203 protein-coding genes, 9 tRNA genes, 3 rRNA genes and 1 other RNA gene (2 of these 216 only partly in view) are annotated in these 230686 nt (G+C 68.7%); 68 read left to right on the plus strand and 148 right to left on the minus strand.

Features of this window, described 5'->3' with window-relative positions; translation table 11 throughout:
* Window positions 1–60 carry the start of a glutamine synthetase family protein gene (locus R3I40_RS05295; RefSeq protein ID WP_183374583.1) on the minus strand. The gene continues 1278 nt to the left of window position 1, outside the view, so 60 of the gene's 1338 nt are visible here — the first part of the coding sequence; it begins with the start codon at window positions 58–60; its stop codon lies off the left edge, out of view.
* Window positions 61–190: 130 nt separating this feature from the next.
* Here R3I40_RS05295 and panB point away from each other — a divergent pair, with 130 nt between their 5' ends.
* Window positions 191–1108, plus strand: a complete 918-nt coding sequence (gene panB / locus R3I40_RS05300) for a 3-methyl-2-oxobutanoate hydroxymethyltransferase (RefSeq protein ID WP_285261625.1) — start codon at window positions 191–193, stop codon at window positions 1106–1108.
* A 16-nt stretch (window positions 1109–1124) separates the two neighbouring features.
* Here the strand turns inward: panB and R3I40_RS05305 are convergent, their stop codons facing one another.
* Window positions 1125–1301, minus strand: a complete 177-nt coding sequence (locus tag R3I40_RS05305) for an SPOR domain-containing protein (RefSeq protein ID WP_183374587.1) — start codon at window positions 1299–1301, stop codon at window positions 1125–1127.
* A gap of 52 nt (window positions 1302–1353) precedes the next feature.
* Here R3I40_RS05305 and map point away from each other — a divergent pair, with 52 nt between their 5' ends.
* Together map and ppgK are read left to right on the plus strand one after the other, a co-directional pair.
* Entirely contained in the window at window positions 1354–2244 is an 891-nt protein-coding gene (gene map, locus R3I40_RS05310; RefSeq protein ID WP_239374460.1) for a type I methionyl aminopeptidase, read from the plus strand.
* Between the two features lie 34 nt (window positions 2245–2278).
* Window positions 2279–3094 (plus strand): polyphosphate--glucose phosphotransferase, encoded by an 816-nt coding sequence (ppgK, locus tag R3I40_RS05315; RefSeq protein ID WP_285261626.1) that lies wholly within the window; start codon window positions 2279–2281, stop codon window positions 3092–3094.
* Window positions 3095–3113: 19 nt separating this feature from the next.
* Here ppgK and rnpB read toward each other — a convergent pair.
* Window positions 3114–3451, minus strand: an RNA gene (gene rnpB / locus R3I40_RS05320) — RNase P RNA component class A.
* Window positions 3452–3484: 33 nt separating this feature from the next.
* On the opposite strand from rnpB, the gene R3I40_RS05325 reads away from it, so the two are divergent.
* Entirely contained in the window at window positions 3485–4240 is a 756-nt protein-coding gene (locus tag R3I40_RS05325; RefSeq protein ID WP_239374464.1) for a YaaA family protein, read from the plus strand.
* A 19-nt stretch (window positions 4241–4259) separates the two neighbouring features.
* On the opposite strand, the gene R3I40_RS05330 is transcribed toward R3I40_RS05325, so the two are convergent.
* The 4 genes from R3I40_RS05330 to R3I40_RS05345 form a co-directional block, all read right to left on the minus strand.
* The gene (locus tag R3I40_RS05330) at window positions 4260–5147 is read right to left on the minus strand and encodes a Nif3-like dinuclear metal center hexameric protein (protein WP_239374466.1); all 888 of its coding nucleotides are present in this window, start codon (window positions 5145–5147) and stop codon (window positions 4260–4262) included.
* Entirely contained in the window at window positions 5137–5610 is a 474-nt protein-coding gene (sufU, locus tag R3I40_RS05335; RefSeq protein WP_239374468.1) for a Fe-S cluster assembly sulfur transfer protein SufU, read from the minus strand. Before sufU ends, R3I40_RS05330 begins: the two co-directional genes overlap by 11 nt.
* Window positions 5607–6875, minus strand: coding sequence for an aminotransferase class V-fold PLP-dependent enzyme (locus R3I40_RS05340; RefSeq protein WP_285261627.1), 1269 nt, complete (start codon window positions 6873–6875; stop codon window positions 5607–5609). The genes sufU and R3I40_RS05340 overlap by 4 nt, the downstream gene beginning before the upstream one ends.
* A 70-nt stretch (window positions 6876–6945) precedes the next feature.
* On the minus strand, window positions 6946–7878 hold the full coding sequence (locus tag R3I40_RS05345) for an EamA family transporter (protein WP_183374607.1): 933 nt from the start codon (window positions 7876–7878) through the stop codon (window positions 6946–6948).
* Between the two features lie 204 nt (window positions 7879–8082).
* Between R3I40_RS05345 and R3I40_RS05350 the strand changes: the two genes are divergently transcribed.
* Window positions 8083–10836: a S8 family serine peptidase gene (locus tag R3I40_RS05350; protein WP_285261628.1), complete on the plus strand. Its 2754-nt coding sequence runs from the start codon at window positions 8083–8085 to the stop codon at window positions 10834–10836.
* An 87-nt stretch (window positions 10837–10923) separates the two neighbouring features.
* Here the strand turns inward: R3I40_RS05350 and R3I40_RS05355 are convergent, their stop codons facing one another.
* From R3I40_RS05355 to R3I40_RS05365, 3 genes are all read right to left on the minus strand, one after another.
* Window positions 10924–12477, minus strand: coding sequence for a hypothetical protein (locus R3I40_RS05355; RefSeq protein WP_285261629.1), 1554 nt, complete (start codon window positions 12475–12477; stop codon window positions 10924–10926).
* Between the two features lie 172 nt (window positions 12478–12649).
* A tRNA-Val gene (locus R3I40_RS05360) sits at window positions 12650–12726 on the minus strand.
* A gap of 95 nt (window positions 12727–12821) precedes the next feature.
* Window positions 12822–13238, minus strand: a complete 417-nt coding sequence (locus R3I40_RS05365; RefSeq protein ID WP_183374615.1) for a DUF3052 domain-containing protein — start codon at window positions 13236–13238, stop codon at window positions 12822–12824.
* A 265-nt stretch (window positions 13239–13503) separates the two neighbouring features.
* Here R3I40_RS05365 and aceE point away from each other — a divergent pair, with 265 nt between their 5' ends.
* The 6 genes from aceE (at window position 13504) to R3I40_RS05395 (ending at window position 20447) form a co-directional block, all read left to right on the plus strand.
* A complete protein-coding gene (aceE, locus tag R3I40_RS05370; protein ID WP_183374617.1) occupies window positions 13504–16251 on the plus strand; it encodes a pyruvate dehydrogenase (acetyl-transferring), homodimeric type in 2748 nt (915 codons plus the stop codon).
* A gap of 70 nt (window positions 16252–16321) precedes the next feature.
* Window positions 16322–16699, plus strand: coding sequence for a GntR family transcriptional regulator (locus tag R3I40_RS05375; protein ID WP_183374619.1), 378 nt, complete (start codon window positions 16322–16324; stop codon window positions 16697–16699).
* 65 nt (window positions 16700–16764) lie between these two features.
* Window positions 16765–17703, plus strand: a complete 939-nt coding sequence (locus R3I40_RS05380; protein ID WP_183374621.1) for an ACP S-malonyltransferase — start codon at window positions 16765–16767, stop codon at window positions 17701–17703.
* Between the two features lies 1 nt (window position 17704).
* The gene (locus R3I40_RS05385; protein WP_183374623.1) at window positions 17705–18709 is read left to right on the plus strand and encodes a beta-ketoacyl-ACP synthase III; all 1005 of its coding nucleotides are present in this window, start codon (window positions 17705–17707) and stop codon (window positions 18707–18709) included.
* Between the two features lie 159 nt (window positions 18710–18868).
* Window positions 18869–19117: an acyl carrier protein gene (locus tag R3I40_RS05390; RefSeq protein ID WP_183374625.1), complete on the plus strand. Its 249-nt coding sequence runs from the start codon at window positions 18869–18871 to the stop codon at window positions 19115–19117.
* Between the two features lie 85 nt (window positions 19118–19202).
* A complete protein-coding gene (locus R3I40_RS05395; RefSeq protein WP_239374477.1) occupies window positions 19203–20447 on the plus strand; it encodes a beta-ketoacyl-[acyl-carrier-protein] synthase family protein in 1245 nt (414 codons plus the stop codon).
* Window positions 20448–20521: 74 nt separating this feature from the next.
* Here the strand turns inward: R3I40_RS05395 and R3I40_RS05400 are convergent, their stop codons facing one another.
* From R3I40_RS05400 to R3I40_RS05410, 3 genes are all read right to left on the minus strand, one after another.
* On the minus strand, window positions 20522–21016 hold the full coding sequence (locus R3I40_RS05400) for a DUF3145 family protein (RefSeq protein ID WP_285261630.1): 495 nt from the start codon (window positions 21014–21016) through the stop codon (window positions 20522–20524).
* A gap of 89 nt (window positions 21017–21105) precedes the next feature.
* Complete coding sequence (locus R3I40_RS05405) at window positions 21106–21591, minus strand: peptide deformylase (RefSeq protein WP_183374631.1); 486 nt, start codon at window positions 21589–21591, stop codon at window positions 21106–21108.
* Complete coding sequence (locus R3I40_RS05410; RefSeq protein ID WP_183374632.1) at window positions 21588–22058, minus strand: OsmC family protein; 471 nt, start codon at window positions 22056–22058, stop codon at window positions 21588–21590. Before R3I40_RS05410 ends, R3I40_RS05405 begins: the two co-directional genes overlap by 4 nt.
* A 139-nt stretch (window positions 22059–22197) precedes the next feature.
* Here R3I40_RS05410 and R3I40_RS05415 point away from each other — a divergent pair, with 139 nt between their 5' ends.
* Window positions 22198–22413 carry a hypothetical protein gene (locus R3I40_RS05415; RefSeq protein ID WP_183374634.1) on the plus strand — a complete coding sequence of 72 codons (216 nt, stop codon included), beginning with the start codon at window positions 22198–22200 and terminating at the stop codon, window positions 22411–22413.
* 151 nt (window positions 22414–22564) lie between these two features.
* Here R3I40_RS05415 and R3I40_RS05420 read toward each other — a convergent pair.
* The 7 genes from R3I40_RS05420 to R3I40_RS05450 form a co-directional block, all read right to left on the minus strand.
* Window positions 22565–22641, minus strand: a tRNA-Ile gene (locus R3I40_RS05420).
* A 203-nt stretch (window positions 22642–22844) separates the two neighbouring features.
* Window positions 22845–22919, minus strand: a tRNA-Asn gene (locus R3I40_RS05425).
* Window positions 22920–23032: 113 nt separating this feature from the next.
* Complete coding sequence (locus tag R3I40_RS05430) at window positions 23033–24478, minus strand: MFS transporter (RefSeq protein ID WP_285261631.1); 1446 nt, start codon at window positions 24476–24478, stop codon at window positions 23033–23035.
* Between the two features lie 36 nt (window positions 24479–24514).
* Window positions 24515–26527, minus strand: a complete 2013-nt coding sequence (gene dnaG / locus R3I40_RS05435; RefSeq protein ID WP_285261632.1) for a DNA primase — start codon at window positions 26525–26527, stop codon at window positions 24515–24517.
* 66 nt (window positions 26528–26593) lie between these two features.
* Window positions 26594–27910, minus strand: coding sequence for a deoxyguanosinetriphosphate triphosphohydrolase (locus tag R3I40_RS05440; protein ID WP_317700129.1), 1317 nt, complete (start codon window positions 27908–27910; stop codon window positions 26594–26596).
* Between the two features lie 3 nt (window positions 27911–27913).
* Window positions 27914–29149 (minus strand): tRNA dihydrouridine synthase DusB, encoded by a 1236-nt coding sequence (gene dusB / locus R3I40_RS05445; protein WP_375544803.1) that lies wholly within the window; start codon window positions 29147–29149, stop codon window positions 27914–27916.
* Between the two features lie 102 nt (window positions 29150–29251).
* Complete coding sequence (locus R3I40_RS05450) at window positions 29252–30643, minus strand: glycine--tRNA ligase (protein ID WP_285261634.1); 1392 nt, start codon at window positions 30641–30643, stop codon at window positions 29252–29254.
* A 139-nt stretch (window positions 30644–30782) separates the two neighbouring features.
* Here R3I40_RS05450 and R3I40_RS05455 point away from each other — a divergent pair, with 139 nt between their 5' ends.
* The 5 genes from R3I40_RS05455 to R3I40_RS05475 are packed head-to-tail and all read left to right on the plus strand — an operon-like array spanning window position 30783 to window position 34456.
* On the plus strand, window positions 30783–31811 hold the full coding sequence (locus tag R3I40_RS05455) for a metal ABC transporter substrate-binding protein (RefSeq protein WP_285261635.1): 1029 nt from the start codon (window positions 30783–30785) through the stop codon (window positions 31809–31811).
* A complete protein-coding gene (locus R3I40_RS05460) occupies window positions 31808–32614 on the plus strand; it encodes a metal ABC transporter ATP-binding protein (RefSeq protein ID WP_285261636.1) in 807 nt (268 codons plus the stop codon). The genes R3I40_RS05455 and R3I40_RS05460 overlap by 4 nt, the downstream gene beginning before the upstream one ends.
* Window positions 32611–33459, plus strand: a complete 849-nt coding sequence (locus R3I40_RS05465; protein ID WP_183374646.1) for a metal ABC transporter permease — start codon at window positions 32611–32613, stop codon at window positions 33457–33459. The genes R3I40_RS05460 and R3I40_RS05465 overlap by 4 nt, the downstream gene beginning before the upstream one ends.
* A 10-nt stretch (window positions 33460–33469) precedes the next feature.
* Window positions 33470–33910 (plus strand): Fur family transcriptional regulator, encoded by a 441-nt coding sequence (locus R3I40_RS05470; protein ID WP_285261637.1) that lies wholly within the window; start codon window positions 33470–33472, stop codon window positions 33908–33910.
* 3 nt (window positions 33911–33913) lie between these two features.
* Window positions 33914–34456, plus strand: a complete 543-nt coding sequence (locus tag R3I40_RS05475) for a DedA family protein (protein WP_259922844.1) — start codon at window positions 33914–33916, stop codon at window positions 34454–34456.
* On the opposite strand, the gene R3I40_RS05480 is transcribed toward R3I40_RS05475, so the two are convergent.
* The 11 genes from R3I40_RS05480 to hrcA form a co-directional block, all read right to left on the minus strand.
* The gene (locus tag R3I40_RS05480) at window positions 34436–35266 is read right to left on the minus strand and encodes an isoprenyl transferase (RefSeq protein WP_285261638.1); all 831 of its coding nucleotides are present in this window, start codon (window positions 35264–35266) and stop codon (window positions 34436–34438) included. The genes R3I40_RS05475 and R3I40_RS05480 overlap by 21 nt on opposite strands.
* Entirely contained in the window at window positions 35263–36015 is a 753-nt protein-coding gene (recO, locus tag R3I40_RS05485) for a DNA repair protein RecO (RefSeq protein ID WP_183374654.1), read from the minus strand. The genes R3I40_RS05480 and recO overlap by 4 nt, the downstream gene beginning before the upstream one ends.
* A complete protein-coding gene (gene leuA / locus R3I40_RS05490) occupies window positions 36012–37820 on the minus strand; it encodes a 2-isopropylmalate synthase (RefSeq protein WP_285261639.1) in 1809 nt (602 codons plus the stop codon). Before leuA ends, recO begins: the two co-directional genes overlap by 4 nt.
* Before the next feature lie 167 nt (window positions 37821–37987).
* The gene (era, locus tag R3I40_RS05495; protein ID WP_183374658.1) at window positions 37988–38926 is read right to left on the minus strand and encodes a GTPase Era; all 939 of its coding nucleotides are present in this window, start codon (window positions 38924–38926) and stop codon (window positions 37988–37990) included.
* Window positions 38923–40236 carry a hemolysin family protein gene (locus tag R3I40_RS05500; RefSeq protein ID WP_239374580.1) on the minus strand — a complete coding sequence of 438 codons (1314 nt, stop codon included), beginning with the start codon at window positions 40234–40236 and terminating at the stop codon, window positions 38923–38925. The genes era and R3I40_RS05500 overlap by 4 nt, the downstream gene beginning before the upstream one ends.
* Window positions 40233–40724, minus strand: a complete 492-nt coding sequence (gene ybeY / locus R3I40_RS05505; RefSeq protein ID WP_183374660.1) for an rRNA maturation RNase YbeY — start codon at window positions 40722–40724, stop codon at window positions 40233–40235. Before ybeY ends, R3I40_RS05500 begins: the two co-directional genes overlap by 4 nt.
* Window positions 40721–41728 (minus strand): PhoH family protein, encoded by a 1008-nt coding sequence (locus R3I40_RS05510; RefSeq protein ID WP_285261640.1) that lies wholly within the window; start codon window positions 41726–41728, stop codon window positions 40721–40723. Before R3I40_RS05510 ends, ybeY begins: the two co-directional genes overlap by 4 nt.
* Window positions 41729–41730: 2 nt before the next feature.
* Entirely contained in the window at window positions 41731–42072 is a 342-nt protein-coding gene (locus R3I40_RS05515) for an HIT domain-containing protein (protein WP_239374589.1), read from the minus strand.
* Between the two features lie 73 nt (window positions 42073–42145).
* On the minus strand, window positions 42146–42910 hold the full coding sequence (locus tag R3I40_RS05520; protein WP_259922836.1) for a 16S rRNA (uracil(1498)-N(3))-methyltransferase: 765 nt from the start codon (window positions 42908–42910) through the stop codon (window positions 42146–42148).
* Window positions 42907–44064, minus strand: coding sequence for a molecular chaperone DnaJ (gene dnaJ / locus R3I40_RS05525; protein WP_259922833.1), 1158 nt, complete (start codon window positions 44062–44064; stop codon window positions 42907–42909). The genes R3I40_RS05520 and dnaJ overlap by 4 nt, the downstream gene beginning before the upstream one ends.
* Before the next feature lie 63 nt (window positions 44065–44127).
* Window positions 44128–45144: a heat-inducible transcriptional repressor HrcA gene (gene hrcA / locus R3I40_RS05530; RefSeq protein ID WP_239374598.1), complete on the minus strand. Its 1017-nt coding sequence runs from the start codon at window positions 45142–45144 to the stop codon at window positions 44128–44130.
* A 179-nt stretch (window positions 45145–45323) separates the two neighbouring features.
* Between hrcA and R3I40_RS05535 the strand changes: the two genes are divergently transcribed.
* Together R3I40_RS05535 and R3I40_RS05540 are read left to right on the plus strand one after the other, a co-directional pair.
* Window positions 45324–46214: a DUF3097 domain-containing protein gene (locus R3I40_RS05535; protein WP_183374670.1), complete on the plus strand. Its 891-nt coding sequence runs from the start codon at window positions 45324–45326 to the stop codon at window positions 46212–46214.
* Between the two features lie 18 nt (window positions 46215–46232).
* Entirely contained in the window at window positions 46233–46727 is a 495-nt protein-coding gene (locus tag R3I40_RS05540) for a hypothetical protein (RefSeq protein WP_239374600.1), read from the plus strand.
* 51 nt (window positions 46728–46778) lie between these two features.
* On the opposite strand, the gene hemW is transcribed toward R3I40_RS05540, so the two are convergent.
* Genes hemW through lepA form a run of 4 tightly spaced genes read right to left on the minus strand, consistent with a single transcriptional unit; the run spans window position 46779 to window position 52314 of the window.
* On the minus strand, window positions 46779–47969 hold the full coding sequence (gene hemW, locus R3I40_RS05545; RefSeq protein ID WP_239374603.1) for a radical SAM family heme chaperone HemW: 1191 nt from the start codon (window positions 47967–47969) through the stop codon (window positions 46779–46781).
* 1 nt (window position 47970) lies between these two features.
* Window positions 47971–48681: an MOSC domain-containing protein gene (locus R3I40_RS05550; RefSeq protein WP_183374676.1), complete on the minus strand. Its 711-nt coding sequence runs from the start codon at window positions 48679–48681 to the stop codon at window positions 47971–47973.
* Window positions 48678–50393, minus strand: coding sequence for a hypothetical protein (locus R3I40_RS05555; RefSeq protein WP_285261641.1), 1716 nt, complete (start codon window positions 50391–50393; stop codon window positions 48678–48680). Before R3I40_RS05555 ends, R3I40_RS05550 begins: the two co-directional genes overlap by 4 nt.
* A 52-nt stretch (window positions 50394–50445) precedes the next feature.
* Window positions 50446–52314, minus strand: a complete 1869-nt coding sequence (gene lepA, locus R3I40_RS05560) for a translation elongation factor 4 (protein ID WP_183375345.1) — start codon at window positions 52312–52314, stop codon at window positions 50446–50448.
* A 175-nt stretch (window positions 52315–52489) separates the two neighbouring features.
* On the opposite strand from lepA, the gene R3I40_RS05565 reads away from it, so the two are divergent.
* Window positions 52490–53092, plus strand: coding sequence for a type II toxin-antitoxin system PemK/MazF family toxin (locus tag R3I40_RS05565; RefSeq protein ID WP_285261642.1), 603 nt, complete (start codon window positions 52490–52492; stop codon window positions 53090–53092).
* A gap of 251 nt (window positions 53093–53343) precedes the next feature.
* A complete protein-coding gene (gene rpsT / locus R3I40_RS05570) occupies window positions 53344–53610 on the plus strand; it encodes a 30S ribosomal protein S20 (RefSeq protein ID WP_183374682.1) in 267 nt (88 codons plus the stop codon).
* Window positions 53611–53668: 58 nt separating this feature from the next.
* Here the strand turns inward: rpsT and R3I40_RS05575 are convergent, their stop codons facing one another.
* From R3I40_RS05575 to R3I40_RS05615, 9 genes are all read right to left on the minus strand, one after another.
* The gene (locus R3I40_RS05575) at window positions 53669–53845 is read right to left on the minus strand and encodes a hypothetical protein (protein ID WP_285261643.1); all 177 of its coding nucleotides are present in this window, start codon (window positions 53843–53845) and stop codon (window positions 53669–53671) included.
* 20 nt (window positions 53846–53865) lie between these two features.
* Window positions 53866–54852: a DNA polymerase III subunit delta gene (holA, locus tag R3I40_RS05580; RefSeq protein ID WP_317700131.1), complete on the minus strand. Its 987-nt coding sequence runs from the start codon at window positions 54850–54852 to the stop codon at window positions 53866–53868.
* The gene (locus tag R3I40_RS05585) at window positions 54764–57361 is read right to left on the minus strand and encodes a ComEC/Rec2 family competence protein (RefSeq protein ID WP_285261645.1); all 2598 of its coding nucleotides are present in this window, start codon (window positions 57359–57361) and stop codon (window positions 54764–54766) included. The genes holA and R3I40_RS05585 overlap by 89 nt, the downstream gene beginning before the upstream one ends.
* A 91-nt stretch (window positions 57362–57452) precedes the next feature.
* On the minus strand, window positions 57453–58343 hold the full coding sequence (locus R3I40_RS05590; RefSeq protein ID WP_285261646.1) for a helix-hairpin-helix domain-containing protein: 891 nt from the start codon (window positions 58341–58343) through the stop codon (window positions 57453–57455).
* A 107-nt stretch (window positions 58344–58450) separates the two neighbouring features.
* Window positions 58451–59104 carry a vitamin K epoxide reductase family protein gene (locus R3I40_RS05595; RefSeq protein WP_285261647.1) on the minus strand — a complete coding sequence of 218 codons (654 nt, stop codon included), beginning with the start codon at window positions 59102–59104 and terminating at the stop codon, window positions 58451–58453.
* 34 nt (window positions 59105–59138) lie between these two features.
* Complete coding sequence (locus R3I40_RS05600; RefSeq protein ID WP_183374694.1) at window positions 59139–60119, minus strand: NAD-dependent epimerase/dehydratase family protein; 981 nt, start codon at window positions 60117–60119, stop codon at window positions 59139–59141.
* Window positions 60116–62821, minus strand: a complete 2706-nt coding sequence (locus R3I40_RS05605) for an alpha/beta fold hydrolase (protein ID WP_285261648.1) — start codon at window positions 62819–62821, stop codon at window positions 60116–60118. The genes R3I40_RS05600 and R3I40_RS05605 overlap by 4 nt, the downstream gene beginning before the upstream one ends.
* The gene (locus R3I40_RS05610) at window positions 62818–63852 is read right to left on the minus strand and encodes a 3-oxoacyl-ACP synthase III (protein WP_183374696.1); all 1035 of its coding nucleotides are present in this window, start codon (window positions 63850–63852) and stop codon (window positions 62818–62820) included. Before R3I40_RS05610 ends, R3I40_RS05605 begins: the two co-directional genes overlap by 4 nt.
* A gap of 181 nt (window positions 63853–64033) precedes the next feature.
* Entirely contained in the window at window positions 64034–64951 is a 918-nt protein-coding gene (locus tag R3I40_RS05615; RefSeq protein ID WP_285261649.1) for a sugar phosphate isomerase/epimerase family protein, read from the minus strand.
* A gap of 43 nt (window positions 64952–64994) precedes the next feature.
* On the opposite strand from R3I40_RS05615, the gene R3I40_RS05620 reads away from it, so the two are divergent.
* Together R3I40_RS05620 and pdxY are read left to right on the plus strand one after the other, a co-directional pair.
* Window positions 64995–65609: a thymidine kinase gene (locus tag R3I40_RS05620; protein ID WP_317700132.1), complete on the plus strand. Its 615-nt coding sequence runs from the start codon at window positions 64995–64997 to the stop codon at window positions 65607–65609.
* A 29-nt stretch (window positions 65610–65638) separates the two neighbouring features.
* Window positions 65639–66490, plus strand: a complete 852-nt coding sequence (gene pdxY / locus R3I40_RS05625; protein WP_183374702.1) for a pyridoxal kinase PdxY — start codon at window positions 65639–65641, stop codon at window positions 66488–66490.
* 125 nt (window positions 66491–66615) lie between these two features.
* Here pdxY and R3I40_RS05630 read toward each other — a convergent pair whose 3' ends face one another.
* Window positions 66616–67962 carry a glyceraldehyde-3-phosphate dehydrogenase gene (locus R3I40_RS05630; RefSeq protein ID WP_239374737.1) on the minus strand — a complete coding sequence of 449 codons (1347 nt, stop codon included), beginning with the start codon at window positions 67960–67962 and terminating at the stop codon, window positions 66616–66618.
* A gap of 314 nt (window positions 67963–68276) precedes the next feature.
* Between R3I40_RS05630 and R3I40_RS05635 the strand changes: the two genes are divergently transcribed.
* Window positions 68277–71693 (plus strand): bifunctional proline dehydrogenase/L-glutamate gamma-semialdehyde dehydrogenase, encoded by a 3417-nt coding sequence (locus R3I40_RS05635; protein ID WP_285261653.1) that lies wholly within the window; start codon window positions 68277–68279, stop codon window positions 71691–71693.
* A 130-nt stretch (window positions 71694–71823) separates the two neighbouring features.
* Here the strand turns inward: R3I40_RS05635 and R3I40_RS05640 are convergent, their stop codons facing one another.
* On the minus strand, window positions 71824–73197 hold the full coding sequence (locus R3I40_RS05640; RefSeq protein WP_239374637.1) for a UTP--glucose-1-phosphate uridylyltransferase: 1374 nt from the start codon (window positions 73195–73197) through the stop codon (window positions 71824–71826).
* Window positions 73198–73245: 48 nt separating this feature from the next.
* Between R3I40_RS05640 and metG the strand changes: the two genes are divergently transcribed.
* On the plus strand, window positions 73246–75042 hold the full coding sequence (metG, locus tag R3I40_RS05645) for a methionine--tRNA ligase (protein WP_239374639.1): 1797 nt from the start codon (window positions 73246–73248) through the stop codon (window positions 75040–75042).
* Window positions 75039–75743 (plus strand): sirohydrochlorin chelatase, encoded by a 705-nt coding sequence (locus R3I40_RS05650; RefSeq protein WP_285262379.1) that lies wholly within the window; start codon window positions 75039–75041, stop codon window positions 75741–75743. Before metG ends, R3I40_RS05650 begins: the two co-directional genes overlap by 4 nt.
* Here the strand turns inward: R3I40_RS05650 and R3I40_RS05655 are convergent.
* The 3 genes from R3I40_RS05655 to nirB are packed head-to-tail and all read right to left on the minus strand — an operon-like array spanning window position 75730 to window position 80407.
* Complete coding sequence (locus R3I40_RS05655) at window positions 75730–76665, minus strand: uroporphyrinogen-III synthase (RefSeq protein WP_285262380.1); 936 nt, start codon at window positions 76663–76665, stop codon at window positions 75730–75732. The two genes, R3I40_RS05650 and R3I40_RS05655, sit on opposite strands and share 14 nt — an antisense overlap.
* A 14-nt stretch (window positions 76666–76679) precedes the next feature.
* The gene (cobA, locus tag R3I40_RS05660; RefSeq protein ID WP_285262381.1) at window positions 76680–77717 is read right to left on the minus strand and encodes a uroporphyrinogen-III C-methyltransferase; all 1038 of its coding nucleotides are present in this window, start codon (window positions 77715–77717) and stop codon (window positions 76680–76682) included.
* Window positions 77714–80407 carry a nitrite reductase large subunit NirB gene (gene nirB, locus R3I40_RS05665; RefSeq protein WP_239374649.1) on the minus strand — a complete coding sequence of 898 codons (2694 nt, stop codon included), beginning with the start codon at window positions 80405–80407 and terminating at the stop codon, window positions 77714–77716. Before nirB ends, cobA begins: the two co-directional genes overlap by 4 nt.
* A gap of 177 nt (window positions 80408–80584) precedes the next feature.
* On the opposite strand from nirB, the gene nirD reads away from it, so the two are divergent.
* A complete protein-coding gene (gene nirD / locus R3I40_RS05670; RefSeq protein WP_285262382.1) occupies window positions 80585–80968 on the plus strand; it encodes a nitrite reductase small subunit NirD in 384 nt (127 codons plus the stop codon).
* Window positions 80969–81027: 59 nt separating this feature from the next.
* Here nirD and R3I40_RS05675 read toward each other — a convergent pair whose 3' ends face one another.
* Window positions 81028–81678, minus strand: coding sequence for a DNA-3-methyladenine glycosylase I (locus R3I40_RS05675; protein WP_285262383.1), 651 nt, complete (start codon window positions 81676–81678; stop codon window positions 81028–81030).
* The gene (locus R3I40_RS05680; protein ID WP_285262384.1) at window positions 81662–82525 is read right to left on the minus strand and encodes a siderophore-interacting protein; all 864 of its coding nucleotides are present in this window, start codon (window positions 82523–82525) and stop codon (window positions 81662–81664) included. Before R3I40_RS05680 ends, R3I40_RS05675 begins: the two co-directional genes overlap by 17 nt.
* 74 nt (window positions 82526–82599) lie before the next feature.
* Here R3I40_RS05680 and R3I40_RS05685 point away from each other — a divergent pair, with 74 nt between their 5' ends.
* On the plus strand, window positions 82600–83019 hold the full coding sequence (locus R3I40_RS05685) for a (deoxy)nucleoside triphosphate pyrophosphohydrolase (protein ID WP_285262385.1): 420 nt from the start codon (window positions 82600–82602) through the stop codon (window positions 83017–83019).
* A 64-nt stretch (window positions 83020–83083) separates the two neighbouring features.
* Here R3I40_RS05685 and trxA read toward each other — a convergent pair whose 3' ends face one another.
* Genes trxA through R3I40_RS05700 form a run of 3 tightly spaced genes read right to left on the minus strand, consistent with a single transcriptional unit; the run spans window position 83084 to window position 85651 of the window.
* Window positions 83084–83455 carry a thioredoxin gene (gene trxA, locus R3I40_RS05690; protein ID WP_183374724.1) on the minus strand — a complete coding sequence of 124 codons (372 nt, stop codon included), beginning with the start codon at window positions 83453–83455 and terminating at the stop codon, window positions 83084–83086.
* Window positions 83456–83506: 51 nt separating this feature from the next.
* Entirely contained in the window at window positions 83507–84865 is a 1359-nt protein-coding gene (gene hisS / locus R3I40_RS05695) for a histidine--tRNA ligase (protein ID WP_183374726.1), read from the minus strand.
* A gap of 48 nt (window positions 84866–84913) precedes the next feature.
* Window positions 84914–85651, minus strand: coding sequence for an MBL fold metallo-hydrolase (locus R3I40_RS05700; RefSeq protein WP_183374728.1), 738 nt, complete (start codon window positions 85649–85651; stop codon window positions 84914–84916).
* 238 nt (window positions 85652–85889) lie between these two features.
* On the opposite strand from R3I40_RS05700, the gene R3I40_RS05705 reads away from it, so the two are divergent.
* On the plus strand, window positions 85890–87491 hold the full coding sequence (locus R3I40_RS05705; protein WP_285262386.1) for a DUF349 domain-containing protein: 1602 nt from the start codon (window positions 85890–85892) through the stop codon (window positions 87489–87491).
* A 95-nt stretch (window positions 87492–87586) separates the two neighbouring features.
* Window positions 87587–88186 (plus strand): hypothetical protein, encoded by a 600-nt coding sequence (locus R3I40_RS05710; protein ID WP_285262387.1) that lies wholly within the window; start codon window positions 87587–87589, stop codon window positions 88184–88186.
* A gap of 16 nt (window positions 88187–88202) precedes the next feature.
* Here the strand turns inward: R3I40_RS05710 and R3I40_RS05715 are convergent, their stop codons facing one another.
* The 12 genes from R3I40_RS05715 to thrS all read right to left on the minus strand — a co-directional run bounded on the left by R3I40_RS05715 (window position 88203) and on the right by thrS (window position 101672).
* On the minus strand, window positions 88203–90536 hold the full coding sequence (locus tag R3I40_RS05715; protein WP_396349485.1) for a RelA/SpoT family protein: 2334 nt from the start codon (window positions 90534–90536) through the stop codon (window positions 88203–88205).
* 108 nt (window positions 90537–90644) lie between these two features.
* Window positions 90645–91181: an adenine phosphoribosyltransferase gene (locus R3I40_RS05720; RefSeq protein WP_183374734.1), complete on the minus strand. Its 537-nt coding sequence runs from the start codon at window positions 91179–91181 to the stop codon at window positions 90645–90647.
* Window positions 91178–92170 carry a protein translocase subunit SecF gene (gene secF, locus R3I40_RS05725; RefSeq protein WP_183374736.1) on the minus strand — a complete coding sequence of 331 codons (993 nt, stop codon included), beginning with the start codon at window positions 92168–92170 and terminating at the stop codon, window positions 91178–91180. The genes R3I40_RS05720 and secF overlap by 4 nt, the downstream gene beginning before the upstream one ends.
* Entirely contained in the window at window positions 92167–93936 is a 1770-nt protein-coding gene (secD, locus tag R3I40_RS05730; protein WP_285262388.1) for a protein translocase subunit SecD, read from the minus strand. The genes secF and secD overlap by 4 nt, the downstream gene beginning before the upstream one ends.
* Window positions 93937–93993: 57 nt before the next feature.
* On the minus strand, window positions 93994–94452 hold the full coding sequence (yajC, locus tag R3I40_RS05735) for a preprotein translocase subunit YajC (RefSeq protein WP_183374740.1): 459 nt from the start codon (window positions 94450–94452) through the stop codon (window positions 93994–93996).
* Between the two features lie 97 nt (window positions 94453–94549).
* Window positions 94550–95695: a Holliday junction branch migration DNA helicase RuvB gene (gene ruvB / locus R3I40_RS05740; RefSeq protein ID WP_183374742.1), complete on the minus strand. Its 1146-nt coding sequence runs from the start codon at window positions 95693–95695 to the stop codon at window positions 94550–94552.
* Window positions 95692–96330 carry a Holliday junction branch migration protein RuvA gene (gene ruvA, locus R3I40_RS05745; protein ID WP_285262389.1) on the minus strand — a complete coding sequence of 213 codons (639 nt, stop codon included), beginning with the start codon at window positions 96328–96330 and terminating at the stop codon, window positions 95692–95694. Before ruvA ends, ruvB begins: the two co-directional genes overlap by 4 nt.
* 26 nt (window positions 96331–96356) lie before the next feature.
* Window positions 96357–96941: a crossover junction endodeoxyribonuclease RuvC gene (gene ruvC / locus R3I40_RS05750; RefSeq protein WP_285262390.1), complete on the minus strand. Its 585-nt coding sequence runs from the start codon at window positions 96939–96941 to the stop codon at window positions 96357–96359.
* A 9-nt stretch (window positions 96942–96950) separates the two neighbouring features.
* Window positions 96951–97703, minus strand: a complete 753-nt coding sequence (locus R3I40_RS05755) for a YebC/PmpR family DNA-binding transcriptional regulator (RefSeq protein WP_183374747.1) — start codon at window positions 97701–97703, stop codon at window positions 96951–96953.
* A gap of 77 nt (window positions 97704–97780) precedes the next feature.
* Window positions 97781–99058, minus strand: coding sequence for a PrsW family intramembrane metalloprotease (locus tag R3I40_RS05760; RefSeq protein ID WP_183374748.1), 1278 nt, complete (start codon window positions 99056–99058; stop codon window positions 97781–97783).
* A complete protein-coding gene (locus R3I40_RS05765; RefSeq protein WP_183375356.1) occupies window positions 99055–99561 on the minus strand; it encodes an HIT family protein in 507 nt (168 codons plus the stop codon). Before R3I40_RS05765 ends, R3I40_RS05760 begins: the two co-directional genes overlap by 4 nt.
* 110 nt (window positions 99562–99671) lie before the next feature.
* Window positions 99672–101672, minus strand: coding sequence for a threonine--tRNA ligase (gene thrS / locus R3I40_RS05770; RefSeq protein ID WP_285262391.1), 2001 nt, complete (start codon window positions 101670–101672; stop codon window positions 99672–99674).
* A gap of 106 nt (window positions 101673–101778) precedes the next feature.
* On the opposite strand from thrS, the gene R3I40_RS05775 reads away from it, so the two are divergent.
* Complete coding sequence (locus R3I40_RS05775) at window positions 101779–103311, plus strand: phytoene desaturase family protein (RefSeq protein ID WP_183374750.1); 1533 nt, start codon at window positions 101779–101781, stop codon at window positions 103309–103311.
* Window positions 103312–103399: 88 nt separating this feature from the next.
* On the opposite strand, the gene R3I40_RS05780 is transcribed toward R3I40_RS05775, so the two are convergent.
* From R3I40_RS05780 to R3I40_RS05795, 4 genes are all read right to left on the minus strand, one after another.
* Window positions 103400–103471, minus strand: a tRNA-Val gene (locus tag R3I40_RS05780).
* Between the two features lie 30 nt (window positions 103472–103501).
* Window positions 103502–103572: transfer RNA gene (locus R3I40_RS05785), tRNA-Cys, on the minus strand.
* Window positions 103573–103594: 22 nt separating this feature from the next.
* Window positions 103595–103667 (minus strand) — tRNA-Gly (locus R3I40_RS05790).
* Between the two features lie 22 nt (window positions 103668–103689).
* Window positions 103690–103761: transfer RNA gene (locus R3I40_RS05795), tRNA-Val, on the minus strand.
* Between the two features lie 232 nt (window positions 103762–103993).
* On the opposite strand from R3I40_RS05795, the gene R3I40_RS05800 reads away from it, so the two are divergent.
* Window positions 103994–104069, plus strand: a tRNA-Gly gene (locus R3I40_RS05800).
* 104 nt (window positions 104070–104173) lie between these two features.
* Here the strand turns inward: R3I40_RS05800 and zapE are convergent.
* Entirely contained in the window at window positions 104174–105202 is a 1029-nt protein-coding gene (gene zapE / locus R3I40_RS05805) for a cell division protein ZapE (protein WP_285262392.1), read from the minus strand.
* Window positions 105203–105314: 112 nt separating this feature from the next.
* Here zapE and R3I40_RS05810 point away from each other — a divergent pair, with 112 nt between their 5' ends.
* Window positions 105315–106094 (plus strand): dihydrofolate reductase family protein, encoded by a 780-nt coding sequence (locus tag R3I40_RS05810; protein ID WP_239374698.1) that lies wholly within the window; start codon window positions 105315–105317, stop codon window positions 106092–106094.
* 26 nt (window positions 106095–106120) lie between these two features.
* Here R3I40_RS05810 and R3I40_RS05815 read toward each other — a convergent pair whose 3' ends face one another.
* Window positions 106121–107401 carry an alpha/beta hydrolase family protein gene (locus R3I40_RS05815; RefSeq protein ID WP_285262393.1) on the minus strand — a complete coding sequence of 427 codons (1281 nt, stop codon included), beginning with the start codon at window positions 107399–107401 and terminating at the stop codon, window positions 106121–106123.
* Window positions 107402–107466: 65 nt separating this feature from the next.
* Here R3I40_RS05815 and R3I40_RS05820 point away from each other — a divergent pair, with 65 nt between their 5' ends.
* The 4 genes from R3I40_RS05820 (at window position 107467) to R3I40_RS05835 (ending at window position 110511) form a co-directional block, all read left to right on the plus strand.
* Window positions 107467–108009 (plus strand): hypothetical protein, encoded by a 543-nt coding sequence (locus tag R3I40_RS05820; protein WP_183374755.1) that lies wholly within the window; start codon window positions 107467–107469, stop codon window positions 108007–108009.
* Between the two features lie 13 nt (window positions 108010–108022).
* A complete protein-coding gene (msrB, locus tag R3I40_RS05825) occupies window positions 108023–108454 on the plus strand; it encodes a peptide-methionine (R)-S-oxide reductase MsrB (RefSeq protein WP_183374757.1) in 432 nt (143 codons plus the stop codon).
* A gap of 94 nt (window positions 108455–108548) precedes the next feature.
* Window positions 108549–109136, plus strand: a complete 588-nt coding sequence (locus R3I40_RS05830; RefSeq protein ID WP_183374759.1) for a DUF3000 domain-containing protein — start codon at window positions 108549–108551, stop codon at window positions 109134–109136.
* Window positions 109126–110511, plus strand: a complete 1386-nt coding sequence (locus R3I40_RS05835; protein WP_183374766.1) for an HRDC domain-containing protein — start codon at window positions 109126–109128, stop codon at window positions 110509–110511. Before R3I40_RS05830 ends, R3I40_RS05835 begins: the two co-directional genes overlap by 11 nt.
* Before the next feature lie 43 nt (window positions 110512–110554).
* On the opposite strand, the gene R3I40_RS05840 is transcribed toward R3I40_RS05835, so the two are convergent.
* The 11 genes from R3I40_RS05840 to R3I40_RS05890 are packed head-to-tail and all read right to left on the minus strand — an operon-like array spanning window position 110555 to window position 122718.
* Complete coding sequence (locus R3I40_RS05840; protein WP_239374708.1) at window positions 110555–111187, minus strand: NUDIX domain-containing protein; 633 nt, start codon at window positions 111185–111187, stop codon at window positions 110555–110557.
* Between the two features lie 10 nt (window positions 111188–111197).
* Complete coding sequence (locus tag R3I40_RS05845) at window positions 111198–112316, minus strand: glycosyltransferase (RefSeq protein WP_285262394.1); 1119 nt, start codon at window positions 112314–112316, stop codon at window positions 111198–111200.
* Window positions 112313–113980, minus strand: a complete 1668-nt coding sequence (gene murJ / locus R3I40_RS05850; protein ID WP_285262395.1) for a murein biosynthesis integral membrane protein MurJ — start codon at window positions 113978–113980, stop codon at window positions 112313–112315. Before murJ ends, R3I40_RS05845 begins: the two co-directional genes overlap by 4 nt.
* The gene (locus tag R3I40_RS05855; RefSeq protein WP_285262396.1) at window positions 113977–114828 is read right to left on the minus strand and encodes a hypothetical protein; all 852 of its coding nucleotides are present in this window, start codon (window positions 114826–114828) and stop codon (window positions 113977–113979) included. The genes murJ and R3I40_RS05855 overlap by 4 nt, the downstream gene beginning before the upstream one ends.
* Entirely contained in the window at window positions 114825–115997 is a 1173-nt protein-coding gene (locus R3I40_RS05860; protein WP_239374717.1) for a copper transporter, read from the minus strand. The genes R3I40_RS05855 and R3I40_RS05860 overlap by 4 nt, the downstream gene beginning before the upstream one ends.
* Window positions 115990–117237, minus strand: a complete 1248-nt coding sequence (gene steA, locus R3I40_RS05865; RefSeq protein ID WP_317700134.1) for a putative cytokinetic ring protein SteA — start codon at window positions 117235–117237, stop codon at window positions 115990–115992. The genes R3I40_RS05860 and steA overlap by 8 nt, the downstream gene beginning before the upstream one ends.
* Window positions 117234–119018, minus strand: a complete 1785-nt coding sequence (gene recN, locus R3I40_RS05870) for a DNA repair protein RecN (protein ID WP_183374780.1) — start codon at window positions 119016–119018, stop codon at window positions 117234–117236. The genes steA and recN overlap by 4 nt, the downstream gene beginning before the upstream one ends.
* Complete coding sequence (locus tag R3I40_RS05875) at window positions 119018–119977, minus strand: NAD kinase (protein WP_246370655.1); 960 nt, start codon at window positions 119975–119977, stop codon at window positions 119018–119020. The genes recN and R3I40_RS05875 overlap by 1 nt, the downstream gene beginning before the upstream one ends.
* Window positions 119974–120807 (minus strand): TlyA family RNA methyltransferase, encoded by an 834-nt coding sequence (locus tag R3I40_RS05880; RefSeq protein WP_285262398.1) that lies wholly within the window; start codon window positions 120805–120807, stop codon window positions 119974–119976. The genes R3I40_RS05875 and R3I40_RS05880 overlap by 4 nt, the downstream gene beginning before the upstream one ends.
* Window positions 120804–121922: an HAD-IIA family hydrolase gene (locus R3I40_RS05885; protein ID WP_285262399.1), complete on the minus strand. Its 1119-nt coding sequence runs from the start codon at window positions 121920–121922 to the stop codon at window positions 120804–120806. The genes R3I40_RS05880 and R3I40_RS05885 overlap by 4 nt, the downstream gene beginning before the upstream one ends.
* A complete protein-coding gene (locus tag R3I40_RS05890; RefSeq protein WP_246370657.1) occupies window positions 121906–122718 on the minus strand; it encodes a hypothetical protein in 813 nt (270 codons plus the stop codon). Before R3I40_RS05890 ends, R3I40_RS05885 begins: the two co-directional genes overlap by 17 nt.
* Here R3I40_RS05890 and R3I40_RS05895 point away from each other — a divergent pair.
* Window positions 122677–123282: a hypothetical protein gene (locus tag R3I40_RS05895; RefSeq protein WP_317700136.1), complete on the plus strand. Its 606-nt coding sequence runs from the start codon at window positions 122677–122679 to the stop codon at window positions 123280–123282. The genes R3I40_RS05890 and R3I40_RS05895 overlap by 42 nt on opposite strands.
* Window positions 123283–123914: 632 nt before the next feature.
* On the opposite strand, the gene rrf is transcribed toward R3I40_RS05895, so the two are convergent.
* The 4 genes from rrf to R3I40_RS05915 all read right to left on the minus strand — a co-directional run bounded on the left by rrf (window position 123915) and on the right by R3I40_RS05915 (window position 130427).
* Window positions 123915–124032 (minus strand): 5S ribosomal RNA (gene rrf, locus R3I40_RS05900).
* A gap of 200 nt (window positions 124033–124232) precedes the next feature.
* Window positions 124233–127307: ribosomal RNA gene (locus R3I40_RS05905) — 23S ribosomal RNA — on the minus strand.
* Between the two features lie 381 nt (window positions 127308–127688).
* A 16S ribosomal RNA gene (locus tag R3I40_RS05910) occupies window positions 127689–129214 on the minus strand.
* The 16S, 23S and 5S rRNA genes sit together here, the layout of an rRNA operon.
* 511 nt (window positions 129215–129725) lie before the next feature.
* Window positions 129726–130427 carry a demethylmenaquinone methyltransferase gene (locus tag R3I40_RS05915; protein ID WP_285262497.1) on the minus strand — a complete coding sequence of 234 codons (702 nt, stop codon included), beginning with the start codon at window positions 130425–130427 and terminating at the stop codon, window positions 129726–129728.
* A gap of 96 nt (window positions 130428–130523) precedes the next feature.
* Between R3I40_RS05915 and serC the strand changes: the two genes are divergently transcribed.
* Window positions 130524–131654, plus strand: coding sequence for a phosphoserine transaminase (gene serC, locus R3I40_RS05920; protein WP_239376153.1), 1131 nt, complete (start codon window positions 130524–130526; stop codon window positions 131652–131654).
* Between the two features lie 97 nt (window positions 131655–131751).
* Here the strand turns inward: serC and R3I40_RS05925 are convergent, their stop codons facing one another.
* The 10 genes from R3I40_RS05925 to R3I40_RS05970 form a co-directional block, all read right to left on the minus strand.
* Entirely contained in the window at window positions 131752–133248 is a 1497-nt protein-coding gene (locus R3I40_RS05925) for an NCS2 family permease (protein WP_239376151.1), read from the minus strand.
* Between the two features lie 91 nt (window positions 133249–133339).
* Window positions 133340–134119 carry a glucosamine-6-phosphate deaminase gene (nagB, locus tag R3I40_RS05930; protein ID WP_183374791.1) on the minus strand — a complete coding sequence of 260 codons (780 nt, stop codon included), beginning with the start codon at window positions 134117–134119 and terminating at the stop codon, window positions 133340–133342.
* A gap of 127 nt (window positions 134120–134246) precedes the next feature.
* Window positions 134247–135596, minus strand: coding sequence for an NAD(P)/FAD-dependent oxidoreductase (locus tag R3I40_RS05935; protein WP_183374793.1), 1350 nt, complete (start codon window positions 135594–135596; stop codon window positions 134247–134249).
* A 54-nt stretch (window positions 135597–135650) separates the two neighbouring features.
* Window positions 135651–137234, minus strand: coding sequence for a DUF501 domain-containing protein (locus tag R3I40_RS05940; RefSeq protein WP_317699880.1), 1584 nt, complete (start codon window positions 137232–137234; stop codon window positions 135651–135653).
* Window positions 137231–138046 carry an FtsB family cell division protein gene (locus R3I40_RS05945; protein ID WP_259924238.1) on the minus strand — a complete coding sequence of 272 codons (816 nt, stop codon included), beginning with the start codon at window positions 138044–138046 and terminating at the stop codon, window positions 137231–137233. The genes R3I40_RS05940 and R3I40_RS05945 overlap by 4 nt, the downstream gene beginning before the upstream one ends.
* Window positions 138039–139319: a phosphopyruvate hydratase gene (eno, locus tag R3I40_RS05950; RefSeq protein WP_259924240.1), complete on the minus strand. Its 1281-nt coding sequence runs from the start codon at window positions 139317–139319 to the stop codon at window positions 138039–138041. The genes R3I40_RS05945 and eno overlap by 8 nt, the downstream gene beginning before the upstream one ends.
* Before the next feature lie 62 nt (window positions 139320–139381).
* Window positions 139382–140470 carry a MazG nucleotide pyrophosphohydrolase domain-containing protein gene (locus R3I40_RS05955; protein ID WP_246370659.1) on the minus strand — a complete coding sequence of 363 codons (1089 nt, stop codon included), beginning with the start codon at window positions 140468–140470 and terminating at the stop codon, window positions 139382–139384.
* Complete coding sequence (mfd, locus tag R3I40_RS05960; RefSeq protein WP_396349461.1) at window positions 140467–144024, minus strand: transcription-repair coupling factor; 3558 nt, start codon at window positions 144022–144024, stop codon at window positions 140467–140469. The genes R3I40_RS05955 and mfd overlap by 4 nt, the downstream gene beginning before the upstream one ends.
* Window positions 144021–144623 (minus strand): aminoacyl-tRNA hydrolase, encoded by a 603-nt coding sequence (gene pth, locus R3I40_RS05965; protein ID WP_183374799.1) that lies wholly within the window; start codon window positions 144621–144623, stop codon window positions 144021–144023. Before pth ends, mfd begins: the two co-directional genes overlap by 4 nt.
* A gap of 87 nt (window positions 144624–144710) precedes the next feature.
* The gene (locus R3I40_RS05970) at window positions 144711–145352 is read right to left on the minus strand and encodes a 50S ribosomal protein L25/general stress protein Ctc (RefSeq protein ID WP_285262466.1); all 642 of its coding nucleotides are present in this window, start codon (window positions 145350–145352) and stop codon (window positions 144711–144713) included.
* Between the two features lie 426 nt (window positions 145353–145778).
* Between R3I40_RS05970 and R3I40_RS05975 the strand changes: the two genes are divergently transcribed.
* Entirely contained in the window at window positions 145779–146351 is a 573-nt protein-coding gene (locus tag R3I40_RS05975; RefSeq protein ID WP_259924183.1) for a hypothetical protein, read from the plus strand.
* A gap of 192 nt (window positions 146352–146543) precedes the next feature.
* Here R3I40_RS05975 and R3I40_RS05980 read toward each other — a convergent pair whose 3' ends face one another.
* The 3 genes from R3I40_RS05980 to R3I40_RS05990 all read right to left on the minus strand — a co-directional run bounded on the left by R3I40_RS05980 (window position 146544) and on the right by R3I40_RS05990 (window position 149136).
* Entirely contained in the window at window positions 146544–147524 is a 981-nt protein-coding gene (locus tag R3I40_RS05980) for a ribose-phosphate diphosphokinase (RefSeq protein WP_183374805.1), read from the minus strand.
* Entirely contained in the window at window positions 147521–148945 is a 1425-nt protein-coding gene (glmU, locus tag R3I40_RS05985; protein ID WP_396349489.1) for a bifunctional UDP-N-acetylglucosamine diphosphorylase/glucosamine-1-phosphate N-acetyltransferase GlmU, read from the minus strand. The genes R3I40_RS05980 and glmU overlap by 4 nt, the downstream gene beginning before the upstream one ends.
* Window positions 148946–149064: 119 nt before the next feature.
* A tRNA-Gln gene (locus R3I40_RS05990) sits at window positions 149065–149136 on the minus strand.
* A 173-nt stretch (window positions 149137–149309) separates the two neighbouring features.
* On the opposite strand from R3I40_RS05990, the gene R3I40_RS05995 reads away from it, so the two are divergent.
* The 4 genes from R3I40_RS05995 (at window position 149310) to R3I40_RS06010 (ending at window position 152824) form a co-directional block, all read left to right on the plus strand.
* A complete protein-coding gene (locus R3I40_RS05995) occupies window positions 149310–149843 on the plus strand; it encodes a MarR family winged helix-turn-helix transcriptional regulator (protein WP_285262465.1) in 534 nt (177 codons plus the stop codon).
* Between the two features lie 139 nt (window positions 149844–149982).
* Window positions 149983–151233: an SPFH domain-containing protein gene (locus R3I40_RS06000; RefSeq protein WP_285262464.1), complete on the plus strand. Its 1251-nt coding sequence runs from the start codon at window positions 149983–149985 to the stop codon at window positions 151231–151233.
* Window positions 151233–152549 (plus strand): TFIIB-type zinc ribbon-containing protein, encoded by a 1317-nt coding sequence (locus tag R3I40_RS06005; RefSeq protein WP_285262467.1) that lies wholly within the window; start codon window positions 151233–151235, stop codon window positions 152547–152549. Before R3I40_RS06000 ends, R3I40_RS06005 begins: the two co-directional genes overlap by 1 nt.
* A 14-nt stretch (window positions 152550–152563) precedes the next feature.
* A complete protein-coding gene (locus R3I40_RS06010; RefSeq protein WP_183374815.1) occupies window positions 152564–152824 on the plus strand; it encodes a hypothetical protein in 261 nt (86 codons plus the stop codon).
* Between the two features lie 21 nt (window positions 152825–152845).
* On the opposite strand, the gene R3I40_RS06015 is transcribed toward R3I40_RS06010, so the two are convergent.
* The 6 genes from R3I40_RS06015 to R3I40_RS06040 all read right to left on the minus strand — a co-directional run bounded on the left by R3I40_RS06015 (window position 152846) and on the right by R3I40_RS06040 (window position 158712).
* Entirely contained in the window at window positions 152846–153517 is a 672-nt protein-coding gene (locus R3I40_RS06015) for an alpha-ketoglutarate-dependent dioxygenase AlkB family protein (RefSeq protein WP_183374817.1), read from the minus strand.
* Window positions 153517–154032 (minus strand): methylated-DNA--[protein]-cysteine S-methyltransferase, encoded by a 516-nt coding sequence (locus R3I40_RS06020; protein WP_183374818.1) that lies wholly within the window; start codon window positions 154030–154032, stop codon window positions 153517–153519. Before R3I40_RS06020 ends, R3I40_RS06015 begins: the two co-directional genes overlap by 1 nt.
* 41 nt (window positions 154033–154073) lie before the next feature.
* Entirely contained in the window at window positions 154074–155870 is a 1797-nt protein-coding gene (locus R3I40_RS06025; RefSeq protein ID WP_183374820.1) for an ABC-F family ATP-binding cassette domain-containing protein, read from the minus strand.
* Between the two features lie 44 nt (window positions 155871–155914).
* Window positions 155915–156829: a 4-(cytidine 5'-diphospho)-2-C-methyl-D-erythritol kinase gene (locus R3I40_RS06030; protein WP_183374822.1), complete on the minus strand. Its 915-nt coding sequence runs from the start codon at window positions 156827–156829 to the stop codon at window positions 155915–155917.
* Between the two features lie 43 nt (window positions 156830–156872).
* Window positions 156873–157634: a 16S rRNA (adenine(1518)-N(6)/adenine(1519)-N(6))-dimethyltransferase RsmA gene (gene rsmA, locus R3I40_RS06035; protein WP_317699882.1), complete on the minus strand. Its 762-nt coding sequence runs from the start codon at window positions 157632–157634 to the stop codon at window positions 156873–156875.
* Window positions 157635–157743: 109 nt separating this feature from the next.
* Complete coding sequence (locus R3I40_RS06040; protein ID WP_183374826.1) at window positions 157744–158712, minus strand: TatD family hydrolase; 969 nt, start codon at window positions 158710–158712, stop codon at window positions 157744–157746.
* 190 nt (window positions 158713–158902) lie between these two features.
* Here R3I40_RS06040 and rpmF point away from each other — a divergent pair, with 190 nt between their 5' ends.
* On the plus strand, window positions 158903–159073 hold the full coding sequence (gene rpmF, locus R3I40_RS06045; RefSeq protein WP_183374828.1) for a 50S ribosomal protein L32: 171 nt from the start codon (window positions 158903–158905) through the stop codon (window positions 159071–159073).
* A gap of 85 nt (window positions 159074–159158) precedes the next feature.
* On the opposite strand, the gene rsmI is transcribed toward rpmF, so the two are convergent.
* Entirely contained in the window at window positions 159159–160076 is a 918-nt protein-coding gene (gene rsmI / locus R3I40_RS06050) for a 16S rRNA (cytidine(1402)-2'-O)-methyltransferase (RefSeq protein ID WP_183374830.1), read from the minus strand.
* A gap of 62 nt (window positions 160077–160138) precedes the next feature.
* Between rsmI and R3I40_RS06055 the strand changes: the two genes are divergently transcribed.
* Complete coding sequence (locus R3I40_RS06055) at window positions 160139–161740, plus strand: dolichyl-phosphate-mannose--protein mannosyltransferase (RefSeq protein WP_239376137.1); 1602 nt, start codon at window positions 160139–160141, stop codon at window positions 161738–161740.
* A 3-nt stretch (window positions 161741–161743) separates the two neighbouring features.
* Here the strand turns inward: R3I40_RS06055 and R3I40_RS06060 are convergent, their stop codons facing one another.
* The 3 genes from R3I40_RS06060 to R3I40_RS06070 all read right to left on the minus strand — a co-directional run bounded on the left by R3I40_RS06060 (window position 161744) and on the right by R3I40_RS06070 (window position 164026).
* Window positions 161744–162208, minus strand: a complete 465-nt coding sequence (locus tag R3I40_RS06060; protein ID WP_239376136.1) for an S-ribosylhomocysteine lyase — start codon at window positions 162206–162208, stop codon at window positions 161744–161746.
* Between the two features lie 101 nt (window positions 162209–162309).
* Complete coding sequence (locus R3I40_RS06065) at window positions 162310–163050, minus strand: LysR substrate-binding domain-containing protein (RefSeq protein ID WP_285262463.1); 741 nt, start codon at window positions 163048–163050, stop codon at window positions 162310–162312.
* 64 nt (window positions 163051–163114) lie between these two features.
* The gene (locus tag R3I40_RS06070) at window positions 163115–164026 is read right to left on the minus strand and encodes a sugar-binding transcriptional regulator (RefSeq protein WP_239376133.1); all 912 of its coding nucleotides are present in this window, start codon (window positions 164024–164026) and stop codon (window positions 163115–163117) included.
* Window positions 164027–164182: 156 nt separating this feature from the next.
* Between R3I40_RS06070 and R3I40_RS06075 the strand changes: the two genes are divergently transcribed.
* The 3 genes from R3I40_RS06075 (at window position 164183) to glpK (ending at window position 168336) form a co-directional block, all read left to right on the plus strand.
* A complete protein-coding gene (locus R3I40_RS06075; protein WP_396349462.1) occupies window positions 164183–165913 on the plus strand; it encodes a glycerol-3-phosphate dehydrogenase/oxidase in 1731 nt (576 codons plus the stop codon).
* A 115-nt stretch (window positions 165914–166028) separates the two neighbouring features.
* Window positions 166029–166757 (plus strand): MIP/aquaporin family protein, encoded by a 729-nt coding sequence (locus R3I40_RS06080; protein WP_239376131.1) that lies wholly within the window; start codon window positions 166029–166031, stop codon window positions 166755–166757.
* 49 nt (window positions 166758–166806) lie between these two features.
* On the plus strand, window positions 166807–168336 hold the full coding sequence (gene glpK, locus R3I40_RS06085; protein WP_259924196.1) for a glycerol kinase GlpK: 1530 nt from the start codon (window positions 166807–166809) through the stop codon (window positions 168334–168336).
* A 123-nt stretch (window positions 168337–168459) separates the two neighbouring features.
* Here glpK and R3I40_RS06090 read toward each other — a convergent pair whose 3' ends face one another.
* The 6 genes from R3I40_RS06090 to R3I40_RS06115 form a co-directional block, all read right to left on the minus strand.
* Window positions 168460–169044: a magnetosome magnetite crystal formation protein family gene (locus tag R3I40_RS06090; protein WP_239376127.1), complete on the minus strand. Its 585-nt coding sequence runs from the start codon at window positions 169042–169044 to the stop codon at window positions 168460–168462.
* Between the two features lie 13 nt (window positions 169045–169057).
* Window positions 169058–169921 (minus strand): inositol monophosphatase family protein, encoded by an 864-nt coding sequence (locus R3I40_RS06095; RefSeq protein ID WP_285262191.1) that lies wholly within the window; start codon window positions 169919–169921, stop codon window positions 169058–169060.
* A gap of 34 nt (window positions 169922–169955) precedes the next feature.
* A complete protein-coding gene (locus R3I40_RS06100) occupies window positions 169956–171284 on the minus strand; it encodes an FAD-linked oxidoreductase, L-gulonolactone oxidase family (protein WP_285262190.1) in 1329 nt (442 codons plus the stop codon).
* Between the two features lie 20 nt (window positions 171285–171304).
* Complete coding sequence (locus tag R3I40_RS06105) at window positions 171305–172519, minus strand: alanine racemase (RefSeq protein WP_285262189.1); 1215 nt, start codon at window positions 172517–172519, stop codon at window positions 171305–171307.
* A 71-nt stretch (window positions 172520–172590) separates the two neighbouring features.
* Window positions 172591–173454 carry a hypothetical protein gene (locus R3I40_RS06110; RefSeq protein ID WP_239376121.1) on the minus strand — a complete coding sequence of 288 codons (864 nt, stop codon included), beginning with the start codon at window positions 173452–173454 and terminating at the stop codon, window positions 172591–172593.
* Window positions 173455–173521: 67 nt separating this feature from the next.
* Window positions 173522–174118 carry a GNAT family N-acetyltransferase gene (locus tag R3I40_RS06115; RefSeq protein ID WP_183374852.1) on the minus strand — a complete coding sequence of 199 codons (597 nt, stop codon included), beginning with the start codon at window positions 174116–174118 and terminating at the stop codon, window positions 173522–173524.
* 34 nt (window positions 174119–174152) lie between these two features.
* Here R3I40_RS06115 and R3I40_RS06120 point away from each other — a divergent pair, with 34 nt between their 5' ends.
* From R3I40_RS06120 to R3I40_RS06135, 4 genes are all read left to right on the plus strand, one after another.
* On the plus strand, window positions 174153–174791 hold the full coding sequence (locus R3I40_RS06120; protein WP_183374854.1) for a 5-formyltetrahydrofolate cyclo-ligase: 639 nt from the start codon (window positions 174153–174155) through the stop codon (window positions 174789–174791).
* Window positions 174792–174906: 115 nt separating this feature from the next.
* A complete protein-coding gene (locus R3I40_RS06125) occupies window positions 174907–175446 on the plus strand; it encodes a hypothetical protein (protein WP_239374277.1) in 540 nt (179 codons plus the stop codon).
* Window positions 175447–175507: 61 nt separating this feature from the next.
* Window positions 175508–175942 carry a large conductance mechanosensitive channel protein MscL gene (mscL, locus tag R3I40_RS06130; RefSeq protein ID WP_239374275.1) on the plus strand — a complete coding sequence of 145 codons (435 nt, stop codon included), beginning with the start codon at window positions 175508–175510 and terminating at the stop codon, window positions 175940–175942.
* Window positions 175943–176067: 125 nt separating this feature from the next.
* Window positions 176068–177033, plus strand: a complete 966-nt coding sequence (locus R3I40_RS06135) for an iron-sulfur binding domain-containing protein (protein WP_285262188.1) — start codon at window positions 176068–176070, stop codon at window positions 177031–177033.
* Here R3I40_RS06135 and R3I40_RS06140 read toward each other — a convergent pair.
* A complete protein-coding gene (locus R3I40_RS06140; RefSeq protein WP_239374273.1) occupies window positions 176945–177601 on the minus strand; it encodes a DedA family protein in 657 nt (218 codons plus the stop codon). The two genes, R3I40_RS06135 and R3I40_RS06140, sit on opposite strands and share 89 nt — an antisense overlap.
* Before the next feature lie 73 nt (window positions 177602–177674).
* Complete coding sequence (locus R3I40_RS06145) at window positions 177675–180191, minus strand: ATP-dependent Clp protease ATP-binding subunit (protein WP_183374857.1); 2517 nt, start codon at window positions 180189–180191, stop codon at window positions 177675–177677.
* Window positions 180192–180363: 172 nt separating this feature from the next.
* Between R3I40_RS06145 and R3I40_RS06150 the strand changes: the two genes are divergently transcribed.
* Genes R3I40_RS06150 through R3I40_RS06170 form a run of 5 tightly spaced genes read left to right on the plus strand, consistent with a single transcriptional unit; the run spans window position 180364 to window position 185812 of the window.
* The gene (locus tag R3I40_RS06150; protein ID WP_259923410.1) at window positions 180364–181857 is read left to right on the plus strand and encodes a malate:quinone oxidoreductase; all 1494 of its coding nucleotides are present in this window, start codon (window positions 180364–180366) and stop codon (window positions 181855–181857) included.
* 55 nt (window positions 181858–181912) lie between these two features.
* Entirely contained in the window at window positions 181913–182698 is a 786-nt protein-coding gene (locus tag R3I40_RS06155) for a (Fe-S)-binding protein (protein ID WP_239374269.1), read from the plus strand.
* Window positions 182695–184221, plus strand: a complete 1527-nt coding sequence (locus R3I40_RS06160) for a LutB/LldF family L-lactate oxidation iron-sulfur protein (RefSeq protein WP_239374266.1) — start codon at window positions 182695–182697, stop codon at window positions 184219–184221. The genes R3I40_RS06155 and R3I40_RS06160 overlap by 4 nt, the downstream gene beginning before the upstream one ends.
* A complete protein-coding gene (locus R3I40_RS06165; protein WP_239374263.1) occupies window positions 184218–184904 on the plus strand; it encodes a LutC/YkgG family protein in 687 nt (228 codons plus the stop codon). Before R3I40_RS06160 ends, R3I40_RS06165 begins: the two co-directional genes overlap by 4 nt.
* The gene (locus R3I40_RS06170; protein ID WP_285262187.1) at window positions 184901–185812 is read left to right on the plus strand and encodes an aldose epimerase family protein; all 912 of its coding nucleotides are present in this window, start codon (window positions 184901–184903) and stop codon (window positions 185810–185812) included. The genes R3I40_RS06165 and R3I40_RS06170 overlap by 4 nt, the downstream gene beginning before the upstream one ends.
* A 42-nt stretch (window positions 185813–185854) precedes the next feature.
* Here R3I40_RS06170 and R3I40_RS06175 read toward each other — a convergent pair whose 3' ends face one another.
* The 15 genes from R3I40_RS06175 to dacB form a co-directional block, all read right to left on the minus strand.
* Window positions 185855–186181 carry a histone-like nucleoid-structuring protein Lsr2 gene (locus tag R3I40_RS06175; RefSeq protein WP_239374258.1) on the minus strand — a complete coding sequence of 109 codons (327 nt, stop codon included), beginning with the start codon at window positions 186179–186181 and terminating at the stop codon, window positions 185855–185857.
* A gap of 120 nt (window positions 186182–186301) precedes the next feature.
* The gene (locus R3I40_RS06180; protein ID WP_239374256.1) at window positions 186302–186499 is read right to left on the minus strand and encodes a hypothetical protein; all 198 of its coding nucleotides are present in this window, start codon (window positions 186497–186499) and stop codon (window positions 186302–186304) included.
* 2 nt (window positions 186500–186501) lie between these two features.
* The gene (gene lysS / locus R3I40_RS06185; protein ID WP_285262186.1) at window positions 186502–188007 is read right to left on the minus strand and encodes a lysine--tRNA ligase; all 1506 of its coding nucleotides are present in this window, start codon (window positions 188005–188007) and stop codon (window positions 186502–186504) included.
* A gap of 96 nt (window positions 188008–188103) precedes the next feature.
* Window positions 188104–188940 (minus strand): pantoate--beta-alanine ligase, encoded by an 837-nt coding sequence (panC, locus tag R3I40_RS06190; protein WP_239374252.1) that lies wholly within the window; start codon window positions 188938–188940, stop codon window positions 188104–188106.
* A complete protein-coding gene (locus tag R3I40_RS06195) occupies window positions 188937–189845 on the minus strand; it encodes a Rossmann-like and DUF2520 domain-containing protein (RefSeq protein WP_285262185.1) in 909 nt (302 codons plus the stop codon). Before R3I40_RS06195 ends, panC begins: the two co-directional genes overlap by 4 nt.
* On the minus strand, window positions 189842–191449 hold the full coding sequence (locus tag R3I40_RS06200) for a PH domain-containing protein (protein ID WP_285262184.1): 1608 nt from the start codon (window positions 191447–191449) through the stop codon (window positions 189842–189844). The genes R3I40_RS06195 and R3I40_RS06200 overlap by 4 nt, the downstream gene beginning before the upstream one ends.
* Window positions 191449–191949, minus strand: coding sequence for a PH domain-containing protein (locus R3I40_RS06205; RefSeq protein ID WP_285262183.1), 501 nt, complete (start codon window positions 191947–191949; stop codon window positions 191449–191451). Before R3I40_RS06205 ends, R3I40_RS06200 begins: the two co-directional genes overlap by 1 nt.
* A 71-nt stretch (window positions 191950–192020) precedes the next feature.
* A complete protein-coding gene (locus tag R3I40_RS06210; protein ID WP_183374871.1) occupies window positions 192021–192548 on the minus strand; it encodes a DUF3180 domain-containing protein in 528 nt (175 codons plus the stop codon).
* Between the two features lie 4 nt (window positions 192549–192552).
* The gene (gene folK, locus R3I40_RS06215; protein WP_285262182.1) at window positions 192553–193545 is read right to left on the minus strand and encodes a 2-amino-4-hydroxy-6-hydroxymethyldihydropteridine diphosphokinase; all 993 of its coding nucleotides are present in this window, start codon (window positions 193543–193545) and stop codon (window positions 192553–192555) included.
* Window positions 193538–194506, minus strand: coding sequence for a dihydropteroate synthase (gene folP / locus R3I40_RS06220; RefSeq protein ID WP_285262181.1), 969 nt, complete (start codon window positions 194504–194506; stop codon window positions 193538–193540). Before folP ends, folK begins: the two co-directional genes overlap by 8 nt.
* Window positions 194506–195117 carry a GTP cyclohydrolase I FolE gene (gene folE / locus R3I40_RS06225; RefSeq protein WP_239374238.1) on the minus strand — a complete coding sequence of 204 codons (612 nt, stop codon included), beginning with the start codon at window positions 195115–195117 and terminating at the stop codon, window positions 194506–194508. Before folE ends, folP begins: the two co-directional genes overlap by 1 nt.
* A gap of 2 nt (window positions 195118–195119) precedes the next feature.
* On the minus strand, window positions 195120–197144 hold the full coding sequence (gene ftsH / locus R3I40_RS06230; protein WP_183374877.1) for an ATP-dependent zinc metalloprotease FtsH: 2025 nt from the start codon (window positions 197142–197144) through the stop codon (window positions 195120–195122).
* A gap of 78 nt (window positions 197145–197222) precedes the next feature.
* Complete coding sequence (gene hpt / locus R3I40_RS06235) at window positions 197223–197777, minus strand: hypoxanthine phosphoribosyltransferase (RefSeq protein WP_259923417.1); 555 nt, start codon at window positions 197775–197777, stop codon at window positions 197223–197225.
* The gene (gene tilS / locus R3I40_RS06240) at window positions 197774–198901 is read right to left on the minus strand and encodes a tRNA lysidine(34) synthetase TilS (RefSeq protein ID WP_285262180.1); all 1128 of its coding nucleotides are present in this window, start codon (window positions 198899–198901) and stop codon (window positions 197774–197776) included. The genes hpt and tilS overlap by 4 nt, the downstream gene beginning before the upstream one ends.
* A complete protein-coding gene (gene dacB, locus R3I40_RS06245) occupies window positions 198901–200448 on the minus strand; it encodes a D-alanyl-D-alanine carboxypeptidase/D-alanyl-D-alanine endopeptidase (RefSeq protein ID WP_285262179.1) in 1548 nt (515 codons plus the stop codon). The genes tilS and dacB overlap by 1 nt, the downstream gene beginning before the upstream one ends.
* A gap of 124 nt (window positions 200449–200572) precedes the next feature.
* On the opposite strand from dacB, the gene R3I40_RS06250 reads away from it, so the two are divergent.
* Window positions 200573–201106 carry an inorganic diphosphatase gene (locus tag R3I40_RS06250; protein WP_285262178.1) on the plus strand — a complete coding sequence of 178 codons (534 nt, stop codon included), beginning with the start codon at window positions 200573–200575 and terminating at the stop codon, window positions 201104–201106.
* A 78-nt stretch (window positions 201107–201184) separates the two neighbouring features.
* Here R3I40_RS06250 and R3I40_RS06255 read toward each other — a convergent pair whose 3' ends face one another.
* Together R3I40_RS06255 and R3I40_RS06260 are read right to left on the minus strand one after the other, a co-directional pair.
* Window positions 201185–201919 carry a hypothetical protein gene (locus R3I40_RS06255; protein ID WP_285262177.1) on the minus strand — a complete coding sequence of 245 codons (735 nt, stop codon included), beginning with the start codon at window positions 201917–201919 and terminating at the stop codon, window positions 201185–201187.
* 55 nt (window positions 201920–201974) lie between these two features.
* Complete coding sequence (locus R3I40_RS06260) at window positions 201975–202670, minus strand: peptide deformylase (RefSeq protein ID WP_285262176.1); 696 nt, start codon at window positions 202668–202670, stop codon at window positions 201975–201977.
* Between the two features lie 165 nt (window positions 202671–202835).
* Between R3I40_RS06260 and R3I40_RS06265 the strand changes: the two genes are divergently transcribed.
* Window positions 202836–203924 (plus strand): ABC transporter ATP-binding protein, encoded by a 1089-nt coding sequence (locus R3I40_RS06265; RefSeq protein WP_183374896.1) that lies wholly within the window; start codon window positions 202836–202838, stop codon window positions 203922–203924.
* A gap of 90 nt (window positions 203925–204014) precedes the next feature.
* On the plus strand, window positions 204015–205256 hold the full coding sequence (locus R3I40_RS06270; protein ID WP_285262175.1) for a DUF4032 domain-containing protein: 1242 nt from the start codon (window positions 204015–204017) through the stop codon (window positions 205254–205256).
* A 20-nt stretch (window positions 205257–205276) separates the two neighbouring features.
* Here R3I40_RS06270 and rlmB read toward each other — a convergent pair whose 3' ends face one another.
* From rlmB to R3I40_RS06305, 7 genes are all read right to left on the minus strand, one after another.
* Entirely contained in the window at window positions 205277–206221 is a 945-nt protein-coding gene (rlmB, locus tag R3I40_RS06275) for a 23S rRNA (guanosine(2251)-2'-O)-methyltransferase RlmB (RefSeq protein WP_183374900.1), read from the minus strand.
* Window positions 206222–206281: 60 nt separating this feature from the next.
* The gene (gene cysS, locus R3I40_RS06280) at window positions 206282–207721 is read right to left on the minus strand and encodes a cysteine--tRNA ligase (RefSeq protein ID WP_259923422.1); all 1440 of its coding nucleotides are present in this window, start codon (window positions 207719–207721) and stop codon (window positions 206282–206284) included.
* Between the two features lie 85 nt (window positions 207722–207806).
* Window positions 207807–208310: a phage holin family protein gene (locus R3I40_RS06285; RefSeq protein WP_183374904.1), complete on the minus strand. Its 504-nt coding sequence runs from the start codon at window positions 208308–208310 to the stop codon at window positions 207807–207809.
* A 37-nt stretch (window positions 208311–208347) separates the two neighbouring features.
* A complete protein-coding gene (locus R3I40_RS06290; protein ID WP_239374218.1) occupies window positions 208348–209439 on the minus strand; it encodes a LacI family DNA-binding transcriptional regulator in 1092 nt (363 codons plus the stop codon).
* Between the two features lie 24 nt (window positions 209440–209463).
* Window positions 209464–211434: an acetate--CoA ligase gene (acs, locus tag R3I40_RS06295; RefSeq protein WP_259923423.1), complete on the minus strand. Its 1971-nt coding sequence runs from the start codon at window positions 211432–211434 to the stop codon at window positions 209464–209466.
* 142 nt (window positions 211435–211576) lie between these two features.
* On the minus strand, window positions 211577–212980 hold the full coding sequence (locus tag R3I40_RS06300) for an L-serine ammonia-lyase (protein WP_285262174.1): 1404 nt from the start codon (window positions 212978–212980) through the stop codon (window positions 211577–211579).
* A gap of 19 nt (window positions 212981–212999) precedes the next feature.
* Entirely contained in the window at window positions 213000–214565 is a 1566-nt protein-coding gene (locus tag R3I40_RS06305; protein ID WP_285262173.1) for a DEAD/DEAH box helicase, read from the minus strand.
* A 207-nt stretch (window positions 214566–214772) separates the two neighbouring features.
* On the opposite strand from R3I40_RS06305, the gene panD reads away from it, so the two are divergent.
* Both panD and R3I40_RS06315 read left to right on the plus strand, forming a co-directional pair.
* The gene (panD, locus tag R3I40_RS06310; RefSeq protein WP_183374914.1) at window positions 214773–215180 is read left to right on the plus strand and encodes an aspartate 1-decarboxylase; all 408 of its coding nucleotides are present in this window, start codon (window positions 214773–214775) and stop codon (window positions 215178–215180) included.
* A gap of 14 nt (window positions 215181–215194) precedes the next feature.
* Window positions 215195–216121 carry an AEC family transporter gene (locus R3I40_RS06315; protein ID WP_239374209.1) on the plus strand — a complete coding sequence of 309 codons (927 nt, stop codon included), beginning with the start codon at window positions 215195–215197 and terminating at the stop codon, window positions 216119–216121.
* A 36-nt stretch (window positions 216122–216157) separates the two neighbouring features.
* Here R3I40_RS06315 and R3I40_RS06320 read toward each other — a convergent pair whose 3' ends face one another.
* Window positions 216158–216808, minus strand: coding sequence for a response regulator (locus R3I40_RS06320; protein ID WP_239374206.1), 651 nt, complete (start codon window positions 216806–216808; stop codon window positions 216158–216160).
* Window positions 216805–218082 carry a sensor histidine kinase gene (locus R3I40_RS06325; protein WP_285262172.1) on the minus strand — a complete coding sequence of 426 codons (1278 nt, stop codon included), beginning with the start codon at window positions 218080–218082 and terminating at the stop codon, window positions 216805–216807. Before R3I40_RS06325 ends, R3I40_RS06320 begins: the two co-directional genes overlap by 4 nt.
* 109 nt (window positions 218083–218191) lie before the next feature.
* On the opposite strand from R3I40_RS06325, the gene R3I40_RS06330 reads away from it, so the two are divergent.
* From R3I40_RS06330 to leuS, 3 genes are all read left to right on the plus strand, one after another.
* Window positions 218192–219121 (plus strand): CPBP family intramembrane glutamic endopeptidase, encoded by a 930-nt coding sequence (locus R3I40_RS06330; RefSeq protein ID WP_285262171.1) that lies wholly within the window; start codon window positions 218192–218194, stop codon window positions 219119–219121.
* Window positions 219122–219166: 45 nt separating this feature from the next.
* Window positions 219167–219646 carry a low molecular weight protein-tyrosine-phosphatase gene (locus R3I40_RS06335; RefSeq protein ID WP_285262170.1) on the plus strand — a complete coding sequence of 160 codons (480 nt, stop codon included), beginning with the start codon at window positions 219167–219169 and terminating at the stop codon, window positions 219644–219646.
* 168 nt (window positions 219647–219814) lie between these two features.
* Window positions 219815–222787, plus strand: a complete 2973-nt coding sequence (leuS, locus tag R3I40_RS06340; protein WP_285262169.1) for a leucine--tRNA ligase — start codon at window positions 219815–219817, stop codon at window positions 222785–222787.
* Between the two features lie 360 nt (window positions 222788–223147).
* Here leuS and R3I40_RS06345 read toward each other — a convergent pair whose 3' ends face one another.
* From R3I40_RS06345 to R3I40_RS06360, 4 genes are all read right to left on the minus strand, one after another.
* Window positions 223148–223795, minus strand: coding sequence for a hypothetical protein (locus R3I40_RS06345; protein WP_239374191.1), 648 nt, complete (start codon window positions 223793–223795; stop codon window positions 223148–223150).
* Between the two features lie 125 nt (window positions 223796–223920).
* Window positions 223921–225273, minus strand: coding sequence for an MFS transporter (locus tag R3I40_RS06350; protein ID WP_239374188.1), 1353 nt, complete (start codon window positions 225271–225273; stop codon window positions 223921–223923).
* Window positions 225274–225401: 128 nt separating this feature from the next.
* Entirely contained in the window at window positions 225402–228053 is a 2652-nt protein-coding gene (clpB, locus tag R3I40_RS06355) for an ATP-dependent chaperone ClpB (protein ID WP_285262168.1), read from the minus strand.
* A gap of 138 nt (window positions 228054–228191) precedes the next feature.
* On the minus strand, window positions 228192–228620 hold the full coding sequence (locus R3I40_RS06360) for an Hsp15 family ribosome-associated heat shock protein (RefSeq protein ID WP_183374934.1): 429 nt from the start codon (window positions 228618–228620) through the stop codon (window positions 228192–228194).
* Window positions 228621–228749: 129 nt separating this feature from the next.
* Between R3I40_RS06360 and R3I40_RS06365 the strand changes: the two genes are divergently transcribed.
* Entirely contained in the window at window positions 228750–230240 is a 1491-nt protein-coding gene (locus R3I40_RS06365) for an AMP-binding protein (protein ID WP_285262167.1), read from the plus strand.
* A 23-nt stretch (window positions 230241–230263) separates the two neighbouring features.
* A protein-coding gene (gene deoD, locus R3I40_RS06370; protein ID WP_183374938.1) for a purine-nucleoside phosphorylase crosses the window boundary here: on the plus strand, window positions 230264–230686 show its 5' portion. 300 nt of this gene lie beyond the right edge of the window; only the first 423 of its 723 coding nucleotides appear in the window; its start codon is at window positions 230264–230266; the stop codon falls past the right edge of the window.

Below are 230686 nucleotides of genomic sequence, written 5' to 3' on the forward strand. Positions count from 1 at the left end.
GATGTAGTCGACGTTCGCTTCTTCAACCTGACGCAGCACGGAGTCCTGTTGGCGTTCCATGCGGACATTGTGCCCCACGCAGCTCGGCCGGAACTGCAGATCACGGGCTGCGCTGCGGGGTGGGGCCCGTCGGCCGACGGGTGCCGGATAGGGTGGGGGCTATCCGTTCCCATCAGCCCCTGGAGGGTCCATGACCGCGCCCGAGTCCCCCAGCCCCCGCTCGTCCGTCGACGCGGCTCCCCCGAGCCCCACCGGAGGCGCCGGCAGCACCGGCGGTGCGACCGGCGCAGGCGCCCCGGAGCAGCGTCGCTCGCCGCGGCGGGTGCGCACGCTGACGCTGCAGGACTTCAAGGAGCAGGGCCGGAAGTTCAGCATGCTCACGAGCTACGACGCGCTCACCGCCGCGATCTTCGACGACGCCGGCGTGGACGTCCTGTTGGTGGGCGATTCCGCCGGCAACGTGGTGCTCGGCTACGAAGCCACCGCCAGCATCAGCCACGAGGCGATGCAGCTGTTCACCGGCGCAGTCGCCCGCTCCGTGACACGCCCCCTCGTGATCGCCGACCTCGCGTTCGGCACCTACGAGGTGTCCGAGCAGCAGGCCGTCGCCTCCGGCATCGACCTTGTGCGCGCCGGTGCGCACGCCGTGAAGCTGGAGGGCGGCGTGCGCTCGGCTTCCCGGATCCGTGCGCTCGTGGATGCGGGGGTCGCGGTGTGCGGACACATCGGGTTCACCCCGCAGTCGGTGAACCAGCTCGGCGGCAACCGGGTGCAGGGCCGCGGCGATGAGGCCGCTGAGCGGCTGCTCGCGGACGCCCGTGCTGTGCAGAAGGCCGGTGCGTTCGCAGTGGTACTGGAGATGGTGCCCGCCGCACTGGCCGAACGGGTGAGTGCCGAGCTGACGATTCCGACGATCGGAATCGGCGCCGGCGCCGGCTGCGACGGGCAGGTGCTGGTGTGGCAGGACATGGCGGGCCTGTCCGGGTTCTCCGGCAGGTTCGTCAAGCAGTACGCGCAGCTGCGCGAGACGCTCGGTGCCGCTGCCGGTCAGTACGCAGACGAAGTCCGCGCCGGGACCTTCCCCGACGCGGACCATGCGTTCGACTGAGTGAGACGGGAGGGGCTCAGCCCTCTTCCCATTCGCGGTCCTCGGCGTCCCACGCCTGGTTGCGCGCTTCCGCCTTCGCGAGGGCGTTCTTGGCCTCATCTGCGGTGGCGTAGGGGCCCATCAGCTCGTCCCCGGGGGACTTGCGGCCCTCTTCGACCTGCTTCGTGGTGAGGTTGTAGAAGAACTCGGTCATGGTCAGCCTTCCGTTGAGTCGGCCCCAGTGATTCTCTGAGACACTGGTCAGTATGACTGACGAACGATGGCTCCGCCCTGACAATCGGGCCCCGCTGACCCCCGGCACGATCTCCCCGCTACTGGAGGTTCCCGCCTCCATCACCCGCCCGGAGTACGCATTCAAGGACGGAGCGAAGTCCGATGACTGCGGCCCGTACGTCCAGACCCCGGAGATCATCGAGAAGGTTCGCACCGCCTCCCGCATCGCCGCGATCGCCCTGCGGGAAGCCGGGCGAGTCGCCGAGCCCGGTGTCACCACCGATCACGTGGACCGCGTGGTGCATGAGGTGCTGCTGGACCACGGCGCGTACCCGTCGACGCTCGGCTACCTGTCCTTCCCGAAGTCCTGCTGCACGAGCCTGAACGAAGTCATCTGCCACGGCATCCCCGACTCCACCGTGATGGAGGAGGGCGACATCCTCAACGTGGACGTCACCGCGTTCATCGACGGTGTGCACGGCGACACCAACGCCACCTTCGCCATCGGTGAGGTCGCCGAGGAGGCGCAGCTGCTGATCGAGCGCGCCGAAGAGGCGATGTGGCGGGGCATCCGCGCGGCGAAGGTGGGCCGCGAGGTCAACGTGGTGGGCCGCGTCATCGAGAAGTACGTGAGCCGCTTCGGCTACGAATCCGTGCATGACTTCACCGGCCACGGCGTGGCGGAGGGCTTCCACAACGGCCTGATCATTCCCCACTACGATTCCGCGCCGTTCTTCGACGACGTCATCGAGGAGAATATGATCTTCACCGTGGAGCCGATGGTGACCCTCGGCTCCCAGGACTGGGACAAGTGGGAGGACGATTGGACCATCACCACGAAGGACAAGTCGTACACCGCCCAGTTCGAACACACCTTCCTGATCACGGCGGACGGCTACGAAGTCCTCACCGTCGCCGAGTGACACCGATCCACCTGCGAACACTGGAGAGCACAGCATGACCAAGCCGGCCTTCGGCATCGACATCGGCGGCAGCGGCATCAAGGGAGCACCCGTTGACCTCGATGCGGGCACCCTCGCCGCCAATCGCGTCCGCATCCCCACCCCGAAGCCGTCCACCCCGGACGCCGTCGCGGACGTGGTGGCGGAGCTGATCGGGAAGTTCGACGTCTCCGACGACATGCCCGTCGGCGTCACCTTCCCGGCCGTGATCCACGAGGGCGTCGCACAGACGGCCTCGAACGTGGACAAATCCTGGATCGGCACCGACGTGGACGCACTGCTGACAGAGCGCACCGGGCATGACGTGTTCGTGGTGAACGACGCGGACGCCGCCGGCATCGCCGAAATGGAGTTCGGTGCCGGCCGCGGCGCCTCGGGCGTGACCATCATGACGACGCTCGGCACCGGCATCGGCTCCGCCATGTTCATCGACGGCATCCTCGTTCCGAACTCCGAGCTCGGCCACCTCACCCTGCACGGGGAGAAGGCGGAGGCGTACGCTGCGTCCTCGATCTTCGAGAAGGAGAAGCTGAGCTGGAAGGAATGGGCTTCCCGCCTGCAGGAGTACTATTCGATGGTGGAGTTCCTGTTCACCCCGGACCTGTTCATCGTGGGCGGCGGCATCTCCAAGGAGGCGGACAAGTTCCTGCCGCTGCTGGATCTGAAGACCCCGATCGTCAGCGCTGACCTGCGCAATCAGGCGGGCATCATCGGCGCCGCGGTCCTCGCGAAGCGGGAGAAGAAGACCCTTGTGAAGCAGGAGAAGAGGGCGAAGAAGTCCGGAAAGCCGAGCAAGAAGAAGTCCGCGTGACACCACGCTGACCAAGAGAGGGACCAGTCAGCCTGTAAGCCGGGTTCTGTGATCGACAGTCATCTGTCTAGGACCGCCGTTGCCGACGGCCTCCAGCGGTCTACCCGGAAGCCGACCCTGGCGGCCGATGCGCTTCCTGTCTGACCTTGCTCCGAGTGGGGTTTGCCGTGCCGCATCCGTCACCGGCTGCGCGGTGGTCTCTTACACCACCCTTTCACCCTGGCCAGCTTGCGCTGGTGGTCTGCTCTCTGTGGCACTGTCCCGCGGATCGCTCCGGGTGGGCGTTACCCACCACCCTGCCAGGAGGAGCCCGGACTTTCCTCGAGCCCGAAGGCGCGCGACTGTCCGGCTGACTGGTCCGCCGCCCACCCTACTAGACAAGGAAGAACCGTGATCATCCTCCTGCCCCCGTCGGAGACCAAGACCGCACCCGCGCCGCGCGAGGCCGCGGTGGAGCTCGACACCCTGACCCGCCCGCAGCTCGGGCAGGCACGCGCCACCATGATGCGCGCCGCAGTCGCGACCGCGAAGGCGGCCGACGGGGCCGGCATGCTCGGGGTCCCGGCGTCGGCGCCGGAGCTGCAGGAGCGGATGACCCGGATCGATGCCGAGCCCGCCGGGCCCGCCCTCGAGGTGTACTCCGGGGTCCTGTTCGACGCCCTCGGTGATGCCCGCCCCACGCATGAGGACGTGCAGGTGCTCATCGCATCCGCTCTGTTCGGTGTCGTGGATGCGGCAGCGGATCGCATCCCCGCCTATCGGCTCAGCGCCGGGTCCTCCGTCAAGCGCCTCGGCAAGGTGGGCACCTGGTGGAAGCCGAAGCTTGCCCCCATCGCAAAGGAGCTCGCTGGGCATCTCGTGGTGGATGGTCGCAGCGGCGCGTACCGGTCGATGATGCCGGTGAAGGACGCCCTGGACGTGTCGCCGGTGCAGGAGCGGGACGGGAAGCGCACCGTGGTCTCCCACGATGCGAAGCACTATCGGGGTCTGGTGGCGCGGGAGCTCATGCGGGCGGACTCCCCCGCAACTTCGGCCGACGAGGTCGTGGATCAGCTGCGCTCAGCGTTCGGTGACCGTCTCGGCGTGGAGCTGGACGGCTCGAAGCTCGTGATCGTAGACCGTTTCGAGCGCGTGGGCGGCGCCTAGCCCGAACGCGCCCGGCCCCTCAGCCGACGCGGCCGGTGAACGGGTCGGTGCTGACGGAACTGATGCGCACCTCGAGATCGGGCAGGCGTTCAGCGAGCAGCTCCTTCGCCAGGGGCAGCCAGAGGGATTCGCTGGCCGAATGGGCAACGTCGATGAGCGCGGGCACCGCTGTCTCATCCGCCGCGGATTCGAGGTGCTCGGAGGCGGGGTGGTGGCGCAGGTCGCTGGTGACGTAGACGTCGACACCGGCGGCGGTCGCGTCAGGGAGGAATGAGTCGCCGGAGCCGGGGCATACCGCGACACGCCGCACCGGCCGGTCCCCGTCACCGGTGAAGCGGATGCCCTGCGCGGTCGCGGGGACGCGGGCGGCGATGTTCTCAGCGAGCTCGCGCACCGTTGTGGGCTCACGCAGCGCGCCGACGGCGCCCAGGCCGAACAGGTCCTCCCGTGCGGAGTCCGCGCCGGACGCGGCGAGCGGCTGCGGGTCCTCGAGGTCCAGAACGCGCAGCCACCCGCCGACGGTGCCGCGGATGGACCGGTCCACGTTCGTGTGACCGCACCACAGGCCGATGCGCGATCGGATCAGGTCGGTGAGGACCGCTCCCTTGCCGGTGTGCGCCGGCAGGAAGCTGACGGGCTTCAGCAGCAGCGGATGGTGCGCGATGATCAGGTCTGCGCCGATCTCGCGCGCTTCGCGGACCACTGCGAGGGTGGGGTCCACGGTCAGCAGCACCCGTCGGACCGGTTCGTCCCGGACGCCCGCGACGAGGCCCACCCGGTCCCAGTCCTCCGCCCAGTCGAGCGGGTAGGCGTCCTCGAGGACGTCCTGGACGGCGCCGAGGGTGAGGCCGATGGGGTTGTGCCCGAAGGTTCCCTCAGCGGGGTCGGGAGCGGTCTCAGTGGTCATTCTCGGTGTCCTTTCGGGCGGTGAGAGCATCGGCGAGCGCAGCCTGGTACGCCTTCCACGCCATGAGGACGCATTTGACGCGGCCGGGGAACTTGGAGGCGCCGGTGAGGGCGACACCGTCGCCGAGCACGTCCTCATCGCCGGCGATCCTGCCGCGGGAGTGCATCGCCTCGTCCATGTGGGCACTGATCTCCTCGATCTCCTCGCGGGTGCGCCCGATGAACAGGTCGGTCATGATGGAGGCGGAGGCGCGGCTCATCGCGCAGCCCTGCGCCTCGTACGGCAGGTCCTCCACGCGCCGCCCGTCCTCGGAGAGGCGGATCCGCAGCGTGATCTCGTCACCGCAGGTGGGGTTGACGTGGTGCACTTCGGCGTCGAACGGGTCGCGCAGACCCGCGTTCTGCGGGTGCTTGTCGTGGTCGAAGATGAGCTCCGAGTAGAGCGCGGTGAGAGGGCTGGTCACTGGAACCTCGCGAAGAAGTCGATGGCGGTGCGGACGGAGTCGAGCAGGGCGTCGACCTCCGCCTCGGTGGTGTGGACGCTGAAGCTGGCGCGGCTGGTGCCGGGCAGGCCGTAGCGGCGGTGAAGGGGCCAGGCGCAGTGGTGGCCCACGCGCACGAGGACGCCCTGGGAGTCGAGCACCTGGCCGATGTCGTGCGGGTGGCGGCCGTCCACGGCGAACGCGACGGCGCCGGCGCGGCCGGGGGCATCGGAAGAAGGGCCGATGACGCGGACACCGTCGATCGCCTCGAGGCCGCGCACCGCGCGCTGAGTGAGCTGCCGTTCGTGTTCGGCGATGCGGTCCATGCCGAGGTCGCTGAGGTAGTCGACAGCGGCGGCGAGGCCGATGGCCTGTGAGATCATCGGGGTGCCGGCTTCGAACCGCGCCGGGGGCTCGGCGAAGGTCGTCTGCTCCATGGTGACGACCTCGATCATGGAGCCGCCGAGCATCACCGGCGGCATCTCAGCGAGCAGCTCGAAGCGCCCCCAGAGAGCACCGATGCCGGTGGGTCCGAGCATCTTATGGCCGCTGAAGGCGGCGAAGTCGACCCCGAGGTCCTGGACATCGACCGGCATGTGCGGCACCGACTGGCAGGCGTCGAGAACAGTCAGCGCTCCCACGTCCTTCGCGGCCTCGACCAGACGGGCCACCGGGTTGATCGTGCCGGTGACGTTGGACTGGTGAGTGAAGGCGACCACCTTCGTCCGCTCGGTGAGGAGGGTGTCGAGGTCGGTGAGGTCGAGGGTGAAGTCGTCCGCGAGGGGGATCCAGCGCAGGGTCGCGCCGGTGCGGCGGACGAGCTCCTGCCAGGGCACCAGGTTCGCGTGGTGCTCCATTTCGGTCACAAGGATCTCGTCGCCCTCCTTGACCCGCAGGTGGTCGGGGGTGGAGGCGTCCCCGTTGGACAGGGAGTAGGCCACGATGTTGAGCGCCTCGGTGGCGTTCTTGGTGAAGATCAGTTCCCGCTCGTCCCGGCAGCCGACGAAGCGCGCGATCGTCTCGCGGGCCGACTCGTACCGGTCGGTGGCGTCCTCCGCGAGCTGGTGGGCGCCGCGCTTGACGGCGGCGTTGTGGCCGGTGAGGAAGTCGACTTCGGCGTCGATGACCTGGCGGGGCCGCTGGGAGGTGGCGCCGGAGTCGAGGTAGACGATGGGCTGACCGTCCGCTGTGGTGCGCGTCAGGATCGGGAAATCCGCTCGGATCGATTCGATGTCCCAGTCGCGCATGCGGTCTCCGTGTCCTCTCCTCAGCCGGGTGGTGCCTTCCCTCATCATACGAGTGCGCAGGTGGGCTCGGTCAGGACCCGTCGGCCCGCTCCCCCGCTTCCGAGTCCTCGCTGCTCACCCGCGTTTGACTCTGCGTGCTGCACGCCCTGGGCTGACGGCGCGCCGAGCGGACCACCAGTGTGGTCGCGGTGCAGATCAGCGCCACGCCGACCAGCTCCACAGGGGTGAGGCGCTCCCCCAGTACGATCGCCCCGAACAGCACCGCGGCGATGGGATGGCTGCTCTGCAGTGTCGATGCAACGTGCATCGGCACGCGCCGCATCGCCAGCACGTCCAGCGCGTACGGCAGCGCTGAGGAGAGGACGCCGGCGGCGAGCCCGATCAGCAGCACCGGCCAGGTGAGCGGCTGAGCGGTGCCGAGCACCAGCGCGATCGGGATGAGGACCACCAGGCCGGTGAGCGATGCCATGGCCGACGGGACCAGGCCCGGCAGGCGCCGCCCCGCCGCCCGGTTCGCCAGCAGGTAGAACGCCCAGCTCAGCCCGGCGATCGCGGCGAAGGCGATGCCGAGCGCATCAGTGGACAGGGTGGGGCCGGTCAGCAGCAGCATGCCGACGAGGCCGAGCGCAGCGTACGCCCATCCACGGCGGTGCGGGGAGGAGATCGCCCCCAGCAGGATCGGGCCCAGCATTTCGATGGACACCGCCATCCCGACGCCGATCCGGGCGAATGCCAGGTAGATGGAGACGTTCATCGCGAGCAGGGGCACGGCGAGGAGGACGCCCCACCACAGCTGGCGGCGGTCGGTGATGCGAGGAACGAGGCGAACGGACAGGGCGGTGTGGCTGGCCGCCATCATCGTGTAGCGGACGAGCACGAGGGCGGCGAGGCCGAACACGGGCATCACCGCGGTGGCGAGCGATGCGCCGAACTGGAGAACGGCGGCGGCGAGCAGGATCAGCGCGATGCCCTGCGCCATCTGCGCCCTGTCCTCCGTCGTCATCCCGGCAGGATAGCGGCGGCACACGGTGGACGCGCGCTCAGTCCAGGTGCCCGGCTTCGACCAGGCACCTCCCTCACCTGCAGTGATGCCGATGCGGTCACATTTCGGCAAAGAGCAGACAAAGCCTTGGAGGGCAACGCAGGTCACATGCTGTAATGAGCCTCACCTTCGGGTGCCCTTTCCTCCCTCTAAGGAGAATCCCCCATGGCTGAACGCCGCCCCTCATCCCACCGTGCCCGCACCGTCGGTGCCGGAGCCGCCGCAGCCGCCCTGTCCATGAGCCTCGGCCTCCCCGCCTCCACCGCCACCGGTGACGTCACCGTCATCGGCTCCGCCTCCGACCTCGGCGGCGCGGTCGCGACGATCTCCCCGGACGGCCTCAAGCTGGAGCGTGTGCGCGTCCACAACCGCTACCTCGTGCAGACCGAGGGCAAGGCCATCGCCCACGGCGGCAGCAGGTCCGCCATCAAGAGCGCCCAGCAGCGCGCCAAGGCCGGTGCGAAGGGCCAGGGCGTCACCATGAAGGTGGACCGTGAGTACTCCGACGTGTGGAACGGCATGTCGGTCACCGTGGATGACTCCGAGGTGGAGAAGCTGCGCGCCGCTGACGGCGTCGTCGCCGTCTACCCGGTGTACGAGGTGGAGCGCCCCGAGCCGGTCGACAATGCCGAGCCGCAGAACGAGTTCGCGCAGAAGATGACCGGTGCGGACATCGCCCGCAACGACATGGGCCTCACCGGCAAGGGTGTGAAGGTCGGCGTCATCGACTCCGGCATCGACTACAACAACCCGTCCCTCGGCGGCTCCGGCACCAACAACGAGAAGGCCGACTTCCCCAACAAGCGCGTGGTGGGCGGCTACGACTTCGTCGGCGACGACTACGACGCCTCCGGCAGGGACGGCAGCCCCACTCCCACTCCGGATGAGTTCCCCGATGACACCGGTGGTCACGGCACCCACGTGGCCGGCATCATCGGCGGCGACGGCGACGTCCAGGGCGTCGCCCCCGAGGCGGACTTGTACGCGTACCGCATCTTCGGAACCAACGGCAGCGCCTCGACCGATGTCATCCTCGCCGCGATGGACCGTGCTGCGCAGGACGGCATGGACGTGGTGAACATGTCGCTCGGCTCGGGCCTCATGACGTGGAAGGACTACCCGACTGCGCAGGCGGCCGACGCCATGCACCGCGAGGGCATCTCCATGATCGTCGCGATGGGCAACGACGGCGCTTATGGAACCTTCACCGGTGGTTCCCCGGGCACCGCGGACGAAGTCATCTCCGTGGGCTCCGTGGACAACACCCACTACCGCAGCCCGTTCTTCACCACTGAGGCCGGCGCCGAGATCGCCTACGCTCCCGGCAGCCCGGCCCCGCAGCCGCCGACCTCCGGCACGATGGAGCTCGTCGCCGCCGGTGCCGATGACGACAAGAACGCGCTGGCCTGCAACGGCAGCGACCTGCCGAAGGCGACCGGTGAGCAGACCCTGCTGATCAAGCGCGGCGAGTGCAGCTTCCACGAGAAGGCCGTCAACGCTGAGAAGGCCGGCTACAAGGCCGTCATCATCTACAACAACACCGCCGGCACCATCAACGCGTCCCTCGACGGTGACCCGAAGATCGGCATCCCCACCGTCACCATCACGCAGGCCGACGGGCTCGCCCTGCAGAAGGACATCGCCGACGGCGGCGCCACCTTCACCTGGCAGGACGGCACGGTCGCCACGGAGAACGAGACCGGCGGCTACATGTCGGACTTCTCCAGCTACGGCCTGACCGCGGACCTCGACCTCAAGCCGACGGTGTCCGCACCAGGCGGGGCCATCTGGTCCACCATCCCGGTGGAGCAGGGCGGCGAGGGCGCCATGTCCGGCACCTCGATGGCGACCCCGCACGTGGCCGGTGTGGTCGCGCAGATGCTGCAGGACAACCCTGACCTCACCACCGATGAGATTCGCATCCGCCTGCAGAACACGGCTGACCAGCTCGACTTCGGCCTGAAGCCGAACGCCGGCCTGAACGCCCCGGTGCACCACCAGGGCGGCGGCATCGTCAACGTCCCGGAGGCGGTGAAGACCTCCACACTGATCACGACCGATCGCGGCCATTCGCATCTTGCTCTGGGTGAGGGCGAGCAGGGCCCGGTCACGAAGACGATCACGATCCGCAACACCTCGGACAAGCCCGTCACCTACGACCTGGGGGTCCGCTACAGCGTCGCCACCGGCGGCGAGGAGACCCACGACCCGACGTTCATGGAGGCGAAGGCGGACGTCACCTTCTCCAAGGACACGGTGACGGTGCCCGCGGGCGGCTCCGAAACGGTCGATGTCACCTTCTCCGAGGACTTCGGCCAGAACGGCATCATCCACGGCGGCTGGATCACGGTGACGGACCCGATGGAGGAGCACACGGTGCCGTTCGCGGGTATGTCCGGTGACTACCAGGCGCTGCCGCTGCTGGTGGACGGCGGCATGGGTCTGCCGGTGCTCGGTAAGGCGAAGGGCGACTCGGTGGACATCGCCGGGAAGCACCCGACCTACACGATGCAGGGCGATGACCGCCCGTACATCATCTACCGGCTGAACCTGCCGGCCGAGACCGCGAAGCTGGAGATCTTCACGGCCAACGCCGACGGCTCCAAGGGCGCACCGGTCCACCCGAAGTTCAACACGGCGTGGGAGGACCAGCACGTCACGAAGTCCGCGGACTACTTCATCGCCGATTGGACCGGCGAGGTGCAGGGCAACAACGGCAACAACAAGAGCCGCACGGTCCCAAGCGGTGACTACGTCATGGAGCTGAAGGTGCTCAAGCCGATGGGTGATCCGAAGAACCCGGCGCATTGGGAGACCTGGGAGTCCGGCTCGTTCACCATCGATCGCCCCGGCGAGAAGCAGAACCCGGGCAAGGGCAAGAAGCCCGCGAAGCCCGGCAAGGGCAACGGGAAGGGCTGACCACCGGACCGGTCTGCTGATCGGGTGAACAGAACAGGGGCGGCATCTGCAGATCTGCGGGTGCCGCCCCTCATCGTGCTCGGGGACTCACTGGTAGGAGACGAACCAGGGCCGCGGTTCGATGGCGTAGGTCTCCTCGGGGGTGAACATGGGCTTGTCCTCGTCGATGAAGTTCTTCCACGCCATCCAGATGCCCTCAGGAAGGTCGGTGCGGAGAGCATCCCAGGTGGCCATCTTCTCGCTGCGCACACCGTGCCCGTCGGCGTGCAGAGTGATGGCGAGCTCCTCTCGGGAGGTGTCGACGTCCTGACGGCTGCGGATCATGGCGAGCTGGAACTGGTGGAGGATCAGCACCTTCTGCGGCAGCCGGTTCGACTTCACGAGGTCGGCGAGCCAGGTGATGACGGTGTTGATCTCGGCGGCTTCAACGGATCCGATCTGCCGCATGTGCTTCTGGTCGGGCTTGAGCCGCCATTCCGGGTCGAGCGCGAGGCCCACGTGGGGGTGCTTCAAAAGGTCTTCGTACAGCTTCGCCTGGGTGAGGAAGTCAGTGCGCCCGGGCTGCAGGTCCAGGACCACATAGATCCCCTCTTTGCCGGCCGCCTCGACCCAGGGCCTGATGGTTTCGGGGTCGATTTCGGCGGAGTAGTCCCCGTCGGCCCCCGCGGCGGACGAGGCGATCGTGGTGATGATCTCGAACGCCGGCTGCACGGGGACGTCGCTGTGCGGCTGATAGTCCTTCGCGTACTGCTTCGCCAGCGCGATGGCTTCGTCGACGGTCCCCTCACCGAGCACGCCGAGCGATGGTGTGCCGGGTGAGCCGTAGGGGGCGATCATGCGGCGGTGCGGGAAGACGACCTGTCCGCCGCCGGGCAGCTCGGAGACGTCGGCGGTGGCGGTAACGCGCTCGGTGAGCGTTGCGGCGTCACCGAATGCAGCGCCGAGGGCGATGACCCCGGCCGACGGGTCCTTCTGGGCATGGGGTTTCACCGCTTGGATCGTGTCGCCGGTGGCGCGGGGGTCGCTGCCGGGGACCTCAGCAACGGTACCGCCGGCTGCGCGCACGGTGGCGACCGCCGCTGTGCGGCCCGGTGTCTCCTTCTCCGTGGGGTCCACGAGCAGGAGCAGCGGCGCCGCCTTCTGGCCGACGGTCGTCGTCGGCATGTCCGTCGCCGGGTCTGCGGCGAGGTCGAGCTCGACCGACTTCAGCTTCTCCCCCAGGCCGGTGATGTCCAGGCCCTTCGGGTGGATCACGGTGGTGGTCTTGAGGCGTGTGAGTTCGTCGGCGGTCGCGGCGCCGGTGCCGAGCAGCAGTGGGATGTGGGCCTTCGCGGCGAGGTCAGCGATCGTCGACAGGGCGTCGGCGGAGCCCGGGGCGGCGACGGCGACGTGTTCGGCGGTCTCCACCACGGCAGCGCTGACCGCCGCGGCGGCTGCGGCATCGTCCGCCGGATCGACGACGGTGTTCGCCGCAGCGGTGGCGGCGAAGCGGGTACCGGTGCCCTTGCCGCCCTTGGTGGCCTTCTTCTGCGTCGCGTCGTCGCTGTCGGAGCAGGCGGCGAGAACGGCGGAGGTTCCGGCGGCAAGCGTGCCGGTGAGGATGAGGCGCCGGGAGGCGAGGGAACGAAGCGGTGGGTTCACGATGCGGGGGCCTTTCGCGACGCGGTCAGTGTCGGGATGGGAGCCGGCCACTGAACTGCGGCCGCTGCCTGAGCCGACTCCCCGCTGTTCGACTGTTCTGCACAGTCGGGGATGTGCTCGCAGAAAGCCCCTCATGCGCAGACGGATCGTCGGAGAGCGGCACAGCAGTCAATGGTGGGCCATGAGGGATTCGAACCCCCGACATCCACGGTGTAAACATGGCGCTCTAACCAACTGAGCTAATGGCCCGCACGGGCAGTGATCCTGCCACGCGGGGTTCCCCGGCGCAAACCCGACCGGAATCGGGGAGCCGGGCGGAACGGCTGCAACAGCCGCGCCGAGGATCAGGAACGGCTTGCGAGGCGGGTCGCCGTCCAGTCCTCAGCCACCGTGATCGTGTTCATCGACCGCAGACCGGCGAGGTCCGCGGACTCCATGATCGTGGCGGGGTTGACGTGCTCGTCGCGCCCGGCCTTCACGGTGAGGACCCAGACGTCGCCACCGGCATCGAGGGAGCTGATGGCGTCCTGAAGGATGTCCACAAGGTCACCGTCGGACTTGCGGAACCAGATGATCACGTGGTCCACGATCTCCTGCGAATCCTCGTCCTCCAGATCGGAGCCGATGATGTCCTCGATCGTGTCCCGGAGGTCGAAGTCGACATCGTCGTCGTATCCGAACTCCTGGATGAGCTGGTCATGGGTGAAGCCGAGCGCATCAGCGAGCTGTTTGCGGTTGTCGGCCTCGGCAGACGGTGACAAGAACAATCTCCTCTTCACAGTTGAGTGAACCCGTCGGCCGACGGGTCCCGGAGTGACGCCCGACTCATACGGACGTGATCGCGATTCTAACGGAGCACCCCGCCCATGTCACTTGAGTCTCCCCGGGCCCCACCGCGGGGGCCTTCCTCTGCGCCCACCTGCGCGGGACAGCGTAGGCTGGGGGCGTCTGCGGTCGACTGACCGACGCGTGCGCACAGCCCAGAGCTCCAGCACGCGCGCCACCCCCGCAAGGAAGAAGGACAGCGTGAATTCGAACGACATCACCGGTCGTCAGGGCATCGGCCTGCCGAGCTACGCCAATGACTCCGACCCCGAGGAGACCCGCGAATGGCTCGACTCCCTCGACGCGGTCCGCAGGGCCCGCGGCGATGAGCGCGCATCGCATGTCGTTCAGAATCTGATCACGCACGCGCGCAAGAACAACATCGACGTCCCCTCCGTGGAGAACACGGACTACGTCAACACCATCTCCGTCGACGACGAGCCCGAATACCCGGGCGACCTCGCCATCGAGAAGGAGATCCGCCGCGCCGTCCGCTGGAACGCCGCGATGGTCGTACACCGTGCGCAGCGTCCCGAGATCGGGGTGGGCGGTCACCTCTCCAGCTTCGCCTCGATCTCCACGATGTACGAAGTGGGCTTCAACCACTTCTTCCGCGGGCGGCAGCACCCCGGCGGCGGCGATCAGGTCTTCTTCCAGGGCCACGCCTCCCCCGGCATCTACTCCCGAGCCTTCCTGATGGGCCGCCTCAGCGAGGATGACCTCAACGGCTTCCGGCAGGAGAAGTCCCACCCCCACGGCATGCCGTCCTACCCGCACCCGCGTGCCATGCCGGAGTTCTGGCAGTTCCCGACCGTGTCGATGGGCATCGGCCCCGTCAACGCGATTGAGCAGGCCTCGATCAACAAGTACCTGCACAGCCGCGGCCTGAAGGACACGTCCGATCAGCACGTGTGGGCGTTCCTCGGCGACGGTGAGATGGACGAGGTCGAGTCCCGCGGCGCTCTGCACATCGCCGCCAACGAGATGCTCGACAACCTGACCTTCGTGGTGAACTGCAACCTGCAGCGCCTCGACGGCCCCGTCCGCGGCAACGGCAAGATCATCCAGGAACTGGAGGCACAGTTCCGCGGTGCCGGCTGGAACGTCATCAAGCTCGTCTGGGGCGGCGGCTGGGACGATCTGTTCGCCAAGGACGCCGACGGCGCCCTGGTGGACCTCATGAACACCACGCCCGACGGTGACTTCCAGACCTACCGCGCCGAATCCGGCGGTTTCATCCGCGACAACTTCTTCGGCCGCGACCCGCGCACGAAGGCCCTGGTCGAGGATCTCAGCGATGACGACATCTGGTGGGGGCTCAAGCGCGGCGGCCACGACCCGAAGAAGATCTACGCCGCGTTCAAGGCCGCGATGGAGACCAAGGGCAAGCCCACCGTCATCCTCGCGCACACGGTCAAGGGGTACGTGCTCGGCTCCAACTTCGCGGGCCGCAACGCCACCCACCAGATGAAGAAGTTCACTCTGGAGGACCTCAAGCAGCTGCGCGACACCCTGCACATCCCGATCACCGACAAGGAGATCGATCCGAACCTGTACGGCTCGCCGTACTACACCCCGGACCCGGACAGCGACGCCATGCAGTACATGCATGACCGGCGCAAGGAGCTCGGCGGCGTCATCCCCGACAACCGTCATAAGAAGGCCCTGTTCCAGGTGCCGGAGATGAAGACCTTCGATGTGGCCCGTCGCGGCTCCGGCAAGCAGGAGATCGCCACCACGATGGCGCTCGTTCGCCTGCTGCGCGACCTCATGCGCGACAAGGAGACCGGCAAGTACTGGGTGCCGATCATCCCCGATGAGGCCCGCACGTTCGGTATGGACTCCATGTTCCCCACCGCGAAGATCTACAACCCGCGCGGCCAGAACTACCTGTCCGTGGACCGTGACCTGCTCCTCGCCTACAAGGAGTCCGAGACCGGCCAGATCAAGCACATGGGCATCAACGAGATCTCCTCCACCTCCGCGTTCACCGCGGCAGGAACGGCGTACTCGACCCATGAAGTGCCGCTGGTTCCCTTCTACATCTTCTACTCGATGTTCGGATTCCAGCGCACCGGTGACTTCTTCTGGGCCGCCGGCGACCAGATGGCGAAGGGCTTCGTCATCGGCGCCACCGCCGGCAAGACCACCCTCGCCGGTGAAGGCCTGCAGCACATGGACGGCCACTCCCCGATCCTCGCGAACACGAACCCCGGTGCGGTCATCTACGACCCCGCGTACGGCTACGAGATCGGCCACATCATCCGCGACGGCCTGCAGCGGATGTACGGCGAGAACGAGGAGCGGGAGCAGAACGTCTTCTACTACCTCACCGTGTACAACGAGCCGATCGTGCACCCGGCGGAGCCGGAGGACCTCGATGTCGACGGTCTGCTGAAGGGCATGTACGTCATCCAGCCCGCGCCGGAGGGCGACGGCCCCGAGGTGCAGCTGATGGCGTCCGGTGTGTCGGTGCCGTGGGCTGAGCAGGCGCAGAAGCTGCTGCTGGAGGACTGGGGCGTGCGCGCCACCGTCTGGTCCGTCACCTCGTGGACGGAGATGCGCAAGGAGGCCCTGGAGGCGGAGGAGCACAACTTCCTCCACCCGGAGGACGAGCCGCGCACCCCGTGGATCTCTCAGCGCCTCGAGGGGGCGAAGGGTCCGTTCATCGCCACCAGCGACTACGACTACCTGGTGCCGGACATGATCCGTCAGTGGATCCCGGGCGAGTACGCCGTTCTCGGTGCTGACGGCTGGGGCTTCTCCGACACCCGCTCCGCGGCACGCCGCTACCTCCACATCGACACTGAGTCGATGGTGGTGCGCGCCCTGCAGATGCTCGCGAAGGACGGCCAGATCGAGCGCTCCGTGGTGCGCGACGCCATGGAGAAGTACGACCTGCTGAACGTCAACGCCGGCCGCACCGGCAACGCGGGCGGCGACGCCTGATCATGGCGATGGGCCGACGGGTTCTGGAGGATCCGTCGGCCCCTCGCTGTCCCGCCGCACTGGAGAACTGATGCCCGCTCAGCTCACCGACCTGATCAGCGTGGACCGCAGCAGCCCGGTGGCCGCTGCGGAGCAGATCCACTCGGGAATCGCCGCTGCCATCCGCAGCGGTGACCTCTCCCCCGGCCAGCGCCTGCCCGCCGTGCGCGCCCTCGCCTCCGATCTGGGGGTTGCGGCGAACACGGCCGCCAAGGCGGTCCGCTCCCTGCAGGAGGCGGGCCTGGTGACCACGCACGGGAGAGGTGGGACACGCGTCGCCGCGCCCGACGGCGTCGAATCCCAGATCGCGGCGGCGGCCCGCGAGTATGCTGAGACGGCGAGACGATCGGGCCTGTCACGCGATGACGCGATCGCGCATGTCCGCCGTGCCCTCTCCGAACTGGAATGAGGCGCGCCTGATCGCCCCTTCCTCTTCGCACTGACCACCATCGCCGATCGACTTGTGGAGCCACATTGCTCGTCATCGCCTCTCCCGGACAGGGAGCGCAGAAGCCCGGATTCCTCAGCCCCTGGCTGGAGCTCGACTCCGTCGGATCCCTCGTGGACACCCTGTCCGACGCCTCCGGCATCGACATCCGCCGCCACGGCACCGAATCCGATGCGGACACCATCCGCGACACCGCCGTTGCTCAGCCGCTGCTGGTCGCTGCCAGCCTGATCACCCACAGTGTGCTGTTCGGCTCCCTCACCCTGCCCCGCCCCGACCTGTACGCCGGGCACAGCGTCGGTGAGATCGGCGCTGCCGCGCAGGCGGGCATGCTGTCCGAGGAGAACGCGATGCGCCTGGTGGCGGTCCGCTCCCAGGCGATGGCGCGCGCCGCTGCGGCCGAGCAGACCGGGATGGCGGCAGTCGTCGGCGGCAAGCGCGAGGAGGTCCTCGCTGCGATTGAGCAGGCCGGGGCCTCCCCCGCGAACATCAACGGCGCCGCGCAGGTCGTCGCCGCCGGCGACGAGGCCTCCCTCGCCGCGCTCTCGGAGAACCCGCCGGCCCGTGCGCGCGTGATCCCGCTGCAGGTCGCGGGCGCATTCCACTCGCGGTTCATGGAGCCGGCGCGCGATGAGCTCGCTGAGCAGGCCGGGAAGTTCGCGACCCGTGACGCGATCATCCCCGTGGTCTCCAACGCCGATGGCTCCCTCGTGACCGACGGCGCCGCCTTCCTCTCTTCGCTCGTGAACCAGGTGGCGAGCACGGTCGACTGGGAGGCCTGCATGCACACGTTCGCCGACCAGGGCGTCACCGGCATCCTGGAGCTCGCTCCCGCCGGAACGCTGACCGGCCTGGCGAAGCGCGACCTCAAGCAGGTCGCCCGCTTCGACCTGAACACCCCCGACGACCTCGACGCCGCGCGTGCCTTCGTCTCCGAGCACGCCAGCGCCTCCAAGGAGAGCTGACATGACCGTTTCCCTCACTCCGACGCAGCCGGTCCCCGGTTCCCAGGTCCTCGGCTACGGAGCCGCCCGCGGCGACCTGGACGTCCCCAACGACGACATCGTCGGCCCGATCAACTCCTCCGACGAGTGGATCCGGCAGCGCACCGGCATCATCTCCCGCAAGCGCGCCAGCGCCGACGTGAGCCTGCTGGACCTGGCGAAGAAGGCCTCCCTGGAGGCCGTGGAGAACTCCGGCCTGACAGGTTCGGACATCGACGCGGTGATCGTCGGCACCATCACCTTCGAGTACCACACTCCGTCGCTGGCTGCTCTGCTCGCCTACGAGATCGGGGCCGACGGGGCCATCGCCTATGACATGGGCGCCGCCTGCGCCGGCTTCTGCTACGGCATCGGCCAGGCCGACGCCCTGGTGCGCGCCGGCACCGCGAAGAACGTCCTCGTGGTGGGAGCGGAGAAGCTCTCCGACATCATCGACCCCACCGACCGCTCCATGTCCTTCCTGCTCGGCGACGGCGCCGGAGCAGCCGTGGTGTCCGCCAGCGACGTTCCGAAGATCGGCCCCACCGTGTGGGGCAGCGACGGCGAGAACTGGAAGACCATCTACATGACCCACTCGCTGCTGGAGTACAAGGAGAACCCGGAGCTCGGGTTCCCGACTCTGCGGCAGGAGGGGCCGTCAGTGTTCCGCTGGGCCGTGTGGCACACCGCGGACATGATCCGCGAGTCGCTGGAGCGCTCTGGCCTCAGCGTGGAGGACGTCGACGTGTTCGTGCCGCACCAGGCGAACATGCGGATCATCGACCAGCTGGCGAAGCAGCTGAAGCTGCCCGATTCCGTGGTGATCGCCCGCGACATCGAGGACACCGGCAACACATCGGCCGCGTCCATACCCCTGGCGACGCACCGCCTGCTGCAGGAGGGCAAGGCCAAGAGCGGCGACGTCTGCGTGCAGATCGGATTCGGCGCCGGCCTTGCCTATGCCGGCCAGGTGGTCATCCTCCCCTGACTGCCGAACGGTAACATTCCTGGCCACACGGTTTCCTCGGCTCGGTAACCGAATCTTTATGTGACCAACCCCCGTCCAAGCGCGGCGAATCAGTCCCTTTCCCGGCTTTGGCGGTAGTCTGAGCCTGCTGATTGTTCTGTCCAACCAAAGGAGAGCCTCATGGCACACACCGATGATGAGATCCTCGCCGGCCTGGCCGAGATCGTCAACGAGGAGACCGGCGTGGAGACCGCCGATGTCCAGCTCGACAAGTCCTTCACCGATGATCTCGACATCGACTCCATCTCGATGATGACCATCGTGGTCAACGCCGAGGAGAAGTTCGACGTCCGCATCCCCGACGAAGAGGTCAAGAACCTCGTCACCGTCGGCGACGCCGTCAAGTACATCTCCAGCGCTCAGGCCTGATCTGATCAGCGCCCGGGTTCTCATGCAGATGGGAGTCCCGGGCGCTGCGCTTTTTGCCGCCTCGTCACAAGGACACTGCTTCACTATGACTGACCAGAGCCCACGCGTCGTCGTCACCGGCCTCGGCACCTTCAACCCGCTCGGCACTGACGCGGCCACTTCGTGGAAGAACGCCCTGGACGGCGTCAGCACCGCCACCACCCTCGACAACGACTGGGCCGAGACCTACGGCCTGTCCGTGGACTTCGCCTGCACTGTCGCCGGTGATCCGCTGGAGTTCCTCTCCCGCCCGGAGGCGCGCAAGCTCGACCCCAGCGGTCAGTACGCGATGATCGCTGCTCGCGAGGCATGGAAGGACGCCGGCAGCCCCGAAGTGGACCCGCTGCGCCTGGCGACCGTGGTCGGCGCCGGCATCGGCGGTGTCTGGACTATGCTCGACCAGTGGGACATCGTCCGTGAGCGCGGCGCCCGCCGCGTCAACCCCTACACCGTTCCGATGCTCATGCCGAACTCCGCGTCGGCCCATATCGAGATCGAGTTCGGTGCGAAGGCCGGCTCCCACACTCCCGTGTCCGCGTGTGCGACGGGTGCTGAGTCCGTCGCTTGGGGCATGGACATGATCCGCAACGGCCGCGCCGATGTCGTCATCACCGGCGGCACGGACGCCTGCATCCACCCGCTGCCGCTGGCAGGATTCGCGAACATCCGCGCCCTCTCCACCCGCACCGATGACCCGAAGACCGCGTCGCGCCCGTACGACCGCGACCGCGATGGCTTCGTCCTCGGTGAGGGCGCCGGCATCCTCGTGCTGGAGTCGGAGGAGTTCGCCAAGGCCCGTGGCGCCCGAATCTACGCGTACGCGTCAGGTCGCGGCATGGCGTCGGACGCCCACCACATCTCCGCTCCGAGCCCGGACGGGCAGCAGCGCGCGATCCGCGAGGCCATCGAGGACGCCGGCATCGACGGCTCCGACCTGAGGCATGTGAACGCGCACGGCACCTCCACTCCTCTTGGCGACATCTCCGAGCTGGAGTCGGTGCGTGACGCCGTCGGCGCGGAAAAGTCGGATCAGATTGTGGTGAGCTCCACGAAGTCGATGACCGGTCACCTGCTCGGCGGCGCCGGCGCGGTGGAGTCGATCTTCTCGGTTCTGGCACTGCACAACCGGGTGATCCCGCCGACGATCAACATTGAGAACCTCGATGAGAACGTCCCGCTGGATGTGGCGGTCAACGAACCGCGCGAGATGCCGGAGGGCGATGCCGCCGTGCTGAACAATGCTTTCGGCTTCGGCGGTCACGACATCGCCGTCGTCTTCACCAACGCGTAAGGCTTCGCCTTACATCTCATACATTGAAGGCCGGAGATTCATTCCTCCGGCCTCCGCTTCGTGACCGAGCGATGTCACCCCACGAGGTGGAGGCGGCGGGGCGCGCTCTCCTCGATGGCGGCGCGGCGGTAGTGCTCGAGTTCCTCATCCCAGTCGCGGCCGAGCGCTCGGTCGATCTCGTCGGGGATGCGGTGCGGCCTGTTGCCGGCGAGTGCGATGCAGTGGCGGATGCGGTCCTCGGTGAGGGTGGCGTTGCCTTCGTGGTCCATCGCGGTGTGGTGGATGCCGAGGTCGGGGGTGTACATCCACCGGGAGCCGGTGTCGATCGCCGTGGGCTCCTGAGTGATTTCGTAGCGCAGGTCGTTCCAGCCGCGCAGCGCGGTGGCGAGCTCAGCGCCGACTGCGGCGCGGCCGCTCCAGGCGATCTCTGCGCGCTGCAGGCCGGGGCCGGCGGGCTGGTCGTACCACCTGATGCGCACGGGCACGCCGAGGACTCCGCTGGCAGCCCATTCGATGTGTGGTGCGAGGGCGCGCGAAACGGAGTGAATATAGAGGACTCCCTGAGCCATTGCTCCCCTTCCGGTCGAATCGAAGCGTCTTCCCCACGAATCGATTCGCTGCCCGGATGGTCTGCTGGCCCCAGGTGAGCCAGTTCAGGTTAGAGGGTCTCTCTGATAGCGCGCAGCGCCTTCTTTCGGACGCTGCGCTCGAGGCCGTCGATGTACAGCTCGCCGTTGAGGTGGCCGACTTCGTGCTGGATGAGGCGGGCGATGATGCCGTCGCCTTCGAGGGTGACCTTGCGGCCGTCGAGGTCGATGCCTTCGCAGGCCGCTTCCGCGCCGCGGATGCGGGGGAAGAAGAGGCCGGGCACGCTCAGGCAGCCTTCGTCGCCGTCTTGGGTCTCCTCGGAGACATGGGTGATGACGGGATTGAGGATGTAGCCGATGTCGCCGTCGATGTTCCAGGAGAACGCGCGGGAGGCCACGCCGATCTGGTTGGCGGCGAGGCCGGCGCGGCCGTCTTCGTCGACGGTCTCCAGCAGGTCCTCCACGAGCTGTCGGACTCCGGGGGTGATGGCGGTGATGGGGTCGCACTCGGTGCGCAGGACGGGGTCCCCGACGACGCGGATACTGCGGTAGGTCATGCGTTCTGGTCCTTTTCGGCGGCGTTGATGATGGTGTGGCGGATCGCGGGGTCCGCGGTGACGGTGCGCTCCACGGTGCAGCCGCGTCCGATGACCTTGGAGAGCAGGTCGGTGAGGCGGGCCTGTTCGTCCTCGGTGAGGCCGGAGAGGTCGAGTTCGATCTCCTCGGCGATGTCGAGGTAGCGGTTCTCCTTCTCGTCGGAGGTGGCGCGTGCGGTGATGCGCAGCGCGAAGTCCTCGCCGAGACGGTGGGCGGCCGAGTTGTCCATGGTCATGCCGGCGCAGCCGATGAGGGAGAGCTTGAGCAGCTCCCCGGGGGTGATGCGGCCCTCGCCGCGGCCGATGGGGATGCTGACGCCGCGGACGTTGAAGCCAGTGAGTTCGCGCTCGGCGGTGCGCTCCACCCAGACGTCGGTTCCCTCGGGCGCGTTGTCGCGGGGGAATTCGCGTGGGGACTTCACGGACATGTCTCTCCTGGGTGGTGGGCCGACGGATGCCTGCGCACGCGAATTCTGCGGCACCGGCATGGATCCATCGGTCAGTGTATCCGGGCCCTGACCGGAGGGACGATTCAGGACGGGACCGGCGCGGTCCGCAGGCGAGGGCGTGAGCGAATGGACCTGGCCGGGGAGCCCCGAAGTCGACCCCGAGCCCCGAGCCCGCCGCGCGCCCTTCCAGCTGGGCGTGGTGACTGCTCTCATCGCTGTGGTGGCGCTGCTGTTCGGCGCGAAGACCATCAACCGCGGACTGAACAGGCTCGAAGGCGCGACCAGCACCCAGCTCGAAGCGGAGGCCGTGGTCGTGGGCGACATGGCGGACTGACCCCGACCGCACTGATCTCGGCGGCGTCCGCCAACCGATTGCATGGGGCACCATCTCCCCTGCGGCCGGCTCACTGCAATGCCGACACCAATGAACCCCAGGCTTGGGCCGCGCACCCGTCGGGCGCCTCGGCCGGTGGCCTGGGGTTTCGTGGTGGGCCCAGCGGGGCTTGAACCCGCGACCAATGGATTATGAGTCCAGTGCTCTGACCAGCTGAGCTATGGGCCCTGATCAACGCTCCATTATTCCGCACGCGCCGCCGCCCAGGAAATCAGCACGCCGACATCACTCGGCGTCACGACCATCCCGCTGTCCGGGCTGGTGGGGGCGGCCGCGTGCCGCACGAGAATCCTCTGAGTGCTCAGCGCAGGGAGCCGACGCAGTCCCGGAACACGAGAAGGGCCCCGGCATCAGCCGGAGCCCTCATCATGTGGCTCCCCCAGTTGGATTCGAACCAACAACCCCTCGATTAACAGTCGAGTGCTCTGCCGTTGAGCTATGGGGGATCAACGAGATATGACTCTACCAGGACTGACTCGCACGAATCCAATTGAGAAGCCGCTCCCGGGCCTTTTATGACTGATGCCACGATTCGCGCCCCGGTGGGCCCCACCGCGGGTCAGGACTGGGCGGCGCGCGCGGCCGCCATGTCCCGCTTCTCGCGTCGGCGGTCCACCAGAGTCAGCACGAACGCACCGAGCATCAGTGCAATGATCACCGCGACCGAGGTGCGGACCGCTTCCACCCAGGGAGCGCCCCTGTCGAGCATGGAGAACAGGATACCGGGGATCAGTGCTGTGCCGACGGCCGCACCCATCCGCTGTCCCAGCGACAGCACACCCCCGGCGACACCGCCGAACCGCGGGTCCACCGCGTTGAGCGTCAGAGTCTGGTTCGGTGAGATCGTCAGGCCCTGACTGAAGCCGAACATGAGCAGCGCGGCCGCGAACCACCAGTGACTGATGCGACCGGACTCCACCAGCGGAACGATCAGCACCATCGTCACCATGGCGAAGAACGCCAGCGCGAAGCCGGCAGCCACGAGTCGGCGCCCGAGTCGGAGCACGTAGCGGCCGCCCAGCTGCGAGGAGAACATCGCCGCGATCGAACTGGGCAGACCGATCAGGGACGCCTCGAACGCGGAGAGGTGCAGGCTTGTGATCATGTACACCGGCACGAGGATCCACACGCTGGTGGCGCCGAGGAAGTACACGGTGATGATGGCGATGCCGTTGCGGAACGACGGCTGCTGCAGCAGCGCCAGGTCCACCATGGGCTGGCGGCCGCGCTGCTTGTACCGCTTCTCCCACAGCGCCCACCCGGCGAACATCACCAGGGCGACGCCGAGCAGGGCGTAGACCCATGGGTTGCCGCGGGTCATGAACGGCACCATGAACGAGATGATGCCGGCGGTCAGCAGGATCGTTCCCATCGGGTCGAGGTCCAGTTTCGAATCCACACGGACCCGGTCCTGCGGAAGCCAGCGCAGCGCGAAGACCATGGTGGCGATGCCGATCGGCACGTTCAGCAGGAAGATCATGCGCCACCCGAGCGCCGACCCGAACAGTTCGATCAGCACACCGCCGACCACGGGGCCGATCGCGGTCGCGACCGCGACAGTCGTTCCGAACATCGCGAACGCCGCTGCACGCTTCTGCCCGTGGAAGTGCTGCTGGATCAGACCGATCGCCTGCGGGTTCAGCAGACCCGACCCGATGCCCTGCAGAATGCGGGCCACGATGAGAGTTCCCTCGTTGGGAGCGAGCGCTGAGACGAGAGAGCCGAGGGTGAAGACCCCGACACCGATGACGAGCAGCCTCCGTCGCCCGGTGGCGTCCCCAGCGCGCCCCGACGGCACCAGGAAGACCCCGAACGCGAGGGCATAGCCGGACAGCATCCACTGCAGACCGGTGCTGGTGGTGTCGAGAGACTCGGAGATCGCAGCGAGTGCCACGTTGATGACGGAGATCGCCACCAGCGCCATGAAGAGCGGTGCGAGCAGGACAGCGAGAATGCGCCGCGGGTGGATGGGTGCCTGGGAGATCCTCGGTTCAGCTGCGCTCACCCGATCCACTGTAGCGGGCGGACCGGGCTGACGGCGTCAGAGGTCGTCGGCGTGCAGGGCCCGCCGCTGCTCCTGGATCGCGGACATCCGCGTCATCACCTTCGTGTACTCCTCCTGATCGGTGCGCGGATCCAGCCGCGCGAGGCGGTGGCGCAGCAGGGAGTACTCGTGGGTGAAGCTCAGCTCGGTCAGCCGCGTCATCAGCGACGCGCCGAGCCGCACCAGCTGCTCCTCGGTGCGGGCCGGCAGCTCCAGGGACGCCAGCTCCACGATCAGGGGCCTGAGCGTGTCCCCGGCGATCTCCATGACCGCGTCGAGGAACCGGGCAGGGCTGAGCTGGCCGGTGACGGCGTCCTCCAGGCTCGCGGTGGCGAGGATGCAGTCCCAGATGGACTGCAGCGCGGTGGTCCGGAAAGCCTCATCGGGCAGCAGTGTGACGGCAACCGGGTCGAGCACCTGCGGTGACTGCAGCATCAGCGCGAGCGACTGCATCTCCACGATGCCGACGGGGTCTCGGCGCGGCATGATGTCCCGCAGCCGCAGCGCCTGCTCCATCGGCGGCTGCTCCTCCCCCGCCGCCCCCTGGTGGGCCGACGCGGACGCGCCGGGCTGCTGCGCGGTGGGGTCGTGTCGGTGCAGCTGCTGCTCGTTCGCCTGGTGGCGGGCCTGCTTCGCGGCGTCCTGCACGGCCCGGCCGACGGTGCGCTCATCCATCCCGAGCCACCCGGACAGCCGCCGGGCGTACTCGGGGCGCAGCGCCTTGTCCCGGATCTGCGCCACCACCGGCGCTGCCATGCGCAGACCCGCGACCTGCCCTTCGGCGGTGTCGAGGTCCACATGCTTGAGGGCGGCGCGGATCGCGAACTCGAACATGGGGACACGGGAGTCGATGAGGTCCCGCAGCGCCTGGTCGCCGCGCTGGATGCGCACGTCGCACGGGTCGAGCCCGCCGGGCTCCACCGCGACGAACGTCTGTGCCACGAACCGCTGGTCCTCGCCGAACGCCTTCAGTGCGGCCTTCTGGCCGGCCTCGTCGCCGTCGAAGGTGAAGATCACTTCACCGCCGAGGCCGGCACCGCCCTGTCCGAACCCGGAGCCGAGGCGGAGTCCGGCCGTGGCGGCGGTGTCGCCCATGATGCGGCGCACCACGGTGACGTGGTCGCCGCCGAATGCGGTGCCGCAGGACGCGACCGCGGTCTCGATCCCCGCCAGATGCGCGGCCATCACGTCCGTGTAACCCTCCATCACCACCACCTGCCGCTGTGTGGAGATCGCCCTGCGGGCGAGGTCGAGGCCGTACAGGACCTGCGACTTCTTGTAGATGGGTGTTTCGGGGGTGTTGAGGTACTTCGGGCCCTTGTCGTCCTCGAAGAGGCGGCGGGCGCCGAAGCCGATGGTGGCGCCGGTGACATCGCGGATGGGCCAGGTGAGGCGTCCGCGGAACCTGTCGTACACGCCGCGCTGCCCCTGGGAGACGAGCCCGGAGACGCTCAGTTCCTTCTCGGTGAAGCCTCGGCCGCGCAGGTGCCGCAGCAGGGTGTCCCAGCCCTGCGGCGCGAACCCGACCCCGAACTTCTCGGCGGCGGCGCGGTCGAATCCGCGCTCTCCGAGGAATCGGCGCGCGGTCTGCGCCTCCGGGGAGGCGAGCTGCTCACGGTAGAACTCCTCCGCCACGCGGTGCGCTTCGAGCAGGCGCTGGCGGGAGGCGAAATCGGTGCGGCGCTCCCCACCGGAACCGGTGTCCTCGTAGCGCAGCGTGACCCCCGCTTTGGTGGCGAGGTATTCGACCGCTTCCACGAACGACAGGTGGGAGATCCTCTGGACGAAGGCGATGACGTCGCCGCCCTCGCCGCAGCCGAAGCAGTGCCAGTGGCCGAGGGCGGGCCGGATGTGGAAGGACGGGGTCTTCTCGTCGTGGAAGGGGCACAGGCCCTTCATCGAACCGACACCGGCGGTGCGCAGGGTGACGTGCTCGGAGACGATCTCGTCCAGGCGGGATCGTTCGCGCACCAGCTGGATGTCCTCGCGCCGAATCAGCCCGCCTGCCATCGATTCCGCCTTCCTTCCGCCGCTGCCGGCCCCACTGTATCCGCTCGTCGACCCCTGGTCCGGGGATTATGCCGTCGGCAGATCGGGCCCGAGGCCCGGCAGCGGTTCGTCGAGAGCGGAGGCGCTGGAGCCGCTGCCGAACAGTTCGGCGTGCAGCCGCACCGCCATCACGTCGGTGAAGGACGCGATCTGGTCGATGATGACCCGTTCGCGCTCGTCCCCGTCGGCCGCGCGGTCCCACAGGCTGCGGAACAGAGGGTTGAGGTGGGTGCGGCCGGTGCTGCGCAGCGCGGCGTGCAGGTCGGTGATGATCTGCTCCTGCTGCTCGTACACGGGCTGCTGTTCACGGCTGCTCATCACGTAGGCGGCGGCGAGGCCCTTGAGCACGGAGATCTCCAGCGCCGTCTCCTCCGGCACCACCACTTGCCCCTGATAGCGGGCGATCGGGTCGGTGCCGTACTCGGCCTGCGTCGCGGTGACGACGGCCGAGACGAAGCGGCCGATCAGCTGGGAGGACAGGTCCTTCAGTGCGGCGGAGTCGGCGAGGTTCCCGGTGTACTCATGGAGCCACGCGGGGTCCGCTTCGAGGCGGGTGAGGGCGGCGTCGAGCTCGTCGATGCTGCGGGTGGGGGTGTACCAGTCCTGCACCACGTAGAGCGCGGCGCTGCGCTCCATCGGGTCCTGCAGCAGGGCGGGATTCATGCGGAACCCGGTGACGGCGTCCTCGATGTCGTGCACGGAGTAGGCGATGTCATCGGAGATGTCCATGACCTGCGCCTCGAGGCACTGCTGCTGGGCGGGGGCGCCGTCGCGGACGAAGTCGAACACGGGGAGGTCGTCCTCGTACACACCGAACTTCGGGGACGACGGGTTCGGGCCCTCACCGCGGCGCCACGGGTATTTGATGGACGCATCCAGGGCCGCGCGGGTCAGGTTGAGGCCGTAGGAGCGGTCCGCGTCCAGCACTTTGGGTTCGAGGCGGGCCAGCAGGCGCAGGCTCTGCGCGTTCCCTTCGAAGCCGCCGACGGGATCCGCGAGCGTGTTGAGCACGCGCTCCCCGTTGTGGCCGAACGGCGGGTGGCCGAGGTTGTGGGCGAGGCAGGCGAGGTCCACGAGGTTCGGGTCGCAGCCGAGCTCCTCGGCGATGTCACGACCCACCTGCGCCACTTCGAGGGAGTGGGTGAGGCGGGTGCGGACGAAGTCGTTCTCGCCGGCGCCGAGGACCTGAGTCTTCGCTCCGAGGCGGCGCAGTGCACTGGAGTGGAGGACCCGGGCGCGGTCGCGCTGGAACGGGGTGCGGTTCTGCGACTTCGGCGGCTCCTGGAAGAAGCGGTCGAGGTCGGCAGCGGTGTAGCCGGCGGGGATGCGGGGTGAGCGGGCCACGGATCAGCCTCCGGAGATCGACAGTTCGGCCTCGTGCAGCCGGGTGCGGTGCTCGTCGGTCAGCTCACGGGAGATCAGCCATCCGTCGGGCATGTGGGTGCGCTTGGGGCGCCCGGCCCGGCCGCGCGGCCCCTCCACGGTCTCACCGGGGTACGGGGAGTCCCAGTCGAGGCGGGACAGCTTCTGATCGAGGTCCGCGATGGACTCCATGGTGGCGAGGGCATGGCGCAGCTCGCCGCCGACGGGGTAGCCCTTGAAGTACCAGCCGACGTGTTTGCGCAGGTCGCGCACGCCCCGCTCCTCGGATTCGAAGAACTCGGTGAGCAGTACGGCGTGGCGGCGCAGGGTCCGGCAGACGTCGCCGAGGGTCGGGCGCACCCGGTCGGGGCGACCCGCGAAACCGGCGGCGAGGTCGGCGAACAGCCACGGGCGGCCCTGACAGCCGCGGCCCACCACAACACCGTCGCAGCCCGTCTCCTCCACCATCCGCAGAGCGTCCTCGGCCGTCCAGATGTCGCCGTTGCCGAGCACGGGGATGTCCGTGACGGCGTTCTTGAGGGCGGCGATGGCGTCCCACTGTGCGGTGCCGGAGTAGTGCTGGTTCGCGGTGCGGCCGTGCAGAGCGATCGCGGCGGCACCGACCTCCTGCGCGATGCGGCCCGCATCCAGGTAGGTGAGGTGGTCCTCGTCCACACCCATGCGGGTCTTCACGGTGACGGGGACATCACCGGCGGCCTCCACGGCGCCGCTGACGATCTGGGTGAACAGTTCGGTCTTCCACGGCAGCACCGCGCCGCCGCCCTTGCGGGTCACCTTCGGGACGGGGCAGCCGAAGTTGAGATCGACATGGTCGGCGAGGTCCTCCTCCACGAGGAGGCCGACGGCTGCGCGGACCGTGGCGGGATCCACGCCGTACAGCTGGATGGAACGCGGGCGCTCCCGCTCCCCCATCTTCACCATGCGCATGGTTTCGGGTTTGCGCTCCACGAGGGCGCGGCTGGTGACCATTTCGGACACGAAGAAGCCGCCGTCGTTGTCCGAGTGCATGGCGCCGAATTCGCGGCACAGCAAGCGGAACGGCTCATTGGTGACGCCGGCCATGGGGGCGAGCACCACGGGGGTGTCGGACGTCAGCGGGCCGATGGTCAGCGGCATGCGGTCAGCGCCGACGGGCGCGTCACCACTGACGGCGGCGGCGCTCGTGGGCGCGGCGGATTCAGGCGTGGAGGGATGGGGCATGGCCCCATTGTCCCAGAGGTGCACAGCGGTTCCTATGGCGACGCCTGGTCCCGTCGATCACATGCCGCCGGGACCAGGCGTCAGCTCAGGTCACTGTGCAGATCAGGCACCGACGAGGCGCTGCGCGAGGTAACCGGTGACCTCGCTCAGCGGCACGCGCACCTGCTCCATCGAGTCGCGCTCGCGCACGGTGACGGCCTGGTCCTCGAGGGTGTCGAAGTCGACAGTGATGCAGAACGGTGTGCCGATCTCGTCCTGGCGGCGGTAGCGGCGGCCGATCGCGCCGGAGGTGTCCACGTCCACGTTCCACAGTCCGCGCAGCTCATCGGCCAGCTTCGTGGAGATCGGGACGAGGTCCTCGCTCTTGGACAGCGGAAGCACGGCGGCCTTGATCGGCGCGATGCGCGGGTCCAGGCGCAGGACGGTGCGCTTGTCCACCCCGCCCTTGGTGTTGGGAGCCTCGTCCTCTTCGTACGCTTCCACCAGGAACGCCATCATGGCGCGAGTGAGGCCGAAGGACGGTTCGATCACGTACGGCACGTAGCGGTCACCGCTGGCCTGGTCGTGGTAATGCATCGACTTGCCGGAGGCCTTCTCGTGGGAGCCGAGGTCGAAGTCGGTGCGGTTGGCCACGCCCATCAGTTCGCCCCATTCGCTGCCCTGGAAGCCGAAGCGGTACTCCAGGTCGATGGTGGCGTCGCTGTAGTGGGCGCGCTCCTCATCGGGCACATCGAACTTCCGCAGGTTCTCCTCGCTGATGCCGAGGTCGATGAACCAGTTCCAGCAGGCCTCGACCCAGGAGTCGAAGTGCTCATCGGCCTGCTCAGCGGGGGTGAAGTACTCGATCTCCATCTGTTCGAACTCGCGGGTGCGGAAGATGAAGTTTCCGGGCGTGATCTCGTTGCGGAAGCTCTTGCCGATCTGCCCGATGCCGAACGGCGGCTTGATCCGCGCGGTGGTGGCGACATTGAGGAAGTTGACGAAGATCCCCTGCGCGGTCTCGGGGCGCAGGTAGTGCAGGCCGGTCTCGTTGTCCACGGCGCCGAGGTAGGTCTTCATCAGGCCGGAGAACTGCTGCGGGTCGGTGAACTCACCCTTGGTGCCGCAGGTGGGGCAGGCGATCTCCGCGGTGCCGCCCTCGGGGGCGCGGCCCTTCTTCTCCTCGAACGCTTCGATGAGGTGGTCCTCACGGAATCGGTTGTGGCACTGGCGGCACTCCACGAGCGGGTCGGTGAAGGTGGCGACGTGCCCGGAGGCCTCCCACACGGCGGTGGGCAGGATGATGCTGGAGTCCAGGCCCACCATGTCCGCGCGGGACTGCACGAAGGTGCGCCACCAGTGACGCTTGATGTTCTCCTTCAGTTCCACACCCAGAGGCCCGTAGTCCCATGCCGACCGGGTGCCGCCGTAGATCTCACCGGCGGGGAAGACGAAACCTCGGCGCTTCGCGAGGGCGATGACGCTGTCGAGCTTGGACGGTGCGGGCTTGGCCACGTGTGTCTCCTTCTGCGGGGTCTCCGCGGGCGGGCGATGGAGGTCCCATCCAGGATATCCGAGTCCTTCGGCACACTCGGACAGCCGGCGGGGCGGTTCTCCTTGCCGCCCACCACCCCGCTCACTGATAATGGTTCCCATGAATGAAGTGACTCCGTCGGCCCCCGCACCCACACCCCAGCGCACCCGCATGCCGCACCTCAGCGCCGCCCTGACTCGCCGCTCCTTCGGCGCTCTGCTGGGCGGCGGAGCGCTCGCCGCGGCCCTCGCCGCCTGCGGCGGGAAGTCGGCCGACGGGGACGGCGTGAGCGTGGTGGCCACCTGCTACCCACTGGTGCACATCGCCCAGCGCATCGGCGGTGACGCCGTCACCATCATCAACCCCGTCAAACCGGGCGTAGACCCCCACGGCCTCGAGCTCTCGCCCGCCCAGGCCACCGAGATCACCCAGGCGGATGTGCTGGTGCACATCACCGGCTACCAGGCCGCCGTGGACGACCTCGTGAAGCAGCAGAAGCCCGACAACGTCCTCGCCGTGCACGAGGTGACCGACCTGCTGCACGCCGGCGAGAGCGCTGAGGAGCACGCCGATCACGCCGATCACGGTGATGAGCACGACCACGCCGGTGAGGGCCACGACGGTCACGACCACGGCATCTACGATCCGCACTTCTGGTTCGACCCCACCAAGATGGCGGAGGTCGCGACCGCCCTCGCGAAGCGCCTCGGTGAGATCGACACCTCCGGTGCCGCCGACTTCGAACAGCGTGCGAAGTCCTTCGCCGCTGACATGAAGAAGCTGGATGCTCAGCTGAAGTCCACCTTCGACTCCGTGTCGGGCCCGAAGACCTTCATCACCTCCCACGAAGCTTTCGGGTACCTCGCGGCCCGCTACGGCCTCAAGCAGGTCGGCATCTCCGGCATCGACCCGGAGAGCGAACCCAGCCCGAAGCGGCTGCGCGACCTGCAGAAGGTGATCAAGGACGAGGGCGTCACCACCGTGTTCTTCGAGACGACCGCGTCCCCGAAGGTCGCCAAGTCCCTCGCCGATTCCACCGGTGCGAAGGCGGAGGAGCTGGACAACCTGGAGCAGCAGCTCGATGAGAAGAAGGACTATTCTCAAGTCATGATCGAGGACGCTGAAAAACTGGTCGCATCGTGGCAGTGAGGGCCGAGCACACCCCCACCGCTGCATCCCCCTCCACCCCGGCAAGCGCTGACGGCCCCGACACCTTCATCCGCTTGGAGGGCGCCACGGTGGTGCGCTCCGGTGTGCGCGTGCTCGACTCCGTCTCCACCGCCATCGGCGAAGGCGAGTTCGTTGCCGTGATCGGGCCCAACGGGTCCGGCAAGTCCACTCTCATGCGCGCCATGATCGGCATCCTGCCGCTCGCGGAGGGCCGCGCATGGATCCACGGCGACCCGGTTCGGCACCGCGCCGCCCACGACTGCCTCGGCTACGTGCCGCAGACCAGTGCGGAGATCGGCAACATCGCCGCGACCGCGCGCGAAGCGGTCTCCGCGGGTCTGCTGAACTCCCGCTCGCTCTTCCTGCGCCGCGACCGCCGACGGGTCGACGAGGCCCTGGACACGGTCGGCATCTCCCACCTCGCGGACCGGCCCATCACCGACATGTCCGGCGGACAGCGCCAGCGGGTGATGATCGCCCGCGCCCTCATCCGCCGCCCGCAGGTGCTGCTGCTGGACGAGCCGTTCACCGGTGTGGACGCCTCCAGCCAGGAGCAGATCGCCGAACTGATCGGCGACCTCAACGCCGGCGGCACCACCGTCATCGTGGTGCTCCACGAAACGGGACCGCTGCGCTCCCTGCTGACCCGCGCGATCCTCCTGGAGCAGGGCCGCATCGTGCATGACGGCCCCGTCCCCGACCGCCTTCCCCACGACCCCGCCGATGACCACCACGTGGACCCGATCATTGAGGAGTGCATCGGCCAGGAGTTCACCCCATGAGCCCTTTCGAGCTGCTCAGCTCCCCCATCATCCGCGACCCGCTGATCATCGCTCTGCTCGTCGGCCTGACCGCCCCCGTGGTCGGCACGTACCTGGTGCAGAAGCGGCTCTCGCTGCTCGGTGACGGCCTCGGCCACGTCGCGCTGACGGGTGTGGCGGTCGGCTGGCTCGTCGCCTCTCTCACCGCCCTCTCCCCCGACGTGCTGGCCGTGCCCGGCGCTCTGGTCGCCGCCGTCGCAGGCGCTGTGATGATCGAATGGGTGCGCATAGCCGGGCACACCAGCCGCGACACTGCTCTGGCGATCCTGTTCTACGGCGGCATCGCCGGCGGTGTGGTCCTCATCCAGCTCGCCGGCGGCACCTCCCAGTCCCTGATGGCGTACCTCTTCGGGTCGCTGTCCACGGTGACGCGCTCGGACCTGCTGATCGCGGCCGTTCTCGCCGTGGTGGTGCTGCTGATCGGCGTGGGGCTGCGGCCCCTGCTGTTCGCCGTCACCAGCGACGAGGAGCATGCGCAGGCGATCGGCCTGCCGGTGCGGATGGTCAACATCCTGATCGCTGTGATGGCGGCGCTGACGGTGACCCTGGCGATGCGGATCGTGGGTGCGCTGATGGTGTCGGCGCTGATGATCGTGCCGGTGGCGGCGGCACAGTCGATGGTGCGCGGCTTCTCCCGCACCATGAACGTCGCCATCGTCATCGGGGTGCTGTGCTCGGTGGCGGGCCTGCTCATCACCGTGTTCGTGGATCTGCCGCCGGGCGGGGTGATCGTTCTGCTGTCCATCGCCGTGTACATCGTGGGTCTGCTCGCATCCGCTCTCATTCCCCGCCGCGGCGTGGGATGATGGAGCGACTATGACTAAGGTTGTCCGCCAGACTCGTCAGCGCACCGCCATCCTCAACTGTTTGGCGACCGAGCGCGACTTCATGACCGCGCAGCAGCTGTATGACCTGTTGCGCGATGATGACCAGCCGGTGGGCCTCGCCACGGTCTACCGCAACCTGCAGTCCCTCGTGGACGCGGGCCTGGTCGATGTGCTCATCACCGATGAGGGCGAAGCGATCTACCGCCAGTGCCGCATCGAAGAGCACCACCATCATCTGCTGTGCCGCGTCTGCGGCCACACGATCGAGTTCGTGGCGCCCGAGCTGGAGCGCTGGGCGCACCGCATTGCTCAGGAGAACGGCTTCACCGATCTCCACCACACGATGGAGATCTACGGCCTGTGCCCCAAGCATCAGGAGAGCGCTGAGCCCACGGGCGATGCTGGAGCCTCTGCAGAGCAGTCCGGCTGAGCCGTGCTCGACTGGATCCGGTCACTGCCGCTGATCCCCGCGATCGCGTTTCTTCTCGTGGTGATCTACCTGCGCGCCGGCGCCACCTATGCGCTCGGCCGCTTCGCCACGCAGTTGGCGCACCGCAGCCGCCTGCGCCGCTTCCTGGAGTCCGCGGCAGTCGCGAGCGCTCAGGACAAGCTCGCTCGCTGGGGTGCTCCGCTGGTGGCGCTGAGCTTCCTCACCGTCGGTTTCCAGACCGCGGTCAATGCCGCTGCCGGCGTCGTCCGGATGCCGCTGCGGCGCTACCTGCCGGCGCTCGCCGTCGGAGGCTTCCTGTGGGCGGTCATCTACGCCACGGCGGGGCTGGCGGCGTTCAGCCTGTGGTGGCGCCTGCTGGTGGCGAACCCGCTGGCAGCGGTCCTCGTGGTGCTCGCGATCTTCGGCGCCGCCATGGTGATCTGCGGGGGCCGACGGGCGCGTGCGCGACTCAGATCCCCGGCGACGCCGTTGGCTGGGGCGGCCGACCGTCAGGGCACTGGCAGCTCAGCCGTCCGCGCTGACTGACGCGGGGCCCTGCCCCTCGCTCACCTGTTGAGGGCGGTCCACGGCGCCCCCGAAGCGCCGATCGCGCATCGCGTACTCCTCGATGGCGCGCCACAGCACCACCCGGTCCACATCCGGCCACATCTCCTCGATGAACAGCAGCTCCGCGTACGCGCTCTGCCACAGCAGGAAGTTCGAGGTGCGCTGCTCCCCCGAGGACCGAAGGAACAAGTCGACTGGCGGCATATCGGGCGCGTACAGGTGGGACTCGATCGTCGAGGAGCGGATCCGTGACGGCTTCAGGCGCCCGTCGGCCGCCTCCTCGGCGATGCGGCGCACCGCGTCCACCAGTTCGGCGTGCCCGCCGTAGTTCACGCACATGTACAGCGTCAGGCGGGTGTTGTGCCGCGTCAGCTCCTCAGCGGCCTGCAGCTCGCTGATGACGGATCGCCACAGCCGCTGCGGCCGGCCGATCCAGACAATCCTCACGCCCCATTCGTTGAGGGTGTCGCGCTGGCGGCGCAGAACCGACCGGGAGAAGCCCATCAGGAACCGCACCTCCTCCGGGGAGCGCGCCCAGTTCTCGGTGGAGAACGCGTACGCGCTCAGGTGCGTGACCCCTATCTGCAGCGCGCCGGCGACCACATCCAGCAGGGCCGCCTCACCGGCTTCGTGACCGGCGGTGCGGGGCAGACCACGGCGGTTCGCCCACCGGCCGTTGCCGTCCATCACCACCGCGATGTGCTGGGGGACGAAGCGCGCCGGGATCACTGGGGGCTGCGCGCCCGACGGGTGCTGGCCGATGGATCCGGGCAGGGGCTTCGTGGTCACTGGGGTCCTCTCTGGTAGCGCTCCACATAGTGCAGGGCGCGGATGCCGCGCTCCAGATGCCAGGTCAGAGTGCTGGCGATCAGGGCAGCGGCCTGGTTCTGGGTGCGATCGTCGGAGTCCAGGACGTTCTCCCAATCCCCGGCGAGCAGGAAGATCATATGCTCGATGACCCTCGGTCGCACACCGACGGCGCCGGGGCGCCGGCACTCCGAGCAGACCACGCCGCCGGCTGCGACGTCATAGGCGACATGGGGCCCGTCGGCCCCGCAGGTGGCGCAGGTGCGCAGCTGCGGAGTCCAGCCGGCGCTGGCGGTGGCGCGCAGCAGGAACGAGTCCAGCAGCAGCATCGGCGGCCGGGAGCCGTCCGCGATCGCGGCAAGGGCGGACAGCACCAGCAGGTAGAAGTCGTTCGAGGAGTCGATGCCCTCATCGCTGAGCCGCTCGGCGGTCTCCGCCACGGCCGTGGCGGCGGTGAACCGGTCGTAGTCCTCCGCGATGCGGCTGGAGTAGCCGGTGATGGTGACGGCCTGGGCGATGACGTCCAGACTGCGACCGCGGCGCAGCTGCAGATCGACCCGCTGGAACGGTTCGAGGCGGGCGCCGAAGCGGGAGGCCGTGCGCCGCACGCCCCGCGCCGACGCCCGCACCTTGCCGTGCCGTCGGGTCAGCAGCGTGATGATGCGGTCGGCTTCACCCAGGGGCTGGGTGCGCAGCACGACCGCTTCATCACGGATGAGCCGGGAGATCACCGATGGATCTTCGCCGCCCGGTTCAGCGCCGAGACCAGGGCCTGCATGGAGGCGCGGGTGATGGAGCCGTCGATGCCGACGCCCCAGTAGATCGCCTCATCGATCTCGGCTTCGATGTAGGCGGCGGCGAGGGAGTCATCGCCCTCAGCCAGTGCGTGCTCCGCGTAGTCGAGGATGCGCACCTTCACGCCCTTGGAGTCCAGTGCCTTCACGAAGCCGTCCAAGGGGCCGTTGCCCAGACCGGTGATCTCCTCCACGTGGTCGTCGACCACCATCTCCACGGTGATGCGGTCGGTGCCTTCGCCTTCGGACACCTGGTGCATACCGCGGAAGCTGAAGCGGCCCCAGCGGTCAGCGGGCTTCGGCGCCGGCAGGTACTCGTCGCGGAACGCCTCCCACAGCGCCTCGGGCGACACCTCGCCGCCCTCGGAGTCGGTGAGGTGCTGCACGATCCCGGAGAACTCGATCTGGAGGCGGCGCGGCAGGTCCAGGCCATGCTCGGTGCGCAGCAGGTACGCCATCCCGCCCTTGCCCGACTGGGAGTTGACGCGGATGACCGCTTCGTAGGAGCGGCCCACGTCCTTCGGATCCACCGGCAGGTAGGGGACGCGCCAGATGCTGTCCTCGACGCTCCTGCCGGCCTCCGCAGCATCGGACTCCATCCGCTCCAGGCCCTTCTTGATGGCGTCCTGGTGGCTGCCGGAGAAGGCGGTGAAGACGAGGTCGCCGCCGTAGGGGGTGCGCTCGTGCACGTTGATCTGGTTGCAGTGCTCCACGGTGCGGCGGATCTCATCCATGTCCGAGAAGTCGATCTGCGGGTCCACGCCCTGGGTGAAGAGGTTCATGCCGAGGGTCACCAGATCCACGTTGCCGGTCCGCTCACCGTTGCCGAACAGGCATCCTTCGATGCGGTCCGCGCCGGCCATGTAGCCGAGCTCGGCAGCGGCGACCGCGGTGCCGCGGTCGTTGTGGGGGTGCAGGGAGAGCACCAGGGAGTCGCGGCGGTCGAGGTTGCGGTGCATCCACTCGATGGAGTCGGCGTAGACGTTCGGGCTCGCCATCTCCACCGTCGCCGGGAGGTTGATGATCATCTTGTCCTCGGGCGTCGGCTTGATCGTATCGATCACGGCGTTGCAGACCCGCAGGGCGTACTCCAGCTCCGTGCCGGTGAAGGACTCCGGGGAGTACTGGTAGCTGATCTTCGTGTCCGGGATGGTCTCCTCGTACTTGCGGCACAGCAGTGCGCCCTGCACGGCGATGTCGAGGATGCCGTCCTCATCGGAGCGGAACACCACGTCGCGCTGCACGATGGAGGTGGAGTTGTACAGGTGGACGATGGCGTGCTTCGCGCCCTCAAGAGCCTGGTAGGTGCGCTCGATGAGGTGCTCACGGGACTGGACGAGCACCTGGATGGTGACGTCGTCAGGGATGCGGTCCTCTTCGATGAGGGTGCGCACGAAGTCGTAGTCGGTCTGGGAGGCCGACGGGAACCCGACCTCGATCTCCTTGTAGCCCATCCGTACGAGCAGGTCGAACATGCGCAGTTTGCGCTCGGAGTTCATCGGGTCGATGAGCGCCTGGTTGCCGTCGCGCAGGTCCACGGCGCACCAGCGGGGCGCGCGGGTGATGATGGTGTTCGGCCAGGTGCGGTCCGGCAGGTCCACGCGGAACTGCTCGTGGAACGGCTGGTAGCGGTGGATCGGCATGGCCGACGGCTGCTGGGGCGCATCGCCCCTCTGCCCTGTCACGGGAACAGTCGGGGCCTGGGCGGCGGCGAAGGCGGTGGCTGCTGCGGAGTCGTTCATGGTGTGGTCCTCAACGTCGATGTGATCAGTCGCCGGGCATGAGGGGCCTCCGCGACGAGGACCCGGCGTCAGGACTCGTCGCGGCGGATAAGCAGGAGGTCCGCACGGCGGTTGAGAAGCAGCATGGCCCCGAGTCTACGCGCCTGTCTCTGACTGTGAACAGCGTGTCAGAATCCGAGACGGCCGAGCTGCTTGGGGTCCCGCTGCCAGTCCTTGGCGACCTTGACCCGAATGTCCAGGTGCACCGGGCGGCCCATCAGCTTGCGGATCTGCCGGCGAGCGGTCGTCCCGACCTTCTTCAGGTGAGCACCGCCCTTGCCGATCACGATGCCCTTCTGCGAGTCCCGCTCCACGAACAGGGACACGCGCACCACCAGCCGGCCCTCCCCCGGCGCCATCTCTTTGAACGGGTCGCCCTCGGGGTCCTCCTCGACGATCTCCTCCACAACGGCGGCGAGCGAATGCGGCAGTTCGTCGCGGACGTCGGCGAGCGCGGCTTCGCGCACGAGTTCGGCGATGCGGTCCTCGATCGACTCCTCGGTGAGGACGCCGTCGGGGTAGAGGGCGGGGCCCTCCGGCAGGTGGGAGGCGATGACGCGGGTGACCACGTCGATCTGGGTTCCCTCCACCGCGGAGATCGGGACGATCTCGTCGGCGTCGATGAACTGGGAGACCGCCACGAGCTGATCGGCGAGCTGGTCGCGGCTCACCAGGTCCGCCTTCGTCACGATGACCACGATGACGGGCCGGGATCGGTTCGCTCGGATCTCGGCGAGGGCCTGCGCGATGTAGCGGTCGCCGGGGCCGATCTTCTGGTCCGCTGGGATGCAGAACCCGACCACGTCGACATCGGTGAGGGTTTCGTTGACGAGGTCGTTGAGCCGGCGCCCCAGCAGCGTGCGGGGCCGGTGGACTCCGGGGGTGTCCACCAGGATGATCTGGGCGTCCTCGGTGGTGAGGATGCCGCGGATGGCGCGCCGGGTGGTCTGCGGCTTGTCCGAGGTGATCGCGACCTTCTCCCCCACCAGGGCGTTGGTGAGGGTGGACTTGCCGACGTTGGGTCGGCCCACGAGGGCGGCGAAGCCGCTGCGGTGCACGTCGGTCATTCGTTCTCTCCTTCGGTGACGGGGAGCTCCCCGGTGAGGGCGGCCTCGCGGGGGGCGCGGGAGACCACGATGGCGCTGACGCGCTTGCGGCGGCCGCTGATCTTCTCGGCCACCATGTGCAGACCGTGCGCGTCGGCCTCGGAGCCGACGATCGGGACCCTGCCGAGGGCCTTGCCGAGGAGCCCGCCGATGGTGTCGACGTCGTCGTCGTCGATCTCCATGTCGAACAGATCGCCCACCTCGGACAGCTTCTCCCGGGCGGGCACGAGGAACGCGCCGCCGGACATCGGCACGGCGGCCGCTTCATGACGGTCATGCTCATCGGAGATGTCGCCGACGATCTCCTCCAGGATGTCCTCGATCGTGACGATGCCGGAGACGCCGCCGTACTCGTCGGTCACGATCGCGACATGCACGCGGCTGGTGCGCATCTGGTTCATGACCTCGTCCGCGCCGACGAACTCGGGCACGAAGCGCACCTGGCGCATGATGTCGGTGACGGGGCGGTCAGCGCCCGGGTTCCACGGCGAGTGGATAGCCCGCATGACGTCCTTGAAGTACAGCATGCCCAGCAGGTCGTCGACGCTCTCACCGATCACGGGGATGCGGGAGAAGCCGGAGCGGACGAACAGGCGCATCGCCTTCTCGGCGCTGGCGTCGGACTGGATCGTGACCATGTCGGTGCGCGGCACCATCAGCTCGCGGATGAGGGTGTCGCCGAGGTCGAACACGCCGCGGATCATGTCCCGCTCGTCGTCCTGCAGCTCTTCGCCTTCGCTGGCGCGGTCCACCATCTGCCGCAGTTCGTCCGCGGTGGCGAACGGCCCGCCGGCGTACTTCCCGCCGGGTGTGGCGGCGTTCGCGATGTGCACCAGCAGGCGGGACAGCGGACCGAGCACCGTCCGGCAGGTCCGGATCAGCGGGGAGAGGCGGATCAGGACGGCGTCGGGGCTGCGCCGGCCGATGGTGCGGGGCGATGCGGAGGACGCGATGAACGAGATCAGGCCCGCCATCACCATGGCGAGCAGCAGCGGTGTCCAGAGGCCGTCGATCGTTTCGAACAGGATCGCGGTGATGATGACGACGTACGCACTCTCCGCGAGCACTCGCCCGAGCGCAAGGGTGGACAGGGTGGTGTGCGCGTCCTGGTGCAGGTGCAGGACACTCTCGCGCTTCTTCTCCGACTTCTCCTCGAGCGCCCGCTCCAGCGAATGCTTGGATGCGGACATCATGGCGGCCTCACAGGCCGCGATCAGGGTGGCGACCACCACGGCCAGAGCCGCGAGGACGCCGATCAGCACGAGGATCACGCGCGGCCGCCCGTGTCGGTGATGTGGGCACTGCCGCCGCGGGAGGCGAGGAAGGTGAGCAGGAGCTTGCGCTGCAGGGTGAACATGACGCGCTCCTCCTCCGGCTCCACATGGTCGTAGCCGAGAAGGTGGAGGATGCCGTGGGTGGTCAGCAGCAGCATCTCCTCCTCGGGTGAGTGCCCGGCGATGCGGGCCTGCTTCGCGGCGACCGTCGGGCAGATGACGATGTCACCGAGCAGGCCCTCGGGTGCGAGCTGGTCCTCGCTGCCCTCGCGCAGCTCGTCCATCGGGAAGCTCATGACGTCGGTCGGTCCGTCGAGGTCCATCCACCGCTTGTGCAGGTCCTCCATCGCGTCCTCATCCACGAACAGGATGGACAGTTCGGTCGCCGGGTGGAGGAACATCTGCTCGAACACGTACCGGGCGAGGTCGGTGAACTCCCGTTCGTTCAGCCGGTGCGTGGTCTCGTTGTTCACTTCGATGGTCATCGGCGGTCCTTCTTCCCGCTGGCTGAGTCCCACTGAGCGTAGGCGTCGACGATGTCGGAGACGAGGCGGTGGCGCACCACGTCCTTGGCGCTGAGGTGGCAGAACTCGATGTCGTCCACCTTCTTCAGCACCTTCTCCACCATCCGCAGGCCCGACGGGTGCCCGCCCGGCAGGTCCACCTGGGTGATGTCACCGGTGATGACCATGGTGGAGTTGAACCCGAGCCGCGTGAGGAACATCTTCATCTGCTCGGGAGAGGTGTTCTGCGCTTCATCGAGGATGATGAAAGCGTCGTTGAGGGTACGGCCGCGCATGTACGCCAGCGGCGCCACCTCGATCGTGCCGGCGCCCATCAGCTTCGGAATGGACTCCGGGTCGAGCATGTCGTGCAGGGCATCGTACAGGGGCCGCAGGTACGGGTCGATCTTCTCGTTGAGCGACCCGGGCAGGAATCCGAGCCTCTCCCCCGCCTCCACGGCTGGACGGGCCAGGATGATGCGGTTGACCTGCTTCGACAGCAGCGCCCGCACCGCCTTCGCCACCGCCAAGTAGGTCTTGCCGGTGCCGGCGGGTCCGATGCCGAACACGATCGTGTTCTCCTCGATCGCGTTGACGTAGTCGCGCTGCCCGATGGTCTTGGGACGGATGGTGCGGCCGCGGGCGGACAGCACGGTCTGGGAGAGGACCTCCGAGACGTTCTGTTCGCGGCGGCGGTCATCGCCGTACATGTGGGCGGCGCGGTGCACCGCTTCGGAGTTCACGACCTCGCCCTTCGCGGCGACGGCGATCAGGGACCGCATGATCGCGTCCGCTCGTCTGATCGCCTGCTCGGGGCCGCGCACCGTGATGCGGTGGCCGCGCATGGAGACGTCGACATCCGGCAGGATCTTCTCGATCACGTTCAGCGCCTGGTCGTTGGCGCCGAGGACGGCCACGGGGTTGAGGTGGTCGGGGATCGCGATGTCCCAGGACCGGATGTCGGGGTCGGTGTCAGCGGATGACAAGCTCAGAGCTCTCCTTCGCTCATGTCGGTGCCGGCGAGGACGTGACCGTGCACATGGAAGACGGTCTGGCCGGCGGTCTCACCGGTGTTGAAGACGAACCGGAAATCACCGTTCGCCTCCTGCTGCGCGACCGTGCCGGCAGCGGAGGCGACAGCGGCGAGCAGCGCCGGCTCAGCGGACAGCGCCACCACGTTCGGCACGTGCTTGCGCGGCACCACGAGCACGTGCACGGGCGCGGCGGGGTTCAGGTCCTTGAACGCGATGACGTCCTCGTCCTCGTAGACGCGGTCGGAGGGGATGTCGCCGGCGATGATGCGGCAGAACACGCAGTCGTGATCAGTCATGCATCCATCCTACGGGGCGCTCCTGCACCACCGTCCGAGGACGGAGCACCCCACCTGGGACCGCGGCGGGCCCTCACCAGCGGCCGAGAGCGGCGGACAGCACCGCGATCGCGGCCGGCCCGGCGGTGGATGCGCGCAGCACGCTGGTGCCGAGCACGCAGCTGAGGGCACCGGCGGCCTGCAGCTGGTCGAGCTCCTCGCTGCTGATGCCGCCTTCGGGGCCCACCACGATGAGGATGTCGCGGGCATCGGCGAGGGCGTCGGTGATGGTGGTGAGGGGACGCTGTTCGGCTTCGTGCAGAACGATCGCGCGGCACCCGTCGGCCTCCCCCTCACGGATCCGCTCCGCGAGTTCGGCGGTGGTGACCACGCCCTCCACACGCGGGAGAATGGGGCGGCGGGACTGTTTGACGGCGTTGCGCACCGTCGCCTCCCATTTGGCGACGCCCTTGACCTTCTTCGCGCCCTGCCAGCGGACGATGGAGCGGCCCGCCTGCCATGCGAGGACGGCGTCGGCGCCCAGTTCGACGCTGCTCTCCACCGCGCTCTCGTCCCGGCCGCCCTTGGCGAGCGCCTGCACCAGGGTGATCCGGGGGCGCGGCGCCGGGGCATCGGCGGGTTCAGCGGTGAGCTCCGCGGTGAAGCGGGTCTTCGTGGTGGCGGTGACGCGCGCCGCCGCCTGCCGGCCGACGGGGTCGGTCAGCAGCACGTCCTCCCCCGCGCGCAGACGCACCACGGCGGCGCCGTGGCGGCCCTCATCGCCGTCCACCGTGATCGAGTCGCCGGCACGGTGCCCCTCCAGGGCGCCGTCCGGCAGCAGGAAGCTGAGCGCGGTCACAGGTCGCGGAGACGGTCGCGGAGCTTGGAGAACCGGGACTTGCGCCCGGCAGTTCGGGGCTCGTTCGCGGCATTGCGGGGCGCCTCGGCCACGTCCGGTTCGTCGCGGGCATCGGCGAACTGCCGCAGCAGGTCCTGCTGCTCGCGGGACAGCTTCGTGGGGATCTCCACGTCGACATCCAGGTGGATGTCGCCGCGCTTGTCGGAGCGGAACTGGGTGATGCCGAGGCCGTCGAGGGTGATGATCTCACCGGGCTGCGTGCCCGGGCGGATCTGCACCTCCTTGTCGCCGTCGAACGTGGGCAGGGTGATGGTGGTGCCGAGGGCAGCCGCCACCATGGACACGGTGATGCGGGCGATGAGGTTCGTGCCGTCGCGGTGGAAGGTGTCGTGATCCTCGATGGCGATCTCCACGAACAGGTCGCCGGAGGGGCCGGCGGCCTCGCCGACTTCGCCTTCGCCGCGCAGCTGGATGCGGGTGCCGTTCTCCAGGCCCGACGGGATCGTCACCGTGATGGTGCGCTTCTGCTGGACCCGGCCGTGGCCGGAGCACTCCGTGCAGGGGTTCTCGATGACGTCGCCGTGGCCGTGGCACACGGAGCACGGAGCCATCTGCACCATCTGGCCGAGCAGCGACTGGGTGACGCGCTGCACGTGGCCGGTGCCGGAGCAGGTGGAGCAGCGGCTGGGACTGGTCCCGGGTTCGCAGCAGGAGCCGCTGCAGCGGGTGCAGGCCACCGCGGTGCGGAAGTCGACCTCGGCTTCGGAGCCGAACACGATGTCGTCGAGGGAGACCGCCACGCGGCGCAGGATGTCGTTGCCGCGGCGCTGACGCGGGATCGGGCCCTGGGCGCGGCCCTGGCCGCCGGTGAACATGTCGAAGATGTCGGAGAAGTCGAACGAGGCTCCACCGCCGCCGAAGCCACCGAAGCCGCCGAAGCCGCCGGTTCCACCGCCCATGTCGTACATGCGGCGCTTCTCCGGGTTGGACAGCGTCTCGTACGCCTGGGACACCTTCTTCATCTGATCCGCGGCGTCCTCACTGGGATTCACATCCGGGTGGAGCTTGCGCGCCGCCTTGCGGTAGGCGCGCTTGATGTCCTCCGCGGATGCGTCGCGGGAGACGCCGAGCAGTTCGTAGAAGTCCTCGTTCACTGATTCCTGTCCTGTCGATTCTGTGCAGTGTGATGGTCGGGGGCGTCCGGTGCCGGGGCCGGATCAGCGCAGGAAGCGCGAAATGTAGGCGGCGACGGCGGAGACGGACGAAATGCCGGTGACGTAGTCCATGCGGCTGGGGCCGAGGATTGCGATGCGGCTGGGGGCGTCGTTCTGCCCGAGGCCGCTGTAGGCGGTGCCCACGAGCGCCGCCCGGGACAGCGCCTCATTGGAGAGCTCCTCACCGATGAGCACATCCACGTGGCCGGGGCTGGCGCGCATCGCGGACAGCAGCCGCAGCAGCACCAGGTTCTCCTCCAGCACATCCAGCATCGGCTCCACGTCCGCGGCCTGCTGGGCGGCCCGAGCGAGGTTCGCGGTGCCGGCCATGACGACCCTCTCCTCGCGGCGTTCGTCCAGCAGCTCCGTCAGGGAGGCGATGACCTCCCGGGCGGAGTCCTGCTCGCTCGGGTGGAGGGAGGCGATGAGGTCGTCGAAGGAGGAGGGGGTGTCCAGGACGGAGCGGCCGATGCAGACGCGGTTGATGCGTTCGCGCAGCGCCATGTACTCCTCGGCGCTCGCCGGGTGCTCCAGGGTGATGGTCTGCTGGTCCACGCGGCCGGCGTCGGTGATGAGCACGACGGTCAGCAGGGTGTCGGCCACCTTCACCAGTTCCACGTGCCGCACGTGCGCCTGCCGGATCGCGGGGTACTGCACCACAGCGACCTGCTGGGTGAGCTGGGCGAGGAGGCGGACCGTGCGGGTGAGGAGGTCGTCGAGGTCGTGGGCGCCGTCGAAGAACGCGCGGATGGCGCGCTTCTCCGGGGCGGACAGCGGCTTCACCTGCGCCACGTGGTCCACGAACACGCGGTAGCCCTTGTCGGTGGGGATGCGGCCCGCAGACGTGTGCGGCTGCGTGATGAGGCCCTCATCCTCCAGCACGGACATGTCGTTGCGGACGGTGGCGGCGGAGACGCCGAGCTCGTGCCGTTCGAGGAGGGACTTGGAACCGACGGGTTCGCGGGTGGCGACGAAGTCCTCGACGATGGCGCCGAGGATGTGCAGTTTGCGGTCGTCCACTGCGTCCCTCCTGGTCTGGTCCTGCCTGCGATCCGTTTAGCACTGTGCGTGCGCGAGTGCCAGCCTATCGGGCAGGGCCGCGCCTCCCCAAGGCCCCCTGCTCCCCTGTGAGCGAACAGGCCCGGGCGCGGGGCGCGCCGCACTGAGGGGTCGGCCCGGTGCTTTGCTACGGTCACCGCATGACCTTCGACCGCTACGGATCCGACATCCTCGCCGGCACCGCACAGCCGCACCGGCCGCGTCGCCCCGCCTCCGCCCCTGTGCCCGCCGAGCGCGGCCTCGTGGTCGAGGACGCCTCCACCGGCTGGGTGGGTGCGATCACGCGCGTGGAGAAGACCGCCGGCGCTCATGTGGTCGAGCTGGAGGACCGGCACGGCCGGCTGCGCTCCTTCACCCTCGGCCCCGGGTTCCTCATCGACGGTCGGCCCGTCACGCTGACGCCGCCCCAGCGCCGCGCCCAGACCCCGTCGGCCCCCGGCGGCTCCGGGCAGCGTCTGCGCAGCGCCTCCGGCTCCGTGTACGTGAAGGGCGCGAAGGCGCGGGTGGCGCGCGGGTCCCGCATCTGGGTGGAGGGCCGGCATGACGCCGAGCTGGTGCAGAAGGTGTGGGGGCATGACCTGCGGATCGAGGGTGTGGTCGTGGAGATGCTGGACGGCGCCGACAACCTCGCCGAGCGGGTGCGGGCGTTCGGCCCGGGTCCCGGGCAGAAGCTCGGGATCCTGGTGGACCACCTCGTCGCCGGGTCGAAGGAGACGCGGATCGCCGAGGAGGTGATGCGCCTGCCCGGTGCGCGGGAGCACGTGCTGATCCTCGGCCACCCGTACGTGGACGTCTGGCAGGCGGTGAAGCCGGAGCGGGTGGGCCTGCGCGAATGGCCGCATGTTCCCAAGGGCACGGACATCAAGCAGGGGTCGCTGGCGGCTCTCGGCTGGCCGCATGCCACGAAGGAGGACGTGGGGCTCGGCTGGCAGCGGATCCTGCAGCAGGTGCGGTCCTACGCGGATGTGGAGCCGACTCTGAGCGGCCGGATCGAAGAACTGATCGATTGGGTGACCGCAGAAGGCGACTGACCGCTTAGCATGGTCAGTATGCACAGATCTCACACGGGGCTGATCACTGCCCTGGGCATCCTCACCACCGTCGTCTTCGCCGCCCTCGGCGCCTGGGACATCCTCGCGCTCAACCCGACCCGGATCGTCCCGGGCATGCCCCTGGATCAGATCTACTCCCGGATCAATGCGGAGCCCGCGGCGGGCAGCATGACCATCAACGTCACGTTCGTGGGGGCGTTCGTGGCGATCTCTGTGCTCGCCACGATCATCTGGTCGCTGACGGCCGCGAAGCGCAACCACCCGCCGATGCTGCGAGTCATCGGGTTCCTCGCGGTCATCGCCGCGAGCGGCGCCCTGTTCCTCATCGCATCCCTGCCGATGATCGGGGACCTGTCCATCGCATTCCTCGCGACCGCGGCCGGGCTGTCCACTCTCGGCATCACGCTGCTGGTCATCGCCGGGGTGTGCCTGCTCGCAGCCGGCATCACCTTCGCGGTCCTCGGCCGCGGGTTCATCTCCATCTGGCACTGAACCGGACGGTCTCCGCGCCACATCGCCGCCGCGCTGCGGGGGCCGACGGGGTCAGGAGACGATGTCGCGGACGACTCCGTCGGCCAGCAGGCGGCCCTCGTCGGTGACGCGCAGAACGCCCGCCTCCCGCGCGGCCGCATCGAGCGTGCCGAGCCGGATGTGCTTGTCGATCTGTTCACGGGCGTGGTCCGTGCCGAGCAGGTCGAGGGAGTCCATGGCGAGGCCGTCAGCGAGGCGCAGCTCCAGCATCAGCCGCTCCACCTCCCGGTCCTCCCGGCCGACGGTCTCCGACCCCTGCACCGGCAGTGAGGCGTCGGCGAGCATCGCCGCGTAGCGGGAGGGATGCTTGACGTTCCAGGAGCGCAGGCCGTTGCGGTGGCGGTGGGCGCCGGGGCCGATCCCCCACCAGTCGGCGCCGCGCCAATAGGCGATGTTGTGCTCGCAGCGGGTGTCGCGGGAGCGGGAGAAGTTCGACACTTCGTACCAGGAGAACCCGTCGGCCTCCAGGCGGTCCGCAATCAGTTCGTAGGCGTCCGCCATGAAGTCCGGGTCCGGGGTCTCGAGCTCCCCGCGGCGCAGCTGCCGCGCCATCTTCGTGTTCCCCTCCACGATCAGCGAATACGCGCTGACATGGTCGGGGCTCATCGCGGTGATCGCGTCAACCGTGGCGGCGACGTCCTCGATCCGCTCCCCCGGCGTCCCGTAGATCATGTCGAGGGACACCTGCAGACCCGCGTCGCGCGCCCACTGGACCGCCTGCGGCACTCGTTCCGGGTCGTGTGTGCGGTCCAGGGTGCGCAGAACGCTCGGCACCGCGGACTGCATCCCGAACGACATGCGGGTGACGCCGGCGTCGGCGAGACGGGCGATGGAGGCGCGGCTCACCGAGTCCGGGTTCGCCTCCGTGGTCACCTCCGCCCCGTCCGCGAGTGGGATCAGGGAGGTGAGGTGCTCCAGCATGCGCGCCTGGTCATCCGCCGGCAGGAGGGTGGGGGTGCCGCCGCCGAAGAACACGGTGGAGATCGCCTCGTAGTCGTAGCCGGCGGCGCGGTCGTCCGCGAGGACGAGGTCCATTTCGCGGCAGGCGTTGTCGGGGTACTCCCGCTGGGAGCCGCCCCCGCCGAGTTCAGTGGCGGTGTAGGTGTTGAAGTCGCAGTAGCCGCAGCGCACGGCGCAGAACGGAATGTGAATGTAGACGGACAGGCCGGCGGCCGCCGATGGCGGCGTGGGGCGGGTGCTCACGTCAGATCCCCCGGCCGTCGGAGCTGAGCCGGGCGGGATGGAAGTGCTCGAGGCCAGCCTTGGCGAGCGTCCGCTGCGCGGACTTCACAAGCGAGCTGTACAGGACAGTGGCGCTCTCCTCGGACCAGTCGAGCAGGGCCGAGGCCTGGTCTGCGGTGAGGCCGCGGAAGGCGTCGCGGAGCGTGACGCCGTGGTCCGGCCTGCTGATCACCTCGATGTCCTGCCGCGCCAGTATCTCGCCCTCCTCGATGACGCGGAAGTAGGCGCCCGGCATGCCGTGGTCGGTGAAGCGGCGGCCGAAGCGCGGATCGCCCGTCCGCTCGGCGAGCGTGGCGCACGGGGTGCGCACGCAGCTGGCCTCGAGCACGGTCGTGCCGATGCGCCAGCGCTCCCCGATCACGGCGCCGTCGGTGTCGATGCCGGTGGTGACGAGGTTCTCGCCGAAGAAGCCGTCGGGGAACTCTCTGCCGAGGCTCTCCGCGAGCGCTTCGCGCTGCTCTCGCGCGTAGGCGTAGACGGCTTTGAACGTGCCGCCGTGGTGCTGGCGGTCGCCCTGAACGTCGCCCCAGATCCCCTGGGAGAGGACCTCAACGGGGCCTTCAACGGGCTCCTTGGCGATGCCGCTGATCAGACGGCCGCGTGTGGTGACGGCGAAGAGCTCGCGCGGCAGGCACACGGCAGCGAGGGTTCCGGCAATTGGGGTCGCGGTCATCGCTCTCCCGGGGTGGTGTCGGGCAGGGACAGGGTGCGCGGGGCTGAGCTCGAGGTGCTGCCGCCGAGGTCGAGGGCTGCGAACGGGTCATCGTGCGGGACGTCCCCGTCGGCGATCCAGGCGGGGATGGTGGACCGGGCCACGGTCTCGGTGAGGTCCTTCAGCTCCGTCACGTGGGGGGCGTCGTGCGCGTCGTAGACGAGCGCCGTGGTCTCCCCCGTGCTGAGGCGGTGGATGATGTGTCCCGCGCCGGGGCCGCGCTCCTTCGGGTCCTGCGATGCTGTGCCAGTGTGCTGCAGGGAGCGCTCGATGATCGCCTGGAAGGCGTCGGCACCGCCGGTCACGAGCTCCTCCGGGATGCTGGGCTCGCCGCGGCGGGTGGTCCAGCGCAGAACCGTCCCGTTCGTTGAGACGCCGAGGAGGTGCAGGAACAGCCAGTCCTCGCTCGAACGCAGCGGCTTCTTCCGCACCTGCCAGTGCACATGGAGCATGAGGGCGTGCGGTGCCTTCTGGGCGGCGGGTGCGAGGGCGCGGCGCAGCTGCTCCTGCTCCTCGACGGGCAACGGCAGCGGATTCGCCGAGCCCGGTCCGATCATGGAGACGCAGTCATAGAAGTCCGGCAGCGGGTCGACGGCTGCGAGGGCGGGAAGGACCTGCTTGAGGTATTCGAGATTCGGAATGCCACGGCCGTGCCGCAGGCCCCAGCCGGCTTCACCACTGTACAGCCTGATGGTGAGCTCATCGGCCCCGGGCTCCAGGCCGAAGAACACGCCGTAGACCCGTGTGCCGTGGTGATCGGCGAGCCCCTCCTCGAGGTGGGACTCCTTGAGGGAATCTGTCATGGCGCGGAGCACGTTCCGGTGCACGCCCTTGCGCAGAATCTGATCCATCTCCGGGGACAGCTGGACGCGTCGACCGTCCGCCGCATAGACCGTCACGTCCTTCGTCGTGCTGGTGCTGCCGCGGTTGAGCTCCACGAAGCAGACCGCGCCCGCACCGGCGAGCGGCACGGTGCAGCGCGCCATCGCCTCGGACAGCGCGCTGATCACCCGTGCGCGGATCTCGGGCGGCAGCAGGTCCGGCACCGGTCGCCCGGCCGACGGGGCGGGCCTCGGGATCGCCCGGAGGTTGCGGCGGTGCTCGGTCTCCTGCTGCTGAACGCGCTCGAACATCAGATGGTGGCGGAACCCGTAGGCGTCGTCCACCCAGTTCGCCTGCGTGCGCACGAGCCGGCCGTCATCCAGCAGCGTGAGGGCATCGCAGCTCTCACTGCCGGAGGCGCCTTCACGGATCGGCGTGCGCGCCCCGTCGGCCTCGGCGAGGGGGATGAGGAACTGTCGCGACGTCCCGTCGGCACCGCGGGTGGTGAGCAGCCGGGATTCGTACGGCTCGGGCACCTTCGCGGGCCCCGTGCCCTCCTCGTCGATCCACGGGACCTCGGAGGCGTCGGAGACCTCCCGGGCGCGGATCTCACCGTTCTCCTCGGTGATGAGCATCGCAAGGCCCTGAGCGCGGCGGAAGCGCTTTGCGGGAACCTCCTCGAGCGGAGGGATCAGCCACGTCGACCGGCGGGAGCGGAACGTCTCGCTGTCCTCGATCTCGAAGCGGTTGCACTCCTTGTCCTCCACAAGACCGCGCAGCTCCCAGATCCCGATCAGCTCATCGGGGGCCGGTGGGCCGGCGGCTTCGGGGAACGTGGGCTGCTCGGGCATCGGATCGCCTAGTGGTGAGTGGCCGACGTTCTGTCGTGTCCGCCCCGCGGGGTCACTTGCGCTTGCCATCGCTGTTCGTGCTGCTGCCATCATTGGAGAGCGCCGCGATGAACGCCTCCTGCGGAACCTCGACGTTGCCGATGTTCTTCATGCGCTTCTTGCCCTCCTTCTGCTTCTCCAGCAGTTTGCGCTTACGGGAGATGTCGCCGCCGTAGCACTTGGACAGGACGTCCTTGCGGATCGCGCGGATGTTCTCACGCGCGATGATGCGGGACCCGATCGCAGCCTGGATCGGCACCTCGAACTGCTGGCGAGGGATCAGCTCCTTCAGCTTCCCGGCCATCTCCACGCCGTAGTGATACGCCTTGTCTCGGTGCACGATCGCACTGAACGCATCGACCGGGTCGCCCTGCAGCAGCATGTCGACTTTGACGAGGTCGGAGGCCTGGTCACCGCGGACATCGTAGTCGAGGGAGGCGTACCCCTTGGTGCGGGACTTCAACTGGTCGAAGAAGTCGAACACAATCTCCGCCAGCGGCAGCGAATAGCGCAGCTCCACGCGGTCCTCGGAAAGGTAGTCCATGCCCTGCATCTGGCCCCGCTTCGACTGGCACAGCTCCATCGTGGCGCCCACGAACTCCGACGGCACCAGAATGGTGGAGACCGCGACCGGCTCACGGATCTCGTTGACCTTGCCTTCGGGGAAGTCCGACGGGTTCAGCACGCGCACCTCGGTGCCGTCCTCCATGCGGACGTCGTAGATCACCGACGGGGCGGTCGAGATCAGGTCGAGGTTGAACTCCCGCTCGAGGCGCTCACGGACGATCTCCAGATGCAGCAGGCCGAGGAAGCCCACGCGGAAGCCGAAGCCGAGCGCGGTCGAGGTCTCCGGTTCGTAGTTCAGGGCGGCATCGTTGAGCTTGAGCTTCTCCAGGGCGTCGCGCAGGTTCGGGTAGTCGGAGCCGTCGATCGGGAACAGGCCGGAGAACACCATCGGCTTCGGCTCCTCATAGCCGGCCAGCGGTTCTTCTGCGCCGTGGTGCAGCGTGGTGACGGTGTCACCGACCTTGGACTGGCGGACGTCCTTCACCCCCGTGATCAGGTAGCCCACTTCACCCACACCGAGGCCCTCCGACGGGTTCGGCTCCGGTGAGATGGTGCCGATCTCCTGCAGTTCATGACTGGCAAGGGTGGACATCATCTGGATGCGCTCACGCGGGGTGAGACGACCGTCCTTGATGCGGACGTAGGTGACCACGCCGCGGTACGTGTCGTACACGGAGTCGAAGATCATTGCGCGGCAGGGAGCGTCCGGGTCGCCCTCCGGGGCGGGGATGGTGCGGACCACGTGGTCCAGCAGCTCCTCCACGCCGAGACCGGTCTTGCCGGAGACACGCAGCACCTCGCTCGGGTCGACGCCGACCAGCTGGCCGATCTCCGCCGCGTACTTGTCGGGATCGGCGGCGGGCAGGTCGATCTTGTTGAGCACGGGGATGATCGTCAGGTCGTTCTCCATCGCCAGGTACAGGTTGGCGAGGGTCTGCGCTTCGATGCCCTGAGCGGCGTCCACCAGCAGGATGGCGCCCTCGCAGGCGGCGAGGGAGCGGGAGACCTCGTAGGTGAAGTCCACGTGGCCGGGGGTGTCGATCATGTTGAGGGCGTACGCCTCACCGTCCACCGACCAGGGCATGCGCACGGCCTGGCTCTTCACGGTGATGCCGCGTTCGCGCTCGATGTCCATGCGGTCCAGGTACTGGGCGCGCATGAGGCGGTCCTCAACCACACCGGTGAGGCCGAGCATGCGGTCGGCGAGGGTGGACTTTCCGTGGTCGATGTGCGCGATGATGCAGAAGTTGCGGATCCGGTCCACCTGCGTGTGGGCCGGTCTGATCTTCGCCTGTTCCTGCGGGGACACGTCCATCGCCACGAACTGATTCCTCTCGTCGAATACCTGGTGCACCGGGCGCTCACGGCCCGCGTCGGATGCGCGGGGGCGCCCTGGGGGTGCAGTCGCGCACCATCGTCTCACGAGTGCACCGGCCCCAGCATCATCTGAGCGCTCCGTCTCACCAGGCGCCGCTGCTAGCGTTCCAGTCATGTCACTGTTCTCATCGCTGCTGCGCGCAGCCCGCAATCCGATGGTGCAGCGCACCGCGTTCTCCCTGGGACGCCGCGGCATCCGCGAACTCCAGCGCCGCCGAGGCTCGGCCGCACCTGCCCCGGCCCATTCGGGGGCTCCCGCGGCGGAGCGGACCGGCCGCGCCCAGGCCGAGCAGCAGACGCTCGGCACGCCACTGCCTGACCGCGACGGCTCCCGCCCGATGCGCCTGACCTATGCACCCCGGGCCGATGGCTCCCCCGACCCGGGTGAGGTGGTGTGGGGGTGGGTCCCGTTCGAGGAGGACCCAACGCAGGGCAAGGACCGCCCCGTCCTGGTGCTGGAGGTCGACGGCGATGTCCTCACCTGCCTGATGCTCACCTCGCAGGACCGCGGCGCCGGCGACCATGTGGACGAGCACGGCAACCGATGGGTGGACATCGGCTCCGGCCAGTGGGATGCGAAGGGTCGGCCGTCCGAGGTGCGGGTGGACCGATTGATCCAGCTGCGCACCAGCACGGTGCGCCGAGAGGGCGGCCGCGTGGGCGAGGCCGTGTTCACCCGGGTGAGCAAAGCCATACGTGATCAGTACGGTTGGTGAGGGGAGGGCGGTTCCCTGCGCGACGGCTCGCTGGTAAGGTCGGTCGAGTATGTGTGAACATACCGATCCGCTGTCGGCGGCGGGCCGCCCATCCGTGTCCGGGAGGCCTTTTCGCTGAACGGGGATCGTGTTATCCGCTTCGGTAGTGCGGCGCGGACGTCTCCAGGCGAATCCCCACCGCCCGTCCCCGTCCGAACCGCACCCTCCGCTGAAGCGGCGCTTCACCTTATAGACAACAGAGAAGGCTCCACGTGGCAAACATCAAGTCCCAGATCAAGCGCAACCGCACCAACGAGAAGGCTCGCGCGCGCAACCGCGCCGTCAAGAGCGAGCTGAAGACCTACACGCGCAAGGTGCGCGCTGCGGTCGCCAATGGTGACGCCGACGCAGCTGCTGCCGCACTGCGCGACGCTTCGCGCAAGCTGGACAAGGCAGCGTCCAAGGGCGTCATCCACAAGAACCAGAGCGCGAACCGCAAGTCCGGTCTCGCTGCGCTGGTCGCATCGCTCAAGAAGTGATCATCGCCTGACACAGGCTGGAAAAGCGGCCGCATCCCGAGGGGGTGCGGCCGCTTCGTCATGCCCTCAGCGGCGCGGCGATGCTCGCTGCACTGTGCGCGGCGGCGTTCGGGGCGGAGAACGTGGTGCGCAGCAGGTCCGGGCCCTTGAGGACCGCGCCGATCAGAACCAGCAGGATGAACAGGGCCGCCCACACGATCACGAAGATCTGCCAAGCGGTGAATCGGTGCTTCATGAGTCTCCTTCAGTGAGAGGTCAGCGGATGCGGCGGGCGCGGCAGATGCTGATGACCATGCGCTGCACGGTCCAGTGGGGGTCGCGTTCGTTGCCCTTCACACCGTGGTCGGCGGAGGCGACGGCCTGGATCGCGGCGGCGAGTCCGCGGTCGGTCCATTGGCGGGCCTCCCGGGCCTGATTGCGGAACAGCCAATCGGGCATGCCGACGGACTGCGCAGTGGCACCCGGCGCCGCCGCCCTGGCCACATCCCGCAGTTTGCGGGCGAAGCTCGCGACGAGCGGCACGGGATCCACACCGGCGAGCTCCGCGTGGCGCAGCAGGGCGAGGGCTTCGCGCTCCTTGCCGCCGATCGCGGCATCGGCCACGGCGAACGCGGTGGTCTCCACCCGCCCGGCGGTGAGCGCCTCGACGTCGCGCAGGGTGATCGGGCCTGCCTCCTCCCCCGGTTCCGGCTGCGTATCGGACAGCAGCTGCTGACAGGTGGCGGCGAGCTCTGCGAGGTCGGAGCCGAAGGCGTCGACGAGGGCGTGGACGGCGTCGGTGGCGATGCGCCGGCGGGCACGGGAGAACTCGGAGAGTGTGAACGCGTGCTTGTCGTTCAGCTTCTTGATCGGGTCGGCCTTCACCCAGGGAGCACCGGACTTCCTGATGGTGTCCAGGAGCTTCTTGCCGCGCTGCTCCCCGCCGTGGCGCAGCACGAGGGTGACGCCGTCCTCGGGCTGCTGCACGTAGTCGATGAGCGCGTCGAGCAGCTGGTCGTTGGCGCGGCCGAGGTTGTCGATGAGGACGAAGCGGGCGTCGCCGAACAGGGACGGTGCGGTGACCTGCCGCAGTTCACCGGGCGTGGTGTCGCCGGCCTGCAGGTTGTGGATTTCGACCTCGGGGTCCTTCTCCCGGACGAGTGTGCGGAGGCGGTCAGCGGCCCGCTGCAGCAGCAGCGGTTCTCTGCCTGTCAGCAGCACCACCGGGGCGGGTGCGACGCTGTGCCATTCCACCTGGGCCATGGAACCTCCCTGTTGACCGGACCGAGTCTAGATCAGAGCGCTGGGGGTGCACACGCCACGCGCCGCCGCCGTCGCTGCTGATGAGTGTGAGGCCGTGCAGGTCACTGCGCACGATGGTCGCGCCGCGATCGCTGATCAGCCTCAGCGCATCCGGGTGGGGGTGGCCGAACGTGTTGTCCTCCCCCACTCCGATCACCGCCAGCGACGGTGCGAGCTGACGGTACAGGGCGTCGTCCTGGCGGCGGGACCCGTGATGCGCCACCTTCACGACGTCGGCATGCCCTGCGCCGAGCTCCGCCAGGGCGGCCTGGGCCGCCGGTTCGAGATCGCCGAGGGCGACGAGCCGGGCCCCGTCGGCCCACGTGAGGGCGACGGTGACGGAACAGTCGTTGGCCTCCGCCTGCTCGCCGGAGGAGCTCTCGCGGGCGGCGACGCTGGTGATGGTGTCGGCATCCGTCGGCCAGAGGACGTCCAGGCGGCCCTGCCCGAGCGTCAGGGCGTCGCCCCGCACCGCGGTGCGGACGTTCGTGGTGGCGGGCAGATGCGGGGGTGTGGAGGTGTCCAGAGGACACACCCAGGCCGCCGACGGAGACCGCTCCCCCGTCAGCGCAGGCAGGCCGCCGGTGTGATCGGCGTGGGGGTGGGTGAGGACCACCAGGTCGATGCGGTCCACACCGAGCGCATCGAGGCAGCCGGTGAGCGCCTGCGGGTCGGGCCCGGTGTCGATCAGCACCACGGGTGCCGACGGATCCGGCGCCATTCGAGTCAGCAGGGCGTCGCCCTGACCGACGTCGCACAGCGCCATCGTCCACGCCGGTGGCGCGAACCGAATGCTCGCAGATCGCACGATGCCGGGCCCGGCGGCGATGAGGACGAGGCAGGCGGCGAGCGCCCACGCGGCGGGCCGGTGCCGCTGCCACGTCAGGGCGAGCACCCCGGTGAGCACCACCGCGGCGAGGAGGGCGCCGCGCGCCCCGTCGGGTACGGGGATCTGCGCGCCGGGCAGGATTCGGCTCCACTCGGCGATCTGAATGACGGCTTCGGCTCCCCAGCCGGCGACCTGCAGCATCGGAGCCGCGACGCCGGGGCTCACCAGAGCGACCGTGAGAGCGAGGAACCCGACGACGGTGGTGGGGGCGACGACGATCTCCGCGGCCATGTTCGCGGGCACCGCCCAGAGGGACACTTCGGGGCGCAGGAGGATCAGCACCGGTGTGCACGCCGCCTGCGCAACGAGCGGCACAGCGACGGCCAGCGCGATGATCTCCGGCACCCGGCCAGCGGTCAGTTCACGGATCACGGCGGCGGTGGGCCGCGCGAGGGTGAGGATCGCGCCGGTGGCTGCGGCGGACAGGATGAAGCCGACAGACGCCGCGAGGGGCGGCCACAGCGCGCTGTAGGTGATGACGGTCAGACAGAGGGCGTTGAGGGCGCTGGTGCGGAGGCCGATGAACCGCGCGACCAGCAGCGGCAGCACCATCGCGAATGCCCTCAGCAGACTCGGTTCGGGACCGACGATCAGCAGGTATCCCACCGCGGACGCGATGGACATCAGCACTCGGATCCGGCGCCGCACTCCGAGCAGCAGCAGCGGGATCGCCGCGCAGGCGCACGCGAGGGCGATGTTCGCGCCCGATGCCGCCACCAGATGGGTGAGCCCGGAGATCTTCATCGCCTCATCCAGCTCCTCGCTCATGCCGGTGGTGTCGCCGATGGCCATGCCGCGCACCAGGGCGGCGCGATCAGCGGGCAGAACGGACGTGGCGGCCTGCAGATGCTGGTGGAGCCGTCCGCGCAGCTGAGCCGGTCGCCACGGGCCCGTCAGGTCGAGGCCGTGGGCGGGGCGGATCTCGGCGGCGTCGATGAACACGGTGGTGCCGCGCCGGTCGATGCGGCCGCGCACCTGCACCTGGTCCCCTGGCTGCAGCCGTGCGTCCCCGCGGGTTGAGGAGTCGAGCGCGACGATCACGCGAGTGTGGTCCGGCAGCTCGACCCGGTCGCGGCCGAGGCGTGCTGACCGCTCAACGGGGTCCGCATGCGCGGTGACGCGGTCTCCGGCAGTGCTGAGCTCGGTTTCCCCGCCCTGGTCGGTGCGCTTCTGCGCCCGGATGGGAGCCGGTGGGGTGCGGATGCGCAGGTCGATCGTCATCATCAGGTCGGGGGCCGACGGGTCCGTGCGGGCCTCGACAGCACGGTCCAGCGGCACGAGCTGTTGCTCCTGCGCGTCGGTGCGCAGCAGCTGCACCGGCCCCGTGATGCACAGGACCACCGCAGTCACGACAGCGGTCGCTGTGAGGTGGGTCCGTGCCGGGGATGGCGGGTCGACGCGGTCGTCCTCGAGACGGCGGTGCCGCCGAGTGATGATCGCGGTCCCCAGCGCCACCAGCAGGCCCCCGGCGAGGACGGCGCGGCCGCTCTCCAGACCGGACAGCACACCGGTGATCGCCGCCGCCCACAGGATGACGGCGGCCGGGACGAGCCGGCTGCGGACCCGGCGATCCGGCGGCATCGGCGCGGCCGGATCGCCGCCCAGCGAGCCTCGGGCGGGGCCCTCACCAGAGGCGGTGTCGCCGGCTCTGAGGGTGCGTCGCCCAGGTCGGTCAGACTGTCGCGGAGTCACGCAGCTTCTCCAGCGTGGCCGGGCCGATTCCGCTCACCTCGGTGAGGGAGTCGACGCTGGGGAACGGGCCGTTCGCGTCCCGGAACTCGATGATGCGCTGGGCGATGGACGGCCCCACTCCGGGCAGTTCCTGCAGCTCCTGAGCGGTGGCGGTGTTGATGTTGATGCGCCCGTCGGCTCCCCCACCGGGCCCGCCGGTGCTGGTGCCGCGCGCTTCGGCGGGCCCGCCCCCGCTGCCCGGGCTGCTGGAGCCGGTGGTGCCGGTGCTGTCGGGTGAGCCGATGGTGCCGGCGCTGTACCCGGGCGGCGGTTCCTCCCCGTGGGCGAGGACATGGATGTGCTCACCGTCCTGGAGAGGGCGGGCGAGGTTGAGGGAGGTGGTGTCGGCGTCGCCGGTGAGGCCGCCGGCGGCGCGCACAGCATCGTGCACGCGCGCGCCCGCCGGAACCCGGACCACGCCCTGGTTCGGCACCTGCCCGGTGACGTAGACGTACATGACCCCGGCGGCCGGTTCCGGTCCCTCTGCCGGGGCCGCAGGATCGCCAGGGCCGGGAGTCGAAGCGGGGGCGGGCTGCGGGCGCTCCGCTCCCCCACCGGTCCCGCCACCATCGCTGGCGGCAGTTCCCGGATCGGTGCGGGCGGCGGCAGCGGGCGGCACCACCGTGCCGGAATCGCTCCCGGCCGTCACCAGCCGGGCCGCCAGCACCACGACGGCGATGACGGTTGCGAACACGAGCACGCGGGTGAGGGTGACGGCGCTCCGGACGCGTTCGGTGAAGGTGGGGCGTGCCCACTTCTCCAGATCGTCCCAGCTGCTGGCCTGTGTGTGCGGGGCCGCTCGGCGGCCCTTCCGCGAATCCCTCTGACTCATGCGCCCACGCTAGGAAGCATCGTCCCCAGCCTCCGCCCGGAGACGGGGACTGGGGACAAGCGGTGATGTGGACCGAGCCGCCGTGTACGGACCGGGTCAGCTGCGGCTCACAGACCGAACATCAGCACCCACTGGTTCCAGAACATCACGACGATCAGAACGATCACGAGCAGGTACCAAGCGAGGGTGAGCACCACCCAGGAGCGCAGCACCCGTCGGACGGCCCCCTGGGCACCGATATGCCCGGTCTCCACCAGGCGCGCCACCACCGAGAAGAACATGGGGGCGCTGGCCACCCACGCCACGAGGCACCAGGGGCAGAGGGCGTGGATGAAGAAGATCGCGGAGATCGCCAGCCAATGGATGAACGCGAACGAGAACGCCACTCCGCCGAACACCGCCCATTCGAACCAGCGCGGCAGGAGGACCCGGGACATCATCAGCGCGCCGACGGCCGCCATGATCGCGAACCCGCCGATGCCGATCAGCGGGTTCGGGATGCCGAACGTGGACGCCTGCCACGTGTTCAGCATGGTGCCGCAGGAGATGAACGGGTTGACGTCGCATCCGAGCTTCGCGTGCGGGTCCTTCAGCAGGGTGAACTTGTCGAGGGTGAGTGCAACCGACGCCCACCAGCCGAGGAAACCGCCGATCAGCAGGACGAGCCCGACCGTGCGCTGAGGGGCGCGCGGGGCGGCATCCATATCGGCGCGGATCTCCGCATCCAGGTCCTGATAGTCCTCAACGGCGTGAGCGTTCACGATGTCCTTCTGTCTCGTGCCCGACGGATCCACGTCAGCGGGAGCGGGTGGAGTAGTAGCGGCGCAGGATCTCGAAGCCCTCATCGATGCTGACCTTCGGCGTCCACTGCAGGCGCTCACGGGTGCGGCGCTGATCGAACCAGTGCGCGGTGGACAGCTGTTCGGCGAAGAACTCCGTCATCGGCGGTTCGTCATATCCCGGTCGGATCTCCCAGAGCCGCTCGATGATGCGCCCGGCGATGCGCGCCACTGACGACGGGATCCGCAGCGTGGGACGCTCAGCACCGACCGCGGCGGCGAAGCCGCCGATGATGTCGCGCACCGTGCGCGGTTCGCCGTTGGTGACGACGAACGATTCGCCGTGCACCTCGTCGATGCGGTTCAGCGCCGCCACGATCGCGTCCGCGGCGTTGGTGACGTAGATGGTGTCGATCAGGGCGTTGCCCTCGTCCAGCAGCGGCATCCGCCCCTGCTTGGCGCGGCCGCCGATGCGCTCGACCAGCTGCGTGTCGCCCGGTCCCCACACCACGTGCGGGCGGATCGAGGTGACGAGCATGCCGTCCTCGCCGTCCGCGGCCATGGCGACGAGCTCCGCCGCTGCCTTCGTCCGCGCGTACGGGCTGGAAGCGCGCTCCGGTTCCGGGGCGGTGGTGCCGAGGCCCACGATCGACTGGCCGAAGTGCGCGACCGACGGGGAGGAGATGTTGACGAGCTTGCCGCCGCCCTGTGCCTTCATCGCCTCAACGATGTGGCGGGTGCCCTCGATGTTGATCTTCCGGTACTCCTCTTCGGGACCGGAGATCGACACCTTCGCAGCGAGGTGCACAACGGCGTCCTGCCCGGCGACGGCGCGGCGGACATCGGCCTCCTCCGTGAGGGAGCCGGTGATGTCGGCGACGCCGTCGATGCCGGCGGGGCGGCGCTGGAATGCGGACACCTCATGGCCGGCGTCGCGCAGAGCCCGCGCAACATACCCGCCGAGCATTCCGGATGCGCCGGTGACGAGGACCTTCACAGCTTCGCCTTCTTTCCGGACAGTGCCACCTCGGCCCACGCGGCCAGGCGCGTGCGGTCGATCTTGGAGTTGTGGCGGATATCGGTGGGCAGCGTGGTGGTGGTGAACACGGCGGTCACTTCGGCGCCGGTGCGCTCGCGCACGGTCCGACGGATGCTGTCCTCCAGTTCGTGCGGCGCCGGCTTCGGCTGTGCGGGTCTGCCCGGACGGTGGTCCTCCTCCATCTCCACCACCGCGATGATCTGCTGGGTGCCGGCGGGGCCGACGCCGCAGACGCCGGCGCGGCGCACGCCCTCGACCGATTCCACGGCCTGCTCGATCACGACCGGGGTGCGGACGCCCTCGGCCGTGGGGATCACGTGCTCGAGGCGGCCCTCCACCCAGAGCCGGCCCTGGTCGTCGAGGTGGCCGATGTCGCCGGTGGCGTGGTAGCCCTCGATGCGCATCGCCTCCCGGGTGGTGCGCCACAGCATGAGGTAGCGGTCGCGGACATGAGCTGCGCGGACCAGGATCTCACCGGTCACCCCTGCGGTGGTGACGGCGTGGTCGGCGGCGCGGCCGAGCTCATCGACCGGCGCGATGGCGATCTCCACGCGCGGAACGGGTCGGCCCACGCAGACGCCGTTGCCACTGCCGGCCTCCTCGATGCCGTCGAGGTCGATCGCGGCGACCGCGAGGCATTCGGTCATGCCGTACGGGGAGAACGACTGCGCGTTCGGCATCAGCGTGCGCAGCTGCCGCAGCAGCGGCGCCGGGATCGGCGCGCCGGCGGAGAAGAAGCTGGGCACACGCGCCAGCGCTTCCCGCTGTTCAGTGGTCAGCTCGCCGGCGGTGTCGATGATGTTCTTCAGTGCTGCGGGGGCGGTGAACACGGCCGGGGAGCCGAGCGCATCCACCGCATCTGCGAGAGCCGCAGCGGTCAGCTCACCGGGGCGGGTGACATCCATATCCGGCACCACACTGGGGGCGCCGAGCGAGGGACCCAGCAGCGCGAACGGTGCGAACCCGGCGACCAGGCCGCGCTCGGGACGCAGCTGCAGGGTCTCGCCGACGGCGCTGAACATGGCGCTGGCCTGACGGTGCGTGTAGGCGGCGCCCTTCGCGGGGCCGGTCGAGCCGGAGGTGAACAGGATCAGGGCGTCCTCGTCCGGGTCCAGGTCTTCGGCGCGGGTATCAGCGGCGAGGGCGCGCATCTGCGAACCCTCGTTCATCAGCTCCGCCACCGAGGTGGTGACGCCGAGGACGGCGCGGTCCACGGTCGGCAGGGTCTGCACACTGATCTTCTGCCCCGGCCAGCCGAGCACCTTCGCGCCGATGAGGGCACGGTCGATGCCGATGATGAAGTCCGGGTGGGAGCCCACGACCGCGCGGGTCAGGCCCTTCACGCCGAGACCCGCATCGGCCACAACGGCGACGGCCCCGATGCGCAGGCAGGAGTAGAGCACGGCGGTGAGGTCCGCACCCGGCTCCACCAGCACGGACACGCGCGAGCCCCGACGGATGCCGTGGGCGAGCATGCCGGCGCTGAGGTCGGCGATGCGCTCCTCGAGGCGGCGCCAGGTGATGGTGCGGCGGCCCCCGTCGGGCCCGCCGTTCATCTCCACCACGGCGGGCAGGTCAGCGGTGGCGGGGTCCTCGGCGAGCTCGGTGATGCGGGAGCCGAGCGGCACGTGCGGCGGCTGGTCCGCGAACGTGGAGACGGCCTTCGGGCCGCGCTCCAGCGAGGGGACAGCGGTGTCGCCCGGCTTCTGGTCGCCGTAGACGTCCTGCAGCCACTCGGCGATGGTGCCGGCGACATCGGCGTCGTCCCACACGAGGTGGGAGGCGTTCTCGAAGCGGTGCACCTGGGCGTGCGGAACGCGTTCAATGAGGTCGCGCAGGAACCGGTCGGAGAAGACGACGTCGCGCGGGCCCCACAGGAACAGAGACGGCACCTTCATGCCCTTCAGGCCCTCGGCGAGGCGCTCGAGCGTGGCGCGGGAGGGGTGCATGGCGTCGGCCGGGATGTCCGCCACGAACTGTTCGATGCCGGCGCGGCGCTTGGAGCCGCGGTACGGGGCGAGGTACGCCGCCTTCACCTCAGAAGGCAGCGGCGGCTTGGAGAGGTTGATGGTGCCGCGGAGGAACGCGTCGGTCCCCGAGGTCATGGTGCGGATGATCGAGGGCGCGGAGGCGATCTGCAGCGCCTTCGGCAGGGACTCGCCGAGCCCCTGGTAGATCGCCGTGTTGGTGAGGATCATGCCGACGACGTCGTGCTTGTTGTCCAGCGCCCAGCCGATGGAGATGATGCCGCCCCAGTCATGGCCGACGGTCACGATCGGACCACGCAGGCCGAGACTGTCGGTGAACAGGGAGAGGTCGGTGATGCGGTCCTGGAGGCCGCGGATGCGCTTCGTGCGCTCCGAGTAGCCCATCTCCAGCTGGTCGACTGCGATGACGCGCCAGTCGATGTCGTCGCGGAACAGGGTGCGGAACAGGAAGGAGTAGGTGGGGTTGCCGTGCACCGCGAGGATGGTGCCGCGCGGCGTCACACCGCGCTCGGCGAGAAGATCGATGTTGTCCAGGTAGTGCCACTGGCGGTCGTCTCCGAAGGAGTCCTTCACGGTGGCGAACCTGTGCAGGCGAGGGTCCACTCCAGGCTGCTCGGGGATCTCCGGCGCTGCTGTACGGCCGGCGTCGGTGCTCTGGTGTCCGATCGTCACCACTCAACCTCCATCATTGCGGTGTTCAGACCGGAGCCCACACCCATCATCAGAATCTTGTCGCCGCGGGAGAACTTGTCCTGGTGCTTCGCCACGGTCATGGGGACCGCTTCGGCGGCGATGTTCCCGAGGTCCGGGAAGATCAGCGGCACGCGGTCGAAGTCGAAGCCCGCCGCCTTCGAGAAGGCGCGGGAGTACACCATCGACACCTGGTGGATGACCACCCAGTCGCAGGCGTTGTAGTCACGGCCGGACTCCTTGGCGGCGCGCCAGGTGTCCAGCACGAGCGCCAGTCCGTTCTCGAGCAGGCCGGTGGAGTCGGTCTGCATGTGGTCCATGCTGCCGATGCACAGTTCGTGGTGCTCGGTGCCCGCCCGGGACTGGGTGTGCAGCAGACGGTGCCCCTCCGGGTGCCGGTCGGCCGGGCCGATGACAGCGGCGGCGGCACCGGACCCGAGCGTGAGGGAGGCGAACTGGTTGTTGTAGTCGTCGCGGGTGGCGGTGCGCTGGTTGAGGCGGCCGATGGTGCGGCGCTGCACCTCTTCGACGTCCTCCGCGCCGACCACGAGCACGTAGTCGAGCTGGCCGGCGTCGATCAGGCCGGCGGCCATCGTCATGGCGTTCACGAAGCCGAGGCAGGCGTTGGTGATGTCGAAGTTCATCGTGGACGGCTGCATGCCGAGCGCGGCGTGGATGTGCGTGGACATCGCCGGCTCCAGATGCTTGCGGGACACCGAGGCGTTGATCAGCAGACCCACCTGGTCGCGAGAGATGCCCGCCTCGGCGATGGCCCGCTCAGCGGCCTGGACCACGCCGTGCTTCCATCCGTTCTCCGGGTCCTTCCACCAGCGGCGCTCGTACACGCCGGCCACGCGCTGCAGCATGCCCTTGGGGATGCGCAGGCGCTTGCGGGCGGGGGCGAGCATCTCATCGAGCTCGTCCGAGGTCACGGGGACCTGCGCCTCCACCGCGGTCATGGAGAGGATCGCGGCGTTGCGATGCTCGAACGAGGCGTTGCTGCTGAGAACCATGTCACTTCCGTCTGTCTTCGTCTGCTCGTTGTTCGAGGCGCGCACTCGTGCACGGGTGCGCGGCGCGCTGCTCTGCGGGAGGTTCGCGCTGCTCGGCCGACCGGACGGGGCCGGGCCCGAGCGCGCGGAATCCATCAGGTGATTCTCTCACCTGCCTCTGAAAAAGGGTGCAGAAATCCCATCACTCGAAGGCATGGTGACCGAGCTCGCGTCGGGCGAACGCCAATGACCTCTCGATCGCCGGCATCTTCGCGTCCAAGCGGCGCCCCTTGCCGGTGCTGATCTCCACCACGATCGAGCCGTACCACTCCGTGATGGCGAGGTGCCGCAGAACCTCGGCGGCGGGCTGCTTGCCCTCCCCAGGCACCAGGTGCTCGTCCTTCATGCTGTGCCCGTTGCCGTCGGTGAGGTGCAGATGCGCCAGCCGGTCCCCCACCCGCTGCACCATCGCGAGCGAGTCGTCTCCGGCGGTGGAGGCGTGGGAAAGGTCGATCGTGACGTGGGCGAAGTCCTGGTCGGTCGGGTCGTGATCCGGGGCGTACACGAGGACTTCGCGCACGCCGAGGCGCCACGGGTACATGTTCTCCACCGCGATCTCCACGCCGTAGCGCTTCTCGAGGTCGCGCACGATCTGCTCGAACCGCGCGGCGTACTTCCCCTGCCAGCGGAACGGCGGGTGGGCCACGACCGTCGGCACGCCGAGCTCAGCGGCGAGCGCCGCGGACCCCGCCAGCTTGCGGCGCTGATTGAGGCCGCCGACGAACTGCAGCAGGAACAGGGTCGGGGCGTGCAGCGACAGGATCGGCATGTCGTAGCGGGCGACCAGGTCACGCAGGTGCTCGGCGTCGTGCGTGCACCTTTCGTGCGAGAGCATCACCTCGACGCCGTCGTACCCGGCCCCCTGCGCAGCTCGGAACGTGTCCTCGAGCCCCAGGGGGAACACCGACGACGTGGACAGCCCCACCGGGATGCGGCGGTTCACCTCGTACCGCTGCAGAGCGTCCAGCTGCGGGCGGTTGCGGTCCCGCCACGCCGACGAGGCGCGCCTGGCCTGGTTCGGGCGGCTGATCCGCCTCCGGGGTGTGGAGTCGTCGGGCATGGCACCGAAGCTAGCAAGTCGGGGTGAACTAGAGTTGTGAGGCATGGCCAAGCTGCACTTCAAATACGGCGCGATGAACTCCGGCAAGTCCGACACCCTCATCAAGACCGCCTTCAACTACGAAGAGCGCGGCCTGAGCACCCTCACCGTGAAGCCCGCTGTGGACACCAAGGGCGATGACTGGGTCGTGGCGCGCGCCGGCAGCCGCCGCCGCGTTGACCTGCTGGTGGAGGAGGGCGAGGATCTGCGCCGCATGATCCACAACGCCGCCGCGCAGCTCAGCAGCCCCCTCGCCTGCATCCTCGTGGACGAGTCGCAGTTCCTCACCTCCGCGCAGATCGACCAGCTGTTCCTCGTCGCGAAGCTCGATGACATCTCCGTGATCTGCTATGGGCTGCGCACCGACTTCCGCACCGCGCAGTTCCCCGGCTCCTCACGGCTGTTCGAGGTGGCCGACAACTTCGAGAAGCTGCCCACGATGTGCCGGTGCGGCTCCCAGGCCGAGTTCAACTGCCGATCGGTGGGCGGCCGTTTCGTGTTCGAGGGCGACCAGGTCGCGATCGACTCCGGCGCCGGCGGCACCGTCACCTACGAATCGCTGTGCGGCCGCTGCTACCTTCAGGAGCGCTCCCGCGCCGCCGGTCCCGCCATGTTCTGACCGCGCACCGGGGGTGTAACAATGAGGGCATGAAGATTCTGTCCATCCAGTCCTCCGTCGCCTACGGCCATGTCGGCAACAGCGCGGCCGTCTTCCCCCTGCAGCGCCTCGGCCACGAAGTGTGGCCCGTCAGCACCGTGCTGTTCTCCAACCACACGGGGTGGGGCTCCTGGCGCGGCCCCGTGGTGGACGCCGACGATGTCCACGAGGTCATCCTCGGCATGGAGGACCGCGGCGCCCTCTCCGAGGTCGATCTGGTCCTGTCCGGCTACCAGGGCTCGAGCGCCATCTCCGAGGTCATCATCGACGCCGCGAACCGGGTGCGCGCCGCGAATCCGAACGCCACCTACACCGCTGACCCGGTGATGGGGAACAAGAACTCCGGCTGCTTCGTGGCCGATGACATCCCGCCGCTGCTGCGCTCGAAGGTGATCCCCGCCGCGGACCTCATCACTCCCAACCAGTTCGAACTGGGCTACCTCACCGAGACCGACCCGACCGATCTGGAGTCCACGCTCGCGTCCGTGGACCGTGCGTTCGAGATGGGCCCGTCGGCCGTGCTCGTCACTTCCGTGTTCCGCCCGGACCGCGAGGCCGACACCCTCGAGATGCTGTTCGCCGACCAGGACGGCGCCTGGATCGTGCAGACCCCGCACCTGCCCACCAAGCGCAACGGATCCGGTGACGTCACCGCGGCCCTGTTCTCCGCGCACTACCGCTCCGGCGCAACCCCGGAGGAGTCGCTGGAGCGCACCGCCTCGGCCGTGTTCGACCTGCTGACCGACACGGAGGAGAAGGGCGCGCCGGAGCTGCTGCTGGTGGAGAACCAGGAGCGCTATGTGAACCCGCGCGACCAGTTCACCGCCCGCCGCGTCCGCTGACCGGTCCGCACAGGGACCGACCCCGCACAGGGAAGGGCCCCGTCGGCGCTGAGGAGGTCTCCTCGGCCGACGGGGCCCTTCGTCATCTCACCCCAGCCCTGCGGGCAGTGCGGTGAGACGACCGGTCACATCTGCTCGGCCATGTGCTCCAGCACGCGGATCACCTGCGAGGAGTAGCCGAACTCGTTGTCGTACCAGACGTACAGCACGAGGCTGTTGTCCTCAGCGATGGTCGCGAGGCCGTCCACGACGCCGGCGCGCTTGGAGCCGACGAAGTCGGTGGAGACGACCTCGGAGGACGCGATGTAGTCGATCTGGTTGCGCAGCTCGCCGGTGAGGGACTCGGCGCGCATGTCGGCGTTGACCTCGTCGCGGTCGACCGGCTTCTCCAACGTCAGGTTCAGCACCGCAAGGGAGACGTCCGGCGTGGGCACGCGGATGGCGTTGCCGGACAGCTTGCCCTCGAGCTCCGGGAGGGCCTTGGAGACGGCCTTCGCAGCGCCGGTCTCGGTGATGACCATGTTGAGCGCTGCGGAGCGGCCGCGGCGCGGGCCCTTGTGGAAGTTGTCGATGAGGTTCTGGTCGTTGGTGTAGGAGTGCACGGTCTCCACGTGGCCGCGGACGATGCCGTAGGTGTCGTTGAGCTTCTTCAGCACCGGGGTGATGGCGTTGGTGGTGCAGCTCGCAGCGGACACGATGCGGGTGTCCGGGGTGATCTGCTCGTGGTTGATGCCGAACACCACGTTCGGCAGATCGCCCTTGCCGGGCGCGGTCAGCAGCACTCGGCCCACACCGGTGGACTTCAGGTGCTCGGCGAGACCGGCCTCGTCGCGCCAGCGGCCGGTGTTGTCCACCACGATGGCGTTGTCGATGCCGTACTCGGTGTAGTCCACGGATGCCGGGTCGGAGGAGTAGATGACCTGGATGCGGGTGCCGTTGGCGATGATCGCGTTGGAGTCCTTGTCCACGGAGATCGTGCCGTCGAACTTGCCGTGCACGGAGTCGCGGCGCAACAGGCTGGCGCGCTTCTGCAGGTCATCCTCACCGTTCTTTCGGACCACGATGGCCTTCAGGCGCAGGCCCGCGCCGGAGCCCTGGTGGGCGATGAGGATGCGGGCCAGGAGACGGCCGATGCGGCCGAAGCCGTACAGGACCACGTCAGTGGGCTGCTGCGGGGCGCGGTTCTCGGCCTTCTCGAAGTACTCCAGGGCGGCTTCGCGCACGTCCTTGCCGTCACGGTAGGCGGCGCGGATCAGGCGGCCGAGGTCCAGCGGGATCCCGGTGACGTCCTTCTCACGGGCGAGTTCGAGCACGGCGAGGGTGTCCTCCACCTTCGCTTCGCCGTTCTCGATGCGGCGGGCCCAGCGGTGGGCCTTGAGGATGTCGGTTCCGGACTTGTTGATCAGAGTGCGACCGAAGATGTGGGGCTTCACATCCTTCTCGCGGTAGAGCCCGCCGATCAGCGGGATCATGCTTTCGGCGATCGCCACACGGCGGAGCCAATCGTTGTGGACCTGGTCAGCGCTGGCGGATGCGTTGCTCACGCGGTGTTCCTCCTTGAACAGCAAGTGGTGCTCGGACAGTCGGCATCGACTGTCTCCGGATACCATTGTGCCCGAGTCCGATCGAATGCACCCATAGAGGTGACACAGCCCGCAGGGCTGCGCGTGACGCAGTCCGCACTCCTCGGGCTGGGCTCGAATAGGGGGAGTGCCCCTATTGTTGGATCGAGAGCGCTGCCCGGCGCCCTCTTGTCTACGGTGAGGAGAAGACAGAGTTGTCCACCATGCCCCGATCCGGCCGCCGCGCCGATCAGCCCGCTGCTATGGCCGGCGCCGTCACCGAACAGGTGCGCACCTGGGTGCAGGATGCAGCCCGTCTGCCCGTTCCTTCACAGGCGAAGATGCTCGCCGATGTTCTCGCCGACCCCAAGGGCCTCGAGTTCACCGTCGGATTCGTCGACCTCGTGATCCGCACGGAGGATCCGCGCGCCGCCGCGCACCATCTGCGCCACCTCGCCCAGGACCCGCCGAAGTTCCTGACCGGTCCCCTGCGCTCCATCGTGCAGCTCGGCTCCACCGCGTCGTACATCACGCCGCGCACCACGGTGCTGATCGCCGGTGAGGTCATGCGCCGCATGGTCTCGCACCTCATCCTCGATGCCCGCGACCCACAGCTGGGCCGCGCCATTCAGCGCTTCCGCGATCAGGGCGTGAACCTCAACATCAACCTGCTCGGCGAGGCCGTGCTCGGCGCCCGTGAGGCGAACCGCCGGTTGGAGGGCGTGCACCGCCTGATCCTGCGCGATGACGTCGACTACTGCTCCATCAAGATCTCCTCCATCGTGGACCACATGTCCCTGTGGGGCGCAGACATCACGATCGAGAAGATCCTCGAGAACCTGAAGCCGCTCTATTTCGATGCGGCGCGTCAGGCGAAGCCGACCTTCATCAACATGGACATGGAGGAGTACAAGGACCTCGAGCTCACCCTCGAGGTGTTCGAGCGCCTGCTGTCCATGCCGGAGCTGAAGGACCTGTACGCCGGCATCGTGCTGCAGGCCTACCTGCCGGATGCCGCTGCCGCGATGGAGCGCGTGCAGGCGTTCGCTGCCCGCCGCGTCGCCGAGGGCGGTGCCCCGATCAAGGTGCGCCTGGTGAAGGGTGCGAACCTGCCGATGGAGCAGGTGGAGGCGTCCGTGCACGGCCTGGAGCTCGCCACCTTCCACACCAAGGAGGAGTCGGACGCCCAGTACAAGCGCGTGCTGCGCTGGGCCCTGACCGAGGAGCGGCTGAAGAACGTTCATCTCGGCATCGCCGGCCACAACCTGTTCGACATCGCCTACGCGCACCTGCTGATGAAGGAGCGCGGACTCGAGGGCTCGGACGCCGTTGAGTTCGAGATGCTGGCGGGCATGGCCCCGGGCCAGCAGCAGGTGGTCCGCGAGACCGTCGGCTCGATGCGCCTGTACGTGCCGGTCGTGCACCCCAAAGAGTTCGACGTCGCTGTCTCCTACCTGGTGCGGCGCCTCGAGGAGAACGCCTCCTCGGACAACTTCATGTCCGCCGTGTTCGAACTGGACTCCAGCGAGGCTCTGTTCCAGCGCGAGCAGAAGCGCTTCGAGGCCGCTCTGCGCCGCTCCTTCGAGGAGGAGGCGCCGGTGCGTCACCGCATGGGTGACCGCGCCGCGGAGAAGCCGGCCGACGGGTCCCGCATCCCGCTCGGCTCCGCCGCCATCCCGTCCACCCCGGGGAAGTTCCTCAACACCCCGGACACCGACATGACCACCGCCGCGAACCAGGAGTGGGCGCGTCAGCTGCTGCCGCGCATCGCCGACTCCACCCTCGGCGTCGCCGAGGCGGAGGCCGCCCGCGTGGACAGCGAGAAGGAAGTCCACGACATCATCTCCGGCGCGCTGCGCGCCCAGGAGGCATGGGCCGCTCGTCCGATGTCCGAGCGTGCGAACCTGCTGCGCGAATGCGCCCGAGTCCTCGCCGAGCACCGTGCCGAGCTGCTGGAGGTGGCCGCGTCCGAGACCGGCAAGACCTTCGAGCAGGGAGACCCGGAGGTCTCCGAGGCGATCGACTTCGCGCTGTACTACGCGGACAACGCCGAGGACCTGGCGAGCCGCGACGACATCGTGTTCGAAGCGCGCCCGCTGACCCTGGTCACCCCGCCGTGGAACTTCCCGATCGCGATCCCGTGCGGCTCCATCGTGTCCGCCCTGGTCACCGGTTCCGCCGTGGTTGTGAAGCCGGCTCCGCAGGCGATGCGCACCGGCGCCTACCTGGTGCGCCTGCTGCACGAGGCGGGCATCCCCGAGGATGTTCTGCGCCTGGTGGACGTGCCGGAGAACGAGATCGGTCAGGCACTCATCGGTGATGAGCGCATCGACCAGATCATCCTCACCGGCGCGTACGAGACCGCGAAGCTGTTCGCCCGCTTCAACCCGCTGGCGAAGATCAAGGCGGAGACCTCCGGCAAGAACGCGATCATCGTGACGCCGCACGCCGACCTCGACCTCGCCGCCTACGACGTCGCCCACAGCGCCTTCGGCCACGCCGGCCAGAAGTGCTCGGCGGCTTCGCTCGTCATCACCGTGGGCAGCGTGGAGCGCTCCCGCCGCTTCCAGTCGCAGCTGGCGGACGCCGTGCTGTCCCTGCAGGTGGGCTGGCCGACGGACCCCACCGTCGAGATGGGCCCCGTCATCGAGAAGCCCGGCGAGAAGCTGCAGCGCGGCCTCACCGTCCTCGGCGAGGGTGAGAAGTGGCTCGCGAAGCCGGAGCAGCTGGATGAGACCGGTCGCCTCTTCTCCCCCGGTGTGCGCACCGGTGTGAAGAAGGGCAGCGAGTTCCACCGCACGGAGTACTTCGGTCCGATCCTCGGCGTGATGCACGCGGACACCCTTGATGAGGCGATCGAGATCCAGAACGGCACCGACTACGGTCTGACCGCTGGTCTGCATTCGCTGGAGCCCGCTGAGATCGCCGAATGGGCTTCCCGCGTGGAGGCGGGCAACCTGTACATCAACCGCGGTATCACCGGTGCGATCGTGGAGCGTCAGTCGTTCGGCGGCTGGAAGCGCTCCGCCATCGGCCCGACCGCGAAGGCGGGCGGCCCGAACTACCTGATGCACCTCATGGTGGGCAGCGACCCCGTTGAGGGCGAGCGCGATGCCGCCTGGCTGGAGAAGGCGAAGAAGTCCGACATCGAGAACTGGTCGACCTTCTACGCCCCGAAGGACGTGCAGCAGCTGCACGGCGAGATCAACGTGATGAAGTACCGCCCGGTGGAGATGCTGATCCGCGTCGGCGGCAAGGTCACCGAGTTCGAGGTGGAGCGTGTGCTGCACGCCGCCAAGACCGTCGGCGCGACCGTATCCGTGTCGGTCCCGGAGCAGTTCGCCTCCCAGGTCCCCACCGACCACCCGGGCGTGGAGGTCGTCACCGAGTCCGCTGCGGCTCTGGCGGCGCGCCTGCGCACCGCACCGATCTACCGCGTCCGCGCCATCGGCGGTGTGGAGCCGGAGATCCGCGAGGCGATCAACCTCCGCCCGGAGGTCGCCCTGTTCGATCACGCAGTGGTGCAGTCCGGTCGCGCCGAGCTGATCAGCTACGTGCATGAGCAGGCGGTCAGCGCCACCAACCACCGATACGGCAACCCGCTGCCGTACGACCTGGAGAAGATCATCCGCGAGGTCTGATCCTCCGTCGGTCAGCCTCGCTGACGAACAGAAGCGGCGGCCGCTCCCTCGTGGGGACGGCCGCCGCTCGTCGCATCTGCGCCGCGCAGCCCTGCGGGTTCGCGCAGGCTCAGCGCGTCATGTCACGCGGTCATTGGCCCAGCACGGTCCCGTCGGCCACCTGACCGCCCTCGGCGCCGAGGCGCCCCTCACCGCGGACCACTACGTCCGCGCCGAACGTCCAGTCACCCTCCACGGTCAGGCGGGACGCCTCCTTCATGGACGGCACACCATGCGGGAAGCGGGCATCGAAGTCACCGATCAGCTTGTAGTCATCGCTCAGCGTCACCAGCGGCACCGTGTCCACCGCCTTGCGCAGCGCGAGGTCATCGGTGAGGGAGTAGGCGTCGGAACGGATCAGCAGCAGATCGCTGGTGGCCTTCACCGGCAGGAACCGGGCCCGATCCACCACGATCGCGGTCGCGCCCTCGAACACTTCGATCGCGGCGCCCATCGCGGACTCGATCTGGTAGACGGGCGTGCTGGACTTGTCGCCCGGGTCCACGGTCTTCTCATTGCGGATCAGCGGCAGGCCCATCACGCCCCCGCGCTCATCCAGGATCTCCTGCAGGCGCACCAGATCGAACCACAGGTTGTTGGTGTGGAAGAACGGGTGGCGGTCCTCGTCGGTGAAGAAGTCCATTTCGTCCGCCGGGGTCTGCGCGGTGTCGCGGAGGATGAGGCGGCCGTCCTCCTTGCGCACGGCCAGGTGGCCGCCCTTGCGGTCCGCTGCGGTGCGTCGGCACAGCTCCGCGGCGTAGGGGGCACCGGAGGCGGCGAACCAGCCGGCGAGCTCGGGGGACGGCTCGGCGCCGAGGTTGTCCGAGTTGGAGACGCAGGCGTAGCGGAAGCCCGCATCGATCAGCTGGGTGAGCACACCCGAGGCGAACAGAGCGGTGTAGATGTCGCCGTGACCGGGCGGGCACCATTCGAGGCTCGGGTCCGCCTCCCACTCCACCGGGGTGAGGTCGTCCTTGCGGAGCTTAGGCTCCTTGTTCTGAAGGAAGTCCAGCGGCAGCCCCTCCACGGCGAGGTCCGGGTACTGCTCGAGGACCTCGAGGGTGTCCTCGCGGGTGCGGAAGGAGTTCATGAACAGCAGGGGCAGGCGGGCGCCGGTGCGCTCTCGCGCCGACAGAACCTGCTCGGCGAGGATCTGCAGGAAGTTCTTGCCGTCGCGCACCGGAAGCAGGGTCTTCGCCTTGTCCAGACCCATCGACGTGCCCAGCCCGCCGTTGAGCTTGATCACCACGAGCTTCGAGAACGCGTCGGCCGCGTCGTCCTCGCTGACGGTCTCATCGGCGAGCTTCGGCGGGTTCAGGTACGGCTCGATGGTGTCCTCGGGGATCTGGCCGGTGGTGCCCTCCTCGAGCTGGCGGTAGAAATCGGAGAACACGCTGATGGCGGCTTCGGGGACGGAGGCCTCGCGCATCTTCCGCTGGGCGTGGGAAAGACCTTGTTCACTCATACCGCCATCCTACTGAGCGCAGGTGAGGACGCCTCGTAGACTGGGCCTATGAGCAGAGTTCTTTCAGCAGTCGCCTGGCCGTATGCGAACGGCCCCCGCCATATCGGTCATGTCGCCGGCTTCGGAGTCCCATCCGATGTGTTCTCGCGCTACATGCGCATGGCGGGTCATGACGTGCTGATGGTCTCCGGAACGGACGAGCACGGCACGCCCATCCTCGTCGCCGCCGATTCTGAGGGCGTGAGCGCTCGGGAGCTCGCCGACCGCAACAACCGGGTCATCGTGGAGGACCTGGTGCAGCTGGGCCTGTCCTACGATCTGTTCACCCGCACCACCACGGTCAACCACTACTCCGTGGTGCAGGAGATGTTCCGCGCTGTGCGGGACAACGGCTACATGATCGAGCAGACCACGCACGGCGCCATCTCCCCCTCAACCGGCCGCACCCTCCCCGACCGCTACATCGAGGGCACCTGCCCGATCTGCGGGACCGACGGCGCCCGGGGCGACCAGTGCGACGCCTGCGGCAATCAGCTCGACCCCACCGACCTCATCAACCCGCATTCGCGGATCAACGGCGAGACCCCGCAGTTCATCGAAACCCAGCACTGGTTCCTGGACCTGCCGTCGCTGGCGGAGGAGCTGGGACGCTGGCTGGACCAGCGGGAGAGGACCGGCCTGTGGCGGCCGAACGTGATCCGCTTCAGCCAGAACTTCCTGAAGGAGATCCGCCCGCGCGCCATCACGCGCGACATCGACTGGGGCATCCCGGTGCCGGGTTGGGAGGACCAGCCCACCAAGCGCCTGTACGTCTGGTTCGATGCGGTCATCGGCTACCTCTCCGCTTCCATCGAATGGGCCCGTCGCGGCGGCGATTCGGACGCGTGGAGGAAGTGGTGGAACGATCCCGAGGCCCTGTCCTACTACTTCATGGGCAAGGACAACATCGTCTTCCATTCCCAGATCTGGCCGGCGGAGCTCATCGCCCACAACGGCGAGGGCGCCAAGGGCGGCTCCCCCGGTGTGTACGGGGAGCTGAACCTCCCCACCGAGGTGGTCTCCAGTGAGTTCCTCACCATGGAGGGCAAGAAGTTCTCCTCGTCCAAGGGCGTGGTCATCTACGTGCGGGACATCCTCTCCCGCTACCAGCCGGATGCGCTGCGGTACTTCATTTCGGCGGCGGGTCCGGAGAACAACGACGCGGACTTCACCTGGAGCGAGTTCGTCTCCCGCACCAACAACGAACTGGTCGCCGGCTGGGGCAACCTGGTGAACCGCACCGCAGCGATGATCGCGAAGAACGTCGGCGAGATCCCCGCCGCCGGCGAGATGGAGCAGATCGACCTCGACCTGCTGGCGAAGATCCGCAACGGATTCGACACCGTCGGCGATCTGATCGCGCACCACCATCAGCGCTCTGCCATCAACGAGATCATGCGTCTGGTCGGCGAAGCGAACGGGTACGTCTCCGCGACCGAGCCCTTCAAGATGAAGGCGGAGGAGCAGCGGCCGCGCCTGCTGACCGTGCTGCACACGCTCGCCCAGGCCGTCACGGACCTGAACACGATGATCTCGCCGTTCCTGCCGCACTCCTCCAACGAGGTGGAGAAGGCCCTCGGCGGGGACCGCGTGGTCGCGCCGATGCCGCGCATGGAGGATGTGGACGACCTCGACGGCGGTCCCGGCTATCCGATCATCACCGGCGACTATTCGGACGTGCCCGCTTGGGGCCACCGCCCGGTCACCGTCGGCGCCCCGGTTGCGAAGCCGAAGCCGATCTTCCAGAAGCTGGACCCGTCGATCGTGGATGAGGAGCTGGAGCGGCTCGGCGTGAGCGACGCATGAGCGAGCCCCTGTTGCTGGCGATCGCGCACGGATCCCGCCTGGACTCCGCTGTCACCGCCACCCAGGACATCGCCCGCTCCGCGGCCCGCATCGCCGGCGCCCCCTTTGCTGACGCGTACCTGGACCTCGCGGAGCCGTCCGTGCAGGCGCGTGCCGCGGAGCTGGCGGCGAACCAGTGCCCGGGAGCGATCGCGGTGCCGCTGCTGTTCACGGAGGCGTTCCACGCCACCTCCGATGTTCCGGCAGCACTGAATGAGGCGCAGGCGGCGACGGGTCTGCCGATCCACCGCGCCGGCATCATCGGCACCGGGGACGATGTTCTCGCGGTGCTCGCCGAACAGGCCCGCGCCCACACTGCACCGGGTCAGGAGCACTCTCCCGTGGTGCTGCTGGCGGTGGGGTCCTCCCGGCCGGAGGCGAACGCCACGGTGGCGGACCTCGCGGACCGGCTGGGCGCTGCCCTGGGCCGACGGGTGCAGGCGGGGTTCGCGACCTGTGCTCCGCGAGCGGCGGACATGATCACCGCGGACGAGCCGGGCCTGCTGCTGCCGCTGTTCACGGCGCCCGGTCTGCTGTTGGAGCGCACGTCGGCGGCTGCCGCCGCAGCTGGGTGGAGCACCGCGCCGCATCTGGGTGCGGCGCTCGGGCCCCTGGTGGCGCAGCGCTATCTGGACTGCGCTGCCGCCCTCAGCGCCGACTGACCCGTTCGGGCAGCTGCTCGGCCATGAGCTGGATCATCGCACCCATGCGCTGACGCTGAGGCGCGATCGGGGTGATCCCTTCGGCTTCGAGGGGCTCCGCGGTGACGGGGCCGACGGCGACGGCCACCACATCGGTGCGCAGCGCATCGACGACGTCGTCGCGGCGGCCGAGTTCGTCGGCTCGGGCGAAGAGGGCATCCACGGACGGCGCGGCCGTGAACGTCACCGCGTCGATGCGGCGCTGGCAGATACCGCTGACCAGTTCGTCGACGGGGTCCAGCTCCTCCGGCGGCTCCCACCGGTAGGGCGCCACCACCACGAGGTCGTGCCCCTCCCCCTCATCGGCGAGCCGGGTGAGGACATCGGGGTGGATGTAGCCGTGGCGCTGCAGGCCGACGGGGCCCGCGGGGACGCCGTCGGCGAGGGCGACGTCGACCATCGATGCGGACGTCTCCAACGGTGCGGCCGGTGCGTCGGGCAGGCCGCGGCCCCGGACAGCGCCGCGGGCCTTCGCACCGCGGCAGATGATGCGCGTGTCGGCGAGGTAGGCCATGGCGGCCTGCGCGAGATCGGGGTCGGCGCTGCTGAGGGCGTCGAGCCATGCGGTGAAGCCCTGTGCCGTGGTGACGAAGAACAGTGCGGGACGCACGTCCAGCAGGCGGCGCGTGTCGGTGAGCAGCTGGGCGTCGGCGCCCGTCGGCACGATCCTCATGGTGGGGGCGAGCAGGACGTCGGCGCCGCGTCGGCGCAGAGCATCGGCCTGGTCATCGGCGCGTCGGCTCGCCGTCACCGCGATCCGCAGGCCCGCCAGCGGCTGCTGCGTGCCCTGTGCGGTCGTGGGTCCCGGTGCGGCCGACGGGTCCGCCGATCCCGCGTCGCCGGCGGCGGCAGGCGGTGTCTGCTGGGCGTGGTCGGTGGGCATGCCGTCTCCTTCTCTCAGAGGCCGTCGGTGATGTCCGCGGTGGTGGTGTGCAGTCCCGCCACCTCACCGATCACGATGATCGACGGGCTCGTCAGGCCGGCGTCGGCGGCGTCCTGCGCAACAGCGGCGAGGGTGCTGTGGCAGCGCGCCTCATCACCATGGAATCCCCGGTGGATGACGGAGGCGGGCGTGACAGGATCCAGTCCGGCCTCCAGCAGGGCTCGCTGGGTGAGCGGCAGGGTGCCCATGCCCATGAGGATCATGACGGAGCCGCCCAGCCGCACGAGCGCTGCGGCTTCTGCGCCGTCGATCGCTTCGTGGCCGGAGATGATCGTCACCGCGCGGGTGATGCCGCGGTGGGTGGCGGGGATGCCCGCCCTCGCGGGCACCGCCAGAGCGCTGGTGATGCCGGGGATCACATCCACACGGATGCCGTTCTCTGCCAGGTGCTGCCATTCCTCGGATCCGCGGCCGAAGATGAACGGATCGCCGCCCTTCAGCCGGACCACACGGGCGCCGGCACGGGCGAAGACCGTCATCTGGTCGTTGATGAGCTCCTGGATCATCGAATGGTGCCCGGGCTTCTTCCCCACATCCACGATGAGGGACCCGGGGGCGAGCCGGAGGCAGTCGCCGGCGGCACCGAGACGGTCGGCGAAGATGACGTCGGCCTCCGCGATGGCGCGCATGGCGGCCAGCGTGAGCAGCTCCGGATCGCCGGGCCCGCTGCCGACGAGCGCGGCACTGCCTGGTGCGGCGGGCGTCGGCCCCTCCCCCATCGGTTCGCCGCTGCGCGGCGCTTCTTCGCGGATGGTGATGGTGCCGAAATCGCGCGCCGCCCACTGCAGCACGGTGTCCTGCAGCCCCTGTTCACGGGCGAGGGCGTCGAAGCGCTGCGCGCGCCGCTGGGGCTCATCCGTGTCGAGGATGACGTGGGCGCCCTCAGCGGCGAACGCCTGCGCAGCCTGCCAGCTGAGGGGGCGGCCCGCCGTCTCCTGATCGACGGTCCGCCCCTGCCAGCTGCGCTCGAGGTGGAACGCGGTGGGCCTCACACTGTGCGCCCGGAGCCGATGGCTTCGCCGCGCGGTCCGCGGAACGCGATCTCGGGGCCGGAGATGAGGACCGATTCCCGCTCCTCCAGGGTGGCGGGGCGGTTCTGGTCGCGTTCGGGGACGCGGGCGAACAGCGGGTCGGCGGCCTCGGGGGCGTTGATGAAGGAGCGGAAACGGGCGAGCTTCTGGGGGTCCTTCAGGGTGGCGACCCATTCGTCCTCGTGGCCGTCCACGAACTCCTGCATCTCCTTCTCCAGTTCGTCGGCGATGCCGAGGGAGTCCTCGACGACGACGGCGTGGACGTGGTCGATGCCGCCGTCCATCGAGTCGATCCACGCAGCGGTGCGCTGCAGCTTCTCCGCGGAGCGGATGTAGTAGCCGAGGAAGCGGTCCACGAGGGAGACGAGGGTGTCGTCGTCGACGTCGGAGGCGAGCAGTTCGGCGTGGCGGGGCGAGAAGCCGCCGTTGCCGCCGACGTACAGGTTCCAGCCCTTATCGGTGGCGATCACGCCGATGTCCTTCCCACGGGCCTCCGCACATTCGCGGGCGCAGCCGGACACGCCGAGCTTGAACTTGTGCGGGGAGCGCAGGCCCTTGTAGCGCTCCTCCAGGAGGATCGCCATGGACACGGAGTCCTGCTGGCCGAAGCGGCACCAGGTGGAGCCCACGCAGCTCTTCACCGTGCGCAGGGACTTGCCGTACGCCTGGCCGGACTCCATCCCGGCGTCCACGAGCCGCTGCCAGATATGGGGCAGCTGTTCGAGGCGGGCGCCGAACAGGCCGATGCGCTGCGCGCCGGTGATCTTCGTGTACAGGTTGAAGTCGGCGGCGACCTCCGCGATGACGCGCAGACGCTCCGGGGTGATCTCACCGCCGGGCACGCGCGGCACCACGGAGTAGGTGCCGTCCTTCTGCATATTGCCGATGAATCGGTCGTTGGTGTCCTGCAGCTCGCCGAGCCCTCGGTCGAGGATGTAGCGGTCCCGCTGGGAGGCGAGGATGGAGGCGACGGTCGGCTTGCAGACGTCACAGCCGTGACCGGTGCCGTATTCCGCGATGACCTCGTCGAACGTGCTGAGGTCATTCTCCCGGATCTTCGCGTACAGCTCGGAGCGCGAGTAGTCGAAGTGCTCGCACAGCGCGGTGGACACGGCGATGCCGGCCTTCGCGAGCTGCGCGGCGAGGATCTTCTGCATGAGCGGCACGCAGGAGCCGCACTGGGTGCCGGCGTTCGTGCAGGCCTTCAGGGTGGCGATGTCGCGGGCGGGGGTCTCGAAGTCCCCCTCGCCGTTGACGGCGCACTTGATGGTGCCGGAGGTGACGTTGTTGCACGAGCAGACCACGACCTCATCGGGGATGTCGCCGGTGTCGGGCAGCTCACCGCCGCCGGCGGCGAGGTAGGCCGACGGGTCCCCCGGCAGCTCGCGGCCGATGTAGGCGCGCAGGGTCGAGTAGTTCTCTGCGTTGCCGACGAGGATGCCACCGAGCAGGACCCGCACATCGGAGGACAGGATGAGCTTCTGGTAGATCCCCTGCGTGGGGTCGGCGAAGACGACGTCCAAGGTGTTCTTCTGGGTGCTCTTGGCATCGCCGAAGCTGGCGACGTCGATGCCGGAGAGCTTCAGCTTGGTGGAGGAGTCGGGTTCGCCGAACACGGCCTTTCCGCCGAGGAGGCGGTCGACGACCACTTCCGCCATCGTGTTGGCGGGGGCGACCAGGCCGTAGCAGCGGCCCTCCACAGCGGCCACTTCACCGATCGCCCACACCCGGTCGATGGAGGTGGCGCAGTCCTGCCCGACCATGATGCCGCCGCGCGGCCCGATCTCGAAGCCGCCGACCTTCGCGAGCTCATCGCGGGGGCGGATGCCGACGGCGAGGCAGACCAGATCCGCAGGGATCTCGGAGCCGTCGGAGAGTCGAACGGCACGCACGTTGGAGGCGGCGCTCGCCAGCGCGTCGGCTTCGGAGGCCGACGGCTTCCGCGAGGAGATCCGCTTCTCGATGGAGTCGAGGGAGACGCCCATGTGGAGGGTGATGCCGCGCTGTTCGATGAGGCGGTTGAGCAGTCGGCCGCCGCCTTCGTCGAGCTGGGCGGGCATCAGCCAGTCGGCGAGTTCGACGAGGTGGACGTCGTACCCTTCGGCGGCGAGACCACCGGCTGCTTCGAGACCGAGAAGGCCACCGCCGAGGACGACGGCGGAGCCGGTGCGGTTCTCGTCGGACTGCATGCCCTGCACGCAGTCCGCCATCTGGTCGACGTCGTCGACGGTGCGGTACACGAACACGCCCTTGGTGTCCCAGCCGGAGATCGGCGGGGTGAAGGCATTGGAGCCGGTGGCCATGACGAGGTGGTCGTAGCCGTAGATGGTGCCGGAGCGGGTCCGGACCTGCCGCAGCTCGGTGTCGATGGAGTTGACGCGGTCGCCGAGGACGAGGCCGACGTGCTCGTCCTCCCACAGGGTGGGGTCGCCGAGGGTGAGGTCGTAGGAGCGGTCCCAGCGCTTGGCGAGGTTGACGCGGTCGTAGGGCGCCAGGGCCTCTTCGGAGATGACGGTGACCTTGAAGCGATCCTCGGTGTCGCGGCGGCGCATCGTCTCGGTGAAGCGGTGTGCGGCGGGTCCGCCGCCCACCACGACGACGTGCTCGACCGCCGGTTCGTTCGTGCTGTGCGCGAGAGTGTCAGTGGTCATCGACTGGCCCTTTCCCAGAGGTCTGTTCATCGCCGACGCTACCCTGAAGATCTGCGGGTCACCAGGACGAGCGTCCTGTTCGGGTCGATTCGACGGGTGGGAGGACCAGTGTCCCCGCAGCCCAGCCGCCCGGGCACAACAATGGTGGAAACAGCACCTGAGCTGAAGGAGTGTTCCATGACCGACGATCAGTGGCGTGAGGTGTGCCGGCTTGACCAGTTGGAGAAGAACTGGGGCGAGGCAGCGCTATTCGGCACCGAACAGCTCGCCGTGTTCCTCGCCTGGGACGGCCAGGTGCACATCACCTCGAACATCGATCCGCGCACGCACCAGGGCGTGATGTCGCGCGGCATCGTCGGCGACCACGAGGTGGGCGGTGAGCGCCGACCCACGATCGCGAGCCCGCTCTACAAGGAGTCCTACGATCTGGAGACCGGCGAGTGCTACACCTCGCCGAACTTCCGCCTGTCCGTGTACGACTCCCGCGTCCGCGACGGCGTCGTGGAGGTGGATCTGTCCTCCGCTACCGAGGCTGTCCGACGGGAGCTGCCGCAGCGCTGACCGAGCCCCGCCCGGCAGCTCCGGGCTCGGGCGGTTCGTTCGTCAGCAGCGGCGCCGGCTCAGCGGCGGGATCCGTCGGCCCCGAAGAGCCCCGACGCGCCGCGTCGGTGCGAGCCGACGAGGTGGGTGTCGACCAGTCCGATCGCTTCCATCAGCGCGAACATGGTGGTGGGGCCGACGAACCGGAACCCCCGTCCCTTCAGGTCGCGGGACAGCGCCCGTGACGTCTCATCCTGCGTGGGGATCTCAGCGAGGGTGCGCGGTGCGTAGGTGAGCGCCGGCTGGAACGACCAGATGTGCTCGGCGATGTCGGTTCCTTCTGTGCGCATGCGCTGGGCGATCCGCGCGTTCGTCACCGTCGCGGCGATCTTGCCGCGGTGCCGGATGATGGCGGCGTCGCTGAGCAGGCGCTGGATGTCCTCCTCCCCCATCTGGGCGACGCGGTCGACATCGAAGTCGTGGAAGGCGCGGCGGAACGCGGCGCGCTTGGTGAGGATCGTCGCCCAGCTGAGCCCCGCTTGGAACCCTTCGAGGCTGAGACGCTCGAACACTCCCTGTTCGGTGCGCACCGGCATGCCCCATTCGGTGTCGTAGTAGTCGCGCAGCATCTCGTTCGCCGTCGCCCAGGGCGGTCGGGCGCACCCGTCGGCCCCCACTACGAGGCCGGGGCCTGCGCCGACGGGACCGACGGTCTCAGAAGATCTGCCCAACGGCTTCCTTCTTCTCAGCCTGGAACTGGTCCTCGATCCGCCCGAGCGCCCAGTACGCGGAGATGGACACGTCCTCGCGGTCGAGGCCGCGCTCATTGATGAGGGACCTGCGCAGGCGCTTCGTGGCGCCGCGCTCCAGGTGGCAGAACACCTGCAGACCCCGCTCGGCGATGAGCTCCTGGGGCAGCTCCAGCGATTCGACCGCCTGAACGAGCTCCTCACGGTCCCCGATGATCCACTGGATCCGCATCCCGTCGGGAGCGTCGAGGTCGAGCTGGTCCTCGGCATGCTCGAGGTGGATGAGCACCTGCCCGACTGCGTCGGCCGGCATGGCGTCCAGGGCGCTGCCGATGGCGGGCACGGCGGCGTGATCACCGATCAGCAGATGCTGGCGTGCATCGGTCCGCGGCGTGTAGCCGCCGCCGGCTCCGCTCATGGCGATCTGGTCACCGGGCGTCGCGGTGCGGGCCCATTCGGAGGCGATGCCGGTGCGGCCGGGCTCGGCGTGGATCACCACGTCCAGCCACAGCTCCTGGGCGTCGTGGTCCCAGCGGCGCACCGTGTAGGTGCGCCGGGACGGCAGCAGCTCAGGGGTCTGCTCACGGATCGCGTCCATGTCGTACGGCGGGGTGAGGCCGCTGCCGGGCTGCGGCAGCAGGAGCTTCACGTACCGGTCCGCGTGCTGATTCGGGTTCAGGCGTTCGATCTGGTCACCGCCCACGACGACGCGGGTCAGTCGCGGGGTGAGCGGCGTGACGGAGCGGACGGTGAGGACGGCCTGCGGGCGCGGTTTCTTCGCGGGGCGGGGGCCGGGATCGGATGCGGGGCGGGGGCTCGGAGTCGTCATGCGCCCCACCCTACGCGAGCACCCTGTTTTCGACAGTCCCAGCTTGCATAAACCGGTCAGCTACCATCGGCTGCATGCCCGCCGCGCATCGCCCTGAGCCCCTCGTCGTCGTCGCCGCCGCAATTCAGCGCAACGGGGCTTTCCTGTGCGCCCGCAAAGCCCCCGGCACCGCGAACGCCGGACTGTGGGAGTTCCCCGGTGGGAAGGTCGACCCCGGCGAAACGGACGCGGCCGCGCTGATCCGCGAGATCCGCGAGGAGCTCGGCTGCTCCATCACCGTCGGCGACCGTGTCTCGGCCACGGTGACGCCCGGCCGGCGCCGCGCCGTCGAACTGCGGGTCTACACCTGCGCCCTGACCGGGGATGCGCCGACATCATCCACGGACCACGATGCGATGCAGTGGGTGCACCCGTCGGACCTCCCACACCTGGCCTGGGCGCCCGCCGATCTCGACGCGGTGCGGATCCTCTCCGGCGGCGCCGCGCCGGCATGACGAACGGGCGGGCCCACGAAGATCGTCGTGGACCCGCCCGGTGCGGTGGTTCAGGTGCGGCGGATCAGCCCTGCTGCTTCGCCTTCTGCTCCTCGTAGGCCGTGCGCACCTCATCCATGTCTAGGCCCTTGACCTGTTCGATGAGGCTGTTCAGGTCGTTCTCGCGCAGTGCGCCGGGCTGACCGAATACGGGGATGCCGTCGCGGTAGGCGACCAGGGTCGGGATGGAGGTGACGCCGTACTGCATGGCGAGCTGCTGCTGCGCCTCGGTGTCGACCTTCGCGAAGGTGATGTCGGTGTGCTTCTCGGCCGCGGCCTCGAACACAGGGCCGAACTGGCGGCAGGGGCCGCACCATTCCGCCCAGAAGTCGATCAGGACGATGCCGTCCTTGACGATGTCGTCGTGGTTCTCGGTGGTCATCTCAAGAGTAGCCATGCTGGTTCCAACCCCTTTCGGTGTGGTGCTATTCCGTGTGCGTGAGCGCGGTCACTCGGCGGTGGTGATGCGCACTCGCGCGTCCTCAGCGGGGATCTCCCAGGTGCGGGCATCGGCCTGCACCTGCTCACCGCTGCGGATGTCCTTGACGTCGCCGGTGGTGCCGCCGTCCTCCGACGGGAACCAGACGAACGGGATGCCGCGCCGGTCGGCGTAGCGGATCTGCTTGCCGAACTTCGCGGACGTCGGCGACACCTCCGCGGCGATGCCTCGTTCGCGCAGTTCGCGCGCGATCTCGGTGCTGCGCAGACGCTCCTGCTCGCTCTCCACGATGACGAGGACCGCAGTCGGCACGGAGCGGGTCGGCACCGCCGCCTGGCGGGTCACCAGGCGCGACACCAGGCGCGACAGGCCGATCGACAGGCCCACACCCGGGTAGGTGAAGCGGCGATCGGCGGCGAGGGTGTCGTAGCGGCCGCCGGAGCAGATGGAGCCGAGGTCCTCATGGCCCTCCACGAACGTCTCCACGACGGTGCCGGTGTAGTAGTCGAGTCCGCGGGCGATCGACAGGTCCGCTTCGCACACGCCCGGAGCCGAAGCATCGACCGTGCGGATCACGTAGGCGAGCTCCTCGACCGCGGCGTCGATGTCGTCGCTGCTGAGTCCGAGAGCAGCAATCCTGTCGGCGAGGTCGTCGGCGCCGGCGCGGATCTGGGCGAAGGCGAGGCACCCGTCGGCCTGCTCCCCCGTGGCGCCGGCCTTCTCCATCAGCTGACGGCGCACCTCTTCGGGGCCGATCTTCGCGATCTTGTCCAGTTCGCGCAGAACCGCAGGGGTGTCGGTGAGGCCGAGCGCGGTGAACACAGCTTCGGAGAGCTTGCGGTTGTTGACCGCCATGCGGAAACCGCCGGGCAGGGGGAGGCGGCGGAGGATGTCCGCCATCACGATCGCCACATCGGCGTCCATGTGGGCGGGCAGCGCGTTCTGGCCGATGATGTCGAGATCGGCCTGGTAGAACTCGCGGAAGCGGCCGTCCTGGGGGCGCTCGCCGCGCCACACCTTCTGCACCTGGTAGCGGCGGAACGGGAACTCCAGCCTGCCCTGGTTCTCCAACACGTAGCGGGCCAGCGGCACCGTCAGGTCGAAGTGGAGGCCGAGGCGGCGGTCCTCCCCGTCGGCAGCGGGGGCGTCCTCACCGTCCTCCGCGTGCAGGCGGGAGACGACGTACACCTCCTTGTCGATCTCGCCCTTGCGCAGGAGCTGCTTCATCGGCTCCACAGCGCGGGTCTCGATGTTGGCGAAGCCGTGCAGTTCGGCCACCTCGCGGAACACGTCGATGACGTGCTGCTCCACGAGCCTGTCGGCGGGCAGCCATTCGGGGAATCCTGACAGCGGCGTGATCTTCGCCATGCGGGTGTGCTCCTTGGGGTGGTCCGGGTGGGGCGCCCAGCCGTGCGGCTAGAGGCTCAGGAACCTATTATCGGTCAGTTCGCGTCCGAATGCAGAGGCCGGTCCGTGTCCCGGCACGATCGTCATCGCACGCCGCTGCTCAGCGAGGGCCCGCAGCCGGCGCAGGGACGCGAGCATGTCGTCACTGCTGCCGCCGGGCAGATCCGTGCGGCCGATGGAGCCTCGGAACAGGATGTCGCCGGTGAAGGCGATGCCGTGCTCGTGGAGCTCGGCCAGGCCGTCGGTGATGCCGCCGGCGGGTACGGCCCGCACCGGAGTGTCGGCGCAGATGATCGTGGATCCCTCCGTGTGCCCGGGCAGGGTCGTGGTGGTGAGGCGGTGCGCGCCGAGCTGGATCGTGTCCTCCTCGGCGAGTTCGCGGACCTGCGCGGGCCGCTGCCAGCCGAGCTGCTCCCAGACCGGCCGGATGGCGCCGGTGAAGGCGTCCGGCAGCTGATCGATCGGGCAGTCCAGCCGGTAGGAGTCGCCCCGGCCCACGTGCACGGGGACGTCCCAGTCGGCGGCGAGGCGGGCAGCGTCGGCCACGTGGTCGAGGTGGCCGTGGGTGACGGCGAGACCGACGGGTTCCAGCTCCCCCGCGTCCAGGTACGCCTGCACGGTCGGCGCGACGTCGAACCCCGGGTCGATGATGAGGGCGGCTCCGCCCTGCTGATCCTCGTGGAGGACGCAGCAGGTGGCCTGCAGGAACGGGGAGACGACGAAGCGGACGGCGAGAGGACTGCTCATGACTCCATCGTGGCACAGGCCGGTCCCCGGGCCGATTCCGCGACGATTGCCCGCACTTCAGCCCGACGGGGTAGGGTTTTCGCAGGTCCCGGCCCACTCGCGCCCGCGCGTGCGATCCCGGTGCGGGGATCGTCCCCGCGGCGGCTGACTGCGCGCTGCGGATCCATGGCCCGGGCACCGCCGAGTGCCCCTGTCCGCGCCCCCAGTCGGGCGCAGCACCGTACGAAGGAGCATCGACGTGAGCGACGACCGCACCGCCGAGACCCAGCAGAACTCCGGCGAGCCCACCGCCGCCGAGGCCGCCCCCGAGACCGCCGCAGCTGAGCAGACCGCCGGTGCGGTGACGCCCGCGGACCAGCCCATCGATCAGTCCGCGAAGACTGCCCAGGAGGCGGCGCAGACCGGCGCGGTCCCGTCGGCCGGCGACGATGCCCCGACCCCGTCGGCACCCACCACGCCGGCGCCGTCTGCGCTCACCTCGGCGACCACGTCGTCGCCCGCCCCCAACCCGGCCGCTGTGGCCAAGCGGTCCACTCCCCTGGTGCCGGTGATCCCCGTGGCCGCCGAGTACGACGACGCGAAGGTCGCCGAAGCGAAGACCTTCGGCACGGTCCGCGAGGACGGCGTCGTCACCGTGCAGGACGGCACCCAGGTGCGTGAGATCGGCGCCGTCGAACCGGGCACCGACGTCGACGAGGCCCTCACTCCGTTCGCCCACGCCTACCTCGACCTCGCGGCGTTCCTCGACATCGTCGAGCAGAAGCTCGGGGTGGACGGCAACACGCAGGCCGATCTCAACCGCATCCTCGAGCAGATGCGCAAGAACATGAAGGAGCCGAAGACCGTCGGCGACATCCCGGCGCTGCGCCAGCGCGCCCACGACCTGCGCGAGAAGGCGAAGGAGCAGATCGGGGAGCTGGAGAAGAAGCGCCAGGCGGCTCGCGATGAGGCCACGGCGAAGCGCACCCGCTTCGTCGAGTCCATCGAGGAGCTCGTGGCCACCGATTCCCACCGCATCTCGTGGAAGAAGGCCGCCGCCACCATGCGCGGCATGGTCGGCGAATGGAAGACGATGCAGAAGGGCGATGTCGCCATCGACCGCTCCGTTGAGGACGGACTGTGGAAGCGCCTGTCCGCCGCCCGCAGCGAGTTCGACCGCAAGCGCCGCGCCCACTTCAGCCAGCTTGATGCCGACCACGCCGAAGCCGAGAAGGTGAAGGCCGCCCTGATCGACCGCGCCGAGGCGATGAAGGACTCCGAGGACTTCGGCAACACCGCCCGCGCCTACCGCGAGCTGATGGACGAGTGGCGCGCCGCCCCGCGCGGCAACCGCAAGAAGGACGACGCCCAATGGGCGAAGTTCAAGGCCGCCCAGGATGCGTTCTTCGAACGCCGCAATGCCGACCGCAAGAGGATCGAGGACGAGCAGAAGGAGAACCTCAAGGTCAAGGAGGCGATCCTCGACGAGGCGGAGGCACTGCTGCCGATCACCGACCTCGACGCCGCGAAGGAGAAGATGCGCGGCATCGAAGAGCGCTTCGACGCCGCCGGCCGTGTCCCCCGCAACGCGATGCGCCGCGTCGAGGACCGCATCCGCGCTGTCCGCGATGCCCTGAAGAAGGCGGAGGACGCCGAGTGGCGCCGCACCGACCCGCGCACCCGCGCACGCGTCGAAGGCGCCTCCAGCCAGCTCCACAGCGCCATCGCCTCCTACGAGGAGGACCTGGAGAAGGCGAAGGCGTCCGGCGATGCGAAGCGCATCGAGAAGGCGCAGGCCGCTCTCGACGCCCGTCGCGAATGGCTCGCTGTCATCGAACGCTCCGCACAGCAGCTGAACTGACCACCGGCACTCAGCGAGTCCCTGTGGACGCCTGACTGTCCACAAAAGGATCTCCCCTCCTGCCCCGCCGTCCGAACCGGACGATACTGACGGGCATGAGGGGAGATCTTTCTGCGTGTGCCGAACCGCTGACCGTGTGGTCTCCGCACGCGTACGAGCTCGGACGAACGATCAGCCGACATCTGCTGCTGGACGCCGGTGATGTCCGCACCCAGCTGATCGGCTTCGACGTCCCCGTGCACCGCATCGGCGCAGACCTGCTGCTGCCGGCCCACGTCGACGTGTCACTGCCGGAGCGCGCCGTTCTCGCAGCGATGGGCATCGGCGCGGACCTGCGCCGGCCGTGGGTGCTGGCCAACTGGAGCGCCGCCTGGGTGTACCTCGGCGGCGCGCCGCCCGAGCGTCCCGCCGTGGCGGTGCCGCACCGGGCCCGCACCCGCGGTGGGGTGACGCTCCACCAGTTCTCCCTCTCCCCCGCCGATATCTTCACGATCGGGGGCTGCCCTGTCATGTCGCCGAGCCGCGTGGCCGCTGACCTGCTGCGCACCGGGCCCGACGACCCCGGTGTGATCGCTGCGCTGCGAACGCTGCTGGAACGCGGGTGGACGCAGAAGACCGTCGTGCGCGAACGCATCCACGAGATCGGGCCGGGCAGGAACTCACGGCGCTCCCTGGATGCGCTGGAGCGTCTCTGAACGGCCGACGGGACCGTCAGTGGGAGCGGGCACCCGTCGCGTCGAGGATCGGCTGACCGTCGCTCGAGACGCGATACGCATCCAGCACACCCTCGACACGGCGCACCTGCGCCAGCAGGAAGCTGAGGTGACCGGGGTCCACCAGCTCCACCGAGAAGTGGGCGATGGCCAGACGGTCCGGATGGCTGTTGCAGGAGGCGGACAGCATGTTCGCCTGCTGGTCGCTGATGACGTTCGCGAGATCGGTCAGCAGGCGGGAGCGGTCCAGTGCCTCCACCTTGATGTGGACCAGGTACTGGGAGCGGGCACTGCCGGACCATGACACCTTGAGGAACCGCTCCGGGTTCTGCTTGTTCATGTCGATCGCGTTCGTGCAGGCCGCGTGGTGCACGCTCACACCGGCGCCGCGGGTCACGAACCCGACGATCGGGTCGCCCGGCACGGGCGCGCAGCACTTCGCGAGCTTCACCCACAGGTCCGATTCTCCGTCGACCACCACGCCCTGGTCGGCCTGGGCGGCATCGCTGCGTCGCCGTGAAGTCACCTTCGACGGCAGCACCGCCTCCGCCTGGTCCTCCTCGGAGCCGTCGACCCCTCCGAGGGCGTGGACGAGGCGACCCGTGACAGCGCCTGCGCTGACATGGTTCTCACCGATCGCGGTGTAGAGCGCGTCCACGCTGTCGTAGTTGAGGTCCAGCGCAACCTGCGACAGCAGCTCATGGGTGAGCATGCGCCGCAGCGGCAGGTTCTGCTTGCGCAGCTCCTTGGCCAGTTCGTCCTTGCCGCGGTCCAGTGACTCTTCGCGGCGCTCCTTGGAGAACCACTGCTTGATCTTGTTGCGCGCACGCGGCGACTTCACGAAGGCGAGCCAGTCGCGGCTGGGCCCTGCGCCCTCCGCCTTGGAGGTGAACACTTCGACCACGTCGCCGGTGGCCAGCTCCGCCTTCAAAGACACGAGCTTTCCGTTGACTCGGGCGCTGATGGTGCGGTGCCCGACCTCCGTGTGGACGCTGTACGCGAAGTCCACGGGGGTGGCACCCTGCGGGAGGGAGATGACGTCGCCGCGCGGGGTGAAGACGTACACCTCCTGGGTGTTCATCTCGTACCGCAGGGAATCGAGGAACTCACCGGAGTCGGTGGTGTCCTTCTGCCATTCGAGGAGCTGGCGCAGCCAGTTCATCTCCCCGCCCTGGATGTCCAAGGTGCTGCCGGAGCGTCCGTCCTGCGGCTCGTTGCGCATCTGCGCCTTGTACTTCCAGTGCGCGGCCACACCGTACTCAGCGCGTCGGTGCATGTCCCAGGTGCGGATCTGGATCTCGACGGGTTTGCCGGTGGGGCCGATGACGGTGGTGTGCAGCGACTGGTAGAGATTGAACTTCGGCAGCGCGATGTAGTCCTTGAAGCGGCCCGGGATCGGGTTCCACCGCGAATGCAGGATGCCGAGGACCCCGTAGCAGTCGCGCACGGAATCCACGAGGACGCGTACGCCCACCAGATCGTAGATGTCGGCGAAGTCGCGGCCGCGCACGATCATCTTCTGGTAGATCGAGTAGTAGTGCTTCGGACGGCCCGTGACGGACGCGCCGATCTTCGCCTGGGAGAGGTCGTCCTCGATGATGGCGGTGACCTGCCCGAGGTACTTCTCGCGGGCCGGGGCGTGGCGGGCGACCAGGGCGACGATCTCGTCGTACACCTTCGGGTAGAGCACCTGGAAGGAGAGGTCCTCCAGTTCCCACTTGATGGTGTTGAGGCCGAGGCGGTGCGCCAGCGGCGCGTAGATCTCGAGGGTCTCCTTCGCCTTGCGCTCCGCGGACGACCCGGACACGTACTTCCAGGTGCGGGCGTTGTGCACGCGGTCGGCGAGTTTGATGAGCAGCACGCGGACATCGCGGCTCATCGCGATGATCATCTTGCGGACCGTCTCCGCCTGCGCCGCTTCGCCGTACTGGACCTTGTCGAGCTTGGTGACGCCGTCCACCATGACGGCGATGGTCTCGCCGAAGTCGGTCCTCAGCTCGTCGAGGGAGTAGTCGGTGTCCTCCACGGTGTCGTGCAGGAGCGCTGCCGCAAGCACCTCGGGCGGGCTGCCCATTTCGGCGAGGAAGGTGGCGACGGCGACGGGGTGGGTGATGTACGGGTCGCCGCTGCGCCGCATCTGGCCGCGGTGCGCCTTCTCGGCGACCTGGAAAGCGCGCCGGATGAGGGTGAGGTCGGTTTTGGGCTGGTGGCCGCGGATCGCTTGGATCAGCGGTTCGAGCAGGGGGTCGTCCGGGGTCTTCTTCCCGCCGAAGAGGCTCGTGAGGGACCGCCTGGGCATGCTCGGCCCATCGGGGTGGGTGCTCTCAGCCATAGCGCGACCTCCTTCTGACCTGTGCCCTGATCCTAGCGGTCCGGCGCGCCTCGGCCAGCCACTCGCCGCGCTTGTGACCGAACCGTCAACCCTGGTCCGGTCCGGTCGTCAGTTCGGGACGCTCCACACGGTGGTGACGGGGACGTCGTCCAGGACGTCCCGTCCGCCCAGACCCTCGAGTTCGATGAGGAAGCTGGCACCGGCCACGTCGGCCCCGTACTGGCGGGCGAGGTCCACGGTGGCGCGGGCAGTACCGCCCGTGGCGAGGAGGTCGTCGACCACCATGACGCGGTGGCCGTCGCCGATGGCGTGCTCAGCGATCTCGACCGTGGCGGTCCCGTATTCGAGGTCGTAGGTGAGCGAGCGGGGGTCACCGGGCAGCTTGCCGGCCTTGCGGACCGGCACGAATCCGATGCCGAGGGCGTACGCCATGGGGGCACCGAACACGAAGCCGCGCGCCTCGGTGCCGATGATGAGGTCGATGTCCGACGGGATCTTGGAGCACCAGTGGTCCATCACCTGGCGGAACGCGACGGGGTCGCGCAGCAGCGGGGTGATGTCGCGGAACAGGACCCCGTCCTGCGGGAAGTCGGGGTACAGCGCAATGTGGCTGTCGTAGAGGCTGTCGATGGTCGTGTCGCTCATGCGGCGACTCCTTCCTGGGCGGGCGCGGACGCCACGCGTGCACTGTGCTCCCGGATGCCGCGTTCACGGCTGCGCAGATCCACGAGCAGCCCCGGGGCGAGGAAGATCGAGGAGAACGTTCCGCTGATGATGCCGATGAACAGGACCAGCGAGATGTCCTTCAGCGTACCTGCACCGAGCAGGAATGCGCCGATCACGAGGATCGCGCCGACCGGCAGCAGCGCAACGACGGAGGTGTTGATGGACCTCACCAGGGTCTGGTTGGCGGCGAGGTTCACCAGCTGTTCGAACGTCCTGTTCTCCCTGGGCAGGTGAGCGGTGTTCTCACGGACCTTGTCGAACACCACGACCGTGTCGTACAGGGAGTAGCCGAGCACGGTGAGGAACCCGATGATCGTGGCGGGGGTGATCTCGAAGCCGATGGCGCCGTAGGCGACCACGGTGAAGATCAGGTCGCTCAGCAGCGCCAGCAGCGCTGCGGCGGATGCCTTCCAGTTGCGGAAGTACAGCGCCATCACCACGCCGACGAGCGCGAGGAAGACGAGGACTCCACGGATCGCCTTGTCGGTGACGCCCTGGCCCCAGTTGGGGCCGATGAACGAGGTGGAGACGGCCGACGGGTCCACGCTGTACGCGGAGGCGAGGTCGGCGGCCAGGGCCTTCGTGGCGTCGGAGTCCAGCTGCTGGGTCTGGATCCGCAGAGTGTCGGAGCCGAGGGCGGTCACGGTGGGTTCGTTGTCGGGCACGTGGTCGCGGACCACGGTGCGGGCGGTGTCGGTGTCGGAGACGCTCACGCCCGGAACCTGGAACTCGCTGCCGCCGGTGAAGTCGATGCCCCAGTTGAATCCCCGCACCCCGGCGACGATGCCGAGGATCAGAAGGACGCCGATGGCGATGGCGTACCAGGTGCGGCGGCGGGTGACGATCCCGAAGGAGCGCTTCCCGCTGTGGAGGTCATTGCCGAATTCGGCCAGGTTCAGCGTGCTCATGCGTCATCCTCCATCTCGCGCTCCAGGCGCACCTTCCGCTCGGCCAGGGTCTCAGTGGGGGCATCGTCTCCGCCGCGGCGGGAGCGCCGGCCCTTCCTCTCGTCGGGGCTGCGGAAGCGGCCGCGTCCGGCATAGGCGGGGACGTTCCGACCCAGCTGCGCGGGATCCAGGCCGCTCATCGGGTGGCCCTTGCCGAAGAAGTTGGTGCGCACCAGGGTCTGCAGGATGGGGTGGGTGAAGAGGAACACCACGACGAGGTCGAGGACAGTGGTGAGTCCGAGGGTGAAGGCGAACCCGCGCACCGATCCTGCACTGACGAGGTACAGCACCACCGCGGCGATGAGGTTGACCGCGTCGGAGGCGAGGATGGTCCGCTTGGCGCGGTCCCAGCCGTGGTCGACCGCGGCGCGGATGCCGCGGCCGTCGCGGATCTCGTCGCGGACGCGTTCGAAGTAGACGATGAACGAGTCGGCGGTGAACGCGATGGACACGATCAGGCCGGCTACACCGGCGAGGGAGAGGCGGAAGCCGATCTCGCTCATGTTCGACATGATCGTGATGATCCCGTACGCGAGCATGCCCATGGTGAGCAGACTGAGCGTGGTGACGATGGCGAGGACGCGGTACTGGAAGAACGCGTAGACCACCACGAGGACCAGGCCGATGAGACCGGCGATGAGGCCCTTCTGCAGCTGGTCGCCGCCGAGCGTGGCGGAGATCTCCTGCTCGGATTCGACTGTGAACTCCAGCGGCAGCGCCCCGAACTTCAACTGGTCGGCGAGCTCCTGGGCGCTGTCGGCGGAGAAGTTGCCGGTGATGGAGGCGCCGCCGTACGTGGGGGCCTGCACCTGGGGTGCGGAGATCACCAGGGAGTCCAGGACGATGGCGAACTGGCCGGTGGCTCCCTCCCCGTTGAACAGGGCGGTGGTCATGTCACCGAATGCCTTGCCGCCGGCCTTGTCGAAGTTCATGGAGACCTGGTAGTAGGTCGAGTTCTCCTGCGGCGCGGCCTTGGCGTCGGTGATGGAGGTGCCGTCGGCGGTTTCAGGGCCCAGGATGTACTTGGCGGATCCGTCGGGCGCGCACGCCACCACGGCGGACTTCGGGGCACTGTTGACGTCGTGGTTGCGGCGGACCTCGGCGTCGGTGCAGTCGAGGCTCGTCCACTGCTTCTCCACCTCGGGAGTGATCTGCTCCAGCGACCAGGCCGGCTTGCCGTTGACCACGGTGGGCGATGCGCCGCCGCCGGCATCGGAGGCCCCGCCGGCATCGGAGCCGGTCGCTTTCGGAGCCGCCTGGGCGCCGCCGCCGTCGGATGCGGCCTGGGCCTTCGCCTGGTCGATCTCCGAGGTGCCGTCGGACCCGCCGCCGTCGGAGGCGGTGGCGTTCGGCGCGCCCTGGATGAGCACGGGCCTGAAGGCGAGTGTGGCGGTGCGGCGCAGAGCGTCGGAGGTCTTCTGGTCGATCGAGCCGGGGACGCTCACCATGATGTTGGTGCCGCCCTGGACGGAGATCTCCGTTTCCGCGACGCCCATGGCGTTGACTCGCTGCGCGATGATGTTGCGGGCCTGGTTCATCTGCTCGCTGGAGATCGGCTCGCCCGTGTTGGATCGGGCCTTGAGGATCACCTGGGTGCCGCCTTCGAGGTCGAGGGCGTACTTCGGCTGCGCCTGCCAGCCCTGGGTGGCGACGGCGAGGCCGAGCCCTCCGCAGACCAGGATCAGGAGGACGGCGAAGGCGCTCAGGGCAATGCTGCGTACTGGCATCAGTGCTCTTTCACGGGAAAGCACCGCCCCGTCATGAGGGGCGGTGCTGCGGAGGGGTCAGAGGGCGGAGGATCCGCGGGTGTCGTCGCGGCGGTCGGAGGGGCGGGTCTCACCGAACGGGCCGGAGGTGTCCTCGGGACGGTGGCCGAACGAACCAGCGCTGTCGCTGTCCACGGAATCGGCATCAGCAGTCGTGGCGCTGCCGGTCGCAGAACCGGACTCGCCGTGGGTCTCCGCGGTGTCCGCCGTGACGGCATCGGTCGGGGTGATGCGCTCAGCGATGGACTGAAGCGCCCACTTCAGCTCGGAGCCGTCCTCGGCTTCGAGGATGACGACGTCGTCGTACTTCTCGACCACGAGGCCGTAGAAGCCGGAGGTGGTGCGGACCTCTTCTCCGACCTGGACGGACTGCACCATCTCCTGGTGCGCCTGCATGCGCTTCTTCTGGCCGCGGCCCATGAGGAGCATCGGCAGCAGCATGAGGGCGAAGAGCAGGAGGAGGAAGGTGAAGTCCACGGAGGGTCCTTTCATACGATGAGTGCGAGCGGCTCAGCCGGCCGCGCACAGTGCACCGTCCACTGTATCGGGCGGAACGGTGTTTGCGAGAGCAGCCTCAGGCGAATCGTCCGAGACCTATGTCATCCCCGGGGTCGTCGGTGAGGGCGGGCTGCGCGCCCCACTGCGCGGACTGCGGCGGCGCGGCCAGGCCGAGGTGCTCCCACGCGGCCGGGGTGGCGATGCGTCCACGCGGTGTCCGGCCGAGCAGACCTTCTCGCACGAGGAAGGGCTCCACCACGGTCTCCACGGTTTCGGTCTCCTCCCCCACCGCGATCGCCAGAGTGGACAGGCCGACGGGGCCGCCTCCGAACTTGGTGCACAGGGCGGAGATGACCGCACGGTCCAGGCGGTCCAGCCCCCGCTGGTCCACTTCATAGACGCGCAGGGCTTCGAGAGCGGAGTCGATGGTGATGTCCCCGGTTCCGCGGACTTCGGCGAAGTCGCGCACGCGGCGCAGGAGACGGTTCGCGATGCGGGGTGTGCCGCGGGATCGGGAGGCGATCTCGTGGGCGGCATCAGGATCGACGGCGATCTCCAGCCGACCCGCGCTGCGCTCGATCACCTGGGCGAGTTCAGCCGCCGAATAGAAGTCGAGGTGGCCGGTGAATCCGAAGCGATCCCGCAGCGGGGACGGCAGCAGACCGGCCCGGGTGGTGGCCCCGACCGCGGTGAACGGCGGCAGCTCCAGCGGGATGGCGGTTGCGCCCACTCCCTTGCCGACCACGACGTCCACGCGGAAGTCCTCCATCGCCATGTAGAGCATCTCCTCCGCCGGGCGGGCCAGGCGGTGGATCTCGTCGATGAACAGCACCTCGCCCTCCTCGAGGGAGGAGAGGATCGCGGCGAGGTCACCGGCGTGCTGCACCGCGGGACCGGAGGTGATGCGCAGCGGCGCCCCGAGCTCGCGGGCGATGATCATGGCGAGCGTGGTCTTGCCGAGCCCGGGCGGTCCGGACAGGAGCATGTGTTCGGGAGAGCGGCCGCGCGCGGAAGCGGCGTCCAGGACCAGGGACAGCTGTTCGCGCACGCGGGTCTGCCCCACGAACTCCCCGAGGTCCTTCGGCCGCAGCGCCCCTTCGGCGGCGCGCTCCAGAGCGGCGGCCTCCGCGCGCACAAGGTCCCGGCCGTCCGCGTCTGCACCCGTCGGCCCTCCCCCACCGGGACGCGGCGCCCCCTCGGGGCTGCTGGAGCGTTCGATCATCGCTGACCTCCGAGGCTGCGCAGCGACAGACGCAGCAGCAGCGACGACTCCGCGAGGCGCGCTTCGTCCTCGCTCATGGTGGACAGGACGCTGGTGACGGCGTCCTCCGCCTGCTTCTGCGACCAGCCGAGACCGAGCAGCGCGGTGACCACGTCGGCCGCGTTCGGGGGCAGCGCCGCGGTCTCCTCGTCGGGTTCGGGGGCCGACGGGGCCTCCTCGTTGCCGAACGCAGCGAAGCGCGCCGCCTTCTCCTTCAGCTCCAGCAGGATCCGCTTGGCGCTCTTGGGGCCGACGCCGGGCACCCGGGTCAGCGCTTTGACGTCATCGCTGACGATGGCGCGGCCGAACTCGCCGGGGGTGAACACGGCGAGAACAGCGAGCGCGATCCGCGGCCCGATCCCGGAGACGGACTGGACGGTGCGGAAGAGGTCGGTCTCCTCAGCGGTGAGGAACCCGAACAGGGTCAGTGAGTCCTCGCGCACCACCAGTTCGGTGTGGAGCAGAATCGCCTGGCCATGCCGGGCCTGTTCGAGGGTCTGCGGAGCGGAGTGGACGAGGTAGCCGATGCCGCCGACCTCCACCACAAGCGCATCGAGGCCGATGGCACTGACGGTGCCGTTCAGAGTTGCAATCACGAACCCATCCTAGAACACATGTTTGATCACCAGTGGGATGTGGAGGCTTCTCGGGAGCGCCGGGCTCGTCGTTCGGCGTCGGCCCACTGCGCCTGCGCGCTGGTGCGCGCCGCTCCGGTGCGGTCCAGGCGAACGGTGCCGCGTCCGCGCCACAGCTGGGTGATCGCGATGGCGACCGCGTCGGCGGCGTCGGCCGGCTTCGGCGCTTCGGCGAGCCCCAGCAGCCGGGCCACCACGGCCTGGATCTGCTTCTTGTCGGCGCGTCCGTTGTCGGTGATCGCGCGCTTCACCTCGGAGGGAGTGTGCATCTCCACGGGGATGCCGCGCTGGGCGGCGAGCACGATCGCCAGTCCAGACACCTGCGCCGTGCCCATGACGGTGCCGACGTTGTTCTGCGAGAACACGCGTTCCACGGCGAGGATGTCCGGGGCGTACTCCTCGATCACCTGCTCCAGGCCGGTGTGGATCTCCAGCAGGCGCTGGTCGATCGTGTCCGCGCTGGAGGAGGTGATGACGCCGGCGCCGACGAAGACGGCGGAGCGAGAGGCCTCGCCGTCGACGGCTCCGAAACCGCACCGGGTCAGACCCGGGTCGATGCCGAGAACGCGCATGGAATCCGATCAGTCGTTGAGCTGCGCGGCGACGTCGTCGGGGATGTCGAGGTTGGTGAAGACGTTCTGGACGTCGTCGGAGTCCTCGAGGGCGTCGATGAGGCCGAGGACCTTCTTCGCACCGTCGAGGTCGACCTCGGTCTTCATGGACGGCACGAACTGCACCTCGGCGCTCTCGTAGTCCTTGCCCGCCTCCTGCAGGGCGGTGCGGACCGCCACGTAGTCGCCGGGGTCGGAGATGATCTCGAAGACATCGCCCTCTTCGTTGATCTCCTCAGCGCCGGCGTCCAGGACGATCTCGAGCAGCTCGTCCTCGGTGTTGCCCTCGACGGCCACCGCGACGACGCCCTTGCGGGCGAACATGTAGGACACGGAGCCGGAGTCGGCCATGTTGCCGCCGCCGCGGTTGAACGCGAGGCGGATCTCGGAGACAGCGCGGTTCTTGTTGTCCGTCAGGGCTTCGACCAGGACGGCGACACCGCCGGGCGCGTAGCCCTCGTACCAGAGCGTCTCGTAGTCGACACCGGACCCGTCCAGGCCACCGCCGCGCTTGACCGCGCGGTCGATGTTGTCGTTCGGCACGGAGTTCTTCTTCGCCTTCTGGATGGCGTCGAAGAGGGTCGGGTTGCCGGCCGGGTCAGGTCCACCCATGCGCGCTGCGACCTCAATGTTCTTCACGAGCTTCGCGAAGAGCTTGCCGCGCTTGGCGTCCAGTGCCGCCTTCTTGTGCTTGGTGGTTGCCCATTTGGAATGACCGGCCATCGATGCTCCCTCTGTCTGTCGGCGAACGGGGGCGCAGGGGTGTGGAGGCAGGCTCCATGGGACCCCGTGCGCCGGGGTCAGGAATCCATTGTAGTGGTCCCACCTGATGCGCCGTTCACCGGCAGCGTCAGGGACGAGATCAGGCGCCGTTCGGACACCAGATCGGTCAGCAGCTCCGCTTCTGTGCGGCGGGCGGCGGCCCCGGCGTCCGCTCCCCCGCTCTGCCGCTGCATGGCGAGCGTCAGGGCCGTGCGGTGGAACGCCCGCATCGCCCACAGCACCACTGCTCCCTGCTCGGACGCCCACACAAGGGAACGACGGCGACTGCGGATGCCGGCGAGCATGTCCACCTCACCGGGGGTGAACCAGCCCGCGGCCGCGTACTCTCCGAGGCGACGGCGCACGATCCGGCGCTGCCGCAGTCGCAGCGCGATCAGCACACCGGCGAGCACCACGAAGATCGGCACCTGGATCAGCGAATAGGTCAGCAGGAAGCTGCCGAAGCCGCCGTCCTGACGGCTGGCGGGGACGAGGAAGGAGGAGCCGTTCCACAGGGCGTGCAGGCACATCCCGAGCGCGATCCCGGCGGGACCGAGCGTGAGGCCGAGCAGGGGTGAGCGACGCTCGGCTGCGATGCCGAACGCGAGCCCCGCAAGTGAGGTGAAGGCGGCGTGCGCGAAGGGCGACAGCACGCCGCGCACCAGCAGCATGGTCCAGAACAGGGTGGAGTTGCCGGTGATGCCGGCGGCATCGAGGGCGCGAGCGAAGTAGGTGATGTTCTCGGTGAACGCGAATCCGCTGGCGATGAGCATGGCGTAGACGACGCCCTGGACGGGCCCGGCGATGTACCGCCGGCCGAACGCCAGCAGCACGAGCAGTCCGGCGGACTTCATCAGCTCTTCGATGACGGGCGCCTGGATCACCGCGCTGATGAACTGCTGCTCCGTCGGCTCCGGACGCTGCACGGCGAGCAGCAGCTGCACCGCGGTGCCCAGGATGAGGGTGAGCACAACGGAGCCGATCGCGCCCCACGCGAACGCGTACACCATCGTTCCGCGCGGCACCGGGTTGTAGCGGTCCAGCCACCAGATGCCGACGCCGACGATCGCCAGCGGCAGCAGCGAGGCCGTGCCGGCGGCCAGCGCCGTTCCGAACCCCATCGGGATGAACACGAACACGAGCAGCAGCAGGGCTGCAACGGCGAGAACGGCGGCGACCATCCCGAACACGATCCAGCGCGGCCAGCGCCTGCGGCGCACGTCGAGGTGCGCCGTGCGGGAGCCGTTGGTGAGCGGCCGGTCCGCGGAGCCGGCCGGTCGCTCGACGTCATAGTCGTAGTCGTGGGCGTTTCTCACGCGCCGTCCTTCGGCCAGGCGTCGGCAAAGGCACGGCGGGTGTCGTCCAGCAGGATCGGCAGAGCCTTGGTGCGGCCGATGATCGGCAGGAAGTTCGCGTCGCCGAACCAGCGGGGAACCACGTGCTGGTGGAGGTGCCCGGCGATCCCAGCGCCGGCCACGTCCCCCTGGTTCATGCCGAGGTTGAACCCGGCAGGTTTCGACACGGAGCGGACCACCCGCATGGCTGTGCGGGTCAGCTCCGCGACTTCGTGCACCTCCTGCTCGGTCAGGTCCGTGTAGTCGGCGACGTGCCGAAACGGACACACCAGCAGGTGACCGGAGTTGTAGGGGAAGAGGTTGAGGATCACGAAGGCGCTCTGTCCGCGGTGGACGATCAGGGCGTCCTCATCGGTCCGGTCGGGCGCGGAGCAGAAGGGGCATTCGTCCGTCGCGTCCGTGGAGGACGGCTTGCCCGCCCCGTCGATGTACGCCATGCGGTGCGGCGTCCACAGGCGCTGCATGGAATCGGGGGTCCCGGCGAACCGGTAGGGGGCTTCGGATGCGGGCGCGCCCGCGCCCTCGCCGGAGGCGGGGACGCGGGCGGTGTCCGGGTCGTGCGGGAGCGGAGTGCTCACACCTGCTCCTTCTCGGCGATGGAGTGGACGATCCTCTCCACGGCTTCGTCCACGGGGATGCCGTTGTCCTGGGAGCCGTCGCGCATGCGGAAGGACACGGCGCCGTTGGCCTGATCCTCTCCGCCGGCGATCAGCAGATACGGCACCTTCTCCTTGGTGTGGGTGCGGATCTTCTTCTGCATGCGGTCGTCGGAGTCGTCGATGACCACGCGCACTCCCCGCTTGCGGAGCTTGTCCGCCACCTCGTGGAGGTAGGGAGCGAAGTCGCCGGCCACGGGAATGCCGACCACCTGCACGGGGGCCAGCCACACCGGGAACGCACCGGCGTAGTGCTCCAGCAGCACACCGAAGAAGCGTTCGATGGATCCGAAGAGGGCGCGGTGGATCATCACGGGGCGCTGCCGGGAGCCGTCGGACGCGGTGTACTCGAGGTCGAAGCGCTCCGGCAGGTTGAAGTCCAGCTGGATGGTGGACATCTGCCAGGTGCGTCCGATGGCGTCACGGGCCTGCACGGAGATCTTCGGGCCGTAGAACGCGGCGCCGCCCGGGTCCGGAACGAGCTCGAGGCCCGAGGCGGTGGCGACCTCTTCGAGGGTGCGAGTCGCCTCCTCCCACACGGCGTCGTCACCCACGTACTTCTCCTCGTTCTTGGTGGAGAGCTCGAGGTAGAAGTCGTTGAGGCCGTAGTCCTTGAGCAGGTCGAGGACGAACTCGAGCACGCGGGTGAGCTCGTCCTTCATCTGATCGCGGGTGCAGTAGATGTGGGCGTCGTCCTGCGTGAAGCCGCGGGCGCGCGTGAGGCCGTGCACCACGCCGGACTTCTCGTAGCGGTACACGGTGCCGAACTCGAACAGCCGCAGCGGCAGGTCGCGGTAGGACCGGCCGCGGGAGCGGAAGATGAGGTTGTGCATCGGGCAGTTCATGGGCTTCAGGTAGTAGTCCTGGCCCTGGCGGGTGATCTCACCCTCGGCGTTGCGCTCCTCGTCCACGTGCATCGGCGGGTACATCCCCTCGGCGTACCAGTCGAGGTGGCCGGAGGTCTGGAACAGCTGTGCCTTGGTGATGTGCGGGGAGTTGACGAAGCAGTAGCCGTCCTCCACGTGGCGGCGGCGAGAGTAGTCCTCCATCTCCATGCGGATCATCGCACCCTTGGGGTGGAACACGGGCAGGCCGGAGCCGATCTCGTCCGGGAAGGAGAAGAGGTCGAGTTCGCTGCCGAGGCGACGATGGTCGCGGCGCTCCGCCTCCGCGATGCGCTCCTGGTACTCCCGCAGCTCCTCCTTCGTGGGCCAGGCGGTCCCGTAGACGCGCTGCAGCATCGGGTTCTTCTCGCTGCCGCGCCAGTAGGCGGCGGCGGAGCGGGTGAGGGCGAAGCCGTTGCCGATGAGCTTGGTGGACGGCAGGTGGGGGCCGCGGCAGAGGTCAGTCCACACGACTTCGTCGCGACGGTTGATGTTGTCGTACATGGTCAGGCCGCCGTCGCCGACCTCCACACTGGCGCCTTCGGCGGCTTCGGACGCGTTGGACTTCAGACCGATGAGCTCGAGCTTGTACGGCTCGGAGGCGAGCTCCTGCTCGGCATCGGGGTCGAGGATGTCACGCCGCTGGAAGCGCTGACCCTCCTTGACGATCTTCACCATTTCCTTCTGGAGGGCCTTGAGGTCCTCCGGGGTGAACGGGGTCTCCACATCGAAGTCGTAGTAGAAGCCGTCGCGGATCGGCGGGCCGATGCCGAGCTTCGCCTCGGGGTTGATGCGCTGCACGGCCTGCGCGAGGACGTGCGCGGTGGAGTGGCGGAGGATCATCAGGCCGTCGTCGCTGGTGAGCTCCACGCCTTCGACCTGGTCGCCGTCGGCGACCTCCGCGTAGAGGTCCTTCAGTTCACCGTTGACGCGCAGGGCGACGATGTCCCGCTGAGATTCGAAGAGCTCGGTGCCGGTGGTCCCTCCCTCGACGGTGGTGGGCGTTCCGTTGAGGACGATGCTGATCTGGGACACGTGAGCTCCTTATCGCCGAGGGGATCCGACCTACCATGCCGGCTCTGCCGTCCAGTGTAACGATGCACCGGGGGCGCTCACAGCTAGGGTTGTCGGTATGGATCACATGCCACGCCCAGCCGTCGATCCGGCCGTGCTCCGCGGCTGTTCGGGACCGTGGGATGCGGTGGTGGTCGGCTCCGGCCCGAACGGCCTGCTCGGCGCACTGACTCTGGCCCGACGGGGCATGCAGGTGCTCGTGCTGGAGGCGGAGGCCACCCCCGGCGGTGGGGCGCGCACGCTCGATCTGGGGCTGGCCGACGGGGTCGTCCATGACGTCTGCTCGGCTGTGCATCCGCTGGCGCTGGCGAGTCCGGCGATCGGAGCTCAGTGGCTGCGCGCCCGTGGTGTGGACATGATCGCGCCGGAGGCGTCGTACGCGCATCCGCTGGACGGCGGCAGGGCAGCGGTTGCGATGCGCAGCGCCGCTGCGACGGGAGATCTCATCGGTGGGCGCCGCGGGCGAGTGTGGGCCGACGTGTTCTCCTCTCTCGCCGCTCATGGACCGGACGTGATGGCTCTGATGCTCGGCACGGCTGAGCAGCGCCTGCGCGCCATCACCTCACCGACGGGTGCCCGCACGGCAGCGCTGCTGGGCCGGGCAGCTGCCCTGGCGGACCGCTCCGTCCGCAGCGGCGACGATGCCGGCGCGCTCCTCGCGGGGGTCGGCGCCCATGCGATCAGCCCCCTCTCCTCCCCCACGGCGATCGGGACGGCTGTGCTGCTCGGCTCCCTCGCCCACACCGGCGGCTGGCCGATCCCCCGCGGCGGCTCGCAGTCCCTGGTCACCGCGTGGATCGCGGAACTGTCCGAGCTCGGCGGCTCAGTGGTGACGCACGCGCCGGTCACGTCACTGGATCAGCTCCCGCCGTCGAGGGTGGTGCTGCTGGATCTGCCTGCCCCGTCGGCCGGTCGACTGCTGGCTCCGTGGGCGAGGTCCGCCGCCTCCCGCCGGCTCACCCGCCGTCTGCAGGTCTTCCCTCCGTCGGCGGGGGCGGCGGCGAAGGCGGACCTGGTGCTGTCCGGGCCGATCCCGTGGGCGGCCGCACAGCAGGCGCCGGGGATTGCGCGCGCCGGGACGGTGCATCTGGGCGGGTCGGCGACCCTGATCAACACGGCCGAGCGGGAGGTGGCGGAGGGTCGGCTGCCGGAGGCCCCGGTGGTGCTGGTGAGCGATCCGGCGGGGGCGGATCCCTCGCGGGAGGTGCGAGGGCTGCGGCCGGTGTGGGCGTATGCGCACGTGCCGCTGGGCTGCCCGGTGGATCCGGTGCCGTTGGTGCTGGCACAGCTGGAGCGGTTCGCCCCGGGCGTCCGAGACCTGGTGGTGGCGGCGCGGGGCGTTCCGGCCTCGCGCATGACGGGTCACAACCGGAGCCTGACCGGCGGGGACATTGCGGGCGGCAGCACGGCTCTGCCGCATCTGGGGGCCCGGCCGTTCCTCGCGACGGATCCGCACCATCTGGCGACCCTGCCGGGCTGGGCGCCGGGCGGCGAGGATGCTGAGGTGCTGCTGTGCTCGGCCTCGAGCGCGCCGGGGCCCGGTGTGCACGGCCTGGGAGGGCAGGCGGCAGCGCGCAGCGCGCTCGCACGGCTGGCCTGAGAGCTGCGATGCGCGGACCCCGTCGGGTTCCCCTGCGCCTGTCATGCAGAAGACCCCCTCAGCGAACCGAGGGGGTCTTCTTCGTGGGTGGGCGATACTGGGATCGAACCAGTGACCTCTTCCATGTCAAGGAAGCGCGCTACCACTACGCTAATCGCCCGTATGCAGGACCCGTGGGCCCATTGTTGCGAGGTGGGTACGGGATTCGAACCCGTGTACACGGCTTTGCAGGCCGTTGCCTCGCCTCTCGGCCAACCCACCGTGCGAGAACCGAAGTTCTCCGAGCGGATGACGAGACTCGAACTCGCGACCCTCACCATGGCAAGGTGATGCTCTACCAACTGAGCTACATCCGCAGATCACTATTCATATGTGACGTGGGCGATACTGGGATCGAACCAGTGACCTCTTCCGTGTGAAGGAAGCGCGCTACCACTACGCTAATCGCCCGGGTCTGCCGGTGCGTTTCCGGAGCGGCCTGCTCCCTCAACGACCTGAACAACATTACACGACTTCCGAGCGGCGACAAATTCGCAGAGGCCGAAAACGGGCAGTTTGCGGCGAGCGCCACATTCGGCCCGCTCGGCCGTGACCCCGACCACGAAGCAGCCTGCGGATTTGCGCGGCCCTGACGGGCCTGGCTACTGTCTTCTTTCGTCGGAGCACGCCCCGGCCGACCCATGCGGATGTAGCTCAGCTGGTAGAGCATCACCTTGCCATGGTGAGGGTCGCGAGTTCGAGTCTCGTCATCCGCTCCACGAGGAAAGGGCCCCGGGTAACCGGGGCCCTTTCGCTGTTCCAGAGCCCGCACCCGCGCCAGCACCGCCGGCGCGGGCCACGAGTGGGCGGTGCACGCCGCGCCTCACACGAGCGCGCGGGCCCCGTCGGCCTGCAGCGCCCCCAGGCGGGACAGGCAGCGCAGATACTTCTTGCGGTAACCGGAGTTGAGCAGGTCCTCGGTGAACAGCTCCGGCACCCGCACCCCGCTCAGTGCCACCGGCACTTCCCGGTCGTAGAGGCGGTCGATCAGAACCACGAGACGCAGCCCGCGGTTGTGCTCACTGACCTGCTCCATCCCCACGATGTGGCAGCGCTCTATCCCATCGATCATCGCGCCGTAGCGGGAGGGGTGGACCTCCCGCAGGTGCTCGGCGAGCGGTTCGAAGTCGTCGAGGCTGACCCTGTCACCGCGAGCGCCGCTGCGGACCTGGTCGTCGGCCAGCTGGGGCGGGTCGTCGATGCGGTCCTTCTCGCGGTAGTCGAGGCCGTCGATGCGGAGCACATCGAAGCGGTCGGCCATGGCCTGGATCTCGCGGAGGAAGTCCTGGGCGGCGAAGCGGCCCTCGCCGAGTGCGTCGGGGAGGGTGTTGGAGGTGGCGACCACGGGGACGCCGCGGTCGGACAGCTCACGGATCATGCGCGTCATGAGGAGGGTGTCGCCGACGTCGTCGAGTTCGAACTCGTCGATGCACAGGACGCTGGCGGTGGAGAACTCCTCGACGGCGCGGGTGAAGCCGAGGACGCCGATGAGGTTGGTGTACTCCACGAAGGTGCCGTAGAGGGGCCGTCCGGGTGCAATGTGGAAGAGGGCGGTGAGCAGGTGGGTCTTGCCGACTCCGAAGCCGCCGTCGAGGTAGAGGCCGTGGGCTGCGGCCGGGTCCTTCTTCCTGCCGAACATGCTGAGCACGCCGCCCCGGCTGCTGCTGGGCTGAGCGGTGAGGCGGGACGCGAACTGCTGCAGGGACTGCTTCGCCGCCTCCTGGGAGGGGTAGTCCGGGTCGGGGATGTAGTTGTCCAGGCGGGCCTGCTGGAAGCGCGGCGGGGGAACGAGCTGGGCGACGAGTTCGCCCGGTGCGGGTGTGGGGAATCGGGAGGTCAGGCTTGTGGTCACGGCGTTCAGTGTACGGCGGAGGGGTCTGGGTCTGCTCACTATGCTGGAGGCGATCCCAGGAGCCCGCGAGCCGTGCCGGGCCCTTTTCCTGCGCGGCGGATTGGAGAGTGCGATGACCGCCGACGGGGTGCAGAAGGACAGTGTGCACATGGTGCTGCGCGATGGTGCGTTCACCGACGGTGCCGCTGCCACGGTGCCGATGGACGATGCGGGTGCTGAGGAGCTCGCGGACCTGTACCAGTTCGATCCGGAGCGCACCACGGTGCGGGTGATGATGAACTCCTCGGTGGACGGTTCCGCCACGGGGGCCGACGGGACCAGTGCGTCTCTGGGGAACCCGACTGACTTCTTCAACCTGGTGGTGCTGAGGGCGATGCCCGATGTGATCGTTGCGGGCGCTGAGACTGTGCGGGCGGAGGACTACAAGCGGCCGGGCGGCCGGAAGTCCCTGCGCTCTCCCAGCAGGCGGCCGAGCGGGACGGAGTTTCCGGCGCTGGTGGTGCTGACGGGCAGTGGGGACCTGGGTGGGGCGGTGGATCCGTCGTGGCCGACCCTGCTGGCGACCTCGCGGGGGAAGCGGGATGCGGTGATCGAGGCCTCCGGTTTCCCCACGGAGAACGTGGTGACGTTCGAGGAGCCGTTGGACCTGATCGAGCAGCTCGCGCAGCGCGGCTGGGTGGGCATCCAGGTGGAGGGCGGCCCGTCAGTGAACGCGCTGTTCTTGGAAGCCGATGCAGTTGACGAGCTGTGCGTGTCCACCAGTCATGTGACGGTGGGCGGCGAGCACACGCGGATCGTGCGGGGGGCGGAGCATGACGCGCAGTGGCAGCTGTCGGACATGCTGGTGGGCCGCGGCGCCACTCTTCATCGGTACGTGCGGGACCGCGACTGACGCCGGGGCGCTGGTGGCTGCCGGCTTCAGAGCCTGCGACCGGAGGACAGCGGCTGGGCTGGGGCGCTGGGCTGACGGATCGGGAGGGCCGACGGGTCCACGCGGTTGATCGGGAACCCCGCTCCGGCGGAGCGCTGCTGGATCCAGGTGAGGATCTGGCTCTCCCAGCGCGCCGGGTCGAGGTTCCATTCCCGGGTGTGGGAGGCCATGTCCCAGGTGCGCAGGTGCACGAGGTCGGGGCGCGAGTGGGCGAGGAGCCTGCTCGGTTCGTAGGGGACGACTTCGTCCTCGCGGGAGTGGATGAGCAGGGTGGGGTGGCGCAGCGCGTCTGCCGCGTAGTCGGTGGTCATCTCGTTCAGGAGGATCGGCTCCAGCAGGCGGACGGAGCGTGACCAGCGCGGGTGCGTCATCAGGCTGCGGGCCGCGAGCGCGAGCGGCTGCGGAACCCGTCGGAGCCGCGTGTGGTGTTCGAGGATGACCTCCCAGTCGACCGCGGGGGCGTCGAGGATGAGGGAGTCGATCACGTCGCGGTGCTCGGAGAAGAACGAGGTGCGCAGAGCGATGGCGCCGCCCATGGAGAAGCCGATCAGGAGGATGCGGCGAGCACCGTGCCGCAGCGCGAACGCGATGGCGGCGTCGACGTCCTCCCACTCCTGGGCACCGAGGTGGAGGAGGCGGTCGGGTGAGGGGGCAGCTCCGGCGTCGTTGCGGTAGGAAACCATCAGCGTGGTGAGGCCGAGGGCGTGCAGCAGCGGGAGGACGCGCAGGCCTTCGCCGCGGACGGAGCCGTGACCGTGGATGGTGATCGCCCACGTGCGGGCGGGGTCCGGGCCGCCCGCGCTGGGGGCCGCGCCGGGGACCAGCCAGGACGGCATGGAGCCCACGGGTGAGTCGATGGTGACGTCCTGGAAGGGCATGCCGTGGGCGTGCATGGGTGTGCCGGCCCAGAACAGGCCGTTGCGGGCGGCGGGTCCGGGCGCCAGGTGCTCGCGGGTGTCGGCGGCGAGGATGCGCCGCACCACCGTGGTGGGCGTGGGTTTGGCGATGATGTCGCCGATGCGGGCGTGGACGGCGCCGCCCTGTTGGCGGATGCCGAAGACGCCGGGCCATTCGGCCGCGCGGGACGCGGTCAGGGTGACGCAGTGGACATCGGCGTGCTGAACGGTCAGCAGGGGCGGTTCGGACGCGACGGGGGTCAGGGGCGCCCGGGCGACCATGGTGGCGGCCGCTGCTGCTCCGGCCGCGGAGAGGGCGAACGCACCGGCGCCGACGGTGCTGGCGACGGCGATGCGGGAGGCCTTGGTCATGTTCGTCAGGGTACGGGACGGGCCTGGGCGCAGATGGTGCAGGGGCCGGGTCTACGATCGGTGACATGTGCACCCTCGCCGAGCAGTGCGGCCCCGATCTCGTGGTGGTCGCCGACTGCACCATCGACTCCATCGATGCGCTCAATGCCCTGACGTTCCTCGGGATCGACCCGCGGGACGGCGGCCGCCCGTCGGCTCGTCTGCGAGTGCACTCCTCCCGCACCCGGAACCTGGTGCTGGACACCGTCGACGTGCTGGGCCTCTCCGATTTCGCCGACCGCTTCCCGCAGGAGATGGCCCTCCTGCGGGGTGCTGAGCACGGCCGCGAGCAGGCGGAGCCCGAGGAGATCCTGTCGTCACTGACGCGGGCGTTCACCGCGGCGGGCTGCGATGTGGTGGACGGCTGTGTGACGGACCGTCCCCTGTCGGCCTGCTCCGCGGACGTCTCGGAGTGCTCGTCGATGACGATCGTGGCGTTCACGCAGCCGATCGTGCGCGACCATGAGTTCGCCGACGAGTGGGCGCATACAGTGGAGGACGCCGTGGAGGCGACGTTCCTGCACCTCTACCCCACCCCGGCGGGTGCAGCACCGGCGCGCCCGCAGTGAAAGGAGTCCACCCATGAGCACGCACCGGATCGGCGACGGCGACTATCCCCTGGCGCTCAGCGGCGAGCAGTGGCGTCAGCGTCTCAGCCCTGAGGAGTTCCATGTTCTGCGCGAGGGCGGCACGGAGCGGCCCTTCACCGGCGAATATGAGGAGGTCCGTCCGTCGGGGACGTATGCGTGCCGAGGCTGCGGCGCGGAGCTCTTCACCGCTGAGACCCAGTTCAACGCGCACTGCGGCTGGCCGGCGTTCTACGCGCCGACGGATTCCGACGCGGTGGAGCTGCTCGATGACGATTCGTTGGGGATGCGCCGCACCGAGGTGCGGTGCCGGGCCTGCGGCAGCCACCTCGGGCATGTGTTCCGGGGAGAGGGCTTCCCCACCCCCACGGATGAGCGCTTCTGCATCAATTCGATCTGCCTGGTCCATTCCGACGACGCCGCCTGAGAACACCGGCGATCGTCGCGACCGGCCCCATATCCGGTCGGCGCGTGCGGCGCGCCGCCGCGATCCGGGAACAGCGCGCCGTTAGGGTGTTCGCGTGGCAGTCCATCAGTTCCCTCAGCATCGTGCGGCGTTCCAGGCCCTGACCGATGCTCTCTCGAGAGTCCGCGTGCGCCGGGAGGTCGAGTGGAACGAGATCCCCGCTCCCTCCCGCCTCGCCCCGTTCACGTGGGCGGCGTCCGCTGAGCTCATCGGCGATGACGATGAGGAGGTCGCCAGCGGAAAGTTCATCGTGCTGTACGACCCTGCCGGGAACGACTCATGGCAGGGCGACCTGCGCGTGGTGACGCTGATGCAGGCCCGGCTGGAGCCTGAGTTCGCTGTGGAGTCGATGCTCGGTGACGTCGCCTGGTCCTGGGTGACGGAGTCGCTGGAATCGATGGGCGCGTCCGCTCATGAGCTCGGCTGCACCATCACCCGGGTGGTGTCGCAGAGCTACGGCGCGCTGGCTGCCCGCCCAACCTCGGTGGATGTGGAGATCCGTGCCTCGTGGACACCGGACGAGCACCACCTCGAGCCCCATTTCGCCTCCTGGACGCAGATCCTTGCAGCGGCCGGCGGCCTCCCGCCGCGTCCGGTCGACCTCGCGTCCGCCCGACCCCCTCTTCGAGCCGATGACCTCTGAATCTCCCCGCTCCTCCTCACGCACCCGGACGCGCTCCCGCAGCCGCGCCCGCTCCCAGTCCCGCGCTCGGTCCGGGCGGCCCTTCTCCTCAGCCGCCGCCGACGATGCCCCGGCGTCCTCCGGCTCCCCTGCCGATACCGGGTCCGCGGATGCTGCTCGCACCGGCCGTGCCGGTGACGCGGCAGCCCCGGCGCCGGCGGCGCCGCTGGTGCGCGAACCAGCCGGCGGCACTCCTGAGCTCACCACCACGATCCAGCAGCTCCTGGCGTGGTGCGACCGCGTGGCGGCCGAGGAGGACCTCGCGGTCGATGTGGAGCGCGCCTCCTCCTACCGGTACAGCGCGAAGGCGTACCTGATCCAGGTGCGCAGCGAATCCGCAGGCACCGTGCTGGTGGATCCGCTGGCGATGCGGTTGCCGCGCAGCTTCGTGGAGCTGATGAACTCCCGCACCTGGGTGCTGCATGCCGCCCGGCAGGACCTGCCGTCCTTGGCGATGGACGGAATGGAGCCCGCGGGGCTGTTCGATACGGAGGTCGCCGGTCGGCTCCTCGGTCTGGAGCGCGTCGGCCTCGGTGCCGTAGTGGAGGAGTTCATAGGTGTGCGCCTGGCGAAGGAGCACTCCGCCTCGAACTGGTCGAAGCGCCCCCTGCCGACCTCCTGGCTGGCCTATGCCGCTCTCGATGTGGAGTACCTGTTGCCGCTGCGGGACGCGCTGACGGAGCGTCTGCGCCACGACGGGAAGTGGGAATGGGCCCTGCAGGAGTTCCACCACGAGATGCGGTTCTCCCACCCGGAGGTTCCCGATGAGCCGTGGCGGTCCCTCAGCGGGGTCAGTTCACTGCGGTCCCGCAAGCAGCTCGCGATCGCCCGTGCCCTGTGGACGAAGCGCGATGAGATGGCGCGGACCGCGGACATCGCTCCGTTCATGGTGGTGCGCGACAAGCACCTGATGGCGATGGTGAAGGCGTCGATGCGGACGAAGGCGGATTTCCTGGCGGCCATGCCGAAGGGGATGAAGCAGGGCGAGGCCTGGTGGCAGGCGGCCCGCGCCGCCCGCGCCCTGGGGGTCGGGCATCTGCCGGAGACGAACGAGAAGGGCCCGCACCCGCACCACAAGTCGTGGGCGCGGAAGCACCCGGAGGTGCAGGAGCGGTACCGGACTGTGCGCGAGCGCCTGCTTCGGCACGCTGAGGAGATCCGCATGCCGGTGGAGAACCTGATCTCCCCCGGGCAGGTGCGTCAGTGGGTGTGGAACCACGAGACGGCGTCCGATGATACGGCCGCTGTGCGCCGCGAGCTCGAGGCCGTCGGTGCGCGGCCGTGGCAGGCTCAGCAGGTGGCGCCGCTGCTTCAGGCGGCACTCCCCCGCCGCTGACCCGCACCGGTCACTGCGCTCGGGTGGGACATGCGCGCTGGGGTCAGGCGCCCGGCAGCGGTCGGTCGGCGTCGGGCAGGTCCAGCTGAGCAACATCCGCCTCGCCCAGACCCTGCCGGTTCAGATGCGCCCAGACGGCGAGCACTGCGCTGCCCAGCGCCGCATTGGTGACCTCACCGCCGAGGACGGCGTCGACCAGCTCCCCCAGCGGCACGAGCTCCACCTCGATCTCCGCTTCCTCATCCGTCCGGTCGAATTCCACGGAGGCGGCGGGATGGGCGTCGAGAGCGACGAAGATCCGGATCATCTCACTGGAGCTGCCCGCCGACGGGAAGACGTCGAGGAGGTGATGGATCCGCGTCGCCTCGTACCCGGTCTCCTCCGCCAGTTCGCGCAGGGCCGCGTCCCCGAGTGCCTCGCCGTCCTTGTCGAGCAGTCCCGCGGGGATCTCCGCGAAGCACCCACCGGCCGGGTGGCGGTACTGCCGGATGATGACGGCGCGGGCGTCGTCGGTGAACGCGAGGACGGCGACCGCACCGGGATGGTCGATGTATTCGCGGTCGAAGCGGACCCCGTCGGCGAAGTCGACGGTGTCACGCCGGACCGTCCAGATCATGCCGGAATGGACGGCTCGGGACTGGACGGTGGGGCGAGCGCCGAAGCGGTCGGTGAGCATCAGTTCTCCTTCAGTCGAGCTGCAGCAGCCGGGTGATCTGCTCCAGCAGGTCCGCATCGCCGGGCAGGCTGTGGGATCGGCGGAGGGCCCGCAGGCGGAAGTCAGCGCGCACTGCGGCATCGCTCATCTGCACGATCGCGTCGGCGAGGGCCGACGGGTCCGCCGGTGGCACGAGCAGGGCAGCGTCCTCCGTCACCCAGCGGGTGCCGCCGGCGTCGGTGGCGATCACGGCGCACCCGCGGTGCAGTGCTTCCTGGATCGCGACGGGCTGTCCTTCCCAGGCGGAGCTCTGCACGATCACGTCTGCGTCGGCCATGAGGGCCGGGAGGTCGGTGCGGTGGCCGAGCAGGTGCGCTTCCTCCCCGGAGCCGGCGATGAGCTGCTCGAGATGGTGGCGCAGCGGCCCCTCCCCCGCGATGTCGAGCCGCACCGGCCCCATGCCGCGCTCCTTCAGCAGGGCCATGGCCGCGAGGGCGGTGGGGATGTCCTTCTGCGGGGCGAGCCGCGCCGGCATCAGCAGACGCAGGGGCTCCGAGTCGGTATCGGTTCCGCGTGATGGGTTCGGGTCGCGGCCATCGCGCCGTGCCGAGGCCAGCTCCTCGGAGTCGCGCGGCGCGTCGGTGGCGCCGGGTCGCTGCGCGGGGATGACAGCGCGCTCCACCTGCTCCGCACCGGCGGCTCGTGCGGCATCCGCGAGGTCCGGGGAGACGGCGAGGATGCCGTCGGCCCCGCGAGCGGTGATCCGCAGCAGCACCGCCCCCACTGCGGCGCTGACACCTCGAGTGGGGAGGGCGTTGTGCAGGGTGACGATGAGTCGACCGCGGCGTTCAGGCGCACAGCCTCGACGGGCCAGAACGGCCAGTGCCCCGGCCCGCACCCCGTGGGCGTGCACCGCGACGCTGGGGCTGCGGCCCAGCAGGGTCCGCAGGGCGAGCACGGCGCGGAGGTCCCGCAGCGGGTGCGGGCGGGCACCGATCGGCATGCCGTGATGGTGGATGGCGCTCGCGGGAATCGCATCGTCGGTAGGGCCGGCGTCCAGGGTGGGGTGGCCGGCTGCGGTGAGCATCCGGTGCTCATCGCGGATGTGGCTGAGGATGCCGCCGGCGGCGCGGGGACGAATGATGATCATGCTGATTCGTCGGCGGTGCGCTCTGCTCGGCGGCCCGGCAGCAGAGAACCGGCGATGCCGATGACGGCGCGGGCACGAGCGGGGTCGAGCACGGCGATCAGCCCCAGGCAGGCCGCTCCGGCGGCGACGCCGATCACGGCGCCGAGCAGCGCGGCGCTGGCGGCCCCCGTCATCATCGGTTCCGCGGCCCGCCCGCCGAAGTAGCCGCCGACGGACGCCACGATCGACGCCATGGCCGCCGTCGCGGTTCCGCGCATCATCGCCGCCCCGTCCTCGGGCGCGAGCGTGTGCTCACGCAGCACGGTGATCGCGCTGACCGCACCGACGATCTGCCCGATCGCGATCGAGAACGCGAACAGCACGGCCGCCTCGGACGCGGTGCGGGTGCTCGAGGTGAGGACGGTGAAGGTGATCAGCAGTCCCGCGCACAGCCACGGCACCGCCCCCACCATCAGTGCTTCGCGCGATTTCAGGGCCGCGTTGAGCACCCGGATGGAGTGCATGACGACCCCGAACGGGATCAGTCCGATCGCGAACGCGGCGGTCACGGCGCCGACACCGACCACTCCCGTCCGGTCGATCGCGGTGAAGAAGCGCTCCAGACCGACGGATGCGCCCCACAGCGCGGCGCCGCCGACGCCCGCCAGTGCAGTGATCGACAGCATCGACCCGAGAGCCAGCCGCGACAGTTCCGCCTTGTCGCCGGCGAGCCTCGACTCGGACAGGGTGGGGAACACGGTGGTCATGATCGGCACCAGCAGGATGGCGTACGGCAGGAGGTAGACGGCCTGACCGTACTGGAACAGGGGTAGGGTGCCGGAGCCGCCGGCGCGGACCGCGAGGATCAGCACGAGGGCGGTGACGGCCTGCTGCGCGAGCACCGCGGTCATCCCGGCGGCGGCGAGCCCGAGGGCGTGGCGGGTGACGCCGCGCGGCAGGGTGAGGGTGGGTCGGTAGCGCAGGCCTGCCTTCAGCGACGGGATGATCAGCGGCAGCGCCATCGCGGCCACGCCGAGGGTGGTGCCCCAGCCCAGCCAGAACTCGCCGCCCGGCGGCAGCGTCGCCACCGACACGGCGGGCGGTACCGACGCCGCGTACGCCGCGTAGGTCGCCATCACCATCAGCGAGGACACGAGAGGGACGAACGCGGGCCAGAAGAAGCGCTTGCGGGCCTGCAGGAACGCTCCGAGCACGATCGTGATGCCGTACAGCGGCAGCTGCAGGGCGAAGACCCGCAGTAAGCGTGCGCCCAGGTCCACCCCGGCGGTGGAGAGGGAGGAGCTTCCCTGCGCGAACACGAACTCGGAGATCGGGTGCGCGAACGCGATGACGAGACCGGCGAGCACCGCGGTGATGATCAGCGTCCAGGTCAGGAGCGCGGAGATGATGCGGTCGGCTCGTCGGCTCGCGGTGATCTCCACCCCCGCGATCAGCGGGATCACCATGCCGGCGAGGGCGCCGCCGGCGGCAGCCTCGAACAGGACGTTGGGGACGAGGTTCGCGGAGGAGTAGGCGGTGCCGACGTCGCCGGCGCCGACGCTGGCGCCGAACACCAGGTAGCGGATGAATCCGGCGATGCGGGCGAGGATCGTCACCACGGCGATCATGCCGGCGGCGCGGATCAGGGCCCGCGTTCGGGACCCGTTCGGTGCATTCACCGTCATTCGGCGCGTCCCAGACGGTCGATGGCGCGCAGCGCGGGGACCGAGTCGATGATGCGGGAGAACGACACGGTCTCACTGGCGAGCGTCAGTCCCACGAGGGCGGCGGCGAGCGCGGCGCGGGCGGAGCGCGGCAGGGCGCGCGACGCGGCAGTGCCGACGGCGGCGCCGAGGATGTTGGCTCCGCTGTCGCCGAGCATCCCGACCTCATCGAGATCGGCGGGGGCGGCGGACGCGATGACGCCGAGGATTCCCAGCAGCAGGTCCCGCGCCGATTCGTCCAGGTCGCCGTCGCGCAGACGGGAGAGAACCCCGAGACCGGGAACGGCGGAGAGTGCTGCTGTGGCTTTGAGGGCGCGGCCGGGCCGCAGGTCGAACAGGTTGATGAGGTTGGCGCTGCCGGCGATGAGGACCGTGTCGATGGCTCGGTCCAGTGCCTTCGGCTGGTGCAGCGAGATGACGGCGGCGGCGGCGGGGATGGCGAGCGCCTTCGCAGCGCCCGTGGTGAGGCGTCCGCGGCGCAGCGCACCGAGGTGACCTCGCAGCCCCTTGGAGGCGGTGGTCCCGTGGTCCTGCAGGAAGGGTTCGGCAAGGTCGTCGATGAGGCCGAGAGCGCCGATGGCGGCGAGTGCGGCGCGCTCCCGCATCGGCAGGGCCCCGGACGCTCCGCCGACGATCCCGGCGATGACGCCGATGCCTTCGGCGAGGCTGACGGTGGAGCCGCGGTAGTTGGTGCGCTGCAGAGCCCGGCTGACGTCGCCCGCGAGCTCCGACGGGAGCGCGGCGATGCCGGAGTCGAAGGCTGCCTGCGCGGCGGTGGTGGTGTTGGCGGCGGCGAAAGCGGCGGTCATCGGTCTCCTCCGGAGTCACTGGCGCCCTGCGGCGCGGAAGGGGTGGGAGTGCTGGTGCGGCGCTGGTTCTTCTGCCCACCCGAATCGGGGGACGCACCGCTGCCGCTGGTGGTGTCGGTGTCCGCGTCGGCGGGCTGCGCGGGTTCCGTCGGCTGAGAAGCGTCCGGGGCGTCTGCGCCGGACTGGCCGCCGCCGGCTGGGGAGCTGGGCAGCGCCGGCATCGGGGACTGTGCGTCGGGGGCGGCGCCGTAGTGACCTGAGCTGCCGCCGCGCACCGATTCGGCCAGGGCGAGCACGATCACGACCGGACCCTCTGGTGAGGTGACGGCATCGACCGTCGACACGGACTGCAGGTCGGTGGTGCGGCGGATGGTGCGGACCAGGCCGACGGATTCGTGCAGCGTCGGCGACTGCCCCGCGACCACGATCGGAGCCTTCGCCTCGCGCATGTCGGTCACGAACCGCATCTGCACCGCTTCGACTCGGCTGGTGCGCTCGGCATCCTGGGCGGCGCTGTCGTCCGGGTTGGTGAACGTGTCGGGGGCGGCTGCGACGTACACGAGCCCGGCAGGGGCGACCACTGAGCCGCCGTCACTGGTGATGAAACCATCGGCCGCGAGGCGCTTGACCACCTCAGTGCGGTCGGCGTCGCTGAGGGGCGACTGCGGGGAGATCGCGACCATCAGCGCATGCATGAGGCCTTCGCCGCTGGTCGAGGTCTGTGCGGCGAGCTCCGGCCAGCGGCTGGTGAGGGCGGTGAGGGTGTCAGTGCGCTTGGCCTCCGCGGCCGGGTCCCACAGGGACGGGTTCAGGCTGATCCGGTTGCCGGTGGTGCCGCCGGCCTGGGTGACGCGTTCGCTCACCTGGTCAGCGGCGGTGGCGACGGATTCGCCGTCGGAGATGATGGTGATGGGGGCGCCATCGGGCAGGGCGCCGGCGAGCAGCTCTTTGCCGGAGGCGTCGATGTAGCTGGTGAGGCGCTTGGCGCCGTCCGTCAGCTCCGTGTTCTGAGCGCGCAGCTCGTCCTTGTCGCGGCGCAGCTGCTCCACCTGGTTGGTGAGCTGTTCGCCGAGGCTCTGCCGCAGGGGCCCCGCGCCGAGCACGATGCCGAGGGCGAGCGCCAGGAAGACGGCGACGAGGGACACGAGGTGGTAGCGGAAATCAATCATGGGTCTCTTCCCGGAAGGGTCGGGTCAGCCGGGGCGGCAGCAGAAGGGCGGCTGCGCTCGCCGGAACGCTCTGCAGCGTGAACAGTCCGGTGAACCACGACAGGAAATCGTCGAGCCGAGCGCCGAGCAGCTGGATGAGGGTCTGCCCGCCGGCGGTGACGGACAGGGCGGCGATGATCGCCACGAGGCCCGCCGCCACGAGGGCGAACAGCTGAAGGGTGGAGATGCGCTGACGGTACAGGCGGGACACGCCTTTGGCGTCCACCAGTTTGGAGCCGACGCGCAGCCGGGTGAGGAACGTGGAGGACATGCCGGCGCGGCCCTTGTCGAGGAACTCCTCGAGGGTGCCGTGGGTGCCGACTGCGACGATGACGTCGGCGCCTCGGTCGTCGGCCAGCAGCATGGCGATGTCCTCACTGGTACCGGAGGCCGGGAAGGTCACGGCGTCGTCGTCGAGGCCGAGTTCGGCGAGGCGCTCCATCCCGGGGGCGCGGCCGTCGCGGTAGGCGTGGACGACGAGTTCGGCTCCGCAGCGCAGCGCGCGATCGGACACGGAGTCCATGTCTCCGATGATCATGTCAGGCCGATAGCCGGCATCGAGGACGGCGTCGGCACCGCCGTCGACTCCGACGATGATGGGACGGTTATCGCGGATGAACGGCTGCAGGACCGTGAGGTCCTCCTTGTAGTGGTAGCCGCGCACCACGATGAGCACGGCCCGGTCCTGGAAGACCGTGCGCACATCCGGTGTGCCGACCCCGTTGATGAGCAGATCGCGCTCCTGCACCATGTATTCCATGGTGTTCTCCGCGAACTTCACCAGCTGTTCGGAGAGGCCCTCGCGGGCGCGGCGCAGGTCCTCGGCGACGATGGACGGGGTGTAGCGCTTGCCCTGGAGGACGTCCCCGGTGGCGAGGCGCACATCGGCACCGTCCAGGGTGAGTTCGTGGCCTTCGCCGATCGTCTCCAGCAGGGTGTTGTGTTCGATGTCGATGACGATGATGCCGGCGTCCACCAGGATCTGGGGGCCCATGTTGGGGTAGCGCCCGGAGATGGACTGCGCGGCGTTGATCACCGCGGCCGGTTTCTTCTCCACGAGTGCTTCCGCGGCGACGCGGTCGATGTCCTCGTGGTCGATGACCGCGATGTCGCCGGGGACCAGCCGTTTGGTGAGGTCCTTGGTGCGGCGTCCGATGCGGGCGATGCCGGTGGTGACGGCGGGCGTGTGCACGGTGCTCATCGCTTCTCCCCCGCCTGGGTCCGTTTCTTCTTCCGGCCCGGAGCGGCGGCGTACCGGGATGCGGCGGTCTGTGCTGCGGCGGCGGATTCGGCGAGCAGTTCCTCAGCGTGGGTGAGGGCGGCTTCCGAGGAGGCGTCGCCGGCGAGCATGCGCGCGAGTTCGTGGACGCGCCCGTCGCTGTCCAGCAGGTCGACTCGGGAGGAGGTCTCCTCGCCGCGGGTCTCCTTCACGATGGTGAGGTGGGTTCCGGCGTAGGAGGCGACCTGCGGCAGGTGCGTCACCACGATGACCTGGGCTTCACCGGCGAGGTGAGCGAGGCGCTCGCCGACGGCGCGGGCCGCTTTGCCGCCGATGCCGGCGTCGATCTCGTCGAAGATGAAGACGGGGTGGCCGATCTCCTGGTTGCGGTCGGTGCGGTCGGCGACGAGCGACACTTCGAGTGCGAGCATGACGCGGGAAAGCTCACCTCCGGAGGCACCGGTCGCCAGCGGCATGAACTCGGCGTTGCGGTGGGGCTGCATGAGGAACGTGACGAGGTCGCGGCCGTGCTCACGGGCGGGTGCGGGTGCGATGTCGACTCGGATCTTCGCGCCGGGCATCTCGAGTGTGGCGAGTTCGGTCTCGATGCGATCGGCGAGGCGTTCGGCGGCGGTGCGGCGCCGCTGGCTCAGCTGGGCGGCGAGATCGTCGAGCTCCTCGTCCTGTTCGACGATGCGGGCGGTGAGCTGTTCGCTGGTGTCGGCGGCGCTTTCGAGGTCGTGGAGGGCGCTGACGGCGCCGGCGGAGTTGTCCAGCAGTTCGGTGACGGTGGCGGCGCCGTCCAGCCGCGGCCCGAGGTCGCGGACGAGGACGCTGAGGGTGTGGAGACGCTGCTGTGCTTCCTCCATGCGGCCCGGGGAGGCGTGGGAGTCGTCCTGCAGGGATGAGAGGTCGGCGGCGGTGTCGCTGAGCTCTTCGCGGGCGGAGACGAGCCGATCCACAAGGGGTGCGAGGCCGGGGGTGGAGTCGGAGTCGAGCGCGGTGATGGCGGCGATGGCCTCGTCGAGGCGGGTGAGGGCGCTGCCGGTTTCGTCGCCGACGAGGTGCATGAGGGTGGTGTCGAACGCGTCGGCGGCGTCGGCGGCGTCGCTGAGGCGGGTGATCTCCTCGCGCAGAGCGTCGTCCTCCCCCGGCTGCGGGTCCACCTCTTCGAGGGTGGTGAGGATGCTGGTGAGTTCCTGCTCGCGCTGCTCGCGGTCGGCGAGGAGGGCGCGGATGCGCTCCAGTTCGGCGGCGTTGTCGCGGCGGGACCGGAAGGTGGCGCGATGCTCGGCGAGGAGGTCGTCGAATTCGGGGCCGATGGTGGAGTCGAGCGCGTCGCGCTGCAGGTCGGGGCTCTTCAGGCGGATCTGGTCGCTCTGACCGTGGATCGTGATGTTCTCGCCGACGAGTTCGGCGAGGGTGGAGACGGGGATGGGGACCCCGCCGACATGGGCGCGGGAGCGTCCGTCCTTGGTGACGCGGCGGACGACGAGCACTTCGCCGTCTTCGGCTTCGGCGCCGAGGTCGTCGAGGCGGTGCTGGAGCAGCGGGGATCCGTCGACGCGGAGGCGGCCCTCGACGGTGCTGGACACCCCGGCTCGGCGCTTGTCGAGGCGGGTGCCGAGCAGGAGGGACAGTCCGGTGACGACCATGGTCTTTCCGGCGCCGGTTTCGCCGGTGATGGCGGTGAATCCGGGCCCGAAGTCGAGGACGGCGTCGTCGATCACGCCGATGTGGCGGATGGCGAGGGAGGTCAGCATCAGCGCTCCTGCGCGGCGGGGTCATCGTGCCCGCGACCGCGCCAGCCGTCGACGGGCAGTTCGAACTTCTCCACGAGGCGGTCGGCGAAGGGGGTGTGGGTCAGTCGCGCGAACTGGATGGAGTTGGGTGAGAGCACCGATTCGATGCGCATGCCGGCGTGAACGTCGAGGACGCGTCGGCCGTCCATGGTGAGGACGGCGCTGCACGTATTGTCGGCGGTGATCTCGATGGCCGCTTCGCTGGAGCGTCCCAGGACGAGGGGGCGCGCGAAGAGAGCGTGGGCGGCCAGTGGGACGACGAGGAATGCGTCGACCTCCGGCCAGACGACGGGTCCGCCGGCGCTGAAGCCGTATGCGGTGGAGCCGGTCGAGGTGGACAGGATGACGCCGTCGCAGCCGAAGGTGGAGACGGGGCGGCCGTCGATCTCGATGACGACGTGGACCATCTTCTGCCGGTCGGACTTCTCCAGGCTGGCTTCGTTGAGGGCCCACTCGGCCGCCACCATGCGGTCCTCAGCGTCGTACACCTCGATGTTGAGGGTGCCGCGCTTCTCGATCGAGTAGTCCCCGTCCAGCAGGCGGTGAACGGTGGTGGCGAGGTCGGCCGCTTCGGATTCGGCGAGGAAGCCGACGTGTCCGAGGTTGACTCCGTGTACGGGGACGCTGTGCTCGCGGGCGATCTCGAGGGCGCGCAGGATGGTGCCGTCGCCGCCGAGGACGATGACGAGTTCGTCGATGGCGGGGTCGAGGTCGTGGACGATGTCGACGTCCGGCCCGTCGATGGCCTCGAGGAGGCCGTCGGGCAGCAGCGCGGGGTCGGCTTCGCGCATCTCGGTGAGCTGCTGGTCGAGGATGCCGGTGCGCACGCCGCGGTTGCGCATTTCGTGGATCACCTGGGCGAGGCCGCGCAGCGCGCTGGAGCGCCCGGTGTGCAGATAGAGAAGGAATCGGCGCATCATCTGGTCCTTCCTTCTCCGCGTCCGCTGGCCCGTTCGACTGCTTCGTCGATCATCCCACAGACGTGGTGGGAGCAGGCGGGATTGGGTGGGGTGTTGCGCCCATGGAGGAAGAACTCACGGTTGCCGTCCTGGCCGGGCAGCGTGCTCACCTGCACGCCGACGACGGTCAGTGCGTGCTCGGCGCAGGCCTCGGCGACAGCGGTGACGGCGCGGCGCCAGAGCGCGGGGTCGGTGACGACCCCGGATTTCGGGAGGTTGCCCCGGCCCACTTCGAATTGGGGTTTGACCATGAGGACGATGTCGGCGCCGTCGGCGGCGACGCGGCTGATCGTGGGGATGATCTGGGTGAGGGAGATGAAGGAGACGTCGGAGACGATGAGGTCGGGCCGGTGACCGACGGTGTCGACGCTGAGGGTGCGGGCGTCGGTCTGTTCGAGGCTGCGCACACGCTCGTTGGCGCGGAGGCGCTCGATGAGCTGCCCGGTGCCGACGTCGACGGCGGTGACGGTGCGGGCGCCGGCGCGCAGGAGGACGTCGGTGAATCCGCCGGTGGAGGCGCCGAGGTCCAGAGCGTGGGACCCGTCGGCCGTGTCGTCGAGGTGGAAGGCGGTGAGGGCGCCGGCGAGCTTGTGGGCGGCCCGGGAGGCGTATTCGCCGCCGACGGGTGCTCCGGTGACGTCGAGGCGGTCGTCAGGGCCGACGGGAGCGGATGCGCGCCGGGCCCGGGCGCCGTTGATGAGCGCCCTGCCTTCCTCCACGATGCGGCGGGCGTGGGTGCGCGAGGATGCGAGGCCGCGCTGATGGAGCGCGGTGTCGATGCGGGTGCTCACCGTGCCGGAGCGGCCTCGCTGTCCGCGGTGATGGTGGTGTTCGTCAGGCGGATCTCGCCGGCGAAGGCGCGGTCGGGGTGGGTGGCGCGGATGAGGCTGATGACGGCCTGGTGGGTGTGCCAGTCCTGGTCGGTGGCGTTGACGGTGATGATGCCGTCGGCGAGCTCCGCGGTCACTGGCCCGTACACGCAGCGTGCGGCCCGGACGCTCCCGCTGCCTTCTCCCCCACCGGCCTCACGTGTCACTCCCTCGGTGCTCCCGCTGCCCTCGTCTTCGCCGGTCGCGCCGGCCTCCACGTTGGGGTCGCCGGCGGGGCCGGTGAGGAAGGAGAGGTCGGGCCGGATGAAGGTCGGGCGCTGGATCGGCTCGGCGTAGGCGGCGTCCTGCCAGCTGGAGACGCCGGTGAGGACGTGCAGGGTGGGCAGGTCGGCGCGGTTGCCGCCTTCGATGTCGGTGTCGAGTCGGTCGCCGACGACGAGCGGGGCATGCGAGGACACCTGCTGTGCGGCGGTGGTGAACATTGCGGGCTGGGGTTTGCCGGCGATCTGCGGCTGCTGACCGGTGGCATGGGTGAGCGCGGCGACGAGGGATCCGTTGCCGGGCGCGAGGCCGCGTTCCGTGGGGAGGGTGGAGTCCGCGTTGGTGGCGATCCACAGGGCACCGGCGCGGATGGCGTAGGCCGCCTCAGCGAGGTCGCGCCACCCGACGGTGGGGGCGAATCCTTGGATCACGGCCGCGACCGTGTCATCGGCTTCGCGGACGGGTTCGTATCCCCGTGCGTCGAGTTCATGGGTGATGCCGTCGCCGCCGACGACGAGCACCTGGGCGGGTGCGGGGACGCTCTGCTCGAGCACGGCGACTGCGACGTGGGGTGAGTTGACCACTTCATGCGCGTGCGCGCTGAAGCCGAGCGCCGTGAGGTGCTCCACCACCATGTCGGGAGTCCGGGAGGCGTTGTTGGTGGCGAATGCGATCGCCGTCCCGTGGGAGCGAGCGGCATCCACGCTGTCGACCGCGTGGTCGATGGGGCGATGACCGTGCATGAGGGTGCCGTCCATGTCGAGCAGGAGGGCGTCGAAGCGGTCGAGGAAGCTGAGTTCAGTCCTGGCGCGCATCGGTGTCCTCGTCGTCGGTCTCGATATCGGCGGCGTCCTCGGTGCCGGCCCCCTCCGGGCTGGGCTGAGGGTCGGACATCTCGCTGTCTTCTGCCGGTTCGGCGTCATCGTCGGCGCCTGCTTCCGCAGTGTCTTCTGAGCGGGCAGCGTCGTCGGCTGCTTCTCGTTCGCGTTCGCGCTCTTCGGCGAGGAAGTCGTCGAGGACGTCCATGACGCCGATCTGTTCGTCGGTTTCGAGCACGACGGGTGCCTGGACCTTGCTGGGGCGGCCCAGGCGCTCCCCGGCGTCGGTGATCTCATTGGTGTCGGCGTCGGCGGCGAGGGTCAGCCACTTGAAGGCTTCATCGCTGCGTCCGGCCTTCTCCAGGAGGTCGGAGTAGGCCACCCAGAGGCGCACCTGCCACTGTCCGTTCACCTTCTGGCGCAGCGCTGGGATGTCAAGGGACGCAAGGGCAAGGTCGATATCGCCCATGTCGGCGTAGGCACCGGCGACGACGATCATCAGTTCGATGGTCTCAGATTCACTCAGGGATTCCGCTTCCGGCAGCGCTGCGACGTCGAGGGCGCGTTCGGGGCGGCCGAGCCCGCGTTCGCAGTCGGCGATGATCGGCAGCATGTCGTTGCGACCGTTCATGCGCATGGCGGCACGCAGTTCGCGGATTGCGGCGCGGTACTCTCCGGCCCCGTAGAGCCGGACGCCGTACATTTCGCGGACGGTCGCTGCGCGTGCACCGAATCGGGTGGCCCAGCGGAAGTGGTCGAGACTGAGTTCGGGATCGGTGTCCTGGATGAGCATGCCTTGGACGAGGTGGCGGCTAACGCGCTCCTCCTGGTCCTTGGTGAGGGTCTTCAGCTCCGAGCGGATCTCCTTGGGAAGCTCGCGACCGGTGATCTCGGCGGGCACGAACGGTTCCCGACCTGTACGGATCCGGTCGTCACGGTCCTGCTGGTGGTCCACAGGCGCGCTGCTGAAGTCGCGGCGGTCGCTGCGGGGCCCACGCCGTTCGTCGCGATGCCCACGGTCGTCGCGGCGCTGCTGGCGGAACCCTCCACGATCCTGCTGGTGTCCCCCTCGCTCGCCGCGGCGGGAATCCTTGCGGTAGCCGCCTCGGTCATCCCGAGGCGAATCCTTGCGGTAGCCGCCTCGGCCGTCGCGGCGCGACTCGTTGCGGTCACTGCGCCGGTCATCTCGACGGGAGTCGCCGCGATGACTGCCGCCCCGGCGGTCACCTCCCGGGCCTCGGTGGGCAGAATGACGCTCGTCCCGACGGGAGCCGGCGCTGTGTCGGTGCGATCGGGACTGGCCGGCGGCATCGCCGCTGCCGTTGTCCCGCTTTTCCCACCAAGGTGTGGACTGTGAATCGTCACGGCGGCGATGGTTGACGTCACTTCGACGCCCTCGATTATCGCCGTATTCGCCGCGGCTGCGCTCGTCGCGGCTGCGGCCCTGTGCGTCACCGCGCTCGTCGCGGCGCTGACGGCGGTCGCCCCGGCTGGTATCGCGCCGTTGCTCGTTGGAGCGGGGGTAGCCACCCGCGCGGCGAGACTGAGATGAGTGGGACCAGTCACGGCGTTTGCCGCGGTCGGAGCGGTGCTCGTAGTCAGACAATTCAGTTCTCCTGCCTCAGGGCGCTGGCGCTATGGGGTTACACATCAAGACTAGGGCACCTGACCGTGTCCACCTACGGGCCCGCGGCAGTAGTTAGCAGAAGTCACGGCGTTCATGCGAGCGCAGTGAGAGCCCAGAATGGAGGTGCACTGCGGTGCGCCTGTCCGGACGGCCCCTATGCGGTCTGGTGCGCATGTCAGCACATCCGCCATCTGCGGCACGGGCACGCGACTGCAACGGGTCGGTCGCAGCGGATGGCCGCCGGGGCCAGTCCTTCACACGCCGAGCAACAAGCAGCGTCAATGAACCTGTGCCGCGGAAGAACAATTAAATGCGTGTGGGCCCCAACCACAAGGCTGGAGCCCACACCACACAAGAAAAGAGTCCGGCAGCGACCTACTCTCCCACACCCTCCCGAGTGCAGTACCATCGGCGCAGTTGGGCTTAGCTACCGGGTTCGGAAAGGTAACCGGGCGTTTCCCCAACGCTATGACCACCGGAACAACCACACAAGGACCGTTCCACACCACACCCACCGGGTGCAGGGATCAGACACTATACAAACAATACAACCCCACCACCAACACCACCCACAAAAAGGGCACTGCCGGCAGCCACAAGGGGTGCGATCAATCAACCGCCTAGTGGACGCGAACACACAAGCAAACACACCAACCAACAGCCAGTGCTTTATGCGTATTTTGATAAAGTCATCGACCAATTAGTACCAGTCAGCTCCACACGTTACCGCGCTTCCACATCTGGCCTATCAACCCAATCATCTCTTGGGGGTCTCACACACCCAAAGGTGCACGGATATCTCATCTCGAAGCAGGCTTCCCGCTTAGATGCTTTCAGCGGTTATCCCTTCCCAACGTAGCCAACCAGCCATGCCCTTGGCAGAACAACTGGCACACCAGAGGTCAGTCCATCCCGGTCCTCTCGTACTAGGGACAGGCCTTCTCAAATATCCAACGCGCGCAGCGGATAGGGACCGAACTGTCTCACGACGTTCTAAACCCAGCTCGCGTACCGCTTTAATAGGCGAACAGCCTAACCCTTGGGACCAACTCCAGCCCCAGGATGCGACGAGCCGACATCGAGGTGCCAAACCATGCCGTCGATATGAGCTCTTGGGCAAGATCAGCCTGTTATCCCCGGGGTACCTTTTATCCGTTGAGCGACACCCATTCCACAATGAGGTGCCGGGTCACTAGTTCCAGCTTTCGCTCCTGCCCGACATGTCTGTCTCGCAGTCAAGCTCCCTTGTGCACTTACACTCAACACCTGATGACCGACCAGGCTGAGGGAACCTTTGAGCGCCTCCGTTACTCTTTAGGAGGCAACCGCCCCAGTTAAACTACCCATCAGGCACTGTCCCTGAACCAGATCATGGCTCGAGGTTAGATATCCAAAACGACCAGAGTGGTATTTCAACAACGACTCCACCAACACTAGCGTGCCAGCTTCCCAGTCTCCCACCTATCCTACACAAGCCGCTCCGAACACCAATACCAAACTATAGTAAAGGTCCCGGGGTCTTTCCGTCCTGCTGCGCGTAACGAGCATCTTTACTCGTAATGCAATTTCGCCGAGTTCGCGGTTGAGACAGTGGAGAAGTCGTTACGCCATTCGTGCAGGTCGGAACTTACCCGACAAGGAATTTCGCTACCTTAGGATGGTTATAGTTACCACCGCCGTTTACTGGGGCTTAACTTCCCAGCTTCGCACCCGAAGGCGCTAACCAGTCCGCTTAACCTTCCAGCACCGGGCAGGCGTCAGTGAGTATACAGCGTCTTACGACTTCGCACTCACCTGTGTTTTTAGTAAACAGTCGCTTCTCCCTGGTCTCTGCGACCCTCCCAGCTCTCACTGGTCAGGTCCCCCTTCTCCCAAAGTTACGGGGGTATTTTGCCGAGTTCCTTAACCACGATTCTCTCGAACGCCTCGGTATTCTCTACCAGATCACCTGAGTCGGTTTAGGGTACGGGCGGCTGCGCTCGTGGCGCCGGGACTTTTCTCGGCAGTACAGGATCACCCAACTTCCCCACTAAAGGGTCACTATCACGTCTGACCTACACGCGCCCAACATTACTCGGGCACAGGCTGCACGCTTAGACGGGGACAACCATCGCCCCGCGGAAGCTACCTCACTGCGTCATCCCACACGCTCACCTACTCACCGATTGGACCCCAGCCTCACACCACACCAACACCCGAAGGTGAAGAGCAGCGCTCGGGTGGTTAGCATCACGACTTTCAGCATGGGTCCTCACACAACCGGTACGGGAATATCAACCCGTTATCCATCGACTACGCCTGTCGGCCTCGCCTTAGGACCCGACTAACCCAGGGCGGATAAACCTGGCCCTGGAACCCTTGATCATTCGGCGGACGGGATTCTCACCCGCCTAATCGCTACTCATGCCTGCATTCTCACTCGCACACCATCCACCACAAGGTTCCCCCGCAGCTTCACACAATGCACGACGCTCCCCTACCCACCCCACACACAGTGGAGTGACACAGCTTCGGCGGTGTACTTAAGCCCCGCTGAATTATCGGCGCGGAATCACTTGACCAGTGAGCTATTACGCACTCTTTCAAGGGTGGCTGCTTCTAAGCCAACCTCCTGGTTGTCTCAGCAACTCCACATCCTTTCCCACTTAGCACACGCTTAGGGGCCTTAGCTGATGTTCTGGGCTGTTTCCCTCTCGACTATGAAGCTTATCCCCCACAGTCTCACTGCTGCGCTCTCACGTCACCGGCATTCGGAGTTTGGCTAAGGTCAGTAACCCGGTGGGGCCCATCGCCTATCCAGTGCTCTACCTCCAGGACGAAACACGCAACGCTGCACCTAAATGCATTTCGGGGAGAACCAGCTATCACGAAGTTTGATTGGCCTTTCACCCCTATCCACAGGTCATCCCCTCCATTTTCAACTGAAGTGGGTTCGCGCCTCCACGCGGTCTTACCCGCGCTTCACACTGCCCATGGATAGATCACTTCGCTTCGGGTCTAGAGCCGGCAACTAAAGGCGCCCTATTCAGACTCGCTTTCGCTACGGCTACCCCACACAGGTTAACCTCGCTACCGACCACTAACTCGCAGGCTCATTCTTCAAAAGGCACGCCGTCACCCCACAAAAAAGGCTCCGACGGATTGTAAGCACACGGTTTCAGGTACTATTTCACTCCCCTCCCGGGGTACTTTTCACCTTTCCCTCACGGTACTTGTCCGCTATCGGTCACAAGAAAGTATTTAGGCTTACCAGGTGGTCCTGGCAGATTCACACCGGATTTCACGAGCCCGGTCCTACTCGGGACAATGCACCATCACCCAGCCATGCAGTTTCAGCTACGGGACTCACACCCACTACGGTTCCCCACTCACAAGGATTCACCTACCACACACTGACAGCGACGACCAGGCGGCAGCCCAATCCATGCACATCCCACAACCCCTGATCAGCAACCTCTGCCGAGTATCACACCAACCAGGTTTAGCCACATCCGCTTTCGCTCGCCACTACTCACGGAATCACAATTGTTTTCTCTTCCTACGGGTACTGAGATGTTTCACTTCCCCGCGTTCCCCCCATACCGCCTATACATTCAACGGCAGGTACCAGACCATAACGCCTGGCAGGTTTCCCCATTCGGACATCCCCGGCTCACAGGTCGGTTGTCACCTCCCCGGGGCTTAACGCAGACTCCCACGTCCTTCATCGGCTTCTTGTGCCCAGGCATCCACCGTGCGCCCTTGAAAACTTCAACAAAACACACATAAAAATGAACACACAGAGACAAAACAAAAACAAAGCTTCGTTTCGCAACAATCTGTAAATTGCTTACAAGATGCTCGCGTCCACTATGCAGTTGACAAACAACACCCCCACACCAAGGCCCCACCACCCACACAGGATGGCTCCTACCCCAGCAGGGAAGAAACGACACAAGCCGCCTCACACCCCAATAGTGTGCCTACCAAACCCCACCAGCCGAACCCAGACCCGTTCCAGCACCCCCGAAGAGACACGTACTAGAGCCAGCCCAACCAGCAGCAGCCTGTTGATTCATTGATGTTCCACCCAACGAGCAGCACCCGCAACACACTCGGTCACGACAGTGCCAAAACGCTCGAAAGATACTCCTTAGAAAGGAGGTGATCCAGCCGCACCTTCCGGTACGGCTACCTTGTTACGACTTAGTCCCAATCACCGATCCCACCTTCGACAGCTCCCTCCCACAAGGGGTAAGGCCACTGGCTTCGGGTGTTACCGACTTTCGTGACTTGACGGGCGGTGTGTACAAGGCCCGGGAACGTATTCACCGCAGCATTGCTGATCTGCGATTACTAGCGACTCCGACTTCATGGGGTCGAGTTGCAGACCCCAATCCGAACTGAGACCGGCTTTTTGGGATTCGCTCCACCTCACAGTATCGCAACCCATTGTACCGACCATTGTAGCACGCGTGAAGCCCAAGACATAAGGGGCATGATGATTTGACGTCATCCCCACCTTCCTCCGAGTTGACCCCGGCAGTCTCCCATGAGTCCCCACCCGAAGTGCTGGCAACATGGAACGAGGGTTGCGCTCGTTGCGGGACTTAACCCAACATCTCACGACACGAGCTGACGACAACCATGCACCACCTGTGCACCAGTCCAAAGAAAACCACATCTCTGCAGCGATCCAGTGCATGTCAAGCCTTGGTAAGGTTCTTCGCGTTGCATCGAATTAATCCGCATGCTCCGCCGCTTGTGCGGGCCCCCGTCAATTCCTTTGAGTTTTAGCCTTGCGGCCGTACTCCCCAGGCGGGGCACTTAATGCGTTAGCTACGGCGCGGAAAACGTGGAATGTTCCCCACACCTAGTGCCCAACGTTTACGGCATGGACTACCAGGGTATCTAATCCTGTTCGCTCCCCATGCTTTCGCTTCTCAGTGTCAGTAATGGCCCAGAGACCTGCCTTCGCCATCGGTGTTCCTCCTGATATCTGCGCATTTCACCGCTACACCAGGAATTCCAGTCTCCCCTACCACACTCTAGCCTGCCCGTACCCACCGCACGCCCAACGTTAAGCATTGGGTTTTCACGGCAGACGCGACAAGCCACCTACAAGCTCTTTACGCCCAATAATTCCGGACAACGCTTGCGCCCTACGTATTACCGCGGCTGCTGGCACGTAGTTAGCCGGCGCTTCTTCTGCAGGTACCGTCACCCAAAGGCTTCTTCCCTACTGAAAGAGGTTTACAACCCGAAGGCCGTCATCCCCCACGCGGCGTCGCTGCATCAGGCTTCCGCCCATTGTGCAATATTCCCCACTGCTGCCTCCCGTAGGAGTCTGGGCCGTGTCTCAGTCCCAGTGTGGCCGGTCGCCCTCTCAGGCCGGCTACCCGTCATCGCCTTGGTGAGCCATCACCTCACCAACAAACTGATAGGCCGCGAGCCCATCCTCCACCGATAAATCTTTCCAACCCACACCATGCGGTGCAGACAGAACATCCGGTATTAGCCCCGATTTCTCGAAGTTATCCCGAAGTGAAGGGCAGGTTACTCACGTGATACTCACCCGTTCGCCACTAATCCAACCCAGCAAGCTGGGCCTTCATCGTTCGACTTGCATGTGTTAAGCACGCCGCCAGCGTTCGTCCTGAGCCAGGATCAAACTCTCCATAAAAAAATTTGAAACCCGGCAGAAAACAAACAACCGACGCTGATAAAAATCTGCGTTCAATTGTCCGAAGAAATCAACTAGAAAATTGATCCTCTGCCAAAAAACTTTGGCATCAATAAACAGACACACTATTGAGATATCAAACAACTTGCGCACAACTGATCGTTAAGGCTTGCGCCGCTCGGCCCCAATGGCTACTTCTTCACGATATTCGTGCCGCTCTCGGCACGGGAGATCACTCTACCCGCTTGGCAACTCCTCCGCAAGCCCCTCCGCTATGATCTGCGTCACTGTCTCTGTTCGGCATGGTGCCGCGCTTCGACTGCGTCGCTGTCATCGTTGAGAGGTGAAGCTCTTGGCTTCGGAATCGCTGCCTGAGGAACTTCCGTTCTCCGCGGCAACGAGATGAAACATTACGCGCTCCGGATCGGGCCCGCAAGCCAGCGCCGCGCGAAGGTGCGCTGGATAACAGTGGCAGCTTCGGTTCGGCTGTGCCGCCTGGTGAAACCGCTGGTCAGCGAGTTGCCGGGACGTACCCACGGTGCAGCGCCACGATGCCGCCCGTCAGGTTCCGATACTGAGCCTTCTCCAGGCCCGCATCGAGGAACCAGGACCTGAGACCCTGCTGGTCCGGCCACGCTGCGATCGACTCCGCCAGGTACGTGTACGCAGAGCCGTCCGAAGCCACCGCCGACGCCATTGCGGGCAGCGCCTTCATCAGATAGTTCGAGTACACGTGCCGGAAGACTCGATTGTTGGGCGTGGAGAACTCACACACCACCACACTCCCGCCTGGACGCACCACTCGGGTCATCTCCGCCAGTGCCTTCTGCGGCTGCTGAACATTGCGCAGTCCGAAGGACACCACAGCTGAATCGAAGGAGTCGTCAGCGAATGGGAGCGCGGTCGCATCAGCGCCGATGAAGGTGATGTGGGGCTGGCGGCGCCGGCCCTCCTGCATCATTCCCTCGGAGAAGTCGGACGCGATGACGCGATGGCCAGCGGCAGCAATCGCCGCGGACGAGGTCCCAGTGCCTGCGGCGACGTCCAGAACATCCGAGTGCGGACGCAGATCCAGCGCCTCGACCATGGCACGCCGCCAGCTGCGCACCTGCCCGAAGGCGAGGATGTCGTTGAGCAGGTCGTACCGTCCGGCGATGCCGTCGAACATCGAGGAGACGTCAACGGGCTTCTTCGAGAGGTCAGCGCGGTTCATGCCTCCATCCTGCCTGATCGACGGCGTGCGCCCCGCACGGCGCGCCGATGGCGGACAGGACTGCACCGCTGATGAGTCGACCACCACAATGGGTGCATGAGCAACAGCCAAACATTGACGATCCCCTCGACCCTTCTGCCGACCGACGGCCGCTTCGGCTCCGGCCCCAGCCGTGTTCGACCAGAGCAGATGGCCGCGCTCGATCGCGCCGGCCGTACGGTGATGGGCACCTCCCACCGACAGCCCGCCGTGAAGAACCTCGTCGGCCGAATCCGCCGCGGCCTCACCGACCTCTTCGACGCGCCCGACGGGTACGAAGTCGTTCTCGGCAACGGTGGTGCCACCGCCTTCTGGGACACCGCCGTCAGCTCCCTGATCCGCACTCGCTCGCAGCACGTCACCATCGGCGAGTTCTCCCAGAAGTTCGCCGACGCCGCTGCTGCCGCACCCCACCTGCAGGACCCGTCGGTCATCTCCAGTGCCCCCGGCACCCTCGCGCTGCCGACGGGCGAGGCCGATGTCGACGCCTACGCCTACGCCCACAACGAGACCTCGACCGGCGTGATGAGCCCCATCATCCGGCCGCACAGCGCCACCGATGACCAACTGGTGCTCGTGGACGCTACTTCCGGCGCCGGCGGGCTGAGCGTCGACATCGAGCAGACCGACGTCTACTACTTCTCCCCGCAGAAGTCCTTCGCCGCCGACGGCGGCCTGTGGTTCGCCCTGTGCTCCCCCGCTGCCATCAGCCGTGCCGAGGAGATCGCCGCGACCGACCGCTGGATCCCCCAGTTCCTCTCCTTCACCACCGCCCTCAGCAACTCCCGCAAGGACCAGACCCTGAACACGCCCGCCACCGCCACCCTCCTGCTCATGGCAGAACAGGTGGACTGGATGAACAAGAACGGCGGTCTGGACTTCACAACGGCTCGAACCGCTGAGACGAGCGGTCTGCTGCACCAGTGGGTCGAACGGCGTGACGAACTGACGCTGTTCGTCACGGAGCCTTCGGCCCGGTCGCAGGTCGTCACCACCATCGACCTCGACAGCGCCATCGACGCCGCCGAGGTCACGCGCATTGCGCGCGCCAACGGCATCATCGACATCGAGCCGTACCGCAAGCTCGGCCGCAACCAGCTGCGGATCGCGACGTTCCCCGCGGTCGATCCCTCAGACGTGCAGGCGCTCATCGCAAGCCTCGACTGGGTGCTCGACCAGCTCAGCTGACACCGAAGCACAACCCACAACGGCGGCCCTCTCCCACTCGAGAAGGGCCGCCGTTCTCAGGCGTCGCGGAAGCGGCAGGGCAACAGGGGCGTGTGCCTCAGGAGATCAGGGTCGCCAGTGGATCCCGCAGGAAGTACAGGACGAACATGCCCGCGATGATGTACATCAGCGGATGGATCCGTCGGCCCGCACCCTGGACGAGCTGCAGCAGCACATACACGATGAAGCCGGCGCCCATGCCGACCGTGATCGAGTAGGAGAACGGCATCAGGATGATCGTCAGGAACGCCGGAATCGCCACCGACAGGTCCGAGAAGTCGATGTCCGTCACCTGCGTCATCATCAGGAACCCGACCAGCACCAGCGCCGGCGTCGCAGCCTCGTAGGGCACCAGCGCCACCAACGGCGACAGGAAGACGGTCGCCAGGAAGCACAGGCCCGTCACCACCGACGCGAACCCGGTGCGCGCTCCTTCTCCGACACCGGTCGCGCTCTCCATGAAGCTCGTGGCGGATGACACGCCGCCCACGCCGCCCAGGATCGCCGCAGCAGAATCGGCCACGAGGATCCGCTGCGAATGGGGAACGTCCCCGTCCTCCTGCACCAGCTCAGCCTCTGACGCGACCGCGACCATCGTCCCCATCGTGTCGAAGAAGTCGGCGAGCAGCAGCGAGAACACCACGATGGACGCACCGACCACGCCCAGCGCCGTCACACCGCCGATCGGGTCCGCCTCGAACACCGTGGAGAAGTCAGGCAGAGCGAACGCCGAGAGATCCAGCGCCGGGACGTTCATCGACCAGCCCGTCGGGTTCCCAGAGGACTTGCCGTCCGCCGGAACGAACACACCGATCTTCAGCACCGCTTCCAGCAGCACCGCCACAATCGTCGTGGAGAGGATCGAGATGAGGATCGCCCCGGGCACCTTCTTCACCCACAGCACGATCATCAGCAGCAGCCCGAACACGAACACCGCCGTCGGCCAGCCCTCCAGCGAACCGTTGACGCCCAGCTGCACCGGCACCCCCGTGCCGGAGGTGACGAAGCGGGCGTTGAACAGACCGATGAACGCAATGAACAGGCCCATGCCCACAGCGATCGCCGTCTTCAGGAACCCTGGAACCGCCCGGAACACCGCCCGGCGGAACCCCGTCAGCACCAGCAGCAGAATGATGACGCCTTCGAGGACCACCAACCCCATCGCGCCGCCCCAGGTCATCCCCGGCAGTGCGACCACGGAGTAGGCGAGGTAGGCGTTGAGGCCGAGTCCGGTCGCAAGAGCCAACGGGAACTTCGCCCACGCGCCCATCAGAATCGACGCCACCGCGCCCACCAGAGCGGTGCCCGCAGCGACCGCGGGAAGGTTCGGCTCCGTGCCGCCGCCGAGGAAGTGCCCCGTGGAATCCGGAACCGTGCCGATGATCAGAGGATTCAGCACCACGATGTAGCACATGGCGAAGAACGTCACCACGCCGCCGCGGATCTCGCGGCCCACCGTGGATCCGCGCTCAGAGATGTGGAAGTAGCGGTCAAGCGCGCCGGGGCGCGGCTGCTGGCTGCTGGGTGCGGTCCTGGTGTCCGAGGTGCTCGACATGCCCCCATTCTCACCGATGCGCCCACGGTGCGTGCATGCAGTGACGCCCGCTCACGCAGTCAGCGCGACGGGCATCACAGAACAAGAGCAGTCAGCGCTTCAGCTGGTGCTCCTCGGAGAACCGGTAGTAGTCAGCGAGCTCCAGCTTCGCAGCGGCCTCATCGTCGATCACGAGGACCACGTCAGGATGCATCTGCAGCGCAGAGCCCGTCCAGCGGGAGGACACGGAGCCCTCCACGCACTGCGCGATGGCCTCCGCCTTATTGCTGCCCGTTGCGGTCAGCACGATGCGGCGCGCCTCCAAGATGGTGCCGATGCCCTGAGTGAGGACGTGGACCGGAACGTCCTCCTTCTTGTCGAAGAAGCGGGCGTTGTCCTCGATCGTCTGCTCCAGCAGCACCTTCACGCGAGTCCGGGAGGCCAGGGAGCTGCCCGGTTCGTTGAAGGCGATGTGTCCGTCGGTCCCGATGCCGAGGAGCTGCAGGTCGACGCCGTCGGCAGCGCCGATGGCGGCGTCGTACCGGGCGGCTTCGGCGACGGGGTCCTCGGCGTCACCGCGCGGGGACTGCACCGCGGAGTCCTCGATGTCGATGTGGTCGGTGAGGTGCTCACGGATGAACCGGGCGTAGCTCTGCGGGTGGTCGGCGTCCAAGCCGACGTACTCATCCAGCATGAACACGCGCGTGCCGGCGAAGCTGAGGCCCTCCTCCCGATGGCGGCGGATCAGCTCGGTGTAGCTGAGCACCGGCGACGACCCGGTGGCCAGGCCGAGTGTGGCACCGGATTCTCCGGCACCGCGCACAACGGCCTCGATCTGGTCGGCGACTGTGCGGGCGGCGTCCTGGGGTGTCTTCTTGATGATGACGCGCACGGCGTTCCTTCCGATGGGAATGGCGGGGACAGGATTGGGGCGGGGACACAGCAGCGCTCGCCTCCGCGGTCGCGGCGACGAGCGCTGCCGTGCACTGTTCACCGAGGAGACACCCTCGGTGCGGACGTCACTTCTTCTTCGGCGTCGACGCGGCGGCGAGTTCGAAGGCGCGGCGCGGATCCGTGGACTCCGGGATGCCGAGGATGTCGCGGTTGCCGATGGCGTTGGTCGCCCATCCGGCGATCACCGCGGCCTTGCGCGCGAAGGTCGGCATGGCGTACACGTGGTAGGCGCGGGCTGCTGCCCAGGCCGGCAGGCCCTTCAGTTCGATGGTCTTGCCGCCGATGAACAGTTGACCGACGCCCTTGTACATGCCGAGCGTGGCGACGGTGCCGAGGTTCTTGTGGAAGTAGTCCACCAGGGGACGGCCGTCGATGTCGCGGACGATGTTGTCGGCGAGGCGGACAGCCTGACGCTGAGCGTGCTGCGCGTTCGGGGGGCAGACCTTGCCCTCGCCGGAGGCGAGGTCCGGAACCGTGGTGCAGTCGCCCGCGGCGAACACGTTCTCCAGCGGACCGTTCTCGCCCTTGACGCGCAGATCGGCCATGCAGTCGAGGCGGCCGGTCTGGTTCAGCGGCAGGTCCGAGTTCGCCAGCACCGGGTTCGGCTTGATGCCGGCGGTCCAGACGATGAGGTCCGAGGCGAACTCGTCACCGTCGGAGGTCTTCACGATGCCGTCCTCGCAGGAGTTGAGGAAGGTCTCGAGCTTGACCTCGATGCCGCGCTCACGCATGTCCTTCAGAGCGAACTTGCCGAGGTCGTCGCCGACCTCGGGAAGGATGCGGCCCATCGCCTCGACGACCACGAATCGGACGTCCGACGGGTGCAGGTCCGGGTAGTAGCGCAGGGCGGCGCGGACCATGTCCTGCGCCTCTGCCACAGCCTCGCCGCCGGCGAAGCCGCCGCCCACGAAGGTGAAAGTAAGCAGGCGCTTACGGGTCTCGGCGTCCTTCGTGGAGGCTGCCTCCGCGAGGTTCGCGAGGATGCGGTCGCGCACAGCGATGGCCTCTTCGACCTGCTTGAAGCCGATGGCGTTCTCCGCCAGCCCGGGGATCGGCAGGGTGCGCGGAACAGCGCCCAGGCCGATCACCAGGTAGTCGTAGTTGATGGAGACCGCGACATCGTCATCGGTCTTCACCTGGACCGAGCGGTCCTTGTGGTCGATGCGGTCGACGGTGCCGGTCACAACCTTCGCACCCTTGAGCACCTTGCGCAGCGGAGCGAGGACGTTGCGCGGGTCGATGGCGCCGGCGCCCACCTCAGGCAGGAACGGCTGGTACGTGAGGTACGGGCGGGAGTCGACGACGGTCACGGCCGCGTTGGAGCCGAGCTTCTTCGTCAGCTCCGAGGCCACGTTCATGCCGACGGTGCCGCCGCCGAGGATGAGGACATGGGGCTTGGATGCATTGGTGTTCATGGCTTTAAGGCTAGTCCTGTTCTTCTGATCGTTCCATGTGGGATGTGTGAGGTGTCAGTCAGTCTGCGCACCCGTCGGCGCGCTCGTTCGAGGCGCCGGCTCCGCCTCCGGGACCCGCAGTCGCCGCAGGGCGCTGAGGGCGATGCCGTCGAGGATGTTGTGCTCGCTGGTGACGGCGACGGAGACGTGGCCTTCAGCGGCGACGCGGCGCAGGATCCGCGCCCAGACGAGGGCTCCGGCACCGATGACGTCGACGCGGCCCGGGTGGATGTACGCCATCTGCTCCCGCTCGGCGCTCGGGGTCCGCGCCATCTCCTCGCACAGCTCGGCGAAGCGCTCCACATCAGTCTCGGCGCCGTGGATCGCATCCGGTTCGTACTGGTCGAGGCCCAGTGCATGCGCTGTCATCGTGGTGACGGTGCCGGCGACGCCGACCAGGGAGCGCACGCGGGAGAGGTCGATCTCGGTGGCGGTGTCGAGCATCTCGTCGATGTCCCGCTCTGCAGCGCGGATCGCGTCCTCACTCGGTGGGTCGTCCTGCAGATGGCGCTCCATGATCCGCACGGACCCGATGTTCAGGGAGACCTCCGCCTCGGGCTCCTCAGCACCGATGATCAGTTCGGTGGAGCCGCCTCCGATGTCCACCACGAGGGACGGGGCTTCCGGCGCTGACGGGAGCGAAGTGACCGCGCCCTGGAAGCTGAGCGTCGCCTCCTCAGCGCCGTCGATCACTTCGGGGTCGATGCCGAGGATCGAGCGGACGCCGCGGACGAAGTCGTCGCGGTTGGAGGCATCGCGGGTGGCGCTGGTGGCGACGAAGCGCACCGCGGCGGGGGCCACCCCTGCGGCGTCGATCCTCTGCTTGTAGGACCGCAGCGCCTCCAGCGTGCGGTCGATCGCTTCGGGGTCGAGGACGCCGGTGCGGTCCACGCCGTAGCCGAGCCGCACGATCGTCATGGTGCGGTCGATGTCGGTGAGTGCTGCACCACCGGGTCGGTCGGGATCGTCGGCGGCATCGGCGATGAGCAGACGAATGGAGTTGGTGCCGCAGTCGATCGCTGCGACCCGGTCGGTGGGCCGGGTGCCGTCGGCCTCCCACTCAGCGGTGACCGACGCCGGCGTGTCCTCACAGCGGCAGCGCTCAATGCTGGCGCTCTCGGCGATCTGCTCGAGGACCCGGTCGCCATAGGGATTCAGCCCCGGGCCCTCTGCGAGGGAGTGACCGGCGAGGGCGTGCAGGCACTTCACCCGCTCGGGCATGCCGCCGCACGAGATCCCCCGGATCTCCTCCACATCGCCGAGCTCATCGCGGCGCTCAAGGAAGTGCTCATGGGCGCGCCGGTGCTTCCGCTGCGCCTCCGGATCGCCGGCGAGCTCCTCCGTCCACTCGGCGAGGGTGCCGGTGGCCTCAACGCGGGAGATCTCCTCCACCAGCGACGGCAGCGTCAGGTAGAAGGAGGTGGGGAACGGGGCGCCGCTCGGCAGGCGCGGCAGAGTGCGCACCACCGCGGGTGCACCGCAGGCGCACCGGCGGGCGATCGACACGACCCCGCGCATCGTGCGGCCCAGCTGGCGGGACATGATCTCCATGTCGAGCGCAGTGGCGGGGCTCTCGAACGGCATCGGGTCGAGGGTCATTCGGTGTCCTTCGGGTCAGAGGAATCGGAAGTGGGCTCGTTCGAGCCGCCGGAATCGGACGCGGGGGCCGGCGCGGGCTTCTTCGGGTGATCGTCCACAGCCGACGGCTTCTCCGGCGGCGCGGCCTGCGAGGCCCCGACCATCGAATCCCACAGAGTGCCGTACCAGGCGGTCTCGTGGGCCTTCTGTTCGCGCCGCTCCGCAGTGGTCATCGGGATCTCCTCACCGGAGGTGTCGGTGAGGCGGTACTGGGTCTCACCGGGCCAGACGAACAGCAGCCGCTCACGGGCCTGCGCGGCCACGAAGGTGGGGTCGTCCCACCGGGCGACCTGCGCTTCGAGGTCGTCCAGCTGCTGCTGGCGGTTGCGGATCTGCGCCTGCATCTGGGCGAGTCGCTGCTCCTGCGCCACATAGTGGTTGACCGACGGGACGAGCGCGGCCAGCGCCAGAACGATCACCGTGATCAGCACCAGGCTGCGCTTGGTGATGCCGAGTGCGTGCTCGCCGACGCGGCCCGCGGTCCGCGAGGCGCGGCCAGTGCGCTGCCGGGCAGCAACGGCGGTGCCGCCCGAGGCGGGTGCGGAACGGGCCGACGCCGCGGGACGCGATGTGCTGCGAACGCGGGCGGAGTTCGCGGCACCGTGACGGGGCGCGGCACCGGGGCCGACGGAGGTTGCGCGCTGGTTCTGCTCCTCTCGCCGATCCCCGGACTGGGGGCGGCGGGGCGCCCTCGGCCGGGAGCTCGGGTTCGATGAAGCGGGGCGCCTCGCCGACGGCGAAGCGCCCTGCCCCTCAGGTGTGCGATCAGGCACGGAAGCGCGGGAATGCCGAAGCGCCCGCGTACACCGCTGCCTCGCCCAGCTCGTCCTCAATGCGGATGAGCTGGTTGTACTTGTTGACGCGTTCGCCGCGAGCCGGTGCGCCGGTCTTGATCTGGCCGGTGTTCAGGGCCACGGAGAGGTCCGCGATCGTGGTGTCCTCGGTCTCGCCGGAACGGTGGGAGATCATCGAGGTGTAGCCGGAACGGGTGGCAAGGGCCACAGCGTCCAGGGTCTCGGTCAGGGTGCCGATCTGGTTTACCTTCACCAGCAGGGAGTTCGCAGCGCCCTCCCGGACACCGCGCTCCAGGCGCTCCGGGTTGGTGACGAACAGGTCGTCGCCGACGAGCTGGACCTTGTCCCCGAGCTTCTCGGTGATGGCCACCCAGCCCTGCCAGTCCTCCTCATCGAGCGGATCCTCGATGGAGACCAGCGGGTAGGCTGCGACGAGCTCGGCGTAGTAGTCCGCCATCTCCTCGGCCGTGCGGGCCTGTCCCTCGAACTGGTAGGAGCCGTTCTCGTAGAACTCGGATGCGGCGACGTCCAGCGCCAGCGCAACGTCCCTGCCGGGCTCGTAGCCGGCAGCGCGGATCGCGTCGACGATGAGGTCGAGCGCTTCGCGGTTCGAGTCGAGGTTCGGGGCGAAGCCGCCTTCGTCACCAAGGCCGGTGCTGAGGCCGCGCTCCTTCAGCACTGCCTTCAGCGCGTGGTACACCTCGGCGCCCCAGCGGACGGCTTCGGTGAAGGTCTCAGCGCCGATCGGGGCGATCATGAACTCCTGGATGTCCACGTTGGAGTCCGCGTGGGAGCCGCCGTTGAGGATGTTCATCATCGGCACGGGCAGCAGGTGCGCGTTCGGGCCGCCGATGTAGCGGTAGAGGGGCAGCTCGGCGACGTCGGCGGCGGCCTTCGCCACCGCCAGGGACACGCCGAGGATGGCGTTCGCGCCGATCTTGCCCTTGTTGTCGGTGCCGTCGATGTCCAGCATGATCGAGTCGATGGCGCGCTGGTCGGCGACGTCCAGCTCCACCAGCTGCGGGCCGAGATCGGAGCGCACAGCAGCGGCGGCGTCCTTCACGCCCTTGCCGAGGTAGCGGCCCTTGTCGCCGTCACGGCGCTCCACTGCTTCGAACTGGCCGGTGGAGGCACCCGAGGGGACCTGGGCGAGGTACTCGAAGCCGTTGTCGAGACTGACCACGACCTCCACGGTCGGGTTGCCGCGCGAATCCAGGATCTCGCGGCCGCGCACGTCGGTGATGAATGCCATTGACAGGTCTCCTTCGTCGAGGGTGAAAGGTCGCTGGTCGGCGTTGACCCGCGGGGACCATTCTAGGCGAGGTGATCGGGACTGACTGAGCGCGCAGTCCCAACTGAGTCGATCAGTCGGTTCAGTCGGCGCAGAGCGGATTCCGGATCCCGGTCGTGCTCCTCAGCGCGGACCACCACCGCCAGCAGATCGAGAGCATCCAGGGTGATCGCCGCCTCAGGGTCGGTCGGCGCGGCGGACTCGGCGGCGATGCGCACCTGCTCCAGATGCTCGAGGATGCCCGGCAGTTCACCGCCGGTGCGGGCCCGCTGGATCAGTTTGAACGCCGCCTGCAGCGCCGGCAGGGCCGACGGGATCCCCTCCCCCAGATGGCTGCGGGGCTTCTCCGCGGACTTCACCGCCTGCCACTGGTCGACCACGTCCTGCACCGTGCCGACCTCCGTGCGCTCGTCCTCGGGTGCGAAGACATGCGGATTGCGGCGGTACATCTTCCGGTTCAGTGATCGGGCCACGTCGTCCAGGGTCCACGGGCTCGCGCTCTCCATGCCGATGCGCGCATGGAACACGAGCTGGAACAGCAGGTCCCCGAACTCCTCCACCGCCGTGGGACCATCCGGATCCGGTCCTTCCAGCTCGTCGAGCACTTCGAAGGTCTCCTCCAGGAGGTACCTGGCGAGGCTCTGGTGCGTCTGCTCAGCGCTCCACACATCGCCGCCGGGGCTGCGCAGCGCATGCATGATCCGCACCGACTCCACAACCGCGCTTCCCGGGGCAGTGGGAGAGGCGAAGCGGACATCCGCATCCAGGCGGCGCCCCAGGCGCGCCTCCAGCGCATCCAGCAGCGCTGTGGGGCCGGGCAGGAAGGGGTGCTCGGAGTCGATCAGCAGGACGAGAGGGTCATCAGTGGCGCTCCCGTCGGCCTCCCCCTCCCCCGTCAGCAGGCCGGCGAGGCCGTCGATCAGCGCGGCAGCGGAGCGCGCATCCAGCAGGTGGGCCTCCACCCCGGCCTCCCGCAGGTGCGCCTCCCAGGAGTCCGCGGCGATGGAGCCGACGGCGACTCGGCCGGCCGACCGCAGGCAGTCCCAGCCGGCGGCGGTCAGCAGGCCGGCCGCATTCAGCGGCGACACCGGAAGCATCACCAGTTCGCTCATCGTGCGGCCCCCACGGTGCCCGGGGCCTGAGCGGTCTCAGCGATGGCGCTGTCCGGGCGCAGAACGGCGATGACCGTGCGGCACCAGTCGAGCAGGTCGTCGTCCACGAGGCCGGTGCCGCCGATCCGCTTGGTCTGCGGGTGCGGGATGAGGACCAAACGGGTCGCCGGTTTGATGAGTGTGCCGGGGAACAGACGCTTGAGGCGCATCGCAACCGAATCCGGCACCTCGAGATGACCGAAGCGGATCATCCGGCCCTGCACCTGCACCTCGTCGATCTCCGCCTCGATGCAGTCCAGGCGGAAGCGCGCCACCGTGAACAGCAGAGCGACCTCGGGCGGCATCTCGCCGTACCGATCGGTGAGCTCCTCCCGAACGCTCTCCAGCTCCTCGGTGCTGACGGCCTTCGACAGCTTCGAATACGCCTCCAGGCGCAGCCGCTCCGATTCGATGTAGTCGAACGGGATCCGGGCGTTCAGCGGCAGCTCCACCTTCGCGTCCCGGCGCACCGGGGCACCCGTGCCCTTGAACGCATTCACCGCCTCGCCGACCATGCGGACGTAGAGGTCGAAGCCCACACCGGCGATGTGGCCGGACTGCTCACCGCCGAGGAGGTTGCCTGCGCCGCGGATCTCGAGGTCCTTCATCGCCACCTGCATGCCGGCACCCAAGTCGGAGTGGGTGGCGAGAGTGGTGAGGCGGTCGTGGGCGGTCTCAGTGAGCGGCTTGTCGCCGCGGTACAGGAAGTACGCGTAGGCGCGTTCCCGGGACCGGCCCACCCTGCCGCGCAGCTGGTGCAGCTGCGAGAGGCCGAACCGGTCGGCGTTCTCCACGATCAGCGTGTTCGCGTTGGAGATGTCCAGGCCGGTCTCCACGATGGTGGTGCACACCAGCACATCGAACCGCTTCTCCCAGAAGTCGAGGATCACGCGCTCCAGCTGCGCTTCGTTCATCTTGCCGTGCGCCACTTCGACCCGGGCATCCGGCACCAGCTCACGGATCTTCTGCGCGGTGCGGTCGATGTCCTCCACCCGGTTGTGGATGTAGAACACCTGCCCCTCGCGCAGCAGCTCGCGACGGATCGCCGCGGCGACCTGCTTGTCCTCCTGTGCGCCCACATAGGTGAGGACGGGGTGACGCTCCTCGGGCGCGGTCGCCAGAGTGGATAGTTCGCGGATGCCGGTGACGGCCATCTCCAGGGTGCGCGGGATCGGTGTGGCCGACATCGACAGCACATCGACGTTGGCGCGCAGCGCCTTCAGCGTCTCCTTGTGCTCCACGCCGAAGCGCTGCTCCTCATCGACGATGATCAGGCCCAGGTCCTTGAAGCGCACCTGGCCGGTGAGCAGACGGTGCGTGCCGATGACGACATCGACGGAGCCGTCGAGGAGGCCCTCCACCGTGGCATCCGACTCCGCCTTCGCCTGGAAGCGCGACAGGCCCCGCACCGTGACGGGGAAGCCGGCGAAGCGCTCGGTGAAGGTGTCCACATGCTGCTGCGACAGCAGGGTGGTGGGAGCGAGCACAGCGACCTGTTTTCCGTCCTGGACGGCTTTGAACGCCGCACGGACCGCGATCTCCGTTTTGCCGAATCCGACGTCGCCGCAGATCAGGCGATCCATCGGGATCGGGCGCTCCATGTCCTTCTTGACCTCGTCGATCGTGGACAGCTGATCGGGCGTCTCCGTGAACTCGAACGCGTCCTCCAGCTCCTGCTGCCAGGGGGTGTCCGGACCGAAGGCGTGCCCTTCGGACGCCTGGCGGGCACTGTACAGCCGCACCAGTTCGTCGGCGATCTCCCGGATCGCCTTGCGGGCCTTCGACTTGGTCTTCGACCAGTCGCTGCCGCCCATCCGGTTGACGCTCGGCGACTCCCCGCCGACGTACTTCGTGATGTGCTCCAGCTGGTCGCTGGGCACGTACAGACGATCACCCGGCTGTCCGCGGCGTGACGGCGCGTACTCGATGACGAGGTATTCGCGGGTGGTCCGTTTGCCCGCCTGGCCGACGGTGCGGCTGGTGAGCTCCACGAACCTGCCGACGCCGTGGTGGTCGTGCACCACGAAATCCCCCGCCTTCAGCTGCAGCGGGTCCACTGTGACGCGGCGCTTGGACGCCAGGCGACGCTCCGAGCTGCGGCGCGCCCCGGACTTTCCGGTGAGGTCGCGTTCGCACATCACCATGATCTGCTCCGACTCCAGCACCACGCCTTCGGTGATGGGGCCGGTGGTGATGAGCAGCTGGCCCTCGGCCGGTTCCTCGTCGAGGGTCTCGGTGAACTGCGCGGTGACGTCGGCGTCGCGCAGGCTCTCCGCGAGGTGGCGGCCGGTGCCGGCGCCGGCCGTGGTGATGAGCAGGCGCCAGCCGTCGGTCTGCCGGCGGTGAAGATCTCGCGCCGCCTGGGCGGTCGATCCGCCGTAGCCGGGGTGGGCGGCTGCGGCGACGGTGATGTCGGCGTCGATGCCGAACGGGGCGGCGGTGGTCAGTGGGATGCCGCGCCGGCGGAAGATCTCCTGCAGCGCGTCGATGTCGAGGAAGCTGGCCTCGTCCACATCGATCGGCACTGCGCCCTCACCAGCGGCGCTGGACCACGCGGCGGCGAGGAACTCCCCGGTGGTCTGCACCAGTTCGTCGGCTCGGGCGCGGACGCGCTCCGGCTCCAGCACGAGCACGCGGGAGCGCTCCGGCACCGTCTCGGCGACGGACTCCATCCCGTCCACCAGGACCGGGCTGAGGGACTCCATGCCGTCCACGGCTATGCCGTCGGTGATCTGGGTGAGCATGTCCGCGAGGCCCGGCAGCTGCTGGGCCATCTCGCGGGCACGTCGGCGCACATCGTCGGTCAGGAGGATCTCCCGACAGGCGGGGGCGTGCAGCTCGGTGAGTTCGGCGTCCAGCGAGCGCTGATCGGCGACGGAGAAGAAGCGCATCTCGTCGACGTCGTCGCCGAAGAACTCGATGCGGACCGGGTGGGGCTCCGTCGGCGCGAACACGTCGAGGATGCCGCCGCGCACGGCGAACTCGCCGCGGCGCTCCACCATGTCGACCCGGACGTAGGCGGCGGCCGCCAGGTCGTCCACCAGCTGATCCATCGGGTAGGCGTCATCGCGGACGATGCGCACGGGCCGCAGGTCGCCGAGGCCCTTCGCCATCGGCTGCATCAGGGCGCGCACCGGCATCACCAGCACGCTCAGCGGGTCGGTCTCCTCCGGGTGAGCGAGCCGGTACAGAGTGGCGAGCCGCGTCGCGACCGTATCCGAGCGCGGCGAGAGCCGCTCATGCGGGAGGGTCTCCCACGCGGGCAGCAGGGCCGCGGGGGCCGACGGGGCCAGCGCCTGCACCTGTGCGAGCACGTCCTCGGCTTCGCGGGTGGTGGCGGTGACGATGATCAGCGGCTGATCGGTGCCGGCGGAGCTCGCCGCTTCCGCCGCGATGAAGGGATGCATGCCCTGCGGGGCGATGATGCTGATGGACTGCGAGGCGCTGAACGCCTCCCCGATGCGCTGCAGGTCCGCCGAGCGGCGGACCAGGTCCAGGGCGTGGCCGAGGCTCACGGGCGGATCGCCTCCCGCTGGTGGAATTCGTTCTGGGCGGACAGCAGACCGTGCAGTGCGAGGTGCTCGGCGGCGTTCGCACCGTCGATGAGGAGGTCGTCCAGCACCTTCCGCTCGGCGGCGGAGAATCGTGAGAGGACGTGGTCGGCGGTGTCCTGGCCGCGGTGCGGGCGCCCGACGCCCAGCCGCACTCGCAGGTAGTCGCGCGTGCCGAGCGCACGAGTGATGTCCCGCAGGCCGTTGTGCCCGCCTTCGCCGCCGCCCTGCTTGAGGCGGACCGTGCCGAACTCGGTGTCGATCTCGTCATGCACCACGATCACGTGGTCGGGGTCGATGCCGTAGTACTGGGCGAGCGAGCTGACCGGGCCGCCGGAGACGTTCATGAAGCTGGTGGTCTTGGCGAGGACCGCGCGCACCCCTTGGCCGGGCAGGCCGAGCCGGCCTTCGATGACCTCCGCGGCGGCGCGCTTGGCGCTGCTGAAGCGGCCTCCGGCGCTGCCGGCCATCACATCCAGGCACATGTGGCCGATGTTGTGGCGGGTCTGGGCGTACTGGGGGCCCGGATTGCCGAGGCCCACGATCAGAACTGTGCTGCTCACCGTTTTTCCATCCTTCGCGCGTCGGTCCACAGAGTACAGGGGCGCCGTGCCTGTCGGCACGGCGCCCCTGCGGGTGTCAGAAGAGGATCACTCCTCGTCGGAGTCCTCGGCGTCCTCGGAGGACTCCTCGCCCTCAGCGGCCTCCTCGCCCTCGGCGTCCTCGGCCTCCGGGGTCTCGAGGTCGGTCTCGTCGACCTGCGGCACCTCAACGGAGACCACGAGCGCCTCAGCGTCGGTCACCAGCTCCGCACCCTCGGGCAGGGTGAGGTCGCCGGCGAAGATCTGGGTGCCCTCCTCGAGGCCCTCCACGGAGATCTCGATGACCTCGGGGACCTTGAGAGCGTCCACCAGAATAGTGAGGTCGTTGAGCTCCATGATGTGGGTGGCCGGCGACACCGGCTCGCCCTCGACCTGGAACGGAATGTCCACCTCGACCTTCTCGCCGCGCTTGACGACGATCAGGTCCAGGTGCTGGATCTCGCGACGCACGGGGTGGCGCTGGATGTCCTTGATCAGGGCGAGCTTGGTCTTGCCGTCCGGCAGCTCGAGCTCGATCAGGGCGTTGGAGTTACGGGCGATCAGAGCGGTGGCGTGGTACGGAAGGACCAGGTGGACCGGGTCCATCTCGTGGCCGTACAGCACAGCGGGGATCGCGTTGTCGCGGCGGATGCGGCGGGCAGCGCCCTTGCCGAAGTCTTCGCGGCGCTCAACCTTCAGGTTCTCTGCCATGGGATTCTCCTTGTGAAGATGCGGAGGCGACTCAACGCGACACAAGGCGCCCACGAAGACGTGGACTGGCTATGGTCACCGCGTCGATCACGGAGAGCAGGCGCTCTCCCTCGCCGAAGTTCTCCAGAAGTCTACCGGCGCCGCCGGCTGAGGGCCAGGACTCCAGCCGGGAAGCCGGGTGACGTTCAGCACCCGTCGGTCCACCGGGCAGGCGCGCACAGCCCTCCCGGCAGCCATCTCGCGTGCTGTCCATGATGGCGCATCGCACCCGCTCGGAACCGCACCGGCGAGGAATTCGATGAGACCGCTCAGAAAAGGACACTGGTCCCTTTTTTGGGTCTTTCACAGGGATACGGTGGAACCGACTTCAGAGAAGACGCCAATCCAGGAAGCAGAAGAATAGGGATTCGCCAGAAAGGCCCTGCGATGACTGCCCCGACCGCACCCCGCAATCTCCACCCCACCGACTCGACAGCCGCTCTCACCCGTACGGACGAGCGCCGTGGCGTCGCATCCTGGATGTTCCCCGCGGCAGGTGTGCTGCGCATCCTGACCGGTTTCGTGTTCCTCTGGGCATTCTTCGACAAGCTGTTCGGCCTCGGCGTCGGCACCGAACCGGGGAAGTCGGTGCTGAACGGCGGCAGCCCCACCACCGGATTCCTCACGCACGCAGTTCCAGCAGGAAATCCCCTCACCGGCGTGTGGAATGCCCTGGTGTCGATCAATCCGTTCACCGACATCCTGTTCATGGCCGGGCTTCTGGGCATCGGTGCGGCACTGATGCTCGGGATCGGCATGAAGGTCGCCACCATCAGCGGCGTGGCGATGTACCTGTTCATGGCGCTGGCGGCGTACCCGTTCGGCACCAACCCGTTCGTTGATGACCACGTGCTGATGGCACTGGTGCTGATCGTCCTGCTGGGCGTCGGCGCTCAGGACCACCTCGGCTTCGGCCGGAAGTGGGCACAGATCGTCGGTGAGGATTCGTGGCTCCGCTGAGCCCGGTCCCACCGGTCCCCCGGGGCTGACACCGCCCCGTCAGGGCCTCGGAGCTGCGAGGAGGGACGCGGCTCCGAGGCCCTTCTTCATGCTCTCCCAGCACCTCGAACACAAAGGCGCGGACGGTGGAGGCCGTCCGCGCCTGGTGCGCGCTCACCGCTTCCCCGTGCCCGGGGCGAGCGGCAGGACCGATCAGACGTCGCCGTCGAACAGGCTCGTCACCGAGCCATCATCGAAGACCGCGCGGATCGCACGGGCCAGCAGCGGTGCGATCGACAGCTGTGTGAGAGTCTCGAACTTCTTCTCCTCCGGGATCGGGAGTGTGTTGGTGCAGATGACCTCGCGGATGTCCGCGTTGCGCAGACGCTCGGTGGCGGGGTCCGAGAAGATCGGGTGGGTGGTCGCCACCACGACGGAGTTCGCGCCGTTCTCCTTCAGCGCCTCGACTGCCTGCACGATGGTGCCGGCGGTGTCGATCATGTCGTCCACGAGGATGCAGGTCTTGCCGCTGACATTGCCGATGACGCGCTTGGCCACTGCCTGGTTCGGCTTCTTCGGGTCACGGGACTTGTGGATGAAGGCCAGCGGCACGCTGCCGAGCACCTTCGCCCACTTCTCCGCGACGGCGATGCGGCCGGCGTCCGGGGAGACCACGCAGAGGTCCTCATCGCCGTAGTGCTCCTTGACGTAGCCGGACAGGATCGGCATGGCCATCAGGTGGTCGACGGGACCGTCGAAGTAGCCCTGGACCTGAGGGGCGTGCAGGTCCACCGAGATCATGCGGTCGATGCCGGCGGTGCGGTACAGGTCGGCGACCAGGCGGGCGGAGATCGGCTCGCGGCCGCGGTGCTTCTTGTCCTGGCGCGCATACGGGTAGGACGGAGCGATCGCGGTGATGCGCTTGGCGCTGGCGCGCTTGAGGGCATCGACCATGATCAGGTGCTCGACCAGCCAGTTGTTGAGCGGCGCCGGGTGCGCCTGGAGGACGAAGACGTCCGCACCTCGCACGCTTTCGCCGTAGCGCACGTAGATCTCGCCGTTGGCGAAGTCCCAGGCGTCCATCGGCAGGAGGTCGATGCCGAGCTCGCTCGCGACTTCCTGAGCGAGCACGGGGTGCGCCCGGCCCGCCGCAAGCACGAGGTGCTTCTCACCCTTGGTGCTGATGCCGCTCATTTCTTCTCCTCAGTTCCGTTCTCGGTGGATGTGTCGGTCGGCGTGGAGTGCGATGCACGAGCCGCTGCGGCGGCATCGGCTGCCGCGGTGCCGGCGCGGTTCTTCAGGGTCCATCCTTCCAGCGTACGCTGGGAGACGGTGTTGATGGCGAGGTCACCGGGGGCGACGTCCTCCAAGACGGTGGTGCCGGCGCCGGTGGCGGCGCCGTCGCCGATGGTGACCGGAGCGATGAGCACGTTGTCGCTGCCGACGCGCACATGCTTGCCGACCACGGTGCGGTGCTTGTTGACGCCGTCGTAGTTGGCGAAGATCGTGGCTGCGCCGATGTTGGTGCCCTCACCGATCTGGGCATCACCCACGTAGGACAGGTGCGGCACCTTGGCGCCGTCGCCGATCTGCGCGTTCTTCGTTTCGCAGAAGCCGCCGATCTTGCCGGCGGCGCCGAGCACGGTGCCGGGTCGGAGATAGGTGAAGGGGCCGACGGAGGCGCCCTCACCGATGGAGGCTCCGCTGCCGTGGGTGCGGACCACGCAGGCGCCGTCGCCGACGGTGATGTCGGTGAGCGTGGAGTCGGGGCCGATCTCGCAGTCCGCGCCGATGGCGGTGGTGCCGTGCAGTTGGACGCCGGGGCGGATGACGGTGTCGGCGCCGATGGTGACGGTGCTGTCGATCCAGGTGGTCTCCGGGTCCACGATGCCGACGCCGGCGCGCATGTGGCGCTCCAGGATCCGTCGGTTCATCTCGCGGGCCAGCTGGGAGAGCTGTACGCGGTCGTTGGCGCCCTCGACCTGGTCGATGTCGTCGATCGGGTGAGCGGAGACGCGGTGGCCGAGCTCCCGGGCGATGCCGAGGACATCGGTCAGATACATCTCGCCCTGGGCGTTATCGGTGGTGACGCGGGCGAGCGCGGTGCGCAGGAGGTCGAGGTCGAAGGCGTAGATGCCGGAGTTGATCTCCGTGATCGCGCGCTGCTCCTCGGTCGCGTCCTTGTGTTCGACGATGCCGAGGACGTCGCCGCCGTCGGACTCGCGCAGGATGCGGCCGTAGCCGGTGGGGTCCTCGAGGTGAGCGGTGAGGACGGAGACCTTGGCGCCGGAGCCGGCGTGCGCTTCCATGAGTGCGCGGAGGGTGTCGCCCTGCAGGAGGGGGACGTCGCCGTAGGTGACGAGGACGGTGCCGGTCTCCGCGGCGACCTGCTCGAGGCCGCACTGCACGGCGCGCCCGGTGCCGGGGATCTCGTCCTGGTCGGCGATCTTCACCTGGGGTGCGTGCTCGGCGAGATGGCCGACCACCTGCTCGCGTTCGTGCCGCACCACGGCGACGACCTCTGGGGTGCCCGTCTCACCGGCCGCGCCGATGGCGTGCACGAGCATCGACTGCCCGCACACGGGGTGGAGGACTTTCGGAAGCTTGGACTTCATTCGAGTGCCGGCCCCTGCTGCGAGGACGACGACTGCTGCTGGCGTCTGAGAGTCCACTCAATGGCTCCTTCGGATGGCCTTCATCGGTTGGCGGCGACGCGATCTGCAGATCACTGCCGTTCCGCGACCAGGACTCGAACCTGGAATCTCAGAACCAAAATCTGATGTGTTGCCGATTACACCATCGCGGATGACCCGTAGGGGACGCTCCCGATCCTAAGCCTCGGCCTGTCCATTCGCTTAATCTGCCGAGCCGGGATGTGTGAGACTTGGGGTCGCCTCCGACACCGACGGCGGACCCCGCGCGGGCCGCCTGGACCGGCAGCCGTCGGAAGAGACCCGACGAGACGAGGAGACGCAGACGATGACAGTTGAGCGCCCCGCGATGGACGAGGTGGACCGCATCGTCCGGGCCTGGCAGCAGCTGCAGCCCGATCTCAACTCCACTCCCCTGCACGTGTTCTCCCGCATCTCCCGCATCGCGTGGATCCAGGAGAACCTGCGGCGCGATGTCTTCGCGAAGGTCGGCCTGGACGGCTGGGAGTTCGACGTCCTCTCCGCACTGCGCCGCGCCGGCGACCCGTTCCAGCTCACTCCCCGACTGCTGATCCAGGAGACCCTGGTGACCTCCGGGACCATGACCACCCGGCTCGACAAGCTGCAGGCGCGGGGCCTGGTGACGCGGGCCCGCGCCCCCGAGGACGGCCGCAGCGTGGTGGTGCAGCTGTCGGCGGAGGGCATCCGCCTGGCCGATGAGGCGATCAGTGCGCTGATGGACGCCGAACAGGAGTTCCTCGACGCCCTGCCCGCGGGCGCGCAGGAGCAGATGGGCGATGCTCTGCGCAGTCTTCTGCTCGCGCTGGAGGCGCCGGCGGACGCCGAGGACCCGTCGGCCTGACCTCCGTGACGTCTCCGTCGAGCCCGGGTGGGGACCCCTCCCCCGGCTGACACGCAGGTGGGCGCCGTCGGCTGTGCTTGGATTGTCTGCAGCGGCGCCCGTCACATCGGCGCTGAACCATCCACTTCAGGAGGACCTCATGGGCTTCATCCAGGCATTCACCGGCGCACTCGGCGGCACCTTCGCCGACCAGTGGCTGGACTTCCTCACCGTTCCGTCCGGCATTGCGCCGACGGCCGCTCTGTTCCCCGCCGTCTCGAAGGGCACCAACGCCGGTCGCGGCCAGAACACCAAGGGCAGCGAGTCGATCATCTCCAACGGGTCGAAGATCGTGGTGCCGCCGGGCTACGGCCTCATCACGATGGAGGACGGCCGCACCACGGGCCTGATCACCGAGCCGGGCGGGTACATCTGGGCCTCCGGCGATCCGAACTCCCGCTCCGTGTTCGCCGGCAACGGCATCATCGCCTCCACTGTGTCCACCACCTGGGAGCGCTTCAAGTTCGGCGGGCAGCCCGGCAGCCAGCAGCTGGCGATGTTCGTGTCGCTGAAGGAGCTGCCGAACAACCGCTTCGGCACCCAGTCGGAGATCTACTGGGACGACCGCTACATGAACGCGCAGGTGGGCGCCGTGGCGCGCGGGTCGTACACGATGAAGATCGTGGATCCGCTGCTGTTCGTGCACAACTGGGTCCCCGCGAGGCACCTCCAGCCGAACGCTCAGCCGTTCGACTTCACGGACATGAGCAATGACGCCGCGGACCAGCCGTTCCGCGAGGTCGTCGCCTCCCTCGCCGCAGCGTTCTCGAAGTACACCAACGACGAGGACAAGGACCACCGCATCACCCGCATCCAGCAGGATTCGATGGGCCTCGCCCAGGCGCTCGGCGCCGCGGTGGAGGAGAACTACCGCTGGGCGGCGGACCGCGGTCTGGTGATCGTCAAGGTCGCGATGGAGTCCATCGAGTACGACGAGGACACTCGCCGCCTGCTGTCCGATGTCAAGAAGGCCGACGCCCTCTCCGGCGACCGCTCCCGCTCCTTCGCCAGCCAGGCGTTCGCGCGTGGTGTGGAGTCCGCTGGCCAGAACGGCGGCGGTGCGGGCCTGGCGATGATGGGCATGGGCGCCGGTGCGCTGGGAGGCATGGCCGCTCCCACGAATCAGACTCCTTTCGCCGGCGCGCAGCAGGGTCAGCAGCAGGCAGCGCCCCAGCAGGACGGCGGGGCCGGGCAGGCGCAGGGCGGCCAGACTCAGGGCGGGCAGGCCGACGGGTCCCAGAGCGGCGAGGATCCCGTGGCGAAGCTCGCGCAGTTCAAGCAGATGCTCGACCAGGGCCTCATCTCCCAAGAGGACTACGACGCTGCGAAGAACCGCGCGCTCGGCCTGTGATGTCCGCCCCGTTCGATCCCAACGCCCCGCGTCCCATCCCCCAGGGAGCACACGACGCCCACCGGGTTGCCGCCGATCCGCAGGGCGCGCCGCTGAACGGGACCGAAGCCAGTGACGAAGCGATGACGGATATCCGCCCCGTCGGCGAGCAGGTCATCGACACCTCGCGCGGCCAGCAGAGCGGCTTCCAGAAGTGCCCCCGCTGCGGCTCCACGGAGATCGGGTACTCCCCCGTAGCGGCCGCTCTGGTGTGCACCTACTGCCGCTTCCAGTGGAACGAGGCGAACGCGGACCAGCAGTTCGGGTTCGACTCGTCGATCAGCTCCCTGCGAGGAACGGTGCGCGGCTCCGGTGCGGCCAACCTGGCCGAGGACGACTCAGTGGTGACGATCCGCTGCGCCGGCTGCGGCGCCGACGTCGTCATCGATCCGCAGCAGGCGGCTCAGGCGCGCTGCCACTGGTGCCGACAGGTGCTGAGCCTCGGCCAGCGCATCGGCAACGGCCGCATCCCGGACGCGATCCTGCCGTTCACGGTGCCGCATGAGGCGGCCGTGAAGAACATCCGCGAATTCGCCGGATCCCGGCGCGCGTTCGCCACCGCCGCCTTCAAGGAAGGGTTCCAGCCGCAGAACATCCTCGGGGTGTACATGCCGTACATGCTGGTGGATGCGACTATGGACGTCGAGCTGCAGGGACGGGGCCAGGAGCACCTCGGCACCCGCACAGTCGGCTCCGACGACAAACGACGCACCTACTACATCGCGCAGGAGTACGAGTTCGGTCGCCGCTTCACCCTGCGCGTGGACGACCTGCCGCTGGAGTCGAACGCGGACCGCGCCCACATGAACACCGCCGTGAACACGAACAACGTGATCAATGCGGTGCAGCCGTTCGATACGAAGAACGCCGTCGCCTACAACCCGAACTACCTCAGCGGATTCACCTCGGAGCGGCGCGACACGAACATCGCCGACCTCGGCGGAGAAGCGGCCGACGGCTTCCTGTCCATCGCCCGCGCCCGCGCCTCCGGCATGCTGCCGCTGTACGACCGCGGTGTGGTCTGGGAGCGGGAGGGACTGGACGTGCACGGCAGCCGTTGGGTGTCGATCTATCTGCCGGTGTGGCTGTACAGCCACATGGAGCACCGGTCCGACGGCAGCCAGTTCGTCCACTACATCGCCGTGAACGGCCGCACGGGGCGCACCATGGGCTCCGTCCCCGTGTCGCAGGGCAAGCTGATCGCCGTGTCCGCGCTCGCCTCCCTCGGCGGGCTGGTGCTGGGCTTCCTTGCGCCGCTTGTCGCCAATGCCTTCTGAGGAGGACACCGACGATGAACGAAGCGATCAGCTACATCCTGTTCCCGCTCGGCGGCATGCTGCTGGTGGGGCTCACGGTGTACTTCGCGATCTACCAGTACTACCGCAACACCGATAAGTCCTACGAGTTCGAAACTCAGACCAGTGTCGAAGTGGTCGATGTGCAGATGTACGATCGGCCCACTCGCCGCTACGACAGTCTGCGTTCACGCATGATGAACGGGCACAACACGCTGGATCATCGGCAGCGGGTGCGGCGCGTTCCCCTGAAGTGATGGTCCACGACGCGGTGATGCTCAGCCGCTGAGGCCGGTGACCCGCATCGTGATGTTGATGCGGCCGCTGGTGAGGCCGCATCCGTCGGGCGCGGTGCCCGCCCGGGTGCCGAGCACACCGTGGAATGCGAGCCTGGACGGCCCTCCGAACACGAACAGGTCGCCCGAACGCAGCTCAAGGTCCTGATAGGGCCGGTTTCGGGTCTCGGTGTTCCCGAAGCGGAAGCGGCAGGAATCACCGATGGACAGGGACACCACCGGGTCGTCGGCCTTTTCGTCCTTGTCCTGGTGCATGCCCATCCGGGCGGTGGAGTCGTAGAAGTTCACCAGGGCGGTGTCGGGGCGGTAGCGGACCGCGGCGCTCTCGTCCCCGGTGGCGGTGGTGAGGGCGCGCCGACCCAGCCGCCCCATCCAGTCGGGGAAGTCGAGCACGCGGCGCCCGTTGACGTCCACGGCCTCCCGCGTGTAGCCGGTGGGGCGCCAATGCCACCCGAGGCAGACGGTGCGCACGCTCATCGGGTTTCCGCGGATCGTGGTGGAGTGCAGGGGCACCGGTCCCTCGACCCACCGATGGAACTGGCCGACGATCCAGCGCTGCTGCTCCAGGGTGAGGAACCCGGGCACGAAGTGGGCACCCGGCGGCAGCTCCGGAATCGGGCGCTGCACGAGCTCGTCCCCGAACAGGGGGTCCATCAGCGGCCCGATTCGAGGTCCAGCAGCATCCGCTTCGCTTCGAGCCCGCCGCGGTAGCCGCCGAGCGACCCGTCGGCGCGCAGCACGCGGTGGCATGGCACCAGAATGGGGAGAGGGTTGGAGCCGCAGGCGGAGCCGATTGCGCGGGTCGCCCTCGGGCGGCCGACGGAATCGGCGACCTGCGTGTAGGTGCGGGTGGTGCCGTAGGGGATCTGCGCGAGGTGGTTATGAACGGCGCGGCGCAGCTCCGTGGTGGCCGGTGGTGCCAGCGGCACGGTGAATCCTCTGCGCTCACCCGCGAAGAACTCGGCGAGCTCCGCTTCGGCGCGCTCGAGGTGGTGAGCGGCCGACGGGTGCTGCCCGCTGCTGGGTGCGCAGTCCCGCTGGGGCGATGAACGGTCGGCGTCGCGGGGGACGTCGAGGTCCGCCTCGAAGCTGACGGCGCTGACGCCGCGGTCAGTAGCGGTCAGCAGCAGGCGCCCCAGGGGCGAATCGATTACGCGCTCAGCAGTCATGCGCCCATTGTGCCAGCCGGCCTCGCCCGTGGCCGCGTCCATCAACCGGTGAGCTCTGTGAGCTCGAGCCAGCGCTCCTCCAACTGCTCGATCTCCTCCTCGCGTTCGCGCACCTGCGCGTGCAGGGCGCTGAGCCCCTCGAAGTCGGTGGGGTCGTGGGCGGCGAGCTGATCGTGCAGGCGAGCGATCTCGGCGGTGAGGCGGTCGATGCGTCGTTCGATGGAGGAGACCTCCTTCTTCACGGCATGCAGCTCGGCTCCGCTGAGCGCCTGTCCCTCTGGTGCGGCGGACCCGTCGGAGCCGCGTGCCGTGGCCGCTGCATCAGGGCGGGAGTCCTGGGCGGCCCGCAGCTGCAGGTACTCCTCCACCCCGCCGGGCAGGTGCCGCAGCCCCTGGTCGATCACCGCGTACTGCTGATCGGTGACGCGCTCCATCAGGTAGCGGTCGTGACTGACCACGATCAGGGTACCGGGCCAGGAGTCCAGCAGGTCCTCCAGCGCGGTCAGCATGTCGGTGTCCACATCGTTCGTGGGCTCATCGAGGATCAGCACGTTCGGTTCGCTCATCAGCACCAGCAGCAGCTGCAGGCGGCGGCGCTGGCCACCGGAGAGGTCCATCACCGGGGTCGACAGGTGGTCCTTCGTGAAGCCGAGGCGCTCCAGCAGCTGGGCGGGGCTGAGCTCCTTGCCGTCCACTGTGAACGACGTCCGGTACTCGGCGAGCACCTCGCGGACCCGCTTGTCGCCGATCTCCGCGAGCTCGCGGAACTGCTGGTCGAGGATCGCCACCTGCACGGTCTTGCCGCGGGTGATGCGACCGCTGGTCGGCTCGATCGCTCCGGCGATGAGGTTCAGCAGGGTCGATTTGCCTGCGCCGTTCTGGCCGAGGATGCCGGTGCGCTCACCGGGGGCGATGAGCCAGGTGACATCCGCGAGCACCTGCTTGTCGCCGTAGGCCACGCCCACGTCCTCCAGGTCCACGACCTTCTTGCCGAGGCGCGCCGTGGCCATGCGCTTGAGTTCGAGGGAGTTGCGGACATCGGGCACATCGGCGATGAGCTGATTGGCGGCGTCGATCCGGAACTTCGGCTTCGAGGTGCGCGCGGGGGCGCCGCGGCGCAGCCACGCCAGTTCCTTGCGCATCAGGTTCTGCCGCTTCTGCTCCGCCTGGGCCGCGATCCGGTCGCGCTCCACGCGCTGCAGGACGTACGCCGCGTAGCCGCCTTCGAACGGCTCCACGATGCCGTCGTGCACCTCCCAGGTGGCAGTGCAGACTTCGTCGAGGAACCAGCGGTCGTGGGTGATGACCACGAGCGCCCCCTGGTTCTTCGGCCACCGGTTCTTCAGATGCCGGGCGAGCCAGGCGATGCCCTCCACATCCAGGTGGTTGGTGGGCTCATCCAGACCGATCAGGTCCCACTCCCCCACCAGCAGCTGCGCGAGCGCGACGCGGCGGCGCTGCCCACCGGAGAGGGCGCCGATCAGGCGGTCGAAGGGGATGTCGGAGACGAGGCCGGAGACGACGTCGCGGATGCGGGGGTCGCCCGCCCACTCGTACTCCTGGAGATGGCCGACGATCTCGTGGCCGACGGTGGCCTCGTCATCGAGGCTGTCCGACTGCGCCAGCAGCCCGATGCGGACACCGCCGCGTGGAGTGACCCGCCCGCCCATCGGCTCGAGACGGCCGAACAGCATGGACAGCAGAGTGGATTTGCCGTCACCGTTGCGGCCGACCATCCCGATGCGGTCGCCGTCGAAGATGCCGCAGGTGACCGAGTCGATGACGACGCGGTTCGGATATGCCAGGTGCAGGGACTCAGCCCCGAGGAGAAGTGCCACGGACCAACCCTAGCGGGGTGCCCGTCGGCCGCGGAAACACGCGTTCAGGCGGTCACATGCGCGCCGGCGGCTCCGCCGCCGACCCGGTGGGTGCGCGCTACGTCATGGTCGGCGAGGATCGCCTGCTCCAGCTGCGCAGCGTGCTCGCCGCTGACGGCGAGCACCGCAATCGTGGGGCCCGAGCCGGAGACGACAGCGCCGAGCGCGCCAGCGGTGCGGGCCGTCGCGATGAGGGCGCGCAGGCGGGGGTCGGCGTCGAACGCTGCGGCCTGGAGGTCGTTGTCCATCAGCGCCCCCACGCGGTGGAGGTCGCCGTCGGCGAGAGCGGTGAGCAGCGCGGAGTCGGCGTCGGGCTGCTCGGGAACGGGGCGGCCGGCTGCCGCGGTGAGCTCGTCGAAGCGGCGGAAGATGCCCGGAGTGGACAGGCCGCCGCCGGGTTCGATGAGCAGCCAGTGCCAGGACCCCGCTGCGGGCACCGCCTCAAGAACATCGCCGTACTCGGTGCCGAGGGCGGTGCGGCCCAGCAAGGGGAATGCGACGTCCGCTCCGAGATCGCGGGCGAGGACGGTGAGTTCGTGCAGGCCGAGCTCGAGCCCCCACAGGCGGTTCAGGGCCACGAGCGTGCCGGCGGCGTCAGCGCTGCCGCCGCCCATTCCGCCGGCGACCGGCACCTGCTTGTCGACATGAATGCGGGCGGAGCCGCCGACGGGGCGTCCGAGCACGGCGGCGCGCTCGTGGATGGCTCGCGCAGCGCGCACCACGAGGTTGGTGCCGTCCACCGGCAGGTGTTCGGAGCCGGCTCCGGACATGGTGACGGTGAGGTCATCGGCGCGTTCAGCGGTGATGGTCTCCACCAGGTCGACCGCGTGGAAGACGGTGGCGAGCCGGTGGTAGCCGCGTTCGTCTGCGCGCCCGCAGCGCAGGGAGAGGTTGATCTTCCCGGGCGCGTGCACTGTCACTGAGCCGACTGTCATGGGTCTGAGCAAACCGCATCCGAGCCCGTCAGCGCAAACCGGATGCTGCCGCTGCGAGGCGGATGAAGTCCGAGATCACGAGGGTCTCTCCGCGGCGGGTCGGTTCGATGCCGGCGGCCTCCAGAGCAGCATCCACGACCTGCGTGGTGCCCAGGGCGGGCTTCAGCGCGGAGCGGAGGGTCTTGCGACGCTGGGCGAACGCCGCATCGATCAGGCGGAACACGTCCTCGCGGGCGGGCTCCGCCGGATCGGCGACCCGGTCGCGCTGGATGCGCACCAGGGCACTGTCCACGTTCGGCACGGGCCAGAACACCTGGCGGGAGATGGTGCCGGCGAGCGCCGCTGATCCGTACCAGGCCGTCTTCACGCTCGGCGCGCCGTAGATCTTGGACCCCGGGACAGCGGCGAGCCGTTCCGCGACCTCCTTCTGCACCATGACGAGGGCGCTGCGCAGGGAGTCGAAGCGGGCGAACATGGTCAGGACGATCGGTGTGGCCACGTTGTACGGAAGGTTCGCGACCAGGGCCGTCGCATCCGAGCTCGCGGCAGCGGGCCTCGGCAGCTGCTCCACCTTGAGGGCGTCCCCCTGGGTGAGGGCGAAGGAGTCCGGGTCGAACCCTTTGGCGGCGACGGTCTGCGGCAGCAGGTCGGCGAGCTTCTCATCGAGCTCAATACAGCCGAGGTGCACCCCTGCGTCCAGCAGTCCGAGCGTGAGGGAGCCGAGGCCCGGCCCCACTTCCACGACGGCCTGGCCGGGCTCGATGCGGGCGCGCTCCACGATGCCGCGCACCGTGTTGGGGTCGAGCAGGAAGTTCTGGCCCTTCTGTTTGGTGGGCCGGATGCCGCCGGACTCGGCGAGGCGCCGGATCTCGGGGGCGGTCAGCAGGGGGAGGGAGCGCTCATGCGCCGCTCCAGCCGTACACCTCGGCAGTGGTGGCCTGTACGGCGGCGCACGCGTCCTCGAGGCTGACGCCGTGGACGTCCGCGATGGTCTGCATGGTGTGCGGGATGAGGTACGGCGAGTTCGGCCGGCCTCGGTACGGCACCGGGGTGAGGAACGGGGCGTCAGTCTCCACCATGACCCGGTTGAGGGGGACGGCGGCGAGGGCATCGCGCAGCGAGTCGTTCGACTTGAAGGTGATGGGCCCGGCGATGGAGATGTAGGCACCGCGCTGCACGCAGGCGCGGGCGAAGTCGGCGTCGCCGCTGAAGCAGTGCAGCACGGTGCGGTCGGGGATCCCGTCGGCGTCCAGCACGTCCAGCACGTCCTGGTGGGCGTCGCGGTCGTGGATCTGCATCGGCAGGCCCTTCTCCTTCGCGAGCGCGATGTGGGCGCGGAAGGAGTCGATCTGGGCGGTGCGGGCGTGCTCGTCGGCGCGCTTCGTGCGGAACCAGTCGAGACCTGTCTCGCCGATGGTGACCATGTGGTCGTGGTCGAGGAGGTCGGAGACCTCCGCGATCGCGTCCTCGAGGCTGGGCAGCTCGTTGCCGTCGCGGTCGGTGCCGCGGCGGTGTTCGACCGCGGTGTTGGGGTGGATGGAGACGCCGGCGCGCAGGTGGTTGCGGAACAGAGCGGGGTCCGCGGGCTGTTCGACGCTGCCGTCGAGCAGGGCGCGGGTCCAGCGGGCGGCGGCGAGGTCGCAGCCGATGGTGATGACGCCGGTGACGTTCGAGTCGATCGCGAGCTGGAGCTGCTGCTGCACGCTGAGCTCCTCTTTGCCGTCGATGAAGTCGAGGTGGGCGTGGTTGTCCGTCACCGGCAGCGGCAGAGCCTCCGGCTGGGGAGGCCAGCTGAGGTCGCGACGGCTTCCGCTCTCGGTGCGCTGGTCGCGGGTGCGCTTGCCCGTGGTGGGCGCAGAGTCAGTCATGGACCCATCGTACGGGTGGCGGCCGACGGACCCCGCCGACTGCTGTTATCACCACCACACGCCCGACCCGATACTCTCCCCTGCGCGGCGGTTCTCTGGCATAATCGTCTCCTGTTGCGTGCGCTCGTGCCGATTCGTCGGTTCCACACGCACGCCCCCAGATTTTTTCATTCGAGCAAGGAGCGTTCTCATGGCAGTGCCCAAGTTCAAGATGTCCCGGGCCCGCACCCGTTCGCGCCGCGCCCAGTGGAAGGCTGAAGCCACCGACCTCGTGCAGGTGTCCGTCCGCGGCCGCACCGCACGTGTTCCGCGCCGTCTGGCCAAGGCCTACCAGCGCGGTCTGATCGACATCGATGCCTGATCTGCTGGATCACATCTGAAATGAGCGTCCACTGCGGTGGGCGCTTTTTTCATGCCCGCGTCCGGTCAGACGCGCAGCGGCCGCCTCAGTGCTTCTCGGCCAGAGCCTGCTCGTAGAGGTCGCGTGAGCGCACTCCCGGCACCTGCGCAGCCACCTGCTTCGCAGCGTCCTTCAGGCGGGTGCCGTCGGCCACGAGCTCACGCAGCAGGTCCATCGGGTCGGCTGCCTGCGCGGCGGCATGCGCGGCGGCGTCCTCGGGGCCGGCGCCCTCCACCACAATGACGACCTCGCCGAGCACCTCGTGCGCCTCGGCCCAATCCGTCAGCTCCGCGAGGGTGCCCCGCTTGATCTCCTGGTGGGTCTTGGTGAGCTCCCGGCACACCGCGGCGCTGCGATCTGCTCCGAACGCCTCGCGCATCGCTGCGAGGGTCAAGGCGGTGCGGCGGGGGGATTCGAAGAAGATGAGGGTGCGGTCGTCCGCTGCGATGCGCTGCAGGGCTGCCGTCCGCTGCCCGGGGCGCCGCGGCAGGAACCCTTCGAACGCGAACCGGTCGGGCGCGATGCCGGTGTGGGCGAGCGCGGTGACGGGGGCCGAGGGTCCGGGCAGGACATCGACGGGGCAGCCGGTCTCGAGGGCGGCGCGGACTGCGCGGAACCCCGGATCGGAGACCACGGGCATCCCGGCATCGGTGACGATGAGGACGCGCTGCCCCTCAGCGGCCGCCCTCAGGAGCCGGTCGGTGCGCTGCTCCTCGTTGTGTTCGTGGTACGAGACGGTCGTGGCGTCCAGGCGGATGCCGAGGGCGGTGGCGAGCCGCTTGAGGCGGCGGGTGTCCTCCGCCGCGATGAGGTCCGCTTCCCGCAGGGCGCGGGTGAGGCGCACGGTGGCGTCCAGCGGGTTGCCGATGGGGGTGGCGGCGAGGGTCAGCACCCCGGGGGTGAGGACGGCGTCGGCGCCGACGGGTGCCGAGCTGCCGCTCTGGCCTGCAGTCTCATCGCTCATGTCCTGATCGTATCTGTCGCCGCCTGCACCGATCCGGCCGCTGCCGCCGCTACCATGGCGGGGTGTCCACAGCCACAGCTCCTGATTCCGTCGGCCGCACCCGGGCCGTCCACCTGCCCGCAGACGCCCACACCGCCGTCGCGGCCTGGATCACGGCCCTGCTGATCGGCGCGTTCGCGCTGATGCTGCGCCTGCACCGCCTCGGTGCGGTGAAGACTCTCATCTTCGATGAGACCTACTACGTCAAGGACGGCTACACGCTCACGCAGCGCGGCGTGGAGATGGACTGGCCGGAGAACCCGAACCCCGCGTTCGAAGCGGGAGACGTCTCCACATTCCTCGATTCCGGTGCGTACGTCGTCCACCCTCCGCTGGGCAAATGGCTCATCGGACTGGGGCAAGTGGCCCTCGGTGCCGATGACCCCGTCGGCTGGCGGATCTCCGCGGCCGTGGCCGGAACGATCAGCATCATCGCCGCTGTTCTGATCGTGCGCCGCCTGCTCGGCAGCCTCCTGTTGGGCGCTCTCACCGGGTTCTTCATGGCGATCGACGGCGCCCACCTGGTGCATTCGCGCACCAGCCTGCTGGACCTCTTCCTCATGGTGTTCGTGCTGCTGGCGTTCGGTGCGCTGCTGCTGGACCGTGACCGCGCGGATGCGCGGATCGCCTCGGGCCTGCCGCTGGGAGCACGCGGGTGGCGGCTGACGGCGGGCGTCCTGCTGGGTGCGGCGTGCTCGGTGAAGTGGTCCGGGCTGTACGTGCTGGCGTTCTTCGGCATCCTCACCGTGGTGTGGGACTGGATGCGGCGCCGCCGCGCCCGCGATCCGCACTGGTTCACCCGAGGCTTCGTCCGCGATGCGATCCCCGCGTTCCTGCAGACGGTGCCGGTTGCGGCACTGGTGTACCTGGCGAGTTGGACCGGCTGGTTCGTCTCGGACGACGGCTGGGGCCGCCGCTGGGCTGAGAGCAACGGGCACGCCTCCGCGCCGGGGCCCGTGCGGGCCCTGATCTCCTGGTGGCACTACCACCAGGAGGCGTACCGGTTCCACGTGGGGCTGGACTCCGGGCACACGTACGAGGCGAGCCCGCTGGGCTGGCTGCTGCAGCTGCGACCCACCCTGTTCCTGTTCACCTCCTCCGAGCACGGGCAGAACGGCTGCACGGCGCAGAGTTGCGCTGAGGTGATCACATCGGTGGGCAATCCGGTGCTGTGGTGGGCGGCGGCGCTGTCCATCCCGGTGCTCCTGGTGACCGCGGTGTGGCGCCGCGACGGCCGCGCCGCCGCAATCCTCACCGGCATCGGCGCCGGCTACCTGCCGTGGCTGATGTACCTGAACCGCACCGTGTTCACCTTCTACACCATCGTGTTCGAACCGTTCATGGTGATGGCGCTGGTGTACGTGCTGGGGCTGCTGATCGGTCCGCGCCTGCTGCGGGCCCGTGCCCGCCGCGGGAAGCGGGCCGCATCTCCAGCGGGCGGCGCCGCCCTCTTCGCCGCGGGCGATGAGAAGGCGGCGGGGCGCCGACAGGTCGGCGCGGCCGCCGCCGGTTCCCTCACCTGCCTGATCATCCTGGTCTCGGCGTTCTTCTGGCCGGTGTGGACCGGGGAGATGATCCCGTACGAGCAGTGGCAGTGGCGGATCTGGCTGGACAGCTGGTCCTGAGCCTCAGACCCCCACTGTGAGCCAGTCCTCGCGCTGCTCCAGGAAGCGGCTCGCTTCCCGCTTCGCCCCGTCCAGATCATGGTGGGCGCCCCACCCGCACTGGATCTCATTGGCGGCGGGAACCTCATCGGCCGCCACCAGGTCGTTCAGAGTGGCCTCCACCAGATCCGCGGCGTCCTGCACCTCCATGTCGCCGGAGACCAGCAGGTAGAAGCCGGTGCGGCATCCCATCGGCGAGATGTCGATGACCACGTCCGAATGGTTGCGGGAGTGCTCAGCCATCATGTGCTCCAGCGAGTGCACCACCTCGGACTCGAGATGCTCACGGTTCGGCTGGGTGAAGCGAAGATCGAACTTCGTCAGGCGGACCCCGCTGCCGAGGTCCTTGCGGTCGGCGATGCGGATGTAGGGAGCCTCCACCTTGCGGTGGTCCAGGTTGAAGCTCTCCACGTTCATCTTCTCGGCCATGACTGTTCCCTTCGACGGCGGTGCTGTGCCCCGTCAGCGTATCGAGATGGGATCAGCGCTCACGGAGAACCGCTGCGGGCCGGCAGGCGCCGTCCGCGCCATCACCGCGACGAGCGGGAGGTGCGGCCGCGCACCACCGCCACGAACTCCTGCCGAAGGTCATCGTCCGCATCCGTCGGCCAGCACAGGGCGATCTGAGTGGGCTCGCCGTCCACGTAGGGACGGTGCACCACGGTCCTGCGGTGGTGGAACCGGGCGAGCGACATCGGCATGATCGTGCAGCCGATGCCGGCTCCGACGATCAGCACCCGCTCCTTCTCATCGCCCGGGCGCTGCTGGTCGAAGACGTGCTCGTCCTCGAGATCAGCGTCGCTGACCTCATCGAGGATGCTCAGCTCGTTGTCGCGGCTCATCACCGCCACCGGCACCTCCTGCCACAGCGGCACCGCATGCAGATCGATCGGCGGGTCGAGGTGGGAGCCGCCGACGACCTGCGCCGGATCGAACCGAGCGAAGACCATGTCGACCTCGCCCGCCGCGAGCGCCTGCAGGGGGTCGCGCTCCACGAGGGGAACGAGCTCCAGGTCCGCGCGCAGCGGCGACTGACGCCAGCGACGGCCGAACCGGTCCGGCTCCACGCCGGGGATGAATCCGACCCTCAGCGTGCGCTCGTCCTTGGCCGCCTGCCTATCGGCGGCCTCATGCCCGTCCCCCGAGGTGCGCTTACGTCCTGTGCGGCGCTGCTCCTGGGCCGACGGCTTCTTCCCGCGTCCACCGGTGCGGCTTCTGCCCGCCGCGGGGCGGCCGCCGCGGGCGGGGCCGCGCTTGGCACGTGAGGACATGGAGTCTCCTTCCTCCTGGGGACGGGTCCCATCATCGCAGGGTCGGGTTCGGATCCGGGCGCTGTCAGTCGGCGAGGATGCCGGCGGCGGCGCTCTCATCCACCACAAGGTCGGTGGCGACACCGGCGAGCAGGGCGGCCCGCAGCGCCCGCGCCTTCGAGGATCCGGCGCCGACGAGGATGCGCCGTGGGATCCGCTTCAGGCGGTCCGGGTCCGGGCCCGTGGCGCGGCGGTTCAGTTCGATGTCACGCCAGGATCCGTCGGCCCGCAGGGCGATGGTGCAGACGTCGCCGACGACCCCGTCGGCCTGCAGCTGCTCGGTGACCTCCTTGGTGAAGTAGCCGGAGGCGTAGACATGGGAGGGGACGGCGGAGTCGAAGGCGCCGGCGCCGAATGCGGCGATGGAGGTGCGGTTCTGCAGGTCGAGGATGCGGCGGGTGGAGCGCTCTCGCCACATGGCTCGGCGCGTGTCCTCGTAGTCGAAGAACGCGGGGACCGCGAACGGGTGCATCTGTGCGTCCCACTTCTGGGCGAGGCGGCTGATGGCTGCGGTGGCGTAGTCGAAGCCGGCGCCTTCGGAGTCGATCGCGCCGTTGAGCTGCACGATGCGCGCTCCTGGGACGGGACGGGGCCGGATGGCGTCGGCAACAGCAGTCATGGTGGTGCCCCAGGCGATGCCCATGACCGTGCTGGTGTCCATGAGGGAATCGATGAGGGCGGCTGCCTCCTGGGCCGCGGCGTCCAGGCGTTCGCGCTCATCCATCGTGGGGGCGACGGGGACGACGGTGGCACTGACGCCGAAGCGGTCGCGGAGCCGGACCTGCAGAGCCTGCACGCGCTGCTGGCCAGGCGGTCGCAGCGTGATGGTGACGAGGCCGTGGGCACGGGCGTCGCGCAGCAGGCGGGAGATCGTCGAGCGGGACTGGCCGGTGCGGTCGGCGATCGCCTCCATGGTGATGCCGTCCTGGTAATACATTAGTGCAGCCTCAAAGGCCGCATTCAGTCGATCGGACCCGCTCATCAGGCCAGTATTGCACGTTCGTGCACCCTGATTGACCACTCGATCAAGTCACATCACAATGGGTGGACACGACACCCGAGGCGGGCTGCTGCCCGCAGATCTGAGGACACCGTGACTCCCTCTCTGAAGGCACCCCTCAACGCCGAGGCACGCAGGTCAGCATTCGAGGCCTACTCCGCCGCCACGGCCGAGAACCCCTTGGACATCTTCATCGTGGGCGGCGGCATCAACGGCGCCGGCGCCGCATTCGACGCGGCGACCCGCGGGCTCAGCGTCGGCGTCGCCGAGATGCAGGACTGGGCCACCGGCACCTCCTCCCGTTCCTCGAAGCTCATGCACGGAGGCCTGCGCTACCTGCAGATGCTCGACTTCAAACTCGTCGCCGAAGCGCTGCGCGAACGCGACCTGCTGCTGACCACCACGGCGCCTCACCTGGTCCAGCCCGTCAGCTTCGTGTTCCCGATGAAGAACATCGCCGAACGCGCCTTCATCGGCTCCGGTATCGCTCTGTACGACGCGATGCAGACCGGCCACCGCGCCGTTCCGATGCACCGCCACCTGTTCCCGAAGAAGCTGCAGAAGCACTTCTCGGGCCTCGACCCGGCGAAGAACCGCGGCGGCATCGAGTACTACGACGCCACAATGGACGACGCCCGCGTCACCATGATGCTGGTGCGCTCCGCCGTCAACCTCGGCGCCCACGCCACCTCCTACACCCGCGTCACCGACTATCTGCGCCGCGGGGAACGGGTCATTGGCGTGGAGCTCACCGACCTGCTCACCGGTGAGCAGTACACGGTGCACGCTGAGCACGTCATCCTCGCCGGCGGCGTGTGGACCGGCGACGAGCAGGACCGAGCCGACGCCGGCCAGGGACTCGAGGTGCTCGCCTCCAAGGGCATCCACATCACCGTGCCGCGCGACGCCATCCAGGCCGAAGAGCACGCCGGGGTCATCACCCAGACCGAGAAGTCGGTCCTGTTCATCATCCCGTGGGACGAGTACTGGATCATCGGCACCACCGATACGCCCTGGAAGCAGGACGTCGCGCACCCCTCGGCCACCAGCGCCGACATCGACTACGTGCTCGAGCACGCCAACGCCGTGCTGAAGAGGCCGCTCCGGCGCGACGACGTCCTCGGCGTCTTCGCAGGCCTTCGCCCCTTGCTGCAGCCGGTCTCGAAGAACGAGGAGTCCTCGACGAAGGTCTCCCGCGAGCACACCGTGATGGAGGTGCGCGAGGGGATGTCCGCCATCGCCGGCGGAAAGTTCACCACCTACCGCGTGATGGCGGAGGACGTGGTCGACTTCGCGCTGCGCGGCCAGGCCGATGCGCCGAAGACGCGGACGAAGCAGATCCCCATCATCGGCGGTGACGGGTTCGAGGAGATGCGCCTGCACGCCGAGCGCCGCGCCCGCGAGTTCGGCTTCGATGCGATCCGCACCGAACGGCTCCTCACCCGATACGGCTCCCTGCTGGGCGAGCTGTTCACGATGATGGAGGAGGACCCGTCTCTGGCGAAGCCGCTGGAGAGCGCCCCGCGCTACCTGCGCGCCGAAGTGGCCTACGCCGCCCGTGCAGAAGGCGCGGAGCACCTCGCCGATGTCCTCGCCCGGCGCACCCGCCTCATCTATGAGGTCACCGACCGGGGAGTCGACGCGGCCGACGAAGCCTCCCGCATCGTCGCCGCAGAGCTCGACTGGTCGGAGGCGCGCCGCGTCTGCGAGGTCGACACCTACCGCGCGTACATCCAGGCGCATCTGGATGCCGAAGACGTGCAGACCGATGCTGAGGCCGCCGCCCTCGTGGAGCCCGTCCCCGAAGTCCCCGCGCTGATCTGAGCGCGCCTGCGGCCGGCCCTCCCCCGCGGCGGGCCGGCCGCCCACCTGTCCCTGTCCCTTCGACCCCACCCTTCCACCGCCGCACACGCGGCCGCAGTCTCAATGAGGAGAACCCATGGGAGAGATCTTCCTGTACGAAATCGCCGGCACAGCAATGCTGATCCTGCTGGGCGTCGGCGTCGTCGCCAACGTCATCATCGGCAAGACCAAAGGCTTCGGCGGCGGCTGGTTGCTGATCAACGTGGGCTGGGCGCTCGGCGTCTTCTGCGGTGTCTATGTGGCCTTCAAAACAGGCGCGCACATCAACCCCGCCGTCACGTTCGGCCTGCTCGCCAGCGGCGCCGCCGAATACGCACCCGGCATCCCCGTGACCTTCGGGAACACGGTCGCCTACCTCCTCGCGCAGCTGATCGGCGCCTTCATCGGCGCTGTCCTCGCGTGGATGACCTACAAGAAGCACTACGACCAGGAGCAGGACCAGGCGCTCATCCTCGGCACCTTCGCCACCGGCCCGGAGATCCGCTCCTACGGCTGGAACTTCGTCACCGAGGTCATCGCCACCTTCGTCCTCGTGCTGGTCATCCTCATGTTCGGCTCGACTCCCACCGAGCTCGGCCCGCTGCCGGTGACCCTGCTGGTGCTCTCCATCGGCGCCTCGCTCGGCGGCCCCACCGGCTACGCCATCAACCCGGCCCGTGACCTCGGCCCCCGCCTTGCGCACGCCGTGCTGCCGATCCCCGGCAAGGGCGGCAGCGATTGGGCGTACTCGTGGGTGCCGATCGCCGGCCCGATCGTCGGCGGTGTCCTCGCCGGCCTCGTGTCCACCGTCCTCGTCGCCAACTGACCTGTCACAGAACCGTCAACGGGCAGAGAAGCCCCTGAAGGAGACCATCATGTCCCAGGAGAAGTTCATCCTCTCGATCGACCAGGGCACCACGTCCTCGCGCGCGATCATCTTCAACCACGCCGGCGAGATCGTCTCGGTCGGCCAGATGGAGCACGAGCAGATCTTCCCGAAGTCCGGCTGGGTCGAGCACGACCCGGTGGAGATCATCAAGAACGTTCGCGAAGTCATCGGCACGGCCCTGTCCCGCGCCGACATCAACCGCCACCAGATCGCCGCGGTCGGCATCACCAACCAGCGCGAGACCGCTGTGGTGTGGGACCGCACCACCGGCAAACCGGTCTACAACGCCATCGTCTGGCAGGACACCCGCACCAAGAAGATCGTGGAGGACCTCGGCGGCGGAGACCCGGAGAAGTACAAGGACATCGTCGGCCTGCCGCTGGCCACCTACTTCTCCGGCCCGAAGGTGAAGTGGATCCTCGACAACGTCGAGGGAGCCCGTGAGAAGGCCGAAGCCGGCGACCTCATGTTCGGTACCACCGACACCTGGGTGCTGTGGAACCTCACCGGCGGCACCAAGGACGGCCTGCACATCACCGATGTCACGAACGCCTCGCGCACCATGCTCATGAACCTGAAGACCCTCGACTGGGAGGAGTCGATCTGCAAGGACATGGGCATTCCGATGTCGATGCTGCCGGAGATCCGCTCCTCCTCCGAGGTCTACGGCGAGGGGTCGAAGAACTCCCTGCTGATCGGCGCCAAGTTCGCCGGTATCCTCGGCGACCAGCAGGCCGCCACCTTCGGCCAGGCGTGCTTCGAGGTCGGCCAGGCGAAGAACACCTACGGCACCGGCAACTTCCTGCTGATGAACACCGGCGAGGAGATCGTCCACTCCGAAAACGGCCTGCTGACCACCGTGCTGTACCAGCTCGGCGACAACAAGCCGGTCTACGCCCTCGAAGGCTCGGTCGCCGTCACCGGCTCCCTCGTGCAGTGGGTGCGCGACAACCTCGGCCTCATCAAGGACGCCCCCGAGGTGGAGACCCTCGCGAAGAAGGTCGACAACAACGGCGGCGTGTACGTGGTGCCGGCCTTCTCCGGCCTGTTCGCCCCGTACTGGCGCGACGACGCCCGCGGCGCGATCGTCGGCCTGACCCGCTTCGTCAACAGGAACCACATCGCCCGTGCAGTCCTGGAGTCCACCGCGTTCCAGTCCGCGGAACTGGTCGAGGCGATGAACCAGGATGCGGACGTGCCGCTGAAGGAGCTGAAGGTCGACGGCGGCATGACCGTCAACGAGACCCTCATGCAGTTCCAGGCGGACCTTCTGGACGTGGATGTGGTCCGGCCGAAGGTCGTGGAGACCACCGCCCTCGGCGCCGCCTACGCCGCCGGCCTCGCGGTCGGTTTCTGGAAGTCAGAGCAGGACGTCATCGACAACTGGTCCGAGGACACCCGCTGGGAGCCCGCCATGGACGAGGAGACCCGCGAGCGCTCCATGCGCGTGTGGCGCAAGGCTGTGGAGCGCACCTTCGACTGGGTGGACGACGACACGGACGCGCTCACCGAGTGAGTTCCGCTCCCCACGCTGGGGCCGACGACCGGCGCGGTCGTGGGGGCACAGGAAGGGGCGGGGCCGAGGAGATGTCTCCTCGGCCCCGCCCCCTTCGTTCTGCGCCGTGCGCGGTTCACACGTTCACGAGATGATGTGCCAGGTCAGCGGGTAGCGGTAGGCCTCGCCCCTGTTCGCCGTGACCGCGGCGAGGATCGGAACGATGATCGAGACCACCCATACGATCAGCAGGCCGAGGCCGGCGATTGCCAGCGGGATGAGGCCGACCAGGACCCACACGAGGATCCAGCCGATGGCGGCGATGATGCCGAGGACCACCTGCGCGATGAAGATGGTGATGGCGAAGTTGAGGGCGCCGGCGGCGGCCTGCCGCACGAACGGACTGCGGCTGCCGAACACCAGCAGGATCACCAGCGGACCCAGCCAGCCGAGGTAGCCGACCGACGCGAGGCTGCCGATCAGCATCGACAGGTGCGCGAGGATCGCCCAGAGACGGGCATCGGAGTCGGACAGCGGCGCCTGCGCCCCTTGCGCGGCCGACGGCTGCTGATGAGCATAGGGAGCCTGCTGAGCATGCGGCTGCTGGCCGTGGCCTGCGTGCTGTTCGTTTGAGTTCTGTGCGTGCGGGCCCTGCTGGCCGTAGCCGTACTCGTCGGGCTGCGAGGGATTGGGACTGTTGGGGTTGTGCGGTGGGATGGCGCTGCTCATGGCAACCTCCTGGTCAGTTGGGTGAGGCGCCGGCGCGGTGCGAATGCACGCGCTCAGCGATCAGGTCCAGCGTAGGCAGGCGGTCCTGCCCCGCACATGCGACGTAGGCAGGGCGCATGTGCAGCGGGGTCATACCTCCGTCTGACTCGACGCCGGGTTCGCCGGACCAGGCCCGGACCGACCCGCCCGCCTGCTCCACCAGGTGGAAGCCCGCGGCCACGTCCCACGGCTTGATGCTCAGCAGCATCGCCGCGTCCGCCCAGCCCGCCGCCACATAGGCGAGCTCCAGGGCCGCGGTGCCGAGGCTGCGCAGCGCGCTGGTGTCGCTGCGCAGCGCACCCGCCAGGTCGAGGGCGATGTCGGGGTGGTCGCTGAAGTCGCGGTTGCCGGGGAACGAGGACAGCACCAGCGCATCCTGCTGCGGTTTCATCGTGTGCGGGCCCAGCCTCTCACCGTTGAGGTACGCCCCGGTGTCATCGGAGAAGAACTCCTGGTGGAGGATCGGGGCGTTGATCACCCCGCCGACGAGGGCTCCATCGATCTCGATGCCGATGGACACGCAGAACAGCGGCAGGCCGGCGGCGAAGTTCGACGTGCCGTCGATCGGATCCACGATGAACGCCACCGGGCCGTCACCGCCGTGGTGGCCGCTCTCCTCACCGAGGATGCGGGCATCGGGCACAGCGGCGCTGAGCGCGTCGACGATGATCTGTTCGGAGCGCTTGTCATGCTCAGTGACGATGTCGTGTGCGTTGAGCTTGTATTCACGGTCGATAGCCGAGCGGTCCAGGCCGCGCTGGTAGTCGGCCGCTGCGCTGGCGGCGGCGCGCGCCGCGTCGACGAGTGAGGTGATGGTGGGGACGGATGCTGAAGTCATGCATCCATCCTCTCAGGCACCCGTCGGCGCGCCCTCAGACGTCCAGGACGGTGCGGGTGTGGTCGTTGAGGAAGATTCCCTTCGGGTCCACTTCGGCACGGACCGTGCGGAAGTCATCGAAGCGCGGGTAGACGCGGGCGAAGTAGTCGGCGTCCAGCCAGTGCATCTTCCCCCAGTGCGGACGCGGGTCGAACTCCATCAGCTCCTCCTGCACCGCCTGCTGGAAGGCGTAGCCGTCGCGCCGGTGGTAGGTGTGCGCGGCGATGTAGATGGTGTCTCGGTCGTAGCACGTGGACATCCAGACATCGTCCGCGGCGGCGCGGCGGATCTCCAGCGGGAACAGAACGTCCCGGAACTCCCGGTGGATGCGGGCGCGGACCTTGCCGAACGCCTCCGGGAACGCCTCCGCGGCGATCGCGTACTCCGCTTCGTGGAAGCGGACGCGGCGCGGGGCGGTGAACACGGTGTGGGAGTCGTCGGTGACGGCGGCGCCCGGGAAGAACCGTGAGGCGACATCGGCGAGGGCGGGTGCAACCCGGGGTGACCGGGTGCCGGCGCGGCACATGATCTCCCACACGCCGTTGGCGAGCAGTTCACGGCTCACGAAGCTGGAGACCCGGTTGGGGCGGGACCGACGGGCGCCGGCCTCCCGTCGGTGCATGGTGTGCAGCGTGGCGCGGGTCGAGCCGGGGAACCAGAAGATCTCCTGGTGGTCGGCCTCCGTGCTGGACTGGAGGAATCCGGCGACGGCGTCGTCGACCGGGAGGTTCTCGTCCCTGCTCTCCAGCCGGAAAGCGGGTGCGGTCGCCATCCGAACCTCCAGGATGATGCCGATGACCCCCAGGCTGAGACGGGCCGCTTCGAACAGGCGCGGGTTGGTGTCCTTGTCCGCCCACACCACGTCACCGCTGGCGAGCGCGATCCGCAGGCCCGTCACGGTGGCGGCGAGGCCCTGCATCTGGTGGCCCATGCCATGGGTGCCGGTCGAGATGGCGCCGGCGATGGACTGCGCGTCCACATCGCCCATGTTGATCATGCCGCGGCCGTGGCGCGCGAGCGCGGGACCGATCTCCATCAGGCGGGTGCCGGCGCGGAAGGTGGCGTCACCGGTGGCGCGGTCGACTTTGACCAGGCCGCGGTGGTTGTCGAGGGTGAGGAGGGTTCCGTCGGTCTCGCACAGCGGTGAGAAGGAATGGCCGGCGCCGATGGGGCGCAGGCTGTGGCCGTGGGCGGTGGCGCGGGCGATGTGGTGGATGACCGCACTCTCGGTGCCGGGGTGCTCGACGTCGGCCGCTGAGAAGTCCACGCTGCCGGACCAGTTCGAGGTGAGGGTGCGCTTGTCAGCGAGCGGCAGTGGGGTCATCGGCGGACCGTCCTTTCGGATCAGAGGAACAGCTGATGCTCACCGCGGTAGGTGGGGACCACGTCCACCACTTCCGTGCCGCGCACCAGTGCATACTGCGAGAAGCGCTCCGCGGGCTCCCCCGCCTTCGCGCACCTGAGCCATACTGTATCCCCGACCCGCAGGTGCTCTGCCGCTTCTCCGACCACTGGGCTCTGCACTTCGCCGGCGCCCTCCTGACGGCTGAACCGCAGGCCCGCTGGGTGCACCACGCGCGGAAGCCTGTCCGGCCCGGGGACACCGCTGGCGATGATCCCGCCGCCGGTGATGGTGGCGACCTTCGGCGCTGGTCGGCGCACAACGGTGAAGCCGAAGAACAGGGCCGGCCGCGGGGTGAACGCACTGTATTCGTCGAAGAGGGCGGATGCCAGCAGCCCGGACCCGGCTCCGATCTCGGTGATCACGGGGTCCTGGGACGTGGTCTCGATGGAGCCGGTTCCGCCGCCGTTGACGAATTCGAGGTCGAACTCGCCTGCGACGGCGCGGACAGCGGCGCCGCGGCGGTGCAGGATCTCCTGGCTGGAGGCGCGCTGCATCAGGCGGACTACGGCCCGGCGGGGCCCGAGGTTGCCGACCCCGGCGATCTGGCCCTCATACGCCATGATGCCGACCAGGCGAAGGGCGGGGCGGCGGCTGATCTCTCGGGCGAGGCCCAGCATGTCCTCGGGTGTGCGCAGCGGGGACCGCAGGGCTCCGATGTGGAGGCCCTTCAGAGGCTGGTAGGCGACGTCCATGTCGATCGCCACGCGGATCGGGGCGGTGCTGCTCGAGGCGGCGCCGATGGCGGTTTCGATCAGGTCGAGGTGCGGCCTCGAATCCACCATGAGGGTGATGGCGGCGCGGGCGCTGTCGTGCTGAGCGAGGCGCTGGATCGCTGCGGTGTCCGCGGTGGGATAGGCGACCACGATGTCCTGGTGGCCCCGACTGTGCAGCCACAGTGCTTCGTCCAGGGTGAAGCACAGCAGGCCGGAGTAGCCCTCGGCTGCTTCCGCCGTGCTGATGAGGGAGCGGACTCGGAGGGACTTAGTGGCGACTCGGATGGGGAGGCCGCCGGTGCGGCGGCGCATGGCGGCGATGTTGTCCTCGAAGGCGTCGAGGTCGACGACGCCGACGGGGCGGTGGGTGAGCCCGGCCTGCCGGAGGACGGCGTCCAGCTCATCGAACGGCAGGGGGCGGTCGCTGCGAAGATGTGCCACGGTGCACGGCCCTTTCCTCAGGAGGCGGCTGTCTGACGCGCTCAGCCCGGCGCATCCTCGGGCCAGCGGGCTCAGGCGCGGCGACGCTCGAGCACCTCATCCAGTGTAAGGCCCTCGGCGATGGTCATTCCGGCGGCGGCCTCCGCATCCGCGGTCTCGGCTTCGACCGCTTCGATCTCCTCGAGGCGTGCGTACTCGAGCGGGGCGGTGGCGGAGGACAGGGTGCCGTAGCGGTAGGTCTGGGACTGCTCACGAGCATCGGTGCCGATGATCTCGCGCAGGAACAGTTCGTGTCGCTCTGCGGGACCCATCACGGCGCTGCGAGCCGGCTGCGCGGTCTCAGCCTGTGCGGCGGTCGCGGTGGAACCGGCTCCGCTGCCGGCATCGTCGGCTTCCGCGGCGGCCGCCTGGCCGACGGGTGCCGACTCCTGGACGCGTGCCGGACGCACTGCGCGGCGCTGGCGGCGTGTTCGGGTCAGGCGCAGCGCAGTTGCGAACATGACGGCGAGCCATGCGACACCCGCTGCGAGCCACCAGCTGGTGAGCCCGGCGATAGCGGTGCCGGTGAGCGCCAGTGCTCCGACCAGCAGGACCAGCAGGATCGCGGTCAGCAGCCGGTGACGGTTCTCCACGGGCGCGATGACCTCGGCGCCGAGATCACGGCCTGCGCCCTCAACCTCGAAGCGCGGGCGATCGATCGGAGTGCTGGGACGGAGCAGCTGGGAGCGGTGAGCCATGGGGGAAGCCTTTGCTGATCGTTGCCGGGCCCGCACGCCGCCAGTGAGGTCGCGTGCGGTGTGGGTGAACCTCTCCTGGTTCATCTCCTGCGCCTGACCGAGCAGTTCTCGGCGACGGGAGATGCGCGGCACAGCGTATCCCAGCCACATGAGCAGCAGGAGGACGAGGAGCACCGCACCAAGATTGAATTCGTTCACTGTTCCAGGGTAATGACAGCGATGTCATTTCCCGGTCAGACACGCGCGGCCTCCCCATGGAATCCGCTCACGGATTCAGCGGACGGTGCTCCTCCGCGGTCACGGCGAGCAGCAGGTGGTCGCGCCAGGCGCCGTTGACGTGCATCGACCCGGTCAGCAGGCCCTCACGGCGCAGCCCGACCTTGTGCGCCACCCGCAGGGATGCGGTGTTGGAGGGCTGGATCTGGGCGGTGACGCGGTGCAGGGCGAGGTCTTCGAAGCAGTAGTCCAGGGCGAGGCGCAGTGCCCGCGTCATCACTCCGCACCCGGCGGCGCTCTCCTCGATCCAATAGCCGATGGGGGCGGTGCTGACCGCGCCCCACATCATGGGGCCGATCATGACCAGGCCGGTCAGGCGCCCTTCCACCTCAACAGCGAGGGTTGCGGTGGAACCGAGCCGGTCGCTGCGGCGCAGGGAGCGGAACACTGCGGCGGAGGAGGCGGGGGCATCAGCCGACGGATCCACGGCCTCCCAGGGGCGGAGCCATTCCCAGTTCTGGTCCCGCAGACGGATGAATGCTCGACGGTCGCGGCGGCGCAGGGGCCGAAGCTCGACCCGCGGTTCGTGCCGCGGCGCGCCTGCGTCGGCCGGGGACTGGGCGGCAGGTCCGCCCGGTTCTCTCATGGTCACCCCTTGATCTTCGTGCCAGGATGGCGACATGAGCAACATCGACGACCTCACCGCCCGCAAGAAGGCGCTGCGCAAAGAGATCCTCGCCGCCCGCCGCTCCGCCTATTCGACACCGGAGGGCGCGCAGCGGCACCGTGATGAGTCCGAAGCGCTCGTCGCCCACCTGGAGGGCTTCATCGACTCCCATCTGGGTGACCTCGAGCGCCCCCTCGTGGTTGCGGGCTACAGCGCGCTGCCGACGGAGGCGAATCCCATGGCGCTGCTGCGCACCCTCGCAACCGGCGGTTCGACCGTCCTGCTGCCGGTGTACCACGGCGATGTGCTGACCTGGAGGGAGTGGGACGGCGTCAGCGAACTGGAGGCATCAGAAGGGGCGAAGTTCGGAACGGAACCGACCGGTGAGGACCACGGTGTGGAGGGCCTCGCCACGGCGGATCTGATCATCACGCCGGCGGTGGCGGTCGACCGTTCGGGCACCCGCATCGGCCACGGCAAGGGCTACTACGACCGCGCTCTTCAGCACCGGTCCACGGAGTCGTTCGTGGTGACTGCGGTGAACCCGTCGGAGCTTCTGCCGGCGGGAACGCTGCCGCGCGACGAGCACGACTACCCGATCCGGTTCGCTGCAACAGCGGACGGCATCGCGGTGCTCACCGACGACGCCTGACTCCCCCCCAGTGCACCGGGGCGGCGGAGCGGCCACGGGCTGCCCACACTTCCAGTCATCCCCAGTCCCTGCGGGCCCCTCGTGGCGCATCGAGGCCCCTTCGTAGCATCAGCGCATGCTGTTCTCACGTGTGACCGATCGCCTGCCCGCTGCACGTCGTAGTCTGCGCCGACATCGACGCATCCTCCTCCTGCTCCTGGTCACGGCGATCCTCGCCCAGGGGGTGCAGGCGGCGGCGCGCAGCCTCAGCCCCGGCACAGCGCATGCCGCTGAGGCGGGGGCATCGGGCGGGACAGGGCATGGGGACGAATCGGGATCCGATGCACGCTCAGCACCCGGGACGGACGGGTCGCACAGACCCGCTGAGGGCCGGGCGGTGATCGCCGTGCAGCTGCGCGATGACGCCCTGCTGACACTCCTCACACCCGGCACCGCGATCACCCTCGTGTGTCCGGGCGGCCCCGAACCGACAGCGCCCGCCATTGAGGCTCGTGTGCACTCCGCGGGTGCAGCGCTGCCGGAAGAAACGGAGATCACAGCCGGATCAATAAGTCCGCGCACTCCCGCAGTACTGGTCGACATCCCCGCAGATGCGGTGTCGTCCGCGGCACAGTGCGCGGATAGAGGTACTGCAACAATCGCGGTGATCGGGTAGGTTCTCTTCCTGAAGATCGGCCCACTGCGGTCGTTCCGTCCCCTCCTCGAAAGGAACACTCATGAAGGGCTTCCGCGACTTCATCATGCAGGGCAACGTCATCGACCTCGCCGTCGGCGTCGTCATCGGCTCTGCTTTCACCGCTCTCGTCGGCGCATTCGTCACCTACGTGATCACCCCGATCCTCTCCGTGTTCAACACCGGCGGCATCGCCGGCTTCGGTCCGCGCATCATTCAGGACAACCCGGCGACTCAGATCAACATCGGCATGCTGCTGTCCGCGGTGATCACGTTCCTCATCACCGCCGCCGTGGTGTACTTCGTGTTCGTCGCCCCGATGACGAAGGCTCGCCAGATGGCCCGCGTCCGCAAGGGCCTGCCGGCCGTCGAGGAGGACCCGGTCGCTGAGGACATCGCTCTGCTCACCGAGATCCGCGACCTGCTCGCCGGCGACCAGCGCCACCCGCAGACCGGCACCCCGCGCGTCAACGAGTGATCGCATCCGGTCGATTCGGTCAGCGTTCGCGAGCCTGAGCCGCGACCGACCCCACCGCACACGAAGCGGGATCCTCTTCTGGAGGGTCCCGCTTCGTCGCTGTCCGCGCCGGTACAGTGGCCGTCGTGACCTCCTCCCCCGCCGACTCCCACCGCACGAGAGAACCAGTGGCATCGTTGCCGCGACGCGACCTGTTCCGCCTCATCGCCGACTGGTTCGATGAGCATCGTCGCGATCTTCCATGGCGGCGCCCGTCGGTCTCCCCGTGGGGCGTGCTCGTCAGCGAAGTGATGAGCCAGCAGACCCCGGTGGGCCGCGTCGCCCCTGCATGGGTGGAGTGGATGGAGACCTGGCCCACCCCCGCCGACCTCGCCACCGCCGATCCGGCGGATGTTCTGCGGGCATGGGGCTCGCTCGGCTACCCGCGCCGAGCGCTGCGCCTGCAGGAGTGCGCGCAGGCGATCACAGATCGGCACAACGGCCGTGTCCCCGGCGACCCGGAGCTCCTGCGCGCCCTGCCCGGCATCGGAGAGTACACCGCCGCTGCAGTCGCGTCCTTCGCATTCGGTCAGCGGATCCGCGTGCTCGACACGAACATCCGGCGCGTGATCGGGCGCGTCATCTCCGGTGAGTTCGACCAGCGGCCGTCGTCGACTGCGGCGGAGCGCTCCCTCGCGGATTCGCTGCTGCCGGCGAGCGCGGGCGACAGTGTCATCTGGAACGAAGGCATCATGGAGCTCGGCGCGCTGATCTGCACCGCCCGGTCCCCACGCTGCGACGACTGCCCGCTCGCTGCGCACTGCACCTGGAACGTCGAGGGCCGACGGGTTCCCGAGGTGCGCCGCTCCCCCGTGCAGAAGTTCGCCGGCACGGACCGTCAGCTGCGCGGCCGCGTTATGAAGCACCTGCGCCAGGCGACGGGTGCGGCCGCTTCGGAAGCGGATCTGCAACGAGCCGCTGCGACGGATGACGCCCGCTTTGCGCGCATCCTGCAGTCACTGCTCACTGATCGTCTCGTCCACCGGGTGCCGACGGGCTCCGCCGGTGACGCAGCGATCGCGCTCGGACCGCCGCCGCGAGCCGTTCGATGATCAGCGACAGCACCACCGCCACCGCCAGCGAGACGATCACCCCGATCAGCCGGTGGCTGGTGAACCACTGCCCTGCGATCGCCCCGACCGCGGCGCCGTAGGTCGCCCAGCAGAACGTTGCCACGAGGGACCGGCTGAGGAACCTGCGGTGCTCGTAGCCGAGTGCGCCGGCGGAGAGGTTGACGGCTGTGCGGCCGAACGGGATGTAGCGGGCGGTCATGATCCACAGGAACCCGTGGCTCTCCAGCCCCGCTTCAGCAGCCTCCATTCCGGCCTGCATCTTCGGGCGCTGAAGGAACCGCAGGCGGTGCAGCGGCACCCGTCGGCCGATGAGGAACGTGAGGTTGTCTCCGAGGAACGCGCCGACCCAGGCTGCCGGGACGAGCAGCCACAGAGTGGGCGTGCCGCCCGAGGACCACAGGGAGGCGAGGGTGACGAGCACGGATTCGCTGGGCACCGTGGGGAAGAACGCGTCCACGAACGCGCACGCGAACATCACCAGGTGGATCCACCAGGCGTCGGCGACGCCGGCGATCCACACCTCCAGCTGATGCATCCAGGCGGTCATGGGCGGTGCTCTCCGGTCACGGATCGACAGCGCCCCGCCCGGCGGAACCGGACGGGGCGCCTGCGCTGTCAGGTCAGCTGTTCTCGCTGAGGCTCTCGACGGTCACCTCGGTGTCCAGTTCGGTCACCGTGCCGTCCTTGCCCCGGCGGGAGAACACGAATTCGCCGAGCGGTCCCTCACCGCGCGCATCGATGAGGATCTCGTCGCCGGCGTGGACACGACCGAACAGGATGTGCTCGGAGAGGGTGTCCTCGATGTCGCGCTGGATGGTGCGGCGCAGCGGCCGGGCACCGAGGACCGGGTCGTACCCCTTCTCGGCGAGCAGCTGCTTGGCGGGCTCGGTGAGCTCCACCGTCATGTCGCGCTCTTCGAGGCGGTCGTCGAGCCTGTGGATCATGAGGTCCACGATCTGCTTGATCTCCTCGAGGCCGAGCTGCGGGAACACCACGATGTCGTCCACGCGGTTGAGGAACTCGGGGCGGAAGTGCTGCTTGAGCTCCTCGTGCACCTTGCCCTTCATCCGCTCGTAGTCGGTGGAGAGGTCACCGCCGGCCTGGAAGCCGATGGAGACGCCCTTGGCGATGTCCTTCGTGCCCAGGTTGGTGGTCATGATGATGACGGTGTTCTTGAAGTCCACCATGCGGCCCTGCGAGTCGGTCAGACGGCCGTCCTCGAGGATCTGCAGCAGCGAGTTGAAGATGTCGGCGTGGGCCTTCTCCACCTCGTCGAACAGGACCACGCTGAACGGCTTGCGGCGCACCTTCTCGGTGAGCTGACCGCCCTCGTCGTAGCCGACGTATCCCGGCGGGGAGCCGAACAGACGCGAGGAGGTGTGCTTCTCCCCGAACTCGGACATGTCGAGCTGGATGAGCGCTTCCTCATCACCGAACAGGAACTCGGCCAGAGCCTTCGCCAGCTCGGTCTTGCCGACACCCGTGGGGCCGGCGAAGATGAACGAACCACCGGGGCGCTTAGGGTCCTTGAGGCCGGCGCGGGTGCGGCGGATCGACTGCGACAGGGCCCGCACGGCCTCGTTCTGGCCGATGACGCGCTTGTGCAGTTCGTCCTCCATGCGCAGCAGGCGCGTGGACTCCTCCTCGTTCAGCTTCATGATTGGGATGCCGGTGGAGGCGGCGAGCACCTCTGCGATGACGTCCTCGGTCACCACGGAGACGGTGTCGTTCTCGCCTTCGCGCCAGGCCTTCTCCTTCTCCTTGCGCTCCTCGGTGAGGCGCTGCTCCTCATCGCGGAGGCTGGCGGCCTTCTCGAAGTCCTGGGAGTCGATCGCCGCTTCCTTCGCCTTGCGGGACTCCTCGATCTTCGATTCGTAGGCCTTCAGCTCCGGCGGCACGGTGAGGCGGCGGATGCGCAGGCGCGCGCCGGCCTCATCAATCAGGTCGATCGCCTTGTCCGGCAGGAAGCGGTCGTTGATGTACCGGGCGGCAAGGTTCGCCGCGGAGACGAGGGCGTCATCGGTGATGGTCACCTTGTGGTGCGCCTCGTAGCGGTCGCGCAGACCCTTGAGGATCTCCACGGTGTGGGCGATCGACGGCTCGTCCACCTGGATCGGCTGGAAGCGGCGCTCCAGCGCGGCGTCCTTCTCGATGTGCTTGCGGTACTCCTCGATGGTGGTGGCGCCGATGGTCTGCAGTTCGCCGCGCGCCAGCATCGGCTTGAGGATGTTGGCGGCGTCGATCGCGCCTTCGGCGGCGCCGGCACCGACGAGGGTGTGGATCTCGTCGATGAACAGGATGATGTCGCCGCGGGTGCGGATCTCCTTCAGCACCTTCTTCAGGCGCTCCTCGAAGTCACCGCGGTAGCGGGAGCCGGCCACGAGGGACCCGAGGTCGAGGGTGTACAGCTGCTTGTCCTTGAGCGTCTCGGGCACGTCGCCGCGGACGATGGCCTGGGCGAGGCCCTCCACAACGGCGCTCTTGCCGACGCCCGGCTCGCCGATGAGGACCGGGTTGTTCTTCGTGCGGCGGCTGAGCACCTGCATGACGCGCTCGGCCTCCTTGTCGCGGCCGATCACCGGGTCGAGCTGGTTGTCGCGCGCAGCCTGCGTGAGGTTGCGGCCGAACTGATCGAGCACGAGCGAACCGGAGGGCTGGCCCTCCTGCTGGCCGCCGCCGGCGTTGACGGTCTCCTTGCCCTGGTAGCCGGACAGGCGCTGGATGACCTCCTGGCGCACTGCCGACGGCTCCGCACCCAGGCGGGTCAGGACCTTGACGGCGACGCCGTCGCCCTCGCGCAGCAGGCCGAGCAGGATGTGCTCGGTGCCGATGTAGCCGTGCCCGAGCTGCAGCGCTTCGCGCAGCGACAGCTCCAGCACCTTCTTCGCGCGCGGAGTGAAGGGGATGTGCCCGGTCGGTGCCTGCGAGCCCTCGGTGATGATCTCGCGGACCTGCTCGCGCACGCCCTCCAGAGTGACGCCGAGCGCCTCCAGGGCCTTGGCGCCGACGCCCTCGGCCTCGTGGATCAGACCGAGAAGGATGTGCTCGGTGCCGATGTAGTTGTGGTTGAGCAGCCGGGCCTCATCCTGGGCGAGGACGATGACGCGACGGGCACGGTCGGTGAAACGTTCGAACATGCTTCTCCTCAGTCTGGTCGTCAGATGGTACGAGCCTATGCGGGATGCCCCTGGGAACGCGCTCCTGTTCGCCACAGGGTGAAACGGTTCGGGACCGGCTCACCTGCCTGCGGCGGACGCAATCGGTCGATAGGATCGGGGACGGACACGCGATCTTGTGAAGGGAAGTCTGATGCCGACTCGGTCGTCGAGAACAGTGAACGCGAGCACAGCTGATGCGGTGCTGATCGGCGGCGGAATCGCCAGCGCCACCCTGGCGGCGCTGCTGACCGAACTGGAACCCGACTGGCGGATCGTGGTGCTGGAGAAGCTGCCGAAGGTGGGCCAGGAGGCATCGGATGGCTGGAACAACGCCGGCACCGGCCACTCCGCTCTGTGCGAACTGAACTACACTCCGCAGGACGTCGACGGGTCCGTCAGTCCGAAGAAGGCCATCAGCATCAACGAGCAGTTCCAGCTGTCGCGGCAGTTCTGGTCGCACCTGGTGGAGACCGGCAGCATCGCCGATCCGTCCGCGTTCATCCACTCGGTTCCGCACATCAGCTTCGTGCGCGGCCTGGAGAACGCCGACTACCTGCGCCGTCGCCACGAGGCCCTCTCCCAGAACCCCCTGTTCCGCGACATGGAGTACACCACCAGTCACGCGGAACTGTCCGAGTGGGCGCCGCTGATCACCCGGGGGCGCCCGGAGACCGAATCGATCGCCGCGACCCGTTCGCTGGACGGCACCGACGTCAACTTCGGCGAGCTCACCCGCATCCTCTTCGATGCCGCGTCGAAGCAGGGCACCGAGGTGCGCACGGGCCGCACCGTCACCTCTCTGCGCCGCATGGGCCGCGACTGGGGTGTGATGTCCCGTGGCACGGACGGCGATGTCTCTGTGGTGCGTGCTCCGTTCGTGTTCGTCGGCGCCGGCGGCAATGCCCTGCCGCTGATGCAGGACGCCGGGATCGATGAGATCCGCGGGTTCGGCGGCTTCCCGATCTCCGGTGAATGGCTGCGCTGCACGAACCCGGACATCGTCGCCGACCACAGCGCCAAGGTGTACGGCAAGGCCGCCGTCGGCGCCCCGCCGATGAGCGTGCCGCACCTGGACACCCGGTACATCAACGGCCGCCGCGAGCTGATGTTCGGCCCCTACGCCGGCTGGTCGCCGAAGTTCCTCAAGACCGGGTCCAACACGGACCTGCTGCGGTCGGTGAAGCCCTCGAACATCGGCCAGATGCTGGCCGTCGCCCCGCCGAACCTCGACCTGATGACGTACCTGGTGGGCGAGCTGACCAAGACCTTCAAACAGCGCGTCGCCTCCCTCCAGGAGTTCATGCCGAGCGCCAACGCGGACGACTGGGAGCTGATCACCGCCGGTCAGCGCGTCCAGGTGATCGCCCCCGACAAGGACCGGCTCGGCGTGCTGCAGTTCGGCACTCAGCTGATCACCACCGCTGACGGCTCCATGGGCGGCATGCTCGGCGCATCCCCCGGCGCGTCCACCTCGGTGGAGATCATGCTCCGCATGCTCGAAGCCGTGTTCCCGCAGCGCTCCAGCACCTGGGAGCCGAAGGTCCGCGCCATGGTGCCGAGCTGGCGGAAGCCGCTGAGCCAGGACCCGTCGGCCGCGACGGCCTCCCTGGACCGCACCGCCGAGGTCCTCGGCCTCAACCGGTGACCCCCACGCCGACCCCCGCGGCGCCCAGCGTCCGCACCCCCGTCGAGGAGGATCGATGAGAATCGCACTGATGGCCACCTGCCTGGCGGACGTGATGGCCCCCGATGTGGCCCGCTCCACCGTCGAGCTGCTGGAGCGGCTCGGCCACGAGGTCGTGTTCGACAAGCGGCAGACCTGCTGCGGACAGATGCACACCAACACCGGCTACTTCCGCGAGGCCGCGCCCGTGGTCCGGCAGTTCGTGGACGTTTTCGAACCGCAGCTGGAGGACGTGGACGCGATCGTGATGCCGTCGGGCTCCTGCGCCGGCGCCGTCCGCGACCAGCACGCCCTGGTGGCCCGCCGCGCCGGTGATGCCGACCTCGAGGAGCGCGCCGGCCGCGTCAGCGCGAAGACATACGAACTGTCCGAACTGCTCGTGGACGTGCTGAAGGTGACCGACGTGGGCGCGTACTTCCCCCACACCGTCACCTACCACCCCACCTGCCATTCGATGCGCTTCCTGAAGGTCGGTCCGCGCCCCCTGCGACTGCTGCGCGCCGTCGAGGGCATCACCGTGGTGAACCTGCCGGAGTCCGACACCTGCTGCGGCTTCGGCGGCACCTTCTCGGTGAAGAACGCGGAGACGTCCAACGCGATGGTCACCGACAAGGCGAACAACGTGGTGAAGTCCGGCGCCGACTTCGTGGTCGCCGGTGACGCCTCCTGCCTGATGAACATCGGCGGCAAGCTCGCCCGGCAGGGGCAGCGGCCACGGCCGATCCATCTGGCGCAGATCCTCAACAGCACGAAGGAGAACCCGTTCGTGCCGTCGTCGACTCTTCTGGGGAGGGCCTCATGACCACCGTGAACCTCGGAATGCCCCGGGTGCGCCCACCGTACGCCTCCGCCTCGTCGGCGCTGATGGGGGCCGACGGGTTCCGCGACGCCGCGAAGGGCGAACTGCAGGACGATCAGCTGCGCGCCAACCTCGCGCACGCCGCCGGAGGCATCCGCACCAAGCGCGCCAAGGCAGTGCGCGAACTGCGGGACTTCCAGCAGCTGCGCAGCGCCGGCAGTGCCCTGAAATGGCACGTCACCGACCACCTCCCGGAGCTGCTGGAGCAGTTCGAGGAGGCGTTCACCGCCGCCGGCGGCACGGTCCACTGGGCGCGCGACGCCGACGAGGCGAACCGCATCGTCACCTCCCTCGTCCGCGACGCGGGCAGTGAGAAGGTGCTGAAGGTGAAGTCGATGGCCACGCAGGAGATCCGCCTGAACGAGGCCCTCGCCGATGCCGGCATCACCGCCGTGGAGACGGACCTCGCCGAACTGATCGTGCAGCTCGCCGGGGACACGCCCAGCCACATCGTCGTGCCGGCGATCCACCGCAACCGTCGGCAGATCCAGCAGCTGTTCCGCGACCATCTCCCGGGCGCGCCCGCTGATCTCGGCGACGACCCGCAGGAGCTGACCGCGGCGGCGCGCCGTTTCCTGCGCGAGCAGTTCCTCGACATGGACACAGCCATCTGCGGCGCGAACTTCGCGGTCGCCGAGACCGGCACCCTGAGCATTGTCGAGTCCGAGGGCAACGGCCGCATGTGCCTGACCCTGCCGTCCACGCTGATCGCGGTGATGGGCATAGAGAAGCTCATCCCCACCTTCCAGGACCTCGAAGTGTTCCTGCAGCTCCTGCCGCGGTCCTCCACCGGTGAGCGGATGAACCCGTACACCACGATGTTCACCGGCACGCGGGCGGCCGACGGGCCCGAGAATCTGCACATCGTACTGCTGGACAACGGCCGCTCCGCGGTCCTGTCCGACCCGCACGGGCGGTCCGCTCTGCACTGCATCCGATGCTCCGCCTGCCTGAACGCCTGCCCCGTGTACGAACGCGCCGGCGGACACGCCTACGGCTCCACCTACCCCGGCCCCATCGGCGCGATCCTCTCACCCCAGATGACCGGGATGGAGGGCGAGGACAATCCGAACGCCACCCTGCCGTACGCATCCTCGCTCTGCGGCGCCTGCTACGACGTGTGCCCCGTGAAGATCAACATTCCTGAGATCCTCGTGCACCTGCGCTCCCGCGATGTCGACGAGCGCGCCGAGGCCGGCGCCAAGCGCAACCAGTGGGATGCGGCGATGGCCGGGGCGTCGAAGCTGATGAGCAGCCCCGGCACCTACGACGCCGTTGTCCGCGCCTCCGCCCTCATCGGCCGCGCGAAGCCCCGCGGCAACTTCTCAAACCTGCCGCTGCCGATGATCGGTGACTGGACGCAGTTCCGCGACCTGCCCGTTCCCCGCGAGTCGTTCCGGTCCTGGTATACGAAGAGGGAGAAGGCTCGGCGCAGCGCCGACGCCTCGAACAAGGAGCAGAAGTGAGCGACGCGAAGACCGAGATCCTGCAGCGCCTGCGCACCGCTCTGGACCAGCCCCGACCGAATCCGATCACCGCGATCGAGGACGTCCCCCGCGACTACCAGGGCCCCGACGCGAAGGCGGAGACCACCACCGGCATCGACAAGGTCCTCGCCGCGCTGACGAAGACCCTCACCGAGTACGGGGCGGGCGTGCAGATGGTGGAGGAGGCCGATGTCGCCGACACCATCGCCGAGCTGCTCGATGAGGGCGCCGTCGCCGTGCACGCCCCTGACCTGCCGGAGGCGTGGCTGCCGTCCGCGCAGGCGCAGCTGGTGGCGGACCACGGCTCGTTGGACGCCCGCTCCCTCGATGATGTGGACGCCGTCATCACCGGCTGCCACACCGCCATCGCCATGACCGGCACTCTTGCGCTGAAGGACGACGGCATCGGCGGCCGCCGCATCATCTCCCTCATCCCGGATCATCACATCGTCGTGGTCCGGCCCGAGGACACGGTCGTGGGTGTGCCGGCGTGCGTGCAGCGGATGCGTGAGGATGACCCGTCGGCCGCGTGGACCTGGATCTCCGGCCCCAGCGCCACCAGCGACATCGAACTGGAGCGCGTGGACGGCGTGCACGGACCGCGCCGTCTCGACGTGGTGCTGATCGCCCCGCCCGCGCAGGGCGACCAGGACGCCTCATGACCGGCACTGCTTCCACCCCGTTCACCGGTGAGCTGATCGACCTGGCCGCCGGTGACTACCGCGCCCGCATCGCCGCCGTCGGCGCCGCCGTCCAGTCGCTCACCCTCGCCGGCCGCGACCTCATCCTCCCAGCCCCGGTGGATGCTCCCAACGCGGAGTACCGCGGAGCGCTGGTGGCGCCCTGGCCGAACCGGCTGGCCGACGGGGACTACACGTGGCACGGCGCCGACCACCACGTGCCCGTCACCGAAGCATCCACCCACACCGCCCTGCACGGCCTGACCTGCTTCACCGCCTTCACCGTACGGGAGCGAGCGGCGGATCGAGCAGCGCTTCACCTGGACCTGGTGCCGAGCCCCGGCTACCCGTTCCCGCTCAGCATCGACGTCGAGCACATCCTCCACGAGGAGCAGGGTCTGACCACCCGCGTAACGGCGCACCACATCGACGTCTCCCTCGGGGGCGGCGCACCTGCCCCCTACGGGGTGTGCCCCCACCCGTACCTCGTCGCCGGAACGGATGATGCCGCCTGCTGGTCCCTGGACCTGCCGGCGCGCCGCGTGCTCGCTGTGGATGACCGCAAGCTGCCCGCCGAGCTCCTGCCCGCTTCGGCGCTGTTCGGCGCCGAAGCGGCGGACGGCGCCCTGGCGCTCGCCGACACTGCCCTCGACCATGCGTTCACGGACCTCACCGGGGGCCGGGTCGCTGTCCACTCCCCTGCCGGCACCGGCGCGGCGATCGCCTTCGATCACTCGCGCCTGCCCTGGGTGCAGGTGTACACCTCCGGCACCGCCGTGGCGGTGGAACCGATGACGTGCCCGCCGAACGCGTTCGCGACCGGCACCGACGTGATCGCGATCGATGCGGGAGACACTGTCCTGCACGAATGGACGATCGACGGCTGGTGATGCGGCGGGCCGACGGCACTCGCCGCCGTCGCCGACGTCAGATCAGCTGCCGTTGGCCGCGTGGTAGGCCTCGCGGATCTCAGCGGCGATGCGGCCGCGGTCGGACACGCGGTAGCCGTTCTCGCGGGCCCACTCGCGGATCTTCGCGGTCTCCTTCGCGGTGGTCGGTGCACCGGAGGACCGGCGTGCACGCCCGCCGACGCGACGCGCCGACGCGATCCACAGTCCGAATTCGCGGTGGAGCTTGTCCACGTTCTCCTCGGACAGATCGATTTCGTAGTTCACGCCCTGAAGCGAGAAGTTGATGGTGTCCACTGCCTTGGAGCCGTCGATGTCATCGATGAGCTCCACAATCGTCTTACGTGCCACAGTCGTCATTCCTTTGCGCAGGGGATCGTCTAACGCCCCCAGGCTATTCCCTCACCTAGTGAATATCAAGAATAGAGGTGAACAATTCGCTGAATGAATGGCGATCTATTCGGATGCGGTCTATTCTCGCCCTTCAGGCGCCGGGCTCTGAGACGACGAATCGGGTGAACCGTGATGGAGCTCCCATTCGCGTTCCGCTTCCCGCTCCGCGGCGCGCTGACCGCGGTCCGCGCGGACGATCGACCGCAGCACGAACCAGAACAGCAGGCCCACACCGATCGACGGCACCAGGGCCCCGAGCTCGAACCAGATGTCCATCGTCACTTCACCAGCGGGAACAGGATCGTCTCACGCACACCCAGGCCGGTGAGCGCCATCAGCAGTCGGTCCATGCCCATGCCCATGCCGCCGGTGGGCGGCAGCGCGTACTCCATCGCCTCGAGGAAGTCCTCGTCCAGGCGCATCGCCTCATCGTCGCCCTGAGCCGCCAGGCGGGCCTGCTGCTCGAAGCGCTCACGCTGCACCACCGGGTCGATCAGCTCGGAGTAGGCGGTGGCGAGCTCGAAGCCGCGCACATACAGGTCCCACTTCTCCACCACGCCGTCCTTCGAGCGGTGCGCACGAGTCAGGGGCGAGGTCTCCGTCGGGAAGTCCATCACGAAGGTCGGCTCATACAGGTCGTCCTCGGCGAGGTGCTCGAACAGCTCCTCCACCAGTTTGCCGTGGCCGTACTTCGGGTGGTCGAGATCCAGGTCGAGCTCGCGGGCGATCGCGCGCAGCTCATCGACAGTCGTGGACGGGGTGATGTCCCGACCCAGCCTTTCGCTGACCGTTTCGTACATGCCGATGCGCTTCCATTCACCACCGAAGTCGTATTCGGTGCCATCGGCCAGGGTGACGGTGGTGGAGCCGAAAGCGTCCAGAGCGGCCTGCTGCACGAGATTCTGCGTCAGGTCCGCCATCGTGTTGTAGTCGGCATAGGCCTGGTAGGCCTCGAGCATGGAGAATTCCGGGGCGTGAGTGGAATCGGCGCCCTCATTGCGGAAGTTGCGGTTGATCTCGAAGACCTTCTCCATTCCGCCGACGACTGCGCGCTTGAGGAACAGTTCGGGTGCGATCCGCAGGAACAGTTCCATGTCGTAGGCATTCATATGCGTCACGAATGGGCGGGCGGCGGCGCCCGATGGAACGGCCTGCAGCATGGGGGTCTCCACCTCCATGTAGCCGCGGTTGTGGAAGTTGTTGCGCAGCGACCACATGACATCGGCGCGCAGCTTCGCGGTGGCCCGAGCCTGCTCGCGGACGATCAGGTCCACGTAGCGGCGGCGCACCCGCGACTCCTCGGAGAGGTCGGCGAACAGCACCGGCAGGGGCCGCATCGCCTTGGCGGCCATGGTCCATTCGGTGGCGAACACGGACAGCTCGCCGCGACGGGACTTCCCGATCGGGCCTTCGAAGAACACGTGGTCGCCGAGGTCCACATCGGCCTTGTACTGGGCGAAGCGCTCCTGACCCACCTTCGCGAGGGACAGCATCACCTGCAGGCGTTCGCCGGAACCGGCCTGGATGGTGGCGAAGCACAGCTTGCCGGTGTTGCGCTGGAAGACGACTCGGCCGGCGACGGCGACGACCGTGTCGGTCTCCTCGCCGTCCTCGAGGTCGGCGTACGTCGCCCGCACGTCCTCGATGGTGTCCTTGACCGGCACGGAGACGGGGTACGCCTCCTCCCCGCGGTCCAGGAGTCGCTGCCGCTTGGCGCGGCGCACACTGATCTGGTCGTTGGTGCTCTCTGCTTCTGCCTGGGGGGCGTTCTGGTCAGTCGTCATGGGGTCATTGTCTCAGCTTCCCCGAGCGGACCCATGCAGGGGTGAGCGACGCGGCACGGTGAGTGTGCGCACCTTCACCCGCCGCGCACCGAGTGGTCAGGTGCCGACGGTGATCTCAGCGTTGTCGAGCAGGCGCACGCCCTGCACCCGCGCCGCGACGATCACGACCGCGTCCCCGGTGAAGGACGAGTCGATCGGCTCGAAGGTGGCGGGGTCGACCGCTTCGGCGTAGTCCCACTGGACGTCAGTGCTGCTGGTGGCGCGCGCCTGTTCGAGAGCGTGCAGCAGCTCGGGGGCCGGCATCCGTCGGCCGCTCAGATCCTTCAGCAGGCCGGACAGAGCCAGCGCGTGCCAGCGTCCGTCCTCGTCGAGGTAGGCGTTGCGGGAGGAGCGGGCGAGGCCGGAGCCCTCCCGGGAGATGGGGGCGGGGATGATGTCGACGGGAACGTTGAAGTCCCGGACGAGGCGGCGGATGACGGCGAGCTGCTGCGCGTCCTTCTGCCCGAACACGGCGATGTCGGGCCGGATGATGATGAACAGCTTCAGCACCACGGTGGCGACGCCGTTGAAGTGCCCCGGGCGCATGGCGCCTTCGAAGACGGTGCCGATGCGCCCCACGTCCACCTGGAACGGCTCCTCGGCGGGGTACATCTCCTCGGCGCTGGGGGCGAAGAGGTAGTCGGCGAGGCCGTCGACCTTCGCGAGGTCGCCGTCGAGGTCGCGGGGGTAGCGGTCGTAGTCCTCGTTCGGACCGAACTGCAGGGGATTGACGAAGTCGGAGACGATGAGGACGTCGGACTGCTCGCGGGCGCGGCGCATCAGGGTGAGGTGCCCGTCGTGCAGGGAGCCCATGGTGGGCACGAGGCCCACCCGGCCGGTGAGGGAGGCGCGGATGTCGCGCATCTCGGCGATGGTGGTGATCAGGCGGGTCACTCGGGGTCCTCCGTGGTGTCTGTTCCCGTGGCGGGGTCGGTGTCGGCGAGCAGCCGGGCGATGGTGCGCTTCTTCGGCTCGTCCAGGTCGGTGAGGGCGAGCGCGCCGGCGGCGAGGGCCCGGTAAGTGCGGTCCACCTCCGGGCGGCGCATCTCTCGGATGGCGTCGAGGTGCTCGCCGACGGTGCCGGCGTCTCCGCGCATGACGGGCCCGGTGAGGGCGGCGGGGCCGGTGCGGAGGGTCTCCTCGAGTGCGGCGTGCAGCAGCGGGGAGACGAGACGGGCGGGGTCCTCCACCCCGAGCTCGTCCAGGATGGACAGCACCTGGTTGACCAGGACGACGAGGTGGTTGGAGCCGTGGGCGAGGGCCATGTGGTAGGCACCGCGGTCCGCTTCACCGATCTCCACGGGTTCGCCCTCCATCTCGACGACGAGCGCTTTGGCGATCGGCAGGAACATGGGGGCGGCGGTGACGGCCCAGGGGCAGCCGATGAGGCGCTTGAGGTCGAGGGACATCCCGGTGAACGTCATCGCGGGGTGAAGGGCCAGCGTGATCGCGCCCTTCTCCTGCAGGGGCTTCAGCACCTCGATGCCGTAGCGGCCGGAAGTGTGGGCGATGATCTGACCGCCGGGAACGACCCCGGCGGTCGCGAGTCCTTCGGCGAGGTCGGCGAGGGCGTCGTCGGGCACCGCGAGGACCACCAGTTCGCTTCGTTCCAGGATGGTGGGCGCATCGAGGATGGGGATGCCGGGCAGCAGGTCGTCGGCGCGCTGCCGGGAGGCGTCGCTGACGGCGGCGACCCCGGTGATGGCGTGACCGGCGGCGCGCAGCGCGGAGCCGACGACGGCGCCGACCCGACCGGCGCTGATGATGCCGACGCCCATGCGGTGTCCTGGTGTGCTCACGCCTCCACGGTAGCGCGCGCACCGGACCGGCGGGGACGCGCCCACTGCTCGCGGTGAGCGAGACGACGCCTCGTCGCCGCATCGTTGTGCAGGACGGGCAGGAGCCGCAGGGCGTCAGCGGTCGGCAGGGTGAGCACCTCGGAGTCGTCGGCAGTGGTGACCCTGAGCGGCAGGAGCCCGATGCGGCGGTCGATGGGGCCCTCGAGGGCTTCGACCGTCTGGATCCGGTCCCGGGGGATGATGCGGATCCGCTTGACGAGGGTTCCGCTGCGCACCAGCACAGCATGGGGCGTCAGCATGACGCTGGTGAACCGGCGTCCGAGCGGGAACAGCCAATGGTCGGGGCGGATGCCGGGCAGCTCGGCGGCTGGGACGCGCAGCATGCGGGTGAGCATGGCGACGTCGTCCTCGGCGGAGGTCTCGGCAGCAGCATCCGCAGCGACATCCTCCGGGCCGGGGCCGCCTGCGCCCCATGCTTCAGGGGGAATGGGGAGGCCGACGGGTGCCAGCATGTGGTCGATGCTGCGCACCAGTTCATCGCCGGTGCCGACGGGAAGGATCGCGCCGTTCTCGTCGTCGTCCTCCGCTCCGGCGGTGGCCACATCCATCTGCACCCAGGCGGGGTCCCGCCACAGGAGGGGCTGGCGCAGGGTGGCGGTCTGGATCCGGTCAGCGGAGAGGTTGTCGGAGCGGGTGGTGAACAGGCCGCGCCGGGCGCGCAGGCCGGCGTCGGTGGAGCGGGAGGTGAAGCCCCAGCCCTTTTCGATGCGGTCGAGGATCAGCTTCGGTCCGGCGATGACCGCGGTGAGAACCGGGATCAGCGCGCGCATGCTGAATCCGTCGAGGACCATCGCCGTGATGGGGCCGATGGCGACCAGCACGGTGAGAATCGGCACGAACCACATGAACGGGTCGCGCATCAGTGCGTGCAGGAGCCGCTGGGTGGGGATCTGCGCGAGCAGGGTGCCGGTGGTGACGCCGTCGAGCAGGGTGCCGCGGATCCGGTCCGCGGTGCTGGCCTGCTCCTGCTCCTCGGGATCGGTGCCCGGCAGCTCCGGCGCCGACTCGGCATCGGCGTCGTCGGAGGACGAAGCCGCGATCTGCAGGATCCGTCGGCGCACCTCCTCCGCGCGGGCGGAGGAGAGGTAGGTGAGGTCCAGGTGGGAATCGCCGCCGCCGACGAGCTCCACCCGCACCTTCGCCAGACCCAGCAGGCGCGGAACCAGCGGCCGGTGGATGGAGACGGAGTCGATGCGTCCGCGGGGCGCGGTGCGGCGCGTGGTGGTGATGAACCGGGACCGCAGGAAGACCCCGTCGGGCACCACAGCGTAGGCGGTGAGGCGCCACCTGATGAACGACCCGGCGACGAACAGCAGAACGATGCACGCGAGGATGCCGAGGGCGATCAGCAGGCGGGTGAGGGTGAACTCGTCGATCAGCTCGCTGATGTTCTGTGCGGTGAGGATCGCGATGGCGCCGGCCACCACCTGCCAGCCCGTCAGCAGCGGGGTGAGCGGGTGCAGGCGCTGGAACTCGGTGTCCGGCGGGTCCTGGCGCTGCTCGGCGAGCTGCTCCGGAGTGTCCGGGGCGGTTTCCTCGGCCATCACAGCGCCGCCATCTGCTCGGCGGCTTCGCGCAGGATCACCGCGCGCAGATGCTCGGACTGCGCCTTCTCCAGGCCGGGGATGGTGATGTCGCTTCCGGCGGTCTTCACCGTGATGGTGGACAGGCCGTAGCGGCGCTCGATGGGTCCCTCGTCGATCTCGATGTCCTGCACGCGTCCGAACGGCACCGCCTCGATGCTGCGGAACATGATGCCGGTGCGCAGCAGAACGTCGTGCTCGCGGACCGCGTAGGCGATGGCGCGGGTGCGTCGACCGAGCAGCAGAACGGACTGCGCCACCAGCAGGTAGAGCGGAAGCGCGAACAGGTGGGTCCACCAGGGCCACTCGAGCCAGGCGCACAGGACGTTCCAGCCTGCGGCGGGAGCGAGGACGATCAGCCACCAGATGAGGCCGGAGACGCGGCGGGCGGCGAGGAGCTTCGGGGACACGGGCGTGAGGGTGTGGTCCTCGCCCGGGAGGGGGATCGCGGAGCGGGTCATGCGGCCATCATGTCACCGCTGACGGCGGCTCCCCTCCTCCGATGGTCGAAGAGAGTGCCGACGTGCGTCGCTCAGGCCGGTGGGGCGTCCGAGACGGTGGGTGAGGGCCCCTCTGTCTCGGCGTCGCCCTCCTCCGGCGGCAGCTTGCCCCACCGTTCAGCTATGAATCCGACGATCGCGAGGACGGCGGCGCTGAGAGCGGCGAACCCGGTGGGCAGCAGCGCCCCGGTGAGGGTGCCCGTTCCGTTGATCAGCAGGAACACCAGTTCTCCTCCGAAGAATCCGGCGACGAGGGACCCGGTGATGATGGCGGCGCGGGCGAACAGCAGAGTGCGGAACGCGGTCACCATGTCGAGTTCGTGGCGGCGCGGCGCTGCGGTGTGCTCGCGTCGGCGCTCCTCGCATTCCACCATGTAGCGCCGCACCCGCAGCGCGAAGGTGAGGAGGACACCGGCGAGGGCGAGCATGGTGAGACCGGACATCCAGCCCGGCAGCGGCAGCGGCTGCCCGGCGGAGCCCAGCAGGTGGCCGAGGCCGAGCCCGAGAGCGGCGGCGATCAGCAGCAACCAGATCGCCGTGGTGACCGGGGTGGCTCGCACGCGCTCAGCCGTCCTCGGTCGGCGCTGGGGCGCTGTGCGCGGGCCCACCGGCGGGGGCCGACGGGTACCCGACCACCTCGATCCCGGGACGGATGCCGTCCCGGTCCTGGGCATCGGCTAGCAGATCCGGCACTCCGCGGCTGCGGCCCGGCAGGGTGATGGGTGTGCCGAGGCGCTCCTCGAGGTCAGCGAGGGGATGCAGCACGAATGCTCGCTCGTGGGCGCGGGGGTGCGGGAGGGTCAGCGCCGGGTCGTTCAGCTGGAGCTCACCCCAGGTGATGACGTCGACGTCCAGGGTGCGCGGTCCCCAGCGGACGATGCGCCGGCGCTGCGCGACCTGTTCGATGTGCTGGGCGAGGTCGAGCAGCTGCCATGGGCTGAGGGTGGTGTCCACGGCGATGGCGGCGTTGAGGAAGCTGTCCTGCTCCACCCCGCCGACGGGGTCCGTCTCGATTGTGGCGGACGCGGCCACCAGGTCGATGCCGTGGGCCCGTTCCAGCTCCTGCAGCGCCAGCTGCAGGTAGGCCCCGCGGTCCCCCAAGTTGGAGCCGACGGCGAGGATCGCCCGCACCGGTGGGGCGTCCCGCTGGATCTGCACGAACACGGTGTCGAAGCGCATGTCGATCGGCGCGGTCGGTTTGCTGATCCGCACCATGCAGGAGCGCACCATCGGGTGCTCTGCATGGATCCGCTCGGCGATGCGCGCCGCCAGTGCTTCGATGAGGTCCACGCTCGGGGAGTCGATGACGTCCTGGATGATCGCGGCGACGTCCGCGTAGGACACGGTGCGGTCCAGCGCGTCATCACGACCGGCGGAGCGGGTGTCCACCGACAGTCGGCAGTCGACGCGGAAGTCGTGGCCGTCGATCTTCTCCTGCTCCAGGACGCCGTGCGGGCCGTGAACGGTGAAGCCGTCCATGCCGATGACGTCCAGGGCCTCCGGCCGCCAGGCCGGCACCCCGTGGGAGAGGATCTGTTCACTGTTCAGCTCAGGCATCGGCGCCTCCGGCGACCTCGGCGGCACGGTGGGCCGACGGGTACTCGCCGTCGGCCAGGTGCGCATTGAACCCGTCGGCCTCCCCCACGCGGCCCTGCAGGGCGCTGACCACGCGGATGCCGGCGGCGGTGGCTGCGGCATCGTGCACACGCACCGCCCAGGTGCCGCGGGCGGCGCACAGGGTGGAGATCGCCGCGGTGGCGGCGTCGCGGTCGCCGCCGAGGGCGGTGACGAAGCGCTTGCGGGACACCCCGACCAGCAGCGGCAGGCCCAGCTGCTCCAGAACGGCGAGCTCGCGCAGCAGGTCCCAGTTCTGCCGCCCCTTCTTCGAGAACCCGAATCCGGGGTCGAGGACGAGGGAGCCCTCCTCCACACCGGCGTCGCGGACGCGGTCGATCTGCTCGGAGAGTTCGCGGGCGACATCGCGAGCGACGTCCTCGTAGTCGGTCATGGCGTTCATGACGTCGCTGTGGCCGCGCCAGTGCATGCCGATGAACACCGGCGGGGCGCTGAGAGAGGTGCGCGCTGCGGCCACCACCGGTGCCATCTGCTCATCGGCGAGACCGGCGGAGACGTCGTTGACGATGAGGGCGCCGGCCTTCACGGACTCCTGAGCGACGGATGCGCGCATGGTGTCCACGCTGATCACGATGCCGCGCTCAGCGAGATCGCGGACCACGGGAATCACGCGGCGCAGCTCTTCGTCCTCGGTGACGCGCTCACCGCCGGGGCGGGTGGATTCGCCGCCGATGTCGATGATGTCGGCGCCGTCGGCGATGAGCTTCTCAGCGTGGGCGACCGCGTCACCGCGCTCGTTGTGGGCTCCGCCGTCGGAGAACGAATCCGGCGTCACGTTGAGCACGCCCATGGTGAGGGTGCGCCCGGCGTGCATCATCGCCTCCGGCAGTCCCTGCGGGGACGTCCAGGCGGGCGCCGATGCGGCATCGAGGAAGCCCGGCATCAGCGGCTGACCTGGCTGGTGATCAGCGACATCGCCTCTGCGCGGGTGGCCTCTTTCTTCAGCTGGCCGCGCACGGCGCTGGTGACGGTGGCCGAACGGGGCGAGCGGACGCCGCGCATCGACATGCACATGTGCTCGGCCTCCATCACCACGATCGCCCCGAGGGCGCTGATCTCCGACATGATGGCGTCCGCGATCTGGCTCGTAAGGCGCTCCTGCACCTGCGGGCGCGCCGCGTAGCCCTCGACCACGCGGGCGAGCTTCGACAGGCCCACCACCTTCCCGCTGGGGCCGGGGATGTACCCAACGTTCGCGGTGCCGTGGAACGGCAGCAGGTGGTGTTCGCACATCGAATAGAACGCGATGTCGCGGATGATGACCATCTCGTTGTGCTCAACATCGAACTGTCGCGCCAGGTGCTCCTTCGGGTCCTCGTGGAGGCCGCGGAACACTTCGGCGTACATGCGGGCGACCCGACCCGGGGTGTCCAGGAGTCCGTCGCGCTGGGGGTCCTCACCGACGGCGGCGAGGATCTCCTTCACCGCTGCTTCGATGCGGTCGAGGTCGACCGGCGACTCACCGGGGTTCGGGGTGCTCGGCTCGGTGGTCACGCTCACGCTCCTGGGATCGGGGGCTCGTCGCCGCCGGGCTGCGGCAGCTCGGGTGGGGTGGGGCTCAGCGGTTCGCCGGCGCCCTTGTTCTCGGTGCCGTCAGGCTCGCCGCTGATCTGCCCGGGTGCGCCGCCCACGAGGGGCTCGTGGAACACGGGCCGGGTGGAGGAGGACTGCCAGACCTCGCGCGGCGCGCGCTTCTTCACGTTCGCGAAGATGTCCGCGAGCTGGTGCTCGTCCAGGGTCTCCTTCTCCAGCAGCTCCTCCACGAGGCGGTCGAGGACATCGCGGTTCTCGCGGATGATCTGCCAGGCCTCATCGAGGGCGTTGTCGAGCAGGCGGCGGATCTCGTTGTCGATCAGCTCCGCGGTCTCCGGGGAGTAGCGCGGGCCCTGGCCCTGCTGCATGCCGACGAACACTTCGTCCTGGTCGCTGGCGAGCGCCACCTGGCCCACCACATCGCTCATACCGAGCTGGGTGACCATGGTGCGGGCGATCTTCGTGGCGTTCTGCAGGTCCGAGCTGGGGCCGGTGGTGACGTCGTGGAAGATGCCCTCCTCCACGGCGTACCCGCCCATCGCGTAGGCGAGGCGGTCCAGCAGCTCATTGCGGGACTGGTAGTTGCGGTCCTGGGTGGGGACCACCATCGTGTAGCCGCCGGCGCGGCCGCGCGGCAGGATCGTCACCTTCGTGACGGGGGCGGAGTTGTTCAGCGCCGCCGCCACGAGCGCGTGGCCGCCCTCATGGTAGGCGGTCATCTGGCGCTCGCGCTCCGTCATGACCTTCGAGTACCGCTGCGGACCCATGGAGACGCGGTCGATCGCCTCGTCCAGGGCGCGGTTGTCGATGATCTGGTTGCCGCTGCGGGCGGTCAGCAGCGCCGCCTCGTTGAGGACGTTCGCGAGGTCAGCGCCGGACATGCCGATGGAGCGGCGAGCGATGTTCTCGAAGTCGATGTCATCGGCGAAGGGCTTGCCCTTGGCGTGGACCTGGAGGATCTTCAGGCGGCCCTTGAGGTCGGGCGCCTCCACTGCGATCTGGCGGTCGAAGCGGCCGGGGCGCAGCAGCGCCGGGTCGAGGATGTCCACGCGGTTGGTGGCAGCGATGAGGATGACGTTCTGGTTCTCCTCGAAGCCGTCCATCTCCACGAGCATCTGGTTCAGGGTCTGCTCGCGCTCGTCGTGACCGCCGCCCATGCCGGCGCCGCGGTGGCGACCGACGGCGTCGATCTCATCGATGAAGATGATGGCGGGGGCGTTCTCCTTCGCGGTGGAGAACAGGTCGCGCACGCGCGAGGCGCCGACGCCGACGAACATCTCCACGAAGTCCGAACCGGAGATGGAGTAGAACGGCACGCCCGCCTCACCGGCGACGGCCTTGGCGATGAGAGTCTTACCCGTTCCCGGCGGGCCGTACAGCAGCACGCCCTTGGGGATCTTCGCCCCGACGGCCTGGTAGCGCTCCGGGGAGACGAGGAACTGCTTGATCTCGTCGAGCTCCTCGACCGCCTCCTGGGCACCGGCGACGTCCGCGAAGGTGACCTTCGGGGCCTCCTTGTTGAACAGCTTCGCCTTGGACTTGCCGAACTGCATGGCGCGGCCGCCGCCCTGGGCGTTCATGATGAGGAACCAGAACAGGCCGAGGAACAGCAGCAGCGGCAGGACGGAGAAGGCGAGGGTGGACAGCCAGGACGACCGCGCGATCTCGTCGGTGTAGCCCTTCTTCGGGGCGGCGTCCTCCACGGCCTTGACGACGGCGTCACCGCGGGCGGTGACGTACGGGAACTGGACCTTGGTGCCCTTGTCCTCGAACTCCTCGGTGAGGACGAGGTTCACCTGCTGCTGGTTGCCGTCGATGATCTCGGCCTGCTCGACCTTCTTGGAGTTCAGCAGCTCCAGGCCCTGCTGGGTGTCGATCTTCTGGTACCCGCCGGAGCCGAAAAGGCTGAACAGGAGGAAGGCGAGCACCGCGAGGGCGATGATCGCAACCGCCGCGGATGGGACGCGGGCCTTCTTTTTCTTTGCCATAGATGAAATGCGCTATTCCGATTCGTGGATGATGATGGGGCTACGGTAGCCGCCCGTGCTGGGCTCTGGCGAGTGGGATCAGTCCGTGTACGCCGAGGGCTTGAGAACCCCGATGTACGGCAGGTTCCGGTACTGTTCTGCGTGATCCAGGCCATAGCCCACAACGAACTCGTTGGGGATGTCGAAGCCGCAGAAGCGGGCGTCGATGTCGACCTTGACGGCGTCGGGCTTGCGCAGCAGGGTGCAGATCTCCACGCTCTTGGGGCCGCGAGAGCGGAGGTTGGCGATCAGCCAGGAGAGGGTGAGCCCGGAGTCGATGATGTCCTCGACGATGAGGACGCGCCGACCGGTGATGTCCGCGTTGAGATCCTTGATGATGCGGACCACGCCGGAGGACTTGGTGCCGCTGCCGTAGGAGGACACGGCCATCCAGTCCATGTCGATCGGCAGGTCGATGCGGCGGGCGAGGTCGGCGACGATCATGACGGCGCCCTTGAGCACGCCGACGAGCAGGGGCGGCTCATCCTGGTACGCCTCCGCGATCTCGCGGCCGAGCTCGGCCACGCGGTCGGCGATCTGCTGTTCGGTCAGCAGGATGCTCTGCACATCCGGATGGTGGTCCTGGCTGGTCACGAAGGCCTCCGCTGGGTCGCTGCTGGGTGGGTGGTCACGAACAGGATGGCCCCGTTGGACCGATGCACATCGATCCTACCGGGTAGCGGGATCGGGCCCTGACCGCGGTATGCGGACAGCAGGGAGTCGGCGGCGAGCACCTGCCGGCGCAGGATCGACTTGTCCGACGGGTGCCCGCCGAGGCGGGCGGCCTCCACAGCGGCGAGCTTCAGCACCCGGGTGCGCAGGGCCCGCGCCAGCGGCGCGAGCGCGGTGGCGCTGAGGGCGAGCACGGTGCCGTCGGGGTCCTCGGCCGACGGATGCCGGCGAGCAGCGGTGAACTCCTCGGCGGCGAGGTCGTCGAGGACGTCGGCGTCATCGCGCAGGAGGTCCGCTGTGCGCACGAGCGCGGAGGTGACGTGCTCGCCCAGCACCTCCTGCAGTTGCGGCAGCGCGGCGGTGCGCACGGCGACGCGCAGCAGGTCCTGGTCCTCGTTCATGGGGTCGTCCCAGATGTCGAGGTCGAGCTGGTCGCAGATGGCGCGGGTGTCCTTGCGCCACAGCCCGGTGGTCTCATCGCGGCCGGTGCCGAGGAAGGGGCGGAGGATGCGGCCGCGCTCACGGGGAATGCCGGCCAGCGAGCGGGCGCCGGAGCCGCGGGCGAGCCCGAGCAGCACCTGTTCGGCCTGGTCGTCGAGGGTGTGGCCGAGCAGGACGGCGAGGGCCCCGGTGGCGTCGGCGATCTCATCGAGGGCGTCGAGGCGGGCGGTGCGGGCGCTCTGCTCCACTCCCCCGGGCGCATCCCGGTCGACCTGCACCCGTCGGACGGTCACCTGGTCGGCGCCGACTCGTTCGGCGGTGGTGCGGGCGCGCTCCGCCACGGAGGCGGAGTCGTCGGCGAGGCCGTGGTCGATGATGACGGCGTGAGTGCTCAGACCCAGCTTCCGGGCGCACCAGACGGCGGTGGCGAGCAGAGCAGTGGAGTCCGCGCCGCCACTGAGGCCGACGATGATGCGGGCGGAGGCGTCCGCCTGGTCGTCGTGGAGCGCGTGGTCGGTGCGGTCGGCGAGGTCGGTGAGGCGCTGCAGGAGTGCGGCGCGGACCGCTGTGCGGGCGCGGGCGATCTGCGGCGGCGGTCCCGCCATCAGGACTGCTCGCGGATCATCAGGGCGGCGGTGGTGTCCACGGCGGCGCGGGCGGCGTCCGCGTCCGCTCCGTCGAAGCCGTACACGACGATGGAGAAGCCGACCACGCGGCCGTCGGCCAGGGTGGTGATCCCGGTGAGGGAGGAGGTGCCGGCGAGGTACCCCGTCTTACCGCGGACGATGCCGCGGGCGTCGGTGACGGAGGAGGCTTCGAAGCGGTCGGCGAGGGTGCCCTCGAGCCCGCTGATGGGGACGAGGGTGAACACTTCGCGCACCGGGTCGGGGGCTTCGCCGGTGGACCAGGCGTTGAGTTCGGCCAGCAGACGCGGTGGGATGCGGTTGTCGGCGGAGAGGCCGGAGTTGTCGGCGATGCGGAGCCCGTCGGCATGCAGGCCCTCGTCGCGGGCCAGCAGAGTGATGTCCTCCTGGACGGCGTCGCGGGCGCCGGCAACGGTGGTCGGCTTGCCCTGCTCGGCGGCGACGAGGCGGCCGAGGAGCTCCGCGGTGGTGTTGTCCGAGTGGATGAGGGTGTGGTGGATGAGGTCGCGGATGGGAGCGGACTGCACCTGGGCGATTTCGGCGGCGTCCTTCGGCACTGCGGCGCGGTTAGGCTCCCCGGTGACGGTGATGCCGTTCTTCTCCAGTTCGGCGCGGAACGCCGTGAGGGCGTCCTCCGAGGGGTTGGTGGACTTCGGTCCGTACGGTTCGCCGTCCAGGCGGCCGCCGTCGACCGCGATCGCGGTGATGGGGGCGACCCACCCGCCGGAGGGACCGTTGCGTCCCCAGGCGGGGTTGACGGGATCGTCGGCGAACGCGGTGTCGTCGAGGTGCAGGGCCACGGATGTGACGCCCTGCTTCTTCAGGTCGTCGGCGGTGGCGCGGGCGAGGTCCGTGATGGAGGCGCGGGAGAGGTCCTCCTTCACCACCGGCTTCGACGCCGCGGACTCGGTGGTCAGCATCATGTCGCCGCCGCCGCGGAGGAACAGGTCCCCGCCCTTCAGATGGGTGGAGGTCGTCAGCCGGGAGTCCAGGTCGATGTGGCGCGCCGCCGCGACGGACGTGAGCAGCTTCATGGTGGACGCCGGGACGCGTGCGGTGTCGCCGTCGTGCTCCGCGATGGTCTCCCCCGTGCGGGCGTCGACCACGCTGAAGGCGAGGTGGTTGTTGACCACGGGGATCTCGGCGGCGCGCATCATCGCGGCAGTGATCTGGTCGCCGGGCACCGTCGGCTGCACGGCGGGCGCGGACGCATCGGCGCTCGGGTCGGCGTCCCGTGACGCGCTGGCCTGACCTGCGGGAGCGCCCGAGCTGGGGCCGACGGGGGCGATCGCCTGCGGGGCGGGCGGCATCATCGTCTCCGCGGCGGCGGGTGGGTTGACCGGAGGGTGGCCGGAGGCGCGGTCGATCGTGATGACGCCGGGCAGAGCGTCCACGGCGTCGGCCAGTGCATAGAACCCGACGGGGACGGCCAGGCACAGACCCAGAGCTGCTGCGCGCACACTCCGCTTCATCCACTGCCTCCCATCGAACGCGAACCCGTCGGGCATCACAGTAACGGATCGGCGATGCTGCAGGCCGGCTGGGGATCACGGGGGTAGGGTGGACCCAATTGATGCGCCGGCCCCGGGTCGCGCGCCTGAGACCTTTTCCGTTGAGCCAATGGAGTCAGACGTGGAATTCGACGCAACGATCGAGATCCCCAAGGGGAATCGCAACAAGTATGAGGTGGAGCACGGCACCGGGCGAATCCGCCTGGACCGCATGCTCTTCACCGCCACCCGCTACCCGGACGACTACGGGTTCATCGAGGGCACGCTCGGCGAGGACGGCGATCCCCTGGACGTCCTCGTTCTGCTGGAAGAGCCCACGTTCCCCGGCTGCCTGATCCGCTGCCGTGCGATCGGCATGTTCCGCATGCGCGATGAGGCCGGCGGTGACGACAAGATCCTCGCCGTCCCGGTGGAGGACAAGCGCCAGGTGCGCCGTCAGGAGCTGACCGACGTCTCCGAGTTCCACCGCCTGGAGATCCAGCACTTCTTCGAGGTCTACAAGGACCTCGAGCCGGGCAAGAGCGTGGAGGGCGCCCACTGGGAGGGCCGCTCCGCAGCCGAGGCGGAGATCCGCGCCTCCTTCAAGCGCGCCGTGGAAGCGGGCCCTGAGCACTACAACGAGTACACCCCGAAGGAGTTCTTCGAGAAGGACTGATCTCTGACCGGATCACCTGGTCCACGAGGCGGGCCCCCGATTGCACTGTGCAGTCGGGGGCCCGCTCGGCTCTGGGTGTCAGAGCGACGGGCGCTCGTCCTTCTTCGCCCCCTCGATGGTGGTGGTGTGGGCGTGGGAGAAGATCTCACGCGAGGCGTCGATGACGCCCTTGGCCACGGCGCGATTGCCGAAGCCGCCGATCGCCGCGCCGAGGCCGAACGGGGCGAGACGGCCCAGCCACACCCCGCCGAGGCGGGTCGCCGCCCGGCGCTGGATCCACTTCTTCACGCGCTTGTTGACCTGCGCCATGACGAAGTCGGGTGCGATGCCGTCCAGCACAGTGGACCACTGCGCCCCCTGCTTGCCGAGCGCCTTCGCAACGATCTCACTGCCGCGCTCCCCGCCGATGATGCCGAGGGTCACCATGCGGCGGCGCTCCGGATCGGTCATGTCCACCCCGCGCACGCGCGCAACGGACAGGGCGAGGAAGGCGCATGCCTCGGCGAACGCGGCGCCTTCACCGGCGGTCAGCCCGACCGCCAGAGCGGTTCCCACGCCGGGCAGGGCGGCAGTGCCGCCGACGCCGGCGCCGGTCGCGGTGGCGAGGGTGAGGAACTGCTTCTCAACGCGCTGCACGACCTGATCATCGGTGAGCTCGGGGCGCTTGCGGCGGATGCCGTCGATGTACTTGTTCGCCAGCGGCGCCTGCAGGGCGAGCGCACGGTCGATCAGGGCGAAGTGGCGGTCGGCGATCTGGACGCCCGCCTCCTCGGGAGTCGGGATGTCCTTGCCGGCGTTCTTCGCAGCGGCCATGGGGTCTCCTTCCGGTGAGCCCTCTGCATGCCCAAAGGGGCGGGCTCAGCTGGTCTCAGGGCTGGGACGCGGGTCGGGTGTGGGCGACCTCACCGGGGTTGAGTTCGGTGATCGGTCCGGTCAGTCCGAGGTACTCGACCGCGTCCGTCAGCTCCTCATAGTACGGAGCGTAGTCCTCCCAGATCATGGACCGATCCACGGCGCGGTCATGGCAGAGAATCCCGTCGAGGTGGTCGGCTTCGTGCTGGAAGATGCGGGCGGGCCACCCGGACCACACCTCGTCGAGGTCACGGCGGGACCCGTCGGCCCCGATGACGGTTCCGCGCACCCGCACCTGCTGGTGGCGCGGAACGATGGATCGCCAGCCGTCCACGCTCAGGCACCCCTCCCAGGCGTACACCACGGTGTCGCCGACTCCCTCGTACCAGGGGTTGGCGATGCAGTGCAGGGGCAGATCACGGCGCTCGAGGGGGGCCTCGCCCTCCTCCTCGTCAAAGCCGACGGAATCCTCCATCACCACGAGCCGCAGCGGCAGGCCGATCTGGGGCGCCGCAACACCGACGCCGGGCGCTTCGTGCATGGTGATGACCATGGCCCGCAGCAGGGCGGAGAGCTCGTCGGCATCGAGCTGGTCCGCGAAGGCGACGCTGGATGCCCGCAGAGCAGGGTGCCCGGCCTGGACGATCCGCAGCGGGTCGGCGGAGTCGTCGCGGCGGGAGAGGATCTTGGCGGTGAGGTCGCGCAGCTTCATGCCCCTGTTCTACCAGGCGAACATCTCCGCAGCCCGGCTGTGGAATGTCCCACATCCGGCGGAGAACCTGCGATACGATCACTGGACCTGCGACAACGAGGTTCGCAGGCTTCGCTTCACAACGGATCGTCCGGCACGTACCTGCCGGTGAAGGAGAACAGCCCCATGGCAACCGTGACCTATGACAGTGCCACCCGCATCTACCCGGGCAACGACAAGCCCTCGGTGGACAGCCTCAACATCGACATCGAGGACGGCGAGTTCCTCGTCCTCGTCGGCCCGTCGGGCTCGGGCAAGTCGACCGCTCTGCGCATGCTCGCCGGCCTCGAAGAGGTCAATGCCGGCCGCATCCTCATCGGCGACCGCGACGTCACCGACGTCCCGCCGAAGGACCGCGACATCGCCATGGTGTTCCAGAACTACGCGCTGTACCCCCACATGTCCGTGGCGGACAACATGGGCTTCGCGCTGAAGATCCAGGGCAAGCCGAAGGCCGAGATCCGTGAGCGCGTCCGCGAGGCCGCCGAGATCCTCGACCTCACCGAGTACCTGGACCGCAAGCCGAAGGCCCTCTCCGGCGGTCAGCGCCAGCGTGTGGCCATGGGCCGCGCCATCGTCCGCAGCCCCCAGGTGTTCCTCATGGACGAGCCGCTGTCGAACCTCGATGCGAAGCTGCGCGTCTCCACCCGTACTCAGATCGCGTCCCTGCAGCGCCGCCTCGGCGTCACCACCGTGTACGTGACGCACGACCAGACCGAGGCCATGACCATGGGTGACCGCGTGGCCGTCCTGGACCACGGCATCCTGCAGCAGGTCGACACCCCGCGCACCATGTACGACCGCCCGGCGAACGTGTTCGTGGCCGGCTTCATCGGCTCCCCCGCCATGAACCTCATCGAGCAGCCGCTCTCCGAGGGCGGTGTGCAGTTCGGGGGCGCCCTCGTGCCGGTGGACCGCTCCACGCTCTCCCAGTCCTCGGACAACTCCGTCACCGTCGGTGTCCGCCCCGAGGATCTGGAGATCTCCCCGGACGGCGAGGGCCTGCCGGTCGAGATCGACGTAGTCGAGGAGCTCGGCGCCGACGCCTACGTGTACGGCCGCCTCGCTGGTGAGAAGAACCCAACCGCGAAGCCGATCATCGCGCGCGTGGACGGCCGCACTCCCCCGCAGAAGGGTGAGACGGTCCACTTCCGCCCGAAGCAGAACCACGTGCACCTGTTCGATCTCAGCAGCGGCCTGCGCCTGGGCGACTGACCCGGCCCGACCGAAGGGCGAGGGGCGTGCATCCATCCGGGTGCGCGCCCCTCGTCATCACCGGACCCCGCGATGGGAGACAATGGACCCATGGCCGCCCTGGAGATCTCCGCTGCACGTCCCGATCCCGCCCTGCTGGATCTGCCGTGGCACCTCCCCTTGGCGGACTGGCCGGACGACCTTCTCGCCTCCCTCCCCCGCGGCATCTCCCGCCACGTGGTGCGGTTCGCCCGTGTCTCCGGGCGTGTGCTCGCCCTCAAGGAGATCACCGAGGACCTCGCCCGCAGCGAGTTCCGACTGCTGCGGCTGCTGGCGAAGATGAACATTCCAGCGGTGGAGTCCTTCGCCGTGGTGTCCGGCAGGGAGACGGTCGATGGCAGGCCCTTGGACGCGGTCCTCATTACCCGCCACCTCCAGTACTCCCTGCCGTACCGTGCGCTGTTCTCCCAGGTGAATCAGCCGCAGACCGCGAGCCGTCTGCTCGATGCCCTTGCCGTGCTGCTGGTGCGCCTGCACCTCGCCGGCTTCTACTGGGGCGATGTGTCCCTGTCCAACACGCTGTTCCGCCGCGATGCCGGCTCCTTCGCCGCCTACCTCGTCGACGTCGAGACCGGGCAGCTGCACGAGACCCTCTCGCGCGGTCAGCGCGAATACGACCTCGACCTCGCCCGCACCAACATCATCGGAGAGATGTTCGACCTGCAGGCCGGGGAGAAACTGGCCGATGACGTCGATGCGGTCGAGATCGGTGACCAGCTGGTGCAGCGCTACCAGGTGCTGTGGGCGACCCTCACCGAACGGGAGACGTTCAGCTCCGAAGAGCGCTGGCGGGTCTCCGCCCGCATCGAGAAGCTCAACGAGCTCGGCTTCGACGTGGACGAACTCGACATCACCACCGACCTCGACGGCACCTCGGTCAGCATCCAGCCGAAGGTGGTGGACGCCGGTCACCATGCACGGCGTCTGCTGCGCCTGACCGGCATCGACGCACAGGAGAACCAGGCTCGGCGCCTGCTGAACGACCTCGACCAGTACGCCGCCGAAACGGACCAGCAGGGCGAGGACGAGGACTTCGTGGCGCACGAATGGCTGCAGGAGTGCTACGAGCCGGTGGTGAGGGCGATTCCCCGGGCGATGCGCCGCAAACTGCAGGCGCCGGAGTTCTACCACGAGCTGCTGGAACATCGGTGGCACCTGTCGCAGCGCCTCGGACACGACGCGACGATGGACCAGACCGTTCAGGACTACATCCTCACCGTCCTGATCCACCGTCAGGATGAGCGGGCGCTGATCACCTCGGAGACGTCAGCGATCCCGATCTTCGAGGGCTGACGCCCCGCCGCCCGAGCGGCTCAGCGCAGGCCGGCGCGGGCGCGGTGGCCCGCCACCTCGTACAGCACGATCGACGCCGCCACCGACGCGTTCAGCGACTCCGTGGTCGCCGCCATCGGAATGGATGTGATCGCATCGCACTTCTCCCGCGTGAGACGGGAGATGCCCTTGTCCTCCGCACCGATGACCAGCACCAGCGGGTCCGGGGCGAACGTCAGCTCGCGGGGGTTCTGGTCCCCGTCGGCGTCGAGGCCGACGGCGAACACACCGCGCTTCTTGAGGTCGTCGATCGCACGGTTCAGGTTCGTCACCTGCGCCACCCGCACGCGTCCGGCGGCACCGGCGGCCACTTTGTACACGCTGGCGGTCATCTGCGCGGAGCGGCGCTCCGGCACGATCACGCCATGCACACCGAACGCACCGGCGCTGCGGAGGATGGCGCCGAGGTTGCGCGGGTCGGTGATGCCGTCGAGCGCCACGAACAGCGGCGCCTCGAAGCGCTGAGCGGCGATGTCCATCAGTTCGTCGATGTCGGCGTACTCGTACGGCGGGATGGTCAGCACCACGCCCTGGTGGACGGCGCCGTCGGTCATGGTGTCCAGTTCGTTGCGGCTGGCTTCTCGCAGCGGAATGTTCTCCGCCTGCGCGATCCGCATGATCTCGCGCACGCGGTCGTCCACATCCATGCGGATCTGCAGGGTGAGGCCCAGGGACGGCACCTCGTCCCGCATCGCCTCGAGCACGGAGTTGCGGCCTGCGATGTGGGTGGGGCGGTTCGCGATGTCCTTCTGAGCCTTCGGCTTCGGTCGGCGCCTGCCCGTTTTCGCACCGGCGCGGCCGACGGTGTCCTGCGTGCCCTTGTACGCCTTGTGGTACGGGCGGTCCTCCGCCTTGGGGGTGGGGCCGCGGCCGCGCAGACCGCGTCGGCGCTGGCCTCCTGAGCCCTTGGGTGCTGAGCGTGCCATGATTCCTCCGAATCGGATTCGGCGCCGCATCGGCGCGCGCGTGGTGTCGGTGTCGTGTGGTCAGTGGTCGGTCAGCGACCAGCGGGCGCCGTCCGCACCGTCCTCGATGGTGATGCCGGCGGCACCGAGTCGCTCGCGGATGGCGTCGGCCGCCGCCCAGTCCTTCGCGGCGCGCGCCTGGGCCCGCTCCTCGAGCTGCGCGGTCACCAGCGCATCCAACGCATCCTCTGCGGCCGTTCCCGAGGTCCGGGTGCTCTGGGCGCGCCACTGCACTGGGTCCAGGCCCAGCACATCCAGCATGCCGCGCAGGGACGAGACCGTGCGGGCGATCGCCGTCAGGTCCTGCTGCTTCGCGCCGAGGAGGGTGTTGAGGTCCGCGTGGGTGCGGTGGATGACGGCGAGGGCATCGGCCACGGAGAGGTCGTCGTCCATCGCGGCGACGAACGCCTCCGGCAGATCCGCCTCCGCGGGGTCGATCAGCTCCGCCGATGCTGAGGATCCATCGACCGCCTCCACGGCGCGGAGCACGGACGCATCCAGTCGCGCGATGACCGTCTCGGCGTCGCCGAGGATGCGGCTGTTGAACTCCATGTCGGACCGGTAGTGACTGGAGACCATCGCCAGACGGATCGCCTGCGGGGAGGACTGCGTCAGCGCCTCTTCGGCGGTGATGAAGTTGCCGAGGCTCTTGCCCATCTTCATGCCGTCCACGGTGAGCATGCCGGCGTGCATCCAGCGCTGTGCGAACCCGTAGCCGGCGCCGAACGACTGCGCCTGCTCGTTCTCGTGGTGGGGGAAGCGGAGGTCGAGGCCGCCGCCGTGGATGTCGAACGACTCCCCCAGGTACTTCCGGCTCATGGCGGAGCATTCGAGGTGCCAGCCGGGCCGGCCGCGACCGAACGGGGTGTTCCACGCGGCGGACTCCGGCTCGTCGGCCTTCGCCTGCTTCCACAGCGCGAAGTCCCGACGGTCGCGCTTACCGCGCTCGGGGGCTTCGAGGTCGTCGATCATGTCATCGAGGGACTGGTTCGTCAGGGAGCCGTACTCCGGCAGGGAGCGGACGTCGAAGTAGACGTTGCCCTCACCGTCGGCGTAGGCGTGGCCGCGGTCGATCAGCAGCTGCATGAAGTCGACCTGTTCGGGCACATGCCCGGTGGCGCGCGGTTCGTAGTCGGGGCGCACAGCACCGAAGCGGTCCATGATCTCGCCGAAGAGGCGCTCGTGCTGGATGGACCAAGCCCACCAGGGGCGGCCCTCCTGCTCGGCGCGGGCGAGGATCTTGTCATCGATGTCGGTGACGTTGCGGACATAGGTGACGTCGTATCCGCTGCGGCGCAGCCAGCGCACGAGGACGTCAAATGCGAGGAAGGTGCGGACGTGCCCGATGTGCGGCCCGTCCTGCACGGTGGGACCGCAGACGTACAGGCCCACCTTCCCCTCCGTCAGCGGAATGAAGTCCGAGAGCGTGCGGGTGGCGGAGTCATGCAGTCGAAGAGTCACCAGGCCAGCATATTCTGCGCGTCTGGGGAACGGAAAAGCGGACCGCCCGCAGGGCGATCCGCTTCTCGATGATGAGGGAGGCGACTCAGGCGCGGGCCTTCGTCTTCTCCACGGAGCGAGCAGCGACCTGCTTGCCGTAGAGCTCCTCGTAGGCGTCGTCGTAGTCAGCGGCGTTCACGGGGCGCTTGCCCTGCACTGCTCCGACGGCGCTGGTGGCGGTTTCGACGGTGGTGGTCGGGCCCTTGATCCTCTTCGCGACCAGGAACGCCGCGAGGCCCAGGATCAGGCCGAGCACGATGAGCGCAGCGGCGACGATGAGGAAGGACAGCCACGGGCTGAGACCCAGGGCCACCAGACCCCATGCGGCGGTGAACAGGAGCATCACCCAGGCGCTGAGCAGGAAGAACACCAGGACGGCGGCAAGGGCGGCGGTGATGCCGGCCTTGACCACGATGTCCGTGATCTCCTTCTTGGCGATGGCGATCTCTCGCTGCACAACGCCGGTGACCTCGGCTTTGATGGACGTGATGAGCTCGCTGATGGATCGCTGGCTCGTCCGCGACGCGCGGTCATTCGAAGAGTTGATCATGAAGAAACCCTATCAGGACTGTGATCTGGTCGTTATGTCAGTCGAGGGTGATCCGGCGGCGCCGCTGCTTCTCCGGGCGGGGGCCCGCCGAGGAGCTGCGGCGCACTTCCAGCCGCGGGGTCACCGCGACGTCGCGGGCCGGACCGTCGTACCCACCGGCGCGCTCCACGATGAACTGCGCCGCCATCGCACCCAGGCGCCGCGAATTCGGATCGATGCTGGTGAGCTGCGCCGTTCCGGAGGCGGCGAGCGAGGTGTTGCCGTAGCCGACGACCGACAGGTCCGCCGGAACGCTGTAGCCCGCCTCGACCGCTGCGGTGAGGACTCCCGTCGCAGTGACGTCGTTCGAGCAGGTGATCGCGGTCGGAACCGAGGAGCCGTTCAGCAGCATCGACCCGGCGGTGCGCCCCACCTGTTCGGAGAAGTCGGCGGGCTCCACACGTGCGCGGTCCTCCAGACCGTGGCGTGCCATGGCCGCGGTGAACGCCTCGGCGCGCTCCTGCGCCACCGTGTACCCCACACCGCCCACGTGGGCGATGTCCTTGTGCCCCATCGCCACCAGGTGGTCCACGACGAGGCCGAGGCCGGCCTCGTCGTCGATGCGGACCGTGTCCATGGTGCCGATGTGCTGCTTGGATGCGCCGATCGCGACGATCGGGCGGGAGCCGATGGCGCGGCGCACCACGTCCATATCGGGGAGGTCGGAAGCCATGATGAAGCCGTCCACGCCGAGCGCGGTCAGCGAGGAGATGGTGGACTCGTCCACCGTCACCGGGTACTCCGGGACGCGCTGACGGGTCGGCACCACCACAACCGTGCGCCCGGTGGCCGACAGCTCGATGCGGATGGCCCGCACAAGGTCGGAGATCCACGTGTTGCGCATCGTGTTCACCAGGACGGCGATGACTCCGTTGCGCGCGTCCTCCTCCGAGATGTCCTCGAGGGGGAAGTTGAGGCGCTCAGCGGCTTCGCGGGTGCGCTGCGCGAGGTCCGGTTTGATGTCCGGGGCGCCGCGCAGGGCGCGCACTGCGATCGCACTGGTGATGCCGACGGATTCGGCGACGTCGTTGAGCGATGCCCGCGTCTTCGTCGGGTCGCTCTGGAACGGTTCGGTCTTCTTCTCAGCCATGGCCATCATTGTTCCATCACTTGCTCACTTGCCGGCGAGGCCGCGCTGGATGAGGTCCATCACGGAGGAATCGGCGAGGGTCTGGGTGTCCCCCACCTCGCGGTTCTCGGCGACATCGCGCAGCAGGCGGCGCATGATCTTGCCGGATCGGGTCTTGGGCAGCTCGGTGACGAGCAGGACCTTCTTCGGCTTGGCGATCGGGCCGATCTCCTGGCCCACGTGCGCGCGCAGCACCTGCACCGCGTTCTCCTCGCCGCCCTCAGCCTCGACGTCGCCGAGCGCATCCGAGCGGAGGATGACGAATGCGACGACGGACTGTCCGGTGGTCTCGTCGGCTGCGCCGACGACGGCGGCTTCGGCGACCCATGGGTGGGAGACGAGGGCGGATTCGATCTCGGAGGTGGACAGGCGGTGGCCGGAGACGTTCATGACGTCGTCCACGCGACCGGTCACCCAGATGTCCCCGTCAGCGTCCTTCTTGGCGCCGTCACCGGCGAAGTACCGGTTCTCGAAGCGGGACCAGTAGGTGTCGATGAAGCGCTGGTCATCGCCCCAGATGCCGCGCAGCATCGACGGCCACGGATCGGTGAGCACGAGGAAGCCTGGCTCGTCGGGCTGGACGGCCTCACCGTTGTCGTCGAGAACGTCGGCGCTGATCCCCGGCAGGGGCACCTGCGCACTGCCGGGCTTCAGGGGCGTGACGCCGGGCAGCGGGGAGATCATGATCGCACCGGTCTCGGTCTGCCACCAGGTGTCGACGATCGGGCAGCGGTCACCGCCGATGACGCGGCGGTACCAGCGCCATGCCTCCGGGTTGATGGACTCGCCGACCGTTCCGAGCAGGCGCAGGCTGGAGAGGTCGAACTTCGCGGGGATGTCCTCGCCCCACTTCATGGCGGTGCGGATCGCCGTGGGCGAGGAGTAGAAGGTGGTGACGCCGTACTTCTGGATGACCTCCCACCAGCGGCCCTGGTGCGGGGTGTCGGGGGTGCCCTCGTAGATGACCTGCGTGGTGCGGTTCACCATCGGTCCGTACACCACGTAGGTGTGGCCGGTGATCCAGCCGATGTCGGCGGTGCACCAGTAGACGTCGGAGGACGGCTTGAGGTCGAAGACGTTGCGGTGCGTGTAGGCGGCCTGGGTGAGGTACCCGCCGGTGGTGTGGACGATGCCCTTCGGCTTCCCGGTGGTGCCGGAGGTGTAGAGGATGAACAGCGGGTGCTCGGCGTCGACCGCGACGGGCTCGTGCTCGGTGGATGCGTCCTCGCGCAGTTCGTGCCACCAGTGGTCGCGGCCGTCGGTCCAGGCGACGTCGCCTCCGGTGCGCTTGACCACGAGCACGTTCTTCACGGTGCCCTGCGAGCCCTCGAGGGCGTCGTCCACAGCGGGCTTGAGGGGGAGCGCCTTGCCGCGGCGGAACTGGCCGTCGGCGGTGATGACGGCCACGGCGCCGGCGTCGTCGATGCGCGAGCGGAGGGCGTCGGCGGAGAAGCCGCCGAACACGACTGAGTGGGGTGCGCCGATGCGGGCGCAGGCGAGCATGGCGAACACCGCTTCGGGGATCATCGGCAGGTAGATGGCGACGCGGTCCCCCGTGGTGACGCCGAGGTCCTGCAGGGCGTTGGCCATGCGGGAGACCTCGTCCTTCACCTGGGCGTAGGTGTAGGAGGCGTCGGCGCCGTCCTCGTATTCGGCGAAGAGGGCGACCTGGTCGCCGTGGCCGGATTCGATGTGGCGGTCCACGGCGTTGTAGCAGGCGTTGAGGCGGCCGTCGGCGAACCAGCGGGCGAACGGGGCGTTGGAGTAGTCGAGGACCTCGGTGAACGGCTTCGACCAGTTGAGCAGGCGGGCGCGCAGCTCCCAGAACTTCAGGCGATCAGCAGCGGCTTCCTCGTAGAGGCTGGGACGCGCGACCGCGTTGGTGGAGAATTCGGAGCTCGGCGGGTAGACGTCCTGGGTCTGCTCAGCGGGGGCCGACGGGTTCTGGGTGGTCATCCTGGCTCTCCTCCACGGGTCCGGGTTGCGGTGCTGGTCAGAGGCACAGGAGCCGACGGACGCGGATCTCTCCGCTGCCCGCCGGCTCCTGCGGCGTGGCCCTCACAACGTTATCGCATGTGGGCTGAAGCACAGAATCGGGTCAGCACTCGGGCAGCGACACCGGCACCGTGATCGCGAGACCGCCCATTGCGGTCTCCTTGTAGCGCTCGTTCATGTCCTTGCCGGTGCGGCGCATCGTCTCGATGACGGTGTCCAGGGAGACCAGGTGCTCACCGTTGCCGCGCAGGGCGAACCGCACCGCCGTGATCGCCTTGATGGAGCCCATCGCGTTGCGTTCGATGCAGGGGATCTGCACGAGGCCGCCCACCGGGTCGCATGTGAGACCCAGGTTGTGCTCCATCGCGATCTCCGCAGCATTCTCCACCTGCGGGGGCTTCGCGCCCATCACCTCGGCGAGGCCGGCCGCGGCCATGGAGGAGGCGGAGCCCACCTCGCCCTGGCAGCCGACCTCGGCGCCGGAGATGGAGGCGTTCTCCTTGTAGAGGGAGCCGACGGCCGCCGCGGCGAGCAGGAAGCGCACCACCGCGTCGTCCTTCTCCTCCTGGGTGTCGAAGTCCAGGAAGTTGAGGGCGTAGAACAGGACGGCGGGGATGATGCCGGCTGCGCCGTTGGTGGGGGCGGTGACGACCCGGCCGCCCGCCGCGTTCTCCTCGTTGACGGCGAGAGCGGCGAGGCTGACCCAGTCGAACTGGCTGTCGCGGCTCTTGTCCGGATCCTCCGCCTGAAGGGACTCGTACCAGCCGGCAGCGCGGCGCTTGACGTTCAGCCCGCCCGGCAGAACACCGGGAGTGTGCATCCCGGCGGTGATGCAGGCGTCCATCGCGGCCCAGATCTCCAGAGCGCCGGCACGGACCTCCTCTTCGCTGCGCCACTGGCGCTCGCGCCACATCATAGCCTGCGAGATGGAGATGCCGTGCTCCTCGCACACGCGCAACAGCTCAGCGCCGGTGGTGAAGATCGGGTTGACGTCCTCGGCTTCGTCGGCCGCGTCCGCACCTCGCGCGTTGATCTCCTCCTTGGTGAGCACGAAGCCGCCGCCGACGGAGAACGACGTGCGCGTGGCGATGACTTCGCCGTCGGCGTCCAGGGCGTTGAAGGTCATGCCGTTGGAGTGCTCGGGCAGGAACGTGAGGGGGTGCACCACGATCGTGGAGGGGCGCAGTGTGACGGGGACCTGTCCGCCCAGCAGCAGCCCGCCCTCCTTCTCGATCTCCTGGGCGCGCTCCCAGCCCTTGACGGGGTCGATCTCGCGGGGGTCGTTGCCCTCCAGGCCGAGGATGACGGCATCGAGGGTGCCGTGGCCGATGCCGGTGGCGGCGAGGGACCCGTAGAGGTGGACGTCGAGGTCGTCGAGGCGGCTGCGGACGTCCTCATCGGCGAGGATCTCCTGCGCCCACTCGTTCGCGGCGCGCATGGGACCGACCGTGTGCGAGGACGACGGCCCGATGCCGATCTTGAACAGGTCGAACAAGCTGATTGCCATATCTGATCCTTACTGGTCCTTACTTCCCACGGCCGCGTGCGCCCCCGGAGCGCTTCGGGCCTCCCTGCCCTCGGCGACGCCCGCCGCCTGCTCCGCCTCGAGCGCCGCGGGGGCGGCCGCCGCGCGACGTCCTGCGCTCGGATGCATCGTCGTCGTGCCCTCGGCCCCGCCAGGTGCTCGTGGTCGTCCCCCGCTGGTGCCGTCGGCCGGCGCCGCCCCGGTTCCGGGGTGCGGCCCCTGCGGTGCTCTCGCCGTCCTGGTCGTAGACGGAGCGCCGCGCTTCGTTCTCGCGGCGCACCTCGGCGCGCCGCTGGTCGGCTCCCCGGCCCCCTCGGATGTCGAGGCGCCGCGGGGCACCCTTGTGCTTGATCATCGCGGGATCCTCCGCGGGTTCGCCCGACGGGGCCCTGCCGCCCACGAAGCGGAGCACCTCATCGTTCTCAGAGGCCACATCATGCCATTGGACGGGGGCTTCCGCTGCATCCAGGAGCCGCGACACGCCGTCCTTCTGGTGCGGAAGGACAAGGGTGACCACGATGCCGTGCGCGCCGGCGCGGGCGGTGCGACCCGACCGGTGCACGTAGTCCTTCGCCGTCTCCGGCGGGTCCACGTGCAGGACGAGGGAGACGTCGTCGATGTGGATGCCGCGCGCCGCAACGTCCGTGGCGACGAGGACGTCGTAAGCGCCGTTGCGGAAGCCGGCCAGGACATTGGTGCGCATGCCCTGCTGCTTGGAGCCGTGCAGCGCGGCGGCGGCCACGCCCACCTCCACCAGTTCCTGGGCGACTCGCTCCGCGCCCAGCTGCGTGCGGGTGAAGATGAGGGTGCGGCCGTCCCTCGCGGCGATCTGCGCGGTGATCTCCCGTTTGCGCTTGGGGTTGATGGCGTACGCCTCGTGCCGCATCGTCTTCACAGCTGCCGCCACCGGCGTGGTCTCGTGGGTGACGGGGTCCACGAGGAAGTCGTCGACGATCCGCTCCACCTGGTCGTCGAGCGTGGCGGAGAACAGCATCTTCTGCGTGCCCATGGGGATGTTCGCGAGGATCTCCCCGATCTGCGGCAGGAAGCCGAGGTCGGCCATGTGGTCCGCCTCGTCGATCACGGTGGTCTCGATGCAGTCCAGTCCGAGGTCGCCGCGGATCGCGAGGTCCTTCACCCGGCCGGGGGTGGCGACGATGATCGCGACTCCGCGCCTCAGCGCCTCGGCCTGCTTCTCGATGTTCATCCCGCCGGCCACCAGCTGCGCGCGGATGCCGACCGCGCGGGCGAACGGGTGGATCGTATCGACCACCTGCACCGCCAGCTCGCGCGTGGGCACCAGCACGATGCCGAGCGGGCGCCGCTTGTGCACCCGTCGGCCGCGGAAGCGCGCCGTCATCGCGAGGGTGAACGCGAGGGTCTTGCCGCTGCCGGTCTCAGCGCGGGCGAGGACGTCGCGGCCCGCGAGCGCGTCGGGGAGGATCGCCTCCTGGATCTCGAAGGCACGGGTGAAGCCGTGGTAGTCGAGTTCGCTGATCAGCTCGGTGGGCAGCGCCATCTCCTCGAAGGGCGTCCCCTTGGAGCGGCGGTTCTTCGCTTTCGGCATCGGTTCCTCCTCTGCGGGCCGGCGCGGCGCGGGTCTGCTGTTCCTCATGCGGGCCGACGGGGCCCTGCCGGCAGGCGCCGGTGAACTCCCCCAGTATCGCAGGAACGGGGCCGGTGGGCCCTGAGCGTGACAGGCCCGTCGCCCCTGCGCGGATGCGGCGAACGCCTCACTGACCGCGGGCGCTTCCGGTGGGACAATGGGGGCATCATGATGCGAACACTGATGACCTCGAAGATCCACCGCGCCACCGTCACCCAGGCGGACCTGCACTATGTCGGCTCCGTGACGGTGGACGCCGACCTGCTGGACGCCGCCGGACTCATGGAGAACGAGAAGGTCGCGATCGTCGACATCACCAATGGTGCCCGCCTGGAGACCTATGTCATCCGCGGGGAGCACGGCACCGGCGAGATCAAGGTGAACGGCGCGGCCGCCCACCTGGTGCATCCCGGTGACCTCGTCATCCTCATCGCCTACGGGCTGATGGATGACGCGGAGGCCGCGGTGCATGAGCCGCGCGTGGTGCACGTGGACGAGAACAACCGCATCGTGGGCATCGGGACCGATCCCGCGCAGCCCGTCCCGGGGATGCCGGGCCAGATCGCGTCGCGGTGAGCCGGCGATCCTGAATGCTCGGAGTTCTCAGCGGCTTCTTCATCATTTCGGTCCTGATCGCGGTCGGCATCGCCGCTGGCCTGACCGGGATCCTCGGCCCGCAGGGGCGGTTCGTGCTGAACCGCATCACCTATTTCGTGGGGACGCCCGCGCTGGTGTTCACCTCACTGATGGATTCGGACCTCTCGATGGTGCTGTCCCCGCATTTCGCTATCGCAGCGATTGCGGCGTTCATGACCGTGGCGCTGACGGGGGCGGCTGCGCAGTTGCTGCTGCGTCGGCGCCCCGAGCACACCCTGGTGACGGCGGTCAGCGCCTCGATGGTGAACTCCGCGAACATGGGCTTCCCGCTGGCGGCGTACGTGCTGGGCGATGTGGCGTTCGCACTGCCGATCGTGCTGTTCCAGATGGCGCTCTTCACCCCGATGTTCCAGTTCGTCCTGCATGCGGTGAAGAGCGGGCAGCGGCCGTCGCTGAAGGCGTTCGCGGCGAACGTTGCGGCGAACCCGACGATCATCGCGGCGGCGATCGGCATCGCTCTGCTGGCGGCGGGGTGGAGCCTGCCCGCGTTCGCCATGGAGCCGATCGAGATCCTGGGCGGGCTGTCGATCCCCGGTCTGCTGATCAGCTTCGGCATGTCGCTGGTGGCCTCGAAGCCGCTCGCGAAGACCGATGGGGTGCGCGCTGATGTGTTTCTGGCGAGCGCGTTCAAGCTGATCGTGATGCCGCTGGTGGCGTTCGGTGCGGCGGCGGTGCTGTTCGGGCTGTCCGGTCATGCGCTGTTCGCGGCGGTCGTGATGGCGGCTCTGCCGACGGCGCAGAACGTGTACGTGACGGCGGCGCACTATGAGACGGCGGAGGAGGTCTCGCGCGATACGGCGCTGGTGACCTCGATCGGCACGATGCTGGTGCTGCTGGCGGTCAGCCCCTTCTTCACCTGAGGGCCGCGCCTCTCCCCGCTCTCCCGCGCGGGGCTCTCAGCGCAGCGCCTTGAACAGGTCGAGGGCGAGGACGGTGCGGTCACGGGCACCGGTTTTGCGCAGCAGAGCGGAGATGTGGTTGCGGACCGTCCCCTCGGCGAGGAACAGCTGCGCGGCGATCTCCTGGTTGGAGCACCCGTCGGCCACCTTTTCGGCAACGCGCCGCTCGGTCGGGGTGAGGACGGTCAGGATGCCCTCCTCCCCCTCTCCGGACGGTGGCGGGGAGTACGCGGCGCGGGCGACGCGCGGGTCGATCACCATGCCGCCGCCGACGGCTGCGCGCAGCGCGTCGGCGAGGGTGGTGGTCGAGGAGTCCTTCAGGAGGAAGCCGGCAGCTCCGGCGGCGATGGCGCCCTGCACGAGGTCGGGTTCGTCGAAGGTGGTGAGCACCAGCACCGGCAGGCCGGGGTGGCGGTCGGCAACGGCCCGGACGAGGTCGATTCCGTCCATGTGGGGCATCTTCGCGTCGGTGAGGACGGCGTCGACGTCGGTGGTGGCGAGAACGGCGAGGGCTTCGTGCCCGTCGGCGGCCTGGGCCGCCACGTCGATGCCGTCCTCGGTGCTGAGCAGGAGGGTGAGGCCGCGGCGCAGCAGCTGCTGGTCGTCGACCACGAGGACGCGCAGGGGCGGACGGTCGGTGGAGGTCATGCTGGGGCTCCTTCGGTGGTGGCGAGGGCCTCGCCCGCGGGGACGGTGACGGTGAGGCGGAAGACCCGCCCGGCTCCCTCACCTGCCGGGCGGGCGTCGGCGGTGAGGGTGCCGCCGAGGATGCGGGCGGCGCGGGTGAGGCCGGTGAGTCCGATGCCGCGGTGCTCGGCGGGCAGGAGGCCGACGGGTGCGTCCGCAGCGGGGTTCTGGACAGTGACGGTGACGGTGCCCTCAGCGCGGTCGTGGTGGATGTCGATGGTGACATGGTCGGCGCGGGCATGCCGCAGGGCGTTGGTGAGGCCCTCCTGGACGGTGCGCAGCGACAGGCGCTCCATCGGTTCGGTGAGGGCGGCGCCGGCGAGGCCCTCGGTGAGGGTGACGGTCAGGCCGGTGCGTTCGAAGGAGGCGACGGCGTCCTCAACAGCGGCGATGCCGTGGGAGCCGTCGCGGCGGATGGGGCTGAGGGCCCGCACCCAGGTGCGCATCTCCCCCATGGCGTCGGAGGCGGTGGTCCGGGCGGTGGCGATCTCCTGCCAGGCCGCCTCGGGTGCGCGGTCGCGCATCCGCTGCGCGAATTCGAGGCTCATGCCGATGAGAGTGAGGCGGTGCCCGAGCCCGTCGTGGAGTTCGGCGGCGGCTCGTGCCCGTTCTTCGGCGAGCATGAGGTCGCGTTCGGCGACGCTGCGGCGCGCCAGTTCCTGCAGGGCGCGGTCGCGCTGCGCGACGGCGCGGCGCTCCTCCTCCACGAGGGTCGCGTAGCGGGCGAGGATGACGCCGAGGATGGTGCCGAGGGCGTACACCATCGCCACGGGCAGCACGTTCAGAACAGCGTGGAGGACGGGCGCGCCGAACAGGAGCGGCCCGGCGGCGATGCTGATGGCGGCGTCGATGGCAACGGCAGCAAGGGAGATCCGCCAGGAGGCGTCGAGCACGAGGAGCAGGGTGGAGAGGATGAGCGCTGGTGCGTACAGACCCAGGTGGCCGAGGAGGGCGCCGGCGGCGAGCAGCGCGAAGACGAGGATCGCCAGCGCGGACCGGATGCGCCTGCTGGTGAGGCTGCGCCGCAGGACCCACAGCAGACCGACGCTGGCGACGATCAGCGCGATGCCGGTGGCGATCGGTGCGGAGGCGGCGGTGAAGACGGGGGCCGACGGGTCCTCGAGCGCATCGGGGTTCGCGAACTGCATCACCCCCAGCAGGTAGCAGAACAGGGCTCCGGCCTGCAGGAGCGGCAGGGCGCGGGTGGGGTCGGCGGTGCTCTCTGGTCGGGTCACGGCATGAGCCTATGCGCGGCGGCCGTGCACTGACCCATGACACGGGTCATGGGTGTCGGTGACGAGCGGCACTGAAGCCCTAGGGGCATCGATTCCTAGCGTGGAGGACATGGCATCTCTGCCTCCCTCCCCCACCATTCAGCCCCGGCTTCCGGTGTGGGTGCGCATCCTGCTGACCCTTGCCGTGTTCGCTGCGGCCCCTGCCGCGCCGATGCTGGTGCTCGCGCTCCTGCCCGATGCCCATGCCGACTTCGTCGGCGCCGACGACGCCGCGCATATGCGCATCGCACTTCTGGTGTGGCCGCTGGCGCTGGTGGTGTTCGTCGGCGGCTCCATGGCGCTGGTGCGCTGGGCTGACCGTCGCCCGGTCGGCGACCTGGGGCTGCGACCGGGGCCGCGTGCTCTCATCGCCCTGGTCGTCGGCACCGCCGTCTCCGTGGCGATCGCCGCTGCCGCCACCGCGGGCTGGCTGCTGGTGGAGCCGGTGCTGGCGCCTCCGGCGGGACCCGCCACGGCGGAGGAGGCTGCGCTCGGCGCCCCCGCCGCTCTGGCGCAGATCCCCGCCTGGCTGCTGCTCGCCTACATTCTGGTTCGGTCCTTCGTTCTGCAGGGCATCGGCGAGGAGGTGCTGATGCGCGGCTATCTGCTGCAGTCGCTGCGGTCACGGCCCCGTCGGGCGGTGTTCATCGCCGCGGTGGTGTTCGCCCTGCCGCACCTGGGGAGCTCGGGCGGCCAGCAGGGGCTGATCGGGCACCTGTCGTATCTGACGATCCCGTTCGGGTTCTCCCTCACCGCCGCCGCCCTCGGGATCCTGCTGCGCAGCGTCTGGGCCGCGGCCGGCATCCACGGCGGCTTCCATCTCGGCATGGGGGTGCTCGGCGTGGGCGGGGCTCCACTCACCTCCCCCTGGATGTTCCTCATCCTGGGATCGGCGCACGTCCTGGTGGGCCTCGTCCTTCTCACCCGCGTCAGCCCGGCGCGCTGGGCTGAGGTCGCCGTGCGCGGCCCGTACGCCCATCCGGTGCACGGCTCGATCTGAGAGCATGACGGTTCACCGTGACTGCTGTGTGGAGGAGATCGGATCGTGCACCTGTACTTCGTCTGTTGGGGGAACATCTGCCGCAGCCCCATGGCTGAGCGCATCGCGCAGGAGTACGCCCGCGAGCATCTGACCGCCTCCGAGCTGGAGGAGCTGAGCATCGAATCCTTCGGCGTGTCCAGCGAGGAGCTCGGCAATCCCATCGACCACCGGGCACGGGTGGAGCTGCGCCGCCACGGCATCGACGCGGAGAACCACCGGGCCCGCCAGATCACCGAGCACGATGTGCGGGAGGCGAACCTCATCATCGCGGCGGAGGACTTCCACCTGGAGCGTCTGCGCGCCCTCGGCGCCCGCGAGGACCAGATCGCACTGGTCACCGACTTCGTCCCCGGTGCGGATGCGGGCGACCCGTTGCCGGACCCGTGGTACGGCGGGGCGGAGAACTTCACCTCCACCATGAACGTGCTGAACGAGGCGATGCCGGGCATCTTCGCGGCCGTGAAGGAGCGCCTGCAGGCGTGAGGTGATCCGCGCTGGACCGATCCGGTGTCCAGCGGGCGGCTTCGGTAGTCTGGGAGCACCGCCAACGCCGGCTGCTCCCCCACCCCACCGGGATGGTGCTCCATCCCGCCGGGGCCCTGTGCGCGGGAGCATCCGTCGGCCGACCCGCTCAGACGCACAAGGATTGGGATGACTGACGCACCGCATCGCTACAACGCCGATCTCGCCGGCTCCATTGAGGAGCGCTGGCAGGCCTTCTGGAAGGACAACGGCAGCTTCCACGCCGTGGACCCCGAGGGCGAGTTCGCCGGTGACGGCTCCCCGCTCCCGGAGAAGTCCTTCATCATGGACATGTTCCCCTACCCCTCCGGCAAGGGTCTGCACGTGGGTCACCCCCTGGGCTACATCGCCACCGATGTGCTGGCCCGCTACGAGCGGATGAAGGGCAAGAACGTCCTGTACACGATGGGCTACGACGCGTTCGGCCTGCCCGCTGAGCAGTACGCCATCGAGACCGGCACCCACCCGCGCACCACCACTGACGAGAACGTGGCGAACATGTCCCGCCAGCTGTTCCGCCTCGGCCTCTCGCATGACCTGCGCCGCGCCCTGCGCACCACCGACGCCGACTTCGTGAAGTGGACGCAGTGGATCTTCCTGCAGCTGTTCGAGTCCTGGTACGACCCGACGGCCGAGAACGTGGACGGCGTCACCGGCCGCGCCCGCCCCATCAGCGAACTGAAGGGCGCGATCCAGGACCGCGAGGTGGATCCGTGGGCGATGGCGGAGAAGCTCGGCATCGAGCTGCCGCAGCACTGGATCGAGCGCAAGCCCTCCCCGAAGCACTGGATCGAGGGCGACTCCACCCCGTTCGACTTCCTGGTGCAGTACACCCCCGAGCAGATGCAGGAGCTGGTGGACTCCTTCCGCCTCGCCTACATCTCCGACACCCCGGTCAACTGGTGCCCGGGACTCGGCACCGTGCTGGCGAACGAGGAGGTCACCGCCGACGGGCGCTCCGAGCGCGGCAACTACCCGGTCTTCAAGCGCCGCCTGCGCCAGTGGAACATGCGCATCACCGCCTACGCGGACCGCCTCGTGGACGACCTGGACCGCGTGGACTGGCCGGAGTCGATCAAGCTGATGCAGCGCAACTGGATCGGCCGCAGCCACGGCGCCCAGGTGCGCTTCCGCTTCGCCGACGCCCCCTCCGCCCTCGCCGGCGGCGAGTTCGAGGTGTTCACCACCCGCGCCGACACCCTCTTCGGCGCCACCTTCTGTGCGCTCTCCCCCGAACACGCTCTGATGGCGGACCCGTCGGCCCTGCCCGACACCTGGCCGGACGGCACGAAGGACGCCTGGACCGGCGGCGCCGCCACCCCCGCCGAGGCGGTCCGCGCCTACCAGCAGCGCGCCGCCTCCCTCACCGACGAGGACCGCACCGACGAGGACCGCCCCAAGACCGGCGTGTTCACCGGCCTGTTCGCCGTCAACCCGATGGACGGGCGGAAGATCCCCGTGTTCGTCGCCGACTACGTGCTCATCGGCTACGGCACCGGCGCCGTCATGGCGGTGCCGGCCGAGGACGAGCGCGACTACGCGTTCGCTTCGGCGTACGACCTCGACATCATCCGCACCGTCCAGGTCCCGGACGACTTCGAGGAGGGCCGGGCCTACACCGGTGACGGCGAGAAGATCAACTCCCGCAGCGACGAGCTGGACCTCAACGGCCTCGGCATCGACGACGCGAAGCAGAAGGCCCTCGAGTACGCGATCGAGAAGGGCTTCGGCCGCGCCCGCACCACGTATCGTCTGCGCGACTGGCTGTTCTCCCGCCAGCGCTACTGGGGTGAGCCGTTCCCCATCGTGTACGCCAAGGACGACCCCACCACCCCGATCCCGCTGCCGATGGAGCACCTGCCCGTGCCGCTGCCGGAGCTGGACGACTTCTCCCCCACCGCGCTGGATCCGAACGACACCGACACGGAGCCGCAGACCCCGCTGAGCCGCAACCAGGACTGGGTGAACGTGCGTCTGGACCTCGGCGACGGCGAGAAGGACTACATCCGCGAAACGAACACGATGCCGAACTGGGCCGGCTCCTCCTGGTACGAGCTGCGCTACACCGACCCCACGAACGAGGATGAGCTCACCTCCCGCGCGAACGAGGAGTACTGGATGGGGCCGCGCAGTGAGGGCTCCGTGGGCGGTGTGGACCTGTACGTGGGCGGTGTGGAGCACGCCGTGCTGCACCTGCTGTACGCCCGCTTCTGGCACAAGGTCCTGTTCGACCTCGGCCACCTGTCCAGCCAGGAGCCGTTCCATCGCCTGTTCAACCAGGGCTACGTGCAGGCCTACGCCTACACCGACGCCCGCGGCGTGTACGTCCCCGCTGAGGAGGTCGTAGAGGAGGCCGACGGCACCTTCACCTACAACGGCGAGAGGGTCTCCCAGGAGTACGGCAAGATGGGCAAGTCGCTGAAGAACTCGGTGACCCCGGACGACATGTACGCCCAGTTCGGCGCGGACACCTTCCGCGTGTACGAGATGTCGATGGGCCCTCTTGACCAGTCCCGTCCGTGGGAGACCCGCGCCGTGGTCGGCGCTCAGCGCTTCCTGCAGCGCCTGTGGCGCCTCGTCATCGACGAGGAGACCGGTGAGGTCATCGCCGGTGACGGCGAGGCCGACGCCGCCACCCTCAAGGCCCTGCACACCACGATCGATGCGGTCACCGTGGAGATGGACAACATGCGGTTCAACACCGCGATCTCCAAGATGATTGAACTGGTCAACCAGCTCACGAAGCTGATGACCGCCGGCACCGCGGTTCCGCGCAGCGTGGTGGAGCCGCTGATCCTGATGGCGGCGCCGCTGGCGCCGCACATCGCGGAGGAGATGTGGCACCGCCTGGGCCACGAGGAGTCCCTGGTGCGGGCGCCGTACCCGTCGGCCGATGAGGCCTACCTCGGCGCGGACGAGATCACCGCGGTGGTCCAGGTGAAGGGCAAGGTCCGCCACCGCCTGCAGGTGCCGGCGGACATCACCGCGGAGGACCTCGAGGCCCGCGTGATGGCCGAGGACCGTGTGAAGGAGCTGCTGGAGGGCCAGGAGCTGCGCAAGGTGATCGTGCGCGCCCCGAAGCTCGTCAACCTGGTGATCTGAGGCGGCGCCGGGGCCGTGCGACACCGATATCACCCCCTGCCTCAATAATTCAGCCCCAAATCTCCCGACAACCAGACTGACGAGAATATAGGCCGGGCCATCGCTCACGTGATGGCCCGGCCTACTCGTACAGAGGGGAGTCAGAGGCGTCGTCCGCTCCCAACACCCCGAATCACGGGAACAGTGAAGACCCCGGCCACGACTGCGGCGACACCCCAAATGACAATATTATTCGGTAGCAATGCACCGCCGGTCGCGAAGGAGAATATCGCTGCCAAGAGGAGCGTAGTCGTCGCGAACATTCCGATGCCGATCAGCCACGCTGTCGTGCGCATACTCCATCCTTTCCGCGAGCAACGTTCAAGATCCAGCACAGACGATTGCGCTACCTGCAAGGGCCGCTGCGATCGCCGCTGGACCACCGACAGCTCTCAAAACGCCCTTGAGCGCGGCGGGCCCCAATCCTCGGACGATGGTTTTCGCTGCGAGCCCCCAGCGATACATCTTTATAGCATCAGCGATGGCAGTCCATGTGCCCGCACTCAATGCGCCTGCTGGGATTCCGAGCGCGCTTAGGACGACGCACTGGGCGTACGACTTTGCACTGGATGCTGACGCCGTTCGATCGCCCGCGATGGCAACCCGACCGTCGGCCATTGCATTGAGCTCGCTTGCCATTTTCTCAAATTTCGGCAATGCGTCACCGTATCCATCGGCAATCACAGCAGAGTCGTGGACTACAAATTTTCCACTCTTGACCGGCATATACCTGGTAAAGAAGTCTTCGAGGCCCTTGGAAATAACCTCGGCGTCCTCTTGCTGATCGCGAGAAAGAGTCAGGCCCTTTTCAGCTGCGGCAGGATCGACACCTGCCCCTTCTGCCCGCGGGGTCACCCCAAGCGCAACACTCAAACCCCCCACTAAGGCGGATGTGGCAAATGCTCGGCGGTCAACTGTCATCCTTGAAGTAGTCACAAAAGATCCTCCTTCGGTGAGAGTGTCCGCCATGCAACGTCGCAGCATTCTCAACTCCGACCCCTCCAGCTAAACACGATCAGGCATTTGGGTCAAGAGATCACCAAGACTGCACAAACAAGGGGTACATCGGGGGTAAACGAGCTTCTGCCCTGCTCTCAGGGGTGACGGCTCCGAGGCGTGTCATGCGCCAGGTCCTTGCCCTTGGTCTCCGGCATGAACGCCATCACTGCGCAGGAGATGACCAGCAGCGCCACCACGTAGACGCCGAACTGGATCTGGTCGCCCACCCACGTGTTGAGGTACGGGGCGGTGCCGCCGAACAGGGCGATCGCGATCGCGTACGGGATGCCGAAGCCGCTGGCGCGGTTGCCGGTGGAGAACATCTCCGCATACATCGCGGGAGCGTGGGACAGCATGCCGGCCAGCAGCACGAGCTGCACGACGATCGCCACGACCAGCTGCCAGAACTCACCCTGGATCAGCAGAATCAGCGGAATGTACAGCACGGCGGTGCCCAGCAGGCCGCCGATGGCGCAGGGCCTGCGGCCGATGCGATCGGAGAGCGCGCCCCACACCGGCAGGGCGAGGATGAGCGCAATGTTGCCGATCATGGAGGCGAGGAACGCCTCCTGGTCGGTGTAGCCGAGGTTCTGCTTCGCCAGCGCAGCGATGGACACCGACCAGATGTAGTAGGCGACGGTCAGGCCCGCCGTCATGAAGATGACGCGCAGGGCGCGCGAACGGTCCTGCCAGAGGGCCACGAGGACGTTGACCTTCGCCTCCTCCTGCTGCTGGCGCTGCTGCTCCTCTTCGAACACGTCGGACTCCTCCATCGAGGAGCGGATCCACAGCGCCATGAGGCCGAGGACCGCGCCGATCGCGAACGGGATGCGCCAGCCCCAGGCGTTCATCTGCGACTCGGTCAGGATGCTGGAGAGGATGAGGCCGAGCAGCAGGCCGGCGAGCAGGCCGATGGTGCCGGTGACGTAGATGGAGGACGCCCACAGGCCGCGGTGCTCCCGCGGCGAATGCTCCGCGAGGTAGGTCTGGGCGCTGGGAAGCTCGCCGCCGTGGGCGAGGCCCTGCACAAGGCGCGCCACCAGGAGGATCACGGAGGACCACACGCCGACCTGGTCGTAGGTGGGCAGAGCGGCGATCAGCAGGGAGCCGAAGGAGGCGGCGAGGACTGCGACGGTCAGGGCGTGCTTGCGGCCGACGCGGTCACCGATCCAGCCGAAGACGAAGCCGCCGAAGGGGCGGGCCACGAACCCGACGGCGAAGATCGCCATGGTCTGCAGGAACGCCGAGGTCGGGTCGTCGTCGTTGAACGCCTGGGCGGAGAAGTAGACGGCGAAGCTGGCATAGATGTTCCAGTCGAACCATTCGAGGCCGTTGCCGACCCCGGTGCCGAGGATGGTCTTCATCGAGGACTGCTTGGCGGCCGGCTCGGCGGCGCCGACGGATGCTGCTGTATGGGAGCCGTTCGGGGGCGTGCTCTGTTCTCGCATACGCACACTGTAGGTGCCCGGCATCTCATCCGCGTGCTCATCCTTCAGCGTGGACACACGCCCGACACACGAAGCGGCGCCGCACAGATCAGGTCCGTGCGGCGCCGCTGTGTCAGTCGCGAGCGGGATCAGTCCGCTTCCTGCTCCCCGGTGACGGTCAGCGCCAGCGCGTCGTTCGCGGCGTCGACGGCCACGGTGATCGTGTCGCCGTCGCGCACCGCGCCCTGCAGGATCAGGCGGGCGAGCTGGTCGCCGATCTCCTTCTGCACCAGACGCTTCAGCGGACGAGCACCGTAGGCGGGGTCGTAGCCCTTCTCGGCGAGCCAGCGCTCCGCCTGCTCGTCGACGTCCAGGCTGATGCGGCGGTCCTCCAGTCGCTGCGCGACCGAGGCGATCTGCAGGCCCACGATGTGGGTGAGTTCGTCGCGGCCGAGCGGATCGAACATGACGATGTCGTCCAGGCGGTTGAGGAACTCCGGTTTGAAGGCGGCGCGCACGGTCGCCATCACGGCGTCCTCGCGGGCCGACGGCTCCATCTCCTGATTCTGCAGGAACTGCGAACCCAGGTTCGAGGTGAGGATCAGGATGGTGCTGCGGAAGTCCACCGTGCGCCCCTGGCCGTCGGTCAGACGGCCGTCGTCCAGGACCTGCAGCAGGATGTCGAAGATGTCCGCGTGGGCCTTCTCCACCTCGTCCAGCAGGACCACCGAGTAGGGGCGGCGGCGCACCGCCTCGGTCAGCTGACCGCCCTCGTCATAGCCCACATACCCCGGAGGGGCGCCGACGAGACGGGACACCGAGTGCTTCTCGGCGTACTCCGACATGTCGATGCGGATCATGGCGTGCTCGTCGTCGAAGAGGAACTCGGCGAGGGACTTCGCCAGCTCCGTCTTGCCCACACCCGTGGGACCGAGGAACAGGAAGGACCCCGTCGGCCGGTTCGGGTCGGCGATGCCGGCGCGGGAGCGCCTCACCGCATCCGCCACCTCGGCGACGGCGCGCTTCTGCCCGATGAGGCGCTGCCCGATGATGGACTCCATGTCCAGCAGCTTCTGCGTTTCGCTCTTCAGCAGGCGGCCGGCGGGGATGCCGGTCCAGGCGGAGACGACGTCGGCGATGTCGTCCGGTCCAACCTTGTCCGCTACCAGCGGTGCGCGGTCGTCGGCGGTCTCGGCCTGACCGGACTCCTCGGCCTCCTCGGCCTCGGCGAGCTCCTGCTTGAGAGCGGGGATGTCGCCGTAGAGGATCTTGGAGGCGCTCGTCAGGTCGCCGTCGCGCTGGGCGCGGTCGGCCTGCATGCGCAGGTCCTCCAGCTTCGCCTTCAGCTCACCGACCCTGTTCAGGCCGGCCTTCTCGCTCTCCCACCGGGCGGAGAGGGCGTTCATCTCCTCGGTCTTCTCCGCGAGCTGCGACTGGACGTGCTCGAGCTGGGCGCGGGACCCGTCGTCGTCGGAGCCCTGCAGGGCCATCTCCTCCATCTTCAGGCGGTCCACCTGGCGGCGCAGGATGTCCAGCTCCACCGGGGAGGAGTCCAGTTCCATGCGCAGGCGGCTGGCGGCCTCGTCGACCAGGTCGATGGCCTTGTCCGGCAGCTGGCGGGAGGCGATGTAGCGGTCGCTCATCGCGGCTGCCGCGACCAGGGCGGAGTCGGCGATGGTGACCTTGTGGTGCGCCTCGTACTTGTCCTTGAGTCCGCGCAGGATCGTGACGGTGTCCTCCACGGACGGCTCGCCGACGAACACCTGCTGGAAGCGGCGCTCCAGCGCCGGGTCCTTCTCGATGTTCTCGCGGTACTCATCCAGGGTGGTGGCGCCCACCATGCGCAGTTCGCCGCGGGCGAGCATCGGCTTGAGCATGTTGCCGGCGTCCATGGACGAGTCACCGGTGGAGCCGGCGCCGACCACGGTGTGCAGCTCGTCGATGAAGGTGACGATCTGGCCGTTGGACTGGCGGATCTCGTCGAGGACGGCCTTCATCCGCTCCTCGAACTCGCCGCGGTACTTCGACCCGGCGACCATCGAGGACAGGTCCAGGGCGATGAGGGTCTTGCCCTGCAGGGACTGCGGGACGTCACCGGCGACCATGCGCTGGGCGAGGCCCTCGGCGACAGCGGTTTTGCCGACTCCCGGTTCGCCGATGAGCACGGGGTTGTTCTTGGTGCGGCGGGACAGGACCTGGACCACGCGGCGGATCTCGGCGTCGCGGCCGATCACCGGATCGAGCTTGCCCTCGCGGGCTCGGGCGGTGAGGTCGAGTCCGTACTTCTCGAGGCTCTTGAAGGTGCCTTCGGGGTTGGAGCTGTTCACGGGGGTGCCTCCGGTAAGGGTGGTGATGGCGGCGCGCAGGGCCTCTGCGGTGGCGCCGGAGTCGGTCAGGATGTCGCGGGCGGGGCTGGCGGCGGTGGCGATGCCCAGCAGCAGGTGCTCGGTGGAGATGTAGGGCCGGTCGTCCTCGCCGCGGGCGGCGGCGTCGGTGCGCGCGAGTCCGGCTGCTTCACCGGCTGCTTCGAGGGCGTCGTAGCCGTCGCCCTGCACGGTGGGCTTGACCACGGAAGTGCCGCTGACGCGTGGCAGGCCCTCGAGCTCGCGCTCCACGCCCCTGGTGAGGGACGGGATGTCGACGCCGACCTCCCGGAGGGCGGCGGTCGCGATGGAGTCCTCCTGGCCGAGCAGGGCCTTGAGGATGTGCGCCGCAGTGACGGCGGGGTTGCGGCGGGAGGAGGCGGAGTGCGCTGCCTGCTGCACAGCCTCTTCTGAACGGGTGGTGAAGCGGAAGTCCATTCCACGCACTCCTTTCGCTGGTGTCGTTGACAGTGGATCACAGGCCGGTGGGAGTTCCCACGACCATCACTGAGAACAACGACAGCGAAGTTGAGTCTATTCCGCTCAACCCTGCTGACGGGGCGTTTGCGGCCCAGGTCACAGACTGAACGGGCCGCTCCCGCGCCGCTGGGTGTTGCTCGCGCGGCCGCGCAGTCGATCCAGCGCCCTGCGCTCCTTCTTCGTGGGCCGGCCGCTCCCCCGTTCCCGTCTCGGCGGCGCCGCGAACAGCTGCGGGGGCGGCGGCGGGGACACGTCCTCGTACGCGCTCTGCGCGATCGGAGCGCCCACCCTCTTCGCCAGGAGGCGCCGCACCACGAAGATCCGCTCATGCCCGGGCCGACGGATCCTCACCTCATCGCCCACCGCCACCTTCGCCGACGCCTTCGGCACCTCGGAGTTCAGCCGCACATGACCGGCGGTGATCAGGCTCTTCGCCGCCGAACGGGTCTTCGCCAGCCGCACCGCATGCAGCCACACGTCCAGGCGTGCGGAGCTCGGATCGGAGGCAGCGGCGGGGCGGTTCATGCGGCCCACCCTACCGAGCAGGTGAGCGTCCACGGCGCCGTTCGCGCGTGCCGGGCGGACCCCCGGCACTGTTCAGGAAGCATCCCTAGACTCACGGGGACGGAACCCACGGAAGGAGCGGATGCGAGCGTGCCCCAGAGATTCGCGAAGTACTACGCTCCCGGCACAGCGCGCACGGTCACCCCGGAGTTCACCAACGTCCCCGCCGCCATCACCGCGGCCGCCGAGCGGTTCGCGTCGTCGGTCGCCCTCGACTTCCAGGGCCGGACCCTCACCTATCGGCAGCTCGGACAGCAGATCGACATCGCCGCGCAGGGGCTGCTGGACCGCGGCATCCGCAAGGGCGACCGCGTCAGCCTCCTGCTGCCGATGAGCCTGGACGCCGTCATCGCCTTCCATGCCGTTCTGCGGATCGGCGCCGTGGTGGTGCAGCACTCCCCGCACACCCCCGCCGCTCAGCTGTCCCGCTATTTCGACGACTACGAACCGGTGTGCGCCATCGTCTCCGAGGAGCGCCTCGGTGTGCTGACGCGGATCCCGTCGGCCGCGCTGCCGCTGTCCGTGATCGCGGTGCCGCGCCCGCCCTCTCAGCTCGACGTCACGAAGATCTCCCTGACCGGCACCTTCTCCACGCTGAAGAGGACCGCCGCCGTCTCCACCGGGAAGCTCGCGCGGCCCTTCATGAAGCGGGAGAAGCCGGCCGAGAAGGGTGGGGCCGACGGGTTCTACGTCGGCAAGTGGCGGAGCGTGCTCACCTCCGCCCGGATCGACGCCGACCACCCCATGCCCAGCGGCGACGACATCGCCCTGATCATGTACGGAGATGAGGGCGGCCGGCACCCCCTCGGGTCGATCATCACCCATGGGAACCTCTGCGCCATGGCCGCCCAGTCGCTGTCGTGGCTGGCGGACACCCAGCCCGGGCAGGAGGCGAGCCTGGCGATGTGGCCGCTGCACTCCGTGGTGGGCGTGGCCGATGCGCTCACCACGAGCCTGTTCCACGGTCGCCGCGTCATCCTCATCCCCGCCTTCGACCGTGCCGCGGTCGCCAAAGCGGTGAAGAAGCATCGGCCGGTGGTCCTCGCCGCCGATACCGAAGTAGTCGACCACCTCGCCGCCCTCGCCCACGACGGCAAGCTCGACATCGCCAGCATCCGCGTGGCCTTCACACCGACGTCGCGCATCACCGAGGAGACCGCCACGAGCTGGCTGGAGGCCACCCACCAGATGCCGACGATCATCGGCTACGGCCTGGAGGAGTCGTGCGTGGTCGCGGCGATCCCCGGCATCAGCCCCCACCCGGAGGCGATCCGCGCCCTCGCCGCGTTCAGCGACTCGCCCGGCATCGTCGGCATCCCCTTCCCCGCCACCCAGATGCGGGTGGTGGATCCCAGCCACCGCGGCCGCGTCCTGCCCACCGGCGACGCCGGCGAACTGATGGTGAAGGGTCCACAGGTGTTCCACGGCTACTGGGGCCGCCCCGACAAGACCTCTGAGGTGCTCACCGGGGACGGCTGGGTCCTCACCGGCGACATGGCCGTGATGGACGCCGACGGGTTCGTGGAGATCCTCGGCCGGGTCAGCTCCGGCAGGAAGCGCGACTGCCCCACCGGCCAGTAGGCGCGGCGCGCTAGGCTGGGCGCATGTCGACACACATCGGAGCCGAACCCGGCCAGATCGCACCCCATGTCCTGATGCCCGGCGACCCCTACCGGGCCCGCTGGATCGCCGAGGACTTCCTCGAGGACGCCGAGCTCGTCACGGAGGTCCGCGGCATGCTCGGCTACACCGGCACCCACAACGGCCGCCGCGTTACTGCCATGGGCTCCGGCATGGGACAGCCGTCCATCGGCATCTACGCGCAGGAGCTGTTCGCCGAGTACGGCGTCGAGGCCATCATCCGCGTCGGCAGCTGCGGCGGCCTGTCCGAGAAGGTCGCTGTGCGCGACGTCGTCATCGGCTCCGCCGCCTCCACGGACTCCGCGATGAACCGCGCCCGCTTCGGCGACGTCACCTTCGCGCCCACCGCGGACTTCGACCTGATGCGCGCCGCGGTCGACTCCGCG

This window comes from Helcobacillus massiliensis (assembly GCF_033106145.1).
GTDB classification, from domain to species: Bacteria; Actinomycetota; Actinomycetes; order Actinomycetales; family Dermabacteraceae; genus Helcobacillus; species Helcobacillus massiliensis.

Excerpts from the sequence above, each read along its gene's own strand:
- R3I40_RS05655 (WP_285262380.1), bottom strand. The coding sequence starts at position 76,665 with ATGCCCACCGACCACGCCCAGCAGACACCGCCTGCCGCCGCCGGCGAC.
- R3I40_RS05765 (WP_183375356.1), bottom strand. The coding sequence starts at position 99,561 with ATGCAGCGCCTGTGGACGCCGCACCGCATGGCGTACATCGACGGGGCG.
- glmU (WP_396349489.1), bottom strand. The coding sequence starts at position 148,945 with ATGAAGTCCAAGCTTCCGAAAGTCCTCCACCCCGTGTGCGGGCAGTCG.
- R3I40_RS06065 (WP_285262463.1), bottom strand. The coding sequence starts at position 163,050 with ATGTCCTCACGTGCCAAGCGCGGCCCCGCCCGCGGCGGCCGCCCCGCG.
- R3I40_RS05540 (WP_239374600.1), top strand. The coding sequence starts at position 46,233 with ATGCACAGATCTCACACGGGGCTGATCACTGCCCTGGGCATCCTCACC.
- holA (WP_317700131.1), bottom strand. The coding sequence starts at position 54,852 with ATGGCCCAGGTGGAATGGCACAGCGTCGCACCCGCCCCGGTGGTGCTG.
- R3I40_RS05995 (WP_285262465.1), top strand. The coding sequence starts at position 149,310 with ATGACAGTTGAGCGCCCCGCGATGGACGAGGTGGACCGCATCGTCCGG.
- R3I40_RS05410 (WP_183374632.1), bottom strand. The coding sequence starts at position 22,058 with ATGTCCGTGAAGTCCCCACGCGAATTCCCCCGCGACAACGCGCCCGAG.
- R3I40_RS06145 (WP_183374857.1), bottom strand. The coding sequence starts at position 180,191 with ATGTTCGAACGTTTCACCGACCGTGCCCGTCGCGTCATCGTCCTCGCC.
- R3I40_RS05820 (WP_183374755.1), top strand. The coding sequence starts at position 107,467 with ATGTGCACCCTCGCCGAGCAGTGCGGCCCCGATCTCGTGGTGGTCGCC.
- R3I40_RS06180 (WP_239374256.1), bottom strand. The coding sequence starts at position 186,499 with ATGGACATCTGGTTCGAGCTCGGGGCCCTGGTGCCGTCGATCGGTGTG.
- R3I40_RS06260 (WP_285262176.1), bottom strand. The coding sequence starts at position 202,670 with ATGAAGCTGCGCGACCTCACCGCCAAGATCCTCTCCCGCCGCGACGAC.
- R3I40_RS05400 (WP_285261630.1), bottom strand. The coding sequence starts at position 21,016 with ATGGCTCAGGGAGTCCTCTATATTCACTCCGTTTCGCGCGCCCTCGCA.
- leuA (WP_285261639.1), bottom strand. The coding sequence starts at position 37,820 with ATGAACGACTCCGCAGCAGCCACCGCCTTCGCCGCCGCCCAGGCCCCG.
- R3I40_RS06255 (WP_285262177.1), bottom strand. The coding sequence starts at position 201,919 with ATGGCCGCTGCGAAGAACGCCGGCAAGGACATCCCGACTCCCGAGGAG.
- R3I40_RS06320 (WP_239374206.1), bottom strand. The coding sequence starts at position 216,808 with ATGACCTCCACCGACCGTCCGCCCCTGCGCGTCCTCGTGGTCGACGAC.
- R3I40_RS06170 (WP_285262187.1), top strand. The coding sequence starts at position 184,901 with ATGACCGGCACTGCTTCCACCCCGTTCACCGGTGAGCTGATCGACCTG.
- R3I40_RS05575 (WP_285261643.1), bottom strand. The coding sequence starts at position 53,845 with ATGAAGCACCGATTCACCGCTTGGCAGATCTTCGTGATCGTGTGGGCG.
- R3I40_RS05940 (WP_317699880.1), bottom strand. The coding sequence starts at position 137,234 with ATGACCCTCGACCCGATGCCGTTCGAGAGCCCCGCCACTGCGCTCGAC.
- R3I40_RS06005 (WP_285262467.1), top strand. The coding sequence starts at position 151,233 with ATGTCCGCCCCGTTCGATCCCAACGCCCCGCGTCCCATCCCCCAGGGA.
- R3I40_RS05640 (WP_239374637.1), bottom strand. The coding sequence starts at position 73,197 with ATGAGTGAACAAGGTCTTTCCCACGCCCAGCGGAAGATGCGCGAGGCC.
- R3I40_RS05630 (WP_239374737.1), bottom strand. The coding sequence starts at position 67,962 with ATGATCCCGCTGATCGGCGGGCTCTACCGCGAGAAGGATGTGAAGCCC.
- R3I40_RS05710 (WP_285262387.1), top strand. The coding sequence starts at position 87,587 with ATGAGGGGAGATCTTTCTGCGTGTGCCGAACCGCTGACCGTGTGGTCT.
- R3I40_RS05925 (WP_239376151.1), bottom strand. The coding sequence starts at position 133,248 with ATGTCGAGCACCTCGGACACCAGGACCGCACCCAGCAGCCAGCAGCCG.
- tilS (WP_285262180.1), bottom strand. The coding sequence starts at position 198,901 with ATGGCGGGACCGCCGCCGCAGATCGCCCGCGCCCGCACAGCGGTCCGC.
- R3I40_RS05970 (WP_285262466.1), bottom strand. The coding sequence starts at position 145,352 with ATGGCAGAGAACCTGAAGGTTGAGCGCCGCGAAGACTTCGGCAAGGGC.
- R3I40_RS05650 (WP_285262379.1), top strand. The coding sequence starts at position 75,039 with ATGAGCGAGCCCCTGTTGCTGGCGATCGCGCACGGATCCCGCCTGGAC.
- folK (WP_285262182.1), bottom strand. The coding sequence starts at position 193,545 with ATGCCTGAGCTGAACAGTGAACAGATCCTCTCCCACGGGGTGCCGGCC.
- R3I40_RS06285 (WP_183374904.1), bottom strand. The coding sequence starts at position 208,310 with ATGATCAACTCTTCGAATGACCGCGCGTCGCGGACGAGCCAGCGATCC.
- clpB (WP_285262168.1), bottom strand. The coding sequence starts at position 228,053 with ATGGACTTCCGCTTCACCACCCGTTCAGAAGAGGCTGTGCAGCAGGCA.
- murJ (WP_285262395.1), bottom strand. The coding sequence starts at position 113,980 with ATGACGGTGAATGCACCGAACGGGTCCCGAACGCGGGCCCTGATCCGC.
- rpmF (WP_183374828.1), top strand. The coding sequence starts at position 158,903 with ATGGCAGTGCCCAAGTTCAAGATGTCCCGGGCCCGCACCCGTTCGCGC.
- R3I40_RS05755 (WP_183374747.1), bottom strand. The coding sequence starts at position 97,703 with ATGGCCGGTCATTCCAAATGGGCAACCACCAAGCACAAGAAGGCGGCA.
- R3I40_RS06300 (WP_285262174.1), bottom strand. The coding sequence starts at position 212,980 with ATGGCAATCAGCTTGTTCGACCTGTTCAAGATCGGCATCGGGCCGTCG.
- R3I40_RS05915 (WP_285262497.1), bottom strand. The coding sequence starts at position 130,427 with ATGAACCGCGCTGACCTCTCGAAGAAGCCCGTTGACGTCTCCTCGATG.
- eno (WP_259924240.1), bottom strand. The coding sequence starts at position 139,319 with ATGGCATTCATCACCGACGTGCGCGGCCGCGAGATCCTGGATTCGCGC.
- R3I40_RS05635 (WP_285261653.1), top strand. The coding sequence starts at position 68,277 with ATGCCCCGATCCGGCCGCCGCGCCGATCAGCCCGCTGCTATGGCCGGC.
- R3I40_RS05715 (WP_396349485.1), bottom strand. The coding sequence starts at position 90,536 with ATGGCTGAGAGCACCCACCCCGATGGGCCGAGCATGCCCAGGCGGTCC.
- R3I40_RS05395 (WP_239374477.1), top strand. The coding sequence starts at position 19,203 with ATGACTGACCAGAGCCCACGCGTCGTCGTCACCGGCCTCGGCACCTTC.
- metG (WP_239374639.1), top strand. The coding sequence starts at position 73,246 with ATGAGCAGAGTTCTTTCAGCAGTCGCCTGGCCGTATGCGAACGGCCCC.
- R3I40_RS06345 (WP_239374191.1), bottom strand. The coding sequence starts at position 223,795 with ATGGCGGACACTCTCACCGAAGGAGGATCTTTTGTGACTACTTCAAGG.
- R3I40_RS05845 (WP_285262394.1), bottom strand. The coding sequence starts at position 112,316 with ATGATCATCATTCGTCCCCGCGCCGCCGGCGGCATCCTCAGCCACATC.
- R3I40_RS05590 (WP_285261646.1), bottom strand. The coding sequence starts at position 58,343 with ATGAGTCAGAGGGATTCGCGGAAGGGCCGCCGAGCGGCCCCGCACACA.
- R3I40_RS06060 (WP_239376136.1), bottom strand. The coding sequence starts at position 162,208 with ATGGCCGAGAAGATGAACGTGGAGAGCTTCAACCTGGACCACCGCAAG.
- R3I40_RS06290 (WP_239374218.1), bottom strand. The coding sequence starts at position 209,439 with ATGGCTGAGAAGAAGACCGAACCGTTCCAGAGCGACCCGACGAAGACG.
- R3I40_RS05340 (WP_285261627.1), bottom strand. The coding sequence starts at position 6,875 with ATGCGCGACTGGGACATCGAATCGATCCGAGCGGATTTCCCGATCCTG.
- msrB (WP_183374757.1), top strand. The coding sequence starts at position 108,023 with ATGAGCACGCACCGGATCGGCGACGGCGACTATCCCCTGGCGCTCAGC.
- R3I40_RS05685 (WP_285262385.1), top strand. The coding sequence starts at position 82,600 with ATGCCCGCCGCGCATCGCCCTGAGCCCCTCGTCGTCGTCGCCGCCGCA.
- R3I40_RS05305 (WP_183374587.1), bottom strand. The coding sequence starts at position 1,301 with ATGACCGAGTTCTTCTACAACCTCACCACGAAGCAGGTCGAAGAGGGC.
- rlmB (WP_183374900.1), bottom strand. The coding sequence starts at position 206,221 with ATGGCACGCTCAGCACCCAAGGGCTCAGGAGGCCAGCGCCGACGCGGT.
- R3I40_RS05775 (WP_183374750.1), top strand. The coding sequence starts at position 101,779 with ATGCCACGCCCAGCCGTCGATCCGGCCGTGCTCCGCGGCTGTTCGGGA.
- R3I40_RS06330 (WP_285262171.1), top strand. The coding sequence starts at position 218,192 with ATGGCATCTCTGCCTCCCTCCCCCACCATTCAGCCCCGGCTTCCGGTG.
- R3I40_RS06080 (WP_239376131.1), top strand. The coding sequence starts at position 166,029 with ATGGGAGAGATCTTCCTGTACGAAATCGCCGGCACAGCAATGCTGATC.
- lysS (WP_285262186.1), bottom strand. The coding sequence starts at position 188,007 with ATGACGACTGACCAGAACGCCCCCCAGGCAGAAGCAGAGAGCACCAAC.
- R3I40_RS05980 (WP_183374805.1), bottom strand. The coding sequence starts at position 147,524 with ATGAGCGGCATCAGCACCAAGGGTGAGAAGCACCTCGTGCTTGCGGCG.
- leuS (WP_285262169.1), top strand. The coding sequence starts at position 219,815 with ATGACTGACGCACCGCATCGCTACAACGCCGATCTCGCCGGCTCCATT.
- lepA (WP_183375345.1), bottom strand. The coding sequence starts at position 52,314 with ATGGACGTGTCCCCGCAGGAACAGGCGAAGATCAGACCGGCCCACACG.
- R3I40_RS05955 (WP_246370659.1), bottom strand. The coding sequence starts at position 140,470 with ATGAGCGAACTGGTGATGCTTCCGGTGTCGCCGCTGAATGCGGCCGGC.
- R3I40_RS05585 (WP_285261645.1), bottom strand. The coding sequence starts at position 57,361 with ATGCCGCCGGATCGCCGGGTCCGCAGCCGGCTCGTCCCGGCCGCCGTC.
- R3I40_RS05815 (WP_285262393.1), bottom strand. The coding sequence starts at position 107,401 with ATGACCAAGGCCTCCCGCATCGCCGTCGCCAGCACCGTCGGCGCCGGT.
- ruvC (WP_285262390.1), bottom strand. The coding sequence starts at position 96,941 with ATGCGCGTTCTCGGCATCGACCCGGGTCTGACCCGGTGCGGTTTCGGA.
- R3I40_RS05935 (WP_183374793.1), bottom strand. The coding sequence starts at position 135,596 with ATGAACACCAATGCATCCAAGCCCCATGTCCTCATCCTCGGCGGCGGC.
- trxA (WP_183374724.1), bottom strand. The coding sequence starts at position 83,455 with ATGGCTACTCTTGAGATGACCACCGAGAACCACGACGACATCGTCAAG.
- R3I40_RS05550 (WP_183374676.1), bottom strand. The coding sequence starts at position 48,681 with ATGACCGCGACCCCAATTGCCGGAACCCTCGCTGCCGTGTGCCTGCCG.
- R3I40_RS05565 (WP_285261642.1), top strand. The coding sequence starts at position 52,490 with ATGTCACTGTTCTCATCGCTGCTGCGCGCAGCCCGCAATCCGATGGTG.
- secF (WP_183374736.1), bottom strand. The coding sequence starts at position 92,170 with ATGAGCACGCTGAACCTGGCCGAATTCGGCAATGACCTCCACAGCGGG.
- R3I40_RS05860 (WP_239374717.1), bottom strand. The coding sequence starts at position 115,997 with ATGATTGATTTCCGCTACCACCTCGTGTCCCTCGTCGCCGTCTTCCTG.
- R3I40_RS06010 (WP_183374815.1), top strand. The coding sequence starts at position 152,564 with ATGAACGAAGCGATCAGCTACATCCTGTTCCCGCTCGGCGGCATGCTG.
- R3I40_RS05405 (WP_183374631.1), bottom strand. The coding sequence starts at position 21,591 with ATGACCTACCGCAGTATCCGCGTCGTCGGGGACCCCGTCCTGCGCACC.
- R3I40_RS05680 (WP_285262384.1), bottom strand. The coding sequence starts at position 82,525 with ATGACGACTCCGAGCCCCCGCCCCGCATCCGATCCCGGCCCCCGCCCC.
- nirD (WP_285262382.1), top strand. The coding sequence starts at position 80,585 with ATGACCGACGATCAGTGGCGTGAGGTGTGCCGGCTTGACCAGTTGGAG.
- R3I40_RS06155 (WP_239374269.1), top strand. The coding sequence starts at position 181,913 with ATGAGAATCGCACTGATGGCCACCTGCCTGGCGGACGTGATGGCCCCC.
- R3I40_RS06315 (WP_239374209.1), top strand. The coding sequence starts at position 215,195 with ATGCTCGGAGTTCTCAGCGGCTTCTTCATCATTTCGGTCCTGATCGCG.
- steA (WP_317700134.1), bottom strand. The coding sequence starts at position 117,237 with ATGAGCACCGTGCACACGCCCGCCGTCACCACCGGCATCGCCCGCATC.
- R3I40_RS05470 (WP_285261637.1), top strand. The coding sequence starts at position 33,470 with ATGACTAAGGTTGTCCGCCAGACTCGTCAGCGCACCGCCATCCTCAAC.
- R3I40_RS06160 (WP_239374266.1), top strand. The coding sequence starts at position 182,695 with ATGACCACCGTGAACCTCGGAATGCCCCGGGTGCGCCCACCGTACGCC.
- R3I40_RS06360 (WP_183374934.1), bottom strand. The coding sequence starts at position 228,620 with ATGAACCGCCCCGCCGCTGCCTCCGATCCGAGCTCCGCACGCCTGGAC.
- ybeY (WP_183374660.1), bottom strand. The coding sequence starts at position 40,724 with ATGACCATCGAAGTGAACAACGAGACCACGCACCGGCTGAACGAACGG.
- dnaG (WP_285261632.1), bottom strand. The coding sequence starts at position 26,527 with ATGGCAGGCGGGCTGATTCGGCGCGAGGACATCCAGCTGGTGCGCGAA.
- R3I40_RS06015 (WP_183374817.1), bottom strand. The coding sequence starts at position 153,517 with ATGGACCCCCTGTTCGGGGACGAGCTCGTGCAGCGCCCGATTCCGGAG.
- ppgK (WP_285261626.1), top strand. The coding sequence starts at position 2,279 with ATGACCAAGCCGGCCTTCGGCATCGACATCGGCGGCAGCGGCATCAAG.
- ftsH (WP_183374877.1), bottom strand. The coding sequence starts at position 197,144 with ATGGCAAAGAAAAAGAAGGCCCGCGTCCCATCCGCGGCGGTTGCGATC.
- R3I40_RS05555 (WP_285261641.1), bottom strand. The coding sequence starts at position 50,393 with ATGCCCGAGCAGCCCACGTTCCCCGAAGCCGCCGGCCCACCGGCCCCC.
- R3I40_RS06040 (WP_183374826.1), bottom strand. The coding sequence starts at position 158,712 with ATGACTGACTCTGCGCCCACCACGGGCAAGCGCACCCGCGACCAGCGC.
- R3I40_RS05835 (WP_183374766.1), top strand. The coding sequence starts at position 109,126 with ATGACCTCTGAATCTCCCCGCTCCTCCTCACGCACCCGGACGCGCTCC.
- serC (WP_239376153.1), top strand. The coding sequence starts at position 130,524 with ATGAGCAACAGCCAAACATTGACGATCCCCTCGACCCTTCTGCCGACC.
- mscL (WP_239374275.1), top strand. The coding sequence starts at position 175,508 with ATGAAGGGCTTCCGCGACTTCATCATGCAGGGCAACGTCATCGACCTC.
- R3I40_RS05700 (WP_183374728.1), bottom strand. The coding sequence starts at position 85,651 with ATGAGCAGTCCTCTCGCCGTCCGCTTCGTCGTCTCCCCGTTCCTGCAG.
- R3I40_RS05855 (WP_285262396.1), bottom strand. The coding sequence starts at position 114,828 with ATGACCGCCGCTTTCGCCGCCGCCAACACCACCACCGCCGCGCAGGCA.
- glpK (WP_259924196.1), top strand. The coding sequence starts at position 166,807 with ATGTCCCAGGAGAAGTTCATCCTCTCGATCGACCAGGGCACCACGTCC.
- R3I40_RS06150 (WP_259923410.1), top strand. The coding sequence starts at position 180,364 with ATGCCGACTCGGTCGTCGAGAACAGTGAACGCGAGCACAGCTGATGCG.
- panD (WP_183374914.1), top strand. The coding sequence starts at position 214,773 with ATGATGCGAACACTGATGACCTCGAAGATCCACCGCGCCACCGTCACC.
- map (WP_239374460.1), top strand. The coding sequence starts at position 1,354 with ATGACTGACGAACGATGGCTCCGCCCTGACAATCGGGCCCCGCTGACC.
- R3I40_RS05610 (WP_183374696.1), bottom strand. The coding sequence starts at position 63,852 with ATGGTTCTCAGCAGCAACGCCTCGTTCGAGCATCGCAACGCCGCGATC.
- R3I40_RS05975 (WP_259924183.1), top strand. The coding sequence starts at position 145,779 with ATGACTGCCCCGACCGCACCCCGCAATCTCCACCCCACCGACTCGACA.
- R3I40_RS06020 (WP_183374818.1), bottom strand. The coding sequence starts at position 154,032 with ATGACTGCTGAGCGCGTAATCGATTCGCCCCTGGGGCGCCTGCTGCTG.
- ruvB (WP_183374742.1), bottom strand. The coding sequence starts at position 95,695 with ATGATCGAACGCTCCAGCAGCCCCGAGGGGGCGCCGCGTCCCGGTGGG.
- acs (WP_259923423.1), bottom strand. The coding sequence starts at position 211,434 with ATGACCACCCAGAACCCGTCGGCCCCCGCTGAGCAGACCCAGGACGTC.
- R3I40_RS06265 (WP_183374896.1), top strand. The coding sequence starts at position 202,836 with ATGGCAACCGTGACCTATGACAGTGCCACCCGCATCTACCCGGGCAAC.
- R3I40_RS05840 (WP_239374708.1), bottom strand. The coding sequence starts at position 111,187 with ATGCTCACCGACCGCTTCGGCGCTCGCCCCACCGTCCAGTCCCGAGCC.
- R3I40_RS06205 (WP_285262183.1), bottom strand. The coding sequence starts at position 191,949 with ATGACCCGCTCCGCGATCCCCCTCCCGGGCGAGGACCACACCCTCACG.
- hisS (WP_183374726.1), bottom strand. The coding sequence starts at position 84,865 with ATGGCGAAGATCACGCCGCTGTCAGGATTCCCCGAATGGCTGCCCGCC.
- R3I40_RS05620 (WP_317700132.1), top strand. The coding sequence starts at position 64,995 with ATGGCCAAGCTGCACTTCAAATACGGCGCGATGAACTCCGGCAAGTCC.
- R3I40_RS05885 (WP_285262399.1), bottom strand. The coding sequence starts at position 121,922 with ATGCGCGCCAGGACTGAACTCAGCTTCCTCGACCGCTTCGACGCCCTC.
- R3I40_RS05350 (WP_285261628.1), top strand. The coding sequence starts at position 8,083 with ATGGCTGAACGCCGCCCCTCATCCCACCGTGCCCGCACCGTCGGTGCC.
- R3I40_RS05890 (WP_246370657.1), bottom strand. The coding sequence starts at position 122,718 with ATGCTCATCCAGGACACCGATCCCGAACTCAGTCTCGACCACTTCCGC.
- secD (WP_285262388.1), bottom strand. The coding sequence starts at position 93,936 with ATGCCAGTACGCAGCATTGCCCTGAGCGCCTTCGCCGTCCTCCTGATC.
- R3I40_RS06350 (WP_239374188.1), bottom strand. The coding sequence starts at position 225,273 with ATGCGAGAACAGAGCACGCCCCCGAACGGCTCCCATACAGCAGCATCC.
- R3I40_RS05330 (WP_239374466.1), bottom strand. The coding sequence starts at position 5,147 with ATGACCACTGAGACCGCTCCCGACCCCGCTGAGGGAACCTTCGGGCAC.
- R3I40_RS06140 (WP_239374273.1), bottom strand. The coding sequence starts at position 177,601 with ATGACCGCCTGGATGCATCAGCTGGAGGTGTGGATCGCCGGCGTCGCC.
- R3I40_RS05390 (WP_183374625.1), top strand. The coding sequence starts at position 18,869 with ATGGCACACACCGATGATGAGATCCTCGCCGGCCTGGCCGAGATCGTC.
- R3I40_RS06200 (WP_285262184.1), bottom strand. The coding sequence starts at position 191,449 with ATGGCCGAGGAAACCGCCCCGGACACTCCGGAGCAGCTCGCCGAGCAG.
- R3I40_RS05535 (WP_183374670.1), top strand. The coding sequence starts at position 45,324 with ATGACCTTCGACCGCTACGGATCCGACATCCTCGCCGGCACCGCACAG.
- era (WP_183374658.1), bottom strand. The coding sequence starts at position 38,926 with ATGACCGACGTGCACCGCAGCGGCTTCGCCGCCCTCGTGGGCCGACCC.
- folP (WP_285262181.1), bottom strand. The coding sequence starts at position 194,506 with ATGCCGGGCTTCCTCGATGCCGCATCGGCGCCCGCCTGGACGTCCCCG.
- R3I40_RS05810 (WP_239374698.1), top strand. The coding sequence starts at position 105,315 with ATGACCGCCGACGGGGTGCAGAAGGACAGTGTGCACATGGTGCTGCGC.
- dacB (WP_285262179.1), bottom strand. The coding sequence starts at position 200,448 with ATGCCCGACGGGTTCGCGTTCGATGGGAGGCAGTGGATGAAGCGGAGT.
- R3I40_RS05615 (WP_285261649.1), bottom strand. The coding sequence starts at position 64,951 with ATGCCCGACGACTCCACACCCCGGAGGCGGATCAGCCGCCCGAACCAG.
- R3I40_RS06070 (WP_239376133.1), bottom strand. The coding sequence starts at position 164,026 with ATGTATTACCAGGACGGCATCACCATGGAGGCGATCGCCGACCGCACC.
- R3I40_RS05720 (WP_183374734.1), bottom strand. The coding sequence starts at position 91,181 with ATGAGCGACACGACCATCGACAGCCTCTACGACAGCCACATTGCGCTG.
- R3I40_RS05385 (WP_183374623.1), top strand. The coding sequence starts at position 17,705 with ATGACCGTTTCCCTCACTCCGACGCAGCCGGTCCCCGGTTCCCAGGTC.
- R3I40_RS06000 (WP_285262464.1), top strand. The coding sequence starts at position 149,983 with ATGGGCTTCATCCAGGCATTCACCGGCGCACTCGGCGGCACCTTCGCC.
- recN (WP_183374780.1), bottom strand. The coding sequence starts at position 119,018 with ATGCTGACCTCCCTCGCCATCCGCCACATCGGCGTGATCGACGACGCC.
- R3I40_RS06095 (WP_285262191.1), bottom strand. The coding sequence starts at position 169,921 with ATGACTTCAGCATCCGTCCCCACCATCACCTCACTCGTCGACGCGGCG.
- R3I40_RS05875 (WP_246370655.1), bottom strand. The coding sequence starts at position 119,977 with ATGATGCGCCGATTCCTTCTCTATCTGCACACCGGGCGCTCCAGCGCG.
- nirB (WP_239374649.1), bottom strand. The coding sequence starts at position 80,407 with ATGACCACTGACACTCTCGCGCACAGCACGAACGAACCGGCGGTCGAG.
- R3I40_RS05465 (WP_183374646.1), top strand. The coding sequence starts at position 32,611 with ATGAGCCCTTTCGAGCTGCTCAGCTCCCCCATCATCCGCGACCCGCTG.
- R3I40_RS05375 (WP_183374619.1), top strand. The coding sequence starts at position 16,322 with ATGCCCGCTCAGCTCACCGACCTGATCAGCGTGGACCGCAGCAGCCCG.
- dusB (WP_375544803.1), bottom strand. The coding sequence starts at position 29,149 with ATGCCCCATCCCTCCACGCCTGAATCCGCCGCGCCCACGAGCGCCGCC.
- panB (WP_285261625.1), top strand. The coding sequence starts at position 191 with ATGACCGCGCCCGAGTCCCCCAGCCCCCGCTCGTCCGTCGACGCGGCT.
- R3I40_RS05515 (WP_239374589.1), bottom strand. The coding sequence starts at position 42,072 with ATGACTGATCACGACTGCGTGTTCTGCCGCATCATCGCCGGCGACATC.
- R3I40_RS06270 (WP_285262175.1), top strand. The coding sequence starts at position 204,015 with ATGGCCGCCCTGGAGATCTCCGCTGCACGTCCCGATCCCGCCCTGCTG.
- R3I40_RS05345 (WP_183374607.1), bottom strand. The coding sequence starts at position 7,878 with ATGACGACGGAGGACAGGGCGCAGATGGCGCAGGGCATCGCGCTGATC.
- R3I40_RS06115 (WP_183374852.1), bottom strand. The coding sequence starts at position 174,118 with ATGAGAGAACCGGGCGGACCTGCCGCCCAGTCCCCGGCCGACGCAGGC.
- R3I40_RS06305 (WP_285262173.1), bottom strand. The coding sequence starts at position 214,565 with ATGCCGAAAGCGAAGAACCGCCGCTCCAAGGGGACGCCCTTCGAGGAG.
- R3I40_RS06120 (WP_183374854.1), top strand. The coding sequence starts at position 174,153 with ATGAGCAACATCGACGACCTCACCGCCCGCAAGAAGGCGCTGCGCAAA.
- pdxY (WP_183374702.1), top strand. The coding sequence starts at position 65,639 with ATGAAGATTCTGTCCATCCAGTCCTCCGTCGCCTACGGCCATGTCGGC.
- rsmI (WP_183374830.1), bottom strand. The coding sequence starts at position 160,076 with ATGAGCGATGAGACTGCAGGCCAGAGCGGCAGCTCGGCACCCGTCGGC.
- R3I40_RS05455 (WP_285261635.1), top strand. The coding sequence starts at position 30,783 with ATGAATGAAGTGACTCCGTCGGCCCCCGCACCCACACCCCAGCGCACC.
- R3I40_RS06090 (WP_239376127.1), bottom strand. The coding sequence starts at position 169,044 with ATGAGCAGCGCCATCCCACCGCACAACCCCAACAGTCCCAATCCCTCG.
- R3I40_RS06125 (WP_239374277.1), top strand. The coding sequence starts at position 174,907 with ATGCTGTTCTCACGTGTGACCGATCGCCTGCCCGCTGCACGTCGTAGT.
- R3I40_RS06100 (WP_285262190.1), bottom strand. The coding sequence starts at position 171,284 with ATGACCCCACTGCCGCTCGCTGACAAGCGCACCCTCACCTCGAACTGG.